Origin of the sequence: Thermogemmatispora onikobensis (assembly GCF_001748285.1) — a bacterium.
Classification (GTDB): domain Bacteria; phylum Chloroflexota; class Ktedonobacteria; order Ktedonobacterales; family Ktedonobacteraceae; genus Thermogemmatispora; species Thermogemmatispora onikobensis.
Window position 1 is genome coordinate 57,672 of the sequence record NZ_BDGT01000001.1, and the last position, 209,137, is coordinate 266,808.

At 62.2% G+C, this 209,137-nt stretch carries 170 protein-coding genes, 1 tRNA gene, 1 rRNA gene, 2 pseudogenes and 1 riboswitch (1 of these 175 running past the window's edge); of the genes and pseudogenes, 86 read left to right on the forward strand and 88 right to left on the reverse strand.

Annotated features, from left to right (window positions below; translation table 11 throughout):
- The 3 genes from BGC09_RS00200 to BGC09_RS00210 all read right to left on the reverse strand — a co-directional run.
- Positions 1-805: the start of an ABC transporter substrate-binding protein gene (locus BGC09_RS00200; protein WP_084657768.1), read on the reverse strand. Its footprint begins 1,001 nt before the window's first position; only the first 805 of its 1,806 coding nucleotides appear in the window; it begins with the start codon at positions 803-805; the stop codon falls past the left edge of the window.
- Positions 806-830: 25 nt separating this feature from the next.
- Positions 831-3,032, reverse strand: coding sequence for a methyl-accepting chemotaxis protein (locus BGC09_RS00205; protein ID WP_069801185.1), 2,202 nt, complete (start codon positions 3,030-3,032; stop codon positions 831-833).
- Between the two features lie 394 nt (positions 3,033-3,426).
- Complete coding sequence (locus BGC09_RS00210; RefSeq protein WP_069801186.1) at positions 3,427-5,010, reverse strand: serine/threonine protein kinase; 1,584 nt, start codon at positions 5,008-5,010, stop codon at positions 3,427-3,429.
- A gap of 508 nt (positions 5,011-5,518) precedes the next feature.
- Here BGC09_RS00210 and BGC09_RS00215 point away from each other — a divergent pair.
- Both BGC09_RS00215 and BGC09_RS00220 read left to right on the forward strand, forming a co-directional pair.
- On the forward strand, positions 5,519-6,664 hold the full coding sequence (locus BGC09_RS00215) for a class II histone deacetylase (protein WP_069801187.1): 1,146 nt from the start codon (positions 5,519-5,521) through the stop codon (positions 6,662-6,664).
- A 149-nt stretch (positions 6,665-6,813) separates the two neighbouring features.
- Positions 6,814-7,833: an EamA family transporter gene (locus BGC09_RS00220; protein ID WP_069801188.1), complete on the forward strand. Its 1,020-nt coding sequence runs from the start codon at positions 6,814-6,816 to the stop codon at positions 7,831-7,833.
- 55 nt (positions 7,834-7,888) lie between these two features.
- Here BGC09_RS00220 and BGC09_RS00225 read toward each other — a convergent pair whose 3' ends face one another.
- Together BGC09_RS00225 and glgB are read right to left on the reverse strand one after the other, a co-directional pair.
- Complete coding sequence (locus BGC09_RS00225; protein ID WP_439959660.1) at positions 7,889-8,680, reverse strand: LOG family protein; 792 nt, start codon at positions 8,678-8,680, stop codon at positions 7,889-7,891.
- Between the two features lie 161 nt (positions 8,681-8,841).
- Positions 8,842-10,893, reverse strand: coding sequence for a 1,4-alpha-glucan branching protein GlgB (gene glgB / locus BGC09_RS00230; RefSeq protein WP_218103907.1), 2,052 nt, complete (start codon positions 10,891-10,893; stop codon positions 8,842-8,844).
- 665 nt (positions 10,894-11,558) lie between these two features.
- Between glgB and BGC09_RS00235 the strand changes: the two genes are divergently transcribed.
- The 4 genes from BGC09_RS00235 (at position 11,559) to BGC09_RS00250 (ending at position 15,429) form a co-directional block, all read left to right on the forward strand.
- Positions 11,559-11,921 (forward strand): TraR/DksA family transcriptional regulator, encoded by a 363-nt coding sequence (locus BGC09_RS00235; protein ID WP_069801189.1) that lies wholly within the window; start codon positions 11,559-11,561, stop codon positions 11,919-11,921.
- Positions 11,922-12,307: 386 nt separating this feature from the next.
- A complete protein-coding gene (gene lspA / locus BGC09_RS00240; protein WP_069801190.1) occupies positions 12,308-12,946 on the forward strand; it encodes a signal peptidase II in 639 nt (212 codons plus the stop codon).
- Positions 12,947-13,046: 100 nt separating this feature from the next.
- Positions 13,047-13,985 carry an RluA family pseudouridine synthase gene (locus BGC09_RS00245; protein ID WP_069801330.1) on the forward strand — a complete coding sequence of 313 codons (939 nt, stop codon included), beginning with the start codon at positions 13,047-13,049 and terminating at the stop codon, positions 13,983-13,985.
- A 574-nt stretch (positions 13,986-14,559) separates the two neighbouring features.
- A complete protein-coding gene (locus BGC09_RS00250; RefSeq protein ID WP_069801191.1) occupies positions 14,560-15,429 on the forward strand; it encodes an FG-GAP repeat domain-containing protein in 870 nt (289 codons plus the stop codon).
- A 506-nt stretch (positions 15,430-15,935) separates the two neighbouring features.
- Here BGC09_RS00250 and BGC09_RS00255 read toward each other — a convergent pair.
- Positions 15,936-16,301, reverse strand: coding sequence for an HU family DNA-binding protein (locus BGC09_RS00255; protein WP_052889087.1), 366 nt, complete (start codon positions 16,299-16,301; stop codon positions 15,936-15,938).
- 297 nt (positions 16,302-16,598) lie between these two features.
- Between BGC09_RS00255 and BGC09_RS00260 the strand changes: the two genes are divergently transcribed.
- From BGC09_RS00260 to BGC09_RS00275, 4 genes are read left to right on the forward strand one after another with little or no spacing between them, the layout of a single operon-like run.
- Complete coding sequence (locus BGC09_RS00260; protein ID WP_176728801.1) at positions 16,599-17,309, forward strand: GntR family transcriptional regulator; 711 nt, start codon at positions 16,599-16,601, stop codon at positions 17,307-17,309.
- 8 nt (positions 17,310-17,317) lie between these two features.
- Positions 17,318-18,370, forward strand: coding sequence for an ADP-ribosylglycohydrolase family protein (locus BGC09_RS00265; RefSeq protein WP_218103909.1), 1,053 nt, complete (start codon positions 17,318-17,320; stop codon positions 18,368-18,370).
- Positions 18,367-19,842 carry a purine-cytosine permease family protein gene (locus BGC09_RS00270; protein WP_069801193.1) on the forward strand — a complete coding sequence of 492 codons (1,476 nt, stop codon included), beginning with the start codon at positions 18,367-18,369 and terminating at the stop codon, positions 19,840-19,842. Before BGC09_RS00265 ends, BGC09_RS00270 begins: the two co-directional genes overlap by 4 nt.
- Positions 19,839-20,810, forward strand: a complete 972-nt coding sequence (locus BGC09_RS00275) for a PfkB family carbohydrate kinase (RefSeq protein WP_069801194.1) — start codon at positions 19,839-19,841, stop codon at positions 20,808-20,810. The genes BGC09_RS00270 and BGC09_RS00275 overlap by 4 nt, the downstream gene beginning before the upstream one ends.
- A 121-nt stretch (positions 20,811-20,931) precedes the next feature.
- Here BGC09_RS00275 and BGC09_RS00280 read toward each other — a convergent pair whose 3' ends face one another.
- A complete protein-coding gene (locus BGC09_RS00280) occupies positions 20,932-21,519 on the reverse strand; it encodes an SLOG cluster 4 domain-containing protein (protein WP_069801195.1) in 588 nt (195 codons plus the stop codon).
- A gap of 75 nt (positions 21,520-21,594) precedes the next feature.
- The gene (locus tag BGC09_RS00285; protein WP_069801196.1) at positions 21,595-22,788 is read right to left on the reverse strand and encodes a tyrosine-type recombinase/integrase; all 1,194 of its coding nucleotides are present in this window, start codon (positions 22,786-22,788) and stop codon (positions 21,595-21,597) included.
- Between the two features lie 397 nt (positions 22,789-23,185).
- Here BGC09_RS00285 and BGC09_RS00290 point away from each other — a divergent pair, with 397 nt between their 5' ends.
- The 5 genes from BGC09_RS00290 to BGC09_RS00310 all read left to right on the forward strand — a co-directional run bounded on the left by BGC09_RS00290 (position 23,186) and on the right by BGC09_RS00310 (position 29,332).
- The gene (locus BGC09_RS00290; RefSeq protein ID WP_069801197.1) at positions 23,186-23,833 is read left to right on the forward strand and encodes a hypothetical protein; all 648 of its coding nucleotides are present in this window, start codon (positions 23,186-23,188) and stop codon (positions 23,831-23,833) included.
- Positions 23,834-23,918: 85 nt separating this feature from the next.
- A complete protein-coding gene (locus BGC09_RS00295; RefSeq protein WP_141727563.1) occupies positions 23,919-25,061 on the forward strand; it encodes a hypothetical protein in 1,143 nt (380 codons plus the stop codon).
- 105 nt (positions 25,062-25,166) lie between these two features.
- Entirely contained in the window at positions 25,167-25,823 is a 657-nt protein-coding gene (locus BGC09_RS00300) for a hypothetical protein (protein WP_069801199.1), read from the forward strand.
- An 18-nt stretch (positions 25,824-25,841) separates the two neighbouring features.
- Positions 25,842-27,686, forward strand: coding sequence for a tetratricopeptide repeat protein (locus BGC09_RS00305; protein ID WP_069801200.1), 1,845 nt, complete (start codon positions 25,842-25,844; stop codon positions 27,684-27,686).
- A gap of 662 nt (positions 27,687-28,348) precedes the next feature.
- Positions 28,349-29,332: an aldo/keto reductase gene (locus tag BGC09_RS00310; protein ID WP_069801201.1), complete on the forward strand. Its 984-nt coding sequence runs from the start codon at positions 28,349-28,351 to the stop codon at positions 29,330-29,332.
- Positions 29,333-29,446: 114 nt separating this feature from the next.
- Here the strand turns inward: BGC09_RS00310 and BGC09_RS00315 are convergent, their stop codons facing one another.
- The 6 genes from BGC09_RS00315 to BGC09_RS00340 form a co-directional block, all read right to left on the reverse strand.
- Positions 29,447-30,592 carry a phosphotransferase gene (locus tag BGC09_RS00315; RefSeq protein WP_176728802.1) on the reverse strand — a complete coding sequence of 382 codons (1,146 nt, stop codon included), beginning with the start codon at positions 30,590-30,592 and terminating at the stop codon, positions 29,447-29,449.
- A gap of 42 nt (positions 30,593-30,634) precedes the next feature.
- Positions 30,635-31,519, reverse strand: coding sequence for a sulfurtransferase (locus BGC09_RS00320; protein WP_069801203.1), 885 nt, complete (start codon positions 31,517-31,519; stop codon positions 30,635-30,637).
- Between the two features lie 33 nt (positions 31,520-31,552).
- Positions 31,553-32,095 (reverse strand): DUF6391 domain-containing protein, encoded by a 543-nt coding sequence (locus tag BGC09_RS00325; RefSeq protein WP_141727564.1) that lies wholly within the window; start codon positions 32,093-32,095, stop codon positions 31,553-31,555.
- Between the two features lie 104 nt (positions 32,096-32,199).
- The gene (locus BGC09_RS00330) at positions 32,200-33,759 is read right to left on the reverse strand and encodes an FHA domain-containing serine/threonine-protein kinase (RefSeq protein WP_069801205.1); all 1,560 of its coding nucleotides are present in this window, start codon (positions 33,757-33,759) and stop codon (positions 32,200-32,202) included.
- 392 nt (positions 33,760-34,151) lie between these two features.
- Entirely contained in the window at positions 34,152-35,525 is a 1,374-nt protein-coding gene (gene odhB, locus BGC09_RS00335; RefSeq protein WP_069801206.1) for a 2-oxoglutarate dehydrogenase complex dihydrolipoyllysine-residue succinyltransferase, read from the reverse strand.
- 225 nt (positions 35,526-35,750) lie between these two features.
- The gene (locus BGC09_RS00340; RefSeq protein ID WP_069801207.1) at positions 35,751-38,606 is read right to left on the reverse strand and encodes a 2-oxoglutarate dehydrogenase E1 component; all 2,856 of its coding nucleotides are present in this window, start codon (positions 38,604-38,606) and stop codon (positions 35,751-35,753) included.
- Positions 38,607-39,257: 651 nt separating this feature from the next.
- Here BGC09_RS00340 and BGC09_RS00345 point away from each other — a divergent pair.
- The 4 genes from BGC09_RS00345 (at position 39,258) to BGC09_RS00360 (ending at position 46,287) form a co-directional block, all read left to right on the forward strand.
- Positions 39,258-40,013 (forward strand): alanyl-tRNA editing protein, encoded by a 756-nt coding sequence (locus tag BGC09_RS00345; RefSeq protein ID WP_069801208.1) that lies wholly within the window; start codon positions 39,258-39,260, stop codon positions 40,011-40,013.
- Positions 40,014-40,329: 316 nt separating this feature from the next.
- Positions 40,330-43,644 (forward strand): isoleucine--tRNA ligase, encoded by a 3,315-nt coding sequence (ileS, locus tag BGC09_RS00350; protein ID WP_069801209.1) that lies wholly within the window; start codon positions 40,330-40,332, stop codon positions 43,642-43,644.
- A gap of 167 nt (positions 43,645-43,811) precedes the next feature.
- The gene (locus BGC09_RS00355; protein WP_069801210.1) at positions 43,812-45,041 is read left to right on the forward strand and encodes a mannosyltransferase family protein; all 1,230 of its coding nucleotides are present in this window, start codon (positions 43,812-43,814) and stop codon (positions 45,039-45,041) included.
- A gap of 253 nt (positions 45,042-45,294) precedes the next feature.
- On the forward strand, positions 45,295-46,287 hold the full coding sequence (locus BGC09_RS00360; protein ID WP_176728803.1) for an HD domain-containing protein: 993 nt from the start codon (positions 45,295-45,297) through the stop codon (positions 46,285-46,287).
- Positions 46,288-46,380: 93 nt separating this feature from the next.
- Here the strand turns inward: BGC09_RS00360 and hisI are convergent, their stop codons facing one another.
- The 9 genes from hisI to argC all read right to left on the reverse strand — a co-directional run bounded on the left by hisI (position 46,381) and on the right by argC (position 57,116).
- Entirely contained in the window at positions 46,381-47,352 is a 972-nt protein-coding gene (hisI, locus tag BGC09_RS00365) for a phosphoribosyl-AMP cyclohydrolase (protein WP_069801211.1), read from the reverse strand.
- Entirely contained in the window at positions 47,336-48,139 is an 804-nt protein-coding gene (gene hisF / locus BGC09_RS00370) for an imidazole glycerol phosphate synthase subunit HisF (RefSeq protein WP_069801212.1), read from the reverse strand. Before hisF ends, hisI begins: the two co-directional genes overlap by 17 nt.
- A gap of 110 nt (positions 48,140-48,249) precedes the next feature.
- Entirely contained in the window at positions 48,250-49,008 is a 759-nt protein-coding gene (hisA, locus tag BGC09_RS00375) for a 1-(5-phosphoribosyl)-5-[(5-phosphoribosylamino)methylideneamino]imidazole-4-carboxamide isomerase (protein WP_069801213.1), read from the reverse strand.
- The gene (hisH, locus tag BGC09_RS00380) at positions 49,005-49,622 is read right to left on the reverse strand and encodes an imidazole glycerol phosphate synthase subunit HisH (RefSeq protein WP_069801214.1); all 618 of its coding nucleotides are present in this window, start codon (positions 49,620-49,622) and stop codon (positions 49,005-49,007) included. The genes hisA and hisH overlap by 4 nt, the downstream gene beginning before the upstream one ends.
- A gap of 78 nt (positions 49,623-49,700) precedes the next feature.
- Entirely contained in the window at positions 49,701-52,091 is a 2,391-nt protein-coding gene (locus BGC09_RS22000) for an HAD hydrolase-like protein (RefSeq protein ID WP_176728804.1), read from the reverse strand.
- Positions 52,088-53,179: an ATP phosphoribosyltransferase gene (gene hisG / locus BGC09_RS00390; RefSeq protein ID WP_069801215.1), complete on the reverse strand. Its 1,092-nt coding sequence runs from the start codon at positions 53,177-53,179 to the stop codon at positions 52,088-52,090. The genes BGC09_RS22000 and hisG overlap by 4 nt, the downstream gene beginning before the upstream one ends.
- Positions 53,176-54,702, reverse strand: coding sequence for a histidine--tRNA ligase (locus BGC09_RS00395; protein ID WP_069801216.1), 1,527 nt, complete (start codon positions 54,700-54,702; stop codon positions 53,176-53,178). The genes hisG and BGC09_RS00395 overlap by 4 nt, the downstream gene beginning before the upstream one ends.
- A 204-nt stretch (positions 54,703-54,906) precedes the next feature.
- On the reverse strand, positions 54,907-55,797 hold the full coding sequence (gene argB, locus BGC09_RS00400) for an acetylglutamate kinase (protein ID WP_069801217.1): 891 nt from the start codon (positions 55,795-55,797) through the stop codon (positions 54,907-54,909).
- A 230-nt stretch (positions 55,798-56,027) separates the two neighbouring features.
- The gene (argC, locus tag BGC09_RS00405; RefSeq protein ID WP_069801218.1) at positions 56,028-57,116 is read right to left on the reverse strand and encodes an N-acetyl-gamma-glutamyl-phosphate reductase; all 1,089 of its coding nucleotides are present in this window, start codon (positions 57,114-57,116) and stop codon (positions 56,028-56,030) included.
- Positions 57,117-58,128: 1,012 nt separating this feature from the next.
- Between argC and BGC09_RS00410 the strand changes: the two genes are divergently transcribed.
- Positions 58,129-59,643, forward strand: a complete 1,515-nt coding sequence (locus BGC09_RS00410; protein ID WP_069801219.1) for a cation diffusion facilitator family transporter — start codon at positions 58,129-58,131, stop codon at positions 59,641-59,643.
- Positions 59,644-59,717: 74 nt separating this feature from the next.
- Here the strand turns inward: BGC09_RS00410 and BGC09_RS00415 are convergent, their stop codons facing one another.
- The 4 genes from BGC09_RS00415 to BGC09_RS00430 all read right to left on the reverse strand — a co-directional run bounded on the left by BGC09_RS00415 (position 59,718) and on the right by BGC09_RS00430 (position 63,848).
- Entirely contained in the window at positions 59,718-60,422 is a 705-nt protein-coding gene (locus tag BGC09_RS00415) for an HAD family hydrolase (protein WP_069801220.1), read from the reverse strand.
- 313 nt (positions 60,423-60,735) lie between these two features.
- The gene (locus tag BGC09_RS00420) at positions 60,736-61,740 is read right to left on the reverse strand and encodes an ABC transporter substrate-binding protein (RefSeq protein WP_069801221.1); all 1,005 of its coding nucleotides are present in this window, start codon (positions 61,738-61,740) and stop codon (positions 60,736-60,738) included.
- 132 nt (positions 61,741-61,872) lie between these two features.
- A complete protein-coding gene (locus BGC09_RS00425; protein ID WP_084657777.1) occupies positions 61,873-62,766 on the reverse strand; it encodes an ABC transporter permease in 894 nt (297 codons plus the stop codon).
- Positions 62,767-63,009: 243 nt separating this feature from the next.
- Positions 63,010-63,310: riboswitch (FMN riboswitch) on the reverse strand.
- 145 nt (positions 63,311-63,455) lie between these two features.
- Positions 63,456-63,848 carry a DoxX family protein gene (locus BGC09_RS00430; RefSeq protein WP_069801222.1) on the reverse strand — a complete coding sequence of 131 codons (393 nt, stop codon included), beginning with the start codon at positions 63,846-63,848 and terminating at the stop codon, positions 63,456-63,458.
- A gap of 215 nt (positions 63,849-64,063) precedes the next feature.
- Here BGC09_RS00430 and cofE point away from each other — a divergent pair, with 215 nt between their 5' ends.
- The 6 genes from cofE to BGC09_RS00460 all read left to right on the forward strand — a co-directional run bounded on the left by cofE (position 64,064) and on the right by BGC09_RS00460 (position 69,045).
- Positions 64,064-64,858 (forward strand): coenzyme F420-0:L-glutamate ligase, encoded by a 795-nt coding sequence (gene cofE / locus BGC09_RS00435; protein WP_069801223.1) that lies wholly within the window; start codon positions 64,064-64,066, stop codon positions 64,856-64,858.
- Positions 64,859-65,021: 163 nt separating this feature from the next.
- A complete protein-coding gene (locus tag BGC09_RS00440) occupies positions 65,022-65,699 on the forward strand; it encodes a nitroreductase family protein (protein ID WP_141727566.1) in 678 nt (225 codons plus the stop codon).
- 103 nt (positions 65,700-65,802) lie between these two features.
- Complete coding sequence (gene cofD, locus BGC09_RS00445; protein ID WP_069801224.1) at positions 65,803-66,735, forward strand: 2-phospho-L-lactate transferase; 933 nt, start codon at positions 65,803-65,805, stop codon at positions 66,733-66,735.
- Between the two features lie 34 nt (positions 66,736-66,769).
- Positions 66,770-67,492, forward strand: coding sequence for a 2-phospho-L-lactate guanylyltransferase (gene cofC, locus BGC09_RS00450; protein ID WP_069801225.1), 723 nt, complete (start codon positions 66,770-66,772; stop codon positions 67,490-67,492).
- Positions 67,462-68,481, forward strand: coding sequence for a TIGR03557 family F420-dependent LLM class oxidoreductase (locus tag BGC09_RS00455; protein WP_069801226.1), 1,020 nt, complete (start codon positions 67,462-67,464; stop codon positions 68,479-68,481). Before cofC ends, BGC09_RS00455 begins: the two co-directional genes overlap by 31 nt.
- Positions 68,482-68,643: 162 nt before the next feature.
- Positions 68,644-69,045 (forward strand): PPOX class F420-dependent oxidoreductase, encoded by a 402-nt coding sequence (locus BGC09_RS00460; RefSeq protein ID WP_069801227.1) that lies wholly within the window; start codon positions 68,644-68,646, stop codon positions 69,043-69,045.
- A 244-nt stretch (positions 69,046-69,289) separates the two neighbouring features.
- Here the strand turns inward: BGC09_RS00460 and BGC09_RS00465 are convergent, their stop codons facing one another.
- A complete protein-coding gene (locus BGC09_RS00465; RefSeq protein WP_069801228.1) occupies positions 69,290-70,333 on the reverse strand; it encodes an FTR1 family iron permease in 1,044 nt (347 codons plus the stop codon).
- Between the two features lie 458 nt (positions 70,334-70,791).
- Here BGC09_RS00465 and BGC09_RS00470 point away from each other — a divergent pair, with 458 nt between their 5' ends.
- Together BGC09_RS00470 and BGC09_RS00475 are read left to right on the forward strand one after the other, a co-directional pair.
- On the forward strand, positions 70,792-71,655 hold the full coding sequence (locus BGC09_RS00470; protein WP_176728805.1) for a class I SAM-dependent methyltransferase: 864 nt from the start codon (positions 70,792-70,794) through the stop codon (positions 71,653-71,655).
- Positions 71,656-71,989: 334 nt separating this feature from the next.
- A complete protein-coding gene (locus BGC09_RS00475; RefSeq protein ID WP_069801230.1) occupies positions 71,990-72,889 on the forward strand; it encodes a class I SAM-dependent methyltransferase in 900 nt (299 codons plus the stop codon).
- A gap of 32 nt (positions 72,890-72,921) precedes the next feature.
- On the opposite strand, the gene BGC09_RS00480 is transcribed toward BGC09_RS00475, so the two are convergent.
- The gene (locus BGC09_RS00480) at positions 72,922-73,788 is read right to left on the reverse strand and encodes a hypothetical protein (protein ID WP_069801231.1); all 867 of its coding nucleotides are present in this window, start codon (positions 73,786-73,788) and stop codon (positions 72,922-72,924) included.
- 426 nt (positions 73,789-74,214) lie between these two features.
- Between BGC09_RS00480 and glnA the strand changes: the two genes are divergently transcribed.
- From glnA to thyX, 3 genes are all read left to right on the forward strand, one after another.
- Positions 74,215-75,645 (forward strand): type I glutamate--ammonia ligase, encoded by a 1,431-nt coding sequence (gene glnA / locus BGC09_RS00485; RefSeq protein ID WP_069801232.1) that lies wholly within the window; start codon positions 74,215-74,217, stop codon positions 75,643-75,645.
- 230 nt (positions 75,646-75,875) lie between these two features.
- Positions 75,876-76,868, forward strand: coding sequence for a GTP 3',8-cyclase MoaA (moaA, locus tag BGC09_RS00490; protein ID WP_069801233.1), 993 nt, complete (start codon positions 75,876-75,878; stop codon positions 76,866-76,868).
- Between the two features lie 376 nt (positions 76,869-77,244).
- The gene (gene thyX, locus BGC09_RS00495; RefSeq protein ID WP_069801234.1) at positions 77,245-78,165 is read left to right on the forward strand and encodes an FAD-dependent thymidylate synthase; all 921 of its coding nucleotides are present in this window, start codon (positions 77,245-77,247) and stop codon (positions 78,163-78,165) included.
- A gap of 32 nt (positions 78,166-78,197) precedes the next feature.
- On the opposite strand, the gene BGC09_RS00500 is transcribed toward thyX, so the two are convergent.
- The gene (locus tag BGC09_RS00500) at positions 78,198-78,758 is read right to left on the reverse strand and encodes a GNAT family N-acetyltransferase (RefSeq protein ID WP_069801235.1); all 561 of its coding nucleotides are present in this window, start codon (positions 78,756-78,758) and stop codon (positions 78,198-78,200) included.
- A 356-nt stretch (positions 78,759-79,114) separates the two neighbouring features.
- On the opposite strand from BGC09_RS00500, the gene BGC09_RS00505 reads away from it, so the two are divergent.
- On the forward strand, positions 79,115-80,290 hold the full coding sequence (locus BGC09_RS00505; RefSeq protein ID WP_069801236.1) for an aminotransferase class V-fold PLP-dependent enzyme: 1,176 nt from the start codon (positions 79,115-79,117) through the stop codon (positions 80,288-80,290).
- 127 nt (positions 80,291-80,417) lie between these two features.
- On the opposite strand, the gene rrf is transcribed toward BGC09_RS00505, so the two are convergent.
- Positions 80,418-80,534: ribosomal RNA gene (rrf, locus tag BGC09_RS00510) — 5S ribosomal RNA — on the reverse strand.
- Between the two features lie 201 nt (positions 80,535-80,735).
- Positions 80,736-84,620 carry a chromosome segregation protein SMC gene (smc, locus tag BGC09_RS00515; protein ID WP_069801237.1) on the reverse strand — a complete coding sequence of 1,295 codons (3,885 nt, stop codon included), beginning with the start codon at positions 84,618-84,620 and terminating at the stop codon, positions 80,736-80,738.
- A 354-nt stretch (positions 84,621-84,974) separates the two neighbouring features.
- Here smc and BGC09_RS00520 point away from each other — a divergent pair, with 354 nt between their 5' ends.
- The 4 genes from BGC09_RS00520 to BGC09_RS00535 all read left to right on the forward strand — a co-directional run bounded on the left by BGC09_RS00520 (position 84,975) and on the right by BGC09_RS00535 (position 88,822).
- Complete coding sequence (locus BGC09_RS00520; protein WP_069801238.1) at positions 84,975-85,667, forward strand: hypothetical protein; 693 nt, start codon at positions 84,975-84,977, stop codon at positions 85,665-85,667.
- 251 nt (positions 85,668-85,918) lie between these two features.
- Positions 85,919-87,235 (forward strand): SLC13 family permease, encoded by a 1,317-nt coding sequence (locus tag BGC09_RS00525; RefSeq protein WP_069801239.1) that lies wholly within the window; start codon positions 85,919-85,921, stop codon positions 87,233-87,235.
- Positions 87,236-87,377: 142 nt separating this feature from the next.
- Positions 87,378-87,881, forward strand: a complete 504-nt coding sequence (locus BGC09_RS00530; protein WP_069801240.1) for a universal stress protein — start codon at positions 87,378-87,380, stop codon at positions 87,879-87,881.
- A 524-nt stretch (positions 87,882-88,405) separates the two neighbouring features.
- The gene (locus BGC09_RS00535) at positions 88,406-88,822 is read left to right on the forward strand and encodes a response regulator (RefSeq protein WP_069801241.1); all 417 of its coding nucleotides are present in this window, start codon (positions 88,406-88,408) and stop codon (positions 88,820-88,822) included.
- Between the two features lie 23 nt (positions 88,823-88,845).
- Here BGC09_RS00535 and BGC09_RS00540 read toward each other — a convergent pair whose 3' ends face one another.
- Positions 88,846-89,886 (reverse strand): methionyl-tRNA formyltransferase, encoded by a 1,041-nt coding sequence (locus tag BGC09_RS00540; protein WP_176728806.1) that lies wholly within the window; start codon positions 89,884-89,886, stop codon positions 88,846-88,848.
- A gap of 64 nt (positions 89,887-89,950) precedes the next feature.
- Here BGC09_RS00540 and BGC09_RS00545 point away from each other — a divergent pair, with 64 nt between their 5' ends.
- Both BGC09_RS00545 and BGC09_RS00550 read left to right on the forward strand, forming a co-directional pair.
- Positions 89,951-90,277, forward strand: a complete 327-nt coding sequence (locus BGC09_RS00545; protein WP_069801243.1) for an oxidative damage protection protein — start codon at positions 89,951-89,953, stop codon at positions 90,275-90,277.
- Positions 90,274-91,689 (forward strand): annotated as a pseudogene (locus tag BGC09_RS00550) (CUAEP/CCAEP-tail radical SAM (seleno)protein); the annotation flags it as partial. The gene BGC09_RS00545 and the pseudogene BGC09_RS00550, both read left to right, overlap by 4 nt.
- Before the next feature lie 206 nt (positions 91,690-91,895).
- Here the strand turns inward: BGC09_RS00550 and BGC09_RS00555 are convergent.
- Positions 91,896-93,212, reverse strand: a complete 1,317-nt coding sequence (locus BGC09_RS00555; RefSeq protein ID WP_084657784.1) for an ATP-grasp domain-containing protein — start codon at positions 93,210-93,212, stop codon at positions 91,896-91,898.
- A 439-nt stretch (positions 93,213-93,651) separates the two neighbouring features.
- On the opposite strand from BGC09_RS00555, the gene BGC09_RS00560 reads away from it, so the two are divergent.
- The 8 genes from BGC09_RS00560 to BGC09_RS00600 all read left to right on the forward strand — a co-directional run bounded on the left by BGC09_RS00560 (position 93,652) and on the right by BGC09_RS00600 (position 101,032).
- Positions 93,652-94,341 carry an HAD family hydrolase gene (locus BGC09_RS00560; RefSeq protein WP_069801245.1) on the forward strand — a complete coding sequence of 230 codons (690 nt, stop codon included), beginning with the start codon at positions 93,652-93,654 and terminating at the stop codon, positions 94,339-94,341.
- Between the two features lie 110 nt (positions 94,342-94,451).
- Positions 94,452-95,033, forward strand: coding sequence for a M67 family metallopeptidase (locus tag BGC09_RS00565; protein WP_084657785.1), 582 nt, complete (start codon positions 94,452-94,454; stop codon positions 95,031-95,033).
- A gap of 177 nt (positions 95,034-95,210) precedes the next feature.
- Positions 95,211-96,548, forward strand: a complete 1,338-nt coding sequence (locus tag BGC09_RS00575; RefSeq protein ID WP_141727567.1) for a zinc ribbon domain-containing protein — start codon at positions 95,211-95,213, stop codon at positions 96,546-96,548.
- A 343-nt stretch (positions 96,549-96,891) separates the two neighbouring features.
- Complete coding sequence (locus BGC09_RS00580; RefSeq protein WP_069801249.1) at positions 96,892-98,178, forward strand: adenylosuccinate synthase; 1,287 nt, start codon at positions 96,892-96,894, stop codon at positions 98,176-98,178.
- Between the two features lie 75 nt (positions 98,179-98,253).
- Positions 98,254-98,754 carry a YbaK/EbsC family protein gene (locus BGC09_RS00585; RefSeq protein WP_069801250.1) on the forward strand — a complete coding sequence of 167 codons (501 nt, stop codon included), beginning with the start codon at positions 98,254-98,256 and terminating at the stop codon, positions 98,752-98,754.
- A gap of 74 nt (positions 98,755-98,828) precedes the next feature.
- Positions 98,829-99,305 (forward strand): flavin reductase family protein, encoded by a 477-nt coding sequence (locus BGC09_RS00590; RefSeq protein WP_069801251.1) that lies wholly within the window; start codon positions 98,829-98,831, stop codon positions 99,303-99,305.
- Between the two features lie 160 nt (positions 99,306-99,465).
- Positions 99,466-100,167, forward strand: a complete 702-nt coding sequence (locus tag BGC09_RS00595; protein ID WP_069801252.1) for an HIT family protein — start codon at positions 99,466-99,468, stop codon at positions 100,165-100,167.
- Entirely contained in the window at positions 100,136-101,032 is an 897-nt protein-coding gene (locus BGC09_RS00600; RefSeq protein WP_069801253.1) for an alpha/beta fold hydrolase, read from the forward strand. The genes BGC09_RS00595 and BGC09_RS00600 overlap by 32 nt, the downstream gene beginning before the upstream one ends.
- Positions 101,033-101,302: 270 nt before the next feature.
- Here the strand turns inward: BGC09_RS00600 and BGC09_RS00605 are convergent, their stop codons facing one another.
- From BGC09_RS00605 to BGC09_RS00625, 5 genes are all read right to left on the reverse strand, one after another.
- Positions 101,303-102,679, reverse strand: a complete 1,377-nt coding sequence (locus BGC09_RS00605) for a cytochrome P450 (protein ID WP_084657786.1) — start codon at positions 102,677-102,679, stop codon at positions 101,303-101,305.
- Positions 102,680-102,748: 69 nt separating this feature from the next.
- Positions 102,749-103,561: an alpha/beta fold hydrolase gene (locus tag BGC09_RS00610; RefSeq protein WP_069801254.1), complete on the reverse strand. Its 813-nt coding sequence runs from the start codon at positions 103,559-103,561 to the stop codon at positions 102,749-102,751.
- Positions 103,562-103,691: 130 nt separating this feature from the next.
- The gene (locus BGC09_RS00615; RefSeq protein WP_069801255.1) at positions 103,692-104,285 is read right to left on the reverse strand and encodes a TetR/AcrR family transcriptional regulator; all 594 of its coding nucleotides are present in this window, start codon (positions 104,283-104,285) and stop codon (positions 103,692-103,694) included.
- Entirely contained in the window at positions 104,285-105,103 is an 819-nt protein-coding gene (locus BGC09_RS00620; RefSeq protein ID WP_069801256.1) for an SDR family NAD(P)-dependent oxidoreductase, read from the reverse strand. Before BGC09_RS00620 ends, BGC09_RS00615 begins: the two co-directional genes overlap by 1 nt.
- Before the next feature lie 33 nt (positions 105,104-105,136).
- A complete protein-coding gene (locus BGC09_RS00625) occupies positions 105,137-106,492 on the reverse strand; it encodes a flavin-containing monooxygenase (protein ID WP_069801257.1) in 1,356 nt (451 codons plus the stop codon).
- A gap of 330 nt (positions 106,493-106,822) precedes the next feature.
- Here BGC09_RS00625 and BGC09_RS00630 point away from each other — a divergent pair, with 330 nt between their 5' ends.
- Positions 106,823-107,683 carry a 3-hydroxyacyl-CoA dehydrogenase family protein gene (locus BGC09_RS00630; RefSeq protein WP_069801258.1) on the forward strand — a complete coding sequence of 287 codons (861 nt, stop codon included), beginning with the start codon at positions 106,823-106,825 and terminating at the stop codon, positions 107,681-107,683.
- 181 nt (positions 107,684-107,864) lie between these two features.
- Here BGC09_RS00630 and BGC09_RS00635 read toward each other — a convergent pair whose 3' ends face one another.
- Positions 107,865-108,788 (reverse strand): hypothetical protein, encoded by a 924-nt coding sequence (locus BGC09_RS00635; RefSeq protein ID WP_069801259.1) that lies wholly within the window; start codon positions 108,786-108,788, stop codon positions 107,865-107,867.
- 301 nt (positions 108,789-109,089) lie between these two features.
- On the opposite strand from BGC09_RS00635, the gene BGC09_RS00645 reads away from it, so the two are divergent.
- On the forward strand, positions 109,090-109,965 hold the full coding sequence (locus BGC09_RS00645; protein ID WP_176728807.1) for an amidohydrolase family protein: 876 nt from the start codon (positions 109,090-109,092) through the stop codon (positions 109,963-109,965).
- Between the two features lie 76 nt (positions 109,966-110,041).
- On the opposite strand, the gene BGC09_RS00650 is transcribed toward BGC09_RS00645, so the two are convergent.
- The 3 genes from BGC09_RS00650 to BGC09_RS00660 form a co-directional block, all read right to left on the reverse strand.
- The gene (locus tag BGC09_RS00650; RefSeq protein ID WP_069801262.1) at positions 110,042-111,481 is read right to left on the reverse strand and encodes an N-acetylglucosamine kinase; all 1,440 of its coding nucleotides are present in this window, start codon (positions 111,479-111,481) and stop codon (positions 110,042-110,044) included.
- A gap of 66 nt (positions 111,482-111,547) precedes the next feature.
- Positions 111,548-112,870: a family 4 glycosyl hydrolase gene (locus BGC09_RS00655; RefSeq protein WP_069801263.1), complete on the reverse strand. Its 1,323-nt coding sequence runs from the start codon at positions 112,868-112,870 to the stop codon at positions 111,548-111,550.
- Positions 112,871-113,011: 141 nt separating this feature from the next.
- Positions 113,012-113,830, reverse strand: a complete 819-nt coding sequence (locus tag BGC09_RS00660; protein ID WP_069801264.1) for an SIR2 family NAD-dependent protein deacylase — start codon at positions 113,828-113,830, stop codon at positions 113,012-113,014.
- A gap of 339 nt (positions 113,831-114,169) precedes the next feature.
- On the opposite strand from BGC09_RS00660, the gene BGC09_RS00665 reads away from it, so the two are divergent.
- Complete coding sequence (locus tag BGC09_RS00665) at positions 114,170-115,063, forward strand: NAD(P)-dependent oxidoreductase (RefSeq protein WP_218103910.1); 894 nt, start codon at positions 114,170-114,172, stop codon at positions 115,061-115,063.
- 90 nt (positions 115,064-115,153) lie between these two features.
- Here the strand turns inward: BGC09_RS00665 and BGC09_RS00670 are convergent, their stop codons facing one another.
- Positions 115,154-116,164, reverse strand: a complete 1,011-nt coding sequence (locus BGC09_RS00670) for a glycoside hydrolase family 3 protein (RefSeq protein WP_218103911.1) — start codon at positions 116,162-116,164, stop codon at positions 115,154-115,156.
- 739 nt (positions 116,165-116,903) lie between these two features.
- Here BGC09_RS00670 and BGC09_RS00675 point away from each other — a divergent pair.
- On the forward strand, positions 116,904-118,469 hold the full coding sequence (locus tag BGC09_RS00675) for a phytoene desaturase family protein (RefSeq protein ID WP_069801266.1): 1,566 nt from the start codon (positions 116,904-116,906) through the stop codon (positions 118,467-118,469).
- Positions 118,470-118,562: 93 nt separating this feature from the next.
- Here the strand turns inward: BGC09_RS00675 and BGC09_RS00680 are convergent, their stop codons facing one another.
- Entirely contained in the window at positions 118,563-119,570 is a 1,008-nt protein-coding gene (locus BGC09_RS00680) for an RluA family pseudouridine synthase (RefSeq protein WP_069801267.1), read from the reverse strand.
- A 233-nt stretch (positions 119,571-119,803) separates the two neighbouring features.
- Here BGC09_RS00680 and BGC09_RS00685 point away from each other — a divergent pair, with 233 nt between their 5' ends.
- Both BGC09_RS00685 and BGC09_RS00690 read left to right on the forward strand, forming a co-directional pair.
- Positions 119,804-120,820 (forward strand): PAC2 family protein, encoded by a 1,017-nt coding sequence (locus BGC09_RS00685; RefSeq protein ID WP_176728808.1) that lies wholly within the window; start codon positions 119,804-119,806, stop codon positions 120,818-120,820.
- Positions 120,821-122,281: an acetate--CoA ligase family protein gene (locus BGC09_RS00690; protein WP_069801269.1), complete on the forward strand. Its 1,461-nt coding sequence runs from the start codon at positions 120,821-120,823 to the stop codon at positions 122,279-122,281. It begins immediately after the preceding gene.
- A gap of 129 nt (positions 122,282-122,410) precedes the next feature.
- On the opposite strand, the gene BGC09_RS00695 is transcribed toward BGC09_RS00690, so the two are convergent.
- Complete coding sequence (locus tag BGC09_RS00695) at positions 122,411-123,403, reverse strand: NAD(P)H-dependent flavin oxidoreductase (RefSeq protein WP_069801270.1); 993 nt, start codon at positions 123,401-123,403, stop codon at positions 122,411-122,413.
- A 419-nt stretch (positions 123,404-123,822) separates the two neighbouring features.
- Between BGC09_RS00695 and pdxR the strand changes: the two genes are divergently transcribed.
- Together pdxR and BGC09_RS00705 are read left to right on the forward strand one after the other, a co-directional pair.
- A complete protein-coding gene (gene pdxR / locus BGC09_RS00700) occupies positions 123,823-125,460 on the forward strand; it encodes a MocR-like pyridoxine biosynthesis transcription factor PdxR (protein ID WP_069801271.1) in 1,638 nt (545 codons plus the stop codon).
- A gap of 442 nt (positions 125,461-125,902) precedes the next feature.
- Positions 125,903-126,814, forward strand: a complete 912-nt coding sequence (locus tag BGC09_RS00705; RefSeq protein ID WP_069801272.1) for a class I SAM-dependent methyltransferase — start codon at positions 125,903-125,905, stop codon at positions 126,812-126,814.
- A gap of 14 nt (positions 126,815-126,828) precedes the next feature.
- On the opposite strand, the gene BGC09_RS00710 is transcribed toward BGC09_RS00705, so the two are convergent.
- A complete protein-coding gene (locus BGC09_RS00710) occupies positions 126,829-127,149 on the reverse strand; it encodes a hypothetical protein (RefSeq protein ID WP_069801273.1) in 321 nt (106 codons plus the stop codon).
- A 357-nt stretch (positions 127,150-127,506) separates the two neighbouring features.
- Between BGC09_RS00710 and msrA the strand changes: the two genes are divergently transcribed.
- A complete protein-coding gene (gene msrA, locus BGC09_RS00715) occupies positions 127,507-128,070 on the forward strand; it encodes a peptide-methionine (S)-S-oxide reductase MsrA (RefSeq protein WP_069801274.1) in 564 nt (187 codons plus the stop codon).
- Positions 128,071-128,296: 226 nt separating this feature from the next.
- On the opposite strand, the gene BGC09_RS00720 is transcribed toward msrA, so the two are convergent.
- The 6 genes from BGC09_RS00720 to BGC09_RS00745 all read right to left on the reverse strand — a co-directional run bounded on the left by BGC09_RS00720 (position 128,297) and on the right by BGC09_RS00745 (position 135,051).
- Positions 128,297-129,277, reverse strand: a complete 981-nt coding sequence (locus BGC09_RS00720) for a S1C family serine protease (protein WP_069801275.1) — start codon at positions 129,275-129,277, stop codon at positions 128,297-128,299.
- Between the two features lie 190 nt (positions 129,278-129,467).
- Complete coding sequence (locus BGC09_RS00725) at positions 129,468-130,457, reverse strand: LLM class flavin-dependent oxidoreductase (RefSeq protein WP_069801276.1); 990 nt, start codon at positions 130,455-130,457, stop codon at positions 129,468-129,470.
- 193 nt (positions 130,458-130,650) lie between these two features.
- Positions 130,651-131,427 (reverse strand): ATP-binding cassette domain-containing protein, encoded by a 777-nt coding sequence (locus BGC09_RS00730; RefSeq protein ID WP_218103913.1) that lies wholly within the window; start codon positions 131,425-131,427, stop codon positions 130,651-130,653.
- An 11-nt stretch (positions 131,428-131,438) separates the two neighbouring features.
- Complete coding sequence (locus tag BGC09_RS00735) at positions 131,439-132,416, reverse strand: ABC transporter permease (protein WP_069801339.1); 978 nt, start codon at positions 132,414-132,416, stop codon at positions 131,439-131,441.
- A 470-nt stretch (positions 132,417-132,886) separates the two neighbouring features.
- Complete coding sequence (locus BGC09_RS00740; protein ID WP_218103915.1) at positions 132,887-133,984, reverse strand: sugar ABC transporter substrate-binding protein; 1,098 nt, start codon at positions 133,982-133,984, stop codon at positions 132,887-132,889.
- Between the two features lie 269 nt (positions 133,985-134,253).
- Positions 134,254-135,051: a FadR/GntR family transcriptional regulator gene (locus BGC09_RS00745; RefSeq protein WP_069801278.1), complete on the reverse strand. Its 798-nt coding sequence runs from the start codon at positions 135,049-135,051 to the stop codon at positions 134,254-134,256.
- Between the two features lie 141 nt (positions 135,052-135,192).
- On the opposite strand from BGC09_RS00745, the gene dgoD reads away from it, so the two are divergent.
- Positions 135,193-136,464 (forward strand): galactonate dehydratase, encoded by a 1,272-nt coding sequence (gene dgoD, locus BGC09_RS00750; RefSeq protein ID WP_084657794.1) that lies wholly within the window; start codon positions 135,193-135,195, stop codon positions 136,462-136,464.
- An 18-nt stretch (positions 136,465-136,482) separates the two neighbouring features.
- Here the strand turns inward: dgoD and BGC09_RS00755 are convergent, their stop codons facing one another.
- Positions 136,483-137,220, reverse strand: a complete 738-nt coding sequence (locus tag BGC09_RS00755; RefSeq protein ID WP_069801279.1) for a ZIP family metal transporter — start codon at positions 137,218-137,220, stop codon at positions 136,483-136,485.
- A 362-nt stretch (positions 137,221-137,582) separates the two neighbouring features.
- Entirely contained in the window at positions 137,583-138,005 is a 423-nt protein-coding gene (locus BGC09_RS00760) for a response regulator (protein WP_069801280.1), read from the reverse strand.
- Between the two features lie 456 nt (positions 138,006-138,461).
- Between BGC09_RS00760 and BGC09_RS00765 the strand changes: the two genes are divergently transcribed.
- Complete coding sequence (locus BGC09_RS00765; protein WP_069801281.1) at positions 138,462-138,926, forward strand: hypothetical protein; 465 nt, start codon at positions 138,462-138,464, stop codon at positions 138,924-138,926.
- A gap of 104 nt (positions 138,927-139,030) precedes the next feature.
- Here BGC09_RS00765 and BGC09_RS00770 read toward each other — a convergent pair whose 3' ends face one another.
- The 6 genes from BGC09_RS00770 to BGC09_RS00795 all read right to left on the reverse strand — a co-directional run bounded on the left by BGC09_RS00770 (position 139,031) and on the right by BGC09_RS00795 (position 145,832).
- Positions 139,031-140,353 carry a beta propeller repeat protein gene (locus BGC09_RS00770; protein ID WP_176728809.1) on the reverse strand — a complete coding sequence of 441 codons (1,323 nt, stop codon included), beginning with the start codon at positions 140,351-140,353 and terminating at the stop codon, positions 139,031-139,033.
- The gene (locus tag BGC09_RS00775; protein ID WP_069801283.1) at positions 140,298-140,711 is read right to left on the reverse strand and encodes a zinc ribbon domain-containing protein; all 414 of its coding nucleotides are present in this window, start codon (positions 140,709-140,711) and stop codon (positions 140,298-140,300) included. Before BGC09_RS00775 ends, BGC09_RS00770 begins: the two co-directional genes overlap by 56 nt.
- A gap of 101 nt (positions 140,712-140,812) precedes the next feature.
- Positions 140,813-142,024 (reverse strand): aminotransferase class V-fold PLP-dependent enzyme, encoded by a 1,212-nt coding sequence (locus BGC09_RS00780; RefSeq protein WP_069801284.1) that lies wholly within the window; start codon positions 142,022-142,024, stop codon positions 140,813-140,815.
- A 382-nt stretch (positions 142,025-142,406) separates the two neighbouring features.
- Positions 142,407-143,597, reverse strand: a complete 1,191-nt coding sequence (locus BGC09_RS00785; protein ID WP_069801285.1) for a cysteine desulfurase family protein — start codon at positions 143,595-143,597, stop codon at positions 142,407-142,409.
- Positions 143,598-143,670: 73 nt separating this feature from the next.
- Positions 143,671-145,170 carry a pyridoxal phosphate-dependent decarboxylase family protein gene (locus BGC09_RS00790; protein ID WP_084657796.1) on the reverse strand — a complete coding sequence of 500 codons (1,500 nt, stop codon included), beginning with the start codon at positions 145,168-145,170 and terminating at the stop codon, positions 143,671-143,673.
- A 386-nt stretch (positions 145,171-145,556) separates the two neighbouring features.
- Positions 145,557-145,832 carry a mycoredoxin gene (locus BGC09_RS00795; protein ID WP_245688564.1) on the reverse strand — a complete coding sequence of 92 codons (276 nt, stop codon included), beginning with the start codon at positions 145,830-145,832 and terminating at the stop codon, positions 145,557-145,559.
- A 417-nt stretch (positions 145,833-146,249) separates the two neighbouring features.
- Here BGC09_RS00795 and BGC09_RS00800 point away from each other — a divergent pair, with 417 nt between their 5' ends.
- Together BGC09_RS00800 and BGC09_RS00805 are read left to right on the forward strand one after the other, a co-directional pair.
- A complete protein-coding gene (locus BGC09_RS00800; protein WP_069801286.1) occupies positions 146,250-146,873 on the forward strand; it encodes an RNA polymerase sigma factor in 624 nt (207 codons plus the stop codon).
- The gene (locus BGC09_RS00805) at positions 146,866-147,711 is read left to right on the forward strand and encodes a methylated-DNA--[protein]-cysteine S-methyltransferase (protein ID WP_084657797.1); all 846 of its coding nucleotides are present in this window, start codon (positions 146,866-146,868) and stop codon (positions 147,709-147,711) included. The genes BGC09_RS00800 and BGC09_RS00805 overlap by 8 nt, the downstream gene beginning before the upstream one ends.
- Before the next feature lie 29 nt (positions 147,712-147,740).
- Here the strand turns inward: BGC09_RS00805 and BGC09_RS00810 are convergent, their stop codons facing one another.
- Entirely contained in the window at positions 147,741-148,979 is a 1,239-nt protein-coding gene (locus BGC09_RS00810; protein WP_069801287.1) for an NAD(P)/FAD-dependent oxidoreductase, read from the reverse strand.
- A gap of 72 nt (positions 148,980-149,051) precedes the next feature.
- The gene (locus tag BGC09_RS00815) at positions 149,052-149,813 is read right to left on the reverse strand and encodes a PIG-L deacetylase family protein (RefSeq protein ID WP_069801288.1); all 762 of its coding nucleotides are present in this window, start codon (positions 149,811-149,813) and stop codon (positions 149,052-149,054) included.
- A gap of 337 nt (positions 149,814-150,150) precedes the next feature.
- Between BGC09_RS00815 and BGC09_RS00820 the strand changes: the two genes are divergently transcribed.
- Together BGC09_RS00820 and BGC09_RS00825 are read left to right on the forward strand one after the other, a co-directional pair.
- A complete protein-coding gene (locus BGC09_RS00820; RefSeq protein ID WP_084657798.1) occupies positions 150,151-152,985 on the forward strand; it encodes a dynamin family protein in 2,835 nt (944 codons plus the stop codon).
- 726 nt (positions 152,986-153,711) lie between these two features.
- The gene (locus BGC09_RS00825; RefSeq protein ID WP_069801290.1) at positions 153,712-154,587 is read left to right on the forward strand and encodes a heme NO-binding domain-containing protein; all 876 of its coding nucleotides are present in this window, start codon (positions 153,712-153,714) and stop codon (positions 154,585-154,587) included.
- Positions 154,588-154,657: 70 nt separating this feature from the next.
- On the opposite strand, the gene BGC09_RS00830 is transcribed toward BGC09_RS00825, so the two are convergent.
- Entirely contained in the window at positions 154,658-155,161 is a 504-nt protein-coding gene (locus tag BGC09_RS00830) for a DinB family protein (protein ID WP_069801291.1), read from the reverse strand.
- 409 nt (positions 155,162-155,570) lie between these two features.
- Here BGC09_RS00830 and BGC09_RS00835 point away from each other — a divergent pair, with 409 nt between their 5' ends.
- From BGC09_RS00835 to ndk, 7 genes are all read left to right on the forward strand, one after another.
- Complete coding sequence (locus tag BGC09_RS00835; RefSeq protein ID WP_069801292.1) at positions 155,571-155,900, forward strand: hypothetical protein; 330 nt, start codon at positions 155,571-155,573, stop codon at positions 155,898-155,900.
- A 319-nt stretch (positions 155,901-156,219) separates the two neighbouring features.
- The gene (locus tag BGC09_RS00840; RefSeq protein ID WP_218103917.1) at positions 156,220-157,338 is read left to right on the forward strand and encodes a sigma-70 family RNA polymerase sigma factor; all 1,119 of its coding nucleotides are present in this window, start codon (positions 156,220-156,222) and stop codon (positions 157,336-157,338) included.
- Between the two features lie 420 nt (positions 157,339-157,758).
- Entirely contained in the window at positions 157,759-158,778 is a 1,020-nt protein-coding gene (locus tag BGC09_RS00845; protein WP_069801293.1) for a zinc ribbon domain-containing protein, read from the forward strand.
- Positions 158,779-159,088: 310 nt separating this feature from the next.
- Positions 159,089-160,366, forward strand: coding sequence for a M16 family metallopeptidase (locus BGC09_RS00850; protein ID WP_069801294.1), 1,278 nt, complete (start codon positions 159,089-159,091; stop codon positions 160,364-160,366).
- 24 nt (positions 160,367-160,390) lie between these two features.
- Positions 160,391-163,540 (forward strand): tetratricopeptide repeat protein, encoded by a 3,150-nt coding sequence (locus BGC09_RS00855; protein WP_069801295.1) that lies wholly within the window; start codon positions 160,391-160,393, stop codon positions 163,538-163,540.
- Positions 163,541-163,900: 360 nt separating this feature from the next.
- Entirely contained in the window at positions 163,901-164,254 is a 354-nt protein-coding gene (locus BGC09_RS00860; RefSeq protein ID WP_052889190.1) for a roadblock/LC7 domain-containing protein, read from the forward strand.
- A gap of 80 nt (positions 164,255-164,334) precedes the next feature.
- Positions 164,335-164,799 (forward strand): nucleoside-diphosphate kinase, encoded by a 465-nt coding sequence (ndk, locus tag BGC09_RS00865; RefSeq protein ID WP_069801296.1) that lies wholly within the window; start codon positions 164,335-164,337, stop codon positions 164,797-164,799.
- Between the two features lie 523 nt (positions 164,800-165,322).
- Here the strand turns inward: ndk and BGC09_RS22410 are convergent.
- The gene (locus BGC09_RS22410; RefSeq protein WP_141727572.1) at positions 165,323-165,601 is read right to left on the reverse strand and encodes a hypothetical protein; all 279 of its coding nucleotides are present in this window, start codon (positions 165,599-165,601) and stop codon (positions 165,323-165,325) included.
- Between the two features lie 533 nt (positions 165,602-166,134).
- Here BGC09_RS22410 and BGC09_RS00870 point away from each other — a divergent pair.
- Positions 166,135-167,046 carry a CPBP family intramembrane glutamic endopeptidase gene (locus tag BGC09_RS00870; protein ID WP_141727573.1) on the forward strand — a complete coding sequence of 304 codons (912 nt, stop codon included), beginning with the start codon at positions 166,135-166,137 and terminating at the stop codon, positions 167,044-167,046.
- 153 nt (positions 167,047-167,199) lie between these two features.
- On the opposite strand, the gene BGC09_RS00875 is transcribed toward BGC09_RS00870, so the two are convergent.
- On the reverse strand, positions 167,200-168,555 hold the full coding sequence (locus BGC09_RS00875; RefSeq protein ID WP_069801344.1) for a phenylacetate--CoA ligase family protein: 1,356 nt from the start codon (positions 168,553-168,555) through the stop codon (positions 167,200-167,202).
- A gap of 229 nt (positions 168,556-168,784) precedes the next feature.
- On the opposite strand from BGC09_RS00875, the gene BGC09_RS00880 reads away from it, so the two are divergent.
- The 3 genes from BGC09_RS00880 (at position 168,785) to BGC09_RS00885 (ending at position 172,162) form a co-directional block, all read left to right on the forward strand.
- Complete coding sequence (locus tag BGC09_RS00880; RefSeq protein WP_069801298.1) at positions 168,785-169,456, forward strand: HAD family hydrolase; 672 nt, start codon at positions 168,785-168,787, stop codon at positions 169,454-169,456.
- Between the two features lie 169 nt (positions 169,457-169,625).
- Positions 169,626-169,721, forward strand: a tRNA-Sec gene (locus tag BGC09_RS22690).
- 248 nt (positions 169,722-169,969) lie between these two features.
- On the forward strand, positions 169,970-172,162 hold the full coding sequence (locus tag BGC09_RS00885; protein WP_069801299.1) for a putative glycosyltransferase family protein: 2,193 nt from the start codon (positions 169,970-169,972) through the stop codon (positions 172,160-172,162).
- A gap of 137 nt (positions 172,163-172,299) precedes the next feature.
- Here the strand turns inward: BGC09_RS00885 and BGC09_RS00890 are convergent, their stop codons facing one another.
- Positions 172,300-173,154, reverse strand: a complete 855-nt coding sequence (locus BGC09_RS00890) for an SDR family NAD(P)-dependent oxidoreductase (RefSeq protein WP_069801300.1) — start codon at positions 173,152-173,154, stop codon at positions 172,300-172,302.
- Between the two features lie 108 nt (positions 173,155-173,262).
- The gene (locus BGC09_RS00895; protein ID WP_069801301.1) at positions 173,263-173,502 is read right to left on the reverse strand and encodes a hypothetical protein; all 240 of its coding nucleotides are present in this window, start codon (positions 173,500-173,502) and stop codon (positions 173,263-173,265) included.
- Between the two features lie 8 nt (positions 173,503-173,510).
- Between BGC09_RS00895 and BGC09_RS00900 the strand changes: the two genes are divergently transcribed.
- On the forward strand, positions 173,511-174,869 hold the full coding sequence (locus BGC09_RS00900) for an MFS transporter (RefSeq protein WP_069801302.1): 1,359 nt from the start codon (positions 173,511-173,513) through the stop codon (positions 174,867-174,869).
- A gap of 7 nt (positions 174,870-174,876) precedes the next feature.
- On the opposite strand, the gene BGC09_RS00905 is transcribed toward BGC09_RS00900, so the two are convergent.
- From BGC09_RS00905 to BGC09_RS00945, 9 genes are all read right to left on the reverse strand, one after another.
- On the reverse strand, positions 174,877-175,431 hold the full coding sequence (locus BGC09_RS00905; RefSeq protein WP_218103918.1) for an acyl-CoA thioesterase: 555 nt from the start codon (positions 175,429-175,431) through the stop codon (positions 174,877-174,879).
- Between the two features lie 84 nt (positions 175,432-175,515).
- Positions 175,516-176,160 (reverse strand): hypothetical protein, encoded by a 645-nt coding sequence (locus BGC09_RS22695; RefSeq protein ID WP_069801303.1) that lies wholly within the window; start codon positions 176,158-176,160, stop codon positions 175,516-175,518.
- Positions 176,161-176,446: 286 nt separating this feature from the next.
- Entirely contained in the window at positions 176,447-176,956 is a 510-nt protein-coding gene (bcp, locus tag BGC09_RS00915; protein WP_069801304.1) for a thioredoxin-dependent thiol peroxidase, read from the reverse strand.
- A gap of 164 nt (positions 176,957-177,120) precedes the next feature.
- Complete coding sequence (locus BGC09_RS00920) at positions 177,121-178,107, reverse strand: amidohydrolase family protein (protein ID WP_084657801.1); 987 nt, start codon at positions 178,105-178,107, stop codon at positions 177,121-177,123.
- Positions 178,108-178,343: 236 nt separating this feature from the next.
- The gene (locus BGC09_RS00925) at positions 178,344-178,988 is read right to left on the reverse strand and encodes a TMEM175 family protein (protein WP_069801305.1); all 645 of its coding nucleotides are present in this window, start codon (positions 178,986-178,988) and stop codon (positions 178,344-178,346) included.
- 376 nt (positions 178,989-179,364) lie between these two features.
- Entirely contained in the window at positions 179,365-180,549 is a 1,185-nt protein-coding gene (gene nadA, locus BGC09_RS00930) for a quinolinate synthase NadA (RefSeq protein ID WP_069801306.1), read from the reverse strand.
- A 65-nt stretch (positions 180,550-180,614) separates the two neighbouring features.
- Positions 180,615-181,460 (reverse strand): carboxylating nicotinate-nucleotide diphosphorylase, encoded by an 846-nt coding sequence (gene nadC, locus BGC09_RS00935; RefSeq protein WP_069801307.1) that lies wholly within the window; start codon positions 181,458-181,460, stop codon positions 180,615-180,617.
- Positions 181,453-183,168, reverse strand: coding sequence for an L-aspartate oxidase (gene nadB / locus BGC09_RS00940; RefSeq protein ID WP_069801308.1), 1,716 nt, complete (start codon positions 183,166-183,168; stop codon positions 181,453-181,455). Before nadB ends, nadC begins: the two co-directional genes overlap by 8 nt.
- A gap of 228 nt (positions 183,169-183,396) precedes the next feature.
- A complete protein-coding gene (locus tag BGC09_RS00945; RefSeq protein ID WP_069801309.1) occupies positions 183,397-183,810 on the reverse strand; it encodes a secondary thiamine-phosphate synthase enzyme YjbQ in 414 nt (137 codons plus the stop codon).
- Between the two features lie 208 nt (positions 183,811-184,018).
- Here BGC09_RS00945 and BGC09_RS00950 point away from each other — a divergent pair, with 208 nt between their 5' ends.
- Positions 184,019-185,278, forward strand: a complete 1,260-nt coding sequence (locus BGC09_RS00950; protein ID WP_069801310.1) for a glycoside hydrolase family 18 protein — start codon at positions 184,019-184,021, stop codon at positions 185,276-185,278.
- 110 nt (positions 185,279-185,388) lie between these two features.
- On the opposite strand, the gene BGC09_RS00955 is transcribed toward BGC09_RS00950, so the two are convergent.
- Entirely contained in the window at positions 185,389-186,033 is a 645-nt protein-coding gene (locus tag BGC09_RS00955; RefSeq protein WP_069801311.1) for a TetR/AcrR family transcriptional regulator, read from the reverse strand.
- A gap of 244 nt (positions 186,034-186,277) precedes the next feature.
- Here BGC09_RS00955 and BGC09_RS00960 point away from each other — a divergent pair, with 244 nt between their 5' ends.
- The gene (locus BGC09_RS00960; protein ID WP_069801312.1) at positions 186,278-186,652 is read left to right on the forward strand and encodes a DoxX family protein; all 375 of its coding nucleotides are present in this window, start codon (positions 186,278-186,280) and stop codon (positions 186,650-186,652) included.
- A 144-nt stretch (positions 186,653-186,796) separates the two neighbouring features.
- On the opposite strand, the gene BGC09_RS00965 is transcribed toward BGC09_RS00960, so the two are convergent.
- Both BGC09_RS00965 and BGC09_RS00970 read right to left on the reverse strand, forming a co-directional pair.
- The gene (locus BGC09_RS00965; RefSeq protein WP_141727575.1) at positions 186,797-189,202 is read right to left on the reverse strand and encodes a beta-galactosidase; all 2,406 of its coding nucleotides are present in this window, start codon (positions 189,200-189,202) and stop codon (positions 186,797-186,799) included.
- Between the two features lie 282 nt (positions 189,203-189,484).
- On the reverse strand, positions 189,485-190,642 hold the full coding sequence (locus BGC09_RS00970; RefSeq protein WP_084657802.1) for a LacI family DNA-binding transcriptional regulator: 1,158 nt from the start codon (positions 190,640-190,642) through the stop codon (positions 189,485-189,487).
- 545 nt (positions 190,643-191,187) lie between these two features.
- Between BGC09_RS00970 and BGC09_RS00975 the strand changes: the two genes are divergently transcribed.
- From BGC09_RS00975 to BGC09_RS00990, 4 genes are all read left to right on the forward strand, one after another.
- On the forward strand, positions 191,188-192,510 hold the full coding sequence (locus tag BGC09_RS00975) for an ABC transporter substrate-binding protein (RefSeq protein ID WP_084657803.1): 1,323 nt from the start codon (positions 191,188-191,190) through the stop codon (positions 192,508-192,510).
- Positions 192,511-192,687: 177 nt separating this feature from the next.
- Entirely contained in the window at positions 192,688-193,680 is a 993-nt protein-coding gene (locus tag BGC09_RS00980; RefSeq protein WP_218103919.1) for a carbohydrate ABC transporter permease, read from the forward strand.
- Positions 193,680-194,618: a carbohydrate ABC transporter permease gene (locus tag BGC09_RS00985; protein WP_069801314.1), complete on the forward strand. Its 939-nt coding sequence runs from the start codon at positions 193,680-193,682 to the stop codon at positions 194,616-194,618. The genes BGC09_RS00980 and BGC09_RS00985 overlap by 1 nt, the downstream gene beginning before the upstream one ends.
- A gap of 196 nt (positions 194,619-194,814) precedes the next feature.
- Positions 194,815-196,041 (forward strand): glycoside hydrolase family 53 protein, encoded by a 1,227-nt coding sequence (locus tag BGC09_RS00990; protein WP_084657805.1) that lies wholly within the window; start codon positions 194,815-194,817, stop codon positions 196,039-196,041.
- A 247-nt stretch (positions 196,042-196,288) separates the two neighbouring features.
- Here BGC09_RS00990 and BGC09_RS00995 read toward each other — a convergent pair whose 3' ends face one another.
- Positions 196,289-196,732 carry an ArsR/SmtB family transcription factor gene (locus tag BGC09_RS00995; RefSeq protein WP_218103920.1) on the reverse strand — a complete coding sequence of 148 codons (444 nt, stop codon included), beginning with the start codon at positions 196,730-196,732 and terminating at the stop codon, positions 196,289-196,291.
- Between the two features lie 362 nt (positions 196,733-197,094).
- Here BGC09_RS00995 and BGC09_RS01000 point away from each other — a divergent pair, with 362 nt between their 5' ends.
- Complete coding sequence (locus BGC09_RS01000; protein WP_069801315.1) at positions 197,095-197,568, forward strand: hypothetical protein; 474 nt, start codon at positions 197,095-197,097, stop codon at positions 197,566-197,568.
- A gap of 66 nt (positions 197,569-197,634) precedes the next feature.
- On the opposite strand, the gene BGC09_RS01005 is transcribed toward BGC09_RS01000, so the two are convergent.
- On the reverse strand, positions 197,635-198,477 hold the full coding sequence (locus tag BGC09_RS01005) for a hypothetical protein (RefSeq protein ID WP_069801316.1): 843 nt from the start codon (positions 198,475-198,477) through the stop codon (positions 197,635-197,637).
- 466 nt (positions 198,478-198,943) lie between these two features.
- Between BGC09_RS01005 and BGC09_RS01015 the strand changes: the two genes are divergently transcribed.
- Positions 198,944-199,924: a GAF domain-containing protein gene (locus BGC09_RS01015; protein WP_069801318.1), complete on the forward strand. Its 981-nt coding sequence runs from the start codon at positions 198,944-198,946 to the stop codon at positions 199,922-199,924.
- A 26-nt stretch (positions 199,925-199,950) separates the two neighbouring features.
- A complete protein-coding gene (locus tag BGC09_RS01020) occupies positions 199,951-200,778 on the forward strand; it encodes a hypothetical protein (protein ID WP_069801319.1) in 828 nt (275 codons plus the stop codon).
- On the opposite strand, the gene BGC09_RS01025 is transcribed toward BGC09_RS01020, so the two are convergent.
- Together BGC09_RS01025 and BGC09_RS01030 are read right to left on the reverse strand one after the other, a co-directional pair.
- Positions 200,775-201,401, reverse strand: coding sequence for an ATP-dependent Clp protease proteolytic subunit (locus tag BGC09_RS01025; RefSeq protein WP_069801320.1), 627 nt, complete (start codon positions 201,399-201,401; stop codon positions 200,775-200,777). The genes BGC09_RS01020 and BGC09_RS01025 overlap by 4 nt on opposite strands.
- Before the next feature lie 55 nt (positions 201,402-201,456).
- Positions 201,457-201,762, reverse strand: coding sequence for a hypothetical protein (locus BGC09_RS01030; protein WP_069801321.1), 306 nt, complete (start codon positions 201,760-201,762; stop codon positions 201,457-201,459).
- Between the two features lie 273 nt (positions 201,763-202,035).
- Here BGC09_RS01030 and BGC09_RS01035 point away from each other — a divergent pair, with 273 nt between their 5' ends.
- Positions 202,036-202,473 (forward strand): helix-turn-helix domain-containing protein, encoded by a 438-nt coding sequence (locus BGC09_RS01035; RefSeq protein WP_069801322.1) that lies wholly within the window; start codon positions 202,036-202,038, stop codon positions 202,471-202,473.
- 231 nt (positions 202,474-202,704) lie between these two features.
- On the opposite strand, the gene BGC09_RS01040 is transcribed toward BGC09_RS01035, so the two are convergent.
- Both BGC09_RS01040 and BGC09_RS01045 read right to left on the reverse strand, forming a co-directional pair.
- Positions 202,705-203,034: a hypothetical protein gene (locus tag BGC09_RS01040; protein ID WP_069801323.1), complete on the reverse strand. Its 330-nt coding sequence runs from the start codon at positions 203,032-203,034 to the stop codon at positions 202,705-202,707.
- A gap of 208 nt (positions 203,035-203,242) precedes the next feature.
- Positions 203,243-203,635, reverse strand: coding sequence for an ACT domain-containing protein (locus tag BGC09_RS01045; protein WP_218103921.1), 393 nt, complete (start codon positions 203,633-203,635; stop codon positions 203,243-203,245).
- A 254-nt stretch (positions 203,636-203,889) separates the two neighbouring features.
- On the opposite strand from BGC09_RS01045, the gene BGC09_RS01050 reads away from it, so the two are divergent.
- The gene (locus tag BGC09_RS01050; RefSeq protein WP_069801325.1) at positions 203,890-204,339 is read left to right on the forward strand and encodes an ArsR/SmtB family transcription factor; all 450 of its coding nucleotides are present in this window, start codon (positions 203,890-203,892) and stop codon (positions 204,337-204,339) included.
- 32 nt (positions 204,340-204,371) lie between these two features.
- Positions 204,372-205,424, forward strand: coding sequence for a cation diffusion facilitator family transporter (locus tag BGC09_RS01055; protein WP_176728810.1), 1,053 nt, complete (start codon positions 204,372-204,374; stop codon positions 205,422-205,424).
- A 98-nt stretch (positions 205,425-205,522) separates the two neighbouring features.
- Here BGC09_RS01055 and BGC09_RS01060 read toward each other — a convergent pair whose 3' ends face one another.
- Both BGC09_RS01060 and BGC09_RS01065 read right to left on the reverse strand, forming a co-directional pair.
- Positions 205,523-206,809, reverse strand: a complete 1,287-nt coding sequence (locus tag BGC09_RS01060; RefSeq protein ID WP_084657806.1) for a Bcr/CflA family multidrug efflux MFS transporter — start codon at positions 206,807-206,809, stop codon at positions 205,523-205,525.
- Positions 206,810-207,254: 445 nt separating this feature from the next.
- Positions 207,255-207,839, reverse strand: coding sequence for a hypothetical protein (locus BGC09_RS01065; RefSeq protein WP_069801326.1), 585 nt, complete (start codon positions 207,837-207,839; stop codon positions 207,255-207,257).
- Positions 207,840-208,177: 338 nt separating this feature from the next.
- Here BGC09_RS01065 and BGC09_RS01070 point away from each other — a divergent pair.
- Positions 208,178-209,137: pseudogene (locus tag BGC09_RS01070) on the forward strand (hypothetical protein); the annotation flags it as partial.

Consider the following 209,137-nt stretch of genomic DNA (forward strand, 5'->3'; position numbering starts at 1 on the left):
GCCAGTAGTGCGGATTACGCTCCAGGATATAGAGTGTGGGATCAAACGACTTCAGCATGAAAGGACCAGTGCCGACTGGATTGGGATTGGCCTCATGGACGGGATCTTTGAAGCGCTCCCAAATATGGCGCGGCACGATGTAGGTCTGGCCCCCGATGTACCACTCCTCCGGGAACGATGGCTGCTTGAAGGTCACGACCACACGAGAGGGATCGGGGGCCGTCACCTCCTTGACGGTTGTCCAGATGCTATGGAGATCGAGGGCAGGGAAACGATGGAGCAGATTCAGCGTAAAGACCACATCGTCGCTGGTCAAAGGCTGGCCGTCGCTCCACTCGACCCCGCGACGCAACTGGAAGGTCAGCGTCTTGAGGTCGCTGGACCAGGAGAAGCCGGTTGCCAACCAGGGCTTCACCTGCCCGGTCTCCTGATTAAAGAAGAGCAAGGTCTCATAGATCATCCCTTTGGTGCCACTGAGTGTCGAATTGTCGGCAGCAAAGGGGTTGAAGAAGCGCTGGAAGCGTCCATAGGGGCCGGGCACAATGGTCAAAGCTCCCCCATACTTGATCTGCGAACCTGGCTGCGCGCTACTCCCGGGCATACTGCCAGGTATACAGGCTGTCATTACCAGCAACAGGGCCACAGCCAGCATCAAGAGCCATAGGGCCTGTGGATGCTGGGACCTCTCGCGGTGTTGTCTCCCCCAGCGCGGGCTGGAACCAGGCGAGGAGCCACCCCTGGGCGAGAGCGTGGAGCGATGAGACTGGTGGGCAGGGCGAGCATGAGCAGGGACAGCGATGGACATGGTGCATCCTCCTTGACATCAGATCCTACTGATAGGGCTCGCCATCGGGAGCTTGCGGCTGTTGCGGGACCCACAGCGGTGAAGAGGGCAAAGGAGTCTGAGGGCTGGACCCTGCGAGCCCCGTTGGTGGCAGGGGAGTCACCGCTCCGCCGGGAGGCAGAGGGGTCTGGGGCGGGAGATGGAGCAGCCCGGGCTGGGACTGACCAAGCGGGGCGCTGACAGGTCGTGTGCCTGAGCCAAGCGGGGAGATCGAACCCGTCGTTGTCAGACTGCGACGCTCGCTTGCGACCGAGCTCGGAGCAGCTGCAGCTGACTGCTCACGTGAGACCTTGAAGGCATCGACAGAGACTCGTAGATGCTCAACTAATGAGGCCAGGCGCTGCATATGATGAGTGGCCTCACCCAGCCGAGCCTTGTTCGTCTGCGTCAGATCGGCCACATACTGCATAATCTGGACAGCCGCCGTGGCCAGCTCCATCTGTCTGGTCACGAGGCTGGTGATATCGGCGATATCGCGGGCCTGGCGCTCAACAGTGGCAAAAATGCCCTCCAGGGTTCGCTCAACATCTTGAGAGACCTTGCTTTCCAGAGTGGTCTCGCGCTGGGTGCGCTCCATAGAAGTCGCGGCCTCGGCGATATCCTCCTGAGCGCTGCGCACAATGCGGGCGATGTTATTGGCCTCCAGCTTGGCCTGCTCAGCCAGGCGCCGAATGCGTACGGCAACCGCGCCGAACTCTTTGCGCCCCTCGCCGGCCATTGCCGCCTGGATAGCCGAATCGAGAGCGAGGCGATGAGTCTGATAGGCCAGGCTGAAAATGACCTCTACGATATCGTTAATCTCCTGTGAACGCTCGCCGAGGCTGCGCACGCGCTGCGTCGTCGCCTGCACATGAGCGTGAATATGCCCGAGGCGATTAATGGCGTCCCAGGTGGCCTGATGCCCACCAGTAGCGCTGCGCTGCGTGTCCTGGGCAATGCCTTCCAGAATCTGGGCATGCTGCGCCACCTCCTGGCTGGCCAGGGCCATCTGCTCCACGCCGCCTGCCGCCTCAGTGATCTGCTGAATCTGGAATTCGCTGATCTGGCTGAGGTGGGTCATCTGCTCCAGCGTGAGGCGGGTTGAGGTCTCTACCTCACGGGCCACCTGCTTGATGCGAATCACCAGCCCCTCCAGCTCGCTGATCATGTAATTGAAAGAGGAGGCGAGCACGCCCAGCACATCGCCAGTCACATCGGCGCGGATGCGCAGATCACCCTCGCCAACTCCCTTCACTTCGCCTGCCAGGTTACCGATGCGCGTCTGTAGAAGATCGCGCTGCTGCTGGGTGTTTTCCATCAGTTGGACAATGGTGTCGAGCATCGTATTCATCGAGGCGGCCACGCGGGCGATCTCGTCGCGCCCGCTTAGCCTGGCACGCGCCAGCGTATCGCCGGCACTGATGCGTCGGGTCAGCTGGATGAGCTGGCGCAGCGGGCGGCTGATCGTCAGATTGACAAGGTAGCCAATGGTGAAGACAAAGAGCATGGACAGGGGGATGGCGGTCACCGTTCCAATCAACATGGGAACGGTCTGCGAAGGGCCAACGCGCACGACCTCGGTGTTAACTCGCTCGGCAATGTCTACAATACGTTGCCAGCTTGCTAAGAGCGGGGTGTAGAGCTGATCAGCCTTCTGCAGGAGCTGGGCGGCTTGGGCCAGGGGCATGCGCGTGTCGAGGCCGATCAAAAGGTCGTCCTGCGCGGCCTTGTACTGCGGCCATTGATGCTCCAAAATAAGGTCCAGCAGCTGCTGTTGCTCGCGAATAATGGGGGTATGTGGATCATTATCGAGCAGAATCTGCCGAATGTCGGCCATCGCCGGGGCGGTGGCGAGCTGGTACTGTTCCTGATAGGCCACACTGTCAACATCAAAGCTCCCTTCGATGCTGAGCACCTGAAGAATAACATCTTCTTCAGCGCGCGTCACGGTGGCATCGCTGGTGCTATTGGTGGTGACGCTCGGTAGGAGGGCCACAAGCAGAGCATGCATGCTCTGCAGACGCGCCAGCTCGGTGGTGGTGATCTTGATGGTCTGGTTACTGATCAAGACAGCTTGTCTTCCCGACTCCAGGGCATGGAAGTAGATACTGCTGAGGAAGACAATAGCAATAAAAGGGATGATGGTTGCCCAGGCAAAAGTGGCAAAGAGCCGTAGGGAAATCGGTGTGTTACTGATCCATCTCGGCATCTTCCTGGCCTCCTCTCTTGCGCTCGGCTCCGTCGCGCCTCTCTCTGCTGCTTGCGGGTTCGCTTGCAGGACCACACGCGGTCATGAGTCATGACGTCAAACGCTGCCAGTGATGTTGAGCTAAGTATACAATATCAGTAGTCATGGAATTCCTAAATGGTTGATTACTCACCTGAATTTCTTACCGACATTCTTCTCTACGTTGTTACGGTACCGGTACCGTAACAATATCAGAAATCGATCTATAGTGCAAAGACAAAACTCATGCTCCGGCGAGGAGCGAGAGCCGGAGGACATGCAGTGTGGGCACGTTGTAGAGGGGAGGTGGAGGTAGTGGGCAAGGAGTGGTGGGCAAAGTGAATGGGGAACCTGGTGTGTGATGAGGCAGAGATCGTCAGCCGCGCAGAGGAAGGGGGAGCTGGAGTGGTAAGAGGAGGAGGGCGCCGGGCAGGGGGAGCGGGAGGCTGCCGGCGCTGTGGGCAGAGGCTATCAGGAAGAGGAAGACGAAGACCAGGAGCAGTACCGCCAGAGCAATGGCTGTCAATAGGATTGCCGTGCGCAGGCTCAGGCCCTTCTCGGAGAGGGAGAGTGGCCACCCTTGAGAGTGGGCCGTGTGGGGAGCAGGGGCGGTGGAGATGGCGGCTGCTCTGCGCCGTGAGCGTATTGACCCCGCCTGACCGCTGACGTCGCTGACGACGGGGGCAGCCGAGGAAGCGGCCTGAACGCGGGTTGAAGGCAGCACCAGACGCTGTGGTTGTTCCTGACTGGTTGGACTGCCAACGCGCGGCGAACGAGTCGAACCACCTGCGGCCTGGGGATTGACCCAGCCGCAGCGGGGGCAGCCTGGCTGCGAAGAGGTCAGAGGCATCTGGCAGACTGGACAGCTCACGCCGGGTGTGCTGGTACGGGCCTGATGCAGGTCCTCGTAGAGTTGAGGCAGGTCTGGCTGCGTTTTATGAGGATCGACTGCGCGCCCTCTCTCCGCGGTGGGAGCGGGAGGCTCCTGACGCGCTCGTTGCAGCTGCTCCTGGACCTGTCTCAGCTCGGCCTTCAGCTCTGCCACCGACTGGTAGCGTTCTGCGGGCTTGAGCGCCATAGCTCGCTGGATAATGGCATTGAGCCGCTGCAGAATCTCTGGAGGGAGCACGGCGAGCTGGGCCACATGACGCGGCATGCGTGCCCCTCGCGAGGGGCGCGCGGCCTCGAAGCGGAAAGATTTGCCAGCCTTTTCTTCGGCCAGGAGACGGGCCAGCTGCTCCTGCAGCGAAGGCAGGCCAGAATGTCCCTGCTGGAGTGCCTGATTGCGGGCCGAAACGCTGGCTGGCTCTTGCATCGTTAAGGCGAAATAGAGTGTTCCACCCAGAGCGTAGACATCGGAGCGGGGGTCGGTGCCGCTCCCACCGGGATACTGTTCGGGCGGAGCATAGCCGGGCGTGCCTTGATGGCGGGCGAAGAAGAGCGTACGTGCTCCGTCGGCCACCGCCTTCGCATTGCCCAGGTCGACCAGATAGGCCGTCCCGTCGGAGGTAATGCGGATATTGTCGGGCTTGATATCGCGATGGATCACCGGCGGCTGCTGACTGTGGAGAAACTGGACGGCATCGCAGACCGCTAGCAACCAGCCCAGAATCACAGGTAAAGGAATAGCCTCATCGCGCTGGCGAGCCAGACGCAGCTGTTCGGTCAGGTCGCGCCCTTCGATATAGCTCAGCACGACATAGTAGCGCCCGCGCTCGCTGAAGGCGTCGATAAAGCTGGGCAAATGGGGATGGTGGAGGCGGCTGAGCACGCGCGCCTCATGCTGGAGCTGAGCCTGGCCACTGGCACCGGTGACCAGATATTCTTTCACCGCACAAGGTTGATTGCTGCGCAGGTCCACTGCCAGGTAGACATGGCCGAAGCCGCCGCTGCCCAGGGCCCGCTCAATGCGGTACTGGCCACGCATGATCGTCCCCGGCGGGATGGTTTCGATCATCATAAATGCTCTCTCTTCCTCCAGTTATCGCTCGGCTAAGAATAAGGGAGAGGCGGCGCTCCATGAGGCCCCGCTGCATTATAACACTCCCGTCGCGCCACTGTCATGAACACACACTACAATGGCTAGCTCGCTGGCTGGGAGAGACAAGCAAGCGTACAGTGACCGCCAGGAGTAAAGGAGTTGCCACGTCCTCCAAGGTTCTCCTGGAGAGACAAACGCCCTTCTCCCCTTTTTCTTACCGATGAACTTCTTCCTGGCAGCAGTGTGCCATATGAGATACTGGCCCTATTCCAGCGGCCGCGGCGCCGGGTCATCTCGCGTAGCTGCCGGACCGCCTGGCACGGCCAACGCATCGAGATACGTGCGCATTGGCTGGTGCTGAGGTAACCTGAACGTGCTATGCTAGAGATATTCCCTTTTTCTTGTTGTCCCAGTCGCAGCCGGTTGCTCGACTGTTCCTGAAGCAGCCGGTGGGCGAGCCTTCTGATCTGAAAGATGGAGTGAACGGATGCCTGCGGCGAACTCGACCAGTGGTCTCCTCTTTGACGAGCGCTTTCTGGCCCACGACGCCGGGGTTGAAACGATTGTGCAGATGCGTGAGGGGAGCTTTGAGCTGGACCCTGAGCCGCATCCTTCGGATCTGGCCATTACCAGGCGCACCTGGCAATTCTTGGAGCGTTCCGGGCTGCTGGGGCGCATGCGACGTCTGGAAGCACGGCCAGCCCGTGAGGAAGAATTGCTTGTCTATCACACGCGCCCCTATCTCAATGGTCTGCAAGCCCATGCGGCGGGTGGTCCACGGCAAGGAGACTGGGGCGAAATCGATGAGGACACACCAGTGAGCGCCAGCTCCCTGGAGGCCGCGGTATGGGCTGCCGGCGGGGCCTGTCAGGCAGTGGAGGCTGTGATGCGTGGCGAGGTGCGTAACGCCTATGCCCTCCTGCGACCTCCCGGTCACCATGCCGAGCGCGAGCGGGCCCTGGGTTATTGCATCTTCAATAACGCGGTCATTGCTGCCGAGTATGCGCGCCACACATATGGGCTGGAGCGCATTCTGATTATCGACTGGGATGTCCACCACGGCAATGGGACCCAGCAGGCTTTCTACCTGGACCCGGGAGTCCTCTTTCTTTCCCTGCACCAGCACAACTGGTATCCCCGTCACTCGGGTGAGCTAGAGCAAGTCGGCGCGGGCGCGGGCGTTGGCTATACCGTCAATATTCCTCTGCCACCGGGGACGGGTGACCGTGGCTACATTGCAGCCTTCGAGCAGCTGGTGCTCCCGATCGGCCTGCGCTATCGCCCGCAGCTCATCCTTGTCTCGGCAGGGCAAGATGCAAGCTGGCTTGATCCGCTAGCGCAGATGATGCTCACTCGGGCCGGCTATCGGCGCCTGGCCGAGCTGGTGGTCGCCCTGGCCGACGAGGTCTGCGAGGGTCGCCTGGTGGCTCTACAAGAGGGGGGATACAGTCGCGCCTACGTTCCCTACTGTACCGCGGCGATCGTTGAGGCTTTGCTCGGTATCGACCTTGGCATAGTCGATCTCTATGCCGGTGCCTGGGAGCTGGAGCGCAGCGCGACTATCTTTACGCGCGCGACGCGCCAGGCTCTGGAGCAGGCCCGGCGTTGGCACCGTCAATGGTGGCCACTATGAGACGAGTGCTGACAGGAGAGAGATGGGAGCTGCTGCAGTGCAGAGCAACCCGCCCCGGACTCCGGGTGCCGAGCGCGGGCGACGCGGGGGACATCTGGGTTGCAGCAATAGAGCTGCTCTGGCTGAGAAAGGATGATCGAGTGTTGGACATGAAGGGTGAGGGGCGCGGGCGCCTCCGGGGCTATCTGCTGGTTGGGTTGGCCTCGCTCCTCTTTGGTCTCAATGGGAACCTGGCGCGCAAGCTGTTCGATGAAAGCGCGTTGACGCCGCTGACGCTGGTGGAATGGCGCATGCTCATTGGGGGGGCATGCCTGCTGGTTTTACTGGGAGTGGTTCAGCGCGGAAAAGTGCTGCCACCGCGCCGAAGTTGGGGCTGGCTGCTGGCTTTGGGCCTGGCGATGGCGCTGGTGGCCTATAGCTACTTCATGGCTATTAGCCGCTTGCCGGTGGCCATTGCCCTGGTGATCCAGTTCAGCACACCGGCCTGGCTGGTACTTGGCGAGGCGCTCTGGCGACGCCGCTGGCCGGCCCTGCCGGTTCTGGGGGCTTTGCTCCTGGCGGGAAGCGGCCTGGTGCTGGTGACGGGAGCCTGGCAGCAGCGGTTCCTGCGCCTGGATGCCCTGGGGCTGCTCTATGCGGTGCTCTCGATCCTCTCCTTTGCCGCCTACCTGCTGTTGGGGCGACGTGTCGGGCGTGAGCTGCCGGCCCTGAGCGCCACGACCTGGGGGGCGATTGTTGCCGCCCTCTTCTGGCTGTTTGTGCAGCCGCCCTGGCGCATCCCGCCGGCCAGCCTGCAGCCGGGCCTATGGCCGGCGCTGGCGGCGGTTGGAATCCTGGGCATGGCGCTGCCGTTCCTGGGCGAGCTGGCGGCCCTGCGCTACCTGGACGCGGCCAGGGTGGGCATCGCAGCGATGCTGGAGCTGGTAGCCGGCAGCGCCATCGCCTACCTCTGGCTTGGCGAAGCCTTGACCCTTGATCAGTTGGTCGGCGGGCTGCTTGTCATGCTTGGAGTGGGCCTTCTTCATTACGAGGAGCTCCGTCGCCATGCTGGCAGCTCCTCCCCACAACCAGGGGGAGCGCCCGCCGACATGACGACTGGAGGCTGCAGTCAGCCAGGTCGAGGGGAGGACCCGCGAGACCTGGCTGTCGGTCGGGTCCCCGAGGGCTAGGGCGCATCGGGAACGGCGAGGTGAGGAGGAATGGCCGCCGGGAGCGAAGGAGGACTCAGCGAATCGACTTCTCGCGATTCGGGTCCTCGCGCTCCTGACGGTAGGTCTCGTAGGCCTCGCGCACCAGGCGGCAGATTTCCCGGGGATCATCCGAGACGCACAACAGCTTGGCATCGCCTGGGGAGATCTTGCCCTCGGCCAGCATCGTGTGGTGCAGCCAGTGCAGTAAGCCACCCCAGTAGCGAGAGTCATAGAGAATCACCGGGAAATGGCTGACCTTGCGCGTCTGTATCAGTGTCAGGGCCTCGAACAGCTCATCCATTGTTCCAAAGCCGCCCGGGAAGATGACAAAGGCGTTGGAGTACTTCACGAACATGGTCTTGCGGACCATAAAGTAGCGGAAGTCGATGGAGATATCCAGGTAAGGATTGGAGGCCTGCTCGAAAGGGAGTTCGATATTGCAGCCGATGGAGAGATTGCCTCCCTCCTGAGCCCCCTTGTTGGCGGCCTCCATGATGCCTGGCCCACCCCCGGTGATAATCGCGAAGCCAGCCTGTGCCAGCAGGCGCGCGGTCTCCACAGCGGCGGCGTAGGCGGGATCATTGGGCCGCGTGCGGGCCGAGCCGAAGATAGCCACAGCTGGCGGAATATGGGCCAGCGCATCGAAGCCGTTGACAAACTCGCTCATAATGCGAAAGACGCGCCAGGGGTCAGTGATGGTAAAGTCAAAGTGGAGCGCGCGCTCCAGGGCGTGCTCATCGGCCTGGATCTGCTCGCTCGGAGGTGGCTCCGAAGGACTCACCAGCGGACGGGTTGGGCGCGTCAGCAGGCGCTCATCCTCGGTCATGGGCCGGCGCTTGCTCTGGAACGAGCCAAAGCGCTCCGCCGCTTTGCGGTTCCGCTGGTTAAACTGGTTCCCTTTTGGCGACTGGTGCTGCGACGGTGAATGATTATGATTGCGACTCATCTCATCGTCCTTCTTCCTCACGAATAGTGCGGTCCCTCTGCTTAATGCTCTGGAGGGTGGTCGGGCTGGCCGGCGTCTGCCGCAGTCACAGCGGAGGGCGAGCCGAAAGGGCGCCACTTTAAGACAATGGTGGAGAGCGGCGGCAACGTCAGCACGATGGACTGCGGGCAGGACTGCCAGGCGATGGGGACACTGGGCAGCGGCTGAGGATTGCCGAGGCCACTGCCACCGTAGCGCAGCTCATCGCTATTGAGTGCCTCATAGTACTCGCCGGCCAACGGGGCCCCAACGCGGTAGCCGAAGCGCGGCACCGGTGTAAAGTTACAGATAAAGATGAGCGTTTCCTCTGGGCGCCCGCTGCGGCGTTGGAAAGAAATGACGCTGTTCTCGCTATCGTGGCAATCGATCCAGGCAAAGCCCTCCGGCTCGCAGTCCAGGCTGCTCAAGGCTGGCTCCTGCAGATAGAGGCGATTCAGGTCGCGCACAAAGTCGCGCAGCTGGGCATGGTGCGGATCGCTGGGTGGTTCCAGCAGGTGCCAGTCGAGGCTCTCACGATAGTTCCACTCGCGCCACTGGCCGAACTCGCCGCCCATGAAGAGCAGTTTCTTGCCCGGGTGCCCCCACATGTAGCCCAAGAAGGCGCGCAGGTTGGCGAAACGTTGCCAGAGGTCGCCTGGCATCTTGGTCAACAGCGACCCCTTCATATGGACCACCTCATCGTGAGAGAGGGGCAGCACGAAGTTCTCGGAGAAAGCGTATGTCAGAGAGAACGTAATATTATTGTGATGATAGCGGCGATAGATAGGATCAAGACGCATATATTCAAGCATATCATGCATCCAGCCCATATTCCACTTCATGCTGAAGCCCAGCCCTCCGACATAGGTGGGGCGTGAAACCAGCGGCCAGGCAGTAGACTCCTCGGCGATGGTCAGAGCGCCCAGCTCCTCGGCGTAGACGGCCTCATTGAGTTGGCGCAAGAACTCGATGGCCTCCAGATGTTCGCGTCCGCCGTAGCGATTTGGGACCCACTCGCCGGGGCCGCGCATATAGTCCAGATAGAGCATGGAGGCCACAGCATCGACGCGCAGCCCATCGATATGGTACTCGCGTAGCCAAAAGAGCGCATTGGCGATCAAAAAATTGCGCACCTCACTGCGACCGTAGTTGAAGACCAGCGTGCCCCACTCGCGATGTTCTCCCTTGCGGGGGTCAGCGTACTCGTAGAGGGGGGTACCATCGAAGAGGCGCAAGCCGTGGGCATCCCTGGGGAAGTGGGACGGCACCCAATCGAGGATGACGCCAATACCTTGCTGATGGAGATAATCGACAAAGTACTGGAAATCCTCCGGGCTGCCGTAGCGACTGGTGGGAGCGTAGTAGCCAGTTACCTGGTAGCCCCACGAGCCATCAAACGGATGCTCCGCGATTGGGAGCAGCTCGATATGGGTGAAGCCCAGATCCTTGACGTAGGCAGCCAGGGCATGTGCCAGCTCGCGGTAGGTCAAAAAGCGATCCTCCTCAACGGCGCCGGGGCGATGGCGCTCGGGGACGTGGCGCCAGGAGCCGAGATGCACCTCATAGATCGAGAGGGGGGCGGAGAGGCGCTGGCGCGCGGCTCGCTGGAGTATCCACTCCTCATCGTGCCAGCGATAGCGATGCAGATCGGTGACCATGCTGGCGGTCGCAGGGCGCAGCTCAGCGGCAAAGGCGTAAGGATCGGCCTTTTCCAGCACCTGGTGGTCCACCCGCGAAACAATCGCGTATTTGTAGAGCGCACCCGCCTGCACACCGGGGACAAAGCACTCCCAGACGCCCAGCTCGCGGTGACGGAGCTGCATTGGGTGAGCGAAGCGGTTCCAGCCGTTGAAGTCGCCGATGACCGAGACCGCCTCGGCATTGGGGGCCCAGGTCGCAAAGTGCACCCCGCTGACCCCATTGACCACACGTGGGTGGGCGCCCATCTTGTCGTAGAGACGATACTCCCGACCCTGCCCAAATAGGTAGAGATCGAACTCACTGAAGAGCGAGGGGACTGACTGACCGTTGGTCGGCTGCTGGGCGTTCGCTCCATCCTCAGAGACTGTTGACATGGCCTTGCATTCCATCCAGGCGCGAGATTGGTTCCGGGTCAATGCTGCTTGTTAGTGGTGGTGGTGGCTCTTCCTATCCAGAGCACAGAGAACAATTCTAGCATAACACAGAAGGCAAGAGAGGGCCTCCCTTCTTTCCCTCTTGTTGGGACTCTGGGCTGGGGGCCTGGCTGGGGAACGGCAAACAAGGCGCGGAGGCCAGGGAGGGGAGAACGACTTGTCTTCCCCGGGATTTGATGTACAATTTGAGGACATGTGAGTGATTCGGATGCAGCAACCTCTGTGCGGGCCGGCGCGTGTGCCACTGCTGTGGGCGGAGCGCGTGAGGTGCGAGGGACCTCGCCGCTCTCCCTCCCTGCCAGTCTGAGCTTCCTGTACAGGGAGAGAGACCGCCGAACTGAGAGGCAAGCGAGCAAAGGGCGACAGAAAGACTCGCCTGTCTCTCCTGAGAAGCTGGCCACTCATCAACCAGATGAAGCGAGCGGAGGTGAGCGCCGCTCTGCAGAGCAGTGGGAAAGGAAGAGCAGCGGGAAGGAAGAGCAGGGTCACGAGCGCGTGAGCGAACGCGGAAGAGCTTGCCCTGTCTGATTGGCGAGCCTGTGATGGGGGAGGGGGTCGGTGGCTGGTTTTCAGGAGCATGGCATGATCACAAAGGAGGCCAAGTCATGAGCATCGACCTGGCAAAAATGAAAGCATTGCTGGAGGCAAAGCGTGACGAGCTGCGGGCGGATATCGCCCGGTTGACTGCTCCTCCGGCCCCGGTGGAGCTACTGCCCCAGGATAATGAGGACTCGGCAACCGAGATACAGACCTATCAGCAGGAGCAGTCGATCCTCGAAAACGAACAGGCCCTGCTGGCGGAGGTCGAGGCGGCACTGGCCCGCATTGAAGAGGGGACCTACGGGCGATGTGTGAGCTGCGGGCGTCCCATTCCAGAGAAACGCCTGGAGGCCATTCCATGGGCGGCGCGGGATGTGCAGTGCGAGGCTCAACGCCAGGCTGGTCGCGAGAGCTTCGCGGGGGGCTAGCCTCGGGACAGCGCAGCAGCAACGTCCTGGCCTCTCAGGCCCCATAGCCTCGGCTCAGTAGATTCCACCCGCTTGCGGGGCGAGAGGAGAAGGCCAGAGCTGCACGATGCTCTGACGATTCCACGTCTTGCCAGCAGCCTGGTGGCGTGGCAGGCAAGGAGCGGTCCTGGCAGAACGGCTGCGAGCCTGCTTGCGGGCCGCTCCTTTTCAAGTCCGAAAAAATCGGCTACAATACAAGAGCCCTTACGAACGTGTGTCCAAAGGAAGACTGGTGGTGCAGAAACACGCGCCCGAGCAGAGGCGGACGAGTGCAGTTTCTCTAAAGCGTCAGGGGCCTGACAAAAAGGTTGGAGCGAACGAGAGAAAGAAAGGAAGAACGAAGAGCAGTGAGCGCGCGTCGCGCACGTCTCTATGATCTGCTAGCCCTGCTGGTGATGGCCCTCGTTGTTGGCCTGGACCAGTGGACCAAGGCGCTGGTGGTCAGCTATCTGAGTCCTCCCGATAGCGGACGGGTGGTTCCGCTGCTGGGCGACTATCTCTCCCTCTATTATACTCGCAATAGCGGAGCGGCCTTCGGGCTGTTTGCCAACAGCGTGGTGCTGGCGGGCCTAATTGCTGTGGCCGTAGCGGTTGTCATCACGCTCTATCTGCGTGGCTTGAACTCGGGGCCGCTGAGCTACAAGCTGGTCTTCGGCCTGATCATTGGTGGGGCAGTTGGCAACCTCATTGATCGTGTGCGGCATGGTGGCTACGTGGTTGACTTTATTCTCTTCCGCATTCCTCAGATCGGCTTCCGGTTCGCGGTCTTTAACCTGGCCGATGCAGCCATCACGGTGGGGGTCATCCTGCTGCTCTTGCTGATGGTGACAGGCGTGTTACCGCGGGCCTCTGGCCCCGCTTCCGGTGAGCTGGCTGCGGGGCGGCAGAGGAGGGCAGAGACGGAGATCGACAGCGTTCAAGCGGAGCAGACAGCGACCTCGCCGACGCTGGGTCCGGGGCAACCCCCGGCTAATTCTCACTCCTAAAGCGATGTCTTTGTTGAATGCTCAACGTGGAGAGAGCAGAGGAAGGAGCATGTCAGCTACTGAATCCACCTTCTCTCATCCCCAGTCACAGCAAGAAGCCATGTCAGCAGCGTCTCGCCATGAAGTGCGCAGGTACGAGGTCGGCCCCGAAGAGGCCGGCCAGCGTCTCGATCGCTTTGTGCAACAACAGCTGGCTCCGCTCTCGCGGACAACAGTGCAGCGTCTCATCGACGAGGGAGCGGTACTCGTCAACGGGGAGCGCGAGAAGGCGGGCTATGGGCTACGGGTCGGAGATGTGGTCGAGGTGCTCTGGCAACTGCCCCAGCGTGTGACGGAGGTGGCGCCGCGGGCCTTGCCGTTGGAGATCCTCTATGAAGACGAGGACCTGCTGGTGGTCAATAAGGCTGCTGGCATGGTGGTGCATCCTGCTCCTGGGCATGAAGAGGATACGCTGGTCAATGCGTTGCTGGCCTACCGCCCTCAGCTACGCGAGGTTGGCAGTGGGGAGCGTCCTGGCCTGGTCCATCGCCTGGATAAGGATACTTCGGGCCTGCTGCTGGTGGCCAAGCACCAACAGGCGCTGACAGTCCTGGCCGAAATGATGCAACGGCGCCAGATCCACAAGCGCTATCTGGCCCTGGTGGTGGGCCAGGTGCCACTTGACCAGGGCACCATCGAGGCCCCCATTGGACGCGACCCGCGCAATCGCCAGTTGATGACGGTGACGGCCCATCACAGCCGCGAGGCACGAACCCATTTCCGGGTTGTGCGTCGTTTCGCGCAGCATACGCTCTTATCGGTCGAGCCGGAGACGGGCCGCACGCATCAGATTCGCGTGCACCTGAAGGCTATTGGCTACCCTGTGGCGGGTGACCCGGTCTACGGGCGCAGCGGCCACCGCTTGCCGGGTCTGACGCGCCAGTTCCTCCATGCCGCGCAGCTTATCCTGCCCCATCCAATGACCGGGGTGACGCTGAAGCTAGAGGCCCCGCTGCCCGCTGATCTGCAAGCCGTTCTGGCCAGGGAAGCGTTGCTCTGAGGGCAGATGATTCGGCTCGCCAGGCGCTCTCGGGTCCTCCGGCCCACCCCCCGGAAAGTTGCTTATAGGCCCCTGGCGAAAAGCAGGGGGGGATGCTACACTATCCTCAGCGAAGGGAGCCGGGCTTCCCCCACCGGAGTGAGAGAGAAGCCACGGCTGGCCAGGCCGGAGGGTTCAGCGCTGCTCGCTGCGCGAGTGTCTGTCTCGTGCCTTGAGCTTCGCTTCGTCCATCCATAATGTGGTTGCTTCCGATGGCAGCGCTTCAGTGGCGGTAGCTTCTCGCCTCGATCAGCTCGCCGCGAGCGCATGCCCTTGCTCTACTACCCAAATCGGTGAGACGGATACAGCACCAGCGTCCTTGTTTCTCCTGATGATCGCTTATAGGAAGCTTTTCTCGTCCCCTTGACTAGAACTTATGTTCTATGTTACCCTGGCAAGAGAAGAAGAGAAGAGCCGACCGGTGGAAGCTGAAGAAGGTGCTCCGACCGCTGTCGCTATTTCTGAGGCACTGCCCCTGGCAGTGCGGGCTTGTCTGAGAGACTGACGCTTGACGAGACGAAAGGAGAACCAGGCTATGCCTGTACTTGAAGCAACTGACAGGCTCACTCCCAAGAGTGCCCTGCGTCATCGTCCTCTGCAATCGGAAAGCGGATCGGAGCGAGCGGCGGGAGCCACGGGAGCCGGGGGGCCAGTGGCACAGCGCGCCTCGCGTCCACGTCCGACGCTGGCCGATGTAGCGTCCGAAGAGGTAGCGGAGTGGAAACGGGTCGGGGGTGAGGGAGACAACCGAGCTGGGCCGAAGCGCTCGCTCAAGGGGCCAGGCCGGACCATGAGCGGATCGCGAGCAGCCTCCACAGGGGATGCCGCTACCACGACAGGGACTCCTGCCGGGCAGCGTGGTCCAGTGGCAGGCCCTGCGCCGGCCCAGGAAGGGAAGACTACCGCCGGGCGGCAGCCGCGGCGCGGCTGGCTGCAGGCCCACCCCTTGCTCTATCTTGGATTGGGGATGCTCTGCATGCTCCTCCTCTGGTGCGTGTTACTGCCGCTGGTCTCCTGGGGCCAGACGACGCTGGATGACCTGCGCTACGGTCGCCCGCGGACCTTCCAGATCGATGCGTTTGTGGGACACAATGAGACAGCGGGGGTTCCAAGCCACTTTATCGCACTCAATCTGAATGGGCACATCGAGATCATTGAGCTGCCAGGAGGTGATCCGGCGCATGCCCGCATCTATGGCGGTCCCCAGCTCTATGACCCAGATGCCGACCTGGTACCAGTGACCCTCAGTTTTGCCGACGTCAATGGCGATCACAGGCCGGATATGCTGGTGCATTTCCAGAGCACGCGCCTGGTCTTCATTAACGATGGCAGTGCCTTCCGTCCGCTGCGTCCTGATGAGCGACCTGCTGTGCTCCAGTATCTAGAGCGCCATCCCAATCTCTAGAGGCAAGCACTGCGGAGCAGGAAGCCCTCCCCGCAGAGGAGCTACCCCAGGTACGAGAGAGAAGGGACCGCTGTCGCGAGCTGCTGGCGTTGCAGTGTCAGGAGCAGCTCACGGCAGCCAGTCCCTTCGTCCCTGCCTGAGTATGGACCTGGCCGCTGCGCCTCGGCTCCACCCAGCCCGGTGTGCCGCGTTGAGGCTGCGCCAGACCGGAGGAGCATCCGGCCAGCTGAGCCGTAGACTTGCCCCTTCGATCTATGGGCTGACCCTGACCTCGATGCTCAGGCTTGTCGATCCGAGGCCAGCCAGTCCAGTCGGCAGCTACGGAACCGGACCTACCAACTCGTCAACCGACTCCTGATAGGTTGCTGACAGCCTCGTGCGTGCGTGCGTGCATTGGCCATCTGGCCAAGCGGGCCGCTGGCAAGATCCAGGAGGCCGGTTCTTTCTCCCAGCAGTGTGGAAGGTGGGACAGGCACAGAGAACCGCGGGAGGGGAGGGAGGGCACGTTAGTGGTGTCGCCGCTCTCCCTGCCGCTCACTCTCCCCATGCGCTCGTCCCTGTTGCCCCCTGGCCGCCTGAGCCAGGACAGCCCCCACGGAGAAGCCGACTCGTTTGCGCGCGGGAATAGTAATCTGCTGCCCCCCACGGATGGATTTGACCTTGCGCGGAGCAACGGTGCGCAAGCTCCAGGTGCCGAAGCCCATCAGACGCACCTCGTGCCCACGGGCCAGTTCCTCGCGCACGACTTCGGTGAAGGCGTCGATCACTTTGCCCGTCTCCTTGAGACTGAGGCCGGCCCTGGCCGCCGTCTGGTGAATCAGCTCGTCTTTGCCAATGACACTGTGATGCTTTTCAGACGAGACAGTGGTCATATCGGTTATTCCCTCCTTGTGCTAACGAAATGGCGCTGCTGAAGGCCCAGTGCGCCGCAGGGCGCCCCTTCACAACGCTTCTTGACGCAACACACGTTCCCGGTTTCGGTGAGTGTCTTTGGTCTCTCAGCGACTCACCATGCTGCCGCATTGTGTATGGGAATGGTGTTACCATCCATTTCCACTATACAGAGCCTCACCAAATACCGCAGGAGAAAGCTCCTAGCACTCCCCTTGACATGCTAGACAGGGATGGCTACACTTGTCTACAAGATGTCTAGACAGAATAGAGCCTATGTGCAAATCTGTGCTGCCCTTGAGGAGGAGATCCGCAGCGGGCGCCTGCCAACAGGCCAGCGACTACCGGGCGAGTATGAGCTGGCGCGGCGCTTCGGCGTCAGTCGCATGACCGTGCGACAGGCGCTGGCGGAGTTAGCGCGTAAGCAGCTGATTCAGACGCGGGCGGGTTCGGGCAGCTATATTACCTTTGATCACCGGCCCCTGGACTGGAGCCAGGGCTGGTCTCGGGCGCTGATGCGTCAGGGAGCGCAGGTCACGACGCGCGTGCTCTACTTTGGAGCAGTTGTCGAACCCGAGCTGCGGGAGCGCCTGCAGGTAGAGGCGGAGCGCTTCATTGCTCTGGACCGCCTGCGTCTGCTGGAGGGACGCGAGCCGATTTCGCTGGAGCGCAGCCGCATTCCGCTGACGGAGCAGACGAGCGCTTTGTTGGATATTGATTTCGCCCATGAGTCGCTGATGGAGGCGCTGACGGGGCGTTTAGGACTGATCCCTGCGACTGGAGAGGAGTGGGTGGAAGTGACGCGCCTGCGCACTGAGGAGGCTCATCTCTTAGGGAAGGCGATTGGGGAGGCATTCTTACTGAGCCGCCGTGTCACACGCGATTGCACGGGGCAGGTAATCGAGCATGTTGTCAGTTTGCTGGACCCGTTGCATTTCCGCCTCTATATGACCTTTGATCTGAGTTCGAACGAGCGACAGCGGAGGTAATAACAGCCATGCCTGAAGCGTGTGCAGCAGCGAGATGCGAGCAGCCAGAGATGGTGCGCCGGGCGCAGGGGACCATGCTGGGGTTGGCTATTGGTGATGCCCTGGGAATGCCGACGCAGATGCTCCCGCGCCCGGTGGTCGCCCGCCTTTTTCCGGCCCTGGAAGGGTTTGCCCCTGGTCCCCTGCAGAACGCCATCAGCGCTGGCCAGCCGGCGGGCCGGGTGACCGACGACACGCAGCAGGCTCTCCTCGTAGCGCGCCTGCTGGTGGAAGGTCGGGGCCATCTTGCGAGCGCGCGGTTCGTGGAGGAGCTGCTCCGCTGGGCCGAGCAGGCGGAAGCCGACGGCAGCGAGCAGCTTGGGCCATCGTCGCGGCGAGCTTTGGAAGCGGTACGGCAGGGAATGGCTCCGGAGGACGCCGGGCGGCGGGGGGATACGAATGGGGCCGCCATGCGCATTGCCCCCGTGGGAATCGCCGTGCCTCTGGAGCCGGTGGAGCGCTTTCTAGAACGAGTAGAGGAGGTCTGTCGCCCGACGCACTTTACGGGTCTGGCAATCAGTGGAGCGGCGGCGGTGGCGGCGGTCATCAGTGCAGGACTGGCGGGGGCGAGCTTTGGGGAGGCGGTCAACGAGGCGCGGCGGTTAGCGCGCCTGGGGCAAGAGCGTGGGGCCTATGTGGCGGGGGCCTCGGTCGCAGAGCGGCTGGTCTGGGCTATGGACCTGGTGAGCCAATTAGATGAGGAGAGTGCCCAGGATGCGATTGTAGATCTGGTTGGAACGGGCGTAGCAACACAGGAGGCAGTGCCGGCGGCCTTTGCCGTTGCAATGCGCTGGCGGAGCGATCCCTGGCGAGCCTGTCTGGTGGCGGCTCGTCTCGGCGGTGACAGCGATACCATTGCGGCTCTGGTGGGGGCCATGCTTGGTGCCTGCTCTGGTCTGGAGGTTTTCCCGGTCGAGGCACGCACCACGGTGGTGCAGGTCAATGCTTTAGACATCGACGGGTTGGTCAGCGAGCTCTTGGCTTTGCGGACCCGCTTGCAACAAGAGGAGGTACGCTTGTGAGCGTGCAACAACAGCGACAGCCGGAAGCTGATCGTCCTTGGGCGATTGAACTCCACGGGATTGATCCCATTGGGGACGATGAGCGTCACGGTGCGCCCACAGAACTATTTTGGGTCTGGTTTGCCGCCAATATTGGAATCCTGGGCATCGTCTACGGTGGCATCTTGACTGCTGCTGGTCTCAATCTCTGGCAGAGCCTGCTGGTCGCGGTGGTCGGCTCCGCGGGGTCTTTTGTACTCGTCGGCGTATTGAGTGTAGCTGGCAAGTGGGGAGGCGCACCGATGTTAACGTTATCACGCGCTCCCTTTGGGACACGTGGCAATATGGGGCCGACGCTCATCAGCTGGGTCAGCCTGGTCGGCTGGGAAACAATTACGGTGATTACGGCTGCCTATGCGCTGCTCGGGTTGCTGGGTCTGCTGGGGCTGCCCACGACTCCTGTCTGGACGCTGGTCAGTCTGGTGGTAGTGGCATTGCTGGTGGTGCTTTTTGGCCTGCTCGGTCATGCGACGCTGGTCTGGATTCAACAGGCGGCGACCTGGATCTTTGGCCTGCTGACCCTGGTGGTGGTGCTCTTCTTGCTGGCAAAGACGGACTGGGCTAAGACGCTGGTGGCTCCACCAGGTCCCTGGGATAGCGGAGTGCTGGCGACGTTGAGCATTGTGATTGCCGGCACGGGCATTGGCTGGGCTAACGCCGGCGCGGACTATACCCGCTATCTGCCGCGTGCAAGCAGTGGCCGCGCTATTGTCGGCTGGACGGTGCTGGGCGCCACCCTCCCGCTAGTAGTGCTGATGATGACAGGGGTGTTTTTGTCGAGCCGCTTGCCCAATTTGACGAGCGCGACAAACCCGATTACGGCCATCGGTCAGGAGCTGCCGCCCTGGATGGCGGCCCCCTATCTGCTGACGGCGGTCGGTGGCTTGATCGCCTCGGCGGATCTGTCGATCTATTCCTCGGGGCTGAATCTGCTAGCGCTTGGGGTGAGGCTAGAGCGCTACAAGACGGTGCTGATCGATGGTGTGCTGATGGTAGTCGGGGCTGCCTACGTGATGCTGGTGGCCCAGGATTTCTTCGGGCCGTTCGAGAGTTTCCTGCAACTGCTCTCGGATGGACTGACGGCCTGGGCGGCGGTCTTCCTGGTGGACATGCTTCTGCGTCGCACCTATGACGCGCAGAGCCTGGTAGAGACCGGGCCGGGGAGCCGCTACTATTATCGCGCTGGGGTGAACTGGCGGGCGGTGGTAGCCTGGCTGCTTGGCATCGGCGTTGGCCTGCTCTTTACGGTCTCGCCCTGGTTCACTGGCCCCCTGGCACGAGGAATCTTTGCCTCTAGTAGCCTGGGCTATCTGCTGGGTTTCGTGGTGAGCGCACTTGTGTACTGGCTGCTGGAGAGAGGGCGGGAGGTGGTACTGGAGGCAACAGAGGCTGAGCCAGCCTCGGAGTTGCCAGGCGGAGGGAGATCTGTATGAGCCGGCTGCGACTGCGACCCAGGCGTCTGGTGCTGGTGGGCAGTGTACTGGTAGATCTGCTGCTCTATGTGGAGCGCTTGCCCGAGCGCGGTGGCGATCTGCTGGCGGAGCGCACGTTGCAGGCGGTGGGAGGGGGCTTCAATGTCCTGATTGGGGCACTGCGGCTGGGACTGCCGGCGGCTTATGCTGGCCGCATTGGAGATGGACCAATGGGACAACGGGTGCGCGCTGAGTTAGCGGCGGTGGGCATCCCGGTGCTGCTGCCTCCGGTGGGAGGGCGAGACACTGGCTTTGATATTGGGTTGGTTGAACCGGATGGCGAACGGACCTTTGTGACGGCGCCAGGGGTGGAGGCAGAGCTGAGTCTGCCTGAGCTGGAAGGGCTGGCCTTGCAGGAGGGAGATGCGGTCTACGTCTCGGGCTATGATCTCTGTTACCCCCTCTCGGGGGCAGCTCTAGAAGCCTGGTTGCCTGGTTTGGCACCTGGGTGCCTGCTGGTGCTGGACCCGGGGCCGCTGGTCGCTGCCATTCCTAGGCTGCGGCTGGAGCAGGTTTTGCGCCGGGTAGACGTCCTGAGTTTGAACGCCCGCGAGCTGCGGCTGCTAGGCGGAGAGGAGGAGCCGGTCCGGGGAGCAGAGCGTTTGTGTGCCTGGCTGGCTCCGCAGGGCATTGTTGTGGCACGGGTGGGGGCTGAGGGCTGCTGGCTGGTGAGCGCTGAGGGATCGCCGTCCAGGATTGCAGCCAGGCCAGCGCGGGCCGTAGTGGATACGACGGGGGCAGGCGACGCGCATGTGGCAGCCTTTCTAGCGGCGCTGGCACGGGGACAGAGCCTTGAGGAGGCGGCCTATGAGGCCAATGTGGCTGCCTCGCTGGCGGTGGAGCGCGCCGGGCCGGCCACAACTCCAACGCGGGCCGAGCTGGAGATGGCCCTGGTGGAGGACAGAAAGAGAGGGGGCGCGTGGGAATAAATTCCCCCTGGCGCTGGTTTTCTGTGGGTGGAGTGCTCCAGAGTTCTCCACTCCACCCTCTTCCTCTCTCTTCGGATGCCCTCGCTTCCCTATGTCGCTGTCGGTACAGCTCGGTGCTGGCTCACTCCAGACACTGCAGAACGAGCGAGAGCAGCCTCGTCGGGTCCTCTTCGAAGAGGACCGGCGAGGCTGTTTTTTTGCGCAGGCGGGGATACCAGGTGGGCAGCTCATCGGCCAGGCCACCGCTGCCAACAAGGACGCCAATAGGTTTCCCCTCATAAATCAGGTTGGTAAATTCGTTGAGGGTGCCCCAGCCGCCGCTGATGATGAGGCCGGCGTCACTGTTGACGGTTGAGATGACGTTACGGTATTTGAGGCGCGCGCCCCAGTCGCGGTCGGGCGTTGTCGGAGCCAGGCCGAAGAGATCGTGATAGCCGGGGGGAACATAGATGAGACGGTGGTAGATGCCGACGTCGTCCTGGGGGTAGGCGCGGCGATGCTCGTCTAGGTTGAGCGCTGGGGTGAAGCCCCAGACCTCGGCCCCATGCTCGAAGGCGGCGCGGGCAACAGCATAGGGCATGCCACTGCAAGCACCGGTGATGACGATGCAGCTGCGTTCAGCCAGAGCCTGGCCCAGCTGGCGGGCCAGACTGAGGGCGCGCTCGCTCTCGACGATGTTGGAGCCGTAGACGCCAATTTTGAAGGGCATCGTTCCCTCCTCCTTCTTGGCTGTTGTCTGCTGGATGGTTGTTGGCACTGCTCTGTCTTGCCACTGCCTGCTATTTTAGTCGTCTGACCCAGGAGCTGGAGAGGGAAACAGGCCCTCGTTGGCGATCTCGGAGGCGACGTAGTAGCGCAGGACCATCGCGGGTGAGTTCCAGCCACCAGCTTGCTGAAGTTGAGCCAGATTGCGCTGGCGGCTGGCGTGGTAGGTCGCCCAATAGTGGCGGCAGTCGTGGGGAGAGAGGTGGTCGATGCCGAGCTGGTCACCGAGGTCTTTGAGTAGCTGCTCGACCAGGCGTGTGCTCAGGTGGCGGCCTTTGTACCCTGGGAACAAATAGCGCTCGCTGGCGACGTCGGGCAGGTAGGCGCGCAAGGCCTGAAGGCAATCGGCGGTGAGACGATGCGTCTGCTCTTTGTCGACCTTTTCACGGTAGAAGCGCAGCAGGCCGCGATTGAGCTGCACATCTTTGACCTGCAGAGCTACGAGCTCGCCGACACGTAGCCCCAGATCGAGGAGGAGACAGAGGATGAGGCGGGCACGTCGCCCCTGGGGAGTGCTGGTGTCGTGGCAGCCTTTGAGCCAGGCCACCTGCTCCTCGGTCAGGAGGTTCGGCTCGGCTTTTTTGGCACCGCGCCGGGTGATGGCCCGCTGGCGATCGATCTGGCGCCCTTCCTTATGACGGTAGCCCTGGACGCGGCTGATGCGATAGAGTTCCTCCTGGGAGAGGACGCCGGCGTCGGCAGCCAGGCGGCAGTAGCGCTTGAGGGTGGAGAGACGTACGTTCATGGTGTCAATGGCGTAGCCCTGGCGCTCCATCCAGCTCAGAAAGAGCTGGATCAGACCAGCGCTGACAAAGCGCCAGGTCGAGGCTTCGAGAAAGAGGGCCTGAGTGAGGGTGGCGACGTCTGTTTGCAGGCTGACCCCAGTGGCGCGAGTTCCGGCCTCAAGGCAGAAGGTGGCGAAGGCTTTGAGATCCCAGAGCTGACGGATGCGCGTATTGTGGGCCTGCCGCCGATGGTAGCGCGCAAAAACTTCGTGCTGGGCATAGAGATCCGCCATGTCGGCGATGCGCCGCAGGAGGTCCAGATCCTCCCCTGCCAGGGCGCCCAGGCCCTCGCCCGTGCTGTCCTCTTCAGAAGCAGGTGGCGTGCCCTGTCGTTCGCGCACGACTCCAACCAGGACAGGCTGCGCCAACGAGAGCAGGGCTGCTGCGTTCTGACCGGAGAGATGGGAGGCCGTTTTCTTCCTGCTCATATTACACTCTATTCTTCCACAATATATTTTTGTGCTTATATGAAGTGTAAAACGTAAAGAGAAGATTTGTCAAGGGCTGATTGCTGAGAAATCAGCCAGGCGAAGCCCTGCCACCAGTTCTGTTCACAGAGACTGCTTGCTGCTCGCAGCGTGATGTGGGGGGAGGCTCTGGGGCGTGGGTCAGGCTCAGGCGCAGGGCGGGCCAGAGGAAGGAGCGACTGCCAAGACTGCTGTCTGCCTGGGGATAGCTTTTCTTGCCTGCTGGGGGGAGGCAGGTAGGCAACAGTGGAGTAACGATGGGCTGTCAAAGAGGGACTTGCCCCCAGGTATTGATAGAAGTATACTAGCGCGTAGAGTTAGTATAGTCATGCAAAAGATAGCTGGAGGAGTCTAGAGCATGAGACCTGAAGGCTCTGATAACAGTGGTTCTGCAGATGAGAACATTAAGGTCTGGCCTGGCACGTGGACAGATACTTCTCACACGATGAGCTTTGGAAACCAGAAGAATGAGGATATTCAGGCGGCAGCCATGCTGGCGCTCAACGGTGTCATCGACGCGCTCAACGCCTTCTCCTTTCTCCATGGAGCAGTGAATCTGGCGAATGCCCTGTCAGACTTCTCTGACAATCTCGGGGTGTCTCTTGGGTGTGTTGCTGTCGACTTAAGCGTCGTTGCCAGTGGTCTGCTGGAAGCAGCTGAGGCTTTTGCGTCGCTGGATCAGGCGCTGGCCAATATGTGGGCCGGTCTGCAGAAGCAATTGCCTTACTTTACGACAGGAACAACCCTGACGCCGGCGGTAGTGTCAACCTTTAGCCCGCTGACCATCCACCCGGCGTCTCAGCCAGATCCGATTAGCAGTTTTTTTTCGCAGGCCTGGCACACGGTGACCAGTTGGACGAGCGACGCTCACGACTGGGTCTACTCCCACGTCTCTTCTTCCGGCGCTCCCCAGTGGGCGGCAAACGCAGCCGCCGCCGTGGTCGCGGTGACAGTCTTTGTGGGACTGCTCTTGCTTGTTCCAAAGCCGGTACCTCCCTACGTCTGAGCTTGCCGATTCCATGCCGTATCTGGACCCGCCGACTCCTTATTCCGCTTGTTGTTTCTCGAAGCCACATGAGAGGAGCAAGAAGATGGTTGGAGGACCTCTACCCCCTCCGCTAGTCATGGTTTCCTATCCGGAGGTACCGGCTGATCTGGCAACCAGGCTGAATGATTTGATCACAGCCCTTCAGACCAGCAGCGGCCAGTTGCAGGGTTTCTCTGGTCTGATGCAGGATTTTATCGGCCAGGTGCACAAGGCCGTCGAGCACGTGGCAAGCATTTCCGAGGGGCATAGCACGCAAACCTTGCTAGAGACCTGGCTGCTTTCTCTCAACGATAGCTCGCAATCTCATAGCGGTATGAGCGAGGTGGCCTCGCACCTGAGCAGTCCTCTCTCATCCCTCCAGGAGCAAGTCCAGGCCGTTAAGAGTGGTATGAGTCTCATCACGGAGCTGCAGGCCAATGGCGGGCGAGTGCCGAGAACGGCGGCTGATGAGGTACAGAAGGATATTGACGATTTTAACAACGCGCTCAATACTATCAGTATAGCTCTGGATGGGGCTGCAAAGCTCATCAAGGCCCTTAATGATACCTGGCCCCGTACCTGCGCTACAGGTTTTACGCCTGGCAACCGCTACCCAACGTTTGCGCCTGGTTCCTTTGACCAGCATATGATGAAGATGAGCGGAGACCTCTCTGGAGCCTTCAACAGCTCTGCTGGTCAGAGGATTATCAACAAGCTTGGCGAAGAAGAAGGCCAGACGCTCATTGCTCTGGCTCAGGCGAATGGCGCTGATCTGGACCGTGTTGCCCAATTTGTTGACCAAGGAGCAGACCCTCAGCTGATCGATTGCTGGATTCAATCGGGGCATCCTGCCGATGTCATCGACTTAGGGAGGCTGCGAGAGTTCTATGTCAAGTCTCATCTCGATACCCTGATTCCTGACTACGGCGGCGATGTGCAAGAGCAGGTGAAGCTCTCTGTGGAAGGGGCAAGTGCCAGGGCAGATTTTGTGACGAGCAACGCTATTATTGAAGTATCAGGGGGCCCTCGCCTGAGTACTAAGGTGCTAAACGACAAAATGAAGCAGTTCTCTGTCTATAGTAAGATCGCTTCCCAAACGGGAAGGAGGGTCTACTTCCTGTGGGACAAGAGCTCGGGCGCACCAGTTCCTCCAGAGCTGCAGAGGCAGGCAAAGCGCTGGGGCGTGACGATTGTAGAGTTCCCCTAGGAACGGGGTGGGGACTGTGTACCTGGCCTGGCATGCTGTGAAGGCCAGGTCGCCGCTCCGCTGGGCAACCTGTTCTGTGAAATGAGAACAGAGGGAGGTACAAGTATGGGGGATACATTGAACAGCACCTTTGAGCTGCAGACGGAGAGGGGGGAGCTGTTTTGGTGGCCGTTGCTGCTCGAGGCGCTAAGCTGGCACGGCTTTCATTTTACCGCGCCGGGGAAGCCCCCTGGGGTGGGCTACTACTTCTACCGGTCCTCCGTGCAGGAGGAGGATAGCGACTTTGTGTGTGGCTCCTTCCGCGAATTGTGGGAGAGGATCGTAGATCGCCGGGCCCAGGTCATGGTGTCGCTATGGTCCTCAACTGCTGATTCTTTTCCCCTGGATCTCCTGATCGCTTCGGGGGGGAACGCTGCCGCACTCAGCGTCTCGCTGGGGTGTGATGATGCGTATCTGGGGTCGGATGATGTCGACCCCGAGACGGTCAAAGAACGGCTCCGGCTGCTCTGGGAGTGCTCCAAGACGCTCTTTGTGGCCTGCCAGCCCTGCCGTGGGGAACTGAGCTGGGGAGAGGCGGCTCCTGGCACACCGGCGCTGGCCAGCTTCGGGCAGCCGCTGGAGGTGTCTGAAGAGGTGCGACATCGGTGGCGGCTGCAGGTGCAGGATCTGGTGTTGCCAGGCGGCGAGCGGATCTTTGTGGCGCAGCCCTGGTACGTGAGGAGGCGGCAAGGCGAGCTGGCTTACTGGCCCCTGGAGGACTAAGGGCAACGGAGGCCGCCGATGGCTGGAGATCAATATGAGCTTGCCGGACACCCTGGAGATAGTCAAGCGAGGGGCCAGAGCGGCGAGGGTGCGAGGCCGTCCGCCGCAGTTGATCTTCTCTGCGCGAGGTCTGAGCGACTCCTGAGCGAAGTGCATGCGGCTCTGCGCAGCCGCCATGTGGCTTTGCTGACCGGTCTGGCCGGTAGCGGTAAGACGACGCTGGGCCGTGCCTATGTGCGCCACTTCGGCGCACAGTATGCGTCGGTGATCTGGCTTGATGCGCTTGCTCCTGAAACACTGGTCGCTGATCTGCTGGCTCACTCTGAGTTCCTCCCGTCGGTGAGGGAGGGGTTAGGCAAGGGAGCAGAAGGCATTCGGCAGATCATTGAGGCGCTCCTGGCGGTAGATGGTCTGTTGCTGGTGCTTGATCATGCGACACTGACAAGCGAGGGGCTGCCTATGGCCAGCGGGCGCTCCCCCAAGGGCACGGTGCTGGTCCTGACTCAGGAGCAGCTACCGGCCTCTGTAATGGCGGGCTTCGAGCTCAAGCCGTTGGAGGCAGAGGATGGCGCTACCTTGCTCTTGGGTCAGGCTGGCCTGCTGGCGGTGGAGGCCTCACTGCAGGAAGCTCAAGCTCAGGAAGCTCCGGGGGAGCGCCAGCGGCTTGCTCTGGAGATCTCCCGCGAGCTGGCGGGTTCCCCTCTAGCCCTGACGCTCGCGGCTGGGTATCTGGCGTTGACCGGTTGTACGCTTGAGTGCTATCTTTCTGCCTGCCGTAGTGATCCGTTGCGGCTCTCTGGCGCCGGCGATCGCCATACCGCTGCTGCCAGGGTCGCCTGTCATCTGCTGCTGGTGCATCTGGAAGGGGCTGACCCTGATGCTCTGCGCCTGCTTGAGGCTTGCGCGCTCTTTGCTTGCCCCCCGGTGCCTCGCGCGGTGCTCCAGCAGGATGCACTCCTCCAGGCTGTCTTTGGCACGACGGGGGCAGCCGGAGAAGAACGCTTCCAGCATGCCCTCCATACTCTATTGACGGGGCGGCTCCTGAGCGCGGTGCAGGTGTCAGGCAACTATGAGGCCTTGGAGCTGCATCCGCTGCTGCGCGAGCTTGTTCTGCAGGCCCTTTCTCAGCAGCGACAGGTCATCCTGCGAGAAGCAATTGCGGCTGCCTGTCTATGTCTGGCGGAGGCTTCAGGCCCTCCGAGCGCTTCTTCATTGGCGCTCTGGTTCCGGCTGGCCGGGCATATTCGCGAAGGAGCCGCTGCTGATGAGCGGTTGCTCCTCTCGGGAGAGCAAACGGCGGATGCCTACGCCTGGGCTGCCTCTCTGTTAGGAGCGCAGGCGTATTTCAGTGCCGCTGAGTCGCTGTTGCGCCGGGCGGTCATGATCTGGGAGCAGGTGGCCACCGATACTGCCCTCGCTAAAATGGCTGGCGCTTGCCTGTATTTAGGAGTGTTTAATGCCCACCTCCAACGCTATACGCTTGCTGAAAGGTATGCCCAGCGGGCACTGACGATAACACAACAGCTTCCCTCAGTACCGCCTCTGCGCCTGCTCGACTGCATCACGACCCTGGCCTGGATTTACGAAATGGCTGGGAGGCCTGCTGAGGCCCGGCGCTTCTATCAGAGAGCCCTCGCGTTCGGGGACACGGCTAGCCTGCGGGCTCATCCTCTTTACCTGGCAGCAATGGAGGCTGCCCGACGACTCTCTCCAGAGGAGCGGGAGACTCTTCCAATAGATAACCCACCGAACCCACCGTACCCAGGCTTCGAAACATCCGCCGAAGCAGAGCAAGATGAGCCACCAGCAGTCAACCCTCCGTATACGGGCTTCGATCCCCCTGAAATATCAGATGTCTTATAGTCTAGACTACCTCAGCGCGCTCGCTCGTCAGAAGGGTACAAGCCCTGCTGTACTTGCTCCGTCATACAGACAAGGTAACCTGCACTGAGGGGGGACTCGGTGATGCCAGTATTGCCCCAGGAGGCCAGATGCTGCAGCAGGTGGAGGCCAAGCGCCTGCTCGGTCTACCAAACTGACCTCCTGCTTCCTTCATCTGGCAGGAGGTCCCTAACGCTAAAGCGCAAGGCGGAGCGGAGCAGAGCAGAGCAGAGCGGCCCGTTGCAAATTTCGTATTAGTCGGCGAAATACGAAATTTGCAACGGGCCGCAGAAACGCCTCTCCGCCGCCTCCATGCCACCGCTCTCACCTGGCCTACTGGCTGTCACCTGCCACGGAGCCGCCTTTCTCCTTCTCACGAGCGCATCAACAGTCAGCCCAGAGTCAGCAGAGACCGGTTTTCCCGGATCAACCTGCTTGCCGGCTGCCCGCTGCCCTCTCCTCGACGCCAGGCAGGCCCGGACAGCACTGATGGCGCCGCTGGCCACTGCTGCAGAATCGGCCAAAGATCAACCAGGATTTGCCTGGGTCCCCGGCCTCTGAGATCGCTATACTTTCTTGTGGAAAGCAAGGCTACTCACAGAAGAAGAGAAAGACAAGCAAAGCAAAAAATACTGAGGTGAATTGTGCAATACACTCGATTAGGAAAGACAGGTCTAGAGGTCTCGCGCATCTGCCTTGGCTGCATGAGCTTTGGCGATCCCACGCGCTGGATTCATCCCTGGGTCCTTGATGAAGAGCAGAGCCGGCAGATCATCAAGCGGGCGCTTGACCTGGGCATCAACTTCTTTGACACGGCCAATGCCTACTCACTTGGGGTCAGCGAGGAAATCCTTGGGCGCGCCCTCAAAGACTTTGCCAGCCGAGATGAGGTTGTCATTGCCACGAAGGTCTTCTTTCCGATGCGTGGAGCCCCCAACGGAGCCGGTCTCTCGCGCAAAGCCATTCTCAGCGAAGTCGACCACAGCCTCCAGCGCCTGGGAACCGACTACATCGATCTCTATCAGATTCATCGTTGGGATTATCAGACCCCGATTGAGGAAACAATGGAGGCGCTCAACGATCTCGTTCGGGCCGGCAAGGTGCTCTACATCGGGGCTTCAGCCATGTATGCGTGGCAATTCCAGAGAGCCCTTTTCGTGGCAGAGCAGCATGGCTGGACGCGCTTCGTCTCCATGCAGAACCATCTCAACCTCATCTACCGCGAAGAAGAGCGCGAGATGCTGCCGCTCTGCCGTGCCGAGGGCATCGGCGTGATCCCTTACAGCCCCCTGGCTTCTGGCAGGCTGGCACGCGAAGTCTCACAGCAGCAGACCAAGCGCGCGGAAACGGACCAGATTGCCCGGCGCAAGTACGACGCCACTGCTGCAGCCGATCAGCGCATCATCGATCGGGTCGGAGAGCTTGCCGGTCAATACGGCGTTCCACGAGCCCAGATTGCCCTGGCCTGGCTCCTGCAGAAGGAACCGGTCACTGCTCCTATTGTTGGAGCCACCAGGGTCAGCCAGCTGGAAGAGGCCGTCGGCGCCCTCAACGTCCACTTGAGTGCCGAGGACATTGCCTACCTTGAAGAGCCGTACGTACCGCATCCTGTCGTTGGCCCGGAGTAAGCTGCCTGTCTGTAAGCACAACCTGCTGGTCCTCCTCCGTCGGCAGCGCCCTTCCGAAGGATTGCCGACGCCAGGCCAGCAGGCTGTGCACGGGGGGGGAAGTCACAGCGCCACTCAGCTGGTGGCGGCCTCCTCCCACAACTCGGCCAGCCAGCGCCGTGCGCGCCGCAGCCAGCCCGGCCAGGCACTCGCCCAGGCCAGCCGTTCCAGCACGTCGTCGATCTCTTCCTGACTCCCGATCTCGTCCAGCTCTGCCCCCTCCGCGAAGAAGAGATCCTCCAGTGGACCGTTGATTGTCAGAATCGGCACCGTCAGCGTCAGCGCCTCTGCCAGACAGACGGCCTCCTGCCCCTGGGGATGGGCACGCGCCCCATAGCCGCGCAAAAAGGCCCGTGCCCGCTCTGGTTCCAGTCCTCGGGCTACCAGTGGGCGCGTCTCTCCCGTCGCAGGTTGCCAATCCAGAGCACTGAAGGCAAAGAGGGCTGCCGCCACCTCCAGAATGCGCTTCTCCCAGCGCGAAGCATAGAAACCAGTAACTGAGCACACGCCCCTGGCATCGAAGCGCAGATTCAGCGCCTGGTAATCTCCGTGAATGTGCAGCTCAGGCAGCCCACGAGCCGCCCCGAGGGTCATCATCGCTGCTGGTAGTGCCGCTTCCCACTGCTCGACCCAGGTCTGCAAGGCGCTGGCGACCGCTCCCACCTGGCAACGCTCGGCGCGCTCACGGGCCAGATTGAGCCAGCCCTGCACCAGCCCGCCGGCCTGCAACTCCGCAGGCCAGCGGTGCTGCGGACCCGGGAAGCGGAGTGACGCCTCGTGGAGCTGCGCCAGCGTGCTGCCAGCGGCCTCCACCCAGCGCAGCCCCCGTGGTCCCACGCTGGCGAAGTCCTCCCCATCTGGCCACTGCTGTAGTTCAAAGCGCTCCTCTCCCCCCAGCTCCAGGCAATAGGCCCCCGTTGGGGTCTGGCGCAGAGCGGGCACAGGTAAACCTGCCAGGCGCAAAAAGCGCTGAAAGCGATAGCAATGCTCACCATCCTCGCCTGCCGGCCCCTCTGGGCGCGGGCGCAACAGATAGCGCTCCCCCTCGATCTCCAGTAGCATGCCCAGCGGCTCAGGGCTATAGGGAGACGTCAACAGGCCCAGGGGCTGCCAGGATGAGAGGCCGAACCCCTCCATGATCCGCTCCAGATCAAAAGAGGGCTGTGCAGACCCTTCCCAATGCTCGCCCCCACCAGCCTCAGCGGAGAAAAACCCCTCCATCAGCATGCCTCACGAAACAGCACATAGAGCCGCACGACAGCACTACACTTCCGTAGGGAGATCGGGACGGACCCCCCACTCGTTCCAGGAGCCATCGTAATTTGTCAGATGAGGATACCCCAGCAATGCCAGACTAAAGAGCACCACCGTCGCCGCCACGCCGCCATTACAATAAGCGATCACCTGTTCCTCCGGGCGCACTCCGGCGCGGGCAAAGACAGCCGCGAGCTCCTCGTTGCTGCGGAACAGACCCGTCTGAGGATCAACCAGCTCCTCACGCGGAATATTGATGGCGCCCGGAATATGTCCCCGACGACCCGGGCGGCGCACCACCTGACCGCTGTACTGGCCCACATCGCGGGCATCAATCACACGGACTCCTGCCCGTCCCAGAGCCGCCAGCACCTCCTCCGCCGTGGCCCGCAACGCCGGCTGCACCCGCGGTGTAAAGACCGCGGGCGGGAACTGCGGCACCTCCGTCGTCAGCGGACGCCCCTCGCGCAGCCAACGCGGAAAGCCTCCGTTCAGCACCCGTACCTCGCGATGACCATAGTAGGTCAGCGCCCACCACAGGCGCGTGGCAAACTGCGAGGCCGGATGTGCATCATAGGCCACCACCACATGCTCATCCCCTATACCCAGCCGCCCCAACACCTCAGCAAAGCGCTCCGGCGGCGCCACCTGCGCCTTCACCTCGCTAGCGGGATCAACGATATCGCTCGTCCAGTCAAGATAGACCGCACCTGGAATGTGCCCTTGCTCGTACTCAGCGCGCGCTCCCTCGTAGACTGCCTCCTGCTCACCCGCTCCACGCTCCACGGTGCGCACATAGCCGCGCATATCCACAATACGTAGCCTTGGATCGTGCAAGTGCTCCTCCAGCCAGGCCGGCTCGACCAGCAAGCGGTCGCGCTGGTCACTTGCCATTGTCGCCAAGCCTCCTTTCTCCCATCACCAGGATCACCAGGAGAACAACCGAGCCGCCTCCGGGTTCTCCGTGCTCACAAAATGGGCCGGTGTTCCCAGCACCTCGAAGCGCTTCACCCCAGTGATGCGCATCGACGATGAGGGCGTCTGGGTTGTCAGATAGCGTTGCACCGTTAACCCCAGAGGCCGCGCCAGAACCAGGGCCGCCGTCGTCGCCAGAACCACATTATTGAACGTATTGAAGGGGCGCCGCATGCGCGCCACCGTCATCGCCGACAGCCCACTCAACACGCCTGCCACTGCCAGATTCGTGCCGCAGCGCTCATGGACCGCCAGCTCCGGCTGCGTCGTACGCAGCAAGTGCAGCGCCTCCTCAGCTGCTGGCAGCACCTCCTCTGTCGGCACATCGCCAAAAACCAGAAAGCCCAGCGCCGATGACACCCCAGAGAAACGCACCTCCGGGAACTTACGGCTCAGCAGCACAATGGTGGCATGCTCCAGCGCATGATTCTGACGCACAGCGCTGCCCAGCAGCAACTGCTGCATGACCGCATTCACAGGATTCAACGAAGCCATCGCTCGTCCCCCTTTCCGGGCGAGGAACAGGCCAGCCTGAGCAGTGATCGCATCTGCCAGGCGACCATATTCGTCCCGCCTCCTGGGAACCACGTTCCTTTTCCTTACTTATAAACTATATGAAAGATCAAGCGTTCATCGCCGAGTTGGATCACATCGCCATCGCGCAGCATGGTCTGCTGAATACGCTCGCCGTTCACCAGCGTACCATTGGCGCTCTGCAGATCCTCCAGGTACCAGAAGCCGCTATCGAACCACAGCCGGGCATGGCGGCGCGAGACTGTACGACCGGCAATAATAAAATCATTGCCATTGGTGCGCCCAATCGTCGTCACATCCTGATGGAAACGGAAAGAGCGACCAGCCAGCGGTCCACTCTGTAGAGTCAAACTGGCCAACACCACGCGCCCCTGAGCATCGACATAGCGGTCCTTTGCCGCCTTGCGATCGGCCAGTTCATAGCCGCAAGTCGTACAGAACAGGCGCGTGCTCGGGTTAGGAGTACCGCAGCGGAAACACGATAATGTCACCGTGGGGAATGGTGTACCCGACGTGGCACGGGGTGCCAACGGCTCCCCCAGGCTCTGGCCAGAGGTAGAGCTGCTACTGGCACCTGTGGCAGCGGGCGTACCATAAGAAGGAGCGGACTGCGGTCTGGCTCCAGGGGGAGCTGGCCAGGACCCCAGTTGAGGTGAGAGCAAGGTAGAGACCGATCCGCTGCTGCTGCCCTCGGAAGAAAGAGGAGGAGGCACTGTTGACAGCCGCCAGGCGCGTGGCAGCGGCAGACGAGCCGCATTCATTGCCGCCGCCAGAGCCTCCGCCATCTCCTCGATCGACTGGTAGCGATCAGCAGGCGCCTTAGCTGTCATCTTCACCACAACCTGCTCGATCACCGCTGGCACTCCCGCCTGACGCAGCGGCTCAATCGGCAGCGGCTCCTGCAAATGCTTGAGCGTCACACTGACCGGATTCTCCGCGGTGAAAGGTACCCGCCCCGTCAGACATTCAAAAAAGACAATCCCCAGGGAGTAGATGTCGCTGCGCTGATCAACAGCCTGGCCTGTGCTCTGCTCTGGAGACATATACTGCGGCGTCCCAATGCCCACCCCGGCCCGTGTCAGGTGCGTCGTCCCCTCCAAGATCTTAGCAATCCCAAAATCAGAGAGCAACAGGTGGCCATCGCGACGCAAGAGCATATTACTCGGCTTCACATCACGATGGACAATATTATGGCTATGAGCGCAGCGCAGCCCCTCTGCCGCCTGGAGCAAAAAGTCAACAGCCTCCACCAGGGACAGCGAGCGACTCTTCAGGCGATCCCGCAAAGTGCCACCGTCGACGTACTCCATGACGATGTAGGTAATCTTTTCCTGCTCGCCGAAGTCGTGGATCTGGACAATATGGGGATTCACCAGCTTGGCGACCGAACGGGCCTCCTGCTCAAAGCGCTTGACAAAGACGGGGTCATGGGCATAGCGAGCCGGAAGCACTTTGACCGCCACATAACGGTCGAGCGAGGGCTGGTAGGCTTTAAAGACCGTAGCCATCCCGCCCGCCCCCAGCGGCTCGACGATACGGAATTGACCCAGGGACCGCCCAACGAGGGCCTGGAGATCATCGGCATGCCCCTTCTGCCGGGCATAGGGATTCTCTGATGGTTGCATAACCGGCTCATTTCCTCGATTCCTGCCATCAGTCGAACGACTCCAGAGCGCTCCCTCTCCCCTTCTCCTCAGCCAGCCAGGCTCGTCCGCTTCTACGCACCCACACCGTCTCTTGTCGGGCGGTGTGGGCAAGGCAAGGCCCTTCTCCCCTCCCTCCTGGCAAGGAAGGCGGACCAGGTACGGACAGCACAGCTCTGATTATCGCCTAACAGGCCGTCCCTGTCAATCGAAGCAAACACCCTGCCCACGGCACCAGGCCATCTGTCTGACTGTCTCCTCCCCATGCCCGCCCCCACTCGTCGTGCGGAGGCTGCCAGCCCGGCGTCCAGGCTCTCCCAGCCCAACCCACTCCCGCTCCCGCTCCCTCCGCCACCTGAAGCCTTGCCTGTCAGCTACCCTTCCAGCAGCAGCCGCTCGGGATCTTCCAGGAGTTCCTTGACCCGGACCAGGAACTGCACAGCTTCGCGGCCATCGACCACGCGATGGTCATAGGAGAGCGCCACATACATCATGGGACGTACAACCACCTGTCCATCGACCACAACCGGACGCTCCTGGACCTTGTGCATCCCCAGAATGCCTACCTGGGGACCATTGAGGATCGGCGTCGAAAGCAGCGAGCCGAAGACCCCGCCGTTGGTAATGGTGAAGGTCCCTCCCTGGAGATCCGCCAGCGTTAGCTCATTGCTGCGCGCCCGCCGTGCCAGCTCCGCAATCTCCCGCTCGATCTCCACAAAGCTCTTACGGTCAGCATCGCGCACCACAGGCACAACCAGCCCTTCATCCGTACTCACGGCGATGCCAATGTCATAGTAGTGCTTGACCAGCAGCTCGCGCCCTTGCAATTCCGCATTCAGATAAGGGAAAGCCTTGAGTGCTCCCACCACTGCCTTCGTGAAGAAGGACATAAAGCCCAGCGAGATGCTATAGCGCTGCTTGAATTCCTCACGGTGACGGGCCCGCACGGCCAGAATAGCGCTCATGTCGACCTCATTAAACGTGGTCAGCATGGCCGCCGTGTGCTGGGCCTCCACCAGACGTTGAGCAATGGTCAGGCGCCGACGCGAGAGCCGGATGCGCTCCTCACGCCGCGATTCCAAGGGCAGCAGTGGCGGCGGCTCCAAGACTGGTCCCGCCGTAGCGCTCGCCCCATCCCCTCGACCTGGCTGCGCGGTCACCGGGGCCGTGGCTGCAGGTTGCGATGGCTGCGACTGCGCTTGCAACTGAGCCTGGGCCGGGGCCTGACCTTGCTGGAGCGCCTGCTGCTGCTCCAGATAGTGCAGGACATCATCCTTGGTGACTCGCCCATGCGGGCTGCTGCTCTTGACCTGCGAGAGATCAATGTTGTACTCAGCGGCAATGCGACGCGCCAGCGGAGAAGGTGGACGTTGCCCATCTGCAAGACGCGCACCCGACGGTATGCTCTCGGGCTGAACCTCTGCCCGCACCTGCTGGGATGGAGCCGAGGCCTCAGGCGAGGGCCGTGCCTCACCCGTAGCGGACGCGGCGCTCGCCCCCGTCGCAACGGCGGCCTCCTCGAGACGAGCCAGAACCTCACCAACGGCCACATCCTCCCCCTCACGCTTCACAATCTCGGTCAGCACCCCGTCATGGTCCGCGGTCACCTCAACGCTCACCTTGTCGGTCTCCAGCTCCGCCAGCACTTCGCCCTGACGGACCTGCTCCCCCTCGCGCTTGTGCCAGCGCGCCACCGTGGCCTCAACCACTGATTCGCCCAGGGGAGGAACACGAATATCTATCGCCATTTTCTCATTCTGCCTTTCCTGCTGCAGTGCTGACTTCTGCTTTTGATGAGTGCAAAGCCTTTCTCAGAAGCGGAAGAAAGCCAAAGGCGAGCCAGCGAGCCGATCCTCTTCGACCACGCTGGTAGCTCCCGGCCTATTATAGCATTGCCGGGCCTGGCCTGTCGGCACAGCTCAGCGCGGCCCGCCCTGGCGCCATTCGTCCCTCGTCGTTCCTCGGCCTCGGCCCTAGCGCCGACGTTTGCCTGCTGATGCCTCCGCGCTACGCTTTTCCACCAGCACACCGCCCTCGCCAAGCAGAGCCTCCTCGATCAAAGCGCGCTGCTCGGCCTCGTAGCGGTCCATAAAGCCGGTGGCCGGGCTGGCGCTCTCGGGGCGCGCCAGCACCCGTAGCACCGCCTGGGACGCAGGGAGCGAGGCAAGCAGCCGTTGCAGGCGGGGCGCCATATACGTCCAGGCCCCCATATTGAGCGGCTCCTCCTGGACCCAGACCAGTTCTTGTAAGGACGGGTAGCCGCTCAACACCTGCAGCAGCTCCTCGGCAGGCAGCGGATAAAGTTGCTCCACGCGCACCACTGCCACTTCGCTGGCCTGTGATCGCTGCTCGCTTGCCAGCAGATCGATAGCCATCTTCCCACTGCACAGCAAGACCCGGCGGATGGTCTGGGCCCGTTGCCGCGCCTCGGTATCGTCGAGCACTGGCTGGAAGCGCCCGGTCGTGAGCTCCTCCAGCCTCGCCGCCGCCAGCGGATGACGCAGCAGGCTCTTGGGGGTCAGGGCCACCAGTGGCAAGGGATGACGCTGGAGACTATGCGCCTGCTGACGCAGCAGATGATAGTATTGGGCTGCCGTTGAGCAGTTGGTCACTCGCCAGTTATTGCCCGCCGATAGTTGGAGGAAGCGCTCCAGGCGCGCACTCGAATGGTCTGGTCCCTGGCCCTCATAGCCATGCGGCAGCAGCAGCACCACCGATGACTGCTGACGCCACTTGGCCCGTCCTGAAGCGATGAACTGATCGATCATGACCTGGGCTACATTGGCGAAGTCGCCGTACTGGGCCTCCCAGAGCACGAGCGCCTCTGGCGCGTGCACGCTGTAGCCATACTCGAAGCCCAGCACCGCCGTCTCGGTAAGCGGACTATTGTAGATGGCGAAGCTGGCCTGGGCCTGTGAGAGATGCTGCAGTGGCACATAGCGCTCGCCCGTACGGCTATCGTGCAGCACCGCATGGCGCTGGCTGAAGGTCCCCCGCTCCGAATCCTGGCCACTGAGGCGAATCGGGACACCATCGGCCAGAATCGAGGCGAAGGCCAGGGCCTCGGCATGACCCCAATCGATACTGCCCTGCTCTAGCGCATCGGCGCGGCGCTGCAACACGCGAGCCAGGCGCGGATGAACAGTAAAGCCCTGGGGCCAGCGCAGCAACTCGCGATTGAATTGGCGCAGCTGGTCTGCTGAAACCGGCGGAGCTGGCTCCAACTCCACCGCCAGACCGTTCTGGCCATTGCCTCCCAGCTGCTCGAAGCGGCGCGGGTCCTCGTCTACCTCCTGCTTCGCCCGCCGCAGTGTTGCAAAGGCCTCCTCCACCATCTGCTTGCACTCCTGGGCAGTCGCCACCCCCTGCTCCTGCAGGCGGCGGGCATACAGCTCGCGTACTGTCGGGTGGGCACGGATCAGCTCATAGAGCTGCGGCTGAGTAAAGGCCGGCTCATCGCCTTCGTTATGGCCCCACCGCCGATAGCCCACCAGCTCAATCAGGATATCCTTGTGGAACTCATCGCGGTAGGCATGGGCCAGGCGAATGGCGGTCAGAGCAGCCTCGGGGTCGTCGGCGTTGACATGGATGATGGGGATACTGAAGCCCTTGGCCAGATCGCTGGCGAAGAGCGTCGAACGGCTCTCCTGGGGTTCCGTAGTAAAGCCCAGCTGGTTATTAAGAATAATGTGGATGGTCCCCCCGACCGCATAGCCCTGCAGATGCCACAGGTTCAGGGTCTCCGCGACCACCCCCTCGCCCGGGAAGGCAGCATCGCCGTGGATCAGGATCGGCAGGGTTCCATCCAGTTCCTGACGCGGCTCCCCAGCGCGATCGCGACGCTCCTGGGCCGCGCGTGTCATGCCCTCCACCACCGGATTCACAAACTCCAGATGGCTGGGATTGGGCGCCAGGATGATCTTGAGCGCCAGCGAGCGGTCACCACCCAGCAGGTGCTCCGCGCCAAGATGATATTTCACATCGCCGCTCCAACCGAAGCCGAAGGTATCGGTCAGCGGCACTCCCTCCTCGTGGCGCGTGTGGGCGAACTCCGCCAGAATGGCCTGGTAGGACTTTCCCAGGACGTGGGCCAGCACGTTGAGGCGCCCACGGTGGGCCATGCCGATGATGACCTCGCGCGTCTCCGACTCCAGCGCACAGCGGATCAACTCGTCAAGCATCGGCACCAGAACATCGCAGCCCTCAATCGAGAAGCGCTTCTGGCCGGGATAGGTCTGGTGCAGGAAACGCTCAAAGATCTCCACCTGGGTCAGGCGCTGCAGCAACTGGCGGCTGGCCTGGGGACTGAGACGGCGCTGGAAGAGCTGCAGCCCTACGGCATCGCGCAGCCAGAGACGCTCATGGGGACTCTTGACCTGGTCAAACTCGTAGCTGATGGTTCCTGAATACATGGCCCGCAGGCGTTGGATAGCCTCCAGGGCGTTGCGCGCTCCCTCGGCGGCATGCCCACCAACAACACTGGCGGGCAGCTGGGCCAGGTCCTCTTCGCTGAGGCCGTGACTCTCGGGCAATAAGGCCGGGTCGCCCTGCGGCGGGCGCCCAAGCGGATCAAGCTGAGCCGCCAGATGACCCCGCTCGCGGATAGCATGAGCCAGCGCCACCGCTGCCACCACCTTCTCTACAGCAAACGGCGCCCCCTCTGCCCCCCCCAAAGCCGGGGTCTCCCCCTCCTCTCTGATCACCGGCCTCCAGCGAGCAAAGATGGCGCGCGTCTTCTCATCTACTGCCGAGGGATCAGTCCGATAACGTTCATACAGATCGAGCACATAGCCTGCATTTGGACCATAAAATGTCTGTAAATTATCCATCGGTTTCCTTTATGCGGCTTGACACAGAGTGATGAATATGGCATACTCAACGCGGTAGCCTCTATCCACCGAGAGTAAAGACAAGCACAGTCCAGACAGATGCGAAGAGGGAGCCAGTAGGCCGCTTCCCTGGTTCCAGAGAGTCCGGGCAAGGTGAGAGCCGGATGCTAAGGAGCAGGCCGAAGATCACTCCTGAGCAGCTAGCAGAACGCGCAAGCGAGTAGAGCTAGCCGGCACCTCTCCGTTACCAGAGAGGGTCGCCTGTCTCAACCTCTCGACGAATGATCCCGCCTCCGCGCCGAGCCGCGCCGAATCGCGGCAACGGCCTTCAACCGAGTCGGGCGGCGCGCCTGAGCGCTTGACGTAAGAGACAAGCAGAACAAGCTCATGCGTGCCATGCTGGCCCGATCAGACTGAGGGTGGGGGACCGACAAATAGTATATCACATCGAGGGAGACGGCGGCATGGAGCGAGTCACGACGAGTGCCAGATAGGCCAGTCCACATCAGCTGGCAGCTGGAATGAATGCAATTCCGGGGACTGGCTCGCTAACGGTGCCCGGTCGTGACTAATGCGGGTGGTACCACGGGAAGCCCTCTCGTCCTGCGCGGATGAGAGGTTTTTTTTCGTATGGAGATCGGAGCTTGCAGGATGAAGACGAAGCTGATCTACCTGGAGAATAGCTATACCTTTGAATGCAGCGCCAAAGTCGTTGCCGCGGAGGGCGATGAGCTGGCCCTCGATGCCACCGTCTTCTATCCCGGCGGCGGGGGCCAGATGGCCGACCGCGGTACGCTCTCCTGGGATCACGGGCACCAGCAGGCCAGTGTCATGGCCCTCCGCAAGCAGGAAGAGATGGTCTGGCACCTGCTCGATAGTCCTCCCCCTCCCGTGGGCACTGAGGTCACGGCGCGCATCGACTGGGATTTCCGCTATCGCATGATGCGCACTCATACCGCTCTGCACCTGCTCTGCGGCGTGATCTGGCAAGAGTTTCGCGTCCCGGTGACCGGTGGCCAGATGTACCCCGACCGGGCGCGCATGGACTTTGCGATGGAGGGCCTGACCAGGGAACGCCTGGCCTTCATTGAACAGCGCGTCAACGAGGCCATCGAGGCCGATCTGCCTATTCGGGTCTATACCCTGCCGCGCGAGAAAGCCTTTGCCATCCCCGACCTGATCCGTACACGCACCAACCTGTTGCCCCCAGAGCTGGAGGAGGTGCGGATCGTGGAAATCGTTGGCCTCGATCTGCAGGCCGATGGCGGAACCCATGTCCGCCATACCAAAGAGGTCGGCGGTATTCGCATTGTCCGGGCCGAGAACAAAGGACGGCTCAATAAGCGCCTGGAGATCCAGCTTGTTGATGAGCCACCTGGCTCCGACCCCAACGCGACTTTCCCGTGAGGCTGTTGTGGCCGTTGTGGCCGTTCTGCCTGCCAACGGCCACTGGCCCCCACTCTTTCCCGCTGTGGCCCTGCGCCGGCGAGCGGCTTCTCCAACCTGAGTGAGCAGATCATCCTCCAGTCCGAGGGAACGCTGCCAGAGCTGGCTGGAGCCTCATACGAGAGCAGGAGGCCAGGACAGGAAGGGAAGAAAGCGGACAGCGCACATAAGGACAACGGAGAAACAAGGAAGCAGCAAAGCCAGACCTGGCTCAGCCAGGTTCAGCCGATGCCGGATAAGGCAAGGCAATCTCTCAGTGAGCGAGGAGGAAGCTGACGTGTCAGGTGAAGCAAGCGTCTTTCAGCCAGTGATTGCGGCTGACCGGGTTGACTACCCGGCGCTGGAGCACGAGATTCAACGCTGGTGGGATGAGCACGATGTGCGCCAGCGCTACTTGCATCGCAACGATCACAGCGACAAGCAATATTCGTTTCTCGATGGCCCGATGACGGCTAACAACCCGATGGGGGTCCATCACGCCTGGGGCCGCACCTATAAGGATCTCTTCCAGCGCTTCAAAACCATGCAGGGCTACCGGCAGCGCTACCAGAATGGCTTCGACTGCCAGGGCCTGTGGGTGGAGGTCAATGTCGAGCAGGAGCTGGGCCTCAAGAACAAGCGGGAGATCGAGGAGTTTGGCATCGCGCGCTTTGTCGAGCTGTGCAAGGAGCGCGTCTTCCGCTTTGCCCGCCGCATCACCGAGCAATCGATCCGGCTGGGCTACTGGATGGACTGGGGCAACGACTATTATACGCTCTCCGATGAGAATAACTATACGATCTGGTACTTTCTGAAGCGCTGCCACGAGCGCGGCTTGATCTACAAAGGGCACGATGTCATGACCTGGTGCCCTCGCTGCGGCACTGGGATCTCCAATATGGAGACCCTCTCAGAGGACTGGCATGAACTGAGCCATCTGAGCCTGTATGTGCTCTTCCCGCTGGTCGAGCGCCCCGGCGAGTACCTGCTGGTCTGGACAACCACCCCCTGGACGCTGGCCGCTAACGTGGCCGCCGCAGTTCATCCCGAACTGACCTATGTCAAGGTCGAGCAGGATGGCCAGGTCTTCTATCTGGCGGAGGAGCGCCTGAACCTGCTACGCGAGCTGCGCGGACGCGATAAGGGCGAGTATCGCGTTCTGGAGCGCCTCACGGGCGAGCAGTTGGTGGGTTGGAGCTACCGCGGTCCTTTCGATGAGCTGCCCGCCGCCCAGGGTGTCAGCCATCGGGTCATTCCCTGGAAGGAGGTCAGCGCCAGCGAGGGAACAGGCATCGTACACATCGCCCCGGGCTGTGGTCGCGAGGACTTCGCGCTCTCGAAGGAGTTCGATCTGACGGTGCTGGCCCCAGTCGATGAGTTCGGCGTCTACGTCGAGGGCTACAACTGGCTCACCGGCCAGTCGGTCTTGGAAGTGGCGCGGCCCGTTGCTGAGAATCTGGCACAGAAGGGCCTCCTCTATCGCTCGCAGAACTATCGCCACCGCTATCCGGTCTGCTGGCGCTGCAAGACTGAGCTGATCTTCCGCCTGGTCGATGAGTGGTATATCTCGATGGAGCAGCTGCGCTATGAGATCATGGAGGTTGCCCGCCAGGTGACCTGGATTCCTGCCTTCGGCCTGGAGCGCGAGCTGGACTGGCTGCGCAATATGGACGACTGGATGATCTCGAAGAAGCGCTATTGGGGGCTGGCACTGCCAATCTACGAATGCCAGCAGTGCGGCACCTTCGAGGTCATCGGCAGCAAGGAGGAGCTGCGCGAGCGGGCTGTCGAGGGCTGGGAGGAGTTCGAAGGCCATTCTCCGCATCGTCCCTGGGTCGACGCCGTCAAGATCCGCTGCCAGCAGTGCGGCGCCCTGGTCTCGCGCATCAAAGATGTTGGCAACCCCTGGCTGGATGCCGGCATCGTCTCGTTCTCAACGCTGGACTATCGCCACAACCGCGACTACTGGCGCCAGTGGTTCCCGGCGGACTTCGTGACGGAGTCCTTCCCGGGCCAGTTCAAGAACTGGTTCTATGCCCTGCTGGTAATGAGCACAGTTCTGGAGAACACGACTCCCTTTAAGACCTTGCTCGGTTACGCGACGGTCCTCGATGAGGACGGCGAGATCATGCATAAGTCGAAGGGGAATGCGATCGACTTCGACGACGCCGCCGAGCGCGTGGGCGCCGATACCATGCGCTGGCTCTATACCAGCCAGGACCCCGAGCAGAACCTGCGCTTCCCCCGTATTCCTACCCGCGAGGATGTCGAGCGGGCCGCCCGCGAGGGGGTTCCGGTGCGCCTGAGCGAGAAGTGGATGCTGGTGCGCCGCTCCCTCGATAAGGTCTGGAATATCTACTGGTTCTTTGTGACCTACGCCAATATCGACGGCTTCAATCCAACGCGCTACCAGCTGGCGGCAGAGCGACGCAGCAATCTGGATCAGTGGATTCTCTCTGAGCTGCAGCAGACGATTCTGGAGGTAACCGCCGGCCTGGAGCGCTACGAGAGTGCCCACGCTACGGCTGCCCTGCAAGACTTCATCGAGAACCTCTCGAACTGGTACCTGCGCCGTAGCCGCGAACGCATCTGGAAGTCTGAGCTGGATGACGATAAGCTCGGCGCCTATCTGACGCTCTACGAGTGCCTGACTACACTGGTGACGCTGCTGGCTCCGTTTGTGCCCTTCTTCGCGGAGAGCCTCTATCAGAACCTGGTGCGCAGCGTTCAGCAGGAGGCCCCGCTCAGCGTCCATCTCTGCGATTGGCCTCAGGCCCGTCAGCAGCTCATCAATGAGGCACTGACACACGATACGCATCTGGTAATGCGCGTGGTTGGCCTGGGCCGCGCCGCCCGCGAGAAGGCGCAGATCCGCGTGCGCCAGCCGCTCAATACGCTCTATGTGCGCCTGCCGTCGCAGGCCGATCAGGAGGCACTGCTGCGCCTGAAGGACCAGGTGCTGGAGGAGCTGAATATCAAGCGCCTGGAGTTGCTCAGCGACGATAGTGAGATGTTGGCCTATACCCTGCGCGCCCAGGCCCGTGTTCTGGGACCGAAGTATGGGCCACTGGTGCAGAAGATTCTGGCGACACTCAAGGGCCTGGATGCCCAGGCGGCCAGCGAGGCTGCCCGCCAGCTGCGCGAAGAGGGAGCCTTAAAGCTGACGATCGAGGGCCGCGAGGTTACTTTGACGCCAGATGAGGTGGAGGTGATCGCTACGGCTCGCCCAGGCTACGTCACCGCCGAGGAGCGCGGCGCGGTAGTGGTGCTGGAGACAACGATCACGCCCGAACTACGCGAGGAGGGGCTGATCCGCGATCTGACCCACTATATCCAGGATATGCGCAAGCGGGCCAATCTCAAGATTGAGGACCATATCCAGCTGACCCTCTGCACAGATGAGGCGCTGGCGGCTATGATGCAGCGCCACGCCTCCGAGCTACAGGAGGAGACGCTCGCCGACAGCCTGCGCATCGAGACGACTCCGCTCGCTGACGCTCTGCCCGGAGAACTCTATCGAGAGACGCTCGCGCCTACCTCGCCGCGCAGGTTGGAGGACTATACGGTCCAGGTGATTATCTCGGCCTCGCCATCCTCGACTGGCAGTCGCTGACCTGGCTTGGGCTTGCTGGCCCGCTCTGCCAGACCAGGACCACTCACGGCGCAGCCCGAGATAGCCTGATTGGTTCAGCTCAGTACCAGACCGCTGTCTCAACCGTTCCTAAGCAACGGTGAGCCAAGCTCAACATTGTCATATTGGTATGGTCTGGGAACACTGCAATGGGTACGCTGCGATCTGCGTGGAAAGAGGCGGCTTGGGTCTTTGGGCTCAGCCGCCTCTTGCTGCTCTTGATCACCTATGTTGGGGGGGTCCTGCTCCGCCCCAGAAATATGGCCTCGATCCCTTGTGTGAACAACGGGCTGCGCTTCTGCCTGCTCGGCTGGTACCACTGGGATGCAGACGCCTTCGGGCGCATCGCGCATGTGGGCTATCGCTCCGTGGCCGATGTGGCCTTTTTCCCGTTCTGGCCCTGGCTGATCCGCCTCGGCGCCACCGTCCTGGGACACCGTTTCCCGCTCTCGTTCCTGCTGTCCGAGCTCCTGCTGTCGAATCTCTTCTTCTTCGCTGCCCTGGTTGCCTTCTACATGCTGGCCAGCGAGGGACTCCATTTCGATCCGGCTCAGGCTCGTAAGGCGCTCTGGTATCTGACATTCTATGCCTACGCGATCTTTTTCTTCGCCGGCTATAGCGAGTCGCTTTTCCTGTTGCTCACTCTGACGATCTTTCTTCTCCTACAGGGAACGGCGCTCTGGCGCTGGTGGCTGGCGGGTTTGTTGGGCTGTGTCGCCGCTTTGACGCGCTCGACCGCCATCGTGCTGCTGGTGCCATTCTTGTTCTTCTACGTTGAGCGCTTCTGGGGAGCTGGCTCGCTGGCGGCAGCAGCAGCGTCTGGAGAGATAGCTCAGGCTCAGCGCTGGCGCCTGTGGCTGCGTCGTGTGCTGGCGGCCTTGCCGGCTCTCCTGATTCCGGCGGCCCTGGCTGCCTACATGGGCTATCTTGGGCTGCGCTTCGGCGATCCGTTCATCTACAGCCGCATGGAGCGTACGGTCTGGGGGCGGCAGTTTGCATTTCCCTGGGTAGCTTTCGGGCCAGCCCTGGGGGCCTTGTTGACTGGTCCTTTGCATACCGAGATGGCGGTGCGCAATCTGATGGATCTGCTCTTTACCTTGCTCCCGCTGGGAGTCCTGGCTGCCGGCTGGCGTCAGCTGCCTGCGGCTTATCGCTTCTTCTCGCTGGCGCTGGCGCTCTTTGCGCTCTGCTTTCCGCTGGTAGCAGGCGAGACGCTGGCTTCGCAGCCACGCTATATGATGATGGCCTTCCCCCTCTTCCTGGTGCTGGCGCGCTGGAGCAAGCGCTTCCCCAGTCTCGACCTGGTCTACGGCGGGTTCTGCGCTCCTCTCTTTGCGCTGAATGCCTTGCTCTTTACGTTGCATTACTGGGTTGCTTGATGCTTGTGCCGGATCTTCTGTAACTGGCTGGCCTGCCGCTACTGGCAGGGTGAGGTTGACTGACCTGGCAAAGGGAGACGCGAGGTGCTATAGTTACAGTACCTCTGCTCTCCCGCCAGCTTCTCGACTCGCCCAGGGGAGTGGCCTCGATACGAGCAGAGGCGCGAGCGAGTACGGGCGAGCCGCCAGAGATGGTGAAGGAAGGCTGGCGGGCAAGAGCAAGCAGCGCAAGCGTGGAAGGAGCAGAGAGCGCGTGGCAGAAGAGCTGGTCCGTGATCCGTTGCTGGGTGAGCAGCGACTCAGCGAGCCCGTCCTGCTGGCGGTGCTCGACTCAGCGCCGCTGCGGCGTTTGAAGGGGGTCCATCAGGCCGGAGCTTCCTATCTGGTGCGTGCGGGACGCGATACAACGCGCTACGAACACTCTCTGGGGGTGATGCTGCTGATTCGTCACCTCGGCGGAGGGCTGGAGGAACAGCTGGCCGGCCTGCTACATGATGTCTCTCATACGGCCTTCTCTCATGTGGCAGACTATTTGTTTGCTTGCTTCGATGAGGACTATCATGAGCGACACCTGCGCCAAGTGATTGAGCACTCGGACCTGCCAGCGCTGCTGCGTTCCTTCGGGCTGGACCTGGGGCAGATTCTGGCGTTTGAGCACTGGCCGCTTTTAGAGCAGCCGGCTCCTGAATTGTGTGCCGATCGGGTGGATTATACGCTGCGCGATTTGTGGCACGCAGGCTACCTGACACAGGCTGAGGTGGAGGGCTTTCTGCAGGCGCTTCGCGTGCACGAGGGGCGCATAGTGGTGGCCGGGCAGAAGGCCGCAATCTGGTTTGCGCGCCAGTACGTGCGCCTGGTGACGGACCTGTTTATGCATCCATTGGAGATGTTCGCCGACTATCAGCTGGCACAGGCCTTGCGCCTGGCCTTGGACGAGGGCCTGCTGCGCGAGACGGACCTGTTCCTCGAGGATGCCGGGCTGCTCGCCCGCCTCCGTCAGTCGGCTCACCCGGCGATCACGCGCTGCCTGAGCCTGCTGCGGCCCGGCCTGGAGGTGGTGGAGGTCTCGCCAGATCAACCTTTTGAGATCTATGCCCGGGTGAAGCCGCGCATGGTCGATCCGCTGGTGCTGCTGGAAGATGGCCGGCTGGTCCGCTGCTCGGCACTCGATGGAGACCTGGCGGCACTGCAGCAGGCGGTGTTGCACAAGGCCAAACGCGGCAGCTATCTACGCCTGCGCAGCTGAGTCAGCGTCTGTCTGGCCCGACTTTCCTGGTATGTTTGCCTCCCATCGAGCGCCGAGCATCCCGGCACCGGGCGCGGCTCTGCCCTCGCTGGCTTAGGAGACCAGTCCCTTGCGGCGCATTTGCTCCAGGTCGTCGCGTGCTGGCTCCAGAGGACTGAGGCCGGCCAGGGCGCAGGCCCGTCCGATGAGAGAGAAACCGAGTTGCAGGCCCTTGATGACGTGGGCCTGCTCGGCGCTCGCGAGGGCACTCAAGCAGGCTTGCTGTTGCTCAACGGCCTGTTCCTCTTCGACAGGCAGCCGGTAGCCTGCCAGCAGGGCCTGATGAGGAAGGAACTCCTCATATGGGAGTCGGTAGGTGGCAGCCAGCAGCATCAGCCAGTAGCCGACCTGACTGCCCTCCAGGATGATGTCGGCTGGCAGCTCGCGATGGCGATGGGTCCCCTGGAGCACGCCCGCCAGCTCCTGCAACTCATCGGCCAGTCGTCCGAGAAGATAGGTCGGATTGGGTTCCTGGAGTAGGCGCGAGGTATGTGACTGCTCGCTGAGATCGTGGTCACGCAGGTACTGGTAGGCCGTGTAGAGCTGGCGTAGCAGCGTCTCCAGTTGCCCGCCGACGGTGGCGTCTATCTCTGCACTCCCCGCCTGGTTCGCTTTCGGCGAGGTTGCCGCTTCTGGCTGCGACAGCGGAGGAGTGTGGCCATAGACCGCCGCCGGGTCGAAGACGCGGGCCGCAATCACCTCATAGCGATCGTCAGGGAGCAGGCGCCGATAGTAGCAGCTGCGGTAGCCGTCATGGCAGGCGGCCCCACCTTGTTGGACGACGCGGATGAGCAGGCTATTCTCCTCGCAATTGACGAAGATGGCGCGCACCTGCTGGGTGTGCCCCGACTGCTCGCCCTTGCGCCAGATGGCCTGGCGCGAGCGACTATAGAAGTGGGTATAGCCGGTCTCGCGCGTCAGGCGCAGGGCCTCCTCATTCATGAAGGCCACCATCAGCACCTCATTGCTCTCATCATCCTGAATTACCGCCGGAATCAGGCCCTGGCGGTCAAACCTGAGCGTCATCGTGGCTCTCCTCCTCTGCCTCATCCCAGCGCACGGCCACCCCGCGCTCGCGCAGGTAGCGCTTGGCCTCGGCGATGCGATACTGGCCAAAGTGGAAAATGGAGGCGGCGAGCACGGCATCGGCGCCCCCGCTGGTCAGTCCCTCATACAGATGCTCAAGGGTCCCTACGCCGCCCGAAGCGATCACGGGCACATTGACAGCCTGGGCGATGCGGGCGGTCAGGGTGAGATCATAGCCCTGCTGTGTTCCATCGCGGTCCATACTGGTCAGCAGGATCTCGCCCGCGCCCAGCTCGACGCCGCGGCAGGCCCATTCAACGGCGTCGAGGCCTGTGGGCGTGCGCCCTCCATGAATATAGACCTCGTAGCCGCTGGGCATGGCAGCATTGCTGCGGGCATCGATGGCGAGCACGATGCACTGGGCACCAAACTGCTCGGCTCCCGCCCGCAGCAGCTCGGGCTGCTGCACTGCTGCCGTATTGACCGAGGTCTTATCGGCCCCTGCTCCCAGGGTGGCGCGAATATCCTCCACGCTACGAATGCCTCCGCCGACCGTCACCGGAATGAAGACCTGCTCAGCCGTCCGGGCCACAACATCGAGCATGGTCTTGCGCTGCTCATAGGAGGCCGTGATGTCGAGAAAGACCAGTTCGTCAGCTCCTTCGCCGTTATAGAAAGCCGCCAACTCGACTGGGTCTCCAGCGTCGCGCAGGTTGAGGAAGTTGACCCCCTTCACGACGCGCCCGGCGTCCACATCCAGACAGGGAATAATTCGTTTCGTTAGCATCGATCGCTACCCCTTCCTGTGCTCTGCTCCACTGCGCAGCACCTGGCCCGCCCCCACCATCCGCCTGACGTGAGGCGCAAGGTCCGGGTTAACCTGCCTGGCCAGCCGAATCAGGCGCCGCTCTCCGCCGTCGGTTCGCAAGCCGCGGCGCAGGCCAGGGCCGCTGCCAGATCCACATCTCCCGTGTAGAGGGCCTTTCCAATGATGACCCCTTCGACTCCCAGGCGGGCCAGCGAGCGGACATCTTCCAGCGAGCGGACACCCCCGGAAGCAATCACGGCTCGCGCTGGCTGGGCCCGCCTCACCACCTGCAGTATGGCCTGCAGCGCCTCCAGATTCGGCCCGCCCAGCGTTCCATCGCGGGCGATATCAGTGTAGATAAAGCGCGCCACTCCCAGCGTACACAACTGGACGGCCAGCTCTACGGCGGCGATGCTCTCCGTCTGCCGCCAGCCGGCGATCGCCACCAGGCCGGCCCGGGCATCCAATCCCACGGCGATGCGTTCTCCCCAGCGCTGCACGGCCTCAGCCACCAGCATGGGCTGGCGCACCGCGCTGGTCCCCAGCACCACCCGCTCGATGCCGAGGGAGAGCACGCGCTCGATACTGGCCAGGTCGCGCAGGCCGCCGCCTAGCTCGATCTGCAGTGTGGTAGCGGCCCGAATGCGCTCCACTGTGGCCAGATTGACTGGCTGTCCCTGGGCAGCGCCGTCCAGGTCAACCAGGTGCAGCCAGTGCGCCCCAGCTTCCTGCCAACGCTGAGCCACTGCCACCGGGTCGTGGCTGTACACCGTGGCCTGGCGATAGTCGCCCTGGTAGAGACGGACACAGCGCCCCTCGTGCAGATCAATGGCTGGCAAGACGATCATGGAACACGCTCCCCCACCCAGCGCACGAAGTTCGCCAGCAGGCGCAGCCCCATCGCTCCGCTCTTCTCGGGATGGAACTGCGTTCCCCACAGGTGGTCGCTGACAATGACGCTGCAATAGGGCGTGCCATAGTCGGTGACAGCAGCCACCCCGGAAGGATCACGCGGCTCAACATAATAGGAATGGGCGAAGTAGAAGAAAGCCCCGTCAGGTATTCCTTTAAATATAGGCAGATCCGGGCGCAGTGGCTGTACCTGGTTCCAGCCCATGTGCGGAATCTTGGGTCCCTGGGGAATGCGACGCACCTCACCGGCGAAGAGGCGCAAGCCCTCAACTTCGCCTTCGGCGTGGTGCTCAGCCAGCAGCTGCATCCCAAGGCAGATGCCCAGGAAAGGCCGCCCGCGGGCCGTGGCCTCGCGAATGGCCTTATCGAGACCAGTGGTCTTCAGGCGCAGCATGGCGGCCCCACCAGAGCCAACTCCCGGCAGCACCACAGCTCGTGCGCGTGCCACCGTGGCCGGGTCGGCGGTCACCACTGCCTGGGCGCCGACATGCTCCAGGGCCTTCTGGATACTGCGCAGATTGCCAGCCCCGTAGTCAATGATAGCGATCATGGTCGTCGCTCTTCCTCTTCTCTCTTCAAACTGTCCAGCTGCTCTTTACAACGCCTCTCTCTCGCGCGGGAGGCGCACTCAGGCGCCGTCTTCTGTACCGGCTGCCAGCAACTCAGGCCAGGGCTGCAGGCCAAGATTGCCCAGGGTTACCGCCTGTGTCAGTCCCAGCCAGCAGACCGTTGTCGGAATGCGCCCACGATCCAGGAGATTGATGGTCAACAACGGGCAACAGAGCAGCGCCAGCGCCAGCCAGCGCTCCCAGTCGGCGGGCAAAGCCCCCTCATCCTTCAGCCAGGCAAGGAGAGGGCGTAGGAAGGTTCGTAGCTTCGTGGCCAGAACCGCCTGACGAATGGGGGACGGCTGATAGGTATGCGTGACCTCAAGGCGCTCGCCCTCCGAGCCGCGGCGCAGGACGACACTCAGCGTCAGGGTGGAGGCTGTCTCCTGCGGGAAGTACATCCAACTGGCGAAAACATTGTGGTAGAGCGGCTTGACGACATCCAGCAGTGCTGCGTGCCGACCCGCGAAAGCTGGATCGAAGTAGAGATAGTCGCGTTCGTGCTCCAGGAAGACATTGCCGAAGTGGGCATCTCCATGCCCGATGATTGTCATTGCTGCCTGCCGTGGATGGAGGCGCTCCACGGCTTCCTCCAGCAGCTCGCCGAGGGTGCGCGAGAGCGCTTCTCCATTGACCACCCAACGGCACCGGAGCAGCTCCTCAAAGCGCAGTTCGTCCTGACTGGAGCCAGTAGGCCCCGGCAAGGGAAGAGCCTGACCCCGATAGAAGCTGCTGAGACGCCCACCGGTCAGGCGGTGCCAGAAGAGCTGATGAACTGGCGCCGTGGCATGCTCATCTGCGCTGCTGAAGCGCCCTGTAGCACGGTAAATCTCCAGCAGGCGCTCACAAGCGCGACGCTCGGCAGCTACCAGGGTCTCTGCCGAGACCGGAGCGGCGGCCCCTGTCTCGATGGCGCGCATCAAATCAAACATCACCGGCCAGTGCACCAGCGGATAAATGACCATCTGACGCCCCTCCTGGCGGACCACGCGCAGGGGCAGTACCATATTGTAGCCCGCCTCGTGCAGCAGCTCGGCATGGTAATACTCGGAGAGTGCGCTCTGCTCCTCCACATGCGTCTTGAAAAAGTAGCGCTCGCCGTCCCGCTCGTAGGTCCCATTGAAGGAATTCAGCGAGACAGGCCGTGGCGTCAGCGTCACCTGCTCAGTCAGCAGATCGAGGTGACGCGCAAACCACAGACGCAGCAGGCGCTCGGCCTTGTCCCGGGTCTCAAACTGCAAACGCTGGATGGTCTCCAGGCGCTCCACCTCGGTCAGGAGCGACGGCAGGAGGCGTACATCCTCAATCACAAAATCCGGCTCGCAGGCTAGCAGGCGTCGTCTGGCCTCCTCGCTGCGTGCCCCGCTCAGAGTCGCCACTGTCACGGCGCCAGCAGCCCGCCCGCCGAGCATATCACCCGACGAATCGCCAACCACGATGAAGGGGGGCTTGCTGCGAGCCAGCTCGTCGGCGGAAGGGCCGCGGCGATCGAGGGCATAGAGAAACTGGAACGGGTGCGGTTTGCCCAGCAGGGTGGTATCGCCCCGGCGCCGCAGCTCGGCCTCTGCGACCTCGACGGCATCATAGGTACAGATGTGTTCAGCGTCGAAGCGCGAGAGCAGATCATAGGCTTGCAGCGGCAGCGCGGCCTCCTGATCAACCCGCCCCGTTGCCAGGCCCAGTGCGTAGCCCGAGGCGCGCAGGGTATCTAACGTTTCTCTGAGCGCCTCGGGAGGCAGCAATGGACGTTCGAAATAGATACAGCCGGGCTTGCCCGTCTGAGCCGGAGGGCGCCCGTATGTACGGCTGTAGAGCGCTTCCCCAAGATACCATTCCTGAAAGAGCGAGCGGCAGAAATCCCAGAAAGGACTGAGACGCGAAAAGACCCCCTCGATAGGGAGGCCCAGCCTGGCACTGGCAAAGGCATCATAGCGATTGAGCAGGTCCAGCCCAACGATGCCAGCGAAGAGGCTTTCAGCAAAGGGGGGATCACCTGCCGGCACGAGCTGGCACCCCTGGCCGAGAGCGTCGCGTTGCAGGGCCAGCGCCTCGCGCAAACGGGCCAACCACCCTTTTTCCCAGGGCTGCAGCGGCAGCAGCAGCTCGCGGCTGGCCGGGGGCAACTGCTCCAGCAGGGCAATCAGGCGCCAGCAGACCGCCGCATAGCATGTATCCCAGTTCGAGTTGATCGCCAGAGCTTTGTAGAGCAGAATCTCCTCTTCTGGGAGAGTGGCCCGGCTTAGATGGCGGCTCTCCTCAGCTCCGGTCACCGGCTGGTAGTCGCTCTGCCCCGTTACATTCCAATAGCGAGGGCTGTAGAGCAACTCGTGGAGCGTCAGACCTGCCGCATCCCAATAGGCTGCTTCGCTGGTGATAACCCCATCCAGATCAAAGACAATCAGCGTCTTCACGGTCGTTGTGCCGTCCTCTCGCTCAGCAAGCGCAGGCTGGCCGGCTCCTGACCAAAGCGATACGCCAGAGGCGTCACATCGATATGCTCGGCGCCCACACTGCGCAAAGCTGTAATAATCTCCACCAGATCGGCCACCGCTGTTCCCATCTGCAGCACACCCGAGACCCGGCAGCGCTGGGCCTGGGGATCATCCGTCGATTCTGAGCTGCCGATATGGTACTCAAAGCCTGGCACCAGCCGCTTTAAATGCATGCTCAGAAGCGAGCGCACCTCTTCGCCGCTGCCCGGCACATAGGCCGTCAGCAAGACGCGATTGCGCGCCTGCAGGCGGGCATTGATCAGCTCCAGGAGCACGCGCGCCACCCGCTGCGCCTGGGGGTCCTGGTTCAGGAAGCGCACATTGCCGATCAAACACGCCTGGGAACGCAGCACCACGCCATCATCAAGCAGCTTGAGGTGATTCTCACGCAGCGTCGTGCCCGTCTCCGTCAGATCGACGATCAGATCGGCGGCCCCCGTCAAGGGCGCAGCCTCTAAGGCGCCATGGGGGGTCACAATACGGCAGTGAGAGATACCGTGGCGACGCAAGAAATGACGTGTCAGCGTTGGGTACTTGGTTGCAATACGCAGCCCGCGCCTCTTATGCTCCTGGTAATAGCCGGCCAGATGCCAGAGGTCGGCGCAAGTATTGACATCGATCCACGTCTCAGGAACGGCGACCACCAGGCGGCAGGAGCCATAGCCGAGATCGCGCTCCAGAACCACCAGATCGTCATCGCTCTTCTCGTCCTCATCCGGCTCCTCGGCGTGGCCGCGGAACTCGGCCAGGAGGTCGTAGCCTGTGATGCCCAAGATGGCGTCGCCATCGTGCACTAACGCGGGAATATCAGCAGCGCGTTGAAAGACCACCTCCAGCTCTGGCAAACTGCTGATGCGAGCCAGGTACTGACGTGGATTACTGCGCTGCACCTTCAAACCGCATTCGGCCAGGAACGTCAGCGTAGCCCCTTCCAGCGTCCCCTTACCAGGTAAGGCCAGGCGGAGCTGAGCCGCTCCCGACCCGGCAGCCGCTCGCGACTCGCTCATGTGCTATAGCCTCCTTCCCGCAAGGTCACGGCCAGGTCTCGGGCAGCGACCGGGAATTCCTCGCCCGAGAGCAGATCGTGCAGCTTGACCATATTGGCCTGGCGTTCCTCTTCGCCGACGATCAGCGCCAGCCGGAAACCGCGCCGCGCTGCCTGGCGCAGAGCGTTGGTGACTCCACGAGTATTTATCTCCAGCTCTGCAATGATACCGCCCTCGCGGCGCGCCAGACGTGCCACGCGACCGGCATAAGCCAGATCCTGCTTGCCAACGGGGATCACCAGCGCCTGCGTCCGCGCCGTCTGCGGCCATTGGCTGGCAGGCATCAAGGAGATGAGCCGCTCCAGGCCAAAGGCGAAGCCGCAGGCGTTGACCCTGTGCGCTCCTCCAACCGCCTCAACAAGGTGGTCATAGCGTCCCCCACCGCACAGCTGCAGATCAGAGCCCTCCTCATCACTGGCATGGATCTCGAAAAGCAAGCCTGTATAGTAACTCACGCCGCGCCCCAAAGCCAGATTCAGGGTAATCTGCCGGCGGTCAACCCCTGTCACCTCCATCAGCGTGGTCACCAATTGCTCTAGCTCCTCCAGCGGGTCATCATCAAGCTGATAGCGTTGGAGCAATTGGCGCAGCTCCTGGAAGACTTCGGGCGGTGGACCGGCCAGGGCGCGCAACTTGCGCAAAAACTCCAGCGCGCTAAAAACCAGTGTCCGCTGCTCACTGCGCCCGATCTTCCAAAGGAAGCGCTCGACAATCTCGCGACGGCTGTCCTCATCGCCAAATGGCAGGCTGAAGCTGTTCAGCAGCGCTGCCACCAGCTGGTTTGACCCGTCGGAACTGGCCAGGCGGCGCCACTGACCTGCCTCACTGGCCGATAGCGCCGGGTTGGACACCTGCTCGGGATAGAGGGCCTCCAGACGGGACTGGGCTGCTTGCTCCCCCTCTGGTGAACGACTGATCTGCTCCATCAGGCTCAAGAGGAGGCGCGCTGTCTGAGCATCCAGGTGCAGACGCTCGATAAAACCACTGACGACGCCGACGTGACCCAGCTCAAGGCGGTAGCGGGCGATGCCCAGCTCATGCAAAATATCGCAGGCCAACTGCACGATCTCGCCATCGCCGCGCAGCGGCTGCCCGCCGAAGAGTTCAATACCCAGCTGTGTGTACTGGCGATAGCGTCCCCGTCCAGGCGCCTCGTAGCGGAAGACCGGACCAACGTACTGAAAGCGCAGTGGCAATGAGGACTGTTGATAATGCTCTAAATAAAGGCGACAGATGGAAGCGGTATATTCCGGCCTGAGACACAGCTCACGCTGGTGGAGCTGGAAGGCATAGAGATTCTGCCAGGCCTCCTGCCCGAAGCTCGCCTGGAAGAGGTCGCTGCGCTCCAGCACCGGCGTATCTACCGGCTCGTAGCCGGCCTTCTCTAAGAGAGCGCGCACACGCCCCACCACCTGCGTCTGCCGGCGGTAGGCTTCGGGCAGCACATCATGCATCCCGCGCAGGCGCTCAATACGCTTCTTCATAGAAACTCTCGTTCCCCTCATAGAGTCATGCCCGGTCCACCGTACCTCTAAAACCGTGTCTGCTGACCAGCGGACTGCTCCAGTGAGTGGGGTGCGCCCGCTGTCTCTCGCCCGCAGCTGCTGTGCTTGCTTCTCGCCAGGCGCGCCCACTCAAAGCTCCCGCCGTCCGTGCCGACCAGCCAGGGCAGGCAGGGGGGGCATTGCCTAGGCCGATGGCTGGCGTGTTCCGCGCACAATCATCGTGCCTGCCCCTTTGTCTGTGAACAGCTCGCGCAGCAGCACATGAGGCTCGCGGCCATCAACGATATGCACGCGGGGCACAGAGCGCAGCGCATCCAGGCAGGCTGCGACCTTGGGGATCATGCCGCCCTGGATCACGCCCTCATCGATCAAACGCAGTGCCTCCTCCTCCGTCAGCTCCGAAATAAGGCTGCCGTCGGGGCGACAAATCCCCACCACGTTGCTCAAGAAAATCAGCTTCTCAGCATTGAGGGCACCCGCCAGATGGGCGGCCACAACATCGGCATTGATATTCAGGCAAGTGCCATCAGGCCCCTGGCCAAGAGGGGCGATGATTGGAATGTACCCCTGCTCAACCAGCACCTGGATCAGTGTGGGATCAACCTCCTCCACCTCGCCGACAAAGCCCAGACGCTCATCCGCAACCCGCGCCCGCACCAGGCCGGCATCGGTCCCGCACAGGCCGATAGCCTTGCCACCCATCTGCGAGGCCATGAGGACCAGCCCCTGATTGACCTGCCCCAACAGCACCATCCGCACTACCTCCAGCGTCTGAGCATCAGTCACCCGCAGGCCATTTTCAAAGCGTGTGGGGATCTGCAAGCGCTTGAGCCACTCATTAATATAGGGGCCACCCCCGTGCACCAGGACCGGCCTGGCACCGAGGGCGCTGAGCCAAATAATATCCTGCAGGACCACCTGCTGGTGCTCCAGCGTGCTCCCCCCCAATTTTATCACAAGAATTTTTCCCTTGAGGTAATCGATATATGGAAGCGCCTCGCGTAAAACCTCGGCGATGAGATGATGATCGCTGATGATATCCCCGTCAGGTGTTCTTGAAAACGCAATAGCCATCTCTCTGCTAACTCCTCGTCAGACCGTCGTCAAACACGCTTCAGCCGGCTCCGGCGGCGCAGCAACGTTGCCTGTGCCTGTGCCTGTCCTTGTATCGCTGCGCTGGTGGGGTGCTCCCTCCGCTCTCCCTGCGATCACCTGGCCATGTGCTGGCCTTGCTTGGGCAGTGCCGCCTCCCAAGCGGCACCGGGCCGGGGCCCGGGAGGGTTTTCCCCGCCTACGGAAGAGTATCAAGGATAGATTGCTCCTCCCTGCAGGCCGCAGCGCTCATCGAAGCCAAACATACAGTTGGCATTCTGCAATGCCTGCCCGGAAGCTCCCTTGACCAGATTATCCAGACAGGAAAGGACCAGCAGCCGCCCGCTCCGCTCATCCACCGTGACATACAGCAGGCAATGGTTGCTGCCATAGGTCCACTTGGTATGTGGTGGCTGATCGATAACATGAACAAACGGCTCGCCCGCATAATAGTCACGGTAGAGCGCCTGAACCTGGGAGGCGGTTGGCAGGCGACCAGAATCATCGGGCCGCAGCTCGGCATAGCACGTAGCCAGAATGCCTCGCGTCATAGGCGTCAGATGGGGAACGAAGGTCAGACGCAGGCCCGGCTCATAGGTCTGGCCGGCGGAGCGAGCCGCGGTTTCTAACTCTTGCACAATCTCGGGCCAGTGGCGGTGTCCTCCGAGGCTATAGGCGCTCAGATCCTCGTTGGCCTCGGCATAGTGGGTATCCAGGCGTAGGCCACGCCCGGCTCCGCTCACTCCTGACTTAGCGTCGACGATCACGTCCCGGCTGACGAGGCCCGCCGACAAAGCTGGCAGCAGGGCCAGAATGATCGCCGTCGCGTAGCAGCCGGGATTAGCCACCAGCTCTGTTGTACGGATACGCTCGCGATAGCGCTCACACAACCCATAGACAGCCTGCTCCAACAAGGCGGGAGCCGGATGCGTATGCTTATACCACTCCTGATAGAGGGAAGGATTGCGCAGGCGAAAATCGGCGGAGAGGTCCACCACCCGCGTACCGCGTTGGAGCAGGGCCTGCACGGCCTCGGCGGCAGCGGCGTGAGGGAGACAGACAAAGGCCAGCTCCGTTGTCTCTGGCTCCTCCACAATCTCCAACTCGGCCAGGTGGCGAGCCTCCTCCTGGCAGGCGCCCCCGGCCAAGGCATGCAACTGGGGAAAGACCTGACCCAGGCGCTGGCCAGCAGCGCTGCGCCCTGTCACCGACGTGACGCGAAAGTGAGGGTGATTGGCCAGCAGCCTCAGCAGCTCCAGACCGGTATAGCTGGTAACATTGAGAATCGAAACACTCACCATTGAAACGCGCTCCTGAACTCCTGGGCTGTAGCGAGGAACGAGGGCTGCACACGCGCTGGCCGACTGGCCTGGCGGTGGCCGAGCCACCTACCCGCCAGCCCTCCAAGCAGCCAGCCGGTCAGAGAGAGACCAAATAAAAACGCCCTCGTCCCTGACCAACATGCATCGAAGGGACGAGAGCCGACAGAAACGCTCCCGCGGTACCACCCTGCTTGTCACCACCTGCAGCGCAGCCTCGGCCTGGCAGCGCAGCGATCTGCAGCTCCGCACTACTCAGGCGACAGCAGCACATTTCTCGGCAGCCGTCTGCCTGGTGGTCTGGCTCTCTTCATCCTCAACGGCCTGGCTCGTGCCACCGCCCGGCCTACCGTTGCCGCCTGATTCATTGTGGTCGGCTCGCCTCTTCCCGCCGGACCCTCCATCAGCCAACCAGCAACACGGCGAACGCACCCCTGCTGCAGCCTGCTCATACCAGCACCAGAGATTCCTCACCTCATCGTGATGAACTGTGCTGTGACCACTCTTGCCGGTTATCTGCTGCGTGGGAACCACCCACCTGGCCTACTTGCCCACAGCGGGCAGGCCCTCCTTTCTGGAGAGCAAGAGGATCGCTGTCGCCTGGGCTTTCTTCGGCCAGCCGCTCACGAACGGGTTCTGAGCCGACGCATTCCTGCCGAACTCTCACCGCTCTTCGGCTCGCTGTTGGCCGTCGGGCTCATACTAGTTTCGCTCAACGCGGGACAGACTTGTATGCACTTGTTATTGTTCTTAAGGATAACAGCAGTGGCTGGCGTTGTCAACCACTGGATGAACGAGCTGCGGTTTTCCTTTCTTTCCTGCCCTTCCCTACTGAGCCGACAATCGGGTATATTACTGGGGGTGTGCCACCAGGCGGCAGCGGCAGCGGCGAGCCAGGCCCAGTGCGGCGACGACGTCAGCCGCCGTGCCGTGACTGGCCCACCCCAGTCCATCTTGAGCACCGACAGACAGATGAGGATGAGGAATAAAGCACATGGTAGCAGCACGAGAGGCGCATCGGGAGAAGATGCTGGTCGCGCTCTCCTCGGTGGGGGCGGCAGTTGGGCTGACCGCCCTGAAGCTCGTGGCTGGTTTGCTTAGCGGCAGTCTGGGCATCCTGGCTGAGGCGGCCCACTCTGGTCTGGACCTGGCAGCGGCCCTGATGACCTTTCTGGCCGTGCGGGTCGCTGACCGGCCCGCCGATGCCACCCATAACTATGGCCATGCCAAGATCGAGAACCTCTCGGCGCTCTTCGAGGCCATCCTGCTGCTGGCCACTGCTCTCTGGATTATCTACGAAGCTCTGCGCCGTCTCCTTCTGGGTGAAGGGCATGTTGAGGCAAGCATCCTGGCGCTGCTGGTCATGGCCATCTCGATCGCTGTCGACGTCACTCGCTCGCGGGCCTTGCTGCGCGTGGCCCGTCGTCTAGGCAGCCAGGCCCTGGAGGCCGATGCTCTCCACTTCAGCACCGATATCTGGAGTTCCGCCATTGTCATTGGCGGGCTGCTGGTTCTGCGTCTGGCTGAGATCTGGCATCTGCCAGCCTGGGTCAGACAAGCAGACGCCGTCGCTGCACTCGGCGTCTCCCTGATCGTGATCTACGTCGCCCTGCGTCTGGCGCGCGAAACAGTCGATGCCTTGCTCGATCGTGCTCCCGAAGAGCTCCTGCAGCGGCTGGAGGCGGCCATCCGGCAGGTGGAGGGAGTAAGCGAGCTGCGCCGGGTGCGCGTGCGTCGCGCCGGCAACAAAATTTTTGCTGACGTAGTGGTGGCGGCACCGCGCTCTTTCACGTTTGAGGAGACGCACGCCCTCAGCGAGCGCGTCGAGCAGGCCACCATTGCTGGAGTACATGCTCATGCTCCCCAGGCAGAGGCCGATGTGGTCGTTCACCTGGAGCCGGTGGCGACCGCCGAGGAGACGGTACGCGAACAGATCCACTACCTGGCCCAGCAGCAGGGGATTCGGGCCCACGATATTCGCGTGCGCGAGGTGGGGGGCAAGCTGGAAGCAGACTTTGACATCGAAGTGGAAGCCGATATGGACCTGGCCAGCGCGCATGCGGCGGCCACGCGCCTCGAAGAGGCAGTCTTGCGCGGCAATGCTCAGTTGCAGCGAGTCACCACTCACCTGGAGGCGCCAATCGCGACGATCGAGCGCCGCCAGGACGTCACGAGTGATTACCCTGAGATGGTCCAGCGCATTCGCCAGCTGGCCGATGCCGTGGCCGGCGCGGGCAGTGCCCATGACATCCATCTCTATCGCTCCTGCCGGGCCGAGGAGCGGGTCGCCGGGACAGGGGTGCGCAGGGAAGAGCAGTGGCGGGAAGGAGAAAGGTCGGCGAGCGCGAACGGGCGCGAAGAGGAGCTGGATCTTGTGCTCCATATTACCTGTGCTCCCGAGATACCGCTGAGCCAGGCCCATCTCAAAGCTGAGGAGGTGCAGCGCGCCCTGCGTCAAGAGTATCCCCGCCTCGGCTCGGTCGCCATCCATACGGAGCCGCCGGAGTGATCGCCGGATTCCCTCTTCCTTCCAGGCCAGACCGCCACGCTACCGCACTACGCGCCACAAGCAAGCGGAAGAGATCAGTGCTGTTTGCTGGCACGCAAGGCGTCGATCCGCTGGAGGAGTTCCTCCAGAGAGAGTGCGCTCAAGGTCCCCAATTGCAGATCGGGCGTGGCGTCTTCGGAAAAGGCTGCCTGGCGTGTGAGCACGCTAGGGACGGCCACGCAGAAGATGCCCGCTCGCCGCGCCGCCCGCACGCCATTGGGCGAATCTTCCAAAGCGATGGCCTCCTCGGCCCTGACGCCCAGACAGCTCAAGACTGCCAGATAGACCGCTGGGTCCGGTTTGGTTACCTGGACATCGTCGCCACAGCAGATGCACTGGAAACGCGACCGCAGACCAAGACGTTCTAAGTGGCCGACAACCCAGCGCCGCGACGAGGAAGAAGCCACACCCAGACGCAGGCCGAGCCGCTGGGCTGCTTCCAGGTAGTCCAGCACCCCCTCGGCGACTGCCTGCCCCTCTAAGAGCTGGCGACAACGCTCCCGCCGAGCCTGACGCAGTGACTCGCGTTCCTCCAGCGAGAAGGAGCGGCCCAGGCGACGCTCCAGCTCCCGTAAGGGATCGAAGGGGTTAGAGGTGGGACCAATGCCGATGTAGGGGAGCCAGGCCTCCAGTTCGAAGCGCTGGCCATAGCGCTCGTACAGCTCCTGCCAGGCTAAAAACTCCGGCACCTCTGTTTCGAGCATGAGACCGTCGAAGTCGAAAATCAGGGCGGTAATCATGTCCTCCTTGGCGGGCAGCGTCCCCGGTCGGACGTGGCTCTGAACAGAGCCAGCCGACGCCTCCGTCCGCATGGGGCCGCAGCCCTCTCACTGGCAAAAATAGGCCGACCTGCCGCCCATCTGAGTTGAGCAACGCGGGTCGGGCAAGGCTGCTAGCTCTGCCTTAAGCATACCACATCAAGCGGGCGGCCTGCCTGGCTGATCCCGATCCCGATCCGGCGCGTCTTCTCTCCTTCCTGGCCCGGAGCGAGGCCCCAGCGCCAAGGGCCCTGGGGCCTCGCTTGCCGTGGTCTGAGTCTGACCTGACTTGCTGCTAGGCTACGAACTGGTTCGTGTAGGCGGCGCTGACATCGGGCACATCAGGGATCAGCTTCAGGGCAGCCAGAAAGGTGGCTGTTGCCTGCCAGGTGGCAGGATCATTGTAGCCGAGGTGGCCGTTGCCTCGCCAGACGGGAATCGTCGCCTGCAGGACTTCCCTGGCCTTTGCCAGATCCATGCCGGGCACATAGCTCTTGCTGAGTTGCAGAGCCTCCTCGGGGTTGGCAATGACCTCGCTTAGTCCCCGCAGGGTCGCCTGCACGAAGGCCCGCACCATTTGCGGCTGCTGACGCAAGGTGGTCTGCAAGGTCACGATGCCGTTAGAGATCAGCGGCTGGTAGTCCGAAACCTCAAAGGTGCGCACCGGGAAGCCCTGGCGGCGCAGCTGCAGTGGCTCATTATTCGAATAGCCCATCACGGCATCGACCTTGTGGCCGAGCAGGGCTGCGACCTGGGTGAAGCCGATGGATTGCAGATGAATGTCGTTGACGCTCAGATGCTCGTGGTAGAGCAGCGCCAACAGCCCGACGTAGGTCGCCCCATAGGGACCAGGTACCCCAACGCTGTGGCCTTTCAGGTCCGCCAGCGTGCGAATCGGCGAATCCACTGGCACGATCAGACAGACCGGATAGCGCTGAAAAATAGTGGCCACGTTGACGGCCTGTACGCCCTTGCTCCGGGCCGTCAGTTCCTCATCGCCGCTGGCGAAGACGAAGGTGTTGCGTCCCGCCACCATTGAACCGACCAGGTCGGTCACGATCCCATGATTGAAGGTCACGTTCAGTCCTGCCTGGCTATAGTAGCCCTTGGCTTGGGCGACGTAGAAGGGCGCGAACTGGATGTCTGGGATGTAGCCCAGACCAATGGTGACATCCGTCAGCGTCTTTCCCCCGTTGGATGTGGGCGTGCCTTGCCCTGCCGACTGGCCGCAGGCGCCGAGCAAGAGGGAACATACAAGCAGGTAACTTATACACAAGAAGAGATGCGTGATCTTCCGCATAAGGCACACAATTCCCCCATACAGACAACACAACAGAGCTTGCTTGTCTTGAGTGAGCGATAGGGTATAGGAGCGGCACGCTGGCTGGCCAGCGGCGCCGAGCAGGGTGGTAGGGTGGCCGAAGTGGAGCCTTCAATAGACGGCTTCGGCCAATTTGCTCAGCAGCCAGGCAAGACCGTAGTAGACTGCCGCCAGCGCGGCAAGCAACGCCAGTGTTGCGAACATAAACGGTGTATCGTACTGATGCTGTCCTTGCAAGATCAGGCCCCCTAGCCCTTGATTGCCGCCGGCAACGAACTCGCCCACGAGGGCGCCGGTGATCGAGAGCGTCAGCCCAGTACGCACCGCTGCCAGGATGGCCGGCAGCGCCAGGGGAAACTCGATGGCGGTCAGCATTGACCAGCCGGCGGCCCCATCGACGCGCGCTGCGTCCACAATGGAGCGATCGATGGTGCGCACACCCAGTGCTGTCGTGATCACCATAGGAAAGAGCACTACCAGCATACACAGAATGACTGTCGGAAGCAAGGTATAGCCCAGCCAGAGCACGAGGAAAGGTGCGATGACGATGGCTGGGATGGCCTGACCAGCGGCCAGGTAGGGCTGGACGGTGGCGGCGATCAGGCGCGACTTGGCCAGGCCATAGCCCAGCGGTAGCCCGATAACGACCGCCAGCAGGAACCCGAGGAGGCTTTCCTCAACGGTTGCCAGGGCATTGACCTCGAAAAGCCCGGAGCTAAAGCCGTCTAGCAGGCGCTGCCAGACATCGGCAGGAGACGGTAAGAAGAGCGGATTGATGTGCCAGTAGGCGCTGCCGAGATACCACAGGCTCAGCAGCACAATAGCCACCGACAAGGGGGGCAGCAAGGTCAAGACTGTCGTCCGTCGACGGTGGGTCCCGTTGGTCCTGGTGGCCGGGGTGAGTGCGAGGCGCGTTTGCTCCACGGCCTCCTCCGTGTGGTCCTGGCGCGGCAGGTTGAGCGAGAGATGCTTTCTGGCTGAGGTAGAAGTGTCGATACCCATCATGGCCCTCGGTGATCTGTTCTCATGACAGCGCTGTCGCTGCTCCTGCTTCGCGACGGCGGCAGCCACGAGCTTGCTCAGTCGCGTCCAGGGAGGCAACAGTCAGGCCGTCAGTTCAACCGACCCGGGGGGCATGTGAGGGAGACGCAGGAAAGCGCTGACGGAGAGCGCGACCGGCTGGCTGCCCTGCTCCAGGCGCCTGCTGCCGGTAGCAAGCGGAGGATCACTCGTCCGTTTCGCGAGATACCAAGCCTTCTCCCATCCGGACTGTTACCGTCGGCTTCGGCCTCTCACCGAATCCATCGCTGGGTGCCGTTCACTTACTGGACTGATAGGGGCCTCTCAAGGCTATCCAGTGCATCTGAGCGAAGGCCGGCCTGGCAGTCGATCGTGACAGCCTGGCCACCCTCAACGGCACGCAGCGAGTCGCGGGCTCGGCAGCTCACACGTGGCTGTGGCATGAGAGGAAGCGGGTCACGCTGCTGTCATGCTGACGTGTGGCCGCCATACCGCCGGTCGGGAATTGCACCCTGCCCCGAAGGTCTTGTTTTCGTCTTTGTCGATATTATGACACAGAACGCAGGAGCGCTGCAAGAGGGCGCGTGTGCAAGGCCAGGGAGCAACCAGCGCAACCCGCCTGAAGGGCCGTTCTCTTCTTGGCCACTGCCAGATGGGCGCTTATGCTGCTGGGCCTAGCCTTGGGCGCCGGTCTGTGCCGCCTTCGCCCCACTTTCTTCGAGCAGCACGAGCAGCAGGCCCCCCATCAGCCCCAGATTCTTGAAAAACTGCGTCTGCTGAGCCTGATGGGTCTGGGGATCACGCTCCTGCCAGAACGGGTGGCCGACGATGGTCGTAGGGACCAACGAGGCGAGCAGAACGGCGGCGGCCAGACGCGGAAACCAACCCAGAGCGAGGGCACTGCCAGCAACCACCATCGTGGCGCCGTTGAGCACGACGGCACGCTCTGGCTGAGGAACGCCAAAGCGTGCGACCCGCGCCGGGCGGCCTCCGGGATTAAGAAAGGCGTCTGCTCCCCCTTTGATGAAGATCACTGCCAACAGTGAACGTGCCAGTGCTCGGATCATAGGTGTATTTCATCTCCTCTCTCTCGCGCTAGCGTGCGCAGTGGGTGTATGCATGGAGCAAGAGCCAGGGGCTGTCAAGCTCGCTCGCCCCTCTCTCTTCTTTCATTGTAGTCCGTTGGCTCACGGCGCTACCAGTCCAGGCCCTGGACTGGTAGCGGACGGCTCATTTGCAGGAGAGGCGAGTTGCGAAATATAATACTCACCCAGGAGGATGTATGGGCGCGGAACTACGGATCATCCCCATCACAGGTATTGGCGAAATCACCCCAGGGAGTGACCTGGGGGTTATCATCTCTGCAGCTTTGCAGGCCCAGGGGTTGGCTCTGGCCAACGGCGACATCCTGGTAGTCACCCAAAAAATCGTCTCGAAGGCAGAAGGGCGACTGGTTTCTCTGGAGGAGGTAATTCCTTCGCCTTTCGCCTTGACGATTGCGCGCGAGACTGGCAAGGACCCCCGCCATGTCGAGGTGATTCTGCAGGAGACACGCCGGTTGGTGCGCATGGACCGCGGGGTACTGATCTGTGAGACCCATCACGGCTTCATCTGTGCCAATGCCGGGGTGGATGAATCCAATCTTGCTGATCAGCATCAGGTGAGCCTCTTACCGCGTGATCCCGATCATTCGGCGCACTTGCTGCGGGAGCGCTTGCTCTCGCTGGCGCCTTCTACGGCCCCCCACTGGTCGCCGAAACACGAGCCGCTAGAGGAGCTGGCGGTCATTATCTCCGACACCTGGGGGCGACCCTGGCGCAATGGCCAGGTCAATATGGCGATCGGTGTGGCCGGGCTGGCCCCGATCAGGGACTATCGCGGCGAGCCTGATGCCTATGGGCGCGAGCTGCGCGTCAGTGCCATTGCGGTGGCCGATGAGCTGGCGGCGGCTGCCGAGCTGGTGATGGAGAAGAGCGCTGGCGTTCCCGTTGCGCTGATCCGTGGCTATGCCTTTCTCCCCGCAGAAGACGGGGTCAGACCATTGCTGCGCGATGCCGCCAGCGATCTGTTTCGTTAGTCATCCGCCGGACCTGGCCGGAAGACCATTGCCAGCTCTGCCAGGCGTGCCTTGCCCCTTGCCCCTGATGGCGATCAGGCGAGCTGCCTGGAATGGACGGGGTGCCTGCTGTCGGGTCAGGTCGGCCTGATGACACACACAGAGAAGGTAGAGCGAACAAGCCGTGACAACTGCCTGCGAACGAGCTGTGACTATCTCCCAGCGAGCCGGTGACCTGCTGACGCTGCTGCGCAGCCGACGCAGTGTGCGCGCACTTCAGGAGCGCCCGGTTCCCGAACCCCTGCTGGAGCAGGTCTTAGAGGCTGCTCGCTGGGCCCCCTCACCGCATGGCCGACAGCCCTGGCGCTTCGTCGTCTTCAGTGGATGGGAGCGCAAGGAGCGGCTGATTGAGCAGATGAGTGCGGCCTGGGAGGCTCAGCTGCGGCTAGACCAGCAACCAGAGGAGATCATCGCTGTGCGTCTGGAGAAATCGCGCCAGCGCATCCGGCAGGCCCCGGTCCTGATCCTTCCCTGCCTGTACCTGGAGGATCTGGATCGCTATCCCGATGTCGAGCGTCAAGAGAACGAGCGCATCATGGCGATTCAGAGCCTGGGAGCAGCCGTACAAAATATGCTCTTGATGGCCTACGAGCTGGGCCTTGATACGGGCTGGATGTGTGCGCCCCTCTTCTGCCCCGCGGTCGTCTGCGAGGCTCTCGATCTGGACCGGCGCCTGCAGCCCCAGGCCCTGATTACGCTGGGCTACGCCGCTGCTGACCCCAAACGGCGGCCTCGTCTGCCCCTGGAGACCCTCGTTATTCGTCTCGATAGTCAGAGTGGGGCCGGGCAGCCAGGACAGTGAGCAGAGCGAGGGGCGTAGAGATAAGCGGGCAGCCCGTGCTGCAGCTCGATTTCGAACCAGCCAGAGCCAGAGCAAGAGAAGAGAAGGGAGCAGCAAGAGAGCCATGATCGTTGTGCTCGCTGGCGGCGTTGGGGGAGCGCGCTTTCTCCAGGGCGTCGTCCAGGTGGTCCCGCCTGCAGAGGTGACCGCCATCGTCAACACGGGCGATGATCGCGAGTTCTACGGATTGCATGTCTCGCCCGACATTGACATCGTGATCTATACGTTGGCCGGCATCGTTGACGAGCGCCACGGCTGGGGCATCCGAGATGACACCTATCATGTCATGCAGCAGCTCACCCGCTATGGTCACGAGGACTGGTTTCTGCTGGGGGATCGTGATCTGGCGACGCACATCCATCGTAGCCAGCGTCTGCGCCAGGGACAGACGCCCAGTGAGGTGACCGACGAGCTGCGTCGCCTCTTTGGGCTGACGCTGCGTATTCTTCCCATGAGCGATGACCCAGTGGCGACGCATATTCAGACCCCCGTCGGCCTGTTGCACTTCCAAGAATATATGGTGAAGCGCCGCTGTCAGGACGAGGTGCAGGGCGTCGTCTTTGTGGGCGTTGAGCAGGCCCGGCCAGCTCCTGGTGTTCTCGAGGCCCTGCGTCAGGCCGAGGCCGTGCTGCTTGCCCCGAGCAATCCCATCGTCAGCATCGGAAGCATCCTGGCCCTGCCCGGCGTGCGCGAAGCATTGCAGGCAACCTCTGCCACGGTGGCCGCCGTCAGCCCCATCGTGGGAGGCTCCCCGCTCAAGGGGCCAGCGGACAAGCTGATGCGCGGTCTCGGCTACGAGGTCTCTGCCCTGGGCGTGGCCCGCTGCTACGCTGACTTTCTGGATGTCATGGTCATTGATCAGCAGGACGCGGCCCTGGCCCCGGCCATCGAGGCCCTGGGCCCGCACGTGCTGGTCACCGATACGATTATGCGTGACCAGGAGGCCAAAGCCCGCCTGGCGCGCGAGGTGCTGCAGAGCTGTGCACGCGCTGTCTAGTCCGAGAACCAGCTGTTCGGGAGTGGCGACTACTGTGGCGGCTCACCCAGCACACGAGCAAAGCACAGAGCAGGCGGGGGCCTTTCTGTCCAACTGCGGCGCGCTGATCCCAGTGAAAGCCTTAGCGGCAGCCAAGGGCCGGCTGGCAGGGTATTTGACGCCAGCCGAGCGCGCCCAGCTGGTGTTGACCATGCTCCACCACGTGGTGGCTGCCCTTCAGGCCACTGGTCGGTTCTCCAGAATCGTGGTGGTGAGCGCCGACGAGCGCGTGCGCGCCTGTACAGTCAGGTGGGGAGCAGAGGGATGGCCCGAAGCACAACCGGGCCACAATGCCGCCCTGGAGGCCGCGGCCCAGCGCCTGCAAGCAGAGGGAGTGGCCGCCTTGCTCACTATCTCCGCCGACCTGCCCTGGCTCAAGACCGAGGAGGTCACAGCGCTGCTGGCCCAGGCCCAACGCTATCCCGTGGTGCTGGCTCCGGCCCACGATGGCCAGGGCACCAATGCCCTGCTCCTGCGTCCTCCCCTGCTGGTGCCCTATCTATTCGGAGAGCAGAGCCTGCAGCGCTACTGTGAGGCAGCCCAGCGTCGCCGCCTCGCCTACTGTCGCTATGAGAGTCCAGGGCTGGCTCTCGACATCGATACACCGGAGGACCTGCAGCGCTCGGGCCTGGCTGAGCGCTGGCTGACCGCACGGTCCTCCTTGCACTGTCTCAGGGAGATGACACCATGCCAGTCGTTGGATATTCCGCAGCCTTAGAGCAGTTCCATCCCAGCGACCTCCTGCGCTGGTGCCGGGAGGCCGAGGAAGCCGGTTTTGGCGGCGTCATGGCCGCTGACCACTTTCATCCCTGGACGCCAACCCAGGGGCAGAGTCCCTTTGTCTGGTCCTGGATGGGCGCCCTCGGGCTGGCCACCCAGAAGCTCACCTTTGGCCCGGGCGTCACCTGCGCCTCCTACCGCTACCATCCGGCCATCATTGCCCAGGCCGCAGCCACCCTGGCGGCCATGTACCCAGGGCGCTTCTGGCTGGGGATTGGCACCGGCGAAGCGCTCAACGAACACGTCGTCGGCGGTGAGTGGCCCGAGGCTCCGATCCGCCTGGAGCGCATGATCGAGTCGATCGAGATCATCAAGCTGCTCTTCAGTGGCAAGAAGGTCCGCTACAGCGGCAAGCATCTGCGCATGGAGAGCGCTCGTCTCTACACCCGCCCGGAGACGCCGCCCCCAATTCTGATAGCGGCCTCCGGCCCCAAGGCGGCAGAGACCGCCGGACGGCTGGGCGATGGGCTGATCACACCGGCAGCCCCGCCTGAGAAACTCAAGATGCTGCTCGAGCGCTTCGAGAAGGGAGCGCGCGAGGCCGGCAAGGACCCCAGTACGATGCCGCGCCTGCTCCAGCTGCATGTCTCCTGGGCCCCCACCTACGAAGAGGCCGCCAACAACGCCCTCAAGGAGTGGCCCAACGGCGGCATCAAGGCCCCCAAGCAAGATATTCGCTCGCCGGAGGACTTTGAAGCCTTTGCCCAGCTGGTGCGTCCCGAGGACTTCCAGGGCCGCGTCTTGATCTCAGCCGATCTAGACGAGCACCGACGTCATATCCAGAGCTTCTTTGATCTCGGCTTCGACGAGGTCCATGTTCATAACGTAGGACGGGACCAGAGCAGTTTTATCAGAGCCTACGGCGAGGCCGTTATTCCAGCCCTACGCCAGCCGGCAACAACCTCGCGGCAGGCTCCTACCTCCTGAGAAGGTGGATTGCCTTTACTGACTCAGCCAGCGAACGGGTGAACACTTACCTGACCAGCCCCCAATTCCTGGCCACGGTCGGAACTGGCCGCCAGGGGCTGGGCTGGGGGCTGGCATGACCAGCATCTGTCAGCACAATGGAATGAAGGAGGCAGACAATCGATGGCTGCGCTCTCAGAGCGCGCACGCGCCTTTCTACAAGAGAAGCCGCGCTTTGGCGTCCTCGGTACAGTGAACGCCGACGGCTCTCCTCATCTGACCACCATGTGGTTTCTGCTCGATGGGGACGAGATTCTTATGAATACGAAGGTGGGACGGGTGAAGGAGCGGAACATGCGCCGTGACCCGCGGGTCTCCCTGTGCGTTGAGGATGGCTATCGCTACGTCACCATTAGCGGTCGGGTGCGCTTCATCGAGGACCCGACGACGGCTCAGGTCGATATCTATCGCCTGGCATGCTACTACGATGGCGAGGAACAGGCCCGTCTGCAGATGGAGCACTTCAGCAGGGAACAGCGTGTGACCGTGCGGCTCTCTTGCGAGCAGGTCCTCGAACGCCTCTGAGCACCCTGGTCAGGGGCCAGCCTTCGGAGGGTGAGGCCGCAGCGGCGGTTGGAAGGGAAGGAGAGGAAAAGAAAAGGTTGCCCTGCCCGGAGTGGAATGCGAAGGAGCAGACCAGGGAAGCAAACGGGGGGAAGCCAGAGCAATGGAACGGAACGTGTTTCCATTCTCTGGCCTCCCCCCGTGGCATGGTAGGGAGGCTGTGGTGTGACCTTTCAGGCTTCGGTCATCAACGACCCTTTGCGGCTTACGAGGTGACCTCTGTAGCCGGGGCTGGAGCCTCGACAGCTGGAGGTGCCTCGGGACGCCTGGCGGGCTGCTCACCGAGCTGGCGCGGACGCCAGACACGAACATACTCGGCCAGGAAGTAGGAGCCGATCACCAGGATCGCCGCCAGAGCCTGGGCCACGAGCCCCTCAACGTTGGGGAAGACCGCGAACCAGAGACCCATCCAGTCGGGAATGGGCAAGGGAACAGGGGTAGTACTGAGCCAGCCAGCAAGCTGCATTTCCTGAACGCTCTCGCCCACCATCACGATCAATACCACGCCCAGCATCACGCCTGTCAGAACCAGCATCCGCTTGTAGGGGAGCCGATGGTGAGCCAGGAACGTCAGCGCTCCAACCGTGGCCGTGAAGGCCAGGCCAATCAAGACGCCAATGAGCACGATGCCTGAGCCGACTTGCATGCGCAGATTCTGCAGGAAAAGCACAACCTCGAAGCCCTCACGATAGACCGAGGTGAAGCCTAGAACGACCATCCCCCAGACAATCCGCGCTTCCTCGTCTTCGCCCAGACTCAGCAGGCTGCGTCGTCGGCGATTATGGAAGGAGATCCACCCGGTCCAGTAGACACGGTGGAAGAACCAGTTCATGATAATGAGGAGAACAATGACCGCCAGCAGACCAGTGGCAGCCTGGATGTGCAGCTCGGGAGCGCTCACCTGACTGAGAATGCCAACCACCACGAACCAGGTGATCAGGCTCGCCAGAAGCGCTAACCCGGCCCCAACCGCAATCGGGCGGCGGTATTTGTCGTGCTTCCCCATCATGCTGGCCGTGATCGCCGCCAGCACGAGGATGGTTTCCAGCCCCTCCCGAAATACCAGCAAACCAGTATCCAAAATAGCTGCGCCCGGGCTCAGATGCGGTACAGTGGGGTCGGGATTACCTTGCGCCGTGATGCCCTGCCAGACAAGCGCAGTGACAACCACCAGTCCAGCCAGCAGGAGTACTGCGCGAACGATCCGCTGTAGAAGACTCCCGGTAAAGTAGGCTTGTAGGTACCTCACTCCAGCAAGTCCTTTCGTCTCTTCCTTCTTCTTCTGTCTACCCGGTGGTGACGTGTCTCGTCGCTTCGCTATCCGCTTACTGTCCTCCTGCCTCACAGTATTAGGGCAGGCTAATATCTTAGTTATGTACTCGGATATTAGCATGGGCTAATCACTTTTGTCAAGGGGCAGGCTGGCTTTCGTGACGCTCCTCCGCATCATTACCGAGGCGTGCATTAAAAATCCGTTAAAATTGAAGGCCACACACTATCTCGATATATTCGAATTGACATATACAGCCCCTCTTTTCTAAACTGAGAAGTGTTTTGAGCCAGAGCCGCCTATCCCGCAGAGGCACTGGAGGAAGGACGTGGCGGCAGAAACGAGCAAGGGAGGAAAGCATGCCCTGGTGGTTTTTCCGACGTCAGCGTGCTGAAGTGCCCGCATCTCCTGTTCCAGACAAGGAGAGCTCACCGTTGGTGCAACCCCATTCTTGGGCTGGTGAGGTTGCCTTACCGCGCCTCAGTGAGGCCGATGAACGTCGTTACCTGGACGAGCAGCCCTATGTTCTGCCCAAGGATCTGAAGGAAGTCAGTCGGCTAGACTTTCAGCACTATGTGCTACGAGCTATCTTGAAACGGAACTACCTGGCCCCGATCCGCCAGCCGCGCCACATTCTCGACGTGGGTTGTGGCACGGGCCAATGGGCCTACGAGGTGGCCCGGGACTTTCCGCAGGCCACGGTGGTCGGGATCGACGTAGAGCAGGCGAAGAACTCGACGGCCCCCCCGCCCAACTACCGCTTTCTGGCCCATGATGTGCTCCAGGGACTGCCTTTTGCTGATAACAGTTTTGACTTTGTCCATCAGCGGCTGCTTCACTCGGCCTTGCCACTGGCAGCCTGGCCGGGGGAGATCAAGGAGCTGGTGCGAGTGACTGCCTCCGGGGGCTGGGTCGAGCTGCTAGAACTCCATCCAGAGGTGGTTCCTTCAGGGCCTGCCGGTCAGCGACTCCGGCAGCTGATCCTGCAACTGGTGGCGCTGCGGGGACTAGACGCCGAGGGGGTCGTAGCGCGTTCGCTGGATCTCTATCTGGCAGAGGCCGGCCTGGTTGAAGTGCAGCGTCATGTCGTCGCGGTGCCGCTAGGAGACTGGGGAGGGCGGATCGGCTCGTTGCTGGCACTCGATTTCCGCGAGGTGGCTCTGGCCATGTGTGGGCCGGTCACTGCCCGCCTGGCGCTCCCGCGCGAAGACTATCTGGGGCTGCTTGAGGCTACGATCCAAGAATGGAACGAGCTGAAAGCCTGCCATCATTTTATTGTCGCCTACGGGCGTAAGCCCTGAGTGCCAGTCGGGTGACCAGTCGTTGGGCGAGAGAGCTTTCTCTCGTAAGGAAGTGCTGTGGATGACGAGTGAGCAAGACTGGTCCATCCTCGCTCGTCCGCCTGCTTTACTACTTTACAGACCCCAGAGAGCAGTCTGTACGCTGGCTGGGGGGGCTGGCCTCTTGTCGCTGGAGCGGGGCAGAGGTGGATGGATAAAAGAGCAGAACCAGCGCAAGAGGTGTCTGCCCAGAAGGAGCCCAAGTTATGGCGAATCATCGACCTGGTCCAAGCAACATGTATCGGACAAGACGGATGGTTATGCATAGCGAGATGCGCGTGAGAAAGGAGGAGCCATGCCCTGGTGGTTCTTCAAGCAGGGAGGGGGGGGCGAACCAGAGCAGCAGAAGGGAGAGCCAACAGCAGGAGCCGGGCAGCTCATGAGCGGCAGCGCCGGCTGGGGTCCGACCTACCGGCTGCCCCAGCCCAAAGGTTGGCGCGAGATTGACCGGCTTGATCTCCTGCACTATGCCCTCCAGGCGGTGCTGCAGGCCAACTATTTGGCCCCCATAGGCAAGCCGCGCCACATCCTCGACACCGGGTGCGGAACCGCCCGCTGGGCTTATGAACTGTGTCAGGAATTCCCCCAGGCGACTGTCATTGGTCTCGACCTGGAGCCAATCAGGTCGACAGCCCTCCCACCACCCAACTTCCGCTTTGTACGGGCCAATCTCCTGGATGGTCTTCCCTTTGCCAGCAACAGTGTTGACTTTGTTCACCAACGTCTGATGGCACTCTCCCTACCCATTACCTGCTGGCCGGTCCTGGTCAAAGATCTCGCGCGCGTCACTGCTCCTGGCGGCTGGGTTGAGCTCGTCGAAGGAGGCGCAGAGATTGCGCCCGCTGGCCCGGCGACTCAAGAGGTCTTCTCCCTCATCGGGCACTATCTGCAAGCCCGCGGCCTGGATGGACAGGGGAACGTCGCGCGCTCCCTGGTACGCTATCTTGAAGAGGCGGGTCTGAGCACTGTCCAGCAGCGCACTGTCTCCCTGCCAGTTGGCGAGTGGGGAGGCCCAATCGGCCACCTGATCGCCAGGGATTTCCACGAGACATTTCTGGCGCTCCGCGAGCGCGTGGCCCAGCGTTTCCAGCTCCCCGCTGAGGCCTTTGTGGCCCTGCTCCAGAGTATGCAGCGTGAGTGTCGTGATCTGCGGACCTGCTATTCCTTCACCGTGGCCTACGGGCAGAAACGCTAATCCCACTGCCAGACGACAGGTCGGCTGGCTCCTCAACCAGAGCGGAGGGAGCGGTACAGCGCCAATGGCTGGGCGCTATAGCTAATCCAGAGGCCGCTTGGCGTGGTCCAGGTGGCTGTGGCGCAGTAGCGAAAACCGGCAGGTAGACCCGCCGGGGCAGGCTGCTCGACCAGCTGCTGATTCAAACGCTCTTCGAAGAGAGCCGCCAGACCGGTCACCGGCAGCCCGCCCAGATCGGCGCGCAGCACATGCACCTGGAGGTGGCAGGTCTCGACTATCGGCTGGACTTGCAAGAAGAAGGGGCGCGTCAGCGCGATACCGGCGAGAGTCAGCGTCTCCTCACCCGTGATCTCGATCAGGCGCCCAGGCTGGGGTCTGACACGCACCTGGCTCACCTGGCCTGGCAGGCCGGCGCGGGGAAGATTGCGCGTCACGAGGGCCGTCAGATAGGCAGGAGAGAGCTGGATCACCAGATCGCTTCCACCGGTGGAAGGCGATGGAGAGGGAAGAGGAGAGCGATCCAGGCCGAGGAAGAGCAGTGCCACCAACCAGAGGGCCAAGGCGCCCGTGAGCAGACCCAGGAAGAACGTTCCCACCGGGAGCCAGCGCCGAAGGCGGCGCTGCACCGGCGCTGAGGGAGGTCGTGGCTCCTCTGCCTCGGTGTCGGGCAGCAGGTCGGGGAGTTGCCTGGTCGGACGTGCCCCGCGAGCGAGGGCGGGCTCCGTCTCACCCAGTTCCCAGATCGGCGGATCATCCAACAGATGGCTTGCCTCCACAGGCTCTACAAAGGCAAGGTCGGAGAGGTCAGCAGCGCTCTCGAAGGGAGGGGGAGAAACGGTCTCAGCGGCTGAGTCGGCCTCGTCGTCATCGTCGGCGCTGGCCTTACTGAACCAGGACATGGCTGGCAACACTCCTTTTCGTAAGCAAACCTGCACTGTATCATAGCCGTTCGCCCCCGGCTACGCAAGAGGCCCTCTTTTTGGGCAGATTGCACAAAAGAGGGGCCCTCGCTTTCAGACAAAGTGCCCGTAGTCTCAGCAGCAAGGGGGAACGTATCATAGAACCAAGGAGGGGGGCTGACCTCGACTGAGGCTGGTAGGGGAAGGGCAGGCAGACGAGCAGGCAGATAGGCAGGCGGAAGCGCGCAGGCGGATCAATGAGGCAGCTGCCCTGGATGGCGTGCTGACTATCAGCGCGCCTTGGAATCAGTTCAGCAGGATAGTGACTAGCAGTCAGCACTCAAGAGCACGGAATGGCGACGAGAGCCGAAGGCGTGTCCGGCAAAGAGGCTGGGGAGAGACCAGTAAAGAGGAGAGTTCGACGGCATGACACCTGAAGAAGTTCTGCAATTTGCCAAGGAGCGCGGTGCCAAGATGGTAGACTTCAAATTTGTGGATCTACCGGGCACCTGGCAGCATTTTAGCGTCCCCTTACATGAGCTGGACGAGGAGACGTTTGTCGAGGGAAAGTACTTTGACGGATCAAGCATCCGTGGCTTCCAGACCATCGACGACAGCGACATGCTGGTAATCCCCGATCCAGATACAGCCTTCATGGACCCTTTTACCAGCGTCCCCACGTTGAGCCTCATCTGCACTGTCGCCCACCCAGGGCCGGGCGCGCATAAGCAGCCCTATAGCCGCGATCCACGCACGATTGCGCGTAAGGCGGAGGAATACCTGCGCTCGTCCGGGATCGCTGACGTGAGCTACTTTGGCCCCGAAGCCGAGTTTTTCGTGTTTGACAACGTGCGCTTCTCCTCGACCCAGAATGTGCAGTACGCCGAGGTCGATTCGGATGAGGCGCACTGGAATAGTGGCCGCAATGGTGGCGCCAACCTGGGCCATCGTCTCCGCCCGAAAGAGGGCTACTTCCCGGTTCCACCCAGCGACACGCTGCAGGATCTGCGCAGCGAGATGGTCCTGACGCTGGAGGAGCTGGGCGTTCCGGTCGAGGCCCAGCACCACGAGGTCGGCGGCGCCGGCCAGTGTGAGATCGATATTCGCTATAACACCCTGGTCAAGACCGCCGATAACCTGATGATCTACAAGTATGTGGTGAAGAACACAGCACGCAGGCATGGGAAGACGGCGACCTTCATGCCGAAGCCAATCTTCGGCGACAACGGCTCCGGCATGCACGTGCACCAGAGCCTGTGGAAGGGTGAGCGCCCGCTCTTCTACGACCCCGAGGGCTACGCCAGCCTCTCCCAGACGGCACGCTACTATATCGGCGGTCTGCTGACCCACGCTCCCGCGCTGCTGGCCATCGCTGCCTCGACGACCAATAGCTACAAGCGACTGGTGCCCGGCTTCGAGGCCCCCGTCAACCTGGTCTTCTCGAAGGCTAACCGCAGCGCCGCTGTGCGTATTCCCAATACCGATTGTCCATCGGCCAAGCGCATCGAGTTCCGTCCGCCCGATCCGACGGCCAATCCCTATCTGACCTTCGCTGCTTTGCTGATGGCTGGCCTTGATGGCATCCGCCGCCAGATCGAGCCCAGCGAGCACGGCTTCGGGCCGGTCGACCGCGACCTGTATCACCTCTCCCCGGAGGAGCTGCGCGAGATCGGCTCGGTCCCGGGCTCGCTGGAGGAGGCGCTCAAGGCTCTGGAGGATGATCATGCCTTCCTGCTGGAAGGCGGCGTCTTCACGACCGACGTGCTCGAACACTATGTTGAACTGAAGCGCACTCAGGTCAATGAGGTGCGCATGCGCCCCGTGCCGATTGAATTCGCCCTCTACTACGACGCCTGATCCTTCTGAGCTGATCGTACGCACAAGCGAGCGGACCCCGGGATGCTGGAGCTGAAGCAGTGTCCCGGGTCCGTTCTTTTTCTCCTCGCCCCATTCCTCTGCGGTACGGCCCTCGCGGCGCCGGCGCTGCCTGCCCGGCTGACTGGCCTGGCTCTGGCTGTGATATAATTAAATGTCTATCCTACCCACGCGGTATGATGTCATCCTCGCTCTGTCTGGAGAGGCGCTCTATGGACCCGCTTGTTGATAGCTATGGCCGGCGCATTCGCAATCTGCGCATTTCTATCACCGATAAGTGCAATTTCCGCTGTACGTATTGTATGCCCGCTGAAGGGCTGCCCTGGCTGAAGAAGGCCGAGATCCTCACCTACGAGGAGATTGAGCGGCTGGCCCGCCTGGCGGTCTCCATGGGCATTGAACAGATCCGTCTGACCGGTGGCGAACCACTCGTGCGCCGCGATGTCCCCGATCTGGTGCGCCGGCTGCGCCAGATCGAGGGCCTGCGTAGCCTCAGTCTGACGACCAATGGGGTGCTGCTCAAGCAGCTGGCCCATCCGTTGGCGGAGGCTGGCCTGACACGCATCAATGTCAGCCTCGATTCGCTGCTACGCGAGAAGTTTGCCCGTCTGACACGGCGCGATCAGCTCGACCGTGTGCTGGAAGGGCTGGAAGAGTTGGAAAAGTATCCGACCATTCGTCCCATTAAGATTAATGCGGTGGCGATGCGCGGTTTCACCGAGGAGGAGGTGCTCGATTTCGTGCGCCTGGCCCGGCGCAAGGGCTATGTGGTGCGCTGGATCGAGTTTATGCCTCTCGATGCCGATCAGATCTGGCGCAAGGAGGATATTCTGACGGGCGCTGAGATTCAGGCGATTATCGAGGCCGAGTACGGCCCGCTGGTGCCGATCCAGGGTGATCCCTCCGAAACCGCCCGCCGCTATACCTTCAGCGATGGCGTCGGCGAGGTGGGCTTTATCAATCCTGTCAGTGAGCCGTTCTGCTCCACCTGCGATCGCATCCGCTTGACCGCCGATGGGCAGCTGCGCACCTGCCTCTTCGCGACCGAAGAAACCGACCTGCGAACGCCGCTGCGCTCGGGTGCTTCTGATGAGGAGCTGATGGCGATTATCCGCCGCGCTGTCTGGCACAAGGAGCTAAAACACTATATTGGCGATAAGCGCTTCAGGCGCGCGAGCCGCACGATGTCTATGATTGGTGGGTAAACACTTCCTCGGCCCCTGCGCGCGAGTCTGGGCGTGAGAGGAGAAGGTCAGTGCTGTCTCTGCTTCCCGGTGTGCCGTATGCCCTCGGGGCTGCCCTTGCCTCCCTGAATATGGTAGACTGGTGGCGCAGTGGCGCCTGCTGCTGCTGGCAAGCGAAGGAAGGCTGTGCGCCTGACCAAGACAAGACGGTCCAGACGAGCCAAACTGCTTGTAGGGGAGCGCCCGCCGTCTGTTGGTCGGCAGTCTGAGCGTGCTCTCTCCGTCCCAGGGCTGGCACGGGTGAGCAGGTAAAGAGAGGGCGGGGCCTCCCTCAGCGAGCGCAAGGCGACCACCCCACTATCCGTCACACATGAGCGAGCAGAGGAGGAGAGTGCGCATGGCACAGCGATCCGCCGAGGAGTTGTTTCACGAGCTGCAGGGTGAGGAGCACGACGGCTTTGTGGCCATTCATGTCCCGGTCCAGCGTTCCCCCGCAGGCGTTCCCTACCTGACCGCCCCGGGGGTAGTGCTGTTGGCTCGTCCGCAGACGAACCTGCAGGGCCTGGCCCCGTTTTTAGAGGGCTTTGATCCGTCCTATCGCTTCCAGGAGTATGTTGCTGATCCGACGGTGTTGCCCGATGGGGCCCAGCTCTGCAAGGTGGCGGGCCAGACCTGCTATCTGAGCTTTGGGCCGAGGCGCACGCCGAACGCCCAGGCCAGGCGGTATTTCGATCATCTGAAGGAGTCGCGCCACGGCTCGGTGCTGGAGCACGCCACCTTTAGCTTTTTTGTCTACGGCATCTCGCGCAGCGTGACCCACGAACTGATCCGCCACCGTGCCGGCTTCAGCTATTCGCAGACCAGTCAGCGCTTTGTCGATGGGCGCACACTCCGCTTTGTTGAGCGTCCCGAGTATCGTCAGGATGAGCACCTGCACCGCCTCTTTGTGCAGCGCATCGAGCGCGCCGCAGCTGAGTATGCCGAGCTGAGCGAGTATCTGCTGGCCCGCCAGCAGGCCGGCGATCCTTTGTTGAGCGCGGAGGCGCGCACGGATCTGCGCAAGCGCGTGCAGCAATGCTCGCGTTCGCTGCTGCCCAATGAGACAGAGGCGCCGCTGGTGGTGACAGCCAATGCCCGGGCCTGGCGCCATGTGATCGAGGAGCGGACCGCGCCGCATACCGAGATCGAGATCCGCGAGCTGCTGGTTCGCATCTTTGTCTGCCTGGCGCTGGTCGACCCTATCCTCTTCGGGGACTATGTGCTCGAGGGCCTGCCAGACGGGACCTATAGCGTACGCACACCCTATGAGAAGGTGTGAGAGGGCAGCCGAGGCGGCGTGCTGGCAGGGGACTAGAGCAGCGGATGGCGATAGAGACGGAAGCCGTCGTCGGCAGCGCGCTGCCCCGCACAGGTCGCGTCAGCAACAGCCTCCAGCTCACAGCGGGCGGCCAGCCGCTCCGAGGCCGGATCACGGCGTGGAAGCAGGACCTCGAACCAGAGCGGCAGCCCCTGCCGCTGGCTCTCGTCCTCTAGCTCTGTTCCCCAGAGCCGGGCCCGATTGAGGGCGCAAATCAGCAGCGCCCTTCCGCCACCGCGGCGGCGATGGTCTGGATGGACCGTGCCTTCGCAGCGCAGATGGTACCCTTCCCCATCGCGTACAAGATGCAACAGGGTATAGCCAATCAGCTCGCCCTCCACTCCTTCAAGCGTCCCTCCCTGTCCCCACGTATTCAGCTCATCGTCGTCGTCAAGCAAGACGAAGAGCGTGGGTCCCGGCTCATCGTCCTCAGCCTTCGCCCGCCAGTCCTCCCAGGCTGCTTGCGAAAAGAGACAGCCGTCGACCGTCTGAGCCTGTTGCTGGAGATCCCTGAGCTGCTCCAGGTCGCCTGATCGTGCCTCGCGAACGCGCACGGGCTTTCCCTCCCTTGCTGCCACTGCGGAGTTGGGAATGTGGTGCGTCTGCCTGGCCCATCTCGTCCAGGACGCCACACGGAGCGCCGAGCTGCCAGGAGAAGCCAGGCCGTACCTCTCCTATAATAGCGCGTTTTCTCCTCTGTGGGCAATGCTGACCGCGGCCTGCCTGTCGCTTTCCCACTTGCTGTCAAGATAGAGCCTGTCACCCGCTCTCACCCCCTCCCGCCGGCTGGCTGTCATATAATGTGGATTGTCTGCGCTCTCATCAATAGAGAGATTTCGATGTTTGTGGCAAGGAAGAGAGCGCGCTGCCACCAGAATAACCACCACTACCACCAGGAGAGCAAAGAAGGATGGTCTTGCGCGATTCTGCTGCTGCTCAGAGACTCCAGGCGATTCGGGAAGCCATGCCGGCAACGACTGCCCACACCTATTTGAATACCGGCACCTTCGGGCCATTGCCGCGCTGTGTGATTGAGGCCATGCACGAGCGGCTTCAGGAGGAATGGCAGGAAGGGCGTCTTGGGGCAGGGGCGCATGCTTCTCTGTTGGGGCACTACCAGGAGGCCAGGCGGCGTTGTGCTGAGCTCCTCAATGCCAGCGTTGACGAGATCGCCCTGACGGATAACACTGGTGAGGGACTCAACATCATTGCTTTTGGTCTCAACTGGCGGGAAGGCGATGAGGTGATCACGACGAACCACGAGCATATCAGTGCTCTGGCTCCCCTGTACCAGTTGCGCGAGCGCTATGGGGTACGCCTGCGTATTGCAGACCTGGGCGAGCGTGGGGAGCGCCCGGCAGAGGAGGAGATCGCCAGGCTGATCACCCCGCGGACGCGCCTGATTGTGCTCTCGCACGTTTCCTTTATGACAGGGGCGCGCTTCGACGTCAGCGCGGTGACGGCGCTGGGGAGGCGCCACGGGCTGCCGGTGCTGGTCGATGGGGCCCAGGCCGCAGGGGCGATCGCCGTCGATGTCCAGGAGCTGGAGGTCGATTTCTATGCCTTTCCGATGCACAAGTGGCTCTGCGGTCCCGACGGAACAGGAGGTCTCTATGTCCGGCAGACAGCCCTGAGCCAGGTGCAGTCGACCTATGTTGGCTACTATTCGCTCAAGCATGAACAAAGCGGCGCCTGGGGGCTCCACGAGACGGCGCAGCGCTTCGAGCTGGGAGGAAGACAGACAGCGGCCCTGGCGGGGCAGAGTCGCGTCTTGCGCTGGCTAGGCGAGGAGGTTGGCCATCGCTGGGTGCAGGAACGCATTGCGGCCCTCAACCGTTATGCCGCCGAGCTGCTCAGCGAGGTGCCGGGGGTCAGCGTGCTCACGCCCCAGCCAGGAGCGAGCGGCCTGCTCTCCTTCACCTTTACGCGGGCCGAGCCAGAGGCAGTTGTCCGTCGCCTGGCGGAGGAGCACAACGTACTGATTCGGAGTATTCATGAGCGTCAGGCGTTGCGTCTTTCGACAGGATTTTACAATACCGAAGAAGAGCTGGAACGGGTTGCAGCGATTCTCCGGGCCTGGCCCTAGTGGCCGCCAGAGAGAGCGACCAACGCGGGAAAAGGTGTCTCGGTTGGAAGGGGGAGGGCCCGCAGGGGTCGCCAGGTTGAGGGAGCAGAGAGGGGCTACTAACGAAGAACGCCCGTGAGCGCGGGTGAAGCGGCGACGTCCTACTTTCCCACGGGACTGCTCCCGCAGTATCATCGGGGCTGGAGAGCTTAACTTCCGTGTTCGGGATGGGAACGGGTGTACCCTCTCCGCTACAGTCGCCGATTCACCTGCACTCACAGGCGTCTGCGCTTGACGTCAGGTATAATAGCATAGCGTAGCCGCTCCTGTCAAGAGGCAAATTGCAGTGGGGGAAAAACTGGGAGAGGAGGCTGGGGCCGGGGCCACTGCCCTTTCTGGGTGGTGGAGCGGCTCCGGCCTCTCCTCGTTGCTGCCGAGGCGTGGGCAAGAAGACCGGCTGGTTTGTTCAGCCTGAGCGCTGGCGAGCTACCACGGCCTCTGCTTCGCTCAGGCGCAGTGAGGCCAGACGAGAAACGCTGTCACTGCCCATTGAGACGCCGTAGATGGCCTGAGCGGCGGTCATCGTTACCCGGTTATGGGTAATGACGATGAACTGAGTGCGCTCGGCCAGGCGCTTGAGGATATCGCAGAAGCGCGAGACATTGGACTCGTCGAGGGCGGCGTCGACCTCGTCCAGGAGGCAGAAGGGTGGCGGATTGATTTCCAGGAGTGAGAAGAGCAAGGCCGCCGAGACCAGAGCGCGCTCACCGCCGGAGAGCAGGGAGAGATCCTGCACCTTTTTGCCGGGGGGCTGGACAATGACCTCGACTCCGAAGGGGAGGCCGCTGCGGGCTGTGTTGGAGGCATCCTCTGAGGGAGGAGTCTCTCCGTCCTCCTCAGCGCTGTGGCCATTGCGGGCTGCCTGGCCACCTCCCCGGACCTGAGAGCCGCCGGGGGAGCCGTTGGTGGCGGAGTGTCCTCCAGAGCCATCCGGGGAGCGATCTCCTCCCTTGCTGACGACCAGTTCCAGACGGGCCTGGCCGCCGTTGAAGAGGGTCCGAAAGTGCTCGCGGAAGCGAGCATTGACGGCCTCGAAGGTGGTTTCGAACTGGCGCGTCATGGTGGCATCGAGCTGGCTGATGATAGTGTGGAGTTGTTCGGCGGCCTGTTCCATGTCGGCGATCTGGGAGCTGAGGAACTCGAAGCGCTGCCGCTCCTCCTCGTACTGACGTGGGGCATCGGGATCGCAGCCCCCAAGGGCCTTGAGGCGGCTGCGGGTCTGCTCGATCTGGCGACGGAGGCGGCGCAGCGTGGCCTCTTCATCGCGCTCCTGGCCGTCGCCCTCGGCCCCGGCTGGTGCGAGCTGGGGGAGAAGCTGGGCTAACTCCTGGGGGTGGCTCAGGCCCAGGTCCTCCTGGAGCTGACTCTGCAGGGCTTCGAGGGCATCGCGGGCCCGTTGGCTCTCCAGCAGGCAGCGTCGATAGAGAACCTCGCACTGACCGTGCGCCTGACGCAGCGTGGTCAGTTCCTGCTCGCTGGTCGTGAGCCGTTGCTCTAGTTCGCGCAGGGCCTGCTCGTGCTGCTGGACGAGTAGCCCAGCCTGCCGGGCCTGCTCACGGGCCTGGGACAGCTCGCTCTGCTGACGAGCGATGCTCTCGCGCAGGCGCTGCTGCTGCTCTTCGGCCTGGCGCAGGCGGAGCTGCTGCTGCTCAAGCTGGGTGCGCAGCTCCTGTTGCTGTTCCTGCACCTCTGCTACCTGGCGCTCCAGGGTCTTGGCTTCCTGGCGTTTGACGGCCATCTGAGTGCGTAGGCGACCCAGCTCCTCCTGCTGGCGACGATAGGAGGCGGCGCGCTCCTCGACCTGGGCCTGCAGCTCCTCAACCAGGCCCTGGAGCTCCTGCTGGGCCCGCTCGTGGGCCTGCACTCGCTCGCGAGTGGCCTGTACCTCCTGTTCCAGACCAGCGATTTCTGCCGCGAGCTGCTGCTCGACCGAGGTAGCCAGCTTCAGCTCGGTCTGGAGCCGCTCCTGCTCACGCTCGCTGTGGGCCAGCGCCCGGCTTACTTCCTGCAGGCGGGCTGCGTTTTTCTGCACCTCGCGCTCCAGGGCAGCCTGTTCGGCGCGTCGTCCTTCCTGCGCGCGCTGGATCTCGCTGATGAGGCCATTGAGGCGGTCGATATGGGCCTTCTGGCCCTCAAGCTGAGCCGGCAGCTCGCGTAGCTCGCGCTCATAGTGGAGAAGACCCCCTTGTTGCTCTCCCTGGGCGTCGCCGCCGCTCAGCCAGCCCGCCTGCAGCGAAAGCACTGCGCCTTTGCGCGTGACCAGGGCACGTAAGGGCCGCCCGGCCCAGGCGGTGAACGTCTGTGTCTGGGCAAGGAGCTGGGAAGCGGTGGTCAGGTCTTCCACCAGCAGAACGCCTGCCAGCAAACGGTAGCAGAGCGGCTGGTACTGATCTTCACTCTCGACCAGTTGCCAGGCCAGCCCGAGCACTGCCTGGCGTAGGGTGGGCGACTCCTCAAGAAGCCGCTGCAGAGCAGCCCGCTCTTGCTCGGCTTGGGGGGGAAGAGCGGGAGAAGCAGGAAGGCTGCCAGCGGGGGGTAGCTCCTCGTGAAGCCAGAGGAGCAAGGCGCGCCCGGCACGGCTGCGCTCCAGGTAGGCCAGGCAGTGCTCGGCCTCGGCGCGTGTTGTGACCACCACGCCTTGCAGGGCCTCACCGAGAGCGGCTTCGATGGCGCGCTCCAGTCCGGCGGGTGCCAGAACCAGGCGCGGAAGGGGGGCGAGCAGGCCCGGTACCTGCTCGCGCGGAGCGCGAAGCAAGGCGCGAACGCCCTCACTATAGCCGCTGAGATCGCGCTGCCAGGTGCGTAGCATGGCCAGACGGTCGGCCAACGAGCGGCGTGTCCGCTCGGCCTCGGCCAGCAGCCCCTTGAGGCGTTCCAGCTCCTGCTGAGCCTCCTGGAGGCTGCGCTGGAGCGCCTGTTTGCGCTGCAAGAGCTGCTGCTCCTCGTCGCGGGCCACTTGCAGTTGTGAGCGTTGCTCGGCCAGTCGCGTCTCCAGGGAACGCAGCGCCTGCTGCGCCTGGGCCAGTGCCTCGCGGCGCGCCGCCAGCGTGCGATTGCGCTCGCCCAGATGTTTCTGCTGGCGCCCCAGCTCGGTCTGGGTGGCGCCCAGCCGGGCCTGTGTCTGGATGAGGTCGTTCTGGGCAGCACGCAGCCGGCGCTCGTCCAGCTCGTAATCCTTCTGGGCGCGGGCGACCGTAGCCTCCAGGGAAGCCAGGGCCTGGGCTGCTTCGTCGAGGGCATCGCGGGCCTGTTCGCGGGCCTCCTCCAGATCGGTCAGGCGCTGCTGAGTGGCGATGAGGCGCTCGCGCAGCTGGCGCTCTTGGCGCTGCTGCTCTTCGCGCTGCCGCTGCAGGCCAGTCACCCGCTCCTCAGCAACGGCCAGCTCGCGTTCCAGACGCTGGAGCTGGCCGTTGGCCTCGCCGGCGGCCCGGCGAGCGGCGCTGATCTGTTGCTGGGCTGCTTGACGCTGGAGGAGCAGGTCAGCGCGCCGACGTTCGGCCTCAGCCACGTTCTGCTCTAGTTGCTGCAAGCGGGTGGCCTGTTCGCTCTCGGCGGTCTCGGCGCGCGTGGCAGCGGCCTGCAGTCGCCCCCATTGGAGGTGATACCAGGAGACCAGGGCCTGACGCAGCTCGTCCTGCAGCTGAATATACTCTTGGGCACGTCTGGCCTGCTCTGCCAGCGGTCCAAGGCGTGGCTCGATCTCGTTGACAATATCGTGAAGGCGTTGCAGGTTGCCCTCGGTCTGGCGCAGGCGCTGCTCGGCCTCTGCGCGCTGCACCTGGTAGGGGCGAATGCCGGCAGCATCCTCGAAGAGGCTGCGCCGCTCTTCGGGGCGCAGGCTCAGGGCGGCATCGATGAGGCCCTGCCCGATGACGGTATAGGAATCGTGACCGATGCGTGCCTGCGCCAACAGCAGCAGGACGTCCCTGAGACGTACTTTCTGCTTGTTGATCAGATATTCGTTCTCGCCAGAGCGGTAGCTGCGCCGCGTGACGGTGATCTCGCTGTACTCGGAGGGCATCCAGCCTGTGCTGTTGTCGATGGTCAGCGAGACCTCGGCCATGCCGAGGGCGGCTTTGCCATGCCCGCCGGCAAAGATGATATCTTCGCTCTTCCTGCCCCGGAGCTGGCGCATGCTCTGCTCGCCAAGGACCCAGCGAATGGCGTCAGCAATGTTGGACTTGCCGGCGCCGTTCGGCCCGACGACGGCGGTGATGCCCGGGCTGAATTCGAGGCAGGTGCGTGTTGCAAAGCTTTTGAAGCCAAGTAGCTCCAGACGCTTCAGATACACCGCTTGTTCCTGGTTTGTAGTACCACGGTTGGCTCGTGTGGTGTGTCCCCGATGATACCATAGCCGTGGGCCTGCCGTCGAGAGCGAGCGCCGGTCAGGGAGGCAATGAGTGAGTGAGCAATCAAACAAACAAGCAAGCTTATAAACAAGCTGGCAAGGGCAGACAGGGTGAAGGTGGTGGGACCTCTGGCGGCGCCGGTGGTGGTGCTGCTCTCCACAGCGGGCTTCCATGCGATATACTGTTCTCTATAGACCCGCGTCCGCGGGATGGCCTGCACTTGTGGAGGGGTGCTCGTGCGCGCGTGGTGCGCGAGTAGTATCACTGCCGTTTGATAAGAAGGAGTGCCGGGAGAGATGCTGCGCTGGTTGATCTGTCTGACGGGGTTGCTGGTCGTGGGCCTGGGGCTGGCGGTAGGCTGGCAATCGCACCAGGTTGCGTACCGCAGTAGCGGGCGAGCGGCAATTGCCCATTATCTGTCGGACCCGCAGACCCACGAGGGATATCTGCAGCTGGAAGGCAGTCCTACGCTCTATCTGCTCAGGGAGCAGGACTTTACGCCGCCTATCAAGGGGACGGCCACGCTCAAGGATCTGATGCTGGTGGCTGTGCTCTACCGTCCTGACGAGAGCACGGCGATTGATGTGCGCGCCCGGCTGGGAACCCATCTGGTTGGTTCGGCGTATGCTGTGGTGGCCGTAACGCTCTATGACCTGAATGGGGCCGTGACACAGAAGTTCACCAGCGCGCTCTACCGCCAGTATCCCCAGGGCTTTTACGAAAACGACTGGCCGCTGGGAGGGGGAGTGAGCCTGCTGGGGCTGCTCCTTCTGCTGGGGGGAGGGGTGAGTCTGTGGAGGCGGCGCGGGGAGCGAGGAGGTGGGCCGCAGACAACGCCGGGGCAGAAGACCCGGTCAGAGGGGCCAGCCCTGGCGCCGTTGGGGCCAGCGCTGCGCCTGCCGACCAGGCCAGGGCCAGGAGCGTCGGGCAGCGGTCACTCAGGTTTGAGGCCGCCCTCGGGACCCTCCTCGTTAGGGCGGCGGTCCTGAGTGCAGGGCCTGGCCTGGCTGGCTTGACACTGAACCTGGCTGTCTGCTATCCTGCAGGCAGAGGCACTACGGGCCGATGGCGAGCAGGAGGGAGCCAGCGTCTGAGCGCGGTGAGGCTGTGGCGAAGCTGTGGGCCTCGTCGGTGACCTTCTCAGACCTGAGCAGGGACAGAGGCCGCCCACTGGGGGTGTCGTTTCTCTCTCCCTGGGTCTGCTGGCTGCAGTCTCCTGGCTCACCCCTGGCAGGCGCGCATGTTCTTACTCTTTCCACTGCCGGCGCTCACCCGGACACTTCTGACAGCGCTGATCGCCTTGCTGACGCTGGTCGGTATCATGACACGGCCCTTTCGCTGGAACGAGGCGCTGATTGCGCTCTCCGGTGCGGTCCTTCTGTTGCTGCTTGGGCTGATCAGTCCCGTGACGGCACTGCAGACGCTGCTGGGCGATTGGAACGTCTTCCTCTTTTTTCTGGGCATGATGGCCTTATCCGCCTTCGCCGATCAGGCTGGCCTCTTCGACTGGCTGGCGATCGTCGCGGCGCGTCTGGCCCGACGGAGCGCGCGCCTGTTGCTGCTCAACGTCTTTCTGCTCGGCAGTCTCATTTCGATGGTCCTGTCGAACGACGCAACAGCGCTCATTCTGACCCCGGTGGTCTACACGCTGGTCACGCGCCTGCGACTGCCGGTGATCCCTTTTCTCTTTGCCTGTACCTTCATCGCTGATACGGCCTCCTTCCTCCTGCCGGTGAGCAACCCCATCAATATTCTGGTCCTTTCCCGCTTTCAGCTTGACCTCTGGACCTTTGTGCGACTACTCTGGTTGCCGGCGCTGGCAGCGATTGCCATCAACATCGGAGTCTTTTTCTGGCTCTATCGTCGGGAGGTGCGAGGGAGTTTTGACCCGAAGCGTCTCCCATCGGCCCAGGAGGCGGTGAAGGAGCCGGGCTACTTTCGCTACTGCTGCCTGGTGCTGGGAGCAGTAGCGGTGGCCTATGTGGTGGCCTCGGCCAGCGGCTTCCCGCTCTCCTGTGTTGCCCTGGCGGGGGCAGCGCTCTTGCTGGTGGGGGCGTTGCGCTGGCGGCAATTCAGACCACGCGCGCTGGCTGGTCACATCTCCTGGTCGCTCTTCGGCTTTATTGCAGGCATGTTCGTCATTGTCCAGGCCGTTGAAGGGACAGGTCTGACGCGCCTGTTTGGCGAACTGCTGCTGCGTCTGTCGGGAGGCAGTGCTCTGGGGGCCGTGCTGGTAGGAACGCTGGGGGCAGCGCTGGGGACGAATCTGATCAATAATGTGCCGATGGCGGTGGTGCTGAGTGCCTCGCTGCAGGCGCTCCACGGGCAGCTCTCGCCGGCGAGGCAGCTGGCTTTTGTGGCGGCGACCATCTTCGGCTGTGATCTGGGGCCGAATCTGACGACGGTCGGTTCGCTGGCGACCGTGCTCTGGCTCCTGATCCTGCGCCAGCGCCAGCTGGACGTCTCGGGTCTGGACTACTTTAAGGTGGGCATCCTGGTAACGCCCCTGATGCTGCTGGTCGGGGCCCTGCTGATCTGGCTGCTCCTGCCAACGTGATCCTGTTGCGACAGCTGCGCTTCCCCCCCTCCCTCCCTCTCTCCCTCCTTCCCGCTCTCTCCTTCAGCGCACGAGGAAGGGGGGGGAGCGCTGGTAGTGGCGACCTGGACTGCTGGAGTGCAAGAAACGGAGGTGTTGTGCTGTGTCTGCTGTGCGTGTGCTCTGTTGCCTTGACGGGGTGAATGCCGAAGTGTTGGGCCAGGCGCTGACCCGGCTGTGGCCGCTTGCTGGCGACCAGCTGCAGCTGGGCCTCCTCTATGTTAGAGACACGCGCCCGCTAGGAGAGCTGGAACGCAGGCGAGAGCGCTTCCTGCGCCCTCCTCATCTGCCACCGATGCGTCAGGAGCAGCTGCGGCAGGCTGAGCGAGAGGCGGCACAAGAAATTCTGCAGGAAGGAGCGCGCTATATGCGGGGGGCGGAGCTGCTGCAACGCGAAGGCAGGGCTGAGCAGGAGATTGTGCGCTGCGCCCAGGAGTGGGGGGCCAGCTTGATCATCCTCTGTGCCCGTTCGCCGCGGAGCGGGGGGGGACCTGAGCAAGGGCCGGCTTCGGTAGGCCGGGTGGCGCGCTTTGTCCTGGACCATGCAGGCTGTCCCGTCTTACTGTTGCGCGGACGGCTCCCCGCCGAGGCCACGGGGGCATCCTGAACGCGCTTCACAGCTGCACTGCTCCCCCGCGCCAGCTAGCATCTCTCTGGTCAGCCCCCCCTGCTTCGTCTTGAGCGGGCGGCTGCACGGGCTGCTTTCTGGGCTGCCCGCAACGGTGAGGCAGTGGCTGAGGCTGAAACAGCCTGTGCCCGCCGGGCGTGAAAGACTCTGGCGGCCTCTTCCCTCCAGCCGAGTCAGGTCAGCAGCAGTCAGCCAGCCAGGGGCCAGGGTCTCCCTCCCCCGAGGGTACCAGGAGGTTAGGAGGCTAGAGTCGCTGCTGGGAGGGAGCCGGGCTGGCTTGCGCAGTGACCTCTGCCGGAGGAAGTGGCTCTAGAAGGATTGTCTGCGCGTGATATAATCGTAAAGCGTTCGGAAATTTCGGTCACTACCGAAATAGGGCGCACCATTCCGGGCGAGAAGAGCCAGCACAGATGGCGCCACTCCAGCATTGGCCCCCCGGGGAGTGGCAGGCGATCCGCGCAGCCCGAGGCTCTTGCGCCATGCAGTGATTGTGAGATGAGCCTATGTCACACAAGCGTGAGGAGCAGCAGCCGGAGGAGAGAGCCGGGGCAAAAACGATACTCATTGTGGAAGATGACGACGGCATCGGCGCCTTCCTGGTCCAGGCAATTTCCCAAGAGACTCCGCACCGCGTGCTGCTGGTCCACGATGCCTTCCAGGCGCTCAAGGCGGTGCGCTCGATCAGGCCCGGACTGCTGATTCTCGACTATCAGTTGCCGGGGATGAACGGCCTTGAATTGTTCGACCAGTTACAGGCAATGGAGGATCTGGCCGCGATCCCGACCATTCTGGTCAGCGCGCGTTTGCCGGAGCAGGAGATTCGCCAGCGCCAGATCGTGGGGCTGAGCAAGCCCTTAGAGCTGGATGAACTGCTGGAGACGATCGAGCGGCTGCTTGGGGGTGACCCTGCCTCGCGCTAAGAGGGCCGTGCCAGTTCCCTTCCTCAGTCCTGGTCTGGCCTGGCCCTGCTGCCCTCGGTCATGGCAAGGCGCAGGTGAACGAGGCCGCTGCTGCAGCGAAGCAAGCGCTCGGTTGCTGACAGTGGAGTAGACGGAGGGGCGAAAGGGCGCCCTTCCTGGGGGTCCCACCACTGCAGCGCATCGCTCACCAGCAGCATTTCCTGCTGGTCCGAGACCAGGAGGGGGCCAGCCCAGGAAGCGACACCTCGAATAAAGTTGTAGACGTGGCGAGCCTTCCAGCGCCAGGCCGGCACGTGCAGATCCTCCGGTGAGGGGGCAGGTCGATAGCTGCCGTGCTGCTCATCCTGGGGTTCAGGTGCTGCCGTTCCCTGGGCGAGGGCCTGGACAGCGCGCACCAGAAGCTGGGCTCCGTGTTCGGCACAGCGACGTTCTAACTCCGCATAGCTGATCCCATCGGGCACACTGATCCGTTCCTGAGCCACAATCGGCCCGGCGTCCAGGCGTTCCTCGACCAAGTGCACGCTGACTCCTGTTTCACGCAGTCCCTCGCGAAAGACCCAGAACAACGGTTCTGGTCCGCGCAGGGCTGGCAGCAAAGACGGATGGAGGTTGACAGCGCCCAGGCGGGGCAGGGTCAGCAGAGAGGTGGGCAGGCGGCGTGGGAAACAGGCTATGCAGAGCAGATCGGGCTGGTACGAGGCCAGGGTGGCCCGCGTCTCCTCGGCCTGTAGACGAGCAACCTCCCAAACGGGGAGGCCGGCCCCGAGGGCCAGGGTCACTGGTGATGTTGTCAGGGAGCTGTTGACAATGGGCAGCAAAGGGCGGGCGCCGCGTTGCCGGGCAGGGGCCAGCAGAGGACGCAAAGGGGGACGGGGTGGGACCTGCTGGAGCTGGCTCGGGAGCGTGGGAGGAAGCGGTGGAGCGGGCACTACCAGTGCACAGACAGGAATGCCGGCCTGGAGGAGGGCCTGCAGTGGCAGAGCCGAAAAGATCCCCTCCATGCCGAAGAAGAGCACGCGCGGTCTCCCTGGGAAGGGAGCAGAAGGATCAAGCGTATTTGACATTGTTCTCAGCATTGGATACCATGTAGCCAAACAGCATTTTCAGGGAAAGCGTGGGGTATCTACCATGCCACGAATGGTCAACTGTGTCAAGCTGGGTCGTCAGCTCCCCGGGCTGGAGAAGCCGCCGATGCCGGGCGAGCTGGGCCAGCGGATCTACGAACAGGTCTCCGAGCAAGCCTGGCGCCTGTGGGAGACCCAGCGCACGCTGCTGATCAATCACTACGGTCTCAACCTGGCTGATCCCGAGGCACGCAAGTTCCTGCGCGAGCAGATGGAGGAATTCTTCTTTGGCGGCCAGGAAGAGCAGAAGCCAGAGGGCTGGGTGCCCGAGGACGCCGGGGTTGGCGTAGGGCCAGGGCGAAAAGGCGGCGGGCCAGCGCGCAAGAAATGAAAGCTCCTGGTGCCATTCTCTTGCTCTCCTGCTATGAGCTGGGCCATCAGCCCCTGGCTCTAGCCTCCCTGCAGGCCCGTTTGCGCGAGGCCGGCTATCAGCCCCGGGTGATCGATAGTGCGGTCGAGCCGCTCAGCGAAGAAGAGATCCGGGCAGCTCGTCTGGTGGCTATCTCTGTGCCCATGCACACAGCCCTGCGTCTGGGGGAAGTGCTGGCGCGACGCATTCGGGCCGCTCATCCCCAGGCTTATCTCTGCTTCTACGGCCTCTATGCGCTCCTGAACGCGGACTACCTCTTGCGCGAGGTAGCCGACGCGGTGCTGGGAGGCGAATATGAGGAGCCGCTGCTGGCGCTGGTAAGGGCCTTGGAGCGGGGGGAGGAACAGCCAGAGGTGCCAGGGGTAGGCACACGTCAGCAGCCCGCGGGAGCCTGGCTTCGGCGTCCGGCTTTCGTCGTGCCGCAAAGACAGGGTCTGCCGGAGCTGCAGCGCTATGCCCGGCTGGAGTGGAACGGCCAGTATCGGCTGGCAGGCTATACCGAGACGACGCGCGGCTGTAAGCATACCTGCCTGCATTGCCCCATCACCCCAGTCTACCGTGGGCGTTTCTTTGCCGTCCCCCAGGAGGTGGTCATCGCCGATATTCGCGCCCAGGTGGAGCAGGGGGCAGAGCACATCACCTTTGGTGATCCAGATTTCTTCAATGGCCCGACCCATGCGCTGCGCATCGCGCGGGCGCTGCACCGCGAGTTCCCGACGGTGACCTTCGACGCCACGATCAAGATCGAGCACTTACTCAAGCATCGTCACCTGCTGCCGGAGCTGCGCGATCTTGGCTGTCTCTTCGTTGTTTCTGCCGTAGAGTCGCTCAACGATGAGGTACTGCGCCATCTGCGCAAGGGGCACAGTGCTGCGGATGCGGTAGCGGCCTTTGAACTGATGGAAGAAGTAGGGCTGACCCTACGTCCGTCGTTGCTGCCCTTCTCGCCCTGGGAGACCCTGGAGAGCTATGTAGCGCTGCTCGATTTCTTTGAGGAGCGCCATCTGGTGGAGCAGGTGGACCCGGTGCATTTCTCCATCCGGCTGCTCATCCCTCCCGGCTCTGCCCTCTTGGAGAGCGAGGGCCGGCCCGGCTGGCTTGGTGAGCTGGATGAGGCCGCCTATAGCTACCGCTGGCGCCATCCCGACCCACGCATGGATCGCCTGCACGAGCGAGTGGCGGCTCTCGCCGAGGAGGCGGCTCAGCTGGGGAGCAATCCCGTCGAGACCTTTTTCCGGATCAAAGCGGAGGCCCTGGCCGCCTGCGGGCGTCCCTTCGACCGCGAGGCGGCCCTGCAGCGCTATGGGGTAGCCAGGAGACCGCCGCGCCTGACCGAAAGCTGGTTTTGCTGCGCAGAGCCGACCCAGGGCCAGTTCGGCTTCAACTCTTGTTGTGGTCCCGCGCGCCAGGAACAGAGCGCCGCGGCGGCATCGAGCGGTTGCTGCAGCGTAGGAACCTGAGCGTAGCAGATCTGCCAGACGAAGCGCGCCGTGCCCGCTCGGCCTATCCGGTCGTCTTGGCCGGGCCGAGCGGGGTGCGTGCAGAGGTTGCCAGGCTGCAGGTGGTGTCAGGGATGGGGTCAGGTGAAGACAGTAGTAGTGAGTACGGGGAGCTCGCGACGAATATCGAAGCGCAGGCAGCGATGGGCCGCGCGCAGGGCCTGCTCTACGGCAGCGGGAGACTCTCCCCGGGCGAAGATGAACCCCAGGTAGCTGGCGCCCTCTGGCAGCGGGACCAGCGGGTTGTTCAGGGGCGCAGTGATCTCCACCCCCGTGATGAGCGGGACCTGTTTGGCCTCCTCGATGCCCTGTACGCCCTTGAGGATGCCGGCCCGAGGGATAGGGATCATCATGACGCCGGCGGCCTCCGGGCGGCGCTCCAGCGAGGGCAGTTTTCTGCCCAGGGCGTGCCGTAGGATCAGCTCCTCCAGACACATGCCTGCGCCGAACTCCAGGATCGTCGAACACAGTCCCCCAATTGATCGCCCAGCGATCTCCAGCATCCACGGCCCCTGGTCATTGACGCGCAGCTCGGCATGGGCCGGACCTTCGCGCAAGCCGATCGAGGCCGCGGCCCGTTCGACACAGGCGCGGATGGCCTCCTGGACAGCGGGGGGCAGGCGCGAGGGGGTGACATAGATGGTCTCTTCGAAGAATGGCCCATCGAGCGGATCGGGCTTGTCGAAGAGCGCCAACACCTGCAGGTGTCCAGCTGTCAGCAGCCCCTCCAGGGCCACCTCGAAGCCCGGAATAAAGTCCTCAACCAGGAAACCAGTAGTTGCTTCATCGAAGCCCTCAGCGAGCACAATGCGCTTGAGGCGATAGAAGGCCCTCACGAACTCCTCGGGCGTATTGGCCCGAATGACGCCACGGCTGCCCGAGAGACGCAGGGGTTTGAGCACGCATGGATAGCTGACCGTGCGCGCCACAGCCGCGGGATCGGCGGTCAGTGGAAAGTGGCGGAAGACTGGGCAGGGAACGCCCCCAGCGGCCATGCGCTGGCGCATCAGATACTTATCACGCGCCGCCTCGGCAGCGGCGGGCGAGTTGCAGGGCAAGCCCAGGGCCTCACTAGCCAGAGAGGCCAGCTCAACGGCGCTATCGTCTACCGAGAGCACAGCCTGCAGCGGGTGCTCCTGGGCGAAGGAGACGATGCGCTGTACGGCCTCCTCCGGCGCTTTGAAGTCGAGGGGCAGAACCCTTGGCGACGGGCTGGTCGTCAGGCCCGGCGGTGTATCCAGTCCGACGACTACCTCCAGCTCCAGCCGGCGAGCGGCGCTCATGAAGGCTCCTCCCCGATAGGTCGCGGGGGTCATCAAGAGGAGGACGCATTGAGGCACAGCAGTCGGTGGTTGCGAGGGCAGCGATGGGTGTCGATGCAATGGCTGATTGTTCATGGCAGACGTCATCTCTTTATCACAGACAGAGCAGGCAGCTCATGTTCACAGCAGAGGCAGCTGGTCCGCTCTCGACCGCCTCGAACGTGTTGCCAGCAGACCTGACTGAGCGGTCTGCTGCTCGCTGGCCCAGTGGGGCCTGGCGAGGCAGGGCGCCGTTGCCCGGCGCAGGGCACTCGAATCCGCGGTGCTCCTCTGGCATTATAGCGCAACCGGGCCAGCCAGCGACAGGGGGCACCTGGCCCTGGTCAGAGAGAGAGGGAGCAGGCAGCGAGGGCCGTCTCGTTGGAACCAGCAGGCCAGTTCGGGCGTACTACTCCTATCGGCGAGCATCCGAGGGGGCAGCCAGGCAGATGGGAGCTCAGCTCGTGCGCCGCTGGTAGGACGAGGGCCAGGTCTCATGCGAGGCCAGCAAGCCAGGTAAGGAGGAAAGGAAAGCATGTCCACGCTCGTCTTCTGGATCGACGTTGACAATACCCTGCTCAACAATGACCATGTCAAAGCCGAGCTCGAGCGCGAGCTGCGGGCAGTCCTCGGAGCAGCCTTGACGGAACGTTTCTGGAGCCTCTACGAAGCGGTGCGCCATGAGCGAGGCGTCGTCGATATTCCCCAGGCGCTGCGCCGGCTGCGGGCCGAGAGGTCGCAGCGGGAGTTACCGGAAGCGAGGTTTCAGCAAGCCTGTGACCTCTTCGAGCAGTACCCATTTGCGACAGCCCTTTATCCGGGGGCCCGGGAGGCGCTCGCGCACCTGAGCCAGCTTGGTCTCACCGTCATTGTCTCCGATGGTGACCATCTCTTCCAGGCAGAAAAGATCGTCAACAGCCATCTAGCCGAAGCTGTAGGGGGGCGTGTCCTCATCTATGATCACAAGGAGCGGCATCTTGAAGAGACCATGAGGCGTTACCCAGGCGAGCAGTATGTTGCCATCGACGATCGGCTTGACCTGCTGGCCGCCTGCAAGGTCCAGTTAGGGGAACGGCTGACCACGGTCTTTGTGCGTCAGGGAAGGCATGCGGAAGAGGGATTACGGCAGCCGGGACATTACCAGGCAGATAGGAGCGTCGAGGCCATTGGCCAGCTCTGTCATTACAGGGCCACGGATTTCCTGCCGGAGGGCCGGCCCCGCTAACGAGGGCGAGGGCCGGACTCACGAACAGAGGCTTGTCAGGGCAGGGGCGGTACTTTATCATCTGCAAGCGGAAGGGACAAGACAGTCAGCAGTCATAGAGGAGGAAAGACATGTCGCAGGAAGCGTGGAAGGCGAGGCCCGAGGCAGCCGGGAGAGGGAGGAGCACAGTGGTACTTCCCCGTGGAGTGCAGCGCGCGCTGCTAGACGACGTCTGGAGCCGGAGGAAGATAGAGGCCTGTGGGCTACTCCGAGGGGAAATTGATGCCCAGGGGAACTGGCATGTTGTCGCCGTGCACCCTCTCGCCAACATTGCCGAGTCGCCCGTCTCGTTCGAATTCGCGCCGGAGGATGTCCTGCAGGTGGAGCTCGCCTATCCGGGGCAGGTCATTGGAGTCTACCACAGCCATCCGGGGGGGCTGCGTGGGGCCAGCCGTACCGATCGCGAGACCATGCAGCGTGTCAACGGGGAGCAGCAGATCCCCTGGGTCTGGCTGATTCTCTGTGGGCCATTCACTGCCAGCCTGCCGTTGGCGGAAGCGAGTGCAGGCGATCGGGCAGCAGAGGAAGCCTGTGCCCGTTGGCTCTCAGAGCGGTTGCTGGCCTATTACCACGATCCCAGCGAGGGGCTGCGGCAGGTGGTTGCGGTCCTGGAGCCAGGTGTGCAGCCTCAGCGGGCTGAGCGGAGGGTGTGAGCGGAGTAGGGGGCACCGGGGGGGAGGAGAGAGGAGAGGGGCCATACGCTCACTCAAAAGGGGAAGTATCTGGCAAATTCCTGGCAGATCTGCTACACTCAGGGAGAAATCGCGAGAGGCTGGCTCACAAGCAAACAGGCAGCACTAACAGCGTTACCCAGGAGGATTACGGACTCAATGTCTCAATACAGTGTCTGTCCGCAGTGCGGCAGCCAGGTGGGGCCAGATGAGGCATTTTGTGGGCAGTGTGGTGCGGCGCTCACATCCCCGGGGTCGCCGGCGCAGCCGACGCAGATGACGGGAACGCCGCCCCCACCGGGGTCGAGGAGCGGACTCTTACAGGGCTACAGCCGGGGGGTCTCGCCGCCGCCCGGGCACTATCCGGCGGGGTCTGGGGGGGGGTCAGGCGCGGGCAGCGCGACGCCGGGTCCGCCCTCGCCCTGGGCGACCGAGCCGATGTCTAGCAGTGCGCTCGGTGGAGGGCCGCGGACGCCGGCGCCGAGCCAGCGAACAGAGTTCTATCAGGATGCGACGGAGGCGATGCCGGCGGCGGGGGCTGGATATGGGCAGCCTGGTCAGCCGCCCCAGGCGGAGTTTCCGGCGGCCCCTGGCTACCAGACGGGGTATCAAGGGCCGGCAGGAGGAGCCTATGGCACGGGGGTACAGCAACCCTACCCAGGGGCAGGCGCACCCTATCCTCCGACCATGCCGCCGTACCAGCCGGGGCAGACAGGTTTTGCCGGCCCCGGCACCTACCCGGGGACGGTCATGCCGGGGCAGACCTATGGCGGGGGATTTCCGCCACGTCCGCAGCCAGGCGGTGGTCCAGGCCCGAATCAGCGGAACACCTGGGTTGTCGTCACAGCTGTGGGGGCTGTGGTTGTGCTTTTCCTCATCATTTTACTTGGTGCCTTTGTCTGGATGCGGGGGGGGTCCCAGACGGGAGCGGGGCCGACGGCAACGGTCGCAACGGAGGCGAGTCCGACGCCCAGTCCGACGCCTAGCCCAACGCCGACGCCCAGTCCGACGCCCAGTCCGACCCCGACGCCCTCACCGGCAGTGTCACCGACGCCCCCGCCCAGCCCTGGCTTCGCCTGGTGTGATCAATGCCGCAACGAGGGCTTTACTACGCAGTATCCGCTCGGTTGGAGCCAAAGCTCCACACCTGACGGGACGGGAATTCGTTTCACCAGTCCCACCAGCAGCGAAATCACCGCCTCTTTTAAGGTGCCGGGGTCTACCAATCAGACGTCGGATCAATTGGTAGCCAGCGAGATTTCGCAGCTGTCAGGGGCAACCAATGTCAGCCCGACGACCACCACAACGATCGGCGGGACGACCTGGCGTACAGCTTCCGCTGACTATCAGCAGCAGAGCCAGGATCACATCCAGGTCTATGCCACTGTCTATCAAGGCAAGGCCTATCTGATCGAGATCCAGGCGCCGCACGATCAGTTTGATCAGATGAACACGCAGTATTTTGCGACTATGTTGGCAACATTCCAGTTTGTCTAAGCGAGAGGCTGCCAGGTCAGAGAAGCCACTCAGCCGGCTGAGCTAGCGGAGCTGGCGGAGCTGGCTGAGTGGACCGGGCAAGAGGAGAGCGAGGGAAGGGCAAGAGAGCGAGCGGTCTTGTCTGTGGGGTAGCCGAGGCTTGCTGGCAAGAAGGGCAGCGTGCGGGCTGGAGTGAGATGGAAGGTGGGGAGGTAGAGAGGCAACAGCGCAGTGTTGGTTCGGGGGCGCTCCAGGCGACTCCAGGCGGCCTGCGAGGTTGAGAAAGATGGGTTGGGGTGGTATCCTGGATACAGGAGAGCTTACGAGAGCAATCAGGAAGCAGAAGAAGAGGAAGAGCAGTGCTATGGCGGTAGTTGCAGTTATTGGCGCCCAGTGGGGGGATGAGGGGAAGGGAAAGATCGTCGATGAGCTGGCGGCGCGGGCGCACTTCGTCGTTCGCTACCAGGGAGGGAGCAACGCGGGTCATCGTGTTGTCCATGAGAAAGGAGAATTCGTCTTCCGTCTCATTCCCTCGGGGATTCTCTATCCGCAGACCTCCTGCATCATCGGCAACGGGGTCGTCGTTGACCCTCGCGGCCTGCTCGAGGAGATGGAGGAGCTGGAGCGGCAGGGGGTTGATATCTCGCGTCTCTCCATCAGCGAGCGGGCCCATGTGGTGATGCCCTACCACTTCCTGCTCGACCGGCTGGAAGAGGAGGCACGCGGTGAAGAGAAGATCGGCAGCACCCAGCGAGGGATCTCACCGGCCTATGTTGACAAGCATGCCCGCAGCGGCATCCGCATGGCCGACTTGCTCGATGTGGATGCCTTCCGAAGCAAGCTGGCCACGATCCTGCAGCAGAAGAACCGCATGATCACCCAGATCTATGGTCAGCCGCCGCTCTCGTTGGAGGAGATTCATGGCGAATACTTCCGTTATGGCCAGCGGCTGCGCCCCTATATTGCCGACACTCAGGCCATGCTGCATGAGGCGCTTTTCGAGCGCAAGACCATCCTGCTAGAGGGGGCGCAGGGGGCCCTGCTGGACGTTGACTTTGGCACCTATCCCTTTGTCACGGCCTCCTCGACGCTGGCGGCCAACGCGGCCAGTGGGGCGGGTTTGCCACCGCGTTCGATCGATCGTGTGGTTGGGGTCTACAAAGCCTATATCACGCGCGTGGGAAGCGGGCCGATGCCAACGGAGCTTTTCGACGATGCAGGGGAAGAGATGCGGCGCCGTGGTCACGAGTATGGGACCAACACCGGTCGAGCGCGGCGTTGTGGCTGGTTCGATGCGGTGGCAGGGCGCTTCGTTGCTCAGCTCAACGGTCTGGACGCGATGGTCATCACCAAGCTTGATGTCCTGGATACCTTTCCCACGATCAAGATCTGCACCGCCTATCGTCTCTATGGGAAGATCATCCACAGCCTGCCAGCCAATCTGAACGATCTGGCAGCCTGTGAGCCAGTCTATGAAGAACTTGAGGGCTGGCAGTGCAGCACCAGCGGCATCAGCGACTATGATGATCTTCCGCGTGCAGCCAGGCATTACCTGAAGCGTCTAGAGGAGTTGCTGGAGACGCCGATTGCCATGATCTCGGTCAGCCCTCAGCGTGGGCGCACAATCCAGCTACAGGATGTGCTGGCCTGAGCGAGAGGAGAGCGTTTCTCGCGCTTCGCTTCTGCCACGTCAGCAGGCAAGGAAGGAGAGACAGACGGAGGAGCAATGTCCACTGAGGAGTTTGCGCATCTGAGTCCAGCGGCGCGTCGTGTGCAGGAGGCGCTGACCGCGGGGGGCTTTCGCTGTGAAGTTGTCGAGCTGCCGACTTCGACGCGCACGGCCAGCGAAGCGGCGCGGGCCGTGGGCTGTGCCCTGGGGCAGATTGTCAAGTCGCTGGTCTTCCGCGGTCGAGAGAGCGGGCGTCCGATTCTGGTAGAAGCCAGCGGAGCCAACCGTGTCGATGAGGGGTGTCTGGGGGAACTGGTTGGCGAGCCGATCGAACGCGCCAATGCGGACTTTGTCAAAGAGCGGACGGGCTTCGCCATTGGTGGGGTGCCGCCCGTGGGGCATAAGGAGCCGCTAGAGACCTTTATCGATGAGGACCTGCTGCGCTATGAACGCATCTGGGCGGCTGCCGGTACGCCCTCGGCGCTCTTTGCCCTGACGCCTGCTGAGCTGCAGGCGATGACAGGGGGCCGGGTGGTGGCCATCAAGCAGCGGTCGTGATATGCTGAAGGGCAGGGCAAGGCGCCACGAGGTAACTACCCCACGCACGAGAAGAGGAGGAGCGTGCTGGTTTTATGGATCTGGCTGCCAAAAAACAGGTATTGCGCTTCTTTACCTACGGTCTGTATGCCGTGTCCTGTGCCGATGGAGGAGAAGTCAACGCCTTCACGGCTAACTGGTTGACACAAGTCTCCTTTGAGCCGCCGCTGATCGCCGTCTCGGTAGAGAACGACTCGCGGTCGTTGCCCATGATCCTGCGCAGTCGAGCCTTTGTGGTCAACGTGCTGCCGTCGGGGGCGCGCGAGCTGGCGGGCAAGCTCGGCAAATCGGCCCTGCGTGATCCGCGCAAGCTAGAGGGAGTGGCCTTTCATCCAGGACCAGGGGGCTGCCCGATCCTGGATGAGGCGCTAGGATGGCTTGCCTGTGAGGTACGGCACACCGTGCCTGCCGGCGACTCGACGCTGCTGGTGGCCGAGGTCGTAGGGGCCGGTCTGCAGCGGGAAGGGGCGCCCCTGACGATGGCCGAGACTGGTTTCCGCCACGCTGGCTGAGACCGACCGGAAAGGAGGGGGGGGAAGCCTCAGCCTCCTTCCTTCGTGGTGCGGGGAAGGAAGGAAGGTTCACGCCGGCCCAGGCCGCCACGGCTGGTCTGGGCCTACTGCTCGCCAGGCCAGGGGGTTACCCGTGACTCGAAAGAGGAGGAGCTCGTTGATGTCGTCACAGGATGCGGACCAGCAGTTCCAGGTTCCCGCGCCCAACGGGGACCGGCCCGGCCTTCCCTGTGTCTTTTGCGATCGTTCGTCCCTGACCACAGTTCTGCATGAGACGTCGGGCTTCCTGCTCGTTGCCGACCATGCACCGTTGGTTGAGGGGCATCTGCTCATCATACCGAAGGACCATTATGCCTGCTATGGTGCTGTGCCAGCGGGTCTGGATGAGGAGCTGCGAGCGCTCAAGCGTCTGGTCAGCCATTTTGCCGCGCGCTTCTACGCGCCGTTGCTCTTTTGGGAGCACGGTGTCTTTGGTCAGACAGTCTTTCATGCCCATCTGCATTGCATTCCCTTTGGCGTTGCCAGCTATAGGCATCGTCTTGAGCAGGTCGCGGAGATGGCTACCCCAGCGCGAGGGCAAGAGGAGATCCGTCACTGGTACCGTCAGCGGGGTCATTACTTCTATCTTGAAGACAGCCAGCAAGCGCTGCTCTTTCCCCCAGATCCGCGCTGCTACCGGGAGGTCATCTACGAAGTGCTCTGGAAGAGTCTCAGTCCTGAGCAGCAGCAGCGGGGCTGGCAGCGCAAGGAGGTGCGTCTGCAGGAAGGGGCCATGTGGCCGGAGGTCACGGCACGCAAGTGGGAGCAATTCTGTCGTGAGGAGAAGAGGCATGCCTACCCTGATCGAACCTGTGCGGGATGAACTCGTTGCTGTAGGTGAGCTACGTCTCCACGTTGTGCAGTGGGGGGAGGCAGGTCCACCAGTGGTCTGTCTGCATGGGCTGACGGCCAATGCCTTCTGTTTCCAGGCGTTAGCTGATGCTCTGGCCACGGACTATCGTGTCCTGGCCTATGACCTGCGCGGGCGAGGCAGAAGCGAGCGCCCAGCTCAGGGCTACAGTGTGCCGATCCATGCTACTGATCTCGACCGGCTGCTGACAGTCCTGGGTCTGGAGCGGGTGGCGCTGCTGGGGCACTCCCTGGGGGCCTTGATTGCCCTCTTCTATGCCGCCTGGCGTCCAGAGCGTGTCGGCAAGCTCATTCTTGTCGATGCCGGGGCGCCCCTGCCCTGGCGCACTCCCGAGGAGCAGCCAGCCTGGCTCAGCGCCTCGATTGCGCGTCTGGGAACGCCAGTCGCGTCCTTCGAGGAATACCGCCGGCGTTTGCAGGGGCTGCCCTTTCTGGGACCCTGGTGGAATGCGTATCTCGATCGCTATCTGGAGCACGATGTCGAGCGGCTGCCCGACGGGAGCGTGCGCTCGCGTGTCTTTCGGGAAGGCGTGCTGGAGGAGGGGAAGCGGGTGGAGGAGGCGCGTCCGGCGGATCAGTGGGAGCATGTGCAGGCTCCGACCCTGGTCCTGCGGGCGGGGGCAGGCATGTTTGCCCCAGATGATCAGTTGCTTTCCCGAGAGGCGGCTCGCGAGCTGGTGGCCCATCTTCCGCAGGCGCAGCTGATCGAGTTTCCGACACTCAACCACTACACCATCGTCTTCGGCATCGACCCTGGGCCGGCCCAGGCCATCCGGGCCTTTCTGGCAGGAGGTCTAGCAGCCCAGTCCGATCGCTAGAGGGGTGCAGTGCAGGCGCGTCCGGTCCGGGGTCTGGCGGGTTTTCCTTTCTTCTCTTCCAGGGCGGGGGGCCCCACCCTGGCAGCGCCTGGGCGGGCTGCAGGGTGGGGTATGTGAAGATGGTGGGGCAAGGTCAAGACAGCCAAGACAAGCCAGGACAAGCGGATGGAGGACAAAGAAGGGGAAAGGGAGCGTCCAGCCTGCGTGCTCTCCTGCATTTCCCGGCTCCTTTACCTCCGATACCTCCGATGTACAGGGTCTCCTGTCAGATCAGACTGTCACCGCGCTGCGCTGGTGCTGGTGCAGGCGCATGCGGATGCCGTAGCGCGGGCGGAGCGTCACCGCGGCCTCGGGTTCGATGCGCTGTCCCGGTACCAGTTCTGCCTCCCACGAGCGAATCAAGGTGGCCAGCACCAGCACGCCCTCCATCCAGGCAAACGGCTCCCCGACGCAGAGGCGAGGGCCGCCGCCGAAGGGGAAGTAGGCGAACTTCGGGCGAGCGGCGCGGGCCTCGGGGGTCCAGCGCTCTGGGAAGAAGCGCTCCGGCTCCGGGTAGAAGCGCGGGTCGCGGTGGACGACGTACTGACTCATGATGACGCGGGCCCCGGTAGGGATAGTCACGCCACGGATGTCGCAGTCGCGCATGGCCGTGCGGTCGATCCCCCAGGCAGGGGGGTAGAGGCGCATAGACTCTGCCAGCACCCACTCGGCGTAGGTCAGGCGCGGGAAATCGTCGGCGGTAGGCAAGCGGTCGCCGAGGACCTGGACGACCTCCTGGCGCAGGCGGGCGGCCACCTCGGGGTGCTGGGCTAAGAGGTACCAGGTCCAGGCCAGAGCGTTGGCAGTTGTCTCGTGGCCAGCCAGCAGCAGCGTTGTCATCTCATCGCGCAGCTGCTCGTCGCTCATGGCCCCCTCCTCGTCGTGGACCTCCAGCAGCCAGGAGAGCAGGTCGCCCTGGTCGCGCCCGCTGCGGCGGTGCTCCTCGATAATGCGGTAGATGACGCGATCCATCTCATCGCGGGCGCGGTAGAAGCGGCGGCGGATCGGCAGCGGTAGGAGTTCGAGCTGTTCGGCCCAGGGAGAGAGGCCGATCTTGATGAAAGCCTCCATAGCGACGGCCATCGCCTGACTGACGGTACTGGCCTCGCGCTCGACATCGACATTGAAGAGGGTTTTGCCGGCGATGACCAGGGTCAGGCGCATCATCTCCTCTGCCATATCGACGACCGTGCCATCCTGCCAGGAGCGGGCCAGGCGTGCGGCTTCCTCGACCATAGTGGTCGCGTAGGAGGCGATGCGCTGGCGGTGGAAAGCCGGCTGGATCAGCTTGCGCTGCCGTTTGTGGAAGTCGCCCTCGCTGGTCAGCAGGCCCTGACCGAGCATGCGGCTGGTCATCCGCACCCCCTGCCCTTTGTGGAAATTGGCATGTTGGACGACCAGCACCTCGCGGATATCTTCCGGGTGGCTCAGCAAAAAGATTTCCAGCGGGCCGCCCTTGACGTGGACCACATCGCCGTACTTGCGGGCGAGGCGAAGAAACGTGATCGGCAAATTGCGTCGCGAGAGTAAAGCCAGAATCTCCCGCAGATTGGGAGTGGCGGGCTGGCGGTGTTGTATCGGTGTCTCAGGCGCGTGCGCTTGCACCATAGAGAGCGATTCCCCCTTTCCCAGAGACAGACAGACGGTCAGATGGTGTGACGACTCCGGCTCAGGCAGTCAAGGCTGGCGAGACAGACGGCTGGTGCCTGGTAGCGTGGCGGGCGCAGGAGCCAGCTCGCCGACCTCCTGGCCCTTAAGAAAGGCCAGGAGGGCCTGATTGAAGAGCTGTGGCTGATCATACATACAAATGTGATTGGCGCGCTCGATTACGTAGAGACGTGCCTGCGGAATGGCGGCATGGAGCTGGTGCCCGAAGGAGAGCGGGACCAGGTCGTCCTTGGCGCCCCAGATGAGCAGTGTTGGAGTGCGCAGCGTTGGGAGGAGCGGGCGAGCGTCCAGGGCCACGATCTGGTGGGCAGCGCGCAGGATCATCAGGGTGCCGGCGCGGGCCCCATCGTAGAGTAAGGTTGGCCAGAAGGCCGGCGTTGTGCGTGCCAGAGCCAGAGCCGTGGGCCAGAGGAGCTGCGCCACCGAGCGCTCAAAAGGGATGCCGATGGAGGCCACCAGCACCAGGCGCTTGACCTGCTCAGGGCGTTGGGCGGCCAGGGCCAGAGAGACGTAGCCTCCCATCGAGTGGCCGACCAGTGAGAAGGTATCGAGACCGAGCGTCTGGCAGAGGCGGTCAAGCCACTGGGGGGCGCGCAACAGATGAAACTGGCGCCGAAAGCGCCGCATGGCGCCGAAGCCAGGCAGGTCGACCAGGTAGACGCGATAGTGCTGGGCGATGGCAGGAATGTTTCTGGCCCACCATTTGGTGGAGCCAGAGAGGCCGTGGACAAAAACCACCGGCTCGCCATCGCCGGCGTACTCGTAGCGCACCGGGATGCCATCGACAGTGACGACCTGACTGCGTGTCTGAAAGGCGGCCATTGCCCATTTCCCTCCTCTGTGGTTTGCAAGCAAGCGAAAAGAGTCGCGCGAGTGCCTGGATGCAGGTGAGCGGAGCGGGGCCAGCGGCCTTCGCGCCTGGCCCTGGCCTCTCCCGCCGTGTCCCGTCCCGTCAGCGCGAAGAGCTACCCAGCTCGTGCAAGCTATTGATTGTCGCCAGTAGGGTGCGAATCGCCAGCTCGGCGAGCTGCTCCTTGCTCAGCTGCCGTTCCTCCAACCAGACGAGGCTGAGGGCTTCAACAAAGCCGACCCAGCCGGTGATGGCCAGGCGCAGTGCGGGCAGGTGGCGCTCGCTCTCCGGCAGGCCCTGCAAGACGCGCTCGACGTAGGTTTGCCGCACGTGGTTGAGGATGGCCGCGACCTCGGGATCGACGCCGACGCCGCCGCGTAGTAAGGCGACGTAGGTGCGTGCATACATCTCTGCGAAGGTGAAGTAGGCCAGCAGGCCGACGCGCAGGCGTTCCAGCGGCTCCAGGGAGTCATCCGGCTCGGTCAGCTCCAGCAGCTGGCTGGTGCTGTGGCGAAGCACAGCCAGGTAGAAATCGTGCTTCGTCGGGAAGTAGTAGTAGAGCAGGCCCTTGGAGATGTTGGCGACGGCGGCGATGTCGTCGATGGCCACTTCATCGTAGGAGTGTCTGCTAAAGAGATCCAGGCCGACCTCAATGAGCCGCTCGCGGCGTGTTTTGCGTTTCTGCTTGTGAAGCATCAGGTTATCCCCCAGCGCTTGATCATGCTCCGGGCCAGCGGCGAGCGGTCGTAGCGATGGGCACGAGCCAGGCGGCGCAGGCGGAGTAGAATCACCAGGTCGACGAGGGCAGGCAAGTGCCGTGCCAGGCCAATCTCCAGAGCGCCCAGGCGTGTGGTAGCCACATCGCGGCGCACGCGCCCGCGGCAACAGCGTACAATGGTCCGCACGACGGCCTCGAGCGGCTCCTCGCGTACCAGGTCGGCCAGGGAGAGGCCGGCGGCCTCGGAGGCGGCGTGGATGGGCGTGCGGACGTAGCCCGGGTAGACAGTGGTGACGCCGATCTGGCTGCCATATTCCATGCGTAGGGCGTCCGACCAGGCCGCCAGGGCGCGCTTGCTGGCGGCGTAGGCTGAGGCAAAGGGGACCGTGGCGAAAGCCAGACCGGAAGCCACATTGATGACGCGCCCATGCGACGCCAACAAGGCCGGCAAGGCATAGGCCGTCACTGTCCAGGGGCCAAGCAGGTTGACCTCGAGGGTGAGGGCGACATCCTCGCTCGGCGGGGCGCCCGCGTCCTGGGGAAGGCCGATGCCGGCGAGGTTGATGAGAAGATCCAGCCCTCCCAGCTCATTGATGGCCTGGGCGACCGCGCGCTCAACGGCCTCGCTGCTGGTGACGTCGGCCTGAATGATGTCTTCGCCGCCGCGCCGATCCAGGCCGATGACGCGCGCTCCTTGCCGGCGTAGCTCAGCCGCGGTGGCACTGCCGATGGCCCCTGCGGCGCCAGTGATCAGTACCCGCTTGCCGACCAATGGGCCACGCTGGTGGCTTTGCATGGTATTCCTCCCTCCGTGCTGCTGGCCAGCCTGTCAGGACTGGCTGGCATGGCCGGTGGCGGGCACGGCGTAGCCAGGTGTGGTCTCGGTAGCGGGCTGCGGCTGGCTCTGGTCGCGGCTGAGGTCCCCAGGCCGGCTACCGCGAGGGGCCAGGCGCTGGAGCCGACGGCGCAGGCGCTCGATGGAGCGCATGGTTTCCTGGACGCCGACCAGGTAGTGGGCCGAAGGCGGTTCCCAGCGGGCCACGAGGTTGGCGAGGGGAGCATCCAGTCGCTCCTGACAGCGGATCAGCTCGACGAGCAGGCGAGCGCCGCGACTGATGAGCGGGCCAGCTCCGCCGCGGGGTTGCAGCAGGCCGAAGATGTAGAGATTGGCCAGGTCGGGGGCCATCAGGTGCGCTACCAGGCGAGGATAGCCGTGCTCCCAGGTGAAGAGCTTGTGGTCAAGGAAGGGGAAGGAGACGTTGAAGCCGGTGGCCCAGACGATGGTGTCAAACTCCTGGCTACTGCCATCGACAAAATGAACCTGCTTGCCGTCCAGGCGGGCAATGTCAGGCTTGGGCTGGATCAGGCCGTGACGGATGAAGTAGAGGAGCTGGGAGTTGACGATCGGGTGGCGGTCGAAGAGATCATGGTCCGGCTTGGGGAGACCATAGCGTGAGTTGGGACCGACAATGAGCGCCAGGGCAGCTTTGATGATGCCTTTCTGGAGCCAGAGCGGCATCCAGGGCATTTCCATTTCAGCTACGGGGATGCCGGCAATGGTCTTGGGCAGGAAGTAGTAGCCACGGCGCATGGAGATGGCAACCTCTTTGATGCGCTTGCTGAGGGCCGCTTCGACGGCGATGTCACAGCCGGAGTTGCCGGCCCCGACGACGAGGACACGCTCCCCTTCGAAGTCGTCGGCGTTTTTGTAGTCCTTGGAGTGGAGCGTCTTGCCGTTGAAGCTCCCTGGATAGTGGGGGATGCGCCGGTCCCAATGGTGGCCATTCGCTACGATGACACCGCGATATTCCAGGCTGCGCCCATCGTCCAGGGTGACGCGCCAGCCGCTGAGGCCGCGGGGGTCAAGCGGCTCGATGCGTTCGACGCGACGCCCGAATTGAATGAAGCGCCGGAGCCCGTAGTGGTCGGCGTAGGATCGCAGGTAGTCAAGCACCTGCTGCCGACTGGGAAAGTCAGGATAGCTGGCCGGCATGGGGTACTCTTCGTAGCCGGTGCTGTTGCGTGAGGAGATGATGTGCGTTGCATCGTAGACGCCGTTGAGCCAGTTGCCACCGACGTCGTCGTTCTTCTCGAAAATGTCGAAGGCGACACCAGCCTCCTGGAAGGCGCGGGCAATGCCCAAACCTGAGTAGCCAGCGCCGATGATGCAGTAGCGCGATGCCATGCGTGTTCCTCCTTTGGTGGTGACGGCTTGCTGCGCCGGTCAACCCCTTGACCGGTCCGGTCCAGGCTGGGCCGGGCCGAACCGAGCGTCAGGCCGTTCTCCTGTTCGTTCCACGCTCGCTCGGCCCGTCTGTGCCCTGCCCACTATTGAATATAGTTCAAATTTGACCAAAAGTCAAGAAGGATTGGGCCTTGTCTCGGAACCGGGGCGCAGTGCTATAGTAGGTGGGGGGTCGGGTGGGCACGCAGCCGGCTCTGCGGTGGTTGCTGGGTGGCCGGCTGCTGGGTGGTACTTGCCTTGCTTGTTTTGGATGAAAGGAGGAAAGCCTTCATGGCGCTGACAACGATTCGCTGCGTTGGTGTCGTTGGTTGCGGCCTGATGGGCAGTGGTATTGCCCAGACATGTGTGCAGGCCGGTTATGAGGTTGTGGTGCGTGAGGTCAATGAGGAGTTGTTGCAGAAGGGTCTCGGGCGCATCGCTGAAGCCTGGGAGATGTTGGTGAGTAAGGGTAAGATTTCCCGTGAGCAGGCTGAGGAGTTTCGCGGACGCTTGCGCGGGACGCTCGCGGTGGAGGAGCTGGCCGCTTGCGATCTGGTGATCGAGGCGGTCGTGGAGCGTATGGAGGAGAAGCTGCGGCTCTTTACGGCCTTGGATCGCTTGCTCAAGCCAGAGGCGCTGATTGTGTCGAATACCTCTTCGCTGAGTGTGACGCAGATGGCGGCGGTGACGCGGCGCCCGCAGCAGGTCTGTGGGTTGCATTTCTTTAATCCGGCCCCGGTGATGAAGCTGGTTGAGGTTGTCAGGCCGATTACTGCCTCGGATGAGACGATTGAGACGGTGCGTCGCTTTGCGGAGTCGCTGGGGAAGACGCCGGTGCTGGCGAAGGATACCGCCGGTTTCATTGTGAATTTCTTGCTCATTCCTTATTTGCTCTCAGCCATCCGTATGCTGGAGAGCGGGATGGCCTCGCGCGATGATATCGATACGGCCATGAGGCTGGGGTGTGGCTATCCGATGGGGCCGTTTACGTTGTTGGATTATGTGGGCCTTGATACGACTTTGTGGGCGGCAGAGGCGATCTATGAGGAGTATAAGGAGCCGCTCTATGCGCCGCCGCCTCTGCTGCGTCGGATGGTGGCGGCGGGGATGTTAGGCCGCAAGAGTGGGCGCGGCTTCTACGAATATTCCTGACCCTGACGCGCTTCTGCCCGTCCGTGCCTGGGGGTGGGTCTGGTTGTGTGGCTGTGGCCGGGGTCGGTGGCCAGCTGCTGGTAGACAGACTGGCCACTGCTGCTTGTTAGGGGACCACCGTGGGAGGGAGGGAAGGGGGGAGGAAGGAAGGCGAGCGGGGGCGCCTGCCTGGGTGGTCCCTTCAGTCCTCTTCTTCGTGCTCGTCCTCTTCGGCCAGAGAGACGTGTGGTTCTGGCCCTGGGGGGGTGCCTGCGTGATGGGGCTGACGGCTGCTGGGGTGTGCGCGCTCGAGGGGCAGGTGCTGATGGTGGTAGAGGCGGTTCGAGAGCAGCGCGTGGTTGGCTGTCATGGCGACCTGGAGGGATTCGACGAGCTGCTCTAGCCGTTCGATGCTCTGGAAGACTTGCTGGAAGGCGGCCTGGTTGCCGTGGTAGGGTTCAACGGCGCTGCTGGCGCTGCTGCTGCGCTGGACGGTCAGGTGTTGCTCCCAGTTCCTGGCCAGCTCGTGTAGGGCGCTGTAGAGACGCTCCAGGCGTTCGTCGAGGGCCCTGCCGATGGCTTCCATGAGGTCGTCCCAGGAGAGTTCGGTCTGGACTTCGATGGCTTCGGCTTCGGCTTCGGGCGGGGGAGGTGAGGCTGGCTCTTCTCCATCGCTGGCGCCAGGCTCGGCAGCGTCGGGGCCGCCGGGCGCGTTCTCGCTGGCACTGGGGGCTGGGGGCTGCTGGTGTTGGTTGAGCAGTTGGTTGAGCAGTTGCTCGATGCCCATCAGTTGGGCAGCCAGCAGACGGTCGAGCGTGCTCTCGATGTGCTGTTGCTGCTGGTGCTGGCGTTGCTCGATTTCGTGACCCAGGGCTTGCGTCAGTCGCGTCTGTTGGGTGCCGAGCTTTTGGCTGAGGGCGATGTTGAGTTCGTTCTGTTGGTCGTTGAGCTTGTGGGTCAGGCTGCGAAGCAGCTCCTGCTGGAGCTGGTTGAGGCGCTGCTCGAAGTCGCGGCTCAGGGTGCTGAGGCGCTGCTCGAAGCTCCGTTCCATCTCCTGCCGGTGGATGGTCAGGCGGCGCTCGAGTATGGTGTTGAAGGATTGCAGTTCATCTTCGGTGAACGACATAGCCACGTCCCTTTTGTTCTTCCTGGGTGAGCCTGCAGACAAGTATAGGGGGAGTGGGGGCGATTGTCAATTCAGTGGATGGTGGGCCTGCCCAGCGCTCTCAACGGGCAGGGCGGGCAGCCACCGGGCTGTTTGGGAAGACTGTCTGCTTGCAGTGTGTCAGTCGCTTCCTGACCAGGCCAGGCCGGGTGGTGGCATGGGGTGGCTCTGCCCTGTGTTACAATGAGGGGGAAGGCTGGCAGACGCGCTGCGCTGCGCTGCGGCTGCGCCAGAGTATTCAGTGATGAGGTGTATGCAGGCCATGCCACGTGCTATTGATTTTCATGTGCATCTGCCGACGACTGAGTTTATCCAGGTGACGCTTGGTCCTTATGCCAGGGCCGCTGAGCGCTTTTTCCGGACGGAGGTCAAGCTGAAGGATATTGAGCAGCTGGCCGCTGATTATGCTGCGGTGGATATGGTCGGGGTGCTGCTGGCCTGGGATGCTGAGACGGCGACCGGTCTACCTCCCCTGGGCAACGATTATGTGGCGGCGATTGTGCAGCGCTATCCCCAGCAGTTCATTGGCTTCGCGAGCGTCGATCCCCATAAGGGGAAGGCGGCAGTGAAGGAGGTCGAGCGGGCTATTAAGGACTTGGGCCTGGCTGGGGTGAAGTTCCATCCTGGTGTGCAGGCGTTCTATCCTCATGATCGGGCCTTCTATCCGCTGATGGAGAAGATTCAGGAGCTGGGGGTGCCCGCTCTCTTCCATACAGGGACGAATGGCCTGGGCGCCGGAGTGCCGGGGGGGATGGGGATTAAGCTCGATTATACGCGCCCGATTTATTTGGATGCGCTGGCCGCCGATTTCCCCGGCTTGACGATTATTGGGGCCCATCCTTCTTGGCCCTGGCATGATGAGATGATTGCTGTTCTGCAGCATAAGGCTAATGTCTATAACGATCTGTCTGGCTGGTCCCCCAAGTATATCCCTCAGTCGTTGCTACGTGAGGCTGCTACCCGCCTGCAGGATCGTATTCTCTTCGGTTCCGACTATCCTTTTATTACACCGCAGCGCTGGCTGCGCGATTTCGAGGCCCTCGACTTTTTCTCTCCCGAGGTGCGCGAGAAAATTCTGTGGCGCAATGCTCAGAAGCTGCTCGCTCATACGGCGGTAGCGCATATGCACTTTGGCTGACCGCTGTCGCTCCTCTCTGGGAAGGGGCATGCTCGTGTAACTCCTGTAACTCCTGGGTCTCTCGCCCGTATATCTCTCAGTGTTGTTTCGTTTCCCCTTTGGAGCCAGAGAAGGAGGTACCCTTGGGATGATGTCTCGACAGGAGGGCGAGGCTTTCCGTGAGATCCCCTACGGACACTATGCAGGGGAGCCGCAGCCTGCTGGTTCTGGTAGCGAGCCTGAGTCGCGTCTGGTCGGAGAGCCTTCGAAGGTCTATCCGCCTCGGGCAGAGCAGGTCAATCTTTTTCGCTTCTTGGTCGTTTTGATGGCAATGGTGACGATCCTCGCTCTGGCGGTGATCTGTCTGATCATTGTGGGTGGCACCATGCCCTGGCTCAGCTTCGGTGCTGGTTCCTTTACTGTTTTCCTGGTCACGGTCGTGGCCCTGGATAAGATTAAGTAGGGTCTTTCCGTCGGCTCTGGCGTTGGTGTGCAGGTCGTGCAGGTCAGTCGAGGGTGTCGAAGAAGCTGGCTGGTGGTAGCGTTGGGACGAGGCGCGAGATGAGCTGCTCGTTGATGGGCTGGCCGGCCAGCTCCAGGGCACTGAAGAGGACGCAACAACCGGTTCGAAGCGGGGGCGGATAGGCTGCGCCTGCGGTGAGCGGCTGTGGACGCGGGCAATGATGGCCTCGGCCAGCAGGGGGGAGGGATGGCGCAGGACGCCGCCAGCCAGTACCAGAGGGAAAGGCTGTCCTTCGAGGCCGACGCGCCGGGCCGCAACGTTGGCGAAGTCTCCCAGGGCGCTGCCGTGCTCGCTGACCAGGCGGCGAGCGGTGCGGTCGCCGGCCTCTGCTTCGTCGAGGAGGGCTGCTGCTAGTCCCCCAGGCGGGCGAGTTTCCTGGGGCAAGCGCGCGCTGAGGCGATGGAGGACCTCTTCGACGCTGCTGGCGCCGAAGTAGGCCAGGACGCGCTCGCGTAGGGTGGTGGGTGGACTGATGCCGAGTTCGGCGTGAAAGACGGCGGTCAGGACCTGCTGGCCGAGATGGCTGGCTCCCTGGACGCTGTCCTGCCAGTGGCTGGAGTGCCAGGTGCGTCCGTCTGGCCCTCTGGCTCCGGTGGCGGCTCCGGTGCCGCAGATAACAGAGACGCCGCTGTTGGTCAGGCTTCCCATGCAGGCGGCGTGGAGTACCCCAAGGGCATCGTTCTGTATGAGCAGCCGTTGCCCGTAGCCTCTGGCTCTCATGGCCCTCTCCAGAAGGGCAAAGTCTTCTGGCCAGTCGGCCCCGGCCATGTTGAAGATGGCGGCCTCCAGGTCTGTGGGGCGGGCCTCGGCTTGCCTGAGAGCGGTTTCGACGGCTCGTTCGATTTCGAGCAGGGCCGCGGGCTCGTGGGGGCTGGCTCGCTCCTCTGGGGGAATGTGGTAGATGTCGCCGCAGCCGGCACGTCCGTAACCGCGGATCTGGCCGTCAAGGGTGGCTACCAGGGCCAGGGTTTTGGTGTTGCCGCCGTCGACCGCCAGGACGCAGTTTCTTCTCATCGTTTTTCTCCTGCCTTCCTTTCCTTTCCCTTCTCTTCTTTCCGGGTGAGTTGCTCCATCGCTGGTCTAGTGCAGAAGGCGCTCTGGCAGGTAGGCGCGATGGGCAGCGGCCATTTCGTCGTAGAGGGCTTCGGCCTTGCTCAGGGAGAGAACCAGGGGATGGCTGGCCAGGGCGCGGATGGCGTCGCGCCGGTTGCCTCGCCAGGCTGCTTCTGCGGTCAGGGCCTGGTATTCGGCGAGTTGACCGATGAGGCCCCGCAGGTGGGCCGGCAGTGGCTCGTGGATGAGGGGGGTGACGCCCTGGCGGTCGACATAGCCGACGATTTCGACCACGCGGTCGTCGGGCAGCCCCGGCAGGGCACCCCGGTTGGGAACGTTGACGTACCAGAGTTCGCCGCGGTCGTTGTAGATGGCGTCCATGACGTCGATGGCTAGCTCGAGTTCGTGGAGGCCGCCGCGCGAGCGTGCCGGGTCGAGGACTGGGACCTCGCGCTCGGCTTGCTCTCGGTAGTGGGCCCAGTAGCTGGGAACGCTGGCCATGATGTCCTGGGCGCGCGTCGTTGGCTTGGCCTGCAGTTCGGCCAGCAGTTCGTCCTTGTAGTAATAGTACTGCAAGTAGTGGTTGGGAAGGGCCTGCATGCTCACAGCCAGGTGTAGTTGTCGCAGCGTGTAGCGCAGCTCAGGGTCGGAGCTGGTTTCGCCTTCGGGATGTGCACGCCGCAGTCGCTCGTAGGTTTCTTCCAGCAGTGGCAGGAGGTTCTGTCCGTCGTAGCGTGCGTTGAGGCCCCAGGAGCCGTGGTTGAGACCGCGAAAGCGCACGCTGAGCCGGGCCGGGTCCAGCCCGGCGTAGCGCGCAAAGCGGGCGGCGTCCATGATCGGGCCTTCGCAGAAGGAGATGGTGGGAATGGCGCTGTGGTGGGTGACGGCTTCTGAGATGATGTTGATCGGGTTGGTGTAGTTGAAGAGGCGGGCCTGTGGGCAGACGGCTTCCATGTCGGCGATGATCTCTTGCATGACGGCCATGCTGCGCAGGGCCATGAAGAAGCCGCCAGGTCCCTGGGTTTCCTGGCCGATGATGCCGTGCTTGAGTGGGATGCTTTCGTCAAGGTGCCGCGCTTCAAAGCCGCCTGGTCGGTAGCTGGTGAGTACGGCGTCGCAGTCGCGCAGCCCGGCTCGCCGGTCCGTGGTGCTGCTGATGGTGAGATCCAGGCCGCGGGCCTGGGCCAGTCTGCGGGCAATAGTGTGTACGATCTTCAGGTGTTCTTCGTTGAGGTCGATCAGGACGATCTCGGAGCCGTTGAAGTTCTCTCCTTGGGCAATGAAGGAGGCGAGTGTGCCGGCGGCTCGGGTGCTGCCTCCTCCGATGTAGGCAAGTTTGATGCGGGCCACGATTCGCTTTGTTCCTCCCCTGGGCTGGAACTGATCTAGACAACTAGATGATTCTAGTATACACTCTCTTGTCCAGCTTCTTGGGTCTCAGGCCAGTTCCCCTGGCTGAGTCGCGGCCACGATGGCCGCGACTCGTCTCACTCAGTTGTTTTCGTGGCGGTCGGCTGGCTGATCAGGGTCGGTGGTGCTTTGCCAGACAGCGCTGATCAGGGTGGGGAGTATCTCGCCTGCCTTGCCGCGCAGGTCGTAGAGTCGGCTTGATTTGAGGCCGTAGCTGGTCTCTTCTTGCAGCAGTGGTGTCGCTTCGGGGTTGATGACGGCTACTGTTGCTCCTGCCCGCAGGGCGGTGTGGGGGAGCGAGGCGGCTGGCTCGACGATGCCCGAGGTGCCGACGACGAGGAGGACGTCGCAGCTGAGCACGGCCTGCAGTGCCTGGTAATAGGTGTGTTCGGGTAGCAGTTCGCCGAACCAGACGACGTCTGGTCGCAGGTAGCTGCCGCACTGTGGACAGCGTGGGGGGATCTCTTCTTCGCTGGTTGTCTCTGGGGGATCGACTGGGTGACCCTGGGCGAAGCATTTGCTGCGGAAGAGGTTCCCGTGCAGTTCAAGGACGCGGCTGCTGCCGGCGCGTTGGTGCAGTCCGTCAACGTTTTGGGTGATGATGGTGACTTCTTCTACGTAGCGTTCCATTGCAGCCAGGGCACGGTGGCCGGCATTGGGTTGAGCGGTGGCGGCTTGCTGGCGCCGCTCGGCGTACCATTCCCAGACGCGATGTGGGTTGTGTTCGAAGGCTTCGCGTGTCGCCAGTTCCTCTGGCTTGAAGCGTGTCCAGAGGCCGCTGGTGGCGTCGCGGAAGGTGGGGATGCCGCTCTCGGCTGAGATTCCTGCCCCTGTCAGGGCAGCGATCCGTCTGGCCTGGCGCAGTGCCTGGCGGAGTTCATGAGGGATGTTTTGCTCCATGTCTCTCTTTGCCTGCTTGCTTCCTTTTGGCTTGCCTGGGGCTGTGGTGGGACTCTTCTCTTCTTTTTGTTTCTGCCCCTTACCTTTCCCTTGCTCTGTTTCCGCCATATCATACTGTATGGCGTGTGGGGCTTTGTTGCAAGAGTGCTGGGTAGCTGAGGCCGGTCGCCCCTGGGTGATGGTTGTCTTGTGCCCGCTTTTGGGTTTGGCTGTGGGGCTTCTCTCCTTCTGGTAATGGTAAGATGCTCTCTGGTAGCGGGTTGCTCTGCAGCCTTGCCGTTCTGGTCTGGTTCCGAGCGCTGGTTTACGAAAAGTACTGGAAAGGAAGGTTTGCACACGGTGACTGAGCGTCTGAGCGTGCCTGGCTTCGCTGGCCTGGGGCGTATGGGCCTTCCTATGGCTCGTAATCTGCTCCGTGCTGGCTATCGTCTGCGCGTCTATAACCGCACACCTGCCCGGGCTGAGGCGTTGGTGGCTGAGGGAGCGCAGCGCGTTGAGCGTCCTCGTGATCTGGCTGAGCCAGGGGGGATTGTCTTTTCGATGCTGGCAGATGATGTGGCGCTGGAGGCGGTGACGTTAGGGGACGATGGTCTGCTGGCTGGTCTGGCTCCTGGTGGGGTGCATGTCTCGTTCAGTACTGTCTCGCCTGCTATTGCGCGCCGTATGCAGCTCCTGCATGCAGAGCGGGGCTGTGCCTATGTGGCAGCTCCTGTAGTGGGGCGGCCTGATGCCGCGGCTGCTGGCAAGCTTTGGATCTGCCTGGCTGGTGAGCCGGCGGCCAGGCAGCGGGTCTTGCCTTTCTTGCAGGTGCTGGGTCAGGCTGTCTTTCCATTTGGCGATGAGCCGGCCCTGGCAAATGTAGTAAAGCTGGCCGCCAATTTCTTAGTCGGCTCGGCTTTGGAGGCTCTGGCTGAGGCTCTGGCCCTGGCTGAGAAGCATGGGGTTGAGCGGTCGGCCTTGATGGAGATGCTGGCTCAGACGATTTTCGCCTGCTCGGTCTATCAGAACTATGGACGCATGATCGCTGAGCGTCGTTTTGCCCCCGGTTTCTCTCAGCGTCTGGCTCTTAAGGATCTTGGCCTGGTTCTGGATGCTGCTGATGAGGCTCAGGTGCCCATGCCGCTGGCTGGCCTCGTCCATGATCGCTTGCTCAGTGGGGTTGCTCGTGGGCGAGGCGAGGAGGACTGGACAACCCTGGCCCGGGCTGTTGATGAGGCTGCCGGCCTGGCATAAGGCGGGGAGGTTGGTTGGGGGGAGAAGGGAGAGAGGGAGGGGGAGGGCAAGGCGAGTGCCTTCCTGGCTCTCTCTCCTCTCTCGTCTCCTCTAGTGGATGATCCCGTAGCGTAGCTTGAGCAGGAGAATGCGCTCGACTGATTGGTTGATGCGCGTTTCTGTGAGGTGGCCTTGCTGCAGTGCGGCCTTGAGGGCACTGATGACGTCTGCCACCTGGCTTGGTGTGTAGGGACCTTCGATGAGGTCGTTGCCGGCTTCGATAGCCATGACGGATGCTTCGCTCAGTGACCACTGTTCGCTGATGCCTCGCATGTAGAGGCCGTCGGTGATGACTACCCCGTCATAGCCGAGTTGTTGTCGGAGTACACCGTCGATAGCCTTTGGCGAGAGCTCCGCCGGCAGTTGCGGGTCGATGGCTGGCATCAGGACGTCGGTGGCCATGATCATGGCTGGTTGGTCTTTGGGAATCATCAGACGGTAGGGGGCCAGGTCGATCTGCTTGAGAGTGGTCAGGTTGCGGTTGACCACTGGGAGGCCACTATGGGGGTCGGAGGTGATGGCTCCCAGTCCAGGGAAGTGCTTGAGGCAGCCGGCAACCTGGTGCTCTTGCAGCCCCCGCAGGTAGGCTCCAGCATAGGTGGCCACTGTCTGCGGATCACTCCCGAACATGCGTGTCTCTAACACTGGCGGGTCGACGGTGTGGACGTCGACGACTGGCGCCAGGTCGCTGTTGATGCCCAGTTGTTTCATCCATTCGGCAGCCTGGCTGCCTTGCTGGTAGGCATAGGAGGGCTGTCCTGTGGCGGCCATCTCTTCCGCTGAGGGCAGCGGACCATGAAACTTGTAGAGCCTGTTGACAAGTCCCCCTTCCTGGTCGGTGGCGATCAGGAGGGGAATCCTGGCATCCTGCATGGCCTGCTTCGAGAAGGCGGCCACCGCCTCAATGCTGTCATAGGGCGCGTCGAAGTTGTGGTTGCTTTCCTGATACATGAAGCCGCCAACGTATTGATCGCGGATCATTTCCTGCAGGCCGCTGGTCTGGTAATCATGGCCCAGGTATTCCACAATAATGAGCTGACCAAGCTTCTGGTCAAGGGTCATGCTGGCCAGGATCTGCTGAGCCCTGGCAACCAGCTGCCGATCACTCTCCTGGCTCCGCCCCTGCCAGTCGGGCTGGGCTGTTGCAGGACGTGAGATGGCAGTTGCTGAGGCCGGAGGCTGGTGGCTCGCCCCTTCGCTGCTTGGGCCACATGCTCCCAGAAGAAGCAATAATGTACATATAGTGATATAGAAGATGCTTCGTTTTTCCTTAGTGCCCAAAATCTTTTTCTTCATTATTGTACCTGTTAGCCTTTGGCATGGCGGGTGGTGAGCACTGTCGATACGCTCTCTGCTGTTTAGCATAACTCTCCCCTGAAGGGTTCGGACGGTGCAGGCAGCGACAGGTAACAGGCTGAGAGAAAGGGGCTGTTGCTTGTGCCTGGTATGGTGCTGGTTGTGCTTGGGTGGGCTTCTGTTTGCCTCTTGCTTTCTTCCTTTTTTGGCTCGTTTGGCTTCCAGTGGCTTCCAGTGGCTTCCAGGGTGATAGCAGGAAGTTGTAGCTAATGGCTATACGAATTTTGAGTCTGACCAGCACCTTCTTCTCCTCACTGGCAGACAGGAACTCTGCTCTTCCATGGCTATAAGCAAATTTTTGCCTTGGGGGAGCGAGGCGACTTGACGAAGCGCGGGCCTGGCGGCTATCATCCCAAGCAAAGAGAGCATCTCAAAGGGCGGGCCGTGCTGCAGACGCCTCGCTCGCATCGTGTCGCCAGCAGAGCAGAGCAGAAAGGGAATCCCCATGAGCGAGCACTATCACTACGATGTCATCATCATCGGAGCCGGCCATAACGGCCTCGTTGCAGCCGGCTACCTGGCGCGCGCTGGCAAGCGTGTGCTTGTCCTTGAACAGCGCGACCGTGTAGGGGGTGCCTGCACACTCGAAGAACCCTTCCCAGGTTTCAGCGTCTCCCCCTGCGCCTACGTTGTCAGCCTACTGCGACCGGAAATCATCCGCGATCTTGAGTTAGCGCGCTACGGCTTTGAAGCCTACGTCAAAGATCCCCAGATGTTTGTTCCCTTCCTGGACGGCAGCTACCTCTTCATTCGCGCCAGCAGTGAGCAAACTGCCGAAGGAATACGGCGCTTCTCGCTGCGCGATGCCGCCGCTTACCCCCGCTTTCTGCGCTTCTTTGAACGCGCCTCAGACCTTCTCACGCCACTCCTTCTAGAGGAGCCGCCCACCCTGGCAGAGCTGGCGGCCCGTTTTCGCGGCGAAGATGAAGAAATCTTCAGTCGGCTCATGTTCGGCAACCTCTATGATCTGCTCGCCGAGTACTTCGAATCCGACCAGGTGCGAGCCGCTTTTGCTGGTCAAGGCGTCATTGGCAGCTTCATCGGACCCAAAACGCCGGGGTCCGTCTACGTAATGTGGCATCACATGTTTGGCGAGGTGAATGGTCAGCGCGGCCTCTGGGGCTACGTTCGCGGCGGCATGGGACGCATCAGCTTCGCCCTGGCGGCCTCAGCCACTGCCCACGGCGCCCAAATCCGCACCGGCGCCCCCGTGGCCAGCGTCCTGATTCACAACGGGCGAGCCGAGGGTGTACGTCTGGAGAGCGGTGAAGAGCTGCGCGCTCGCGCAGTCCTCTCTAACGCTGACCCCAAACGGACCTTCTTGCAACTGTGCGCCGACGTCGGCCTTGATTCCGGCTTCCTGGCGCGCATCAAGCGCTTCAGAACAGAAAGCCCCGTCATCAAGATCAACCTTGCCCTCAAAGAGCTACCGAGCTTTACCTGCCTGCCAGGCAGCGAACCGGGGCTGCAGCACGCGGGCTCATGCGAGATTTCGCCGACCCCCGACTGGGTGCAGCAAGCTTACGAGGACGCACTGCGTGGCGAGCTGTCGCGCCGTCCCTACATCGAGGCCTACATGCAGTCAGCTACCGACCCATCGCTCACGCCACCGGGCAAGCACCTGATCTCGCTGTTCTGCCAATACGCCCCCTACCACCTGAAAGGTCATTCCTGGAGCGAGGAAGTCAAAGCAGCAATGGCCGAGCGCGTCATTGCTACCATGTGTGAATTCGCCCCCAACTTCGCCGATGCCATCATCGACCGCCAGGTGCTCAGTCCTGTGGACATCGAGCAGCGCTATGGTATGACCGAAGGGCACATCTTCCACGGTGAGATCACCCCCGACCAGCTCTTTGGTCAGCGTCCAACACCCGAGTGCGCCCGCTATCGCACCCCAATCGCCGGCCTCTACCTCTGCGGATCAGGCACCCATCCCGGTGGGGGTGTCATGGGAGCACCTGGCCATAACGCGGCCCAGGCGCTGCTACGCGACTGGGGAGAAGCTTCCTGAATCTCCTGACAGCCGCAGCCAGAAGCAGGGGCTAGGCTGGCCGTCGCTATAATCGATTAAGGCTATAAGAAATACAGATCAAGAAGAAGGCAGTCAGGCAGGCCATTGCTGGTCAGCAAGCAGGGACAGGGCCGCAGAAAAGTGCGCCTCCAGCCAGAGGTGCAGATCCTCACTCAACGGTGCCGCCAGGGTCACCGGCGCCTCATCGGGATAGCGACGTACCGTCAAACTGGAAGCATGGAGAAACTGGCGCGGCAAAGCCGCCTGGGGTGTTCCCGGCAGCGGAGGAGGAGCATAGGTCTGGTCACCGACCAGCGCATAACCCAGAGATGCCAGGTGGACCCGAATCTGATGAATCCGCCCTGTAATTGGGCGCGCTTCCAGCAAGAGAAACGCCCCCTGTTGGGCCAGCACACGAATCACTGTCTGGGCAGACAAGCCGTCTGGCCCCACCACACAGCGTCGGCGATCCTGGGGGTCACGCTGAATCGGCCCATCGAGCAACCAAAGGCTCCCGACAGGTAATGGCAGCGGCTCCTCTCCAGCAACCGCAAGCACAGCCGAGTTGGGCAACTCCCCTGTCTCAACCGGGTGAGCCATTTCTCGTCCTGGTCCCTGTTCCAGTGCAGCCAGCGAGAGGTGACGCGCCCGCAGTGGCTGCAGCGGTCGTGTCCAGGCTGGCGCCCCGGGGAAGGCCACCGCCAGATAGCGCTTCAGCACCCGATGCTCATTGAACTGCCGTCCCAGATAGCGTCGGGCGTTCTCCGTCCGTGCCAACAAGACCACCCCTGACGTATCCTTATCCAAACGATGCAAGAGCACTGGCCTGGGCAACGGCCCCTCCTGCTTTCGCAAGCGCGCTGTCCGCCGCTCGCGCAGCATCAAGCGTACGGCCTCGGGCGCCCGTTCCCAGCCCGGTTCATCGGGTAATTCTGGCGGCTGCCACTCCTCCGGTCCCTGCCGGTCCAGATAGGCCAGGATCATATTCCAGAGCGTATCGTCAGCATGCTTATAGGTGGGATGAATCACCACGCCCGCCGGCTTATTGACCGCCAGCATATGATGATCCTGATAGAGAATCAGACCAGGGTTCAGCTCCATCACAGAAACCGCCTCCTGCCACCGGCTTCAGAGCGCACCTGCTCTCTTGCCCGCATCCTCGGCACGGCGAGCGTCTGCAGGCAGGCCCACATTGTCAGGGTATTATAGCCCGTGCCCCAGGGAGGATCAAGAGCCAGTCGCGGGTGGATCGTCGAGGAAGAGGGGAGACTGCCCACAATTTCCCCGACATGATAGAATGTGTAGGATACGGTCCAGGGAAGGCAGAGAGAGGTATGAGCATGTCTCTGATCCAGTACTATCGTGAACACCTGCAACTACGCAACCCGGTGCTAATTGCCGCCTTAGCCGGCTGGAACGACGCCGCCGACTCGGCCACTACTGCCATCAAATTCCTGATAGATCGCTGGAAGCCAGTGAAGATCGCAGAAATTGACAGCGAAGACTTCTACGTCTTCACTGAGACGCGGCCTATCGTGCGTATTGTCGACGGCATGCAGCGTTCCCTGATCTGGCCCGTCAACCAGTTCTCTGCCCACGGCCTTCCCGAGCAAGAGCGCGACATCATCCTCTACCTGGGGGTAGAGCCGCAGCTCAAGTGGCGCACCTTCAGCGAGTGCTTTCTCGAGGTCTGCCGCCACTTCCACGTCTCGGAGGTCATTCTGCTGGGAGCCATGTTGGCGGACATCCCTCATTCGCTGGCAGTGCCCATTACAGGCAGCTCGTCGACGCCCGAGCTCCAGGAACGACTACGCGAGTTGGACATTCACAGCTCTGGCTACGAGGGTCCCACCGGCATGATCGGCGTGTTGCAGGACGCCTGCCGCCGTGCGAGCATCCCAGCAGCCAGTCTCTGGGCGGCAGCGCCCCACTACCTGGCCGCCACCCCGAACATCAAGGTGACTGCGGCCCTCTTAACCTATGTCAACAGCCTCCTCTCCCTCGACCTCGACCTCAACGAGATCCAGGCGGACGCCGTCCGCTTCGAAGAGCAGATCACCGCACTGGTAGCCCGTGATCCCGAAGCCAGTGCCTACGTCCGCCGTCTGGAAGAACAGATCCATGCCCTGGCAGACGAGGAGGATGAGGACGACGAGGATGATCCAGAGGACGAGGAGGAGCCACCCGTGGTAGAGACAAGCCGCGGCCTGGCCACCGACCTCGACCACCCCGCCGGCACCGGTCCCCTGCCGAGCGCGGATGTGCTCATTCGCAGCGTCGAGGAGCTGCTGCGGCGTGAGCGCGAACAGGGGCCACCCACCGATACCGACGATTCCAAGGACGAGGGTTGAATGAGCAACCGGCTGTATACGCTTGAGGAAGTGCTGCACCCGCGCTCTGTCGCCATCATTGGCGCATCGCGCGCCCCCCAGAAGTGGGGGCATGTTGCCGCTCGCCAGCTATTGGCGAGCTTTCCGGGCGAGGTCTACCTGGTCACGCCCAGCGCCCCCGAGATCCTTGGCCAGCGCACCTACCCGAGCCTGCGTGCTGTGCCCGGGCCTGTCGATCTGGCCATCATTACAACCGCCTTCCAGCACGTGCCCGCCGCCGTCGACGATTGCATCGCTCACGGGGTCAAAGGCATCGTGATCGTCACCGCCGGCTTCAGCGAGACCGGCCCCGAGGGCCGCGCCCGCGAGATGGAGCTGGTCTCTCGCTGCCACGAGCACGGCATCCGTATCCTGGGCAGCAACTGCATGGGGGTCTACGTACGGCGCGCCCGGCTCAATGCCCTGGGCATGGCCTTCCCCCTGCCAGAGGGGCCGATCGGCCTGGTCTCCCAAAGCGGCAACCTTGGGATGTATCTCTACGCGCAGGCCCAGCTTGAGGGCCTGGGCTTCACAACCTTCCTCAGCATGGGGAATGGCGCCGATGTGCGCTTCCCCGAGTACCTGCAGTACCTGGCCAATGACCCCGACACCAGGGTGATCGCTGGCTATGTCGAAGCCATCGACGAAGAGACACTCCAACAGGTGACCCGGCAGCTCTATCACCAGGGATGCTATAAACCGGTGGTCATCTTGCTGAGCGGGGCCACCGAGGTCGGGGTGCGCGCCGCTCTGGCTCACACCGGTAGCCTGGCGACGGTGCGTCCCGACCACGATACCGCCTTACTCGGCAGCGGCGTGGTGCGCGTCATCCGCTCGGATGAGCTGTATCCGGTGGCACGGGCCCTGGCGCTCCAGCCGCCGACCCCAGGCGGGAGACGACGCATCGCTATTGTAGGCGATGGAGGCGGGAGCGTGGTAGCCTCCGGCGACGCCGCTTTGCGCTGCGGCCTGGAGGTGCCCGTCCTCAAGGAGGAGACACAGCAGCAATTGCGTGCTCTGATGCCCGCCCGCGCAACAGCTACCAATCCGATCGATGTCGCCGGCGCCGCAGACGAGGACCCGCTGGCTTTCGCTCGCCTGAGCGAGGTCTGTCTGGCCGACCCCGATGTTGATGGCGTCATCATTACGGGGCTCTTCGGCGGCTATCGCTGGCTGCTCTCTGAAGCCTTCGGGGCGCGAGAGGAGGAGGCCGCCCACGAGCTGGGCCGCCTCGTGCGCCAGTACGCTAAGCCGGTCCTGGTGCAAACCATCTACGCTCGCTACGATCAGGATATTCCCGCGCTCCAGCTCCTACGCGAGGAAGGCATTCCTTACTACGAGTCGATTGAGATCACCTGTCGCGCTATGGCCGCTCTCGCCGAGATCGGCGAGTTCCTGACGCGCATGGCCACCAGTCCCGCCAACCAGGAGCCGGGAAGGTGACGAGGCTCAGGGAGGTCGAGCCTGGCCGATCAGACGACCGCTCCGTCCAGCAGGACCTGTCACTCGCCGACGGCGCGAGGATGGCCCCGCTCGACCTTCACTCGCCCGCCTCTCAGCCAGGCGCCTGGCTCAGCGCGGTCCGGCAAAAACGCCCGGCAGGCGCTGGCTGATCTCCCAGGCTTCTTGAACAATGCGCTCTATCAGCTCCTGGGCCGTGGGAATATCATGGATGAGGCCCACCACCTGCCCGGCCCAAACAAAGCCTTCGTCGAGAACACCCTCCAGAGCCGCTCGCTTGTTAACAGCGCCGCTGATGAGCGGCAACAGCCGGCGCAGGCGCTCCTCAGCAGTAGCCCCTGCACGCTCCAGCTCTTCTTCAACCTGGCGAATACGCTCGGCGACTGGCCCTTTGAGAACGCGCGCCGGTCGCCCAATGCTGCGCTCGATAATCATGGTATCGGTCTCTTGAGCTTCGAGCAGCGCCTGCTGATAATGCGGGTGGGCATTGCTCTCACGCACGGCTACAAAGCGCGTGCCCAGCTCAATACCCTCGGCTCCCAGGGCCAAGGCCGCCGCAAGCCCTCGCCCGTCGGCGATGCCGCCACTGGCCAGGACGGGGATCTTGACGGCCTCGACTACGCGCGGCGTCAGTACCAGCGTCCCAATATCATCACGCCCGAGATGCCCCCCGCCTTCGAAACCGACGGCAATGACAGCATCAGCCCCCAGGGCCTCCGCTTTGCGCGCAGCCCGCACCCCTGCGACAAGCACCATCGTGCGTACCTTTACGCCACTCGCTTGAATGCGCTTGAGTAGCGGCTCGGGATTGCCACCGGTGATGCTGATGACCGCTGGCTCCTCGCTGAGCGCAGCATCGAGAAACGGCTCTAGGGAAATATGCCCGATGGGGAAGTTGACGCCGAAAGGTTTGTCAGTTAGCCGCTTGGCCTTCTGGATTTCGGCTCGCAGTTCTTCAGGCGTGGCAAAACAGGCACAGCCGATCTGTCCAAGGCCGCCAGCATTGGAGACCGCCGCCGCCAGCTCGGCAAAGGAGAGATGGGACAGCCCTCCCTGGACAATAGGATAGCGGATGTCGACGAGTTCCGTGAAGCGCGTCTGCATGCGCTCAGGTAGCGATGTCAAGTGCGTTCCCGCCTTTCGCCGACCGGGTTCAGAATGGATGCGACAGGCACTTCTTCGCCTCCCGCCTTCGTTGGCCGGCAGAGGATATTATACCATCGACGCCGCTCGCTCTCTCCTTCTCCCGCGCCATGCTTCAATGGTCAATCGTCTCAATTGTATCACTGCAACATACAATCTTTTGAAGTGGTCTTCTGCTCATCATCTGACGATAGTCATCTGTGTACAATCTCTCTCTTGCGTAAAGGAGAGAGCGGCAAACTGCTGAATTGACAACGATTGTGGATTCGCATATACTAGGCTATACAATCTTTAAAGGCTCCAAATGGCGAAATGAACCCCATCTGTAACCTATAGTATTTCCCATGAGATAGCAGGTAGGACGAAGCCAGGCAGGGACTATGAGTATCACTTTTTCACTGGACAAGAGCACGCGCACTCTGCTCTATCAGCAGCTTGCCGAACAAATCAAAAGTGCCATTGTGAGGGGAGAGTTAACGGAGGGCATGCAGCTGCCACCGGTGCGCCGCCTGGCGGCGGAGCTGGGTGTGAGCACGACGACGGTCGCTCAAGCCTATGATCTTCTCGCCAGTGAGGGGGTAATCGGCGGTCACGTTGGGCGCGGTACCTATATTCTTTCCTCCTCGCTGACGGCCCTGGCACGGGTACGCGCCCCTTTCGGGGGGGATCTCCAGGCGAGCGTTTCGCTCTCGACCTGCCAACGCCAACGGCTGGATTGGGCCGCGGGCTGGCTCGGGGGATTAGCACCGCAGGCCAGCCGGGCTGGCCAACTGCAGTGGCTGACTCAGCGCGCCCTGGAGCGCTGGGGCGATCCTGCGACACTGCTCAATCTGAGCAGTGGCTACCCCGATGTTAGCCTCTTTCCGATCGAACGCTGGCAGCGCTCGATGGCGCGCGCCGGGCAGCTTCTGGCCGAGGAGGCCCGGCAGGCAGCCAGTCTACAGGTATTGCAATATGGTTCGACCCTGGGCGACGAGGCCCTGCGCAGCTACCTGAGTCGCTATTTCACCCGTTCTGGTTTCCAGGCAGAACCACAAGAGATTTTGCTCACAAGCGGCAACCAGCAAGGCCTGGACCTGGTTGCGCGCGTATTACTGGCGCCGGGCGATCCGGTCTTTATCGAAGAGCCGGCTTATCTGGCAGCTCTGGATATCTTCGAGCAGCAGCGTGCGGTCTGTCATCCGATCGCAGTTGATGAGGAGGGGCTGCGTCTCGATCTGCTGGAACAGGTGCTGGAGGGGCCAGCAGTCCGCCCTCGTTTGCTGTGCGTGGTGCCAACGGCCCATTCGCCCACGGGCGCTACTATGTCATGTGAGCGTCGCCAGCAGCTAGTCGAGCTGGCCAGCCGCTATAATCTCTTGGTTGTCGAAGATGACTATTGCAGCGAGCTATGCTATACCGAGTCAGGCAGTGAGCCACCACCGGCCCTGCGGAGTTTTGACCGCGAGGGGCGCGTGATCTATCTGAAGAGCTTCAACAAGTTGCTGTTTCCAACGCTGCGTCTCGGCTGTATCGTAGCAGCTCCGCCGATCCTGGCGCGCCTGGTCGAGGGCAAGCAGGCGTTTGCTCGCGGCGCTTCACTGCCTCTGGCCCGTGCTCTTCTGGAGCACCTGAGCGATCCCGCCTTCGAGGAAGAGCTGAGTCTTTCTCGCCAGGAGTATCGGCGCCGGCGCGATACATTGCTGCATCTCTTAGAGGAGGAGCTGGCCGGGCTTGAGTGCCGCTGGACGGTGCCGACAGCAGGCTTCAATCTGCTGCTGTCGCTGCCGTCACAGCTGCAAGAATATGAGGTGATTGAGAAGGCCGCCGATCGTGGCCTGCTGCTGGCTCCTGGTCAGCTTTTCCGCGTCGAGAACAGCCAGCAGCAGCCGCCGAGTGTGCGCCTGACCTTCGCCGATAAGTCCCCGGAGCAACTTCGCGAGGGAGTCAAGCGGCTATCGTCGACGCTGCGCGCTCTGCTCCATGGAAGCAGCCCTGGGCGGGGACAGGCCTCGCCCGATCTGTTCACCGCCGTCTGAGGTCTGCGAGCCTGAACAGTTGAGGCTTGCCAGTCTGTTCGCTGTGAGAGTGGGCTACCGCAGGGCGACCAGGTCCCCCTATTGTGCTGACCTGTCCTTCCGAGGGGAGGGCAACACCGCCAGGGTTAAGTACGGGCTGCTGCTGCCTCGACCCTTCCGGTGCTCCTCTCCCTACCCTGCCAGGACGACAGGCGGAGATGGCACGGCTCTTTTGGCGCTTGTCTTGCTGTGCGCTGAATCCCGCGCCGCTCCCGCGTCAATTGCTGAGCTTGTCCCTCGGTCAGCAGTAATGCTATCCTGATAGGACAGAGGAAGAACGGCGAGCAGGAGGAGCGCTTGCTTCTCAAGGACCTGACAAACGCTGCAGCCTTGCTTTCTTGCTCAGCCTGAAGCTGTAGCGCTCCCCTTGCTCTGCCAGACTTTGATGAGGAACCAGCAGATCATGAGCAGTTCAGCAGGGCAATCTGCCGAGCACCCGTCTGGCACGCCATTGTCTGGACGCCGGCATACCTATGTGATCGATCCTGAGAATCCAGGCGAGTTGGCTCGCCTGACAATGCAGGAGCGCATTATCACCGAGGGCATGGGGGGCCTCTTCCCCGAAGGGCTGACACTTCCCCCAACGGCCAAAGTGCTCGACCTGGCCTGCGGCCCAGGCGGCTGGGCTCTGGATCTGGCACGCGCTTATCCCGATGCCGAAGTGATCGGAGTCGATATCAGCCCGGCTGTCGTAGAGTACGCGACGGTCCAGGCTCAGACGCAGCATCTGGCAAACGTCAGTTTCCAGGTAATGGATGTTATGGAGCCGCTGGCCTTCCCCGAGGCGGCTTTTGATCTGGTGAATGGCCGCCTGCTGTCCGGCTTCATGCTGCCCGCAGCCTGGCTACATCTGGTGGCCGAAGGCTATCGCCTGCTGAAGCCAGGTGCTGTGCTACGCCTGACTGAGGGCGAGCTGTCGCTGACAACCAGCCCAACGCTGAGCGCTTTGCACGAGTTGGGAACGCGCGTTCTGAAGATGGCTGGACGCAGTTTTTCACCCGATGGGCGCCACGTTGGGATCACCCCCGTCCTTCCTCGCTTGCTACGCCAGGCCGGTTTCGAGCAGGTACGCCTCCACGCAAGCGCCATCGAGTGGTCGATCGATACCCCTGCCTACTACAGCCTCTTTAAAGACTGCCTGATGGGCCTGGAGCTGATCCAGCCGTTCTTGCTGGGTGCCGGCTTAATCGAACGCGAGGAGCTACAGCGTCAGATGCAGCAGGCCCTGGCTGAGATGCAACAAGACGATTTCTGCGCTCTCTGGACCCTGGTGACAGTCTGGGGTCAGAAGCCAACAGCTCCTGCTCCTGCCTGACCTTGTGCTGGAGTTTAGAGCTGGCCTCCAAGTGCCAGCAGGAGCAGGAGGATGCTCAGGAGAAAACCACTGAGCAGAAGGAAGGCGATGAGTCGGGCCTGACGGCTGGTTTCGTCGACGGCCATGTTGACGGCCAGCAGCAGGCTCTCATCGTTTGTGGTCGGCTGAATCGGCTCTGCTGGATAGCCCAGCCTCCCAGTGTTCGCGTCGGAGGACCAGCGTCTGAGCTGCGTGAGTCGTGGCCGGCCCAGGCCGCAGCGCAGGTAGAGATAGATGAGCACCACCAGGCCGCCGAGCAATAGCATGCAGACGATCAGAATGAGCAAAGGCAGCATAGTGTTTCGCTCCTTGTGTTTTTCACGGCGCCTCTACTTGTTCTTTTTGTCACCCCAGGAAGAGTGTCGGTCACTTCACTCTGCCTCTACTTGTAAGGACGCTGACCGTGGGCTTCCGTGAAAATGCAAGTGCCCCTGGCTTCACCTATACGTCCGGGCTGAGCAGATTCAACAGAGACAGCCTCCTCTTCTCCTCTCCAGCTGGACAGAGAGGCAGGCTGGCAGAACAGCCAGTTCGGTGGAGGATCACGAACACGCGGCACATTTCCACCACACACGGCTGAGATTGTGGCCGCCCCGCCGGCTGTGATACAGTACAGGGACGCAGGGAGAACGTGTTTTGAAACGAGGTGTTCTATGAGTGACCATGACCAGTTGGAATTGGCCACGCTCGCTGGCGGCTGCTTCTGGTGTACAGAGGCGGTCTTCAAGCGCGTCAAAGGGGTGGTGAGTGTGACGCCAGGCTACGCCGCCTCCCAGGTTCCAAACCCCAGCTACGAACAGGTCTGTTCAGGGAAGACTGGCGCCGCCGAGGCCGTCCAGATCCGTTACGATCCGCGTATCATTTCCTACGAGCAGCTGCTCGACATCTTCTGGCACACCCACGATCCCACAACGCTCAATCGTCAGGGGAACGACGTTGGGACACAGTATCGCTCGGCCATTTTCTACCACAACGATGAGCAGCGGCGCCTCGCCCTGGCTTCGAAGGAGGCCCTGGAACAGGCGCGGACCTACCGCAACCCCATTGTGACAGAGATTGTGCCTTTCAGCAACTTCTATCAGGCAGAAGATTACCATCGCGACTATTACGATCGCCACCCGAACCAGCCTTACTGCATGATCGTCATCTCGCCCAAGGTGCAGAAGCTGCTGAAGGAGTACAGGCCGGTAGTCAAGGAGGATCAGACGAGGGCTTGATGAGCAGGGCCAGGCCAGAAGAGATGATGAGCGCACCCGTCCGCGCCAGAGCCGAGTCCTGGAACGAACAGGAAGGACGCGAGTGACCCCAGGGGGCGTGCCGACAGCCGCTTGAGCATAAAGCCATAGCGCCTGGCCTGGGGTCACCTTCTTTCTCCCTCGCTGATCAATAACAACGGGGGCGGAAGAGTCTGCGCCAGCAGAGTCCGCGACGAGGCAGCCGCACTTAGAGGACGGCTGTCACACGGCGCAGCTTGCCATCGCGCAGGAAGTTCACGATAAGGCGATCACCGGGCACATGGCGCCGCACAATGCGCTGCAGGTCGCGCGGCTCAGTGACTGGCTCACCGTCAGCAGCTACAATGATGTCGAGGCGGCGCAGACCAGCTCGCTCAGCAGGACTGTCGCGGTGGACCTCCAGCAGCTCCATAGCGCTGAGCTGATTGAGTTGGACACTGCGGCGCAGGGCTGGATCAAGCTGGATGCGCATCCCTCCAACTCCCAAGGCGACGCTGCCCGCCCGCGCCGCGCCCTCCCGCGTGATGCGGGCAATAGCCCCCTGAAGTGTCTCCAGCGGAATCGAGAAACCCAGTCCCTGGGCCAGCGCCACCATCGCGGTCGTCATGCCCACGACCCGCCCGGAGCTGTCCACCAGCGGGCCGCCCGAGTTTCCTGGATTGATAGGGGTATCAGTCTGAATGAGATTGGTGAGGCGGCGCCCTCCACGCCCTTCCAGCGTCCGCCCGAGAGCGCTGACCACTCCCGCCGTCACAGTCCAGTTCAATCCGTAAGGATTGCCCACGGCAATCACCAGCTGGCCTACCCGCAGCTTCCCCCGTCCAAACTCGGCAACCGGCAGACGGTCGGCCCCGATGCGCAGGAGAGCCACATCGGCATCTGGATCGGTGCCGACCAGGCCGGCATCAAAGGAGCGTCCGTCGGCCAGCGTCACCCGAATGCGCCGCGCTCCCTCGACAACGTGGGCATTGGTAAGCACCTGCCCATCGGAGGCAAAGAGAAAGCCTGAACCCAGCCCGGTTGCATCGAAACCGGGTCCCCCATAGGCCGGGGAAAGGTATGGCCAGCGCAGCCCGCCGCGCTCAACGTCGATTCGCACGACCGCCGGCCCCACCCGCTCCGCTGCTGTTGTTACCGCTCGCGAATAGGCATCGAGGGCCTGTGCATCACGTTCTTCTGTTTCCATCATCGCTGTAAGCTTTCTGACGTGGAACCCCATTTTTCGCCGAGCGTGCGAGGCCGCGAAGCAATGAGATTGCTTCCTATTGTATCACATACCTGCTTCAACAAGTAGCGCAGAGGAGGCACCCAGGCACCTGGGAGAGCCTTACATCGACTGGCTTTTCTCTCCCAGGGCAGGGCGCCCGTCCGATCGCTGGCTAGAGATTACCCAGTAGCTCCATGAGTCGCTCCAGCTCGCGCTGATCATCGACCAGGGGCACCGGTGTCACGACCAGTTCATCAAGCCCCTGAGCCAGCAGCTCACGCAGGCGATCGGCCACCGTGGTCTCATCGCCCCACACAACCAGGTTCCTGATCAATTCCTCTGGCAAGAGGCCGTCGGACCCCAGGGGATAGCCGGCATCAGCAAACATGTTGCGATAGAAGGGCGCGCGCCCATAAAAGCCGAGATGACTGCGCGCTGCCTCCAGGACTGGCTGCCAATCCGTTCCCAACGCCACCGGAACGTGGGCCAGCAAGGGTGGCACCGGGCGCCCGCGTGAGGCGGCGCCTTCGACCAGCGCTGGCCTGGCCTTCTCCAACAGATAGGGATGGGGACACATCCACGAAATGGCCCCATCTGCCACCTCGCCCGCCAGACGGAAGGCCCGTCTGCGCAGCGCGGAGACGAGTATTGGGACACGCATGGGCCGGGGGAAGGAGGCACGTGCCGTGTAGAAGCGCCCCTGAACGTCCACAGTGCCATCCCATAGCGCCGCTCGTAGAATGGTCACATACTCGCGGAGCTGCTCCAACGGCTCCACCATCGAGAAGCCATAGATGCCCTCAATCGAGTGGCGATGGCTGGTTCCTACGCCGAGGCGCAGGCGGCCCGGCCCCAGCTCCTCCAGCGTGTAAGCCTGCTGGGCCATGACCAGGGGATGCCGCGGGTAGGTCGGCACAATCGCCGTTCCCAGGCGGATGCGCTCCGTCTGCATCAGAGCCGCGGCAAACAGCGTCAGAGTATCCGGTGAGGTGGGCAGCTGCGTCATCCAGAACTGGCACACCCCAGCCTGCTCGGCCTGACGAAGCCTCTCTAGAAGATGAGGCACTCCAGCGCGCCCAAAGAGCGCCAGCCCAACACGCTCACGCACCGGCTGGGGGGCACTTCCCTGCCCGTGAGCCGAAACGGTGCTCTGTTGCTGCATAAGTCTTCCTTCTTCCTTCACCTGGCACTGTCTGTGTGACAGCTACCAGCTGTTATACAAGAGGAGAGCAGCCTCAGCAGGCCCTCTCCTGCCGTGCAACATAGCCCCCAGCAAGCAGCCATGTCAAGCCAGGAGAGCGATCCCGGCGGACCGAAACCGCGCACGTAGATCAATCGTTCAAGCCAGAAGCAGACTAGCGACCAGCCAACGGCTGCTGACGCTGATTGGCCCCGGCCCGATACTCACGCATCACCAGCTCCGTCAGCTCCTCTACCGACGTCTGCCCCACCGGCTTATCCAGGGCAATGCGCCCATGCTGCAGGAGATTGACGCGATCACAGATCTCCAGCACCTGGGCATAATTGTGGGCGATCATAATGATCGAAACCTGACCCTCGCTCTTAAGCGTCCGAATCAGATTCATAATCAAACTGCCTTCCTTGGCCCCCATCGCCGCCAGCGGCTCATCCAACAGCAAGATGCGCGCCCGCGAGTAGACCGCGCGCGCAATGGCAATCGACTGGCGCTGGCCCCCTGAGAGCTGGGCCACCTCCGTATCGACCGAAGGGATATTGACCCCCATATGCCCCAGGCACTCGCGCGCCAGACGGCGCATCCGCTGATTATTGAGCAGCGGCAAAGGACTCAGCAGCGACTCACGTTTCAAGAACATGTTATGATAAACGCTCAACTCGTTAATGAGAGCCAGATCCTGATAGACAGTCTCTATACCTAGAGAACGCGCATGGGAGACCGAACGCAGGCGGACCTCCTTACCGTCGATAAAGATGCGGCCCTCATCGGGCTGCAGGAAGCCCGTCAGGATCTTGATCAGCGTTGACTTGCCGGCCCCATTGTCGCCGACCAGGCCCAGGACCTCGCCCTGACGCAGATAGAGACTGACACCATTGAGAGCTGTCACCGCCCCAAAGCGCTTGATCAGTCCCTCCGTGCGAATCACCTCTGCCATTGTGGACTCACTCATTCGCGCCCTGCCTCTCGCCATAGTCGCAGGCGAACGTTCAAAATCATCGCCACCAGGATGGCTGCCCCCAGGATAATATCAAACGTGAAGGCGCTGACTCCGAGCAGCGTAAAGCCATCGCGCAGGATCGAGAGCACGAGCGTGCCCAAGAAGGCTCCGACAATCGTGCCCAGGCCGCCGGTCAAGGCTGTTCCCCCGATGACCGCGCCGGCTACCGCCATGAACATAATGTCGGTGCCCCCCGCCAGCGGATCAATCGAGGTGATGCGGAACGCCTCCAGGGTGCCAGCGAAGCCACCGAGCACGCTACAGAGCATGAAATTGCCAATCTTGATGCGGGCCACATTCACCCCCACCTCGCTGGCCCCCAGCAGGTTGCCACCGGTTGCCACTGTGTGGAGGCCCCAGCGCGTCCAGGAAAGCACGACTTGCATGACGATGGCGATGGCGATGGCCCAGATGATCTCAGCGTAGGCAGCGTGCCCAAAAATCTCATTGACCCAACCCTCTGAGGGCGTCAAGACTGGGAAGCCCTGGGAGATGGTAAGGGTCAGACCATTGATCAGGAAGAGGGTGCCCAGGGTCGTGATGAAGGAGGGCACCTTCAGTACGACGGTAATCAGGCCGTTGAAAAGGCCCACGAGCGCGCAGACAAGCAGTCCCAGGATGAGCCCCACCAGGAGGGGCAGGCCCGCCTGGTTGGCAAAGTACATGATGAACGGCGCCAGAGCGTAGACTTGACCCACCGAGAGGTCGATCTCACCACAAATCAAGAGCATAACCTCGCCGGCGGAAATGATGGCGGTCGCAGCCACAAACTGGGAGAGCGTCCTGATGTTTTGCGTTGAAAGAAAGGCTTGATTGGAGAACTGGAAGTAAATGATCAGGGCGATGGCCACGACCACAATGCTGGCTTCACGCTGCCGCAGGAAAAGACGGGCCACTCGGAGCCAGGGATTGGGCCGCTCCGGCATCGGTTCGGGCTCCGTCTTCACCGGCGGAGCAGAAAGCACATGTTCGGCCATTGCGATGCTCCTTCTTGTTGCGTGCTATCTACCTTCTGATTGCCCTCCGCCCCCTCAAGCTCCCCCCGGCCTGCGCACACGCCGCTGCGCCACCTCGCCGGGCAGCTGGTGCTCCTCACATCTTCGCTAAGGAGCGGACAGTAATAGTATGTCCTAAAGGAGACGAATCTGTAAGTCTTTGCCGCTTTCTTGCCCCTCTTCTCTTGAGAGAAGCTATCACCCGTCAGACAGGCTCAGGGAGCCAGGCTAGAGGAGCAGCCAGCGCGCCAGACTTACAGATTCTTCGGCTGTCTACCCTCGTGCGAACGTGCTATCGGGCTGACTGCCCGCTGGCAGAACAGAGGGAGGCTAGTAGATGGTCAGCCCACGCTTGGTAGCGTCCCGGCTGGGCCTCTTCTGCTCGCACGCCTCTCTGCTCTTCACGAGCGTGGCACCAGCTGCTGCTTGGAGGAACTTCCCTCAAAGCGTGTCTGCGTGCGCAGATAAGGGCCAACGTTCTCCTTGGTAACAAAGAGCAGACCGGTGTCAGTGTCGGAAGGCGCCATCAGGCCACCCGAGAGCAGGTAGAGGAAGAGCTGAATCACCGGGTAGAAGCCCTGCAGGTAGGGCTGCTGATCAATCGTGAAATCGAGGTTGCCAGCCTGGATCTCCTGGAGGGTCTTGGTCAAGAGATCATAGCCACCACCGTGCACTCCCTTAGACGCCAGGCTGTATTTCTCCATCACCTGGGCAACGCCCTGGGTACTGCCCGCATCGACGGCAAACATGCCTTTGAGGTTGGAATGACCGAGATAGTAGGCTTCGATGCGCGACAGCTCCTCTTCCACCTGAGCCCCCGTCGCGACTTCAACAAAGTTGATCGGCGCCTTGGAGTCTAGAATGGCTTGCTTGGCCCCGTCGATCCGCGGCTGAATGTTGAGCGAGCCGGGGGTAGCAATGAAGCCCACGACGTCCCCGCTGCCGACGAGGGAGACAATACGCTGCCCCATGCGATAGCCCGACTGATAGAGGTCCTGACCGATGTAGGCCAGGCGCCGGTTCTTGCTTCCGGCTGGCGCATCGGCATTGTAGGCCACTACGGGAATACCCGCATCCAGAGCACGATTGACCGGATCGTCAAAGGCAGTGGGGTCAATGATGGAGACGGCAATGCCATCGGCCTTGGCAGCAATGGCTGCGTTGAAGGCATCTACCATTTCCTTGACAACGCTATTGGCCGAACCCGTCCATTGATAGGTGCAGCCGACGAGGGCGCAGGCATCCTGGATGCCATACTGGGTGGGGACGAAGAAGGGATTCGTGGTGACGTGATTGATGAAGACGAAGTTCCATTTCGGATGGTTGGGGAAGTTGCCCGCCACTCCCGTGGACGAGCTGCTGCTGGATGGCTGGCCACCACAGGCCGCCAGCGCCGAGGCAAGACTGGCCCCGGCTCCCCCGGCTAGCGCAGTCTGCAGCAGACGCCGTCGTCTGAGAGGAAGACGCTCGAAATACGCTGAGAAGCTTGATCCTTCCACGGCTGGACCTCCAGTTCCTTCTAGTCGCCTGACAGACAGAGCGATTGCCTGGGAAGGCTCACTCCGAGCGAGCGACGAAACTTGACAAGGAGAGCTTCCTCCTTGCACCTTGCTTGCTTTCCTCGCTTCAGTCGCTGTGCTTGCTGGTTGGCTTGCGCTCTCTTTCTCCCGGTTCCCTACGACCTCGTACGGGTGCTCGTCCTTCTCCATTCTCAACATCGATACTTGTCTATTTAGCGATGAGTGGAGATCGTTGCGTTGGTGCCGGGTCACCCACCTCCTTCCTTTGGAGCATTGAGCATCTCGCCCTGACCAGGGCAGGTGCTCGGCGGCAGGTCCGAGCCTGTGCCGCTATAGCCCAGTGCCCGGTGCACGTCCTCGGTTGTCAAGACAATGAGTTCGCGCATCGCCTCCTCAGCAGCCAGTTCCTGGCCCTGGCGAATGGCCTCGGCAACGCGCCGATGGAGCGGCATCGTACGCCGATTGGCTCCTGGCAGGCGCGCTGTCACGAGGCGGCTGGCGCGCAGAGGCGCTGCCAGTGTGGCCACAATGCGCTGTAACAGCTCGTTGTGAGCTGCGGCACAGATGGCGCTGTGAAAAGCCAGGTCGGCCTCAATATACGGCTCGGCCTCTTCAACCAGCTCCTCCAGCCGGCCACACGCTCGCTCAATGGTCTCTATCTCTTCGGCAGTCGCCCGTGAGGCCGCCAGTCGCGCCGTCATCGGCTCAAACATGAGGCGCACTTCACAGATCGCCTCCAAAAAGGCTGGATCGGGCCCCACCTCGTACTGCCAGGTCAGCACCTCTGGATCAAGCAAGTTCCAGTTGGCCCGGGGACGCACGCGAGTCCCCGTCCGTGGGCGCGCTTCAATTAACCCTTTCTCCGCCAGCACTTTGAGCGCTTCGCGCAACACTGGACGGCTGACGTTGAACTGCTGGCTCAGCTCAGGTTCGCTCAAAAGGGCATCCCCCGGTTGAAATTCCTTGCGCATGATACTCAGCCCGATCTCCCGCACGACCTGCGCAGACAGGTTTTGCCGCCTGAGCGAACGGAAGGTTCTTGCCATCTGCCTCCATAATTGTCATACAATTTAACGGTATGATAATATAGGATAGGGTCTCTGTCAAGCCATCTGCTGGCTGATGGAGTCCACTTGGTGGCGCCGTTCACTGTCGATCACCTCGAAGAGGAGCTAGCGGGTACCGGTATGAAAATCGTTGATGTCAAGACCCATGTGATGGGCACCGCCTGGCGTAATCTGACCTTTGTGCGCGTGATTACCGATGAGGGACTGGAGGGGGTCGGTGAGGTGCGTATGCTCAATCATACGGATGCCCTGTTGGGCTATCTGGCTGAGGCTGTGCCCAACCATGTGCTCGGCCATGATCCCTGCCGTATCGAGGATCTGGTGCAGCGCATGTATCGCAACGATTATGCCCGCGCCGGCGAGATCGCTATGTCGGCCATTGCGACTATCGAGATCGCTTGCTGGGATATCGTGGGCAAGGTCCTGGGGCGCCCGGTCTATGAGCTGCTGGGTGGCCCGGTCCGCGAGCGCATTAAGGCCTATGCCAATGGCTGGTATACGGTCGAGCGCACACCCGAGGAGTTCCACCGGGCAGCGCAGCGGGTGGTTGAGCGCGGCTATCGCGCCTTAAAGCTCGATCCCTTTGGCTCGGGTTTCTACGAGCTGGAGCCGGAGGAGAAGCGCAAGGCTGTGGCGCTGGTGGAGGCAGTGCGCGATGCTGTCGGCCCAGATGTGGAGCTGCTGATCGAGATGCATGGACGCTTTAATCCAGCCACGGCGGTCGAAATGGCCCGGGAGCTGGCCCCCTTTCAGCCTTCCTGGATTGAGGAGCCGGTCCCTCCCGAAAATCTGGCGGCTCTCAAGAAGGTAGCCGAGCAGGTGACGCTTCCGGTCGCCACAGGCGAACGCTTGCATACGCGCTACGATTTCCGCCCGCTCTTTGAGCTGCAGGCTGCCGATATTATTCAGCCCGACATTACGCACTGTGGCGGGCTGCTGGAGGTGCGGAAGCTGGCCGCCTGGGCCGAGTGCTACTATATGCTGGTAGCCCCTCATAATGTCGGTGGCCCGGTCTCGACAGCGGCGGCGCTCCATCTGGCCGCCGTGACGCCCAATTTTAAGATCCAGGAGCATTTTAACGATCTCAATGAAGAGTGGGTCAAGCAGGCTGCCCCTGGCAACCCCGAGGTGGTCGATGGCTATTTCTCTCTGCCGCAAGGGCCGGGCCTGGGGGTGACGCTCGATGAGGCTTTCGTAGCTGCCCACCCACGCCAGCGCATTTTCTTTAATCTCTTCGCGGAAAACTGGCATCTGCGCCAGGCGGTACAGCCGCCGGTGACAGGATCTGCCGCCGCCGCTCCTGCTTCTTCTTCTGGCGCTGGCGAGCAGCCCCCGTCACCGCCAGCCTCGCAATCGATGGCCGAGGCGGATGGCAACGTCGAGGGCCTCTGACCAGTCGACCCTCTGAGATTAGATGGGCTGGAGCAGGACGGTCATGAGCAGGGCCGCGCCAGCTCCGGCCAGAGTCCACAGCAGTGACCATGGCTCGCCAGGGCGCTGACTCGCCGGCAAGAGATGGCTGGCCCCTAGATAGAGGAGGAAGCCGCTAAAGAAGCCAAGGTAGCGCGGCAGGAGCACGGTCGGCAGGCTGATCCAGATGGTCGCCAGGGTCCCCAGCAGGGGCGTGCAGGCGAAGAAGAGCAGCCAGGCAAATGCTTGTCGGCGACTGCTACGGTTGGCCAGTAAGAGGACGACAGCGTTGAGGCCCTCAACAAGATTGTGGAGGATGATGGCCCCGGCCAGGAGCAGCCCGGTGGCAGGGTTGACGACGAATCCCAGACTGATGGTCGCTCCTTCCAGGAGGCGATGCAGTGAGAAGAAGAGCACAGAGACCACTCCCAGCAGGGGCCGGGGCGCGCCGTTGGCCGAGGCCTCCTGCTGACCCGCTTGCCAGTGCAAGGCCAGCCTTTCGAGGAGATGAAAGGTGAAGAAACCGCTGGCCAGGGCCGCGAAGGCGGCAAAGCGCTCGCCCGGAAGAAGCGTTAGCACACTGAAGAGGCGCGGCAGCCATTGAAAGGTCGCCAGACCAACGAGGGCGCCAGCTGCGAAGGCTATAACCTGCTGAAGCTGTTCCCGTTGCCTCAAGGCAACGATCCCCCCTGCGCAGGTGGAGCAGAAGGCGATAATCGAGAGCAGAATGGTGCTCATCCAGGTCCTCACTCCTGAACTGGAAGATGCCGATTGAGAGGTCCGCCGCGCTGTCAACGCTGGCGCCAGCAGGAGGCCACATCGTCCTGGCCCCTCCCCTAACAGTGATACCATATTGTTCCTTTTCAAAGCAATGCATTTCTGATGCTGTTGCTCCTGAAAATAGCTTGCTTGCTTGTTGGGAACCACGGCCAGGGGACCAGCCTGCAGGCAGAGAGGCGAAGCCGGAGCTGGTGAAAACTGGGAGCGAGCGCAAGGGCCAGGGGAGTGCGCGGAGACGAGGAAGGGCGGCAAGACCGCTGGCGCCAGCGCCGTCGTGTCAGGCGCTGGGCCGGTTCGGTCGGGACTGCTCTGCCCTGCTCTCAGACAGCATTGGGGGCGCTCAGCAAGGCATCGATGGCCGCGGTCAGCGTCTGAAGCTTAAAGGGCTTTTCGACCACAATGGCCCGGGGTGCGATGCTTTTCGCTTGTTCAATCTCGCTGGCTGGCGCCGCGGTGCAGAGAATGAGCGGGAGATTGCGCGTGTGGGGATGGGCCCGCAGCTGACGGAGTACGTCTTCTCCTGCCATATCGGGCATGTAGAGGTCGAGAATGAGGAGATCGATCGGCAGCGGGTCAGAGACGTGCCCTTCAGCTTCTTCCCCAGCTGGCCCCTCAGCAAGGAGCGCCGCCAGGCACTCGCGGGGATGTCGATAATGTACCACGCGATGACCAGCAAAGTCGAGAAAAGTTACGCAGAGCTTTGCAATGCGCGGATTATCTTCTAGCAGGCCAACCTGCGCCATGTTGCTACCTTCTTACTGATGCAAGCAGAGCTGCTGCTCGCTCTTCGAAGAAACAAAGGGATACAGACAACACCCTGCAACTGTGGTGATGGTTCTCCTTTGCTTAACACATCCCGTTCAAGATTGTAGTGTTCTTGATAGACGCATGTCAAGATAGTGTTGCACTTGCGAGGGGGAGAAGATGGGGCAGGCCTTGTCTCGACGGGTCGGCCCCGATGCTGTACAATGCCTTCAGACGAGGCAGTCCGCCGCTGCACTGCTGCCGTCCTGCCGCCCTGAAGCGCCGTTACCACGCTGTCCCTCGCTGGGTTCTGCTCTCACGCAGGAGAGCCTGCCCTACCCCGGTCGGCTCTTGTTGGGTGAGTGTGGTGTGGTCTGCCACCATAGGGCTGAGGGAGAGAGCCAGAGCGGCGCCGGGCGAGCCAGCAATCAGGATGCGAGTGTCACAAGGAACGTATGAGCGAGAGCGAACAGGAACAGGGCCAATTGCACCCCGTGAGTGTGGTCCGCTTCGGCCTGGGGAAGGAAATTCAGCTCTATCCAGAGGAGCTGGCGGTGGTGAAACGCGAGGAGGGTGAGGAGACGCGCATCCCACTGGCGCAGATCCAGCGTCTGATTCTGATGCCGGGCGATCCGAATCCCGCCAGGTTGATCTTGTTGGCCGATCTTGACGAGAATGAGACCGTGATGCTGGCTGAGGGGATGAGTAATGTGCGCGATTTTCGGGCCATGCTGCCGCACTTGCGCGAGCTGGCCCCGCATATTCAGTTTGATCCTCCCGATATGGAGGAGCAGCTGCGCCAGGCGCTCAATACGCGCCGCGCCTGGACGTTGACCTGCTATGGCGCCATTCTCCTGGTCTGCATCTTACTCTATTTGATTTATTTGCTGGTGGCCTATATCGGCAGTCACCACCCATGAGGGCCTCGTATCCGGTACGAGGCCCTGCCCTGCCCTGCCCGCGAAGCGGAGCAGGCCGCAACAGGGCAGGGAGAGGCGCGGCCTGCTTCCCTCCTGACAGTGCGTTAGGGCTGGCCAGGAGCAGGAGGTCCGTCCTGCCGATACGGCGGGCGGGGAGACGATAGCGGTGGCTCTCGTTCCTCCTGCTGGGCAGGCGACTGAGACTGCTTCCCCTCTCCCGCCGAGGTCCGTAGCGCACCGAGGAGTCCACGCCGATGACGGCGGTTGCTGCGCGTGAGCCAGTAGAGCAAGGCGAAAAAGGCAACAGCCAGGAGGAGAGGGAGCAGGGCGTTGGTGTTCCAGCCACCGCTGCTGCCTGGGAAGAGATAGACGTCATCGACGGCGGCGTAGAGCTGACTGTAGTCGCTGGCTCCCAAAGCCAGGGCATAGACCTGGCGATTCTTGGGAAGATTGCCGCCGATTACCGCGCTCCAGATCTGCCCGCTGTCGTTGCTGCGTAGGACTCCGATGCTGGTCCCCAGATAGAGAGTGGTCGGGCTGCGAAAGTCGATCAGGATGGCGCGCACGCTGACGCGCGCCAGACCTTCTTTGCTGCGCTGCCAGCTCGCGCCGCCGTTGTGCGAGAGGAAGATGCCCTGGTCGGTGCCGGCGAAGACCAGGTTCGGCTCTCCTCCGCTGAGGGCCGCGGGACGGACGCGATAGACGGTGATCCCCTCTGGCAGGCCCCGGCTCAGCGGGCGCCAGCTCTGGCCACCATTGTCCGAGCGATAGATGCCGCCAACGGTGGCCGCCCAGAGTTGACCTTGATCGCTGACATAGGCCAGGTCATTGATAGGACGGGTCGCTGGCAGTCCCTGATTGGCCGCCCGCCAGTGCCCTCCTCCATCGCTGCTGACAAAAACACCGTAGTGGGCCGTCCCAACATAGAGCATACTGGCATGCTCCAGGTCGATGGCCAGGGACGTACAGCTATCTGCCGGCAGCCCCTGATTGACCGCTTGCCAGTGCCCTCCTCCATCGCTGCTGACAAAAACACCGTGGTTGGTGGCCGCATAGAGGCGGCGCTCGCTGGCATCAAAGCTGAGGGCATTGACGGCCAGGGGCAGGGGTAAACCCTGGTTGCGAGGCTGCCAGTGCTGGCCGGCATCGCTGCTGGCAAAAATGCCATCCTGGGCGTCTCCCGCATAGAGCTGGGCAGGATCAGCCGGATTCACTACCAGCGCCCGGATGTGTTCGCGCTGCAGGCCCGTGGATTCCCAGGCGCCTCCAGCGAGAATGCCACTGCTCGGGGCACAGGCCGCCAGCAGCAGCAATAACCCCAACACCAGCCCTCGCAGGGGGAAGAAGCACAGCGCTCGCCGCCACCGTCCCTTATGAACGGCGGCGAATGACTCGCTCAACGTAGACAACCGTTTCGTGAATCTCATAGCCCCGTGGCAGCTTGGGAGCCTTCCCAGATGCTACCGGCCCCAGCGGCTTCAGCTGACTCAGCAGCGGCAGGGCCTGGGCTGCCTGGTGCCCCACGCCGCTGGAGCGCGCCAGCAGCGCAATCAGGCGGCGCCGGAGCAGCTCCAGGCCGACTCCCACGGCCAGGGCGCCTACTCCGGCGGCTACTCCCTGGACCGGGCCGCGCAGAACCGCTGGCCACTGCCGCCGCCGCAGCTCCAGGGCTGGCCGTGACCTGGTTACCAGGCTGCGTGAGACCGGTATAACCAGCTCAGCACCGCAGACCGGACAACGCTGGTCCTCCGGCGCACAGCTGGCATGACACTCAGGACAGACCATCGCTCTCCTCCCTTACGTCCTTTGTGCTTGTCATGCTTGCTTGCCTCTTGCATACAGAAATATAACGAACCGCTGCAAGACCCGGTTTCGTCCCTCCCGCTCTAGCCCAGGCCGCTACGGCGTCGCTCCTCTAGAATCTCTTCGAGCGCTGCGACCACAATAGCGTTCTCCTCGATGGTGTTGTAAAAATACGGGGAGATACGCACAAGGCCAGGCCGCGAATCGACGATGATATTGCGCTGGATCAGCTCGGCCACAACCTGCTCGGGCTGCTCCACCTCTAGCATGACGATCGAGCTGCGTCGCTCGGGCTCGCGGGGAGCATGCACCTGCCAACCATGCTCGCGCGCCCGCGCAATCAGGTCGTTGGTCAGGTAGCGTGTGCGCTCGCAGATGGTCTCAACGCCAATCTCGCGTACAATCTCCATGCCAGCATTGGCAACGTAGACAGACGGGACCGCCGGCGTCCCTAGCTCGATCCGAGCCGCATCTGAGCGAAATTCCAGCTCGCGCGTCTTGAACTGGAATTGCTCGCGATGGCCAAACCAGCCAGCTATTGTCGGCTCTAACTGCGAGAGCAGCCCCTCACGGATATAGACGAAGGCCAGACCAGGGCCCCCCATCAACCATTTCAGGGTGCCGCTGACCAGAATATCGATGTCCATTGCTTCGACGTCGATGGGGATCTGCCCCGTGCCCTGGTAGTCATCGATCAGCAGGTAGGCCCCCTGCTTGTGAGCAATATCGGCCACCGCCCGTACGTCCTGGATGTAGCCGCTGGTATAGAAGACGCGCGAGGTGGCAACCAGGAGGGTACGCTCGTCTACTTTCTCTTCGAACAGCTCGGGGGGGGTGTAGATGCGGTCAGGGCTTTCGACAAAGACGCATTCGACGCCCAGGCGCCGCTTGGCCAGCCATTGATAGGCCAGGGTTGGGAAATCCATGTCGGCCAGGACCACTTTGTTGCGCTGACGATAGTCAAAAGCGCTGGCAATGGCCCCAAGGGCCACGGAGACATTGGGGGCAAGAGCAACCTCGTGTGGCTCCGCACCGATGATGGCCGCAAACTGACGCCGCGCCCGCTCTAGCTCGCCCAGCCAGATCTCATACCAGGCGTGGGCCCCCCATTCATTCCAGCGCTCCATGAATTCAGCCAGACGCGCCATCCCACGCTGCGAGAGGGCCCCCAGCGAGCAGCTATTGAGATAGGTCTTGCGCTGGAGAATGGGAAATTCCTTTCGGTAAGCCTCTAGCTCAGGATGCTCTACCGCAGACGGCGCCGGATACGGCACACGCGACGCATCCGTGGTCATAGCTGCTTGCTCCTTGCTTGCTGGTATCGGTCTCTGTTTGCTCTTGTGCGGGCTGCCTCTGGGCAACAGTTGGGAAGCTTCAGCAGCGGACAAGCCTGCCTGCTCCGGCTCTGACCACAGCAAGAATGTGGCTTCGCCCGCACTGCTGTCTTTGCTCTTGCTCTCTTTCTATTCTAGCGAGGCTCCTGACACCCAGGAGTAGACTACGCTGGCAGCGCCCTGTAGCCTTCCCACTTCCTCGAACAGGCCGGTGCAGGCTCTCTCTCCGCCGCCAGCCCAGAGTATACCAGATCCGTCTCTGCTTGTCTTCCCACCTCTCGCCAGACCACGACCAGCGAGCGGGGGAGGGGGAGACGGAGCCAGCGATTGGCCTGCTCCAGTCCTAGGAGCGCATGTTGCGGGCCAGTGCGCGCATGCTACGCAGCAGTGAGACTGCCGCCCGCTCAACTTCGTCGACGCTGCTCCAGCGCCCGAGGGTGAGGCGCAGAGCGCCCAGAGCACGCGCGCGCCCCAGGCCCATCGCCAGGAGGACAGGCGACGGGTCGGTGCTCCCTTCGTGGCAGGCCGAGCCGGTGGAAGCAGCTACTTCCGGTGTGGCAGCCAGAATCTCCTCGCCGCTGAGGCCACTGATGCTGACGTTCAGCGTGTTGGGCAGGCGCTCCTCGGGGTGGCCATTGAGCTGGACCTGCTCGCCCAGGCTTTCGCGCAGGCGCTGCCAGAGCAGATCTCGCAGACGTCGCAGTCGCGCGCTCTCCGACGGCAGACGCTCCGCCGCCAGGCGGCAGGCGGCGCCCAGGGCCACACAGGCCGCCACGCTCTCGGTCCCAGCCCGCAGGCCACGCTCCTGTCCTCCGCCATAGAGGACCGGCTCTAAGGTAAAGCCCAGACCACGGCGCACATAGAGCGCGCCGACACCTTTGGGGGCGTAGAGCTTGTGACCGGCCACCGTCAGCAAGTCTACCCCCAGGTCGGCTACAGAGGTGGTGATCTTGCCGACGCTCTGCGCAGCATCGCTATGCATGAGCGCGCCGTAGTGGTGTGCAATGGCGGCGATCTCAGCGAGCGGCTGCAGGGTGCCGGTTTCGTTGTTGGCATGCATGACGCTGACCAGCACCGTGCGTCGATCGATCGCCCGCTCAACCTGCTCCGGGGAGACCCGCCCGTACTCGTCGACCGGCAAATAGGTGACACGGAAGCCGTGGAGTCGTTCCAACGCGCGACAGGTGTTGAGAACAGCCGGATGCTCGGTGACCTGGGTGATGATGTGATCACCCTGGCCCTGCTCCCTGCACGCCAGGGCCACACCCCGAATGGCCAGGTTGTCGCTCTCGGAACCGCCACCGGTGAAGATGATCTCCCCAGGGGAACAGCCGAGCAGGGTGGCAACATCAGCCCGCGAGCGTTCGAGGGCCTGATGGGCCGCCCAGCCATAGCTGTGGGCGCTGGAGGGATTGCCAAAATGCTCGCGCAGGTACGGGAGCATAGCCTCGACAACGACCGGGTCAACCGGGGTGGTGGCATTGTAGTCCAGATAGAGCAGATCACTACGTAACCCTGGATGCCGCAAACTCATGCTGGCCTTCCGCCTCCTTCCTTCCTGTTCGCCTCTTATTCGTACAGCCTGGCGCTGGCCCCCCACCGGCAGTCTAGGGGCGCTGGGCTAGCTCGGCCTCCAGTCCCTCCTGCAGCTCTTGCCACAATCCCCGCACAGTCTCCTCGCAGGTGCGCAGATTGCCGATGGCGGCCCGCAAACTATATCTGCCGCGCAGCCTGGTATGCGAGAGGAAGTAGTGGCCCGCTCCATTGATGCGATTGAGCAGGCGCTCGTTGAGAGCGGCCAGCTGCTCCTCATCGTCGAGGCCGCGCGGATGGGCCCGGAAGCAGACCGTGCTGAAGGGCGTGGGCGCCAGGCGTTCAAAATCAGGCGCCTCGTCAATCCACTGGGCCAGGAGCTGCCCGAGGCGAATGTGCTCGCGCAGACGCGCCTGCAGCCCCTCCTGCCCAAAGTAACGCATGATCATCCACAGCTTCAGGGAGCGGAAGCGCCGCCCGAGCGAGATGCCATAATCCATGAGATTGGGAGCCTCCTCGTCGGTGCGCAGAATCTCCAGTACCAGGCTGAAGGTGGCCTTGACAATCTCGGGCTTGCGGGTGAAGAAGACACTGCAGTCTAGCGGTGTAAAGAGCCACTTGTGGGGATTGACAATAAAGCTGTCGGCTCGCTCGCAGCCGGCCAGGATGTGACGATACTCCGGCAGCAGGGCGGCAACACCTGCGTACGAGGCGTCGATATGCAACCAGAGGCCATAGCGCTCGCAGAGATCAGCAATAGCCGGGACCGGGTCGACACTGGTGGTCGAGGTTGTGCCCACAGTCGCCACAACAGCGAAGGGCCTCCAGCCCGCCGCCAGGTCCTCCTTAATCGCCCGCTCCAGAGCCGCAACATCCAGGCGATACTCGTCATCGACGGGGATCTTGCGCAAGCCCTCCAGCCCCACGCCCAGAACGATGCCAGCCTTGTCTACGGCAGAGTGGGCCTCCTGCGAGGCATAATAACGCAGGCGCGGCACCTCGGGCCGCCCACTCATGCCCCGCTGACGAATCTGCAAATCGCTGAGGGCTTCGCGGGCCGCCGCCAGGGCGTAGAGCGTGCCGGCAGAGGCCGTATCGTTGATGACCCCAAAGAGCGGCTCGGGCAGGCCAAGCATCTGCCGCAACCAGTCGAGCGCCACTTGCTCTAGCTCAGTGGCCGCCGGAGAGGTGCGCCAGAGCATGGCATTCACGTTGAGGGCCGCGGTAAGCAGTTCGCCAAGGATGCCCGGGCCGGAGCCGGTAATGCCAAAGAAGCCCATGAAGCCAGGAGCATTCCAGTGGGTGATGCCGGGGAGAAGAATGCGCTCAAAGTCGGCAAGGATGGCTTGCATCGATTCGGGCTGCTGCGGCGGTTGAGCCGGCAAAGCCCGCCGGATATCGCCCGGCTGCGTGCGCGCAAGCACGGGATAGTCGCCGACCTGCTCCAGATAATCAGCGACCCAGTCGACCACCTGGTGAGCATAGAGGCGAAAGCTGGCCGGGTCCATATCACCGGTCGCTTGCTCCTGTTGGGCGGGATCAAGGGTTGCTCGTTTCTGCTCTTGTTCTTCCATCGCCAGATTTCCTGCTCCTCTCAACATCGATCGGCCCGCCTCTGCTGCCTGCCAGGTTCCCGCCTGGAGCGGTCGGTTCCGCGGGCGCCGGGGACCTTGCAGGTGAGCTGCAGCTAGCCTGCTGGCGCATCTCCAGAGCCGGCACTAGACTTCTGGAGACGGCGAAGACCGGTCGTTTAGATCTTATCACATCTGGTCACCAGGTGGGACAGGCCCGCCCCCGTTCAGAGCGTAGAGGATGCAGGATGCAGGCAGCAGGCTAGCTGCCAGCGCCTTCTGTCGTGGAATCCTCGCGGTATCCGAATAGAATAGGGAGCAACGAGCAGATCCCAGAAACAGATGGCGCTGAGCAGCCAGCCCTGGCCTGGCTGCCTGACGAGTCGGCTTTAGCTGAGGCCGAACTTCTGCGCCAGCTCGCGGTTCGAGGGTTCCACGAGGATGGAGCCGTCGGGGAAGACGATGGTGGGGACGCTGCGCAGACCACCATTGACCTGGAGGACGTAGGCGGCAGCCTGCTCGTCTTTTTCTATATCGATGTAGTCATAGGAGATGTGGTGTTCGTCGAGCCAGCGCTTTGCTCTACGACAATCACCACACCAGCTTGTCGCATATACCTTGATTTGCTGTTGGGTAATAGTCGAAGCGGTAGCGTGTCTTTCCACAGAGATAGCTCCTTGGGAATGCGATGATAGTGGAGTGCAAAACCCCGGGTTACACTTTATAAAAACACAGCAGGGACAGGTCTCTATTCCTGAGTCTCCTTCCCTTGAACCTCAGTGCGACGCCATGCTGTCCTTACCTCGCGCCCTTGTTCAGGCATCTGAAGGACTGATGGCAGGCCGGGTGCTACCAGCTGTGAGTGAGGCTTTTGCTTGTAACCTTTTCTGTTGGCCAGCTGTTATAAGGAGCAGTGGCAGGAGCAAAAGCACACCTGCCAGGACAGGGGCAAGGCCCAAAGGAGAGGAGGCTAGTACAAGCAGTGAAGCCGGCTTTCACCTTCATTTCCCCAACTAGCAAAGATCTGAGAGGGGCCCTGTCGGGGCAGCAGTCCACAGGAGGCCAAAGTCAGGAGCAGGGCAATGCCCAAGAATCGTGCTGATGAGGTGGATCTCGATCAAGAGCAGGCGCTGCTAGATGGCCTGCTCGTCGACCTCGATCGCTGCTTCGAGCAGGTAGTGCTCCGCTATGAGCAGCGCCTCTTTGCCTTCGCTCTGCGGTTGAGCGGGAGTTACGAAGAGGCGCAGGAAATCACCCAGGACGCCTTTGTGCGCGCCTATCACGCGCTTAGCGGCTATGCTGTCGAGCAGGTGCGTACTCTGGCTCTGCGTGCCTGGCTCTATCAGATTGTGCTCAATGTGGCGCGCAATCGACTGCGCAAGCTTCGCCGTCTGCCAGCCTGTCTCTCTCTGGAGCAGGCCAGCGCAGACCTGGACGAGGAACCGGAGAGCGCACCAGCCAACGGTCCCGAGGCCCACCTGGAGGCGCGCGAGCGGCAGCGTCTGCTGCAACAGGCGCTGCTGATGCTACCGCTCCCCTATCGTGAGGTGATTGTGCTGCGCCACATCGAGGGGCTGAGCTATCCAGAACTGGCCCGCCTGCTCAATCAACCGATTGGGACGGTCAAAGCCAGAGTCCATCGTGGCCTGACGCAGCTACGCCAGGTACTTGCTAATCATCATGCTCGTGAGGTGCTCTATGACTGAGCAACAGTTTCGCAGCCTATCACAAGGGCGACAACTGGTCCGCGAGCTGCGCACTTTCCAGCAGGAAGCTTCACCCCCACCAGCCCTGCGCTCCCGCGTTTTGCTCCGCGTCGGGCTGGCTGACGGCTACCTGTGCTTCTCGTCGCCGATCGGACCGGTTTTCGTGGCACTGAATGTGCGCGGAATTTCCGCAGTGGATCGCGCAGAGGATGCAGCCAGCTTCGAGGCTCGCTTTCGCGCGGAGTTTGGACGGCCCATCGTCGCCCTTGATCTCGCTGACGCTCCAGCCTGGGCCAGGCAGATCGAGTCTGCCCTACAGACCGGCCACGCGGCCAATCTGCCTTTTGACCTGCGGGGCCGCAGCCCCTTCGAACAGGCCGTCCTGTGCCGGACGCTGCTGATCCCCTTCGGCGAGGTGCGCCCCTACGCCTGGGTAGCGCGCGAGATTGGGCAGCCACACGCCGTACGGGCCGTGGGCAACGCCCTGGCACGCAACCCCATCCCGCTGCTGATCCCCTGCCACCGGGTGGTGCGCAGCGATTGCCAGATCGGTAACTACAGTCTGGGCGGCCCGCTCAATAAACGGGCATTGTTGCAAGCCGAAGGGATCGACCTGGACTTGCTCGAGCAGCTTGCCGCCAGGGGGGTGCGCTACATCGGCAGTACGACTACCCATGTCTACTGCTTCCCGACCTGTCGCTACGCGCGCCGAATCTCCCCGGAACACCGCCAGCCCTTGCACTCGCCGAAGGAGGCGGCACGCCTCGGCTATCGCCCCTGCCAGCGCTGCCGTCCCGCCCCTCTCGCAAGTGCAGAGAGCAGCCTCGCCAGCGAGTAGCCCGCTAGCTGTGCGATAGCGCCCTGCCCTCAGCTGGCGCTGGCTCCCTGCGCCAGGCGTTTCAGGAGACGCTCTAGCAGGCGCCGGCCACCGCTGGCGACGAGGCGCGGGCTGTGGGCCATGATCCCCATGAGCAGGCCGGCGGTAAACTCGCCACGCATGGCCTGGGCCCACTGGGATGGAGTCAGGCGCCGGAGCAGGACCAAGGCATCGTCCCATTGTTCATCACGGTAGGCCGCAATGTGACGATTGATCAGATAGGCCAGCTCCATCTCGCGCCCGAAGCGTGCCCGCCAGTGCTGATCGAAGCGCTCAAGGAAGGTTGCCGAGGTGTCGCCTTCCTTGACGGCCTCCGCCGCCACTTCACCGGCCAGACGCCCGGCATAGATGGCAAAGCGAATGCCCTCGCCCACCAGCGTCGACCCCTGACCGCCAGCATCACCCGCCAGCAGGAGACCAGCGGTGGAGAAACGTCCCGCCGGTCCTTCCGCCGGAAAGAGGCCCGTGTGATACTCCAGAGGACTGGCCCCGCGCAGCTTTTCACGCAGACGCGGCTCCTCGCGTAGCAGATACTCCAGATAAAGGCGTGCATCATCCTCACTGTCTGGATGAATGACCCCTACCCCAAGGCGAACCCGCCCCTGTCCGCGCGGGAAGACCCAGGCATAGCCGCTGGGCGCAACCTCGCTCCCCATCAGCAGATACAGCTCTTCCTGGGGATAGCGCGGCGCATAGAGATCGTACTCGGCCCCATAACCATAGCGCCGGAAGGCGCCGCCGAGTCCCGCTCGCACGGCTATATGACGAGCCATTCCGCTGGCATCGATCGTCACGCTGGCCCTGATCGTCCGGCGGAGCCCACGCTCATCACGCACCGTGATCCCACGCACGCCCCCCTCTTCAAGCAGGACCTGATCGACCGCATGGCGCAGGCGCAGCTCCGCTCCTGCGGCAACGGCACGCGCCGCCAGGTACTGATAGAGACCCCGCACATCGAGAACACAGGCCACCGGTGGATCATAGCGCAGCGCTACCTGCTGCCGGGGCGAGAGGAAAAACACCTGGGGGATCGGATGATAGAGCTGGGCAGGCACGCCCAGCTCTTGCATATCTTTGATCCAGCTTCCGCCACTGGTATGGACCGGATAGCCGATCTCGCTCTGTCGCTCCAAGACCAGCACGTCCACCCCCTGACGCGCCACCGCCTCCGCGGCAGCCAGCCCCGCCGGCCCTCCCCCCACAACAAGAACGTCCCTGGACTCCTGCATAGGCACCGTCCACTTCCTTTCTGATCAGCTTCACTGCTCCGCCGCGCCGGCCAGCCTAGCCAGCCGGGAGCGCTAGCGAGCATTCTCTGTGCGGTGAAACTCCTCGGCGTAGGCCAGCTGATGACGCGCCCCACACTCCTGAGCCCCACGACGCACACGCTCCGCCACCTGCTCGAAATGATCCCCAACCTGGCTAGCATGAGCCTGCAGCGCCTGCAGCTTCAGCTCAATGGTCTCGGAGATATCTTCGGCATGATTAAGCACGGGCGCTCCCACAATGTAGACCTCGCGCACCCGATGCGGCTGCAGTCCCTCGGCTAGTAGCTCGGGGAAGTCCCAGGCATTCTGCGAGGCGGGATAGATCGCCTCCAGCGCCATCCGCCCGGCAGTCAGATGATCGGGATGATAGCGCCCCAACATGAGAGCCGGCGACCAGGAGCGCTCTGGTGATTGACAGACCACGCGCGTGGGACGGTACATGCGCAGGAGACGCACCAGCTCGCGCTTCAGGTCGCGCGTCGGCTGCAGCTGTCCATCAGGATGGCCAAGGAAAATTACCTCTTTGACTCCCAGAATCTGACAGGCGGCCCGCTGTTCAGCCTGGCGCGTCTCGATCGTACGCTGCCGCGCCTCCGCACTGACATCCTGAGCCTCATCCGGTCCACCACCTCCTCCATCGGTGCAGATCACATAATAGACCTCCCACCCCTCGCGCACCCAACGCGCCACGCTCCCACCACAGCCGAATTCTGCGTCATCGGGATGGGCCACAATCACCATTGCACGCCTGGTTTGCTCTCTCGATGTCTCAACTACTTCTTGTTGTCCCTGCATCAAAAGACACGCTCCTCTCAGACCGTAAACGGCATTGGAGAAACCGGCCCTATTGTACCACGTCCGCCTCTTTCTGCCTATTGTTGAGCCGCTTCGCGCCCCTTCTCGTCGGCAACGAGCGCCCTCTCCTGAGAGACCCCACAGTGAGAGGGGCCGCTGTCAAAAAAAGCCTGCATCCTATCCCCCAAGAGGGCAGCGAGCGTCACAGGCCAGGTGGTACTTTCCTGCTAGAGAGGGCCGGGGGCCACAAAAATCTATTAACATGAAAGCATCCTATTTCAATGCTATCTCGCCTTAACGGTCAAAATCTGTGGAAGGGAAGTACACAAAAAGACGTATGCAGTTTACTAGACAGGCCCAACAGCAACCACAACAATTAATGACCTGTCCCCAGTGCGATAACGTCGTGCCCATTGGTGCACCCTTCTGCAATATCTGCGGGACACGTCTCTATCCGCCGCCCACGACCACGCAGGCCCCAGCAGGAGCTGCTGCCACCGGTGCCGCAGCTCCTGCCAATGCTACTCCTGCTCAGCCTGGCGCGGCTCCAACTGCCCCAACGTCGCCCGATACCTACGACGAGGAGGAAGACGAAGAGGAAGAAGACTACGACTATGAAGAAGAGGAAGGGGAGGAGGGCGAGGAGGAAGGGGAGAGCGGCAAGGCCTCCCAGACCGCGGCCCCCCCTCCAGCTCCGGGAGAGATCCATAGTCTGCTCCAGCGCCTGGAGGAGCAGGTTGGGCAGATCGATATTTATTTCCCGGCCAACCTCCCCGATAAAGCGCAAAAAATCAATGCCTGGAAAAAGCAGCTCCAGCGCGCTTCGGCCTGCGCTCGCTTGCTGGAACGCCCCCAGATCCAGCAGATTGAGTCGCAGCAGGCCCTGCGCCTGCGCCACCACATCGCCGAGGCGGCCCGCGCCCTGGACTATACGCGCGAGTATACTGTCAAGCTGGTCGGGCACGCCGGCGCCGGTAAGAGCACGCTGCTGGCGGCCCTGATCGGGCGGGATATCTTCCCTCGCCTGGCCGGCGGCGCCGTTACCGGAGTACGCACCCGCGTGCGCCTCTGCCGCGATGACGAGCCAGAGGAGATGCACGTCCATTTTCTGACGCGGGCCGCCTTCGGCCACCTGCTCAGCCAGACGCAGCAGGCCATCAAGACGGCGCCAACGCAGAAGATGCGCGAGGCCCTGGCCGCCGAGCTCACGATCCTGCTCAAAGCCAGCGAAGCCTTCGGCGATACCTATTTGAAGGATGACCAGCCCCATGTGGAGGTCGTGCCGCGCGAGCGCTGGAAAACGGAAAGCCGCCGCTATATCGAGGAACCAGCCCGCGACAGCGAAGAGCCACGCCTGACACGCATCATCGACTATGTGGAGTACCGCGTCCACGCCGGACCCCGCTCGGTGCTGCCCCCCAACAGCGTGCTGGTCGATTTGCCCGGCGGCGCCGCCGGCCAGATCTATCACGACCTGATGCTGCGCGAGGAGCTGAAGCAGGTCGATGCCTTGCTGCTGGTGATCGGCAATAACCGCTTCGGCGACGACGAGCGCATTCAGCGCATCTTCGAGGAGGTACGCCAGGCCGTCCTGCAAAACCGCGCCTTCGACGTGGCAAGCCGCATGCTCTTCCTGGTGGTGACGCATTGGGACGAGATCAACTCTCCTGCCAGCCAGGAGAAAGCCCTCGGCAGCCTGCGCCCCTTCCTGCGCGAGCTGCCCCCCGGCTACGCCAGCTATCACCGCCACGGCTCACGCCATACCTATTTCTTCTATCCGCTGCGCGCCCTCGACGCCCTGCTGGCCACCCTGGGCCTGGCTGGCACCTCCCTGGACGAGGAACGCCTGCAGGAGGGTCGCGAGTACGCCGGTCGCCTCTTGGGCATCTACCCCGAGCTGCTGAAGATGGCTCCCTCGCTGCCGCCAACCACCAGCGCCCAGGAGTTCGAGCAGGTGACACGCGAGCAGCATGAGGCTATGCTGCAGTACAGCGGCCTGCCCGAGCTGACGCATGATCTGCAGGTCTTTCTGACAGAGAACCGCTATGAGGTGCAGCTGCGCCATGCAGAGACGCAACTGGCAATGGCGTTGCAACTGACGGAAGATCTGTGCTGGGAGCAGATGAGCCAGCTCGGCGTCGAAAGCCATGATCTGCAGGAGCTGCAGCAGGAGATGCGCTCGCGCCAGGCCCGCCGCAGCGCCGCTCGCTTCGAGCACCTGCAGCGCCGCACCAACGCCATGCTGGATGCCTGGAATGACGCCCTGCGCCAGTTCGATTCAGCGATCAGCAGCGAGAAGAGCGTCTTCCAGCGCGTGCTGCAAACGGCCCACGAGCGCGCCGCCCAGCGCGTTAAGATCCGCATCACTCAGGGCCACTTCGATCACTATATTAAGGTCGGTAATCGCCGCCCCGAAGATTCCCCGGCGATGGAGATCGGCAATCGCTGGACGGATATCGACGGCTGGGGCTTGATTAAGGCCCTGCGCCAGAGCCTGTGCATGGCCCTGGAGCGCGAGCTGAATGATCCCGCCCGCACACTGGCCGAAGCCTTCTTGATGCCGATTGCTTACAAGGAGGAGGTCGACGGCTCGCTCGATATCAATCGGGTGGCTCTCGGTGAGTTCGGCGGCGAGCTGGATGAGATCCAAAAGGCGTACAATAAGCTAAAGCGCAGTATTCGCGAGAAGGCCCGCGATATCTGCCTCTATGTGACCCTCGGCGAACTGCTCAACGAGGAGAAATACGCCCCCACTCGCGAGAATCCAGCTGTGGGCGCGCTCTATCGCCTGACGAACGCTCAGGGAAAGGCCGAGGAGATCATTCAGCAGGCACGCCGGCTGATGGCGCCAATCCTTGATACGATCTGCAACGGCCTGGCCCGCAGCACCGAGCAGCGCATCGCGCGTCTCTTCCGCTACGAGCTGGATAAGCTCCAGGAACGCCAGGTCTACGATAGCGATCGCCTGGAGGCTCAACCGGTGTCGCAGAATGGAACCTTCTCGGATATCGTAACGCGCCTCTACAGCCACCTGACCGAGCGCGTGCATACTTCGGACGCCCTGCGTCAGCAGCTCGATAACCTGCAGGCACAGCGCGAGGCCGCGCTGGATCAGTGGGTTGACCTGATTCAGGAGGTGGAGGCCCTCAAAACAATCCACCGCCAGGAGTAAGGCACCTGGCTTGCCAGAGTGGAGACGCCCCGCGCCGAGGCCGGTCCCGCCCGGCCCGGCAGCAGATCCCTCTTCGCTGGGGGAACGGGGCGTCTTCGCTCTTCATCGTTCAGCCTCCAGCCAGTAAGAAACCGTCCACATCCCCAGCTCCCAAGCAGAAAAAAAGAGGGAGGGAGAGCGCTCAGGGCCGCGCCTCTCCCTCCCCTTCCCCTAGTTTCCACGACCAACCCGTCTACAGGATCACGTCACATCTCAGTCCCCCCAGGGTCTGCCTCCCATTGTCACCTCCCCAGCCATTACGATAGCGACGACCGGCTCCGATCCCGGTGAATATCGTGTTGAGATGTAATGAAGATCTAGCGGAAGTCGCGCTTCGAAGTTGAGAAATATTCATATGAGGTTCCCAGACTCGCAGCCCCTCCTTCTTATCTGGCCCGAGAGACTCCCCGGCTGCCTCCTTCCCTCACAATAAGGCAGAGTTAGCAGCATAGCTTCATTTCCGATGATGCTTCTACTATCTGTCAATCATCAATCACATAAAAAATGTTAGTACTTGTGGCCCATCTATTCATCCACATAGCAAGCATACTGCGTACCAGGTTTACAGAGTCCAGCCCCTGCCAGGTGCCCACCAGTTGGGGAGGTCGGACAGGCCCACCTTGATTTTTGCGAAGAAGGTGGCAGGACTGGACCAGGTACTGGAGAGAGAAGGAGCCAGATACAGAGATGCACGGTCTCATTTTTACTACCTGGGAAAAGTATTTGGGTGAGCGTTTCGGCGGTGGCTTGTTGAGTGCCTACCGGGACACCATCGGTGAGCCTCCGAGCGCCACCCCTCTGGTGAGCCGCTTCTACGATGATGGAGTGCTCTTAGAGGGTGTGGCAGCGGCCAGCCGTCTCAGCGGCCTGTCTCCTGAGCAGCTGCTGCGCGAATATGGGCGCTACTTTATCCTGAACAGCCTCACCGGCCATCTTTGCAAGTATATCCTCTCGGGCGTCAGCAGTGCCTATGATCTGTTGCTGACGATGCGCGATGTCCATAGTCGCCTGCGCAAGACTGCTGCGGGACTGACCCCACCGCTTTTCAACTATGAGTTCGCCCCGCATGAGCGCAGTGTTGTCCTGATCTACGACAGCCCACGACAGCTCTGTCCGGTCCTGCTGGGAGCTATCGAGGGCGCCGCCGAGCGCTATGGCGAGGAGGTGGTAGTCTACGAGCAGAGCTGTATGAAGCGCGGTGATCCCGTCTGCCGCATCGAAGCCACCTTCGCCCGCGGCACACGAAGCGCAGAGCAGCTTTCGGAGCAGGAGCGCGCGAACGCCTTCGAGCAGCAGGCACACCAGAATGCAATGCGCGAGCTAGGACAGCGCATTCTGACGATTCTGCCCACGGAGCAGGCTCAGGCGCTGACCCTACGCGAGGTTCGCCAGACGCTGGTGCAGCACTACCGCCTGAGTCCTGCCTACCAGCGCCCGGCAGTCCTCCTGCAGGCTCTGCGCCATTTGCAGTTTGCCGGCTACGTGGCCGCGACGAGCGGGGAGCTGGATGACAACCTGACGACCCGCCGCTACTGGCGCGTCAGTACCTACTGGGAGCGTTAAGATAGGCTGACTCCTCGCCTTGGCTTGCCGGCGCCCAGCGAGCGACTAGCGCTCCCGGCTGCAGCCTCGCCTAGAGCTCGGGTGTCGGCAGGCCATGAGCACCAAGGGTAAAGAAAAGCTCTCCTCCATGATGCACATCGTGCTCAATCAGGTGCCAGATGATTTCCTGACACGTATAGCTGTAGGGTTTGTCGCGCCAGACACCCGAGAAGGTGGTCTCCAGGTCGGCGAGCGTCCATTGCCCAAGTTGCTCATCGATGATCTGCCAGGTGGTCTCTAAGCCTTCGATAAGTACGGTCACCGGTCCATCAGGAACTTCTATGCTCCAAGATGTGTAAGGCAACAGCAGCTCCGGCTTTATTTCCATGACTCCCCCAAACCAGCGAGCCCGCGCCGCGGCAATATGGGCGGCAAGCTGGCGGATGTTGCGCAGGTGAGGAGCGATACGTAGCTCCAGCTGCGCCTCGCTGAGTGGGGTCAGTACCTCGACCAGGAGCTGCTGATAGCGGTCCCAGCCACGATAGATCTCTGTCAGCGTTCTCCCTCGGGGTTGGATTTGCTCGGCCTCTGTCATGCTTTGCTCCTTCTCTCTGATGATTCATCCGTTGTTTGTGAAGCTCGCTCCCCGCCCCGCAAGCAGGGTGAAGGAGGAGCGTACAAACTCCAGATTAGCAGGAATAGCGGACAGTATCGAACCTACAATCTGCCAATCTCAGACGAGCAAGGCGCTCACCAAACGGCGAGAAGCCGAAGGAGTGAAGCTGCAGGGTAGCGGTCTTTCTTCCTTTCAACCTTCTTTCAGGTCCGGCGCTTTGCTCTGCTCCAGCCCACCACCGGGCTGAAACGCTTCCCCGGCAGAAGGGCGTGATAGGGATGGACAGGATCAAGCAGATCACGAGAAAGGCACAGAGAAAAATCTCAAGCAATCTCCGTAGTAGTGCCTTATCTCACCAGCTGTCGCCTGGAGAGGAGCAGAGTGTTTCATGGCAACCTGGAGCGCAGCCAATATTGAGAAGGGCCTGAGCGTCTATAGCGCTGACCAGCGCCGCCTGGGCCGGGTGGTCGCCGTCTACCCTGAGAGTGTGCGAGTGCGTCGTGGACCATTGTTCTTCTGGACGGACCGGTTTTACCCCTATACCGCGATTGCCGAGCGCCAGGGCCAGCGCCTGACGCTGACAATGCGGGCCTCGGAAGCCGAGGATCAGCAGTGGCGTAAACGCCCAGCCTATGAGAAGCATCCGGGCGATGTCCTGCAAACCTTCTACGACCGCGGGCACGGCGTCGAGGACCCCCTTGATCCCGACGAGGACTGAGCTAGCGCTCTCACCTGATCGCGCTGACGTCTGCTACCTGTTTTGGCCTCGCCGGGCGTCTTTAGAGGGTGCGTCTGCCAGCCTGGCGAGGCCGCCAGGCTGGCGAAGGAAGCAAGCGGTCAAGAAGAAGATACGGTTAGAACCTGAGAGAATTTAAGGTAAACACCTGATGTAGGCTAACCTGGGTCCCGGGTAGAATAGAAGCCGCTGGATGGATGCCAGGAATGGGCCTACCCGGCACCAAATGCCGACCACGAGGCCGTACGGAGGCCGGCAAGCTGGTTTTTGTCGGTGAGTTTCCCGAAGGGAGCGTGGAATCATGGCTATAGCTGCTGCAGATCCTGTACGCGATGGCCGCAGGATGCGACCGGCCAGCCAGTCAGCGAGGCGGCGCGCAGGCCGGAAAGCGGCCACGCTGGAGATAGAAGGCGAGGCCGCTCTTCTGGCCCCGGGCGAGGACGAAGCTGCCCTCCCCACGAGCGAGACCGTTGCCGACCTGGCCCTTGATCCGTTGCTGGAGAGCAGCGATGAGCTAGAAGAGATGGAGAGCGCTGAGGCCGACCTGACGGATGAGGTTGCCGAGCGCCGACCTTCGACTGTGCGCCAGGCTCTCGGCTCTGAAGATGCTTTTCAGAGCTACCTGCGCGATATCCGTGGCCTGGGGCTGCTGACCCACGAGGAAGAGCTTGAGCTGGCACGACGTGCCGCTGAGGGCGATGAGCTGGCGCGTCGGAAACTGATCGAGTCAAATCTGCGTCTGGTCATTGCTATTGCCCGTCGTTATACAAGCACCGGCGTTCCCCTGGTCGATCTGATCCAGGAGGGTAACCTCGGGCTGATGCGCGCCGCCGAGAAGTTTGATTATCGTCGCGGCTGCCACTTTGGCACGTATGCAACCTGGTGGATTCGTCAGGCCGTGAGCCGCGCCGCTGGCGAGCAGTCTCGCCTGATCCATTTGCCTGAACATGTCGCCACCCGCTTGCGTAAAGTACGCCGCGTTGCCGCCCAGCTCTCTCAGGAGAATGGGCTGGACCCCGAGCCTGAGCAGATCGCTGCGGCCTGCAATATTGACGTCGATGAAGTCATCGATCTCCTCAGTGTGATTGAGCAACCCGTCTCTCTGGATGCCCCCGTTGACGATGAGGCTCGCCATTCGCTGGCCGATACGCTGGAGGATAGTACTGCCCCCGCTCCCGCTGAGACCGCCTCACAGCACTTGCTCGGCGAGGAGTTGCACCGCGCTCTCTCAACCCTCACCCCGCGCGAGCGCGCTGTGATTACGCTCCGTTACGGCATCGGCGATGGACGGAGCCGCACACTGCTGGAAGTCGGTAAGGAATTGGGCATTTCACGCGAACGTGTCCGCCAGCTTGAGGTGGTGGCCCTGATGAAACTGCGCAATTTCAGTGGCAATACTTCTTTGCGCGAGTGCGTGTGAGCATCTGGCTGGCTGGCTGCCCTGACTGGAATGGAACAGCTGGGCTTGCCCGGTAATGATGTCGGTAGGATGAGCCTGACGCGCTGCAAAGCGAGCAGATAGATCCTTCCCTTTGCCCGCTCAAGGGGGCATGGGCCGGCTCGCTGGCTGACCCATGCCCTTCGCGGTCCCTCTTTCTCTTTCCGTTTCGTTTTCTGTCTTTCTCCCCCACTGCCCACGTTTCTGCCGCTCAGGTCGCCTGACTTCTCCGCCCTCCTCGCTTTTAGGCGATCGGCCCCCCATAAAGGCTGTGACTTCTCCTCCCACTCTCGACGAAAAGACTGGCCCTGTGGTAGACTGCGGAAGAGTGAGAAGAGTGACAGGAAGAGATGAGAATTTGCTACGAAGCGCTTGCTTCTGTCTGAGAGGAGATTTCGGCACATGCAACCTTGTGCAACCTGTGGTACTGATGTGAGCGGTAAGCGTTTCTGCCCGCAGTGTGGTGCACCCGTGCCACAGGCTCAGCCTCTGCAGCCGCAGCCGCCGACCGTAGCTCCAGGCGGGGCAGCGGCGGCCAATGGGGAATGGTGTCCACGCTGCGGCGGCCAGGTGCGAGCTGGGGCAGCTTTTTGCTCCCATTGCGGGCAGGCACTGCGCCCAGCGCCATCCACCGCCTCGACAGGGCCGACCCTGCGGCTCTGTCCCCAATGTCACGCGCAGGTGGCTGCTCATTATGCCTTCTGCACGAACTGCGGCGTTGCTCTGGCCGAGCCAGTCACGCCACGCTTCTGCCCACGCTGTGGCCAGCCCCAGCAGAGCGGAGCCCGTTTCTGCAGCGCCTGTGGCGCGGATCTGAACGCCGCGGCGGCAGCTTCCGCCCCAGCGGCCACCACGGCAGGCCCCTACCCTGTGCCACCACCACCAGCTACCAGCAGCGCGCCCGGAGCCAGCCCCTACCCCGCACCCACTCCCGGGTCGCCCGCCTATGCTCCTCCCGTGGCACAGACACCGGTCCAGTATGGGGGAGCTTACCCCGTTGCCGGGCAGCCAGCCCCCGGACCCATCAATGCAGTTCCTGCTGGTTCCTATCCCCCACAGACACCGCTGGTACTGCGTTGTCCGGTCTGCTGGGCAATCTCTCCCATTGGGACAAGCAATTGCCCAGGCTGCCGCACGAGCCTGGTCGGCGTAGCCCCTATCCCCGCCACCACTGCGCAGCAGCCACCTAACCAGCAGGGCGGCGGCCCCGGTGGTCTGTTCCAGGGAGACGGCGGCAAACTGGCTATGGGCGCCCTGGGTGGGGCCGCGGCAGTCATCGGCGGCGAGATGCTCCTGCATGGTCTGGAGCGCTCCCTGGAGGGCAATGACTACGGCTACCCACACCACCGCCATCATCATGAGGATGAGGGTGGCGTCTTGGGTGACCTGGGTCGCCTGGCAGATGACGTGGGCTTGATTTGAACTGCCCACCCTACCTATCCAGCCAGCATGTCTCTTTGCCAACAAGCACGAGCACCGCAAAGATCGAGGGCCGGGCAGGGCCAAAGGGAGGCCGCCCGGCCCGCCTGCTGGCACACCACTCCCGACTGTACCCAGATGGGCTAGTCCGCCTGATTTCTTCTATTGCCTTGTTGCGACACACCCGTAAAGGGTCTATAATGTCTGGCAACAGGGGGTATCATTCTCAAGAGAAGCCGCTCGGGCGTGCCTCACCTGCCTGTTTTCTAACTGGCTCATTAGCGGCTGAATTCATGAAGAAACGCTTGCATCGATGCAATACGAGCGAACTACGCTGCCAAATGGCTTGCGCCTGCTGACGATGTGCGTGCCGGGCATCCGCTCGGCCAGCATCGCTTTTTTCTTTGCCGCCGGCTCGCGCTACGAACCGGATCACCTGGCCGGCATATCCCATTTTATTGAGCATATGCTGTTTAAAGGCTCAAAAAATTATCCAAGCGCACGTATTCTCTCGGAAACAATCGAGGGGGTAGGGGGGGCCTTCAACGGCAGCACAGGGAAGGAGCTGACCAGTTATACCGCGCGCGTCCCCTACGAGCACCTGCCCACAGTGATCGAGGTGCTCGCCGATATGATCCGTTATCCACTCTTCGATCCCCACGAGATCGAGAAGGAGCGGCAGGTGATCATCGAGGAGCTGAGCGCGACGCGCGATGACCCGCAAGAGTGGTCGGGCCTTTTGCTGGACCAGATTATGTGGCCCGATTTGCCGCTGGGGCGCGACGACGCGGGACGCGATGAGACAGTGGCCGCGATTAGCCGCCAGGATATGCTGACGTACCTGGAGCAGTCCTATTGCCCTAACGCCCTGGTGGTGGGCGTCGTGGGCAATATTCACCATGCCCAGGTGCGGGAGCTGATCGAGTGGCTCTTCCACGACTGGGAAGCGCGCCCGCTACGAACCTGGACGCCCTGCCCGCCGCCGCGGGATGTGCCGCCCGTGGCCGTGGTCTATAAGGAGACGGAGCAGACAAATCTTTCGCTCGGTACCCTGGGGGTTGCTCATTCTTCTCCTGATTATTATGCACTGATGCTCTTGAATGCCATCCTGGGCGAGGGGATGAGCTCGCGCCTCTTCCAGAGTATTCGTGAGGAGCGCGGGCTGGCTTACGATATCGGCAGTTACACAAGCAGTTACTATGAAACAGGCAATCTGGTGGTCAGCGCTGGGGTCGATCCTTCTCAGACGGAGGCCGCTGTACGGGCCATCGTGCAGGAGCTGAATACCCTCCGCGAAGTACCTGTCTCTGAGGCGGAGCTGGAGCGCTTTAAGGCCTACGTATGCGGCGGCCTGATCCTTGGTCTGGAGAGCACCCAGCAGGTCGCCAGTTGGCTCGCCAGTCATGAATGCCTGCTTGGCCAGGTGGTCGATGTGGATGAGATGATCCGCCAGATTCAGGCTGTCACCCCCCAGGATCTCCAACGGGTGGCGCGCACGTGCTTCGCTCCCGAATGGCGCCGCCTGGCGTTGATTGGCCCCGAGAACCCTCGACAGATCGATCATTTTCAGAAGTTGCTCACAGCTGCCTAACGCGGGAAGAGGAGACCAGGTTCTATGCTGAAAACGATGTCTACGCTGCGTGAGTATTTGCAGTATACGGAGGATGCCCTGAGCGCCGGGCGCATCGAGGAGGCTCTCGAACATTGCCAGTATGTGCTCTCGCACTTCCCTCACTCTCTCGAGGCTCATCGCCTCCTCGGAGAGATCTATCTGGCTCAGAACCGTCTGGCCGAGGCCCAGCAGACCTTCGATTGGGTCCTGACCAACGATCCCGAAAATGTGCTCGCTTACTGCAACCGCGCGCTGACAAGCGAACGCCTGGGGGATGTGGAAACCGCACTCGATTGCTATCAGCAGGCTTATGAGTTGAGCCGGGGCAATAGCCAGATCCGTCAGGAGTTTAATAAGCTGAGTGCTCGCAGCGGCCAGCCGGGCTTTATGCTCTCTCGCGCCGGCCTGGCCCGCCTCTATATGCGTGGCGACCTGCTCTTTCAGGCCATTCAGGAATGGGAGGCGGTGCTCGCCGCTACCCCCGATCGCCTGGATGCCCGCACGGGCTTACTCGAAGCCTGCTGGCGCGATGGCGATTTTGAGCGCGCTGAGCAGATCGCGACCAGCTTGCTGGAGGAGATCCCTGGCTGTCTGAAGGCTCTGCTGCTCCTGGCCCATATGACGTTTCCTCACAATCCGGCTCGCGCTCGCGAGTTGCTCCAGCGCGCCGAGGCGCTTGATCCCGAGATGACAATGGCTCGCGAGCTGTTCAGCGATCTGTTGACGGCTTCCTCCAATGACCCCTTCCTGACCCTTGTGCGTAAGGATGCCGTCTTGATGCCACCTCCTGGACGACCCGCGGCTCCTGCTGCTGAGTCAACCTTGTCCCGCCCCAGCCCGACTTTGGCTGAAGCGCAGGAAGCAGCCAGCGATGAGAGCGAGCCGATCTTCGGCTGGACTACGCCCGACCCCTATCCGCTGGCTTTGACGACTACGCCTGCTCCCTCCCCCACACCTGCACCGCCTTCTTCGATGGCTTCACAGCCGCCAGAGGCACCTGTGCCCAGCAGCAGCGAGGCGTATCATTCCAGCTCTCCTTCCTGGTCTCTCTCTGGCAGCGATTTCTCTTTCGGAGAACAGGGTCCTTCGTGGGAGGAGCAGCCGGCCTGGCCACCCGCCCCAGCAGCTGGCTCCGAGGAAGACCTGGGTCTGCCTGCCAGCCAGTCTTCTACTCACCCCGCCTGGCTCGATGCCCTCGATTCAACGCTCTATCGCCAGCCATCCGGTTCCCTCGCCACGCCAGCCTCCTCGCCTGAGCCGGCGGCCTCCGCCGCTGAAGGGGCCGCGGCTGCCGCGACGCCTGAGCTGGAGTCGCTGGACCTTTCCCCCCATAAAGAGGAGGCTGCAGCCCTGCCAGAGATCGCCTGGTCCCAGCCTCCCACCGCTAAGGAAGAGTCGCCCGCTGAGCGGCAGGAGGCAGAAGAAGAGATCTTCCCGTTTATGCAGGAGGGAGCCGACCCAGAGGAGGGCTGGCCAGAATGGCTGAAGTCTCTGGGAGCGGAGACTATGGAGGAGTCCGCCGAGGAGCCACCGGCCTCTTCCCTATCCAGCTCTGGCTCACGCGGAGCAGTTTGGGGCGAACCAGAGGAGGTGCAAGAGCCAAAGCAGGAACGAGAGGCGGCCTGGCCAGCAGACCAGGGAGCACAGGATTCCCCGGTAACGCCAGTTTCTGCGGAGGTCGATGGCTATGCCCGTCTGGAACGAGGCTGGCCAGGCGAGCCAGCCGCTCACCCCACGGAGGACTATATCGCGTCGGAGCCGGCTTACTCTGCCCCGGCAACCTGGGATGAGCTGACAGGTGAGGAGTTCTCTGCCCCTCCGGGAAAGCCGGCCTGGCTGGAGCAGCTGCAGGCCAGCCACAGCGCATTTGAGGAACAGGAGGCGGCGGTTGGTCCGCTCTGGCCACCCTCTGCTCCAACAGACTCCTCTAGCACTGGCACGCCCCCCACACCGCCGGCAGCTTCGATCTGGGGCGAGGAGTCTCCCGCTCCCTCTGCCCCCGCTCCCGCTACGCCTGCCGCCTCCCCACAAAGTTCCTCCCACCCGGAGGCCGGAATTCCCTGGCTTGAGCAACTGGCCGGCTGGTCGACAGGCCCGGAGGTGGCCGCAGGCTCGTCGACGAGTAACCCGTCTTCGCCCATCCACGAGAGTCAGATCACGCGCCCTGAGCCTGAGCCAGCTCCCGCCCCTTCAGCTCAATCCCAGGAGCTGCCTGCTTCGTCATGGCTGGCAGAGCTGGCCGCCGGAGCTGGACAACGTCCCGCCGAGCAGAGTAGGCCGCCAGCCGCCGCTGAGCAACGACTGCTGACAACTTTGGAGGACCTCGAACAGCAGCTGTATGCCCAGGGCTTCGTGCCGCTGCAGCCAGGCGAGCTGGCAGCCTTTGCCCAGCAAGGGCAGGGGACGCCCCCCTCGCCCGCGGTGCCTGAACAGCCACAGCCACCACGGACCGCCTATGCCCCCCAGCAGCAGCCAGCGTTTTCTCCAGGGCCGACACCACCCTCCGAGCTGGAGGAAACGGTACGCGCCCCACTGGGCCAGCCGCCACTTCAGCCTCCTCGCTATGAGGAGCCAAGGCACGCGCCTGAACCGCTCTGGCCCGGCCCAGGGTCCAATCCGTCCTTAGCACAAGGCCCTGCTCAGGGTCCCTCGCTGCCCAGCTATCGACCCGATGCTCTGCTGGAGGACGAGCTGGAGACAACCATGAAACGCCCAGTCTTCCGCCTCCAGCCAGCTCAGAATCGTCCTTCGGCCCCTGGCGGACGCCCCTCCTCTCCAGCTCCTCGCCCCGCCAGCCGCGAGACTCCTGGCCCTGGCCCAAGTGGCCCCAGCGTCGGCACGGGCAGAAGCTCAGAAGGCGGCGAGGCGAATTACAAGGAGCACCTGATCCGCGGCTATCAGTATCAGCTCGCTGGCGCTTACGACGAGGCAATGCAAGAGTATCGCATTGTGATCCGCAATCAGCCGGAACTGCTGGGCGAGGTGATCAGCAATACCCGCGCGCTGCTCAAGCTGGCACCAAAATATGCACCCGGGTACCGCGTGCTTGGTGACGCCTACATGCGCCAGGGCGAGTATCTCCAGGCCATGGAGGCTTATAATAAGGCGCTGACTATGACGCGCCGCGCCAGGGGTCAGGGCGCTTCTTCCTAGCCGTTCGTTGACCAGGAGCAGGAACCGGCTCGCTTGCGCGCCGCCGACAGGAAGCAAGTGGACTGGCACGGCCCAGGTGAATAGAAGACGGCTCGCCCGACGATCAGGAAGAGAGGTGGACAGGTGAAGGAAGACGTCAGGAGAGCACACCGGTGCTCGCCTGGTCGGCCTCAGCTGGCCCGGCCTCCCGGCCACCAGATGTGTCGACCAGGTCAGGTTGGGCCAAGCAGCCTCATACACTCTGATCAATCAGGTCGGGCTGGTCCACAAATCGGGCCGGCTCAGGCTGGCTGCACTCTGGCGTTGAGGTGAGCGACGCTCAGCTCAGAAGAATCTAGCTACCATCCAAAGGAGTCATCAGTGGAGACGATTCTACAGCGGTTGACCGAGCTTGATGAGGTCACAGGCGTCATCCTGGTGGGTAAGGACGGGCTGATCGTCAGTGGAACATTGCATAGCGAGGATGAGGAAATGATCGGCGCCCTGTCCGCTACCGCCTTTGGCTCCCTCAGCACCTATACCAAGCAAGTAAACCAGGGCGAGATTCGCCATGCTATAATTGAAACGCAACAGGGGACGATCCAGATGGCGGAAGTGGGTGACCTGATCCTCGTCGTGACAACTCAGCAGACCCGCTCTCCCAATCTCGGACGTGTGCGCCTGGAGATGAAGAAGGCCTGTCGCCAGATTCTCCCTCTGGTGACGAGCCAGTAGGTAGGAGCCTCTCCCTCCTGCGCCTTGATCAAAGCGTTGGTCTGTATAATTTGGTGGAAAGGAAGTTTTAGCTGCAAGCGATGGAACGAACATTGATCATTATTAAGCCCGAGGGGGTCCAGCGCGGCCTCATCGGGCAGATTCTTGCCCGCTTCGAGCAGCGGGGTTTGAAGTTTGTTGGCCTGAAGATGCTGCAGATGTCTGCCGCGCTGGCAGAAGAGCACTACGCCGTCCATAAAGGGAAACCCTTCTATGCCGGCTTGGTGAAGCATATTACCTCTGGCCCCGTGGTGGTTGGCGTGGTCGAGGGCCGCGGCGCGATCAAAATGGTGCGGACGATGATGGGGGCAACGAATGCGGCGGAGGCCACTCCTGGTACGATCCGTGGCGATTTCGCTCTGGAGATTGGCTACAATATCATTCACGGCTCCGATGGGCCCGAGACGGCAGCTCGGGAGATCAGCCTCTTCTTCAAGCCAGAGGAGCTGCTCGATTACCGGCTGGCCAGCGAGTCCTGGCTCTATGAGGAGGAAGCGAACCAGTAAGCAAGCTCTCGCGACTGGCTGGTAGCGCCTACCCTCTCTCTCGTTGGGCCTGCTGGCCGCTAAGCCGGCTGGCAAGGTCCAGGTCCACGGCCCGGCCCTCTGCCCGCTTGCTGGAGGTGCTGCGCCGCCACCCTCCTTCCCCACCTGGCTCTCGTGCATGCCTCGCGCTTTCTCTCTACCTGCCCTGTTCTCTATGGCCGGGCGGCTGCTCGCTCAGCACCGCCCGCCGGCTGGGCCGCTCGCCAGGGTAGAAACCGCCGCCACCCTCCTTCGCACGCTAAGCCCTGGCCCTGTTGTCCTGCATAGCTGGCAGGTCTTCCGGTCAGTCACACAGACACCCAACCCCCGCTTATACGGCTCATACAGCACACCAGAGGGGAAGGAATAGCAAGCAGGCAGGTAGAGAGGAAGACAAGACAGGACAAGAGGCGGAGGCGGGCCGCTTCACTCGGCCTGGAGCCGGCACGGGCCACCCGCTGAGGGAGCAAGGTGCCAGGATAGTTATCAGCTCGCGACTGGCTGATCAGTCGGGGTTGCTCCTCTGGCCCCCTTTTCCTTTGACTGCTTCTTTCTTCTCTGCCTTCTCCGCAAGGCGCCAACAGCATGTTTTGCTACGCAAGCAGCGATTCTGCTCTTCAAGCGTGAGCGGGGGCGTGCCTTTCATGCAGAATACCTGATACAGCGGCTCCCCCGCTTCTATATCGCTGTCAGAAAACCAGCGCTCGCGATAGAATGGGCAGCCATTGCGGTGCTTTCGCCAGTTTGGACTGTTCGCCGGGTTACTTTCAAGTGTACCTGCCAAGAATCCCTTCCTTCCTCTCAACAAACGCGCTTTCGCTTCTTCTACTCGCTCACTGTACTGGCAAGATGCGCGACAAGCGTTCTGCTCACTGAGGCCGACGAGAAGCTGGTACCTTCTCCCTGCTCATCTGCTTCTGAGTTGCCTCTCAAGGCCCGGTACGGATGAGGTGGCTGCTCCCTGCCGACAAGCTTTTCCCTCGCCGGTCTAGTGGTCTCATCCTACTGCGCAAAGGGTTGCTATGTCAAGGTGATGATGCTCCAAAGATCCATCAAAGATAATGAGAATCGCTTTTGTCTGAATAGTCATAAAGAGAGGCGATCGTTCTTTTCCACCTGTCTTTTGAGGGCCGGAGCGAGCCGCGCTTGCAGAACAGGGCAGGCATCCGCTATACTGGCGCGAGAGGCCGGGAGGTTTGTTCGCCGGCGAGCGTCAGGCATCCGCCCAGCTCCTGGAGGGGTGGGCGGGTCCTTACCCTCTCAGCTTCCCGACAAGATTGGCGATGTCACACCGACCTGGTTTGGTTGGAGGATCTGGTGAGTTTATTGTCACATCCCGACAGGGGCCCGCAGTCAGATCGCCCATCCCAGAGAAGAGAGGAAGCGCCCGTTCCCTGGTCATTTCGTGAGACCTGGCTGGCGATCTTTATTCCTCTAGTGCCCTGGCTGCTGCTCTCGCTGCTGCTCTCGCTCGGCGCCCAGCTCCAGGGAAATCGCCTGCCTGGGCCAAAGGCGCCGCTCTCGCTCCAGCAAGATCTGGAGGGGGCGCTGGCGGCGGCGCTCTCGACGCTGGTCGTGGAAGGAGCTTTCTTGCTCGTGGCGCTCTTCTTTGCTCGCCGCGCTTTGCGCCGCCAGAGTGCGCCTAGGGCTGCTGAGCCAGCACAGACCGGCGCTGGTGACGAGATCAGGTCGTCCTCTACGCTGGCAGCGGCCAAAGAAGAGCGCGTTTCTCTAGGGAGTGTGTTGCAAGCTCTTGGCCTGCGCCGCTTCCGACCGCACTTTCTCTGGCTGGTAGTAGCCTTCCTGGCGCTGCTCTATGTGGTCAACAGCCTCTACTCGGCACTGCTGGAGGGCCTCCACCTGCCGCTACAGACCAATGATCAGGTCATCCTGGAAAGCAGTCGCCTGGAGCCGCTTACAACCGTGACTCTGCTGGTGCTGGCAGTGATCGTAGCTCCACTCTGTGAGGAGATCTTCTTTCGCGGCTTTGTCTTTCCCGGCTTACGTCGCGGCCTGGCTACAGGCTGGGCCGTGCTGGCGAGCGCCCTGGTCTTCGGTCTGGCTCATGCCGACCTCGGCTCGTTGCCGGTGCTGATTGTCATTGGCCTGCTCCTGGCCTTGCTACGCTGGTGGAGCGGCTCCGTTTATCCCGGTTTGCTGCTGCACATGCTCAATAACGGGATCAGCGCTACGGTGATTCTGCTCTATATGCTGGGCCGGCTGCACTAACTTTCCAGTCTGCGAGCGGCAGGCGCGCCAGCGGTCTGGCTGGCTGGCTGGCTGGCAGTGGAGCGCCGGGGAGCGTTTTCCCCCAGAGGGGAAGACGGGACCTGCAGACCGCAAGCGGGGCGCCTGCCGCTCCGCTGACCTGGCTTGGGCTTGCTAGGCGCCAGCGCGCAGCTTGCGCCGGTCCTCTACCCGTGCGCTGGCCGTCTTCGATTCGCCGCCGGTAGCGCGCGGCAGGCTATCGGGCGGCACCAACTCTACCTTGGGCGTATTGCCCGTGATCGATTTGACCGCCTCCGCCATCGCGCGGGCCAGCTCCTGGCAGCGCTCGCTCTGCTCTAGCAGTGGCCGCTCCTTGACCTCGACCTTGAGCAAGAAGGTGTCCAGCCCATCGTGGCGATCGACAATGATGCGGAAGTTCGTGCCAGTCTCGGGAAAGCGCAGCAGGGCCGCCTCTACCTGGCTGGGGAAGACCAGCAGACCGCGGATGGAGACCGCGTCATCGGTTCGCCCTTTGATGGCTCCGATTTTCGGATGGGTGCGCCCGCAGGAGCAGCGCTCTTCCCACCAGAGACGCGAGAGATCGCGGCTGCGGTAGCGAATCATGGCTGTTCCATCGCCCGTGAGCCAGGTCCAGACGAGCTCTCCCTCCTGGCCTTCTTCAACCCATTCGCCGGTTTCGGGATCGATGCATTCGACCAGGAAGGCATCGGCCCAGGCATGCATGCCGTTGCGTTCCTCACATTCGCAGGTCATGCCTGGCCCGAGAAACTCGGTCATGCCAAATTCGTCATAGGCCGTAATGTGAAAGTATTCTTCCAGCTTCAGGCGGGTCTCCCAGGGCCAGGGTTCGGCGCCGAAGAGGCCGATGCGCAGTCTGGTACGAGAGAAGTCGATGCCCAGCTCGCGCGCCTTGCGCCCCAGATACAGACCAACAGAGGGCGTCATGCACATGGCCGTGACGCCGAAATCTGTGATGAATTCAAAGATACGTTCGTACTGGCGCGCATCCGAACCCATCGGGATGACCATGACGCCCATTTCCAGGGCCCCATAGTGGAAGCCAAAGCCTCCCGTTGGAAGCCCATAGCCATAGCAGTTCAAGAGGATATCGCCGGGTCGCAAACCGACCATCCACAGCTCGCGGGCGTTCAGCTCGGCCCAGCTCTGCAGATCGCGCCGGGTGGCAAAGACAGGTACGCTCTTGCCAGTGGTGCCACTGGTGGCGTGCACCTCTAAGGCCCCTTGCTCGCCTCCGGGCGGTACCATCGCCATACCATAGGGGTACGCCGTGCGCACGCTCTTTTTCTCAAGAAAAGGTAGCTTCTGAATATCTTCCAGGCTTTTAATATCTTCTGGCTTGACGCCAGCTTCATCATAGAGTTGACGATAGAATGGATTCTGTCTATAGGCCCGAGCGACAAGCGCCTGCAGACGTTCCAGTTGGAGCGCGCGCAGGCGTTCGCGGGGCAGGGTTTCGATCTCTTCGTTGAAATATTTCCGATCGCTCATGGGCAGCACCTCCGCCACTATTCTACCATTGCTCTCTGCAGGCGTCTATGCGAGCGAGAGGGCTGGCCTACCTGGCTTGCTTGGCCAGGTAGCTGATATGGTATCATGTCTGGCGGAACGCTAACGCTACCGGGGAAGAGGTCAAGCCAAGCAAGCAGAACCACGTTTGGTGCACGCTTCCCCCTTTTTATTCCACCTGTTTTTGCGAGGAAGGAGTAGGGGTCTTTCTATGGCTGAACAGGGCCTTCTGGCCGTGATCTGGGACCTGGATGGGGTGATTATCGATAGCGCGCAGGCTCATTTCCGGGCCTGGCAGCGCCTGGCTCAAGAGGAGGGGTGGACGCTGAGCGAGGAGGATTTCCGCGCGACCTTTGGGATGCGCAACGATCGCATTCTCCCGCTGCTCTGGGGAGAGATGCCTCCCGAGCGAATTCGCGCGCTCTCGGAGCGCAAGGAAGCTTATTTTCGGGAGCTGGTGCGCCAGAACCCTCAGAGTTTGGCGCTGCCGGGAGCGTTAGAGCTGCTCCAGGCCGTGCATGAGGCCGGCATCGCGCAGGCGCTGGCCTCGTCCACGCCACCTGAGAATATCGCGCTGATCAGCGAGCTGTTGGGGCTGCAGCGCTATCTGCAGGTCCTGATTTCGGGAGAAATGGTGGAGCGCGGCAAGCCAGCCCCAGATATCTTTTTGAAGGCCGCCGAGGCATTACAGGTGCCCCCCTCCGCTTGTGTGGTCATTGAAGATGCGGTAGCCGGTATTGAAGCGGCCCATGCCGCGGGCATGCGCTGCCTGGCGGTCGCGACCACGCGCGAGCCGGAGGCTTTGGACGAGGCCGACCTGGTAGTGCGCTCGCTCTCCGAGGTGAACGTAGAGCGCCTGCGCGCTTTGATTCCTGCCTCTTGAGAGTCCAGCCCCTTGGAGGCGCTGGACCCGCTCGCCCGATCCGCTGGCGGGCCTTCAAGCCCAAGACGGGCTTGCGGCTCATGGCGCAATCGGCTATACTCTCACTCAGGTGGGGCGAGGTTTCTTCCTCGTCTCTCCTGGCTTTCTTCAGTCAGCGCCTGACGACTACGGAGGTGTAGGGGTCCCGGTGGGCCTCGCCGTCTTCAAAACGGTTGGGGGGTCGCTGCGCGCGGTCCCTGGTGGGTTCGACTCCCATACACCTCTGCCTCCCTGTTCCCCTCGCTCTGCAGCCTCATGTCGCTCTGCGTCTGCCCTGCCCTGATGGAAGTGCCCTTCGACTGAACGCTCTACTGATCTGGTCTGCTCTGCTCCTTCCCCTTCCTGGCTATCTTTACCATCTTCTGATGCCATCCTCCCTACAAGTCGTTCTGAATCCTGTGGAGGAACATTTACCCCTTTCCAAGCGTCTCTCTATCTACGGAAATGCTTGCAAGAAGAAAGGCGCAGAAAGCAATGGACTATCTCCAGCTATCTTTACGGTATCTGCAGCAAGCATCGAGGAGAGTTAGCAAACTCGGGCCGAGGCTAAAGCGCTGGCTGGTTGGCGCCGGTCAGGTGGCGCTACTGCTGCTGGTGGCGCTGTTGATCCAGTGGCCCGCCCCGGTGAGTGACGATCAGCTGGTGGCCGCCTGGCCTGGCAGCGATCTCGTGGTGAGCCACTGGCCGATGGTTCTGGAGCTACAGCGTACAGTTGCTCAGGCGCACCGCCTTCCACTGTGGAATCCCTATTTCGGCGGTGGCCTGCCTCTGGGTGCCGATCCCCTGGCGGCTCTCTTCTATCCACCCACACAACTGGTGTATTTCTTCTCGCTGCGCCACTACTTCTTTCTATTGATGACGCTGCATTTCTTCTGGGCTGGTTTGGGAACACTGCTGCTGGCGCGCCGCGTTCTCGCGCTGCCGCGCTGGCCGGCGCTGGTGGCGGCGGTTAGCTATATGGCCACGCCACGCCTGATCAGCCATCTGGGAGCCGGTCATGTGACAATTATGCAGACGGTCTGCTGGTACCCCTGGTTGGCGCTGGCTGCCTGGGCCACCGTGCGCCAGCCGCTGCGCTGGGGTCCGGCCCTGGCCATCTGCGTGGCTATGACCTTGCTGGCCGGCCATCCGCAGATGGCCTACTACGGCCTGCTGATGCTGGCCGCTGTCTCTCTCTGGTTCCTGCTGCAGCGTCTCAGGCAGGCCGGCAGGCGTCCGGCCCTGCTTTCTGCCAGCTGCCTCCTGGCAGCCTGCGGTCTGGGCGTGGCTCTGGCCGGCGTCCACCTTTTGCCTCTGCAGGAACTGATGCGCTACTCAACGCGGGCTTACGCCCTGCACCCCCATGATCAGATTACGCTGACACAGTTCCTTCAGGCGCTGGTGAATACCCCACCGCCGGGCTGGCTCACCTGGGAGGGCATGATTGCCCCGGGCCTGAGCGTGCTCTGCCTGGCGGCCTTCGGCACGGCCAGCCGCACGCGCCAAGCCTGGCTGCTGGTGCTGGCCGTGATGCTGGTCGCCAGTCTGGCAATGGGGCAGTCCTCGAAGGTCTACCATGTGGTCCAGCATCTTCTGCCAGACTTCGACCGCTTCCGTGGCCTGGCACGCATCTGGTTCCTGGGCCTGTTGGGGATCGCGCTGCTGGCCGGTCTGGGCACCAGTACCGTGACAGAAGCTCTGCGGCGACTGAGCCGAGCCGCGAGTCTGGGCGCAGGAGCACTCTTGCTGGCTCTGGTGGTCACCAACCTGGTGCTGCTCGATCAGCACTACTCGCAGGTTGGCTCCGTGAGCCTCATCACGACACCCTCGCGCCTCGCTCTGGCGGCGCAGCAGCTGGCCGGCGATGGACGCATCTATGGCGTGCAGGAGAATATTCCACAGCTGACCGCTGCTGAGCTGGAGTTACGCCTGGCCGACGGAGCTGATCCGCTGCTGGTCGGCGCTTACGTCCAGTATATGGACCGCGCCGGTGGGTACTACGGGACTGGCTATCAGCAGCGGATTCCCTACGATGCCCCCTGGGTCCACCCTGACCCGCGTCTACTCGGCCTGCTGCACGTCACAGTACTGGTTTCAAAGCGCCCGCTTCACGATAGTCATCTGCTTCTCGTCGGCGAGATCGACGGGACCTTCCTCTACCGCAATAGTCTTGACGCCGGGCCGGCTTACCTGCTGCGCCCCGGACCGGATGGCCAACCGCCAAGCCTGGCCCATTACCAGCCTCTGCCAGCGACGGTCCAGCTGCTGCGCCTGCAGGACGATGAACAGAGCTTCCGCGTGACCAGCGCCACAGGCGGCTACCTGGTGGTGGCTACGACAGCTTACCCAGGCTGGATAGCCATACTCGACGGGCAGCGCGTGCCCGTGCAGAGTTTCGCCAGTCTGATGCCGGCCATTCGCGTCGGACCGGGGACACACACCCTCAGTTATCTCTATCGTCCCGCCTCGGTGCTGAGAGGCGCGGCCCTTTCTGCGCTCGGCCTGCTGACGCTGCTGTTCTGGCTGGCCGGCTGGCAACTCTATCGACGGGGGCGCCTCCCGCGCATTGTCCCGCGCTGGCCAGACAGATCGCGCGCTGCTCCGATCGGTTCAGCATCCAGCGCGGCTTCGCCCGAGCAGGCTCCTTCGTCAGAAGGCGAGATCGCCGCATCGCTCGGCCAGGAGTAAGGAGTAGCGTAGCGCAAAGGAAGAGCGACAGGGCAAGCTCCAGCGGCCCCCACAGCACAGCACAGCTCAGCGCAGTCGCTCTTCCTTTGCCTTTGCCAGGATCGGATAGGGTCAGGGAAGTTCCACTTCCAGCCAGCTCAGTGCGCTTGTGGTTCGGGCGTCGAGGAGAGTGAGCGGCCACCAACGGCAGATCTGCCGGGCTGCGTGCGACGAGGCAGGAAGCTGCCAGCGACGCGCGCTCCCAGCGTCCGCGGTACCAGATGCGTGCTGAAGGCCATCAGCTTGTTGAGCAGGCCCGGGACAACCTGACTGCGTCCCCGTTCCAGAGCGCGGAGACTGGCGGTTACCACCTGTTCAGGGGAGAGAATCCCGCCAGGCATGTCTTCCTGTGAGGTGCCTATGACCGCAAAGAAGTTGGTGGCGACAGGGCCAGGACAGACGGCCAGAACCCGCAGTCCCTGGCGCCGATACTCGACCCACAACGCCTGGCTGAAAGAGAGCACGAAAGCTTTGGTAGCAGCATAGACAGCCATATGGGGAATGGGCAGGAAGGCCGCCAGCGAGGCCAGATTAATGACAGCTCCCTCACCCCTGGCCAGCATCGCGGGGAGCAGCGCATGGGTGAGGTCAACAAGAGCGGTCACGTTGAGCATGATCTCCTCATGTTCACGCTCGGCAGCTTGCTCAGCGAAGGGACCATAGGTGCCGAAGCCGGCGTTGTTGATGAGCAGGTCAACGGTGAGACCACGCTCCCGTACAAGGCTGGCCAGCTGGGCCGCCGCCCCCTCACGGCTGAGGTCACTGGCGATGACCTCAGCCTGGATACCATGCCGCTCCTGCAGCTCACTGGCAAGCTGCTGCAGACGCTCCTCCGAGCGCGCCACGAGGATAAGATGCATGCCGCGCGCCGCCAGGGCCTGGGCAAACGCGCGCCCAATACCCGATGAGGCCCCTGTAATCAGGGCAGTCTTGCCACGATAGTGGTATGTCAAGAGAACTCTCCTCCTCTTCACCTTTCACAAGATCATAGCCGCTTCGCTTACTCGTCTCGCCCCCGCTCCCTTGGACCATCTGCTGGGCCATCTGCTCGCCCTCGCCATTCAGGCGCCGTTCATCTTGACAGCACTCCCCTCGCTGTGACAGGCTGTAGAGAAGAGACCCGCAAGCAGATGGAGAGCAGAGGCAGCTGAGAAGCCAGCAGCGGTAGCTCGCGAGCCAGGGCCGGCGCCATAGGGCACCTGCACCCTCTCGCTTTCTTTCTGTAAGAGAATAGTAGCACTGGCATGCGGGGCTAATTCAAGAGCATCCTTCTCCCCCAGCACGACCGGCCTGATTATCATGACTGTCGATGAAAGTCCTGACCAATCGCAATTTCGCTCTGCTCTGGCTCGGCCAGGCCATCTCTAACCTGGGCGACGTGATTCTAGGAGCAGCGCTTGTACTTTGGATCGCTAACGACCTGGGGCGGGGGCATTCGTGGGCACCAGTGGCGGTCAGTGGGGTCTTCATGGCAGAGTACGCGCCGGTGGCAATTATCGGCCCACTGGCTGGCGTCTTCGTCGATCGCTGGTCACGGCGGCTGACTATGCTGCGTACCGATGGCTTGCGCATGGCGCTCACGGGCTGCCTGGCCTGGGCCCTTGCTCCAACCGTGCCATTCTTCGGTGAACTGGAGCTACCGCTTGGCTGGCAGCTCGGCGCTGTCTATACCGTAGTGCTACTCGACCAAAGCTGCGGCCAGTTTTTTAATCCCGCACGCCTGGCCCTGATCGGCGACATCGTTGAACCAGAGGACCTGGCCCGGGCCACGAGTCTCAGCCAGGCTACGATGGGACTCTCCGTCATCCTTGGGCCGGCCATCGGCTCGCTGCTGGTCTTCAACCTCGGCATCCAGTGGGCCGTGATCGCCGATGCCCTCTCCTTCGGCATCTCCTTTCTGACGATCGCCCTGATCCGCGCCCCAGGCGAGAAGCGTCTGGAGAGCGATCACAGTAGCTTCAGCCAGGACTTCCGTGCCGGACTGCGTGTTTTGTTCGGCAGTCGGGGGCTATTGGCCGTGCTCTTGGCCAGCTTGCTGAGCATGAGCGCCTTCGGAGCGCTCAATGCTCTGGCCATCTTTTTTGTAACCGACAATCTGCAGGCCCAGCCGAATCTCTATGGTCCGCTGGGCACGGTGCTTGGCCTGGGAGCCATTGCCGGCGCCTTGATCACCGGTCTGATCGCCAATCGGCTGGGCCTGCCACGCCTGCTGTGGGGAGCCACCTTTGCGCTGGGGCTGACCACACTGCTGTTGGCGCGCATGTCCAGCGTTGGCCCAGCCTTCGGGCTGATCTTTCTGGTGGGTGCGACCTGGATCGCCGTAAATGTGGCCGTCGAGCCGCTGGTGCTGCGGCTGACGGCCCGTGAATTTGTGGGTCGCGTGACAGCAGTGCTCACGCCGGCGGGCAGCCTGGCCTCGGTCCTGAGCGCCGCTCTGGCCGGGTCCCTGGTGAGCACTGTGCTGCACGGCTTCCGGGGCACAGTATTCGGCCTGGCTTTTGGCCCGGTGGACACCTTCTTCTGTGGCATCGGGGCTTTGGTGCTGCTGGGCAGCACGGCAGTACACCTGCTGATGCACGATGTGCGTTTCCTGGATGAGCAGCCGAAGCCCGAGACCCCAACGCTGGCCTCTCCCAGCGGCGAGCAGGCCGAGACTCCCGATGCCTAGTCCGGCCTCACTCGCTGCTGCCTTCCTCCAATTTCGCCAGCTCTTCTTCGAGTTTCTGCATCCGTTGGCGGCGCAGGCGGGCCCGCTCGATGATGGCGCGCTCCTCATCGTTGCCAGGGACAAGCGGAGGGACCGGCGTGGGTTTGCCATGCTCATCGAGAGCAACGTAGATCACCCGGCTGCTGGCGACATGCCGCACTTCGCCAGTCAGGGGGTCCTCCGCTGTGACACGCACGCCGACCTCCATGCTGCTGCGCCCCACATACTGCAGCTCGCAGTGCACTGAGACAACATCTCCTAGATAGGCCGGCTCCAGGAAGTCAAAGCGCTCAACACGTGCAGTGACTACATTGCGGTGCGAGTGCTTGATGGCGACCACCGCCGCCGCCTCGTCGACCATGCGCATGATGACGCCGCCGTGGACATTGCCATTGGCATTGGCGTCGAGAACTCCCATGAGACGGCTGCTGGTGGTACGCGAGTAGGCGATGGTATGCCCCTGGCTACTGTCGATCGCCGGGAACGAGGTTGCTCGCTCTTTCGCCTTGTCGAACAGCTCCATGCGCTCCTTTCACTCCGTACGTTGGTGACCGACGATGAGGCCCTTGCGCCCGCCCCGCCCGGTGATGGCCCCTTGCCCCTGCCTTCAGCTCGTGAAGGCGAAGGAGTGCAGCATCGGCTGAAATTCTCCTTCATCAGCCAGATCGAAGATCTCCTGGGCAGTAGCGTAGGCAATGGTAAAACCCTGGGTTTGGGGCGAGTTCGCCGGATGGTTGGCGGCCAGAACAACGATTTTGACCGTGACTGGATTCGGTTGGCCCTCGACACGCAGGTCACCGGTGGCCGCTCCCTGGTTCCAAGACTCGCCAGCCACGGTCGCGGTCGGGGCGACGCTGACCGGCTGGTAGTGAGTGACCTGCGAGCGGAAGAGCTGCAGACCCACCGAGACCTGGTCTTGTGCCGAGATGATACCGTTCGGATTGGGCTGGACATGCACCGAGAGATAGGCGATGCCCTGCGGATCAGAAAAGGTGACAAAGCCTGGCTTGCTGGTGTCTACTTTCCAGCCGCGGGGATAGCTGATGACATAGCCATCACCCCGATAGCTGACGAGATTGCCCGCCGGAGCCGTGCTAGAGGCCACGCTCGGCTTGCTCGTTGGGGTCGGTGTCGGCGTCGGGGTACCACCTGTGCCCCCAAAGAGGTTGCAGGCTCCTAAGAGACTCATCAAGATCAGAGAGCAACCGACGCCCAAGAAGAGGCGCGTAAGCTGCTGAATCGGGTGCTTCATTATTGGGCAGCCCTCCACAGTCGATATTTGCATGCCACTGATCGGCGTGCAAACTGCTCAGCTTGTGCGCCGCCTATTATAGCAGCCGCTGGCAGCACGGACCAGGCACGTGGCCCATTTGTGCCCGCCCTGGTCCTGTCCCATGCCGATGATAACGCCCCTTCCTGGGCTTTTTACGGGTCGGTTCCTTCCAGGTAGCCAAAGCTGCTGGCCGGAGCCAGCTCAGGCTCGACTGTGGCCGGCTTCTCGTTCACCTTTGACTTGAGCCAGGCTCAGCCAGAAAGGATCAGGCAAGCTGCAGCTCCTCGATGGCACGCAGCACCTCTTGCGCATGCCCATCTGGCTTGACACTGCGCCAGACCTTGCGAATGAGGCCATCCCGATCGATGAGGAAGGTCATGCGCTGAACGCCGAGATACTTGCGACCGTAGAGAGTCTTTTCCCCATAAGCCCCATACTGGCGCGCGACTACAGCCCCCACATCGGCAAGCAAAGGGAAAGGCAGATGGTATTTTTCAGCAAAGTCGCGATGCGAGTCCACCTCATCGGCACTGATGCCAAGCACAACGATGCCGCGCCGACGGAACTCGGGATGCATGTCGCGGAAATTGCAGGCCTCTGTCGTGCAGCCAGGAGTATTATCTCTTGGATAGAAGTAGAGGACAACGACACGCCCGCGTAGATCGGCCAGATGCAACTGATCACCGCTGGTCTCGTCGCCGCCTACGACAGGCAGCGTGAAGTCGGGGGCCGGCTGGCCCTCCTCTAACACAACACGCTCTATTGTTTCGCTCATCGCTGGTCCTTTCGTTGCATAGAAAGTCTGACCCGGCGTCCGCAGGAGGCGGCGCGGCGGGTTAGCGCCCGAGGCGCTGCTTACACAGTATCACCACCACCCTTCCGCTGACAAGGCCAGCCGCTCCCTCTCGCTGCTCCCAAGTTGGCAACAGCTATGCCAGGCTAGGCCCTGGACTGGAGCTTGAGCAGCCGCTCGGCATTGCCGTGGGCGATCTTCTCACGGTCGGCAGGGCTGAGCGGTGCCTGCTCAAGAAAAGCCCGCGCCTGCCTGTCCTGGATATAGGGGTAGTCCACAGAGTAGAGAATGCGATCGGCCCCCACGATCTGCAGCGTCAGTAGAAAAGGCGGCAAGGTGAAGAGGCCGCTGGGCGTCACGTAGAAATGCTCCAGGAAGTAGTCGGCCACGGGCCGCTGCAGATGCGTGGCCGCAGGAGTTAGCGTCTGATTGATGCGTGCCAGGTAGAAGGGGATCATCTCGCCCCAGTGCCCGAGAATCATCTGCAAGCGCGGATGGCGATCGAAGACGCCAGCCAGGATCAGATGTAAAGCATGAATGCCGGTCTCCAGATGCCAGCCCCAGCCCGCCGTGGCGAAGACGGTCGTGACGTTGGGGGGGAGTCCCGCGTAGCAGGCGGCAATCACCGGCTCCGGCGGCGGAGCTGGATGTAGATAGATGGGCACGTCCAGAGCTTCAGCAGCCTCTAGCAGAGGGCGGAAGCGGGGATCATCCAGGAAAAGGCCCTCGACCCGCCCGTTGATCATGGCTCCTTTGAAGCCTAGCCTGGAGACAGTTCGCTCTAGCTCGCGGGCCGCCGCCTCGGGATCAGTCAACGGCAAGGTGGCAAAGCCGGCAAAGCGCTCAGGATGGGCCTGGATGGCAGCGGCCAGGCGATCATTGACCTCTCGCATGAGCGCGACAGCCTCCGCAGGCGGGATGGCCGGAAGAGCCATAGCCGTGTAGGAAAGAATCTGCATATCGATGCCCATGCTGTCCATAGCGCGTAGCCGCCCCTCGCCAAGATCTTCCAGCTCTCGCTCAGGCGGGGGATAGCCAACGGGACGGAAGCCCACTTCCTGGGGCTGCCACCGCGCAGCAGCTCGATTAATCTCTGCAATTTGAAAATGCTCTTCGAGTGCGATAATGCGCATACCTTTCACCTTCTCCTTCGATCAACGGGCTGGTCGCGGCTTTCAGCTGCGCAACCAGCGAGAGCAGGAGAGGCCGGCCAGCGCTCTCTGGCCAGCACTCTTCTCTTTTGATGATAGGGCAGACCTGCCAGAGCCTGCTACCAACAGCGCAGGCCGCAGCTCATAGCTCACAGCCCGCAGCTCACAGCTCACAGCTCACTTCCTCGTCCCTCTGCTGGCAGGTGCTGACCAGTAGCTCAGTGCCGTTGCCTGGGCTGCCTGCGTCCGATGAAGCGCGTCAGGCCACTGACCGCAGGAATCAGCAACCAGCAGACCATCACTGGCAGTGTGGTGCGTGTGAACAAGAGCAGCAGCAAAGAAGAGAGGAGCAGAAGCGAGGTGGGGAGACCGTAATAGAGGGCGTGCTCCCAGATCTGCCGCCCCATCGCACGCTCAAGCAGTCCACGATGAAAGACGGCATACCAGGTCAGCACTACGAGTGCCAGGCCGCAGCAGGCCAGATTAAGTGTATAGAATGCAATCGCCAGGGGTATGGTTGGATAGCGGCCAAAACTGTTCATAGCCACTGGCAAGAGGGTGATGAAAAAGAGAAAGAGCAGGCAGAGCGCAGAGAAGCCTCCATCTACCACGGTCATCCGATCCATCAAGCGATGTTGACCGTACCAGTAAGAGGAGCACAAGGCGAAGGTCATAATATAAATCAAGAAACGCGGGAGCAGAGTAAGAAATGCATCGGGAATGGCTGCTGATCCGAGGCCATCCGGCAGGCGGATATCGAGGACCAGGAGGGTCATGGCGACTGCAAAGATCCCGTCGCTCAGTGCGCTCAAGCGGTCTTTGCTCGCCAGAAGATCGTTGCTGGCTGCGTGTCTCTGCTGCATGCTATCCTCCCTTGACAGAAGACAATCCGGCTTGAGTCCGATGCTCTCTCTCCCTGGAGGCAGCTACCACAAGTGTCTCTCCAGAGTCAGAGCAGGAGAGAAGACAGCTTTACCTCCTTGATTGGAGCCGAACAGCTCCAGGAAGAGTACACCGTTTTTACTTCTTCAGAAGCATAGCAGTCAGCACTTTTCCCTGGCAAGTGCAGAGAGAGAAAGAGCGGAGTGGAGCGAAGCGGGGTATCCGAGAGCGATCAGCAGGCCATCGTGAATCAGAGCCAGCAGGGAACGGCGCGCGGGCGAGTCCTCTGCAGAGCAGCGTCCTGCGCGCCGTCGCTGGCGCGGCCACCCTGGCATGGTGGTCGCTCTAGCCCGGTCTTTATTTCAGCGCCAGCATGCGGTCAAGGGCCACCCGGGCCCAATGGGCCACCTCGGGGTCTACCTTCACCTGGTTGATCACCTGGCCGTCGACGAGGGCCTCCAGGACCCAGGCCAGGTACGCCGGATGGATACGGTACATGGTCGAGCAAGGGCAGACGATCGGGTCGAGGCAGAAGATCAGCTTGTCGGGATGCTCCTGGGCCAGGCGATGAACCAGGTTGATCTCGGTTCCCACCGCCCACTTGCTGCCCGTCGGCGCCCGCTCGATCTGCTGAATGATGTACTCGGTCGAGCCGTAGAGATCGGCAGCCTCGACCACTTCACGCCGGCACTCGGGATGGACGATGACCGTGATGTCGGGGTGCTCGGCGCGTGCCTTGGCAATCTGCTGCACGGTGAAGCGCATATGGGTCGAACAATAGCCTTTCCACAGGATAAGGCGTGCGCGTTGCAGCCGCTCCTCATCGTCGAGGGTCTCCTGGGGATTCTTGGGATTCCAGACGACCATCTCCTCCTCGGCGATACCGTAGGCGTGGCCAGTATTGCGCCCGAGATGCTCATCCGGGAAGAAGAGGAGTCGTCGCCCCCGACTGAAGGCCCATTCCATCACCTTGAAAGCATTGCTGGAGGTGCAAACGATACCACCGTGCTGGCCACAGAAGGCTTTGAGACTGGCCGCCGAGTTGATGTAGGTGATCGGCACGAGGCTGGCCTCTTCTCCCAGGGCCTCGTTGAGCGTCTCCCAACATTCTTCGACCTCAGCGATGCTGGCCATATCGGCCATTGAGCAGCCGGCGGTCGGATTAGGCAGGATGACTTGCTGATGAGGGGCGCTCAGAATGTCGGCACTCTCGGCCATGAAGTGCACGCCGCAGAAGACGATGTAGTCGGCTTCGGGCCGCGCCGCCGCCTGCTGAGCGAGCTTGAAGGAGTCACCGCGCAGGTCGGCGTATTTGATGATCTCGTCGCGCTGGTAGTGGTGCCCCAGGATCAGCAGGCGCTGGCCAAGAGCCGCTTTGGCCTGACTGATGCGCCGATCAAGCTCGGCTCCATCCATCTCAGCATAGCGACGCGGGATGTGGTCGGCGCGCCCTCCGTGCGCATACTGGTCGCGCGTGGCAGGATGCAGCAAGGGTAGAATGCGACTCTCCTGGCTGGCTTCACAGGCTGTTTGCAGAGCCATGAGACTTCGCTCCTCCTTTCTTGTTTTGGCTTCGCGGGCTGCAATAACGCTCCCGCCGGTAAGCGCTAGGCGAGAAACTCCAGGGCAACGTCCAGACTGGGAGCCGAGTGTGTCAGCGCCCCCAGGGAGATGAAGTCGACCCCCGTGGCCGCCACAGCCGCCAGGCGCTCTGGATCTGGGCCGATACCACCCGAGGCTTCCAGGAGGATGCCGGGCGCCTTGGTCCGCACGAGGGCGACGGCCTGACGCAACTGCTCCAGGCCCATGTTGTCGAGCAGGATGACATCAGCCCCAGCCTGGACAGCGGCCCGCACCTCCTCAAGGGTCTCGCACTCGACTTCGATTTTGAGGAGATGGGGGACCTGGCGACGCACCGCGTCGATGGCGGCGGCCAGACCACCAGCGGCCTTGATATGGTTGTCTTTGATGAGAATGCCGTCACTGAGACCGAAGCGGTGGTTGTAGCCCCCTCCCAGACGCACGGCCTCCTTTTCGAGGGACCGCAGACCAGGGGTGGTTTTGCGCGTGTCAAGAATGCGCACGCTGGTGCCAGCTACCGCCTGGACACAGCGCGCAGTCAGGGTGGCAATGCCGGAGAGGTGGCCGAGGAAGTTGAGGGCCACGCGCTCGGCACTCAGGAGGGCGCGCGCCGGCCCGCGAAGATCCGCTAACGGCTGACCGGCGGCGACGGCCTCCCCGTCTTTGACGTGCGCCTCTCCCTGGACACGCTCGTCGAGCAGGCGAAAGGCGGCCAGGGCAAGAGCAAGGCCGGCAATGACGCCCTCGCGCCGCGCCAGCAGGACAGCCCGAGCCTGGGCTTCGGCGGGCACTGTACACAGCGTGGTGAGATCGCGATAGGCTCCGTCTTCGATCAGGGCCTGTCTGAGCAGGTCAAGCGGGAGTTCAGACATACGGTCTTCCTTTGTGCTGAAGAGCAAGACTGCTCGTGGCCTCGGCGCCCGGAAGAGCGGGACGCAGGACCAGGCTGACGCCAGCCAGGGCTGGATCAGGCTGAGGATAGTCCCTACGCCAGTGGCTGCCTCGACTTTCGCGCCGCGCCAGGGCAGCCTGCACGACGAGAGCAGCACTATCGAGCATGTTGGCGGTCTCTAGCCAGATGCACCCAACTGCCTCGTGAGGTGCACGTGGCCGGGCCGCCTCAGCGAAGCGGGCGCGCAGCTGTAGCAACTGGCTCCAGGCGGTGCGCAGTCCCTCCTCGTCGCGGCAGAGCGAGACGAAGCGCCACATCAGCTCTCGCAGCTCCTGCTGAAGCGCGCGCGCCAGCTCCTCTGGTCCGACCCAGTCCGGCGGCAGCGGCCACTGGCGGGCCTGCTCCTGGGCGGCAACAAGCGAGAGCCTTAGCTCGCGCTGCCGCCGTCCGGCAGCATGGGGTGCCTGCTCAGAACGCGCTCCATGCAAGGCTGCAGCAAGGCGGCGCCCAAAGACCAGTCCTTCAAGCAAGGAGTTGCTGGCGAGGCGATTGGCGCCGTGCACGCCAGTACAGGCGACTTCGCCAACGGCATAGAGATGGGGCAGACTGCTACGCCCCTGCAGATCGACCTGTATCCCGCCCATGCAGTAATGAGCTGCCGGCGCAACAGGCAGCAGGTCGTGGGCCAGATCGAGGCCGTAACGACGGCAGAGGGCCGCGATGGTTGGAAAGCGGGCATACATCCGCTCATCAGGAAGATGGGTCAGGTCGAGGTATTGGCAATCCACCCCTTCAGCCTGCATCTCGCTGAGGATGGCACGCGCCACCACGTCGCGCGGGGCCAGCTCGGCCAGGGGATGATAGCGCAGCATGAAGCGCTCGCCGGCATGGTTGCGCAGATAGGCCCCTTCGCCGCGGACGGCCTCCGAGATGAGATGGCTGGCCCCATTGACCTTGAGTACCGTCGGGTGGAACTGGACAAATTCAAGGTCGGCCAGAGCAGCCCCGGCGCGCCAGGCCAGGGCCAGACCGTCAGCAGTAGCGCCGGCAGGGTTGGAGGTGTATGCCCAAAGGCTGCCCGTACCGCCACAGGCCAGCACTGTCTCACGCGCCTCGATGACAAAGGGCTGCCCGCGCTCATCAAGAGCCTGCAGACCATAGCAGCCAGCCTCGCCAACGAGGAGGGAGCAGACAGGAGTGTCGGCGTAGATGGAGATGTGGGAACGGGCCTTGAGGGCGGCCAGAAGGGCGCGCTCGATTTCGGCCCCCGTGGCGTCGCCACCCGCGTGGAGAATGCGCCGCCGGCCATGAGCCGCTTCCTGACCCAGGAGCAGACCTTCGGCAGTCGTGGCCTCAACGCTCTCGCCAGGGGCCGCCCGGTCAAAATGGACACCCAGCTCGATCAGCCAGCGCACGGCTGCCGGCGCTTCTTCGACGAGGATGCGTACGGCTTCCGTGTCGCAGAGGCCAGCCCCCGCCGCCAGGGTGTCCCCGTAATGAAGTGCGGGACTGTCGTCCGGCCCCAATGCCGCCGCCAGCCCTCCCTGCGCGTAGCGCGTGTTGCTCTCCCCCAGCCGCCCTTTGGTCAGAAGGGCTACGCGCCAGTCAGGCGGCAGGCTGAGAGCGACGGTCAGGCCGGCGATGCCAGCGCCCACAATGGCTACGTCAAATCTCTGGCAGCTCGCCATGTTGGTCCCTTCTTGTCTCGGTCCATAGCCATTAAGTGTAAAATTTACACTAACTGGCCTCAAAAAAGAAAAAGGTGTATCAAGTACACCAATCGTATTGCTAACAAGTATACCAGCGATCTGTCAGGAAAACAAGGGGCCGGGGAAGCGCTGCCCGGAGAGCACGAGCGCGCTTGCTGTCCAGGCCCAGCCCCTTAGCGCCTGCGCAAGTGAGTTTGTGTGGTCAAGTTATTCGCCGATCACTTTCACAATGACGCGCTTATCGCGCTGGCCGTCGAACTCAACGTAAAAGAGGCGCTGCCAGGGACCGGCGTCGAAGCGCCCGCGCGTGATAGGAATAACGACCTGCAGATGCATCAAGAGGTTCTTGAGGTGAGCATCGCCGTTATCCTCGCCGGTGCGATGGTGGTGATAGTCGGGCCGCTCGGGGGCCACCTGCTCGGCCCACTCCATGATGTCGCGCCAGAGGCCAGACTCCTCATCCTGGATAATGACGCTGGCCGTCAGATGCATCGAAGAGACCAGGGCCAGGCCCTCCTGGATGCCGCTCTCACGAATAATGCGCTCGACCTGATCAGTGATAGGAATGATCTCCTTGCGTTTCCTGGTATGAAAGGTGAGATAGGCCGTATGAGATTTCACAGTAACCTCCTGCGATAGGATCTTTTCGGGACCCGCCATCTGGCCCGTGGGACCAGATAGAGAGCGTTTCCCTTCAAGGATAGTGCCGGCTCCGGCGCTGGACAATTCAGGCGTTCGGGCCAGGCTCTTCCTTTTGGGGTCTGAAATATGGTACGCTCTGAAACAAAGTGGTTCAGCTCTTCAGCAGTGGCAACAGCGAGGACATTCCATGCAGCAGAGCAGACGCGGCGTGCTGACCGGTCTCTTGCTCATCGCCCTGGCCATTGTGCTGGCCCTCTTGATGGGCGTGGCGCGTGCACACGCTCCCCTTGGCTTTCTGTGGTCTGGCAACAATGTGTCACTCCAACAACAGGGACAGGGAACGCCCCAGACGCCCCACTTGCTCAATGGCAGGCTGGCCTCTCTTGGCTGGATCGTTGGGCGCGACTGCCAGCGCGGTATCCAGGCCTATCTGCAGACTGCCGACATCAACCCTGATGCTGCGCTGGTTGGCAGCGGCTGGGTCAATCCCTTGACAGGGCAGCTGATGGACGGCGAGAGCAACAACTGCCAGTCAGGCACGCTCAGCATGGAGAACGTGGTCCGCCTGATCCACAGCAAGGGAGGCAAAGCCTACCTGACGGTCACAATGGAGACCGACGCCAACGGCTGGACGGCCCAGCAGCAGTCGGACTATATCAAGGCGGCCACCCAGAAGCCGGCCTATATTCAGGCAATCGTCAACGTCGTTCAGCAGGGCGGCTACGACGGGGTCATTATGGACCTGGAGGGAGCGGACCGCACCTATCCCCAGATCCAGCAGCTCTTCGCCGACTACAACCGCCTGGTCTGGAAGGCCATGCAGGCCCTCAATAAGCCCTACGGCATCGCCCTCATCCACAAGGTGGCCGACCAGGACGACTACTATAATCTGAACGGCTTTGAAAACTGGTCGCTGCTCGGACACTGCGCCGATTTTATGGTCATCATGTCGTTGGACCAGTCCTATTTCACGCCGGGGCCGACCGTGAGCGTGCCCTGGCTCAAGCAGATTCTGGCCTACGCCCTCAAGACCATGCCCCAGATGCTGCCGCACCTGGTCTGGGAGTTTCCCCTCTACGGAGCACGCTGGCATCAGGCCGCCGACGGGCACTGGATCTTTGATGGCGGAATCAACTACGCCGACGCGGTGGCCCTGGTCAAGAGCATTCCCACCAACGAGGTCGACCAGGAGGCCAGCAATCTGAACGACCCCTACGCCGCCCACCTGGTCTACACGGACAGCAGCGGGACCAGGCACGCCGTCTGGTACCATACCGCCGAGAACTTGCTGCGCATCATCCGTGAATTTCGCGACCTGCTGAAGCAGACGCCGCAGTTCAGCAAGGCTCAGGCTCTTTTGCAAATCGCTGTCTGGTACCGGGCCACCTGGGAGCCGGGCACGCTCTGGCGCGCGCTGCTGCCGATCCTCCCCAATGCCACAGCCTAGACCTGGCGCCCCGTCCGTCACTGGACAGTAGAGCCCTGGCCCCCTGGCCCGGGCATACTTTCCGCCCCTGGCCGTCTGCGGCAGACAGCAGGAGGCCAGGCTGGCCAGCCTCACTCTTCCAGTCCAGGAACCAGACGACGCGTGCCCTCCACAAGGATACGCAGCACCAGCTCACTCATCTCCCCTGCCGTCAGTTTCCCCTCTTCACGCTTGCTCCACTGGGCGGCACAGCCAAAGATGGCCCAGCTCATGACCTCTGCCAACGTCTCCAGAGGCACCGGGCGCGACGACCATCGATGAGCTGAGCTACTCGCTGGAGCTTGCCACAGCCACTGAAGCAAGATGCGCGCCAGCTCTTGCTGGACCGCCCGCTCCATCAAGGGATCAAACTGCCCTCCCGCCGGTGAGCAGTACTCATGCAACCCGCCAAGGAATTCAAAGACAGCACTGATGAGCAGGCGCAGACTCTCCAGCTGCCAGCTACCCCAGGCTGGCAGCTTGCTGGTAACAGCCTCCAGAAAGCGTTCGCGGATCACCGCATCAGCCAGGGCATATTTATCGCTAAAATGGGCGTAGAACGTAGTACGATTAACAGTTGCCTTCTCAGCTATATCCTGAATACTGATATCGGAGAAGCTCTTCTCTTGCAAGAGTTCTAGAAACGCCTGCTGCAGCAGCCGCCGGGTACGGCGGACGCGCGGATCAACGTGTCCACCTGCTGATTCTCCCAAAGGCTGCCCTTCCGCTGTACTCATAACTGTTCCTCACAGCCTCCTGTGTAGACTAACTCGACGCTCGGCGCCCAACGGCCTGCTCCAAGTCGTTGCGATCACGACTTTGCCAACAGAGGGCAGCCCCCTGTTGCCTAGACAACAGAGAGGCTGGATTGTCTCTTGCCCAGCAGTTCCAGGGCACAGTAGTATGATAAGCAACAACTATTGCTTAGGCAATAGCCGATGCTTTCAGGATAGCTGTTGTTTAAGAAAAGGAGGGAGAACAATGAGCAACTGGTTTCTCTGGATCGTGCAGAGTCTGCTAGCCCTCGCCTTTCTGACAGCAGGAATCATGAAGAGTGTTCGCCCATTAGAGCAGCTCAAGCAGAGCATGGCCTGGGTAGGCAGGGTGCCCCCAATGCTGGTGCGCTTTATCGGTATCTGCGAGCTTCTAGGAGCTATAGGGCTTGTCCTCCCCCTGGCTACCGGCATTCTCCCCGGGCTGACGGTGGCCGCTGCCAGTGGTCTGGCCCTCATCATGATCTTTGCTGCCATTTTCCACGCCAGGCAAGGCGAATATCGCGAGATTGGCCTCAACTTGATCTTGCTTCTGCTGGCGCTAGTTGTCGCTCTCGGGCGACTGCCAAGCGCCCATTTCTAAAAACGCTGCCGGTCCTCTTTGTGGGGATACTGTAATTAGCAGAAGGAGCCTCCTCAACTCAAGAGCGATGAGGCTCCTTCCAGGCAAGGAAGCAATGCCAGGCGGTCGGGCAGAGGGAAGAAACCGGAGCTGGGCCACAGCAGCTCAGCGATGCAGCCCCACCTGGACCCTATACTCTGGCACCAGATGGATCGCCTGCAGCGTCACCGGCAGGGTCCCATCGCTGGCGGGCAACGGCAGGCGTTCGCGGGAGAAGTAACGCAGCACTGGTGCCTCAGCCCGTAAGGGTGTAAAGCGCAGGATCAGCTCCAGGTCCTGACCCTGGCGTAGAAAGCGCTTCAGCCCGATCACCCAGGGATACTCAGAGCCAAAGTAATCGGCTACCAGCTGCCCATCGAGAAAGGCCTGGCCCACATCGGCCACACAATCCACATGCAGAAAGAGGTCGTGCACCCCCTCCAGAGCCTCCGCCGCCAGCCGCAGGCGCACCACCTGGGGCTCCGGCTGCTCCAGCGACCAGCGCGCTGCCCAGGGTGCGCGCTCCAAACGATAGCGCTGGAACAGCCCTGTCTGGCCACATTCTTCCAGAGAGCCAGAGGCCACGATCGCGGCGGGCAGAGCTGGATAGCTCAGCACATCAAGCTGCGGCTCGCCCTGCCAGCAGATTCTCAGTCCCTCCTCCTCATCAGCATCCACCCAGGCCGCGCCTTTGTCCTCAGTAAGCAGCAGGTACTCGTCGCCGGCCAGCTGGACCTTCCAGCAGCGCAGGGCCTGCTCCTGAGACAAGACGAGCAGCTCCACAGTCTCGCCGGCGATGCTGGTCATCTCTAGCCGCGTCCCCAGACCCGGCTCCGGCCAGGCGTAGAGTGTCTCTTGCTCCTCCATGAACCTGCCGCCCTGGAGCGTCACAGCACGGCACCCCTCGCGTGCCAGAGCAAACTCTGCCTGGAGTCCCTCGGGAGCAAAAAAGACCATCCTCGTCCGTCCAGCGGACCGCAGGGCTGTCAGCGGCTGGGCTGTCGCATAGCGCAGGTGCAACCCGGAACCAAGCTCCAGCCCAACAGGCAAGATTGCGCTCAGCCCACGATGCAGCCGCAGACCACCCTCACGCGGCACGCGCAGTCTCCCCGCTGGCAGCAGCAGCTCCAGGCTGATCCCCTCCAGATCCTGGGCCTCGACATGATCCTGATAGGTATTGACAAAGAGAAAGCCCTGGCCCTGACGAGCGCGCGCCGCGTAGCGCAGCAGTCCGGTCGTCTGCGGCTTCACGGCAGAGGTTCCGGGCGGCAGCACCACGGGCAAAGGAGCCAACCGACTGCCAAACTCCTCCAGGAAGAGATGAAGCAAGCGCAGACGGTGATAAGAGGCATGCAGCTGGCCATACTCTCCTAAAGGAGCCTGGAAATCATAAGAGAGACGAGGCACCGTAAACTCATGGAAGAAGCCGTGGCGACCGACAGGATTCGTGCCCCCGTGGTACATATAATAGCCCAGCCAGTTGCAGCCGCTGCCCAGAGCCACCACGGCCAGGGCCTGCGTGCACTCAGGCGGCACCTGGGGACGGTGGAGATAGGTCATCTGGATGCCGGCCCCCAACTCACAGTAAGCATACGGATAGCGATCGACGGGATAATGGAAAGCTCCGGCCCGCCACCAGTCATTTTCAGGCTGCTGCGGCGAGCGAAAGAGAAATTCGCGGCTGGGCAAGGGATCAAAGGCGGGATCAGGCTCCCAGGGCGTAAAGGGATAGGCGGCATGCATGGGCAAAAAGCCCTCCGCAGGCACGGCAGCCCCTCCCCAGGCCGTGCAGGTGTAGAGGGGAGCCACCAGGCCCACCTCGTTGGCCAGAGCCCGCAGGCGCTCCAGATGGGCCGGCCCGTCGCTGCCTCGCGGCACCCATTCGCTGCCGGGCCGGAAGGTCAGCTCCCAGGGCGCCCCGGCATGCATATACTCGTTCTCTAGCTGCACACCGAGAATCGGCCCCCCGTCCTGAAAAAAGAGGCCCCGCACCTGACGAGCGATCTCGGCAAAGTAGCGCCGCACATAGAACAAATAGCGCTCATCGTTCGAGCGCACGGCCACCGCCCGCCCGTAGAGCCAGTCGGGCAACCCACCGTTACGACACTCGCCATGCACAAACGGCCCTACACGTAGCAGAATCTCCATTTCCATCTCTCTGCAGAGCTGCACAAAGGCACGCAGATCGCGATTATCCGCCCAATCAAAGCACCCCTCCTCTTCTTCGACATGAATCCAGAAGACGTAGATGGAGACCAGAGTCAGACCGCCGGCGCGCATCTTCTGCAGCGCTTCACGCCAGTAACGACGCGGATAGCGCGAGGGATGGAACTCGCCCATGACAGGAATCCAGGGCTGCCCGTTGCGGAGCAGATAGCTCTGCGCCAGAGCCAGTGTCTCCCCCTGCGGCGAGCGTGCCAGGAGCCGCGGCTCCGGCAGCCCCCCCTCCGCCTCCTCCGCAGCGCGCAGATCGAGTCGATAGTAGGAACGATCATCAGCAGGTAGATGTGGCTGCAATGATGTGGCGGACAATGGGCTTCTTCCTCCTGCTCTTCTCTCTTACAGAGTCGCTTGCTCGGCCTCGCCGATCGCTCAGGCCCTGATGCCATCAGGAGCACAGTCACAAGGGCACCCTTTTATCAGGTTGAGCTGTTGTCAGGAGCTATCGTCGTCCGAGAGCCGACCGACCAACCAGCCAGACTCAGGGCAGCGACCACAGGCATGGGTAGAGGCTCCGGAGGCCTGGACGGAGTCGGCCAGCGTGACGACGGGTTGGGAGCGAACAGTATGCCCGGTCAGGACGCCCAATCAGGATCAGGAAAGCGACCAGGACGAAGCGGGGGCCGCGGTGGACTGGCGTATCACCAGGGAAGGTGGGACCAGACGCAGCGGAGCCATCACCCCCTGGCGCTGAGCCGTGCCATCGCTGCTCTCACCAGGCGGCAGCGACTCGCGTCCCTGCTCCTGGCTCGCGGCCTCAATCTGGGCCAGCAGCAGCTCTGTCGCCTCCTGAGCCAGGCGCGTTTTGGGAATAGCGATGGTCGTCAGGGGCGGACGCAGATGGGCAGAGACCACAATATCGTCGAGGCCGACGATCGAGATATCCTCGGGGACACGCAGCCCGCGGTCAAGAACCAGCTCCATTGCCCCGAGGGCCATCCAATCGTTCGTCGCGAAGATTGCCGTTGGCGGCGTCAGCTCCTGCCCGGTGCTCAACAACTGGCGCGCCGCCGCATAGCCGCTCTCCAGCGAGGAGTCTCCCAGAGCGATGCGGCCTGGAGACAGCTCCAGGCCAGCCTGCCGCAGTGTCGTGCGAAAGCCCTCTAGCCGCAGATGCTGCTGAGGCTCGTCGACAATGACAGCAATGCGCCGGTGCCCCAGCGCCAGCAAGTGCTCGGCAGCCAGCTGTCCCGCCCGGAAGAAATCTACCGTCACCTGGGGGATGTCCGACGGCGACTCATTTTCTTGCCAGTCGCAGAGCACAATGGGCACCCCCTGACGGAAGTAGTGCGTGATGTCAGCAATGTCCATGCTCGACCCCATGATGATGTAGCCATCAACCCAGCGGCTCATCAGCCGCTCCATCTGCTGCCTCCCCAGAGCAAAATCACCGTGCGTGTTGCAGAAGAGGGTCTGGTAGTCGCGCTGGCGGAGAATGTTCTCGATGGCCTCCATGATCTCGGGATAGAAGGGGTTGGCAACGGTGGGCAGGATCAGGGCCACGGTAAAGGTCCGGTGCTGCGAGAGATTGCGCGCCAACAGATTGGGCCGATACCCTAGCTCGCGGGCATAGTAGAGCACACGCTGGCGTGTGGCTTCGCTAACTTTGCCTTTGCCGCTCAGCACATTGGCAACGGTGCTTTTGGCAACCCCCGCCGCCCGCGCAATATCGTAAATCGTGACCATGTGCCCCTTCTTGACCGCCGCAGGCTGTTCTTGCGGCGGCTGCTGCTGAAAGCGAGATTCCTTCATCGAAAGCGTATCCTCATCCCTTCGCTTAGAGTATAGAAGATGGACCGGTCCATGTCAAGTAATAGCCTTTCACCCTTGACATGGACCGGTCCATCTTCTATACTTTTCGCGTGTGGACCGTTCCACTTCCCCCTTGCCGGAGCAGGAAGAGCAGTCAGCTCCCAGGAGTCCAGATAGAGGGCAGACAGGCTGGCTGGTAGGTAGAGAGTCCGGCGAGCGGCGGTCCAGGCAGGCAAGGAAAGCGGTCAGGTCGGTCGGCCAGGCAGGAAGCCGGTGCCCCGTACCAGTGAGCAGCTGGAAGGAAGAGCGCGATCCGTGAAGGGATGAACGGACGGGCGGACGAACGAATGGGCAGATGGGACTAGGCGGATGAAGAGATGACTGGGCAGGGAGATGGGAGGGAGATGGCAGACCGAGTCAACGCCGAGAGGGCGAACAAGGCAACGAACTAACGTCGCCGGGTCAATCGGTCACTCGGTTAAGTGCGTCTGCGGTGCCTTCAGCAGGCGTCAGCTCCTACAGTGCAGTCAAGGAGGAAACGAGAGATGAACCGCGGTCTCCTATTTTGCCATGCCAGGGGGATGGCCAAGGCCGGCCTGCTGCTGCTCCTGGCGATCAGCATCAGCAGCTATCTCGTGGCCTGTGGTGGGACGCCCGCCAGCTCGGGACCCGTCACCCTCACTTTTTGGTCCTGGGTGCCCAACCTCCAGCAAGCGATTGACCTCTTCGAGAAGAGTCACCCCAACATCAAGATTAAGTGGCAGAACGTCGGTTCGGGCGGCACGGAGTACACCAAACTGACGACGGCCCTGAAGGCTGGCTCAGGCGCTCCCGATGTGGTGCAAATCGAGTACGCGTATCTTCCCCAGTACATCCTGAGCGGGAAGCTGGTCGACCTTTCGCAATACGGGGCCAACGATGTGAAGGATCAGTTCATCCCTTGGACCTGGGCCCAGGTCACCAGCGGCGGTAAGGTGTATGCCATTCCCCAGGATACCGGCCCGATGGGCCTGCTCTACCGCGAGGATATCTTTAAGAAATATAACCTCCCCGTCCCCACCACCTGGGACCAGTACGCCCAGGAAGCCATTCAGCTGCATAAGGCCAATCCCAAGATTTATATCACTGACTTCTCTCCCAGCGATGGCCCCTGGTTCTTCTCGCTGCTCTGGCAGGCCGGTTCCCAGCCTTTCGTGGTCAATGGGACGACGCTCAAGATCCATCTGGATGACGCCGCCGCGCTTAAGGTGGCGAACTACTGGGGGAACCTGGTCAAGAGTGGGGCGGTGAGCACCGCCGCCGATTGGAACAACGACTGGTACGCTGCGCTCCAGAATGGGACCCTGGCTACGTGGATCACTGCCGCCTGGGCGCCGTCCGATCTGGAGGGATTCGCGCCAAAATCCGCCGGCCTGTGGCGTGTGGCGCCGCTGCCCCAGTGGACTGCTGGAGAGCAGGCCTCGGCCAACTGGGGCGGCTCGACCGATGCGGTGACGACCCAATGCCAGCACCCCGCGGAGGCTGCGGAGTTCGTCAAGTGGCTCAACACGAACCCCGAGGCTGTCAAGATCTTGACCCAGAAGCTCTACCTCTTCCCCTCTCAGAAGAGCGCTCTGCAAGATCCCAGCTTCGATACGGCTAACGCCTTCTATGGCGGCCAGCAGGTCAACCGCATCTTTGTGGAGTCCGCTCAGGAGGTCAATACTTCTTTCCAGTGGAGTCCCTTCCAGGACTATGTCTTCTCTCAGCTGCAGAACCAGCTGGCGTCAGCAGTGAACGGCAAGATCTCGTTCGAGCAGGCGATGCATAATACGCAGAATGCGGTGGTGGCCTACGCGCGCTCACAGGGCTTTACGGTCGTCTCGTAGGCAGGCGCATCAGGAAGGCGCTGGGACTGGGGGCCGGGCGTCGGCCAGTCACTCTGGCAAGCTGCTCGCCTCCCCCGGCGCTATCCCCGGTCCACAATTTCGCTTCTTTTCCTTAGTCTGCCAGTGAGTCAGCTGTCCTCTCTTTTGCTTTCCTCGCCCGAATGAGAGGCTTGTACAATGATACCGTCACAAGATATGGCCAAGCATAGTCAGGCTGAAGCAAGGCAACAAGCAATCGAGATCCAGGAACTGGCCGCTCCCGCCAGCCGTCTCCCCAGCGCTTTGCGCTTCTGGCGAGGCTGGCGACGGCAGGTAGTGATCCCCTACCTCTTCCTGCTCCCGTTCTTGTTGCTCTTCTCCTTCTTTCTTCTGGTACCGTTATTGTACGCCCTTTGGACCAGCTTCTTTGTAGAGCGCTTGATCGGAGGGATGACCTTTGTCGGGTGGCAGAATTATCAGGAGGTGCTGCGCGACGGCAATTTCTGGGAAGGGGTGCGCAATGTGCTCTTGCTCCTGTTTACGCAGGTTCCGCTGATGCTCGGCCTGTCCTTGCTCCTGGCCCTGCTGCTCGATAGCCAGATCGTGCGCCTCAAGACGATCTTCCGTCTGGGCTACTTTCTCCCCTATGCGATTCCCAGTGTGATTGGCGCCCTCCTCTGGGGCTATCTGTATAGCGCCCATATCGGGCCTTTTGCCCAGCTGGCGGAGCTGCTCCACTGGCCACCTCCCCCTTTCTTGAGTGCCGCTGGTCTGTTGCCGTCGATCGCCAACATTTTGACCTGGCAGTGGACTGGCTACAATATGGTCATCCTTTATGCCGCCCTGCAGGCCATTCCGCCGGAGCTGTACGATGCGGCGCGTGTTGACGGGGCCAGTGGCTGGGAGATCGCCCGGCGCATTAAGATTCCGCTGATTGCCCCAGCCCTCGTGCTGACGGTGGTCTTCTCGATCATTGGGACGCTGCAGCTCTTTAATGAGCCGCAGATCATGACGGCTATCGTCCCCAATCTGATCCAGGATCACTATACGCCGAACCTGTACGCCTACAATCTGGCTTTTACGAACCAGCAGTATAACTACGCTGCTGCAGTCTCGTTCGTGCTCGGCGCTGTGGTCTTCGTCTTCTCTTATGTCTTTATGTTGGTGACCTATCGCAGGGGGCAACGCTAATGGCACGCATTGGATCGCTTCCCGCTGGCGGCCCTGTCGCTGCCACGACACGGCAGACCTCAGCCCAGGCCCGGACGGGGGGTCGACGCGGCGGCTGGACGCTGCGCGGCCTGGTACTGCTCTTCCTGGTGCTGATGCTGGTCTACTTTGTGATCCCGCTCTTCTGGCTGGTGGTTTCGGCGACGAAGACCAATGATGAGCTGTTCTCAACCTTCGGGCTATGGTTCGCACCCGATTTTCACCTGCTGCAGAACCTGCACGATGTCTTTACTTACGATGATGGTATCTTTGTCACCTGGCTGACAAACTCGGCTTACTATGCGGTGGTCAGCGCCCTGGGGGCCTCGCTGATTGCAACGTTGGCCGGGTATGCCTTCGCCAAGCTCTCTTTCCCCGGGCGAGAGCTGGCCTTCGCTATAATCCTGGGCACGATCATGGTCCCCAATACGGCCCTGGCCATTCCTACCTACCTGCTGCTGAGCAAGGTCGGCCTGGTCAATACACCACTGGCCATTATCCTGCCATCGCTGGTGACCCCCTTTGGGGTCTATCTGATGCGTGTCTACGCTGAGCAGGCGCTCCCAGACGATTTGCTGGATGCAGCGCGCGTCGATGGGGCCAGCGAGTGGCTCATTTTCTGGAGGATTGCCCTGCGCTTGCTGGCTCCTGGTTTTGTGACGGTGCTGCTGCTGACCTTCGTGGGAACCTGGAATAACTTTTTCCTGCCCCTGGTGGTGACCAACAATCCGGCGTACTACCCGCTGACAGTCGGTCTGGCCAATTGGAATCAGCTATCCCAGGCTTTCAGTGGATCGCGCATTCTCTATACGCTGGTCATCACCGGCTCGCTGATTTCGGTGGTCCCGCTGATCATCGGCTTTCTCTTCTTGCAGCGCTACTGGCAAGGGGGGCTGACGTTTGGGAGCCTGCGCTCTTAGCCGCACGCTCCCTCATTCCTTGTCAGGACTGCCAGTCTGGTAGGGTAGGCTCTGTTGTGTTGAGGCTGCTCTGCTGGCTCAAGCGGAGCGAGATGTGTGGCCTCCTCTCCCAGGGGCACACGCGCACGCTAGCCAGCAGACAGGGCAGGATGCCCTCAGACCATCTCGATGTCCTTGAGGAAGGTAGGCAGAATCGATGGATCGCGAAGAGCAGAGCTATCTCTTCTCCCCTGCCAGGGGAGCACGGCCCGCCCCTGCTCTCTGGAGAGAGAGCGTCAGTCGACGACGCTTTCTTGGCCAGATCGCGTCGGCCACAGCGCTGGCTGGTGGCTTGACCTTTGGCAGTGGCCTGCCAGCGGCCCTGGCGGCCCCGCACCCGGCTCCGCGCCAGAGCAGTGGGCCTCGCCCGCGGGTGCTGGGTCACGACCTCTCAACCTTGCAGCAATTGGAGGACGTCGGCAAGCGCTTCTCTGATCAAGGGCACGTGTTGCCCGCCGAGCAGATCGTGGCGCACCACGGCGCGACCTTTATCCGTGAGCGTTTATGGGTCCAGCCGCCGATTCCATACAACGATCTGCCCCACATTTTGACGATGGCGCGCCGCATCAAAGCCGCTGGCCTGCATTTCCTGCTGGATTTCCATTATGCTGATTTCTGGGCCGATCCCGGCCACCAGACAACGCCCCAGAGCTGGCAGGGTCAGGATCTGGCAACCCTGGCGCAGACGGTCTACGAGTATACGCGCTCAGTGCTGGGGGCTTTGGCGCGTCAGGGAACACTGCCAGAGATGGTGCAGACAGGCAACGAGGTGACGGCGGGCATGCTCTGGCCCGAGGGCCAGATCTACGTCAACGGGACAGAGCGCTGGCCGCAGTTTGCCACCTTGCTGAAGGCCGCCATCGCCGCTGTGCGCGCTACCAGCCGCGCGATCGAGGTGATGGTGCATATCGATCGCGGTGGCGATAATGCTGGCTGCCGCTACTTTTTCGATCATATCCTGGCTCAGGGTGTGGATTTTGATGTGATCGGCCTCTCGTATTATCCGTGGTGGCATGGGCCTCTTTCGGCGTTGCAGGCCAATCTCAACGATCTGGCGCCGCGCTATGGCAAGGATCTGGTGGTGGTAGAAACGGCTTATCCCTGGACCTTGACCGACGGCGATAGCGAGCCAAACATTGTCAACGCCCAGACCACATTGCTGCCGGGCTACCCTCCCACGCCCGAGGGCCAGCTCGCCTATATCCGGGCCGTGCGGGCGATTGTGGAGCAGGTGCCGCAGGGTCGAGGGCGCGGGCTGGTCTATTGGGAATCGGCCTGGATACCCGGCGTGGGCTGGGAGCCAGGGGCCGGCGATGCCTGGGACAATCTGACGCTCTTCGATCGCCAAGGCCGGGCCCTGCCTTCGATTCGCTGCTATGAGTAACGGACAGCCAGAGGCGGACGAGCAGATACCTTCCCCTCTCCAACGACCGAGTGTTCAAGCGCTATCTATCGAAGCCGACACAGTCGCAATGTGAGGCGCCCACACAGGTGGCCCAGTCTGCTGATTTGGGAGATTGGGCCACTTGCTTTTCATAGCCGGCCTCAGATGGCGCGACTTCCTCTTCTTCGCCTTCCGTCAGTCAGTCAGCCAGTCAGCTCCCGCTCCCCCCTCGCTCGCCACCTGGTTGCTAGCGAATAATGCCACAGGAGGCAATACTGGCAGCGTGCTCCTGCAGGAGGGTCCCCGCAATGGTCAGGAGCAGGCGAAGGCGCTCGTCACTGAGACGGTAATAGACATATTTTCCTTCACGTACCCCCTGCACCAGGCCGCACCAGCGCAGGCAACTCAGATGGGTCGAGACCCGCCCTTGGGGCGCGCCCAGGGCCGCGACCAGCTCGCTGACTGTGCGCCCCTCAACAGGGGCCTCCAGTAGCAGCGCCAGCAGGCGCAACCGGGTCGGATCACTAAGTACCTTGAAGAAGCGCGCATAGAGCTCAGCGACCTCGGGCGTCAGGGCGCCCGCGCCCTCAGGCTGCTTCCTTGCCTCATGACGCTGCCGACCTGCCAGGCCGGCCATCGTCACCACCTGTGACGTGACGCCGGCGTTGTTGCTCTCTCCCTCGCTCTGCATATGCACATTTGCCTCTTTTTCAGGTGTTGCCATACTTCGGCTATCATATGCATCCGTATAGGCTGATAGGAGGATGATATCATTCGGTAAGGCGCGCGTCAAGGAAAGCACCCCTGGGACTTGCTGGCCTGTAGTGTGGCGGTAGCCTTCCGGCCAGGGGACAGGGAGGAAAGAGACAGGTAGGTCAGGCAGGCAAGCCTGGGCGACAATTCCGGTGAGTGTACTATACTAATACTGACCGTTCTGCTGCAGCTGACGAGGGCATGGCGCACTGCAGTCAGTCAGCCAGTCAGCCAGAACAGCCTGGAGGAGAAATTGAGGATTGCCTATCCGTCCCTACTGGGAAGGGAAGCACACAACGTATGTGGAAAGATCTGCTTGCTCAAGGAAAATTTGCACGGCTCTGCCATTTAGCTGCCAGATTGATCCTGGTATTTGGGTTGGCTACTGCCGCAGTGGAGGTATACCTGATCTGGGGGACCTATCAGCGTCTCATCCAGCTCGGGCTGGCTCCCGGCAGCGGTGGGGCCTTTCTCGTCAGCCCGGACAATTCTCCGTATGTGCGGGTGATTGCCAGCAGCACTGTGAGCTGGCTGGACCTCGCGGGACCGCTGGCTTTTCTCTTCGGCACTCTCGCCACCACTATCTTTTATAGCCTCTTGCTGACCCTGATCGGGCATGTGCTCAGTGCTTTCGCCGGTTCCACCCCTGTCAGAGGCCGCGCTGAAACGGCGCCGGATGGCCCCGGCGCAGATGAGACGGTGGATGACCTGGTTTTCCAATCGCTGGATGAGGTGGAGGCAGGCCAGAGGAGTCGAGGCGGACGAAGCCGTTAAATTGGTGGAGTCTGGTCCGCTCCCGACTTCCCCCTCCCTCTTTCTGGTCTGGGCCAGCGCGCTCGCTCAGCCAGCGCTTGCGGCCAGCGGCAGACTGGCGCCGACCAGCTGGCTGATTGCGCGACTCATGCGCACAGGATTGCGCGTCGAGGTGAGATCGCGGTAGCCATCAATGAGAACGAGGGCCCGCGGCCCTGCCTCTGTCTGCGATCGGGCTTCACCCCAAAGGCGCCGCTCTTGGCCTGCGCAGGAGCTCGCTCCCAGGCGATTCATGACAAGCATATTCTCGCGGGCCAGCAGGCGATGTGGCAGATAGGCATAGAGTGGCGATTGCAGCTCCGCCAGTTGGGCCTCAATCTGCTCCGGCTCGTGGCCATAGCGACGGCAGGCTGCGCGCACCTGCTCACGCAACGCCTCCTCATCCGGGCTGAAGATTGCATCCAGAGCCTGGAGCAGATTCATCACGCGATTCAGGAGCACGGCCCGGCCATGACGGAGTCGAAGCAGCAGCAGGTCCAGCCCCTGCTGGACGGAACGGCGAGCATCTTGGATCTGCCGCGTGAGATCGGCGAAAGGCATAGCGTCCAGCCGCCGCTGCAGGAAAGCGACCACTTCGGCGGTCTCACCCTCCTGCCAGCCGCGCAGCAGCTGCAGACAGCGCTCGCCCTCGTAGCGCGTGATTGTCTTGGGCACGCTCAGCAGGCGGTCCTTGCACTCACAGATCCAGAGGGCATGGAAATAGCGCACCGTCATCTCGACGGGGAAGGTTGCAAAACGTTCCTGACCCTGCACCTGCTGAACGAAGAGGAACGCGGCTTCAAATTCGGGGCGTAAGCGTGCAAAGGCATTCAGCTTCTGCTCGACCAGCATCTCAGTAGCTTCGTCGCTTGTTGCTTGCCTGACGTACATGGCTCGCCTCCCCTCAGAGCACTGGCTGGTTGACTACAGACCGACAGGTGCCGCCTGACCCCGGCAGGGAGGTGACGCGGGCCTGTATGGCCCTCTCTGCCCTCTTCTCCGCATCCACCCTCTCTGAGCGAGCGGGCAGGTCAGGCCGCGCCACTGCGAGTCAGGTGGCGGTGACAGCAGAGCTGGTCAGCTCCTCAATGATCCAGGAGCAGACATTTTGTGGCACCTTGGGATACCTTGCTCTTATTGTACTGCCATCAACGGAGCAGGGCAAGCAGGACAGGAAGGCATAGTTTGGCGACCCCCGTGGCATCAGCCTGACCCTGCCCGGCGGGCCGAAACAGGTTGGGCAGGAAAGAGCGAGGCGCGTCGACTTAGGCGGCAGAAGAGTTGACGGTCAGGCGCTAAGCTGTTATCATGACGGAAGATCGGTGCAAGAGCCATTTCAGCAGCAAGGCAACACGCTATGGATGAACCACGCACCTGGCGCGAACTGCTAGGAACCATCATCTCTGATACCCACGAGAGACAGCGCCTGGCTGAGGAGCTGGGGGTGACACCCACTACCTTGACTCGGTGGGTCTCCGGCGCTTCCGATCCCCGCCCTCAGAATCTCCGCCTGTTACTCAAGGCGCTGCCTCAATACCGCGAGCAGCTGCAGGAGCTGATCCAGGCCGAGTTTGAGGACTTCGTCACAGCTCCTTCCGAGGACTCGTCCCTTGAGATTCCCGCCGCTTTCTATGCGCGAATCTTCCGGGCCCGCGCGACGACGACCGAGGCGATGCGTTATTGGTCGCTGAGCAACCTGATTCTCCAGCAGGCGCTGGGACAGCTCGACCCCGATCATATGGGGATGGCCGTGCGCGTGGTGCGCTGTATGCCTCCCAAGGAGGGGAAGATCCGCAGCCTGCGCGAGTGGCTCGGACTGGGCACGCCTCCCTGGGGGGGTGAGCTGGAACATAAGGCGATGTTCTTGAGCGCCGAGTCGCTCTCAGGCTACGTCGTGAGTTCCTGCCGCCCGAACGCCATCCAGAATATCGATGAGGAGCACTCACTCATCCCCGCCCACCGCGACCCCCACGAGCACAGCGCCGCCGCCCACCCTATCCTCTACGCTGGGCGCGTCGCCGGCTGCTTCCTGGTCTCCAGCACTCAGCCCTACTACTTCCTCTCCCAGGCTCGCCTGACGCTCATTCAGCAATACGCCGATTTGCTGGCTCTGGCCTTCGACCCCCAGGAGTTCTATGATCCCAAAGATATCGAACTGCGGGTCATGCCCGATCAGAGCATCCAGCGACAGTATTTTATGCAGTTCCGCCGCCGCGTCTCAGAGGTGATGATGGAGGCCACACGCTCGGGCCACTCCCTCAATAATCTGCAGGCGGAACAGCGGGTCTGGCAGGAGCTGGAAGATAAGCTGCTCGAATTGTCTCTGCGACTCAATTGAAGAGGTTCTAGCATAGAAGATCGTCTATGTTCGACGATTTTATCAGGCGGGAGCAGGAGAACGGCGAGCTTGATCCGCGCTGGCGGCGCACCTGCCTGGGTGGTGGGCGCCTGAGCGTGGTGGAGCAGTCGCATCTGCGTCTGGAGCTGGAAGCCAGCCGTCAGGGGGAGTACAGCGATGCGCAGATCGACGACTATGGTGAGCTGCCGCGGCGCGCTTTCCCCTGGCGTCCGCCGCTGCGTTTGGAGGTTCGGGCCTGCTTCTCCCACCCAGCGGCGACGCTGGCCAGTACCGCGGAGACGCCTGGGCTGCTGCGTGGAACCGCTGGCTTTGGTTTCTGGAATTACCCGTTTTCGCTGCGCGGCGATGTATTGATGCTCCCCGAGGCGGTCTGGTTTTTTTACGCCTCGCCCCCTTCCAACATGGCGCTGGTACCAGGTGTACCGGGCTGGGGGTGGAAGGCGCAGGTGGTGCATGCGCTGCGTCCGGGCTTCCTGACGGCGGTCGTGCCTACGGCGCTGGCCGCTCTCTGGGGGCGGCTCAGCGGCGAGCTGGGTCCCGCGGCACGCTGGTTACAGCGTCTGACCGGGACCCAGGAGCGTCTGCTGGAGGAGGTCGCTCTGACGGAGTGGCATACCTACGCACTTGAGTGGCTGTCGTCGCAGGCCCGTTTCTTCGTGGACGGCAACCTCCTCTTTACTGCCCCTACCCCGCCCCTGCGTCCCCTGGGCTTCGTCGCCTGGGTGGACAACCAGTATGCCATCGCTACGCCGCGCGGTACCCTGCGCTTTGGCACGATTGCGACGGGTCGCCAGTGGCTCGATCTCGACTACGTGCGGATCGAGCCGCTCTAGAGGGCCGATGAGCCTTTCGCCTCCTTGATAGGTGGTTCCAGCACTTCGTCGATGATGCCATATTCCACGGCCTCAGCGGCGCTCAGGAAGAAGTCGCGGTCGGTGTCATGCTTGATGCGCTCCAGGGGCTGGCCAGTATGTAGCTGAATGATCTCGTTGAGCATGTCGCGAGTATGGAGCATTTCGCGGGCATGGATCTCGATGTCACTGGCCTGGCCGCTGACGCCGCTGGCAGTCCACGGCTGATGCAGATGGATGCGGGCATGCGGCAGGGCCCGACGCCGTCCACGGTCCCCTGCCATCAGCAGGATAGTACCAAAGCTGGCGGCATAGCCGACACAGGTGGTGGCGATGGGGCAGGGCAGCATACGCATGGTATCGTAAATGCCCAGTCCAGCGGTAATGACCCCGCCCGGTGAGCTGATGTAGAGGTTGATCTCTCGCTCGCTGCTCTCGGCAGCCAGAAAGAGGAGTTGGGCAATGACCAGTCCGGCCATTTGTTCCTCGATCGGGCCGTTGATCAGAATGATGCGCTCTTTGAGCAGACGAGAGTAGAGATCGTAGGCGCGCTCTCCGCGTCCCGTGGCTTCGATGACGGTCGGTACGTAAAGGGTAGCACTCATAACAACTGGTCCTTTCTCACGGTTGCCCTCTGTCTGGTCTTCGTTCCTTTGCAGCTTACTCTTCTCCGGCTGCCTCTCGCCTTGATTCGAGGAGGCGGCGTACAAAGTAGTAGTGCAGCTGGGTGCCGCTTCCGCTGGCGCGCTCGTCGACAATAGCCTGGAGCAGCCAGCCCTCTTGCCCAAGCCTGGCCAGGCTGGCCTCGGAGAGCAGTGGCTCTTTGCGCAGATCAAGGCTGATGAGACGATACTCCCAGCGGGGAGGCTCCAGCTGGTGCTCTTCATAAACAATGGGAATATGCAAGGTTGACTGGATGTGTTCTTGTGTATATGACAGGAAGAGAGCCAGAGGACGTGGTAGCATGCGGATACTCCTTTCTCTTCTCTGATGCGACGTCGGCCTGCCTGGTCAGGTTCGGTTCAGGTTTCCGCCTCGCCTGCTCCTCCCCTGCTGCGACCGGCAAGCCGGAAAGGGGAGGACACCTTGAATATAGCAAAGTGGAGGGGTATAGTGATAGCAAAAAGCGATGCTATCAGCATAGCTGTCCGCCAGGCTATGCTATCAGCATAGCTGTCGAAAGCGGCAGAGAGGCCACAGACTCCTCTGCAAAGGAGGAGCGCAGAAAGGAGCGTGGGGATGGCCGATCTTCAAGAGACGCTCGGGAAGGTGATTCGCCGGGCGCGCCAGCAGCGCCGGCTGACGATGCGCGAGCTGGGAGAGCGCGCTGGTCTCTCGGAGATCTATGTCGGTGAAATTGAGCGCGGCCAGAAGTATCCCTCGGCCCGGGTACTGGAGAGTGTGGCAGCGGCCCTTGATCTGGAGGTCGCCGAGTTATTGGAGCTGGTTGCTACCGAGCTGCGCGAAGCCTCGGCGGCAGCCCGCGGCGGAACCGGTGGCCTCGGCTTCGGCTTCGGGAGACCGGAGCCTGTTCGCAGCAGCATCGGCACTCAGGAGAAGGGAGCCGCGTCCAGCGAACCATTGGCAGCTCAGCAGGTGTTGACGATGGCCAGCTTCAGTTCCCTGTTGCTGGCCGGACGGCTGGGAGAGGCGGCGATCCGGCGCTCACGCCGCTAAGCCAGGATACGTGCTTCGGCTCGCAACAGAGGAGGGCTCACAGGCGCAGACGGTCTGGCGCTACCCTCCTCTGTTGTGTTTCGCCGGAAGGCAAGCCTTGCCTTGCATCAGCTTTGCATGGTGACCACAGTGTGGCAGAGGGACCGGGCGCGGCTGTGCAGGTGCTGGCGAGCTGGCCTGACGTGACAGCGGGCGCTAGAGGCTAGATGAGAAGAGTAAAGCCCCTTTCCGTCACGAGCGCCACCAGCGGCGCGGTCGATGGGCATAGCTGCCACGACGATAGTAGTAGGGAGAGAGGCGACGATAGGCGAAGGCACTCCAGATGAAGACCAGGACCGCCGCCGCCAATACCGACGTTACCAGCGGAACGCCATTGAGGTATGGCTCACCACTGATGTGCCAGTGGAGGACACCATCAACCAGAAAAATGGCCAGCAGGCCCAACAGAATGGCCCCAACAATGCCACCAGGGGCGTGACGACGAGCGATGAATTCTCCCACTACTCCAACAATAGCGGCAATGATAACCCAGATGATGAGCTGCTCCAGGCTGATAGTCATGTTGACATGCACCTCCTTGTTTGAGCCGGTCTCGCCCGGCTTTCCCTGGATGCTCGCTTCTACAGCATCTGGGTAAAACACGTGCTTCCCGCGCCGCGGGTTTCAGGCCGCCCAAGCCAGGAACGCTCTTTGCCGGCCCGCACCCCTCTCCCGCAGAGGGAGAACGCAGACCAGACTGCCTCGCTTTGTGCTCCTCTCCCCCTTATGGCTATAGGAATTCGTGGCCGTGAGCCAGGAGAACGGCCCGCGCGGCTTCTAGCTGCGGCTCGCGCACTAAAAGATAGTCGGTATCGTAGGTAGAGAGCGCAAAGACCGGAATGTGGGCCTCGGCCAGTGGCTTGAGCAGCGTGGCGAGTATCCCAGTCAAAGCAAAATCAAGGGGACCCACGACCTTGAGGGCGGCCCAATCTGACGCACAGGGTACACCTTCGGGCACCCACGCTTGAGGGCAAACCACCGACAGCTCATCGGCGGTCCAGGTGAGCGCTAGCAAAGCCTGCCGTTCCAGGCCGGCGGCAGAGAGCCAGCCCGGCAGCGGACTGTCAGGAGCGAGGCGGCAAATCGCCAACTGGCGCGCAGCTACCTGCAACTGCATGGGCATCTGTCCTTTCTCATCTCTCGCTGGCACCAGTTCGGGCCACCATCCTACCTCTAGCAAGGCCCAAATGGCGGCCCGTCCAGCAGAGCCTTTCTGCATGAGAACTGGACCTACGATAGCATAGCCTTTCGGTCCTGTCCAGGCACGCTCGCCCCTTCCGTTGGATTGCAAGCAAGCAGCATCGATGTTATAGTAGTAAGAGAAAGGAAAGCTGCATAGCTGTACAGGTTTTACGAAGACGAAAGGAGTAAGCCGGGATGGCCACTCGTCCGCGAGGGAGCGAGACAAGGGGGAGCGCCGAGGTGGCAGATCTCTGCCAGGTGCGCGCGGTGCATCCTGAGCAGGTCGAGGCGGTACGACAAAGCTTGCTGCCCCAGGAAAGTGCAACGCGCACAGCAGCCCTTTTTGCCGTTCTCAATGATCCGACGCGCTTGCAAGTGCTCTTTGCTCTGCTGCACGCGCCAGCTGGCGAGCTTTGCGTGTGCGATTTGGCTGCCGGCCTTGGTCGGGATGATACGACCATCTCGCATCAGCTACGGGTGCTACGCACGCAAGGCATTGTGAGTATGCGCAAAGTCGGACGAGTGGTTTACTACCGTCTCGTCGACGATCATGTCCGTCAATTGCTTGAGTTGGGCCTGGCCCATGCGAGCGAGCCGGCAGGAGGGTCACCCGCTCCATTTTCCAGGGTGGAGGTTTCCGCATGACCATGTTTCTCGGTCATCGTGAAGAGCCTGCAATGAAGCAGAAGAACAAGGGAACGCTTCTTGAGCGGGTGGGAAAGGGAAAGACCAATCGCTATCACGAGAGCTATCATCACAGCCACGCTCATACTCACGCCCATCATGCTCATCATGAGGGGATGCCGCGGCGGAGCCTCCGTCTGGCCTTTCTGTTGACCATAGTGATCCTGCTCAGCCAGCTTGTGGGTGGCCTCCTGGCCAATTCGCTGGCCCTCTTTTCGGAGGCCGGCCATGTGGTGACGGACCTCTTTGCGCTGGGTCTAGCCTGGTTCGCGGCGGTCCAGGCGGAGCGGCCCGCAAATGCACGCCGCACTTTCGGCTACCATCGCGTCGGTATTCTGGCCGCCCTGATTAATGCGGTGACGCTGATTGCGATTGCAGTGGGAATTCTTATCGAGGCGGTTAGTCGCCTGCGCCACCCGGCTGAGGTGCAGCCGCTGGCGATGTTCGTGACGCCCTTGATCGCCATCGCTATCAATCTCTTTATCAGCACTGTACTCCAGCGCAATGGCCACCATAATCTGAATACGCGCGCGGCGCTGCTGCACGTGCTCGGCGATGTGGGCGCCTCGCTGGCGGTCATCGCCGGTGGCCTGGTGCTCCTGGCAACCGGTTGGAACGCCGTCGATCCGCTGCTGTCAGTGGGGATCGCCCTGTTGCTTGCCCTGGGCGCCTGGCAGGTCGTGCGCGAGGCGACCGATATCCTGCTGGAAGCGGCACCGCGTGGTCTTTCGGTGACTCAGCTCGCTCACGATATGCTGCAGGTCGAGGGCATCCGCGAGGTTCACGATCTGCATGTCTGGACAATCGCGAGCGGGATGCCAGCGCTGGCCTGCCATGCGACAATCGAGGATGGGACTCCAGCCCGCAGCGCTTCGATCCGCCGTGCGCTGACGCAGATGCTGATGGAAAAGTACCATATCGATCACGCGACGATCCAGTTCGAGTCGGAGAAGGATCGCCAGAGCTGTTGCCACGGTCAGAGCCTCTACTGTTGCCTCGATCCTTCACGGCGCCCGCGTCAGCCGCAGGCCGCAGCCGAGGAGTAAGTGCGGGGTCAGAGCACTGGCCACGGGACTTCCAACATGGATGGCTGCCCATAAGGAGGAGCCTGGGGCAGGGAGAGAGGGCCACACGCCAGGTCAGCTCAGCGGTCTTCCAGGTAATCGGCCCCTGCCGCCAGCGAGGAAGGAGCGTTGACGGGCTTCCGTTGCCCCAGGAGTAGAAAAGTCATGAGGGCCCCCAGGCCAAGCAAGGCGATGATACTGGCCATCGGTAGGGCTGTCTGAGATCCCGCGATGCCAACGAGCGGCGAGGCCAGCGCGCCCAGGACAAATTGTAGTAAGCCAAGGAGGGCAGAAGCGCTACCGGCAGAGTCTGGATGGTCGGCCAGGGCTAAAGCGGCTGCATTGGGGAATACCATGCCCTGGCTGGCCACAACGACGAAGAGGGCTGGTAGAATGCCGATTAATCCAAGACCACTGATGACCGCTAAGAAGAGACCTCCTCCGCCGAGAGCTACGGCTATTAAGGCTCCGGCCAGCAGTTTGCGCGGCTCTACCCGTCCAACAAGCCGGCCATTGATCTGCCCTACGATGGCGATACCCAAGGCATTCGCCCCAAAGACCAGGCTGAAAGCCTGGGGCGAGAGACCATAGATCTCCTGGGTGACAAAGGGAGAACCAGAGATGTAGGCGAACATGGCCGCCGCCGAGAGACCTCCAGAAAGGGCATAGCCCAGAAAGATTTTGTCTGTGAGCAGGCGGCGAAAAGTGCCAAGGGTTATCTCTAGCTTGCCACTTTGCCGTCGTTCCGGCGGCAGGCTCTCAGGAAGCCCCAGGAGAGCCGCAACCCAGATCAGGACAACGAGCAGGGCAAGCAGGAGAAAGATACCACGCCAGCTCATGAGGCGCAGCAGGAACCCGCCAATGAGCGGGGCCGCAATGGGAGCGATACCACTCACCAGCATGAGCATGGAGAAGAAACGGGCCAGGGCAATTCCACTGTATTTGTCTCTCACTGTGGCTCGGGCAATGACGATACCCGCCGCTCCTGCCATTCCCTGGATAAGTCTCAGGCCAATCAGCAGCGTGATCGATGGGGCCCCAGCACAGCAGAGCGAGGCAAGTATGTAGGCCAGGAGTCCAATCAGGAGAGGGCGTCGCCTTCCAAAGCTATCACTCAGCGGACCCGCCAGTATCTGACCAAGGGCTAGCCCAACAAGACAGGCGCTTAAGGTAAGTTGGGCCTCCGAGGCGCTCGCACCCAGGTCCCGGCTGAGGAGAGGCAGCGCGGGTAGATACATGTCTATCGACAGCGGGCCAAAGGCCGAGAGCGACCCCAGAATGATGATGAGCAGGATGTAACGCCATCCCACGTCAGTTTCCACTCGCTGCCTCGACTGCTCCCTCTCGTTAATTGACGGCTGTCTCATTCGCTCGCTTGCTCACAACATATATATTTATCTATTTATAGGACAGGAGAAGGAAGAAACTTCAGCTCTCGATGGCTCTTTCCACGCAGCGCTTGTGGTCGACTTTCGCTGCTGCTGTGGCAATGATCGGGTTGGCTGCTACGTTCTTCGGAACCTGCTCGACTGGACGAAGATATGTCCATCTTCTCATAGTATAGCTGAAAGAGAGGGAGGGTGTAAAAGTCTCTTGCAGGCTCGGACCCGCTGCGAGGCCAGCGGGCAGCCGCGAGAGACAGCAAGAGACAGCAAGAGACAGCAGACGGTAGCCAGACCAGACGCCGACGCCGGAGGGCAGACCTGGCCCCCTATAGGAGGAAGCGCCAGCGGTTCTGGTCAGCCTGCCCAGGCCAGGTGTCTGCAGCTTGTGAGGCACGTTTATGCTTCGCCCGATGCCCCGGGTCTTGCTTTACCTTCCTGTCTCAAAAAAATCTTTTTGCTGCTGTAGCCTCTCTAGAGCTTGTTGGTAGAGCGGCGACGCCCAGCGGCGAGCCTCTGGTAGTCGTATGCGCGTGTACATCCAGGAGAACTTAGCGCGCACGTTCTCAGGGGACCAGCCAGTGCGAGCATTGCTCATCATGTTGAGAAAAGGCTGGACATTGACCTCCAGGAAACTGAGGCTGTCCGCCGCCTGAACCCAATCAGCTGCGGGCCATCCTCCTACCTCATGGACGCGGATCAGGGCCATCACCTCTTCTGTCAGCTCAGGCGGCGCCTGCTGCTCGTGCAGAAAGTCGCCCACGATGCGCGCCGAGCGTTCAGAGTGGGCCTGGAGATAGAGGGGATCATCTGGCCCACGTGAGGGGTCTTGCTTTGGGCTATCGGGTCCTGGAAAGGCTCTCTCCATGTCATGGGTCAGGGCCGCCAGCAGCATGGCCTCCGAGGCAGCTGGGTTGATACGTTTGAGCCACTCCTCTGTTTTGAGCAGATGCAGCGCCTGCCCCCCAGCGTGCTCCTTGACCCAGGAGCGAGCAGATGCCAGTAAGCTCTCCATCGATGGCCTCACCCTTTCCTTATCAACGCAAGCAAGAAAGCATTACTCACTATCTCTAAGCTTAAACACCTCTGTCAAGCTCGCTCAGCTCCTGGGGCCGCAGCTTGCACCGTGAGCCCGGCAGCGATGTCCGGGCCTCCACTGGAAGCTTGCCAGACCTTTGCTGATCGTGACAGTTGCATCACTACTGAGCTTTATCGCCAGTTCAGCAGCTTTCAGCCGATCCGCACCGCGAATAGCCCCCCTGTCTCTGGTCGGTTGACACCCTATTTTATTCATGCTATCATCAACGACAAAATTGGTCCTTTATCATAATATTTTCTATCGAAGTGTTGACTATGACCGCTATTAAAGGGAAGTTGCGTAGATTGGTGCTCCTGGAGAAATGGAACTTGGCCGCGTTCGGCCTTATCCTGGTCGGGGTCAGCTTGCGCCTGATGCTGCTCAAGCAGCACTGGCCCTGGACTGACAGCGATGAGGGGGTCTTTGGCCTGATGGCGCGCCATATTGCCTATCAGGGTGAGCACCCAACATTTATGTATGGCTCGTTCTATATGGGACCGCTTCAGGCTTACCTGGGCGCCGCCTTCTTTCATCTGTTCGGATCATCGCTTCTTGCTCTGCGACTCGGCCTGGTCATGCTCTTTGCGCTCTTCCTGGTTGCTCTCTATCTCCTGACCCGTACACTGTATACCCCAGGGCTGAGCTTGCTGACGCTGACGTTGCTGAGCCTCGGCTCGCCTTATATGCTCACCTATCAACTGCGCTCCTATGGGGGCTATCTGGAGATCTTGCTCTGCGGGACACTGGCGCTCCTGATCGCTGCCTGGTTAGCGCTCTCCACTGCTCCTGGCCCGACACTCTCCTGGCGCCGCCTCCTGCTCCGCTGTGGGGGCTATCTGGCCTGGGGCATCGTGGTGGGCCTGGGCCTCTGGAGCGATATGCTTTTCTTACCGCTGATGGGCCTCTCTGGCATGTTAATCATATTTTTCTGCTGGTGTGAGTTAGTGCGTCTGTTACCTGTTGTTTGCATGCTGGGCGGCCTAGCCCTGGGTATGTGGCCGCTGCTGGCCTATAATCTGCACGCTCCGCCAGGTCTTGATACGCTCAGCGCTGTGGCGGTGCAACAGCAAGGGCCGGTGCCGCTGCACTATACACCAGCCCTGGTCTGGCAGCAGATCAAGGCCACTATCCAGCTCTCTCTGCCCACGATTAGCGGCAATCCTTTCTGCCCTGTCAGTGAAGTGCCGGTCTTGCGGGACCCCACCAGCGCCCCTACGCTGGCCTGTCGGCTGATT

Bases quoted from the DNA above. Each gene is read 5' to 3' on its own strand.
- BGC09_RS00205 (WP_069801185.1), bottom strand. From the start codon at position 3,032: ATGCCGAGATGGATCAGTAACACACCGATTTCCCTACGGCTCTTTGCC.
- BGC09_RS00210 (WP_069801186.1), bottom strand. From the start codon at position 5,010: ATGATGATCGAAACCATCCCGCCGGGGACGATCATGCGTGGCCAGTAC.
- BGC09_RS00215 (WP_069801187.1), top strand. From the start codon at position 5,519: ATGCCTGCGGCGAACTCGACCAGTGGTCTCCTCTTTGACGAGCGCTTT.
- BGC09_RS00220 (WP_069801188.1), top strand. From the start codon at position 6,814: ATGAAGGGTGAGGGGCGCGGGCGCCTCCGGGGCTATCTGCTGGTTGGG.
- BGC09_RS00225 (WP_439959660.1), bottom strand. From the start codon at position 8,680: ATGACCGAGGATGAGCGCCTGCTGACGCGCCCAACCCGTCCGCTGGTG.
- glgB (WP_218103907.1), bottom strand. From the start codon at position 10,893: ATGTCAACAGTCTCTGAGGATGGAGCGAACGCCCAGCAGCCGACCAAC.
- BGC09_RS00235 (WP_069801189.1), top strand. From the start codon at position 11,559: ATGAGCATCGACCTGGCAAAAATGAAAGCATTGCTGGAGGCAAAGCGT.
- BGC09_RS00245 (WP_069801330.1), top strand. From the start codon at position 13,047: ATGTCAGCAGCGTCTCGCCATGAAGTGCGCAGGTACGAGGTCGGCCCC.
- BGC09_RS00250 (WP_069801191.1), top strand. From the start codon at position 14,560: ATGCCTGTACTTGAAGCAACTGACAGGCTCACTCCCAAGAGTGCCCTG.
- BGC09_RS00255 (WP_052889087.1), bottom strand. From the start codon at position 16,301: ATGACCACTGTCTCGTCTGAAAAGCATCACAGTGTCATTGGCAAAGAC.
- BGC09_RS00265 (WP_218103909.1), top strand. From the start codon at position 17,318: ATGCCTGAAGCGTGTGCAGCAGCGAGATGCGAGCAGCCAGAGATGGTG.
- BGC09_RS00275 (WP_069801194.1), top strand. From the start codon at position 19,839: ATGAGCCGGCTGCGACTGCGACCCAGGCGTCTGGTGCTGGTGGGCAGT.
- BGC09_RS00280 (WP_069801195.1), bottom strand. From the start codon at position 21,519: ATGCCCTTCAAAATTGGCGTCTACGGCTCCAACATCGTCGAGAGCGAG.
- BGC09_RS00285 (WP_069801196.1), bottom strand. From the start codon at position 22,788: ATGAGCAGGAAGAAAACGGCCTCCCATCTCTCCGGTCAGAACGCAGCA.
- BGC09_RS00290 (WP_069801197.1), top strand. From the start codon at position 23,186: ATGAGACCTGAAGGCTCTGATAACAGTGGTTCTGCAGATGAGAACATT.
- BGC09_RS00295 (WP_141727563.1), top strand. From the start codon at position 23,919: ATGGTTGGAGGACCTCTACCCCCTCCGCTAGTCATGGTTTCCTATCCG.
- BGC09_RS00300 (WP_069801199.1), top strand. From the start codon at position 25,167: ATGGGGGATACATTGAACAGCACCTTTGAGCTGCAGACGGAGAGGGGG.
- BGC09_RS00305 (WP_069801200.1), top strand. From the start codon at position 25,842: ATGGCTGGAGATCAATATGAGCTTGCCGGACACCCTGGAGATAGTCAA.
- BGC09_RS00315 (WP_176728802.1), bottom strand. From the start codon at position 30,592: ATGGAGGGGTTTTTCTCCGCTGAGGCTGGTGGGGGCGAGCATTGGGAA.
- BGC09_RS00320 (WP_069801203.1), bottom strand. From the start codon at position 31,519: ATGGCAAGTGACCAGCGCGACCGCTTGCTGGTCGAGCCGGCCTGGCTG.
- BGC09_RS00325 (WP_141727564.1), bottom strand. From the start codon at position 32,095: ATGGCTTCGTTGAATCCTGTGAATGCGGTCATGCAGCAGTTGCTGCTG.
- BGC09_RS00330 (WP_069801205.1), bottom strand. From the start codon at position 33,759: ATGCAACCATCAGAGAATCCCTATGCCCGGCAGAAGGGGCATGCCGAT.
- odhB (WP_069801206.1), bottom strand. From the start codon at position 35,525: ATGGCGATAGATATTCGTGTTCCTCCCCTGGGCGAATCAGTGGTTGAG.
- BGC09_RS00340 (WP_069801207.1), bottom strand. From the start codon at position 38,606: ATGGATAATTTACAGACATTTTATGGTCCAAATGCAGGCTATGTGCTC.
- BGC09_RS00345 (WP_069801208.1), top strand. From the start codon at position 39,258: ATGAAGACGAAGCTGATCTACCTGGAGAATAGCTATACCTTTGAATGC.
- BGC09_RS00355 (WP_069801210.1), top strand. From the start codon at position 43,812: ATGGGTACGCTGCGATCTGCGTGGAAAGAGGCGGCTTGGGTCTTTGGG.
- hisI (WP_069801211.1), bottom strand. From the start codon at position 47,352: ATGACGCTCAGGTTTGACCGCCAGGGCCTGATTCCGGCGGTAATTCAG.
- hisF (WP_069801212.1), bottom strand. From the start codon at position 48,139: ATGCTAACGAAACGAATTATTCCCTGTCTGGATGTGGACGCCGGGCGC.
- hisA (WP_069801213.1), bottom strand. From the start codon at position 49,008: ATGATCGTCTTGCCAGCCATTGATCTGCACGAGGGGCGCTGTGTCCGT.
- hisH (WP_069801214.1), bottom strand. From the start codon at position 49,622: ATGATCGCTATCATTGACTACGGGGCTGGCAATCTGCGCAGTATCCAG.
- hisG (WP_069801215.1), bottom strand. From the start codon at position 53,179: ATGAGCGAGTCGCGAGCGGCTGCCGGGTCGGGAGCGGCTCAGCTCCGC.
- BGC09_RS00395 (WP_069801216.1), bottom strand. From the start codon at position 54,702: ATGAAGAAGCGTATTGAGCGCCTGCGCGGGATGCATGATGTGCTGCCC.
- argB (WP_069801217.1), bottom strand. From the start codon at position 55,797: ATGGCTATTGCGTTTTCAAGAACACCTGACGGGGATATCATCAGCGAT.
- argC (WP_069801218.1), bottom strand. From the start codon at position 57,116: ATGGTGAGTGTTTCGATTCTCAATGTTACCAGCTATACCGGTCTGGAG.
- BGC09_RS00410 (WP_069801219.1), top strand. From the start codon at position 58,129: ATGGTAGCAGCACGAGAGGCGCATCGGGAGAAGATGCTGGTCGCGCTC.
- BGC09_RS00415 (WP_069801220.1), bottom strand. From the start codon at position 60,422: ATGATTACCGCCCTGATTTTCGACTTCGACGGTCTCATGCTCGAAACA.
- BGC09_RS00420 (WP_069801221.1), bottom strand. From the start codon at position 61,740: ATGCGGAAGATCACGCATCTCTTCTTGTGTATAAGTTACCTGCTTGTA.
- BGC09_RS00425 (WP_084657777.1), bottom strand. From the start codon at position 62,766: ATGATGGGTATCGACACTTCTACCTCAGCCAGAAAGCATCTCTCGCTC.
- BGC09_RS00430 (WP_069801222.1), bottom strand. From the start codon at position 63,848: ATGATCCGAGCACTGGCACGTTCACTGTTGGCAGTGATCTTCATCAAA.
- cofE (WP_069801223.1), top strand. From the start codon at position 64,064: ATGGGCGCGGAACTACGGATCATCCCCATCACAGGTATTGGCGAAATC.
- cofD (WP_069801224.1), top strand. From the start codon at position 65,803: ATGATCGTTGTGCTCGCTGGCGGCGTTGGGGGAGCGCGCTTTCTCCAG.
- BGC09_RS00455 (WP_069801226.1), top strand. From the start codon at position 67,462: ATGCCAGTCGTTGGATATTCCGCAGCCTTAGAGCAGTTCCATCCCAGC.
- BGC09_RS00460 (WP_069801227.1), top strand. From the start codon at position 68,644: ATGGCTGCGCTCTCAGAGCGCGCACGCGCCTTTCTACAAGAGAAGCCG.
- BGC09_RS00475 (WP_069801230.1), top strand. From the start codon at position 71,990: ATGCCCTGGTGGTTCTTCAAGCAGGGAGGGGGGGGCGAACCAGAGCAG.
- BGC09_RS00480 (WP_069801231.1), bottom strand. From the start codon at position 73,788: ATGTCCTGGTTCAGTAAGGCCAGCGCCGACGATGACGACGAGGCCGAC.
- glnA (WP_069801232.1), top strand. From the start codon at position 74,215: ATGACACCTGAAGAAGTTCTGCAATTTGCCAAGGAGCGCGGTGCCAAG.
- moaA (WP_069801233.1), top strand. From the start codon at position 75,876: ATGGACCCGCTTGTTGATAGCTATGGCCGGCGCATTCGCAATCTGCGC.
- thyX (WP_069801234.1), top strand. From the start codon at position 77,245: ATGGCACAGCGATCCGCCGAGGAGTTGTTTCACGAGCTGCAGGGTGAG.
- BGC09_RS00505 (WP_069801236.1), top strand. From the start codon at position 79,115: ATGGTCTTGCGCGATTCTGCTGCTGCTCAGAGACTCCAGGCGATTCGG.
- BGC09_RS00520 (WP_069801238.1), top strand. From the start codon at position 84,975: ATGCTGCGCTGGTTGATCTGTCTGACGGGGTTGCTGGTCGTGGGCCTG.
- BGC09_RS00525 (WP_069801239.1), top strand. From the start codon at position 85,919: ATGTTCTTACTCTTTCCACTGCCGGCGCTCACCCGGACACTTCTGACA.
- BGC09_RS00535 (WP_069801241.1), top strand. From the start codon at position 88,406: ATGTCACACAAGCGTGAGGAGCAGCAGCCGGAGGAGAGAGCCGGGGCA.
- BGC09_RS00540 (WP_176728806.1), bottom strand. From the start codon at position 89,886: ATGTCAAATACGCTTGATCCTTCTGCTCCCTTCCCAGGGAGACCGCGC.
- BGC09_RS00545 (WP_069801243.1), top strand. From the start codon at position 89,951: ATGCCACGAATGGTCAACTGTGTCAAGCTGGGTCGTCAGCTCCCCGGG.
- BGC09_RS00555 (WP_084657784.1), bottom strand. From the start codon at position 93,212: ATGAACAATCAGCCATTGCATCGACACCCATCGCTGCCCTCGCAACCA.
- BGC09_RS00560 (WP_069801245.1), top strand. From the start codon at position 93,652: ATGTCCACGCTCGTCTTCTGGATCGACGTTGACAATACCCTGCTCAAC.
- BGC09_RS00565 (WP_084657785.1), top strand. From the start codon at position 94,452: ATGTCGCAGGAAGCGTGGAAGGCGAGGCCCGAGGCAGCCGGGAGAGGG.
- BGC09_RS00575 (WP_141727567.1), top strand. From the start codon at position 95,211: ATGTCTCAATACAGTGTCTGTCCGCAGTGCGGCAGCCAGGTGGGGCCA.
- BGC09_RS00580 (WP_069801249.1), top strand. From the start codon at position 96,892: ATGGCGGTAGTTGCAGTTATTGGCGCCCAGTGGGGGGATGAGGGGAAG.
- BGC09_RS00585 (WP_069801250.1), top strand. From the start codon at position 98,254: ATGTCCACTGAGGAGTTTGCGCATCTGAGTCCAGCGGCGCGTCGTGTG.
- BGC09_RS00590 (WP_069801251.1), top strand. From the start codon at position 98,829: ATGGATCTGGCTGCCAAAAAACAGGTATTGCGCTTCTTTACCTACGGT.
- BGC09_RS00595 (WP_069801252.1), top strand. From the start codon at position 99,466: ATGTCGTCACAGGATGCGGACCAGCAGTTCCAGGTTCCCGCGCCCAAC.
- BGC09_RS00600 (WP_069801253.1), top strand. From the start codon at position 100,136: ATGCCTACCCTGATCGAACCTGTGCGGGATGAACTCGTTGCTGTAGGT.
- BGC09_RS00605 (WP_084657786.1), bottom strand. From the start codon at position 102,679: ATGGTGCAAGCGCACGCGCCTGAGACACCGATACAACACCGCCAGCCC.
- BGC09_RS00610 (WP_069801254.1), bottom strand. From the start codon at position 103,561: ATGGCCGCCTTTCAGACACGCAGTCAGGTCGTCACTGTCGATGGCATC.
- BGC09_RS00615 (WP_069801255.1), bottom strand. From the start codon at position 104,285: ATGCTTCACAAGCAGAAACGCAAAACACGCCGCGAGCGGCTCATTGAG.
- BGC09_RS00620 (WP_069801256.1), bottom strand. From the start codon at position 105,103: ATGCAAAGCCACCAGCGTGGCCCATTGGTCGGCAAGCGGGTACTGATC.
- BGC09_RS00625 (WP_069801257.1), bottom strand. From the start codon at position 106,492: ATGGCATCGCGCTACTGCATCATCGGCGCTGGCTACTCAGGTTTGGGC.
- BGC09_RS00630 (WP_069801258.1), top strand. From the start codon at position 106,823: ATGGCGCTGACAACGATTCGCTGCGTTGGTGTCGTTGGTTGCGGCCTG.
- BGC09_RS00635 (WP_069801259.1), bottom strand. From the start codon at position 108,788: ATGTCGTTCACCGAAGATGAACTGCAATCCTTCAACACCATACTCGAG.
- BGC09_RS00645 (WP_176728807.1), top strand. From the start codon at position 109,090: ATGCCACGTGCTATTGATTTTCATGTGCATCTGCCGACGACTGAGTTT.
- BGC09_RS00650 (WP_069801262.1), bottom strand. From the start codon at position 111,481: ATGAGAAGAAACTGCGTCCTGGCGGTCGACGGCGGCAACACCAAAACC.
- BGC09_RS00660 (WP_069801264.1), bottom strand. From the start codon at position 113,830: ATGGAGCAAAACATCCCTCATGAACTCCGCCAGGCACTGCGCCAGGCC.
- BGC09_RS00670 (WP_218103911.1), bottom strand. From the start codon at position 116,164: ATGACCCTTGACCAGAAGCTTGGTCAGCTCATTATTGTGGAATACCTG.
- BGC09_RS00675 (WP_069801266.1), top strand. From the start codon at position 116,904: ATGAGCGAGCACTATCACTACGATGTCATCATCATCGGAGCCGGCCAT.
- BGC09_RS00680 (WP_069801267.1), bottom strand. From the start codon at position 119,570: ATGGAGCTGAACCCTGGTCTGATTCTCTATCAGGATCATCATATGCTG.
- BGC09_RS00685 (WP_176728808.1), top strand. From the start codon at position 119,804: ATGAGCATGTCTCTGATCCAGTACTATCGTGAACACCTGCAACTACGC.
- BGC09_RS00690 (WP_069801269.1), top strand. From the start codon at position 120,821: ATGAGCAACCGGCTGTATACGCTTGAGGAAGTGCTGCACCCGCGCTCT.
- BGC09_RS00695 (WP_069801270.1), bottom strand. From the start codon at position 123,403: ATGCAGACGCGCTTCACGGAACTCGTCGACATCCGCTATCCTATTGTC.
- pdxR (WP_069801271.1), top strand. From the start codon at position 123,823: ATGAGTATCACTTTTTCACTGGACAAGAGCACGCGCACTCTGCTCTAT.
- BGC09_RS00705 (WP_069801272.1), top strand. From the start codon at position 125,903: ATGAGCAGTTCAGCAGGGCAATCTGCCGAGCACCCGTCTGGCACGCCA.
- BGC09_RS00710 (WP_069801273.1), bottom strand. From the start codon at position 127,149: ATGCTGCCTTTGCTCATTCTGATCGTCTGCATGCTATTGCTCGGCGGC.
- msrA (WP_069801274.1), top strand. From the start codon at position 127,507: ATGAGTGACCATGACCAGTTGGAATTGGCCACGCTCGCTGGCGGCTGC.
- BGC09_RS00720 (WP_069801275.1), bottom strand. From the start codon at position 129,277: ATGATGGAAACAGAAGAACGTGATGCACAGGCCCTCGATGCCTATTCG.
- BGC09_RS00725 (WP_069801276.1), bottom strand. From the start codon at position 130,457: ATGCAGCAACAGAGCACCGTTTCGGCTCACGGGCAGGGAAGTGCCCCC.
- BGC09_RS00730 (WP_218103913.1), bottom strand. From the start codon at position 131,427: ATGGCAGAGGTGATTCGCACGGAGGGACTGATCAAGCGCTTTGGGGCG.
- BGC09_RS00735 (WP_069801339.1), bottom strand. From the start codon at position 132,416: ATGCCGGAGCGGCCCAATCCCTGGCTCCGAGTGGCCCGTCTTTTCCTG.
- BGC09_RS00745 (WP_069801278.1), bottom strand. From the start codon at position 135,051: ATGGCAAGAACCTTCCGTTCGCTCAGGCGGCAAAACCTGTCTGCGCAG.
- dgoD (WP_084657794.1), top strand. From the start codon at position 135,193: ATGAAAATCGTTGATGTCAAGACCCATGTGATGGGCACCGCCTGGCGT.
- BGC09_RS00755 (WP_069801279.1), bottom strand. From the start codon at position 137,220: ATGAGCACCATTCTGCTCTCGATTATCGCCTTCTGCTCCACCTGCGCA.
- BGC09_RS00760 (WP_069801280.1), bottom strand. From the start codon at position 138,005: ATGGCGCAGGTTGGCCTGCTAGAAGATAATCCGCGCATTGCAAAGCTC.
- BGC09_RS00765 (WP_069801281.1), top strand. From the start codon at position 138,462: ATGAGCGAGAGCGAACAGGAACAGGGCCAATTGCACCCCGTGAGTGTG.
- BGC09_RS00770 (WP_176728809.1), bottom strand. From the start codon at position 140,353: ATGAGATTCACGAAACGGTTGTCTACGTTGAGCGAGTCATTCGCCGCC.
- BGC09_RS00775 (WP_069801283.1), bottom strand. From the start codon at position 140,711: ATGGTCTGTCCTGAGTGTCATGCCAGCTGTGCGCCGGAGGACCAGCGT.
- BGC09_RS00780 (WP_069801284.1), bottom strand. From the start codon at position 142,024: ATGACCACGGATGCGTCGCGTGTGCCGTATCCGGCGCCGTCTGCGGTA.
- BGC09_RS00785 (WP_069801285.1), bottom strand. From the start codon at position 143,597: ATGAGTTTGCGGCATCCAGGGTTACGTAGTGATCTGCTCTATCTGGAC.
- BGC09_RS00790 (WP_084657796.1), bottom strand. From the start codon at position 145,170: ATGGAAGAACAAGAGCAGAAACGAGCAACCCTTGATCCCGCCCAACAG.
- BGC09_RS00800 (WP_069801286.1), top strand. From the start codon at position 146,250: ATGCCCAAGAATCGTGCTGATGAGGTGGATCTCGATCAAGAGCAGGCG.
- BGC09_RS00805 (WP_084657797.1), top strand. From the start codon at position 146,866: ATGACTGAGCAACAGTTTCGCAGCCTATCACAAGGGCGACAACTGGTC.
- BGC09_RS00810 (WP_069801287.1), bottom strand. From the start codon at position 148,979: ATGCAGGAGTCCAGGGACGTTCTTGTTGTGGGGGGAGGGCCGGCGGGG.
- BGC09_RS00815 (WP_069801288.1), bottom strand. From the start codon at position 149,813: ATGCAGGGACAACAAGAAGTAGTTGAGACATCGAGAGAGCAAACCAGG.
- BGC09_RS00820 (WP_084657798.1), top strand. From the start codon at position 150,151: ATGCAGTTTACTAGACAGGCCCAACAGCAACCACAACAATTAATGACC.
- BGC09_RS00825 (WP_069801290.1), top strand. From the start codon at position 153,712: ATGCACGGTCTCATTTTTACTACCTGGGAAAAGTATTTGGGTGAGCGT.
- BGC09_RS00830 (WP_069801291.1), bottom strand. From the start codon at position 155,161: ATGACAGAGGCCGAGCAAATCCAACCCCGAGGGAGAACGCTGACAGAG.
- BGC09_RS00835 (WP_069801292.1), top strand. From the start codon at position 155,571: ATGGCAACCTGGAGCGCAGCCAATATTGAGAAGGGCCTGAGCGTCTAT.
- BGC09_RS00840 (WP_218103917.1), top strand. From the start codon at position 156,220: ATGGCTATAGCTGCTGCAGATCCTGTACGCGATGGCCGCAGGATGCGA.
- BGC09_RS00845 (WP_069801293.1), top strand. From the start codon at position 157,759: ATGCAACCTTGTGCAACCTGTGGTACTGATGTGAGCGGTAAGCGTTTC.
- BGC09_RS00850 (WP_069801294.1), top strand. From the start codon at position 159,089: ATGCAATACGAGCGAACTACGCTGCCAAATGGCTTGCGCCTGCTGACG.
- BGC09_RS00855 (WP_069801295.1), top strand. From the start codon at position 160,391: ATGCTGAAAACGATGTCTACGCTGCGTGAGTATTTGCAGTATACGGAG.
- ndk (WP_069801296.1), top strand. From the start codon at position 164,335: ATGGAACGAACATTGATCATTATTAAGCCCGAGGGGGTCCAGCGCGGC.
- BGC09_RS00875 (WP_069801344.1), bottom strand. From the start codon at position 168,555: ATGAGCGATCGGAAATATTTCAACGAAGAGATCGAAACCCTGCCCCGC.
- BGC09_RS00880 (WP_069801298.1), top strand. From the start codon at position 168,785: ATGGCTGAACAGGGCCTTCTGGCCGTGATCTGGGACCTGGATGGGGTG.
- BGC09_RS00885 (WP_069801299.1), top strand. From the start codon at position 169,970: ATGGACTATCTCCAGCTATCTTTACGGTATCTGCAGCAAGCATCGAGG.
- BGC09_RS00895 (WP_069801301.1), bottom strand. From the start codon at position 173,502: ATGATAATCAGGCCGGTCGTGCTGGGGGAGAAGGATGCTCTTGAATTA.
- BGC09_RS00900 (WP_069801302.1), top strand. From the start codon at position 173,511: ATGAAAGTCCTGACCAATCGCAATTTCGCTCTGCTCTGGCTCGGCCAG.
- BGC09_RS00905 (WP_218103918.1), bottom strand. From the start codon at position 175,431: ATGGAGCTGTTCGACAAGGCGAAAGAGCGAGCAACCTCGTTCCCGGCG.
- BGC09_RS22695 (WP_069801303.1), bottom strand. From the start codon at position 176,160: ATGAAGCACCCGATTCAGCAGCTTACGCGCCTCTTCTTGGGCGTCGGT.
- bcp (WP_069801304.1), bottom strand. From the start codon at position 176,956: ATGAGCGAAACAATAGAGCGTGTTGTGTTAGAGGAGGGCCAGCCGGCC.
- BGC09_RS00920 (WP_084657801.1), bottom strand. From the start codon at position 178,107: ATGCGCATTATCGCACTCGAAGAGCATTTTCAAATTGCAGAGATTAAT.
- BGC09_RS00925 (WP_069801305.1), bottom strand. From the start codon at position 178,988: ATGCAGCAGAGACACGCAGCCAGCAACGATCTTCTGGCGAGCAAAGAC.
- nadA (WP_069801306.1), bottom strand. From the start codon at position 180,549: ATGGCTCTGCAAACAGCCTGTGAAGCCAGCCAGGAGAGTCGCATTCTA.
- nadC (WP_069801307.1), bottom strand. From the start codon at position 181,460: ATGTCTGAACTCCCGCTTGACCTGCTCAGACAGGCCCTGATCGAAGAC.
- nadB (WP_069801308.1), bottom strand. From the start codon at position 183,168: ATGGCGAGCTGCCAGAGATTTGACGTAGCCATTGTGGGCGCTGGCATC.
- BGC09_RS00950 (WP_069801310.1), top strand. From the start codon at position 184,019: ATGCAGCAGAGCAGACGCGGCGTGCTGACCGGTCTCTTGCTCATCGCC.
- BGC09_RS00955 (WP_069801311.1), bottom strand. From the start codon at position 186,033: ATGAGTACAGCGGAAGGGCAGCCTTTGGGAGAATCAGCAGGTGGACAC.
- BGC09_RS00960 (WP_069801312.1), top strand. From the start codon at position 186,278: ATGAGCAACTGGTTTCTCTGGATCGTGCAGAGTCTGCTAGCCCTCGCC.
- BGC09_RS00970 (WP_084657802.1), bottom strand. From the start codon at position 190,642: ATGAAGGAATCTCGCTTTCAGCAGCAGCCGCCGCAAGAACAGCCTGCG.
- BGC09_RS00975 (WP_084657803.1), top strand. From the start codon at position 191,188: ATGAACCGCGGTCTCCTATTTTGCCATGCCAGGGGGATGGCCAAGGCC.
- BGC09_RS00980 (WP_218103919.1), top strand. From the start codon at position 192,688: ATGATACCGTCACAAGATATGGCCAAGCATAGTCAGGCTGAAGCAAGG.
- BGC09_RS00985 (WP_069801314.1), top strand. From the start codon at position 193,680: ATGGCACGCATTGGATCGCTTCCCGCTGGCGGCCCTGTCGCTGCCACG.
- BGC09_RS00990 (WP_084657805.1), top strand. From the start codon at position 194,815: ATGGATCGCGAAGAGCAGAGCTATCTCTTCTCCCCTGCCAGGGGAGCA.
- BGC09_RS00995 (WP_218103920.1), bottom strand. From the start codon at position 196,732: ATGCAGAGCGAGGGAGAGAGCAACAACGCCGGCGTCACGTCACAGGTG.
- BGC09_RS01000 (WP_069801315.1), top strand. From the start codon at position 197,095: ATGTGGAAAGATCTGCTTGCTCAAGGAAAATTTGCACGGCTCTGCCAT.
- BGC09_RS01005 (WP_069801316.1), bottom strand. From the start codon at position 198,477: ATGTACGTCAGGCAAGCAACAAGCGACGAAGCTACTGAGATGCTGGTC.
- BGC09_RS01015 (WP_069801318.1), top strand. From the start codon at position 198,944: ATGGATGAACCACGCACCTGGCGCGAACTGCTAGGAACCATCATCTCT.
- BGC09_RS01020 (WP_069801319.1), top strand. From the start codon at position 199,951: ATGTTCGACGATTTTATCAGGCGGGAGCAGGAGAACGGCGAGCTTGAT.
- BGC09_RS01025 (WP_069801320.1), bottom strand. From the start codon at position 201,401: ATGAGTGCTACCCTTTACGTACCGACCGTCATCGAAGCCACGGGACGC.
- BGC09_RS01030 (WP_069801321.1), bottom strand. From the start codon at position 201,762: ATGCTACCACGTCCTCTGGCTCTCTTCCTGTCATATACACAAGAACAC.
- BGC09_RS01035 (WP_069801322.1), top strand. From the start codon at position 202,036: ATGGCCGATCTTCAAGAGACGCTCGGGAAGGTGATTCGCCGGGCGCGC.
- BGC09_RS01040 (WP_069801323.1), bottom strand. From the start codon at position 203,034: ATGACTATCAGCCTGGAGCAGCTCATCATCTGGGTTATCATTGCCGCT.
- BGC09_RS01045 (WP_218103921.1), bottom strand. From the start codon at position 203,635: ATGCCCATGCAGTTGCAGGTAGCTGCGCGCCAGTTGGCGATTTGCCGC.
- BGC09_RS01050 (WP_069801325.1), top strand. From the start codon at position 203,890: ATGGCCACTCGTCCGCGAGGGAGCGAGACAAGGGGGAGCGCCGAGGTG.
- BGC09_RS01055 (WP_176728810.1), top strand. From the start codon at position 204,372: ATGAAGCAGAAGAACAAGGGAACGCTTCTTGAGCGGGTGGGAAAGGGA.
- BGC09_RS01060 (WP_084657806.1), bottom strand. From the start codon at position 206,809: ATGAGACAGCCGTCAATTAACGAGAGGGAGCAGTCGAGGCAGCGAGTG.
- BGC09_RS01065 (WP_069801326.1), bottom strand. From the start codon at position 207,839: ATGGAGAGCTTACTGGCATCTGCTCGCTCCTGGGTCAAGGAGCACGCT.